Origin of the sequence: Halosimplex rarum (assembly GCF_047715405.1) — an archaeon.
GTDB lineage: Archaea > Halobacteriota > Halobacteria > Halobacteriales > Haloarculaceae > Halosimplex > Halosimplex rarum.
On the sequence record NZ_CP180412.1, the window covers coordinates 1,561,170 to 1,782,482 of the forward strand.

224 protein-coding genes, 4 tRNA genes and 3 pseudogenes (2 of these 231 running past the window's edge) are annotated in these 221,313 nt (G+C 68.0%); 107 read left to right on the plus strand and 124 right to left on the minus strand.

The features are described from left to right. The 5 genes from ACMGFH_RS07515 to ACMGFH_RS07535 form a co-directional block, all read right to left on the minus strand. Positions 1-872: the 5' end (the start) of an FAD-binding protein gene (locus tag ACMGFH_RS07515; RefSeq protein WP_415382315.1), read on the minus strand. The gene continues 952 nt to the left of window position 1, outside the view; the window shows 872 of its 1,824 coding nt (coding positions 1-872); its start codon is at positions 870-872; the stop codon falls past the left edge of the window. 2 nt (positions 873-874) lie between these two features. Next, entirely contained in the window at positions 875-1,765 is an 891-nt protein-coding gene (locus ACMGFH_RS07520; protein WP_415382316.1) for a succinate dehydrogenase/fumarate reductase iron-sulfur subunit, read from the minus strand. Beyond that, complete coding sequence (locus tag ACMGFH_RS07525) at positions 1,762-2,127, minus strand: succinate dehydrogenase hydrophobic membrane anchor subunit (protein WP_415382318.1); 366 nt, start codon at positions 2,125-2,127, stop codon at positions 1,762-1,764. Before ACMGFH_RS07525 ends, ACMGFH_RS07520 begins: the two co-directional genes overlap by 4 nt. A gap of 3 nt (positions 2,128-2,130) precedes the next feature. Further along, positions 2,131-2,523: a succinate dehydrogenase, cytochrome b556 subunit gene (gene sdhC, locus ACMGFH_RS07530; RefSeq protein WP_415382319.1), complete on the minus strand. Its 393-nt coding sequence runs from the start codon at positions 2,521-2,523 to the stop codon at positions 2,131-2,133. Between the two features lie 260 nt (positions 2,524-2,783). Next, complete coding sequence (locus ACMGFH_RS07535; RefSeq protein WP_415382321.1) at positions 2,784-3,842, minus strand: succinylglutamate desuccinylase/aspartoacylase family protein; 1,059 nt, start codon at positions 3,840-3,842, stop codon at positions 2,784-2,786. Positions 3,843-4,004: 162 nt separating this feature from the next. Between ACMGFH_RS07535 and ACMGFH_RS07540 the strand changes: the two genes are divergently transcribed. Continuing rightward, positions 4,005-5,348 (plus strand): RimK/LysX family protein, encoded by a 1,344-nt coding sequence (locus ACMGFH_RS07540; RefSeq protein ID WP_415382322.1) that lies wholly within the window; start codon positions 4,005-4,007, stop codon positions 5,346-5,348. 2 nt (positions 5,349-5,350) lie between these two features. On the opposite strand, the gene ACMGFH_RS07545 is transcribed toward ACMGFH_RS07540, so the two are convergent. Then, on the minus strand, positions 5,351-5,659 hold the full coding sequence (locus ACMGFH_RS07545; protein WP_415382323.1) for a hypothetical protein: 309 nt from the start codon (positions 5,657-5,659) through the stop codon (positions 5,351-5,353). 284 nt (positions 5,660-5,943) lie between these two features. Between ACMGFH_RS07545 and ACMGFH_RS07550 the strand changes: the two genes are divergently transcribed. Then, positions 5,944-7,179, plus strand: coding sequence for a twin-arginine translocation signal domain-containing protein (locus ACMGFH_RS07550; protein ID WP_415382324.1), 1,236 nt, complete (start codon positions 5,944-5,946; stop codon positions 7,177-7,179). A gap of 45 nt (positions 7,180-7,224) precedes the next feature. Here the strand turns inward: ACMGFH_RS07550 and ACMGFH_RS07555 are convergent, their stop codons facing one another. From ACMGFH_RS07555 to ACMGFH_RS07570, 4 genes and pseudogenes are all read right to left on the minus strand, one after another. Beyond that, positions 7,225-8,235, minus strand: coding sequence for a transcription initiation factor IIB (locus ACMGFH_RS07555; RefSeq protein WP_415382325.1), 1,011 nt, complete (start codon positions 8,233-8,235; stop codon positions 7,225-7,227). Positions 8,236-8,428: 193 nt separating this feature from the next. Beyond that, entirely contained in the window at positions 8,429-9,031 is a 603-nt protein-coding gene (locus ACMGFH_RS07560; RefSeq protein WP_415382327.1) for a DNA-3-methyladenine glycosylase family protein, read from the minus strand. 238 nt (positions 9,032-9,269) lie between these two features. Next, positions 9,270-9,803: pseudogene (gene epsC, locus ACMGFH_RS07565) on the minus strand (serine O-acetyltransferase EpsC); the annotation flags it as partial. 734 nt (positions 9,804-10,537) lie between these two features. Next, the gene (locus ACMGFH_RS07570; RefSeq protein ID WP_415382328.1) at positions 10,538-11,695 is read right to left on the minus strand and encodes an acyl-CoA dehydrogenase family protein; all 1,158 of its coding nucleotides are present in this window, start codon (positions 11,693-11,695) and stop codon (positions 10,538-10,540) included. Between the two features lie 114 nt (positions 11,696-11,809). Here ACMGFH_RS07570 and ACMGFH_RS07575 point away from each other — a divergent pair, with 114 nt between their 5' ends. After that, the gene (locus ACMGFH_RS07575) at positions 11,810-13,774 is read left to right on the plus strand and encodes a 3-hydroxyacyl-CoA dehydrogenase NAD-binding domain-containing protein (RefSeq protein ID WP_415382329.1); all 1,965 of its coding nucleotides are present in this window, start codon (positions 11,810-11,812) and stop codon (positions 13,772-13,774) included. A 25-nt stretch (positions 13,775-13,799) separates the two neighbouring features. On the opposite strand, the gene ACMGFH_RS07580 is transcribed toward ACMGFH_RS07575, so the two are convergent. The 6 genes from ACMGFH_RS07580 to ACMGFH_RS07605 form a co-directional block, all read right to left on the minus strand. Then, the gene (locus ACMGFH_RS07580) at positions 13,800-14,489 is read right to left on the minus strand and encodes a hypothetical protein (protein WP_415382330.1); all 690 of its coding nucleotides are present in this window, start codon (positions 14,487-14,489) and stop codon (positions 13,800-13,802) included. Positions 14,490-14,671: 182 nt separating this feature from the next. Then, on the minus strand, positions 14,672-16,603 hold the full coding sequence (locus tag ACMGFH_RS07585; protein WP_415382331.1) for an ABC transporter ATP-binding protein: 1,932 nt from the start codon (positions 16,601-16,603) through the stop codon (positions 14,672-14,674). A 128-nt stretch (positions 16,604-16,731) separates the two neighbouring features. After that, positions 16,732-16,923: a hypothetical protein gene (locus ACMGFH_RS07590; protein WP_415382332.1), complete on the minus strand. Its 192-nt coding sequence runs from the start codon at positions 16,921-16,923 to the stop codon at positions 16,732-16,734. Between the two features lie 84 nt (positions 16,924-17,007). Next, entirely contained in the window at positions 17,008-19,890 is a 2,883-nt protein-coding gene (locus ACMGFH_RS07595) for a DEAD/DEAH box helicase (protein WP_415382334.1), read from the minus strand. Positions 19,891-20,319: 429 nt separating this feature from the next. Then, complete coding sequence (locus tag ACMGFH_RS07600; protein ID WP_415382335.1) at positions 20,320-20,871, minus strand: GNAT family N-acetyltransferase; 552 nt, start codon at positions 20,869-20,871, stop codon at positions 20,320-20,322. Between the two features lie 129 nt (positions 20,872-21,000). Then, positions 21,001-21,327 carry a HalOD1 output domain-containing protein gene (locus ACMGFH_RS07605; RefSeq protein WP_415382337.1) on the minus strand — a complete coding sequence of 109 codons (327 nt, stop codon included), beginning with the start codon at positions 21,325-21,327 and terminating at the stop codon, positions 21,001-21,003. Between the two features lie 167 nt (positions 21,328-21,494). On the opposite strand from ACMGFH_RS07605, the gene ACMGFH_RS07610 reads away from it, so the two are divergent. Further along, complete coding sequence (locus tag ACMGFH_RS07610) at positions 21,495-21,794, plus strand: DUF5785 family protein (RefSeq protein WP_415382338.1); 300 nt, start codon at positions 21,495-21,497, stop codon at positions 21,792-21,794. A gap of 53 nt (positions 21,795-21,847) precedes the next feature. Next, entirely contained in the window at positions 21,848-22,915 is a 1,068-nt protein-coding gene (locus ACMGFH_RS07615; RefSeq protein ID WP_415382339.1) for a hypothetical protein, read from the plus strand. Positions 22,916-22,964: 49 nt separating this feature from the next. Here the strand turns inward: ACMGFH_RS07615 and ACMGFH_RS07620 are convergent, their stop codons facing one another. The 7 genes from ACMGFH_RS07620 to ACMGFH_RS07650 form a co-directional block, all read right to left on the minus strand. Further along, positions 22,965-24,308 carry an RNase J family beta-CASP ribonuclease gene (locus ACMGFH_RS07620; RefSeq protein WP_415382340.1) on the minus strand — a complete coding sequence of 448 codons (1,344 nt, stop codon included), beginning with the start codon at positions 24,306-24,308 and terminating at the stop codon, positions 22,965-22,967. A gap of 635 nt (positions 24,309-24,943) precedes the next feature. After that, positions 24,944-25,126, minus strand: a complete 183-nt coding sequence (locus tag ACMGFH_RS07625; RefSeq protein ID WP_415382341.1) for a DUF5786 family protein — start codon at positions 25,124-25,126, stop codon at positions 24,944-24,946. Between the two features lie 202 nt (positions 25,127-25,328). Continuing rightward, the gene (locus tag ACMGFH_RS07630) at positions 25,329-26,009 is read right to left on the minus strand and encodes a hypothetical protein (protein ID WP_415382342.1); all 681 of its coding nucleotides are present in this window, start codon (positions 26,007-26,009) and stop codon (positions 25,329-25,331) included. Between the two features lie 3 nt (positions 26,010-26,012). Continuing rightward, entirely contained in the window at positions 26,013-26,222 is a 210-nt protein-coding gene (locus tag ACMGFH_RS07635) for a hypothetical protein (RefSeq protein ID WP_415382343.1), read from the minus strand. Positions 26,223-26,509: 287 nt separating this feature from the next. Beyond that, positions 26,510-28,429, minus strand: coding sequence for a beta-CASP ribonuclease aCPSF1 (locus ACMGFH_RS07640; RefSeq protein WP_415382344.1), 1,920 nt, complete (start codon positions 28,427-28,429; stop codon positions 26,510-26,512). 285 nt (positions 28,430-28,714) lie between these two features. Next, a complete protein-coding gene (locus tag ACMGFH_RS07645) occupies positions 28,715-30,376 on the minus strand; it encodes an ABC1 kinase family protein (protein WP_415382346.1) in 1,662 nt (553 codons plus the stop codon). A 6-nt stretch (positions 30,377-30,382) separates the two neighbouring features. Beyond that, complete coding sequence (locus ACMGFH_RS07650) at positions 30,383-30,736, minus strand: Hsp20/alpha crystallin family protein (protein ID WP_415382347.1); 354 nt, start codon at positions 30,734-30,736, stop codon at positions 30,383-30,385. A 106-nt stretch (positions 30,737-30,842) separates the two neighbouring features. Between ACMGFH_RS07650 and ACMGFH_RS07655 the strand changes: the two genes are divergently transcribed. Together ACMGFH_RS07655 and ACMGFH_RS07660 are read left to right on the plus strand one after the other, a co-directional pair. Next, entirely contained in the window at positions 30,843-32,075 is a 1,233-nt protein-coding gene (locus tag ACMGFH_RS07655; RefSeq protein WP_415382349.1) for a molybdopterin molybdotransferase MoeA, read from the plus strand. Then, entirely contained in the window at positions 32,072-34,036 is a 1,965-nt protein-coding gene (locus tag ACMGFH_RS07660) for a molybdopterin biosynthesis protein (protein WP_415382350.1), read from the plus strand. The genes ACMGFH_RS07655 and ACMGFH_RS07660 overlap by 4 nt, the downstream gene beginning before the upstream one ends. Positions 34,037-34,075: 39 nt before the next feature. Here the strand turns inward: ACMGFH_RS07660 and ACMGFH_RS07665 are convergent, their stop codons facing one another. Beyond that, positions 34,076-34,708 carry an HAD family hydrolase gene (locus ACMGFH_RS07665; RefSeq protein ID WP_415382352.1) on the minus strand — a complete coding sequence of 211 codons (633 nt, stop codon included), beginning with the start codon at positions 34,706-34,708 and terminating at the stop codon, positions 34,076-34,078. A gap of 189 nt (positions 34,709-34,897) precedes the next feature. Here ACMGFH_RS07665 and ACMGFH_RS07670 point away from each other — a divergent pair, with 189 nt between their 5' ends. Then, positions 34,898-35,587 (plus strand): YIP1 family protein, encoded by a 690-nt coding sequence (locus ACMGFH_RS07670; protein WP_415382354.1) that lies wholly within the window; start codon positions 34,898-34,900, stop codon positions 35,585-35,587. A gap of 27 nt (positions 35,588-35,614) precedes the next feature. Here the strand turns inward: ACMGFH_RS07670 and lwrS are convergent, their stop codons facing one another. From lwrS to ACMGFH_RS07700, 6 genes are all read right to left on the minus strand, one after another. After that, the gene (lwrS, locus tag ACMGFH_RS07675) at positions 35,615-36,049 is read right to left on the minus strand and encodes an LWR-salt protein (RefSeq protein WP_415382355.1); all 435 of its coding nucleotides are present in this window, start codon (positions 36,047-36,049) and stop codon (positions 35,615-35,617) included. Next, positions 36,050-36,325 (minus strand): 4a-hydroxytetrahydrobiopterin dehydratase, encoded by a 276-nt coding sequence (locus tag ACMGFH_RS07680; protein ID WP_415382356.1) that lies wholly within the window; start codon positions 36,323-36,325, stop codon positions 36,050-36,052. Positions 36,326-36,766: 441 nt separating this feature from the next. Next, positions 36,767-38,098, minus strand: coding sequence for a glutamyl-tRNA reductase (gene hemA, locus ACMGFH_RS07685; RefSeq protein WP_415382357.1), 1,332 nt, complete (start codon positions 38,096-38,098; stop codon positions 36,767-36,769). Next, positions 38,095-38,757: a precorrin-2 dehydrogenase/sirohydrochlorin ferrochelatase family protein gene (locus tag ACMGFH_RS07690; protein WP_415382358.1), complete on the minus strand. Its 663-nt coding sequence runs from the start codon at positions 38,755-38,757 to the stop codon at positions 38,095-38,097. Before ACMGFH_RS07690 ends, hemA begins: the two co-directional genes overlap by 4 nt. Before the next feature lie 78 nt (positions 38,758-38,835). After that, positions 38,836-39,894 carry an Lrp/AsnC family transcriptional regulator gene (locus ACMGFH_RS07695; RefSeq protein WP_415382359.1) on the minus strand — a complete coding sequence of 353 codons (1,059 nt, stop codon included), beginning with the start codon at positions 39,892-39,894 and terminating at the stop codon, positions 38,836-38,838. A 97-nt stretch (positions 39,895-39,991) separates the two neighbouring features. Then, a complete protein-coding gene (locus tag ACMGFH_RS07700) occupies positions 39,992-40,648 on the minus strand; it encodes a hypothetical protein (RefSeq protein WP_415382360.1) in 657 nt (218 codons plus the stop codon). Positions 40,649-40,762: 114 nt separating this feature from the next. Here ACMGFH_RS07700 and ACMGFH_RS07705 point away from each other — a divergent pair, with 114 nt between their 5' ends. Beyond that, positions 40,763-41,158 carry a hypothetical protein gene (locus ACMGFH_RS07705; RefSeq protein ID WP_415382361.1) on the plus strand — a complete coding sequence of 132 codons (396 nt, stop codon included), beginning with the start codon at positions 40,763-40,765 and terminating at the stop codon, positions 41,156-41,158. Further along, complete coding sequence (locus ACMGFH_RS07710) at positions 41,155-41,418, plus strand: HalOD1 output domain-containing protein (RefSeq protein ID WP_415382362.1); 264 nt, start codon at positions 41,155-41,157, stop codon at positions 41,416-41,418. The genes ACMGFH_RS07705 and ACMGFH_RS07710 overlap by 4 nt, the downstream gene beginning before the upstream one ends. Before the next feature lie 68 nt (positions 41,419-41,486). On the opposite strand, the gene glyA is transcribed toward ACMGFH_RS07710, so the two are convergent. After that, positions 41,487-42,761, minus strand: a complete 1,275-nt coding sequence (gene glyA, locus ACMGFH_RS07715; protein WP_415382363.1) for a serine hydroxymethyltransferase — start codon at positions 42,759-42,761, stop codon at positions 41,487-41,489. Between the two features lie 217 nt (positions 42,762-42,978). Between glyA and tbsP the strand changes: the two genes are divergently transcribed. From tbsP to ACMGFH_RS07730, 3 genes are all read left to right on the plus strand, one after another. Then, positions 42,979-43,797 (plus strand): transcriptional regulator TbsP, encoded by an 819-nt coding sequence (gene tbsP, locus ACMGFH_RS07720; protein ID WP_415382364.1) that lies wholly within the window; start codon positions 42,979-42,981, stop codon positions 43,795-43,797. Positions 43,798-43,837: 40 nt separating this feature from the next. Next, entirely contained in the window at positions 43,838-45,577 is a 1,740-nt protein-coding gene (locus ACMGFH_RS07725) for a YcaO-like family protein (protein WP_415382365.1), read from the plus strand. A 203-nt stretch (positions 45,578-45,780) separates the two neighbouring features. Continuing rightward, positions 45,781-45,933, plus strand: coding sequence for a hypothetical protein (locus ACMGFH_RS07730; RefSeq protein WP_415382366.1), 153 nt, complete (start codon positions 45,781-45,783; stop codon positions 45,931-45,933). A 76-nt stretch (positions 45,934-46,009) separates the two neighbouring features. Here ACMGFH_RS07730 and ACMGFH_RS07735 read toward each other — a convergent pair whose 3' ends face one another. The 5 genes from ACMGFH_RS07735 to ACMGFH_RS07755 all read right to left on the minus strand — a co-directional run bounded on the left by ACMGFH_RS07735 (position 46,010) and on the right by ACMGFH_RS07755 (position 49,494). Beyond that, positions 46,010-47,149: a DUF63 family protein gene (locus ACMGFH_RS07735; protein ID WP_415382367.1), complete on the minus strand. Its 1,140-nt coding sequence runs from the start codon at positions 47,147-47,149 to the stop codon at positions 46,010-46,012. Positions 47,150-47,229: 80 nt separating this feature from the next. Then, positions 47,230-48,060, minus strand: coding sequence for an inositol monophosphatase family protein (locus ACMGFH_RS07740; RefSeq protein WP_415382368.1), 831 nt, complete (start codon positions 48,058-48,060; stop codon positions 47,230-47,232). A gap of 123 nt (positions 48,061-48,183) precedes the next feature. Further along, positions 48,184-48,510 (minus strand): hypothetical protein, encoded by a 327-nt coding sequence (locus ACMGFH_RS07745; RefSeq protein WP_415382369.1) that lies wholly within the window; start codon positions 48,508-48,510, stop codon positions 48,184-48,186. A 102-nt stretch (positions 48,511-48,612) separates the two neighbouring features. Then, positions 48,613-48,813 (minus strand): hypothetical protein, encoded by a 201-nt coding sequence (locus tag ACMGFH_RS07750; RefSeq protein WP_415382370.1) that lies wholly within the window; start codon positions 48,811-48,813, stop codon positions 48,613-48,615. 597 nt (positions 48,814-49,410) lie between these two features. Beyond that, positions 49,411-49,494 (minus strand) — tRNA-Leu (locus ACMGFH_RS07755). 232 nt (positions 49,495-49,726) lie between these two features. On the opposite strand from ACMGFH_RS07755, the gene ACMGFH_RS07760 reads away from it, so the two are divergent. Both ACMGFH_RS07760 and ACMGFH_RS07765 read left to right on the plus strand, forming a co-directional pair. Further along, positions 49,727-50,848: a S1C family serine protease gene (locus ACMGFH_RS07760; RefSeq protein WP_415382371.1), complete on the plus strand. Its 1,122-nt coding sequence runs from the start codon at positions 49,727-49,729 to the stop codon at positions 50,846-50,848. Between the two features lie 179 nt (positions 50,849-51,027). Next, positions 51,028-51,333: a hypothetical protein gene (locus ACMGFH_RS07765; RefSeq protein WP_415382373.1), complete on the plus strand. Its 306-nt coding sequence runs from the start codon at positions 51,028-51,030 to the stop codon at positions 51,331-51,333. Between the two features lie 18 nt (positions 51,334-51,351). Here the strand turns inward: ACMGFH_RS07765 and ACMGFH_RS07770 are convergent, their stop codons facing one another. Continuing rightward, a complete protein-coding gene (locus ACMGFH_RS07770; protein WP_415382375.1) occupies positions 51,352-51,759 on the minus strand; it encodes an acyl-CoA thioesterase in 408 nt (135 codons plus the stop codon). Positions 51,760-51,915: 156 nt separating this feature from the next. On the opposite strand from ACMGFH_RS07770, the gene ACMGFH_RS07775 reads away from it, so the two are divergent. After that, on the plus strand, positions 51,916-52,413 hold the full coding sequence (locus tag ACMGFH_RS07775) for a DUF309 domain-containing protein (RefSeq protein WP_415382376.1): 498 nt from the start codon (positions 51,916-51,918) through the stop codon (positions 52,411-52,413). 28 nt (positions 52,414-52,441) lie between these two features. On the opposite strand, the gene ACMGFH_RS07780 is transcribed toward ACMGFH_RS07775, so the two are convergent. After that, positions 52,442-53,083 (minus strand): archaellin/type IV pilin N-terminal domain-containing protein, encoded by a 642-nt coding sequence (locus tag ACMGFH_RS07780; protein ID WP_415382377.1) that lies wholly within the window; start codon positions 53,081-53,083, stop codon positions 52,442-52,444. Between the two features lie 260 nt (positions 53,084-53,343). Here ACMGFH_RS07780 and ACMGFH_RS07785 point away from each other — a divergent pair, with 260 nt between their 5' ends. Continuing rightward, positions 53,344-54,132: a succinylglutamate desuccinylase/aspartoacylase family protein gene (locus ACMGFH_RS07785; protein WP_415382378.1), complete on the plus strand. Its 789-nt coding sequence runs from the start codon at positions 53,344-53,346 to the stop codon at positions 54,130-54,132. 39 nt (positions 54,133-54,171) lie between these two features. On the opposite strand, the gene ACMGFH_RS07790 is transcribed toward ACMGFH_RS07785, so the two are convergent. The 3 genes from ACMGFH_RS07790 to ACMGFH_RS07800 form a co-directional block, all read right to left on the minus strand. Next, positions 54,172-54,819, minus strand: a complete 648-nt coding sequence (locus ACMGFH_RS07790; RefSeq protein WP_415382379.1) for a cupin domain-containing protein — start codon at positions 54,817-54,819, stop codon at positions 54,172-54,174. Positions 54,820-54,829: 10 nt separating this feature from the next. Next, positions 54,830-55,279: a UPF0179 family protein gene (locus tag ACMGFH_RS07795; protein ID WP_415382381.1), complete on the minus strand. Its 450-nt coding sequence runs from the start codon at positions 55,277-55,279 to the stop codon at positions 54,830-54,832. A 116-nt stretch (positions 55,280-55,395) separates the two neighbouring features. Continuing rightward, positions 55,396-55,779, minus strand: coding sequence for a DUF5820 family protein (locus ACMGFH_RS07800; protein WP_415382382.1), 384 nt, complete (start codon positions 55,777-55,779; stop codon positions 55,396-55,398). A gap of 611 nt (positions 55,780-56,390) precedes the next feature. On the opposite strand from ACMGFH_RS07800, the gene ACMGFH_RS07805 reads away from it, so the two are divergent. The 9 genes from ACMGFH_RS07805 to ACMGFH_RS07845 all read left to right on the plus strand — a co-directional run bounded on the left by ACMGFH_RS07805 (position 56,391) and on the right by ACMGFH_RS07845 (position 67,557). Beyond that, positions 56,391-58,457: a PrkA family serine protein kinase gene (locus tag ACMGFH_RS07805; protein WP_415382383.1), complete on the plus strand. Its 2,067-nt coding sequence runs from the start codon at positions 56,391-56,393 to the stop codon at positions 58,455-58,457. A 1-nt stretch (position 58,458) separates the two neighbouring features. Further along, entirely contained in the window at positions 58,459-60,741 is a 2,283-nt protein-coding gene (locus ACMGFH_RS07810) for a PrkA family serine protein kinase (RefSeq protein WP_415382385.1), read from the plus strand. 55 nt (positions 60,742-60,796) lie between these two features. Then, entirely contained in the window at positions 60,797-62,107 is a 1,311-nt protein-coding gene (locus ACMGFH_RS07815) for a YeaH/YhbH family protein (protein WP_415382387.1), read from the plus strand. An 8-nt stretch (positions 62,108-62,115) separates the two neighbouring features. Continuing rightward, positions 62,116-64,110 carry a SpoVR family protein gene (locus ACMGFH_RS07820; protein ID WP_415383217.1) on the plus strand — a complete coding sequence of 665 codons (1,995 nt, stop codon included), beginning with the start codon at positions 62,116-62,118 and terminating at the stop codon, positions 64,108-64,110. Positions 64,111-64,345: 235 nt separating this feature from the next. After that, entirely contained in the window at positions 64,346-64,939 is a 594-nt protein-coding gene (locus tag ACMGFH_RS07825) for a TasA family protein (RefSeq protein WP_415382388.1), read from the plus strand. A gap of 55 nt (positions 64,940-64,994) precedes the next feature. Next, complete coding sequence (locus ACMGFH_RS07830; RefSeq protein WP_415382389.1) at positions 64,995-65,591, plus strand: TasA family protein; 597 nt, start codon at positions 64,995-64,997, stop codon at positions 65,589-65,591. Then, complete coding sequence (locus tag ACMGFH_RS07835) at positions 65,592-66,155, plus strand: signal peptidase I (protein ID WP_415382390.1); 564 nt, start codon at positions 65,592-65,594, stop codon at positions 66,153-66,155. Then, the gene (locus ACMGFH_RS07840; protein ID WP_415382391.1) at positions 66,152-67,015 is read left to right on the plus strand and encodes a hypothetical protein; all 864 of its coding nucleotides are present in this window, start codon (positions 66,152-66,154) and stop codon (positions 67,013-67,015) included. The genes ACMGFH_RS07835 and ACMGFH_RS07840 overlap by 4 nt, the downstream gene beginning before the upstream one ends. 176 nt (positions 67,016-67,191) lie before the next feature. Beyond that, positions 67,192-67,557: a hypothetical protein gene (locus tag ACMGFH_RS07845; protein ID WP_415382392.1), complete on the plus strand. Its 366-nt coding sequence runs from the start codon at positions 67,192-67,194 to the stop codon at positions 67,555-67,557. Here ACMGFH_RS07845 and ACMGFH_RS07850 read toward each other — a convergent pair. The 4 genes from ACMGFH_RS07850 to ACMGFH_RS07865 all read right to left on the minus strand — a co-directional run bounded on the left by ACMGFH_RS07850 (position 67,551) and on the right by ACMGFH_RS07865 (position 72,814). Beyond that, positions 67,551-68,486: a hypothetical protein gene (locus tag ACMGFH_RS07850; protein ID WP_415382393.1), complete on the minus strand. Its 936-nt coding sequence runs from the start codon at positions 68,484-68,486 to the stop codon at positions 67,551-67,553. The two genes, ACMGFH_RS07845 and ACMGFH_RS07850, sit on opposite strands and share 7 nt — an antisense overlap. A 181-nt stretch (positions 68,487-68,667) precedes the next feature. Then, entirely contained in the window at positions 68,668-69,864 is a 1,197-nt protein-coding gene (locus ACMGFH_RS07855) for an FAD-dependent oxidoreductase (RefSeq protein WP_415382394.1), read from the minus strand. Positions 69,865-69,955: 91 nt separating this feature from the next. After that, the gene (locus tag ACMGFH_RS07860) at positions 69,956-71,947 is read right to left on the minus strand and encodes an AMP-dependent synthetase/ligase (protein WP_415382395.1); all 1,992 of its coding nucleotides are present in this window, start codon (positions 71,945-71,947) and stop codon (positions 69,956-69,958) included. Between the two features lie 228 nt (positions 71,948-72,175). Beyond that, a complete protein-coding gene (locus ACMGFH_RS07865; RefSeq protein ID WP_415382396.1) occupies positions 72,176-72,814 on the minus strand; it encodes a helix-turn-helix domain-containing protein in 639 nt (212 codons plus the stop codon). Positions 72,815-72,898: 84 nt separating this feature from the next. Between ACMGFH_RS07865 and paaA the strand changes: the two genes are divergently transcribed. The 8 genes from paaA (at position 72,899) to ACMGFH_RS07905 (ending at position 77,791) form a co-directional block, all read left to right on the plus strand. Beyond that, entirely contained in the window at positions 72,899-73,849 is a 951-nt protein-coding gene (paaA, locus tag ACMGFH_RS07870) for a 1,2-phenylacetyl-CoA epoxidase subunit PaaA (protein ID WP_415382398.1), read from the plus strand. A gap of 2 nt (positions 73,850-73,851) precedes the next feature. Next, complete coding sequence (gene paaB, locus ACMGFH_RS07875) at positions 73,852-74,169, plus strand: 1,2-phenylacetyl-CoA epoxidase subunit PaaB (protein WP_415382399.1); 318 nt, start codon at positions 73,852-73,854, stop codon at positions 74,167-74,169. Beyond that, on the plus strand, positions 74,169-75,002 hold the full coding sequence (gene paaC, locus ACMGFH_RS07880; protein WP_415382401.1) for a 1,2-phenylacetyl-CoA epoxidase subunit PaaC: 834 nt from the start codon (positions 74,169-74,171) through the stop codon (positions 75,000-75,002). The genes paaB and paaC overlap by 1 nt, the downstream gene beginning before the upstream one ends. Positions 75,003-75,025: 23 nt before the next feature. Next, on the plus strand, positions 75,026-75,457 hold the full coding sequence (gene paaD / locus ACMGFH_RS07885) for a 1,2-phenylacetyl-CoA epoxidase subunit PaaD (RefSeq protein WP_415383219.1): 432 nt from the start codon (positions 75,026-75,028) through the stop codon (positions 75,455-75,457). Continuing rightward, positions 75,457-75,630 carry a 1,2-phenylacetyl-CoA epoxidase subunit PaaE gene (gene paaE, locus ACMGFH_RS07890; RefSeq protein ID WP_415382403.1) on the plus strand — a complete coding sequence of 58 codons (174 nt, stop codon included), beginning with the start codon at positions 75,457-75,459 and terminating at the stop codon, positions 75,628-75,630. The genes paaD and paaE overlap by 1 nt, the downstream gene beginning before the upstream one ends. 33 nt (positions 75,631-75,663) lie before the next feature. Then, positions 75,664-76,218 carry a hypothetical protein gene (locus tag ACMGFH_RS07895; RefSeq protein WP_415382405.1) on the plus strand — a complete coding sequence of 185 codons (555 nt, stop codon included), beginning with the start codon at positions 75,664-75,666 and terminating at the stop codon, positions 76,216-76,218. Positions 76,219-76,280: 62 nt separating this feature from the next. Further along, entirely contained in the window at positions 76,281-77,165 is an 885-nt protein-coding gene (locus tag ACMGFH_RS07900; RefSeq protein ID WP_415382406.1) for an NOP5/NOP56 family protein, read from the plus strand. Next, positions 77,162-77,791, plus strand: coding sequence for a fibrillarin-like rRNA/tRNA 2'-O-methyltransferase (locus ACMGFH_RS07905; RefSeq protein ID WP_415382407.1), 630 nt, complete (start codon positions 77,162-77,164; stop codon positions 77,789-77,791). The genes ACMGFH_RS07900 and ACMGFH_RS07905 overlap by 4 nt, the downstream gene beginning before the upstream one ends. Positions 77,792-78,107: 316 nt before the next feature. On the opposite strand, the gene ACMGFH_RS07910 is transcribed toward ACMGFH_RS07905, so the two are convergent. Beyond that, positions 78,108-78,323: a PLDc N-terminal domain-containing protein gene (locus tag ACMGFH_RS07910; RefSeq protein WP_415382408.1), complete on the minus strand. Its 216-nt coding sequence runs from the start codon at positions 78,321-78,323 to the stop codon at positions 78,108-78,110. A gap of 179 nt (positions 78,324-78,502) precedes the next feature. Between ACMGFH_RS07910 and ACMGFH_RS07915 the strand changes: the two genes are divergently transcribed. The 3 genes and pseudogenes from ACMGFH_RS07915 to ACMGFH_RS07925 form a co-directional block, all read left to right on the plus strand. Continuing rightward, complete coding sequence (locus ACMGFH_RS07915; protein WP_415382410.1) at positions 78,503-79,588, plus strand: glutamate--cysteine ligase; 1,086 nt, start codon at positions 78,503-78,505, stop codon at positions 79,586-79,588. Positions 79,589-79,737: 149 nt separating this feature from the next. Then, positions 79,738-80,379 carry a helix-turn-helix domain-containing protein gene (locus ACMGFH_RS07920; protein ID WP_415382412.1) on the plus strand — a complete coding sequence of 214 codons (642 nt, stop codon included), beginning with the start codon at positions 79,738-79,740 and terminating at the stop codon, positions 80,377-80,379. A gap of 97 nt (positions 80,380-80,476) precedes the next feature. Next, positions 80,477-80,956 (plus strand): annotated as a pseudogene (locus ACMGFH_RS07925) (phosphopantetheine adenylyltransferase); the annotation flags it as partial. Positions 80,957-81,096: 140 nt separating this feature from the next. Here ACMGFH_RS07925 and ACMGFH_RS07930 read toward each other — a convergent pair. Beyond that, positions 81,097-81,405, minus strand: a complete 309-nt coding sequence (locus ACMGFH_RS07930) for a transcription initiation factor IIB family protein (protein WP_415382414.1) — start codon at positions 81,403-81,405, stop codon at positions 81,097-81,099. Between the two features lie 105 nt (positions 81,406-81,510). On the opposite strand from ACMGFH_RS07930, the gene ACMGFH_RS07935 reads away from it, so the two are divergent. The 5 genes from ACMGFH_RS07935 (at position 81,511) to ACMGFH_RS07955 (ending at position 86,035) form a co-directional block, all read left to right on the plus strand. Next, on the plus strand, positions 81,511-82,131 hold the full coding sequence (locus ACMGFH_RS07935; protein ID WP_415382416.1) for a YIP1 family protein: 621 nt from the start codon (positions 81,511-81,513) through the stop codon (positions 82,129-82,131). A 75-nt stretch (positions 82,132-82,206) separates the two neighbouring features. Then, positions 82,207-82,470, plus strand: a complete 264-nt coding sequence (locus tag ACMGFH_RS07940; RefSeq protein ID WP_415382417.1) for a hypothetical protein — start codon at positions 82,207-82,209, stop codon at positions 82,468-82,470. Positions 82,471-82,602: 132 nt separating this feature from the next. Further along, positions 82,603-84,810, plus strand: coding sequence for a DHH family phosphoesterase (locus ACMGFH_RS07945; protein WP_415382419.1), 2,208 nt, complete (start codon positions 82,603-82,605; stop codon positions 84,808-84,810). A gap of 73 nt (positions 84,811-84,883) precedes the next feature. Continuing rightward, entirely contained in the window at positions 84,884-85,459 is a 576-nt protein-coding gene (locus ACMGFH_RS07950) for a hypothetical protein (RefSeq protein ID WP_415382420.1), read from the plus strand. Positions 85,460-85,510: 51 nt separating this feature from the next. Continuing rightward, the gene (locus ACMGFH_RS07955) at positions 85,511-86,035 is read left to right on the plus strand and encodes a cupin domain-containing protein (RefSeq protein WP_415382421.1); all 525 of its coding nucleotides are present in this window, start codon (positions 85,511-85,513) and stop codon (positions 86,033-86,035) included. On the opposite strand, the gene ACMGFH_RS07960 is transcribed toward ACMGFH_RS07955, so the two are convergent. Together ACMGFH_RS07960 and ACMGFH_RS07965 are read right to left on the minus strand one after the other, a co-directional pair. Beyond that, positions 86,036-86,425 (minus strand): cupin domain-containing protein, encoded by a 390-nt coding sequence (locus ACMGFH_RS07960; protein WP_415382422.1) that lies wholly within the window; start codon positions 86,423-86,425, stop codon positions 86,036-86,038. 88 nt (positions 86,426-86,513) lie between these two features. After that, positions 86,514-86,648 carry a hypothetical protein gene (locus tag ACMGFH_RS07965; protein ID WP_415382423.1) on the minus strand — a complete coding sequence of 45 codons (135 nt, stop codon included), beginning with the start codon at positions 86,646-86,648 and terminating at the stop codon, positions 86,514-86,516. A 128-nt stretch (positions 86,649-86,776) separates the two neighbouring features. Here ACMGFH_RS07965 and ACMGFH_RS07970 point away from each other — a divergent pair, with 128 nt between their 5' ends. Then, positions 86,777-88,453, plus strand: coding sequence for a tRNA uridine(34) 5-carboxymethylaminomethyl modification radical SAM/GNAT enzyme Elp3 (locus ACMGFH_RS07970; protein WP_415382425.1), 1,677 nt, complete (start codon positions 86,777-86,779; stop codon positions 88,451-88,453). A 297-nt stretch (positions 88,454-88,750) separates the two neighbouring features. On the opposite strand, the gene ACMGFH_RS07975 is transcribed toward ACMGFH_RS07970, so the two are convergent. Beyond that, positions 88,751-89,644: a hypothetical protein gene (locus tag ACMGFH_RS07975; RefSeq protein ID WP_415382426.1), complete on the minus strand. Its 894-nt coding sequence runs from the start codon at positions 89,642-89,644 to the stop codon at positions 88,751-88,753. A 141-nt stretch (positions 89,645-89,785) separates the two neighbouring features. Here ACMGFH_RS07975 and ACMGFH_RS07980 point away from each other — a divergent pair, with 141 nt between their 5' ends. The 3 genes from ACMGFH_RS07980 to ACMGFH_RS07990 all read left to right on the plus strand — a co-directional run bounded on the left by ACMGFH_RS07980 (position 89,786) and on the right by ACMGFH_RS07990 (position 93,717). Further along, positions 89,786-90,475: an MBL fold metallo-hydrolase gene (locus ACMGFH_RS07980; RefSeq protein ID WP_415382428.1), complete on the plus strand. Its 690-nt coding sequence runs from the start codon at positions 89,786-89,788 to the stop codon at positions 90,473-90,475. A gap of 676 nt (positions 90,476-91,151) precedes the next feature. After that, a complete protein-coding gene (rqcH, locus tag ACMGFH_RS07985; protein WP_415382429.1) occupies positions 91,152-93,341 on the plus strand; it encodes a ribosome rescue protein RqcH in 2,190 nt (729 codons plus the stop codon). 79 nt (positions 93,342-93,420) lie between these two features. Beyond that, a complete protein-coding gene (locus tag ACMGFH_RS07990; RefSeq protein WP_415382430.1) occupies positions 93,421-93,717 on the plus strand; it encodes a hypothetical protein in 297 nt (98 codons plus the stop codon). A gap of 39 nt (positions 93,718-93,756) precedes the next feature. Here the strand turns inward: ACMGFH_RS07990 and ACMGFH_RS07995 are convergent, their stop codons facing one another. The 7 genes from ACMGFH_RS07995 to ACMGFH_RS08025 all read right to left on the minus strand — a co-directional run bounded on the left by ACMGFH_RS07995 (position 93,757) and on the right by ACMGFH_RS08025 (position 100,014). Beyond that, positions 93,757-94,170, minus strand: coding sequence for a DUF5778 family protein (locus ACMGFH_RS07995; RefSeq protein WP_415382431.1), 414 nt, complete (start codon positions 94,168-94,170; stop codon positions 93,757-93,759). Between the two features lie 204 nt (positions 94,171-94,374). Continuing rightward, positions 94,375-94,569, minus strand: a complete 195-nt coding sequence (locus ACMGFH_RS08000) for a cold-shock protein (RefSeq protein ID WP_123537499.1) — start codon at positions 94,567-94,569, stop codon at positions 94,375-94,377. Between the two features lie 2 nt (positions 94,570-94,571). Further along, on the minus strand, positions 94,572-94,766 hold the full coding sequence (locus ACMGFH_RS08005) for a cold-shock protein (RefSeq protein ID WP_123537499.1): 195 nt from the start codon (positions 94,764-94,766) through the stop codon (positions 94,572-94,574). 2 nt (positions 94,767-94,768) lie between these two features. Continuing rightward, complete coding sequence (locus tag ACMGFH_RS08010) at positions 94,769-94,963, minus strand: cold-shock protein (protein WP_006883802.1); 195 nt, start codon at positions 94,961-94,963, stop codon at positions 94,769-94,771. Positions 94,964-95,026: 63 nt separating this feature from the next. After that, on the minus strand, positions 95,027-98,251 hold the full coding sequence (locus ACMGFH_RS08015; protein ID WP_415382433.1) for an FAD-binding and (Fe-S)-binding domain-containing protein: 3,225 nt from the start codon (positions 98,249-98,251) through the stop codon (positions 95,027-95,029). A gap of 508 nt (positions 98,252-98,759) precedes the next feature. Continuing rightward, positions 98,760-99,446 carry an RAD55 family ATPase gene (locus ACMGFH_RS08020; protein WP_415382434.1) on the minus strand — a complete coding sequence of 229 codons (687 nt, stop codon included), beginning with the start codon at positions 99,444-99,446 and terminating at the stop codon, positions 98,760-98,762. Next, positions 99,433-100,014 (minus strand): HalX domain-containing protein, encoded by a 582-nt coding sequence (locus ACMGFH_RS08025; RefSeq protein WP_415382436.1) that lies wholly within the window; start codon positions 100,012-100,014, stop codon positions 99,433-99,435. The genes ACMGFH_RS08020 and ACMGFH_RS08025 overlap by 14 nt, the downstream gene beginning before the upstream one ends. Positions 100,015-100,236: 222 nt before the next feature. Here ACMGFH_RS08025 and ACMGFH_RS08030 point away from each other — a divergent pair, with 222 nt between their 5' ends. Further along, on the plus strand, positions 100,237-100,812 hold the full coding sequence (locus ACMGFH_RS08030; RefSeq protein ID WP_415382438.1) for an MBL fold metallo-hydrolase: 576 nt from the start codon (positions 100,237-100,239) through the stop codon (positions 100,810-100,812). 27 nt (positions 100,813-100,839) lie between these two features. Here ACMGFH_RS08030 and ACMGFH_RS08035 read toward each other — a convergent pair whose 3' ends face one another. The 5 genes from ACMGFH_RS08035 to ACMGFH_RS08055 all read right to left on the minus strand — a co-directional run bounded on the left by ACMGFH_RS08035 (position 100,840) and on the right by ACMGFH_RS08055 (position 104,982). Then, positions 100,840-101,358 (minus strand): hypothetical protein, encoded by a 519-nt coding sequence (locus ACMGFH_RS08035; RefSeq protein WP_415382439.1) that lies wholly within the window; start codon positions 101,356-101,358, stop codon positions 100,840-100,842. Between the two features lie 78 nt (positions 101,359-101,436). After that, a complete protein-coding gene (locus ACMGFH_RS08040) occupies positions 101,437-102,240 on the minus strand; it encodes an ATPase (RefSeq protein WP_415382441.1) in 804 nt (267 codons plus the stop codon). Between the two features lie 19 nt (positions 102,241-102,259). Then, positions 102,260-102,556 (minus strand): DUF5827 family protein, encoded by a 297-nt coding sequence (locus ACMGFH_RS08045; RefSeq protein ID WP_415382443.1) that lies wholly within the window; start codon positions 102,554-102,556, stop codon positions 102,260-102,262. 191 nt (positions 102,557-102,747) lie between these two features. Next, positions 102,748-103,359 carry a superoxide dismutase gene (gene sod / locus ACMGFH_RS08050; RefSeq protein ID WP_415382445.1) on the minus strand — a complete coding sequence of 204 codons (612 nt, stop codon included), beginning with the start codon at positions 103,357-103,359 and terminating at the stop codon, positions 102,748-102,750. A 222-nt stretch (positions 103,360-103,581) separates the two neighbouring features. After that, a complete protein-coding gene (locus ACMGFH_RS08055; RefSeq protein WP_415382447.1) occupies positions 103,582-104,982 on the minus strand; it encodes a cryptochrome/photolyase family protein in 1,401 nt (466 codons plus the stop codon). Positions 104,983-105,093: 111 nt separating this feature from the next. On the opposite strand from ACMGFH_RS08055, the gene ACMGFH_RS08060 reads away from it, so the two are divergent. Further along, positions 105,094-105,837, plus strand: a complete 744-nt coding sequence (locus tag ACMGFH_RS08060) for a hypothetical protein (RefSeq protein WP_415382449.1) — start codon at positions 105,094-105,096, stop codon at positions 105,835-105,837. Positions 105,838-105,912: 75 nt separating this feature from the next. Beyond that, positions 105,913-106,698 (plus strand): enoyl-CoA hydratase/isomerase family protein, encoded by a 786-nt coding sequence (locus ACMGFH_RS08065; protein WP_415382451.1) that lies wholly within the window; start codon positions 105,913-105,915, stop codon positions 106,696-106,698. 37 nt (positions 106,699-106,735) lie between these two features. On the opposite strand, the gene ACMGFH_RS08070 is transcribed toward ACMGFH_RS08065, so the two are convergent. Then, the gene (locus tag ACMGFH_RS08070) at positions 106,736-107,401 is read right to left on the minus strand and encodes an HD domain-containing protein (RefSeq protein WP_415382453.1); all 666 of its coding nucleotides are present in this window, start codon (positions 107,399-107,401) and stop codon (positions 106,736-106,738) included. A gap of 75 nt (positions 107,402-107,476) precedes the next feature. Beyond that, positions 107,477-108,532 (minus strand): DMT family transporter, encoded by a 1,056-nt coding sequence (locus tag ACMGFH_RS08075; RefSeq protein ID WP_415382454.1) that lies wholly within the window; start codon positions 108,530-108,532, stop codon positions 107,477-107,479. 318 nt (positions 108,533-108,850) lie between these two features. On the opposite strand from ACMGFH_RS08075, the gene ACMGFH_RS08080 reads away from it, so the two are divergent. The 3 genes from ACMGFH_RS08080 to ACMGFH_RS08090 all read left to right on the plus strand — a co-directional run bounded on the left by ACMGFH_RS08080 (position 108,851) and on the right by ACMGFH_RS08090 (position 111,753). Next, complete coding sequence (locus ACMGFH_RS08080; RefSeq protein ID WP_415382456.1) at positions 108,851-109,657, plus strand: helix-turn-helix transcriptional regulator; 807 nt, start codon at positions 108,851-108,853, stop codon at positions 109,655-109,657. A gap of 303 nt (positions 109,658-109,960) precedes the next feature. Next, positions 109,961-110,734 carry a TMEM165/GDT1 family protein gene (locus tag ACMGFH_RS08085; RefSeq protein WP_415382457.1) on the plus strand — a complete coding sequence of 258 codons (774 nt, stop codon included), beginning with the start codon at positions 109,961-109,963 and terminating at the stop codon, positions 110,732-110,734. Between the two features lie 86 nt (positions 110,735-110,820). Then, complete coding sequence (locus tag ACMGFH_RS08090) at positions 110,821-111,753, plus strand: A/G-specific adenine glycosylase (protein ID WP_415382459.1); 933 nt, start codon at positions 110,821-110,823, stop codon at positions 111,751-111,753. Positions 111,754-111,816: 63 nt separating this feature from the next. Here the strand turns inward: ACMGFH_RS08090 and ACMGFH_RS08095 are convergent, their stop codons facing one another. Next, positions 111,817-112,275: a response regulator gene (locus ACMGFH_RS08095; RefSeq protein WP_415382461.1), complete on the minus strand. Its 459-nt coding sequence runs from the start codon at positions 112,273-112,275 to the stop codon at positions 111,817-111,819. Then, positions 112,262-116,488, minus strand: coding sequence for a PAS domain S-box protein (locus ACMGFH_RS08100; RefSeq protein WP_415382462.1), 4,227 nt, complete (start codon positions 116,486-116,488; stop codon positions 112,262-112,264). Before ACMGFH_RS08100 ends, ACMGFH_RS08095 begins: the two co-directional genes overlap by 14 nt. Before the next feature lie 197 nt (positions 116,489-116,685). Here ACMGFH_RS08100 and ACMGFH_RS08105 point away from each other — a divergent pair, with 197 nt between their 5' ends. From ACMGFH_RS08105 to ACMGFH_RS08140, 8 genes and pseudogenes are all read left to right on the plus strand, one after another. Further along, positions 116,686-117,693: a sodium:calcium antiporter gene (locus tag ACMGFH_RS08105; protein ID WP_415382463.1), complete on the plus strand. Its 1,008-nt coding sequence runs from the start codon at positions 116,686-116,688 to the stop codon at positions 117,691-117,693. Positions 117,694-117,770: 77 nt separating this feature from the next. Then, positions 117,771-118,349 (plus strand): NADPH-dependent FMN reductase, encoded by a 579-nt coding sequence (locus tag ACMGFH_RS08110; RefSeq protein WP_415382464.1) that lies wholly within the window; start codon positions 117,771-117,773, stop codon positions 118,347-118,349. Between the two features lie 91 nt (positions 118,350-118,440). Then, positions 118,441-119,478, plus strand: coding sequence for a sensor histidine kinase (locus tag ACMGFH_RS08115; RefSeq protein ID WP_415382466.1), 1,038 nt, complete (start codon positions 118,441-118,443; stop codon positions 119,476-119,478). Positions 119,479-119,518: 40 nt separating this feature from the next. Next, positions 119,519-119,602: transfer RNA gene (locus ACMGFH_RS08120), tRNA-Leu, on the plus strand. A gap of 229 nt (positions 119,603-119,831) precedes the next feature. Next, on the plus strand, positions 119,832-120,545 hold the full coding sequence (locus ACMGFH_RS08125; RefSeq protein ID WP_415382467.1) for a TIGR00266 family protein: 714 nt from the start codon (positions 119,832-119,834) through the stop codon (positions 120,543-120,545). A gap of 175 nt (positions 120,546-120,720) precedes the next feature. Next, a pseudogene (locus tag ACMGFH_RS08130) lies at positions 120,721-121,734 on the plus strand (nicotinate-nucleotide--dimethylbenzimidazole phosphoribosyltransferase); the annotation flags it as partial. 161 nt (positions 121,735-121,895) lie between these two features. Further along, on the plus strand, positions 121,896-122,702 hold the full coding sequence (dacZ, locus tag ACMGFH_RS08135; protein ID WP_415382468.1) for a diadenylate cyclase DacZ: 807 nt from the start codon (positions 121,896-121,898) through the stop codon (positions 122,700-122,702). Continuing rightward, a complete protein-coding gene (locus tag ACMGFH_RS08140; protein WP_415382469.1) occupies positions 122,702-123,490 on the plus strand; it encodes a mechanosensitive ion channel domain-containing protein in 789 nt (262 codons plus the stop codon). Before dacZ ends, ACMGFH_RS08140 begins: the two co-directional genes overlap by 1 nt. 12 nt (positions 123,491-123,502) lie before the next feature. Here ACMGFH_RS08140 and ACMGFH_RS08145 read toward each other — a convergent pair whose 3' ends face one another. From ACMGFH_RS08145 to ACMGFH_RS08155, 3 genes are all read right to left on the minus strand, one after another. Continuing rightward, positions 123,503-124,087: an acyltransferase gene (locus ACMGFH_RS08145; protein WP_415382470.1), complete on the minus strand. Its 585-nt coding sequence runs from the start codon at positions 124,085-124,087 to the stop codon at positions 123,503-123,505. Between the two features lie 129 nt (positions 124,088-124,216). After that, positions 124,217-125,557: a DUF4397 domain-containing protein gene (locus ACMGFH_RS08150; RefSeq protein WP_415382472.1), complete on the minus strand. Its 1,341-nt coding sequence runs from the start codon at positions 125,555-125,557 to the stop codon at positions 124,217-124,219. A gap of 559 nt (positions 125,558-126,116) precedes the next feature. Next, positions 126,117-126,187: transfer RNA gene (locus ACMGFH_RS08155), tRNA-Gly, on the minus strand. A gap of 471 nt (positions 126,188-126,658) precedes the next feature. On the opposite strand from ACMGFH_RS08155, the gene ACMGFH_RS08160 reads away from it, so the two are divergent. Further along, positions 126,659-126,946 carry a hypothetical protein gene (locus tag ACMGFH_RS08160; RefSeq protein ID WP_415382474.1) on the plus strand — a complete coding sequence of 96 codons (288 nt, stop codon included), beginning with the start codon at positions 126,659-126,661 and terminating at the stop codon, positions 126,944-126,946. A gap of 8 nt (positions 126,947-126,954) precedes the next feature. On the opposite strand, the gene ACMGFH_RS08165 is transcribed toward ACMGFH_RS08160, so the two are convergent. Together ACMGFH_RS08165 and ACMGFH_RS08170 are read right to left on the minus strand one after the other, a co-directional pair. Beyond that, complete coding sequence (locus ACMGFH_RS08165) at positions 126,955-127,602, minus strand: class I SAM-dependent methyltransferase (protein WP_415382476.1); 648 nt, start codon at positions 127,600-127,602, stop codon at positions 126,955-126,957. A gap of 16 nt (positions 127,603-127,618) precedes the next feature. Next, positions 127,619-128,653 (minus strand): tyrosine--tRNA ligase, encoded by a 1,035-nt coding sequence (locus ACMGFH_RS08170; RefSeq protein WP_415382478.1) that lies wholly within the window; start codon positions 128,651-128,653, stop codon positions 127,619-127,621. A gap of 154 nt (positions 128,654-128,807) precedes the next feature. Here ACMGFH_RS08170 and ACMGFH_RS08175 point away from each other — a divergent pair, with 154 nt between their 5' ends. Then, a complete protein-coding gene (locus ACMGFH_RS08175; RefSeq protein WP_415382479.1) occupies positions 128,808-130,259 on the plus strand; it encodes an RAD55 family ATPase in 1,452 nt (483 codons plus the stop codon). Between the two features lie 34 nt (positions 130,260-130,293). Here the strand turns inward: ACMGFH_RS08175 and ACMGFH_RS08180 are convergent, their stop codons facing one another. Next, entirely contained in the window at positions 130,294-130,551 is a 258-nt protein-coding gene (locus ACMGFH_RS08180) for an HAH_0734 family protein (protein WP_415382480.1), read from the minus strand. Positions 130,552-130,745: 194 nt separating this feature from the next. Here ACMGFH_RS08180 and ACMGFH_RS08185 point away from each other — a divergent pair, with 194 nt between their 5' ends. The 7 genes from ACMGFH_RS08185 to ACMGFH_RS08215 all read left to right on the plus strand — a co-directional run bounded on the left by ACMGFH_RS08185 (position 130,746) and on the right by ACMGFH_RS08215 (position 134,518). Beyond that, the gene (locus ACMGFH_RS08185) at positions 130,746-131,495 is read left to right on the plus strand and encodes a potassium channel family protein (RefSeq protein ID WP_415382481.1); all 750 of its coding nucleotides are present in this window, start codon (positions 130,746-130,748) and stop codon (positions 131,493-131,495) included. Between the two features lie 112 nt (positions 131,496-131,607). Beyond that, positions 131,608-131,892, plus strand: a complete 285-nt coding sequence (locus ACMGFH_RS08190; RefSeq protein ID WP_006883878.1) for a 50S ribosomal protein L44e — start codon at positions 131,608-131,610, stop codon at positions 131,890-131,892. A 2-nt stretch (positions 131,893-131,894) separates the two neighbouring features. Further along, entirely contained in the window at positions 131,895-132,068 is a 174-nt protein-coding gene (locus tag ACMGFH_RS08195; protein WP_415382482.1) for a 30S ribosomal protein S27e, read from the plus strand. Continuing rightward, the gene (locus ACMGFH_RS08200; protein WP_415382484.1) at positions 132,068-132,868 is read left to right on the plus strand and encodes a translation initiation factor IF-2 subunit alpha; all 801 of its coding nucleotides are present in this window, start codon (positions 132,068-132,070) and stop codon (positions 132,866-132,868) included. Before ACMGFH_RS08195 ends, ACMGFH_RS08200 begins: the two co-directional genes overlap by 1 nt. A 27-nt stretch (positions 132,869-132,895) precedes the next feature. Then, complete coding sequence (locus ACMGFH_RS08205) at positions 132,896-133,078, plus strand: RNA-protein complex protein Nop10 (RefSeq protein WP_415382485.1); 183 nt, start codon at positions 132,896-132,898, stop codon at positions 133,076-133,078. Between the two features lie 5 nt (positions 133,079-133,083). Continuing rightward, entirely contained in the window at positions 133,084-133,839 is a 756-nt protein-coding gene (locus ACMGFH_RS08210) for a proteasome assembly chaperone family protein (RefSeq protein WP_415382487.1), read from the plus strand. 82 nt (positions 133,840-133,921) lie between these two features. Further along, a complete protein-coding gene (locus tag ACMGFH_RS08215; RefSeq protein ID WP_415383221.1) occupies positions 133,922-134,518 on the plus strand; it encodes a J domain-containing protein in 597 nt (198 codons plus the stop codon). 27 nt (positions 134,519-134,545) lie between these two features. On the opposite strand, the gene ACMGFH_RS08220 is transcribed toward ACMGFH_RS08215, so the two are convergent. From ACMGFH_RS08220 to grpE, 4 genes are all read right to left on the minus strand, one after another. Continuing rightward, positions 134,546-134,821, minus strand: coding sequence for a HalOD1 output domain-containing protein (locus ACMGFH_RS08220; RefSeq protein WP_415382489.1), 276 nt, complete (start codon positions 134,819-134,821; stop codon positions 134,546-134,548). A 179-nt stretch (positions 134,822-135,000) separates the two neighbouring features. Beyond that, the gene (locus ACMGFH_RS08225) at positions 135,001-137,037 is read right to left on the minus strand and encodes a PAS domain S-box protein (protein WP_415382491.1); all 2,037 of its coding nucleotides are present in this window, start codon (positions 137,035-137,037) and stop codon (positions 135,001-135,003) included. A 635-nt stretch (positions 137,038-137,672) separates the two neighbouring features. Then, positions 137,673-139,598: a molecular chaperone DnaK gene (gene dnaK / locus ACMGFH_RS08230; protein ID WP_415382492.1), complete on the minus strand. Its 1,926-nt coding sequence runs from the start codon at positions 139,596-139,598 to the stop codon at positions 137,673-137,675. A gap of 210 nt (positions 139,599-139,808) precedes the next feature. Further along, complete coding sequence (gene grpE / locus ACMGFH_RS08235; RefSeq protein WP_415382493.1) at positions 139,809-140,561, minus strand: nucleotide exchange factor GrpE; 753 nt, start codon at positions 140,559-140,561, stop codon at positions 139,809-139,811. A 157-nt stretch (positions 140,562-140,718) separates the two neighbouring features. On the opposite strand from grpE, the gene ACMGFH_RS08240 reads away from it, so the two are divergent. Further along, the gene (locus ACMGFH_RS08240; RefSeq protein WP_415382494.1) at positions 140,719-142,092 is read left to right on the plus strand and encodes a DEAD/DEAH box helicase; all 1,374 of its coding nucleotides are present in this window, start codon (positions 140,719-140,721) and stop codon (positions 142,090-142,092) included. A 20-nt stretch (positions 142,093-142,112) separates the two neighbouring features. Here ACMGFH_RS08240 and ACMGFH_RS08245 read toward each other — a convergent pair whose 3' ends face one another. Then, on the minus strand, positions 142,113-142,715 hold the full coding sequence (locus ACMGFH_RS08245) for a hypothetical protein (protein ID WP_415382495.1): 603 nt from the start codon (positions 142,713-142,715) through the stop codon (positions 142,113-142,115). 117 nt (positions 142,716-142,832) lie between these two features. Here ACMGFH_RS08245 and ACMGFH_RS08250 point away from each other — a divergent pair, with 117 nt between their 5' ends. Beyond that, the gene (locus ACMGFH_RS08250) at positions 142,833-144,344 is read left to right on the plus strand and encodes a DUF790 family protein (RefSeq protein WP_415382496.1); all 1,512 of its coding nucleotides are present in this window, start codon (positions 142,833-142,835) and stop codon (positions 144,342-144,344) included. A 23-nt stretch (positions 144,345-144,367) separates the two neighbouring features. Here ACMGFH_RS08250 and ACMGFH_RS08255 read toward each other — a convergent pair whose 3' ends face one another. The 3 genes from ACMGFH_RS08255 to ACMGFH_RS08265 all read right to left on the minus strand — a co-directional run bounded on the left by ACMGFH_RS08255 (position 144,368) and on the right by ACMGFH_RS08265 (position 146,412). Further along, positions 144,368-144,841, minus strand: a complete 474-nt coding sequence (locus ACMGFH_RS08255) for a hypothetical protein (RefSeq protein ID WP_415382497.1) — start codon at positions 144,839-144,841, stop codon at positions 144,368-144,370. 117 nt (positions 144,842-144,958) lie between these two features. Next, on the minus strand, positions 144,959-145,477 hold the full coding sequence (locus ACMGFH_RS08260) for a hypothetical protein (protein WP_415382498.1): 519 nt from the start codon (positions 145,475-145,477) through the stop codon (positions 144,959-144,961). Next, a complete protein-coding gene (locus ACMGFH_RS08265) occupies positions 145,474-146,412 on the minus strand; it encodes an RsmB/NOP family class I SAM-dependent RNA methyltransferase (protein ID WP_415382499.1) in 939 nt (312 codons plus the stop codon). The genes ACMGFH_RS08260 and ACMGFH_RS08265 overlap by 4 nt, the downstream gene beginning before the upstream one ends. 145 nt (positions 146,413-146,557) lie before the next feature. On the opposite strand from ACMGFH_RS08265, the gene ACMGFH_RS08270 reads away from it, so the two are divergent. After that, on the plus strand, positions 146,558-147,295 hold the full coding sequence (locus ACMGFH_RS08270) for a proteasome assembly chaperone family protein (RefSeq protein WP_415382500.1): 738 nt from the start codon (positions 146,558-146,560) through the stop codon (positions 147,293-147,295). Between the two features lie 135 nt (positions 147,296-147,430). Then, positions 147,431-148,099, plus strand: coding sequence for a LysE family translocator (locus ACMGFH_RS08275; RefSeq protein WP_415383223.1), 669 nt, complete (start codon positions 147,431-147,433; stop codon positions 148,097-148,099). A gap of 36 nt (positions 148,100-148,135) precedes the next feature. Here ACMGFH_RS08275 and ACMGFH_RS08280 read toward each other — a convergent pair whose 3' ends face one another. Further along, positions 148,136-148,846, minus strand: coding sequence for an HD domain-containing protein (locus ACMGFH_RS08280; protein WP_415382501.1), 711 nt, complete (start codon positions 148,844-148,846; stop codon positions 148,136-148,138). 325 nt (positions 148,847-149,171) lie between these two features. Between ACMGFH_RS08280 and ACMGFH_RS08285 the strand changes: the two genes are divergently transcribed. Next, positions 149,172-149,903 carry a GNAT family N-acetyltransferase gene (locus tag ACMGFH_RS08285; protein WP_415382502.1) on the plus strand — a complete coding sequence of 244 codons (732 nt, stop codon included), beginning with the start codon at positions 149,172-149,174 and terminating at the stop codon, positions 149,901-149,903. Between the two features lie 34 nt (positions 149,904-149,937). Here the strand turns inward: ACMGFH_RS08285 and ACMGFH_RS08290 are convergent, their stop codons facing one another. Next, positions 149,938-150,357: a CopG family ribbon-helix-helix protein gene (locus tag ACMGFH_RS08290; protein WP_415382503.1), complete on the minus strand. Its 420-nt coding sequence runs from the start codon at positions 150,355-150,357 to the stop codon at positions 149,938-149,940. Between the two features lie 123 nt (positions 150,358-150,480). Here ACMGFH_RS08290 and ACMGFH_RS08295 point away from each other — a divergent pair, with 123 nt between their 5' ends. Then, a complete protein-coding gene (locus ACMGFH_RS08295; protein WP_415383225.1) occupies positions 150,481-151,518 on the plus strand; it encodes a DNA methyltransferase in 1,038 nt (345 codons plus the stop codon). A 61-nt stretch (positions 151,519-151,579) separates the two neighbouring features. Here the strand turns inward: ACMGFH_RS08295 and ACMGFH_RS08300 are convergent. From ACMGFH_RS08300 to ACMGFH_RS08340, 9 genes are all read right to left on the minus strand, one after another. Further along, positions 151,580-151,652: transfer RNA gene (locus ACMGFH_RS08300), tRNA-Gln, on the minus strand. A gap of 95 nt (positions 151,653-151,747) precedes the next feature. Further along, the gene (locus ACMGFH_RS08305) at positions 151,748-152,179 is read right to left on the minus strand and encodes a metal-dependent transcriptional regulator (protein ID WP_415382504.1); all 432 of its coding nucleotides are present in this window, start codon (positions 152,177-152,179) and stop codon (positions 151,748-151,750) included. Next, positions 152,176-152,658: a ferritin-like domain-containing protein gene (locus tag ACMGFH_RS08310; protein ID WP_415382505.1), complete on the minus strand. Its 483-nt coding sequence runs from the start codon at positions 152,656-152,658 to the stop codon at positions 152,176-152,178. Before ACMGFH_RS08310 ends, ACMGFH_RS08305 begins: the two co-directional genes overlap by 4 nt. 100 nt (positions 152,659-152,758) lie before the next feature. Beyond that, entirely contained in the window at positions 152,759-152,968 is a 210-nt protein-coding gene (locus ACMGFH_RS08315; protein WP_415382506.1) for a hypothetical protein, read from the minus strand. 242 nt (positions 152,969-153,210) lie between these two features. Continuing rightward, on the minus strand, positions 153,211-154,425 hold the full coding sequence (gene sufD, locus ACMGFH_RS08320; RefSeq protein ID WP_415382507.1) for a Fe-S cluster assembly protein SufD: 1,215 nt from the start codon (positions 154,423-154,425) through the stop codon (positions 153,211-153,213). Positions 154,426-154,440: 15 nt separating this feature from the next. Next, positions 154,441-155,871, minus strand: coding sequence for a Fe-S cluster assembly protein SufB (gene sufB / locus ACMGFH_RS08325; RefSeq protein ID WP_415382509.1), 1,431 nt, complete (start codon positions 155,869-155,871; stop codon positions 154,441-154,443). A gap of 46 nt (positions 155,872-155,917) precedes the next feature. After that, positions 155,918-156,850, minus strand: coding sequence for an ABC transporter ATP-binding protein (locus ACMGFH_RS08330; protein WP_415382510.1), 933 nt, complete (start codon positions 156,848-156,850; stop codon positions 155,918-155,920). 132 nt (positions 156,851-156,982) lie between these two features. After that, the gene (locus tag ACMGFH_RS08335; RefSeq protein WP_415382511.1) at positions 156,983-158,998 is read right to left on the minus strand and encodes an ATP-binding protein; all 2,016 of its coding nucleotides are present in this window, start codon (positions 158,996-158,998) and stop codon (positions 156,983-156,985) included. A gap of 127 nt (positions 158,999-159,125) precedes the next feature. Continuing rightward, the gene (locus ACMGFH_RS08340; protein WP_415382513.1) at positions 159,126-161,858 is read right to left on the minus strand and encodes a DNA-directed DNA polymerase; all 2,733 of its coding nucleotides are present in this window, start codon (positions 161,856-161,858) and stop codon (positions 159,126-159,128) included. A 128-nt stretch (positions 161,859-161,986) separates the two neighbouring features. On the opposite strand from ACMGFH_RS08340, the gene ACMGFH_RS08345 reads away from it, so the two are divergent. The 3 genes from ACMGFH_RS08345 to ACMGFH_RS08355 all read left to right on the plus strand — a co-directional run bounded on the left by ACMGFH_RS08345 (position 161,987) and on the right by ACMGFH_RS08355 (position 163,168). Beyond that, positions 161,987-162,193 (plus strand): hypothetical protein, encoded by a 207-nt coding sequence (locus ACMGFH_RS08345; RefSeq protein WP_415382515.1) that lies wholly within the window; start codon positions 161,987-161,989, stop codon positions 162,191-162,193. 69 nt (positions 162,194-162,262) lie between these two features. Further along, positions 162,263-162,649, plus strand: coding sequence for a hypothetical protein (locus ACMGFH_RS08350; RefSeq protein WP_415382517.1), 387 nt, complete (start codon positions 162,263-162,265; stop codon positions 162,647-162,649). Positions 162,650-162,730: 81 nt separating this feature from the next. Continuing rightward, positions 162,731-163,168, plus strand: coding sequence for a hypothetical protein (locus ACMGFH_RS08355; protein WP_415382518.1), 438 nt, complete (start codon positions 162,731-162,733; stop codon positions 163,166-163,168). Positions 163,169-163,255: 87 nt separating this feature from the next. On the opposite strand, the gene rad50 is transcribed toward ACMGFH_RS08355, so the two are convergent. The 3 genes from rad50 to ACMGFH_RS08370 form a co-directional block, all read right to left on the minus strand. After that, complete coding sequence (rad50, locus tag ACMGFH_RS08360; RefSeq protein WP_415382520.1) at positions 163,256-165,958, minus strand: DNA double-strand break repair ATPase Rad50; 2,703 nt, start codon at positions 165,956-165,958, stop codon at positions 163,256-163,258. Then, entirely contained in the window at positions 165,955-167,331 is a 1,377-nt protein-coding gene (mre11, locus tag ACMGFH_RS08365) for a DNA double-strand break repair protein Mre11 (RefSeq protein WP_415382521.1), read from the minus strand. Before mre11 ends, rad50 begins: the two co-directional genes overlap by 4 nt. A gap of 165 nt (positions 167,332-167,496) precedes the next feature. Beyond that, complete coding sequence (locus ACMGFH_RS08370; RefSeq protein WP_274323523.1) at positions 167,497-167,763, minus strand: MarR family transcriptional regulator; 267 nt, start codon at positions 167,761-167,763, stop codon at positions 167,497-167,499. Between the two features lie 247 nt (positions 167,764-168,010). On the opposite strand from ACMGFH_RS08370, the gene pan1 reads away from it, so the two are divergent. Continuing rightward, a complete protein-coding gene (gene pan1, locus ACMGFH_RS08375) occupies positions 168,011-169,222 on the plus strand; it encodes a proteasome-activating nucleotidase Pan1 (protein ID WP_415382522.1) in 1,212 nt (403 codons plus the stop codon). A 17-nt stretch (positions 169,223-169,239) separates the two neighbouring features. On the opposite strand, the gene ACMGFH_RS08380 is transcribed toward pan1, so the two are convergent. Next, positions 169,240-169,440 carry a hypothetical protein gene (locus ACMGFH_RS08380; RefSeq protein WP_415382523.1) on the minus strand — a complete coding sequence of 67 codons (201 nt, stop codon included), beginning with the start codon at positions 169,438-169,440 and terminating at the stop codon, positions 169,240-169,242. Between the two features lie 156 nt (positions 169,441-169,596). On the opposite strand from ACMGFH_RS08380, the gene ACMGFH_RS08385 reads away from it, so the two are divergent. Further along, a complete protein-coding gene (locus tag ACMGFH_RS08385; protein ID WP_415382524.1) occupies positions 169,597-169,734 on the plus strand; it encodes a hypothetical protein in 138 nt (45 codons plus the stop codon). Between the two features lie 66 nt (positions 169,735-169,800). On the opposite strand, the gene ACMGFH_RS08390 is transcribed toward ACMGFH_RS08385, so the two are convergent. From ACMGFH_RS08390 to ACMGFH_RS08410, 5 genes are all read right to left on the minus strand, one after another. Next, on the minus strand, positions 169,801-170,643 hold the full coding sequence (locus ACMGFH_RS08390) for a hypothetical protein (RefSeq protein WP_415382525.1): 843 nt from the start codon (positions 170,641-170,643) through the stop codon (positions 169,801-169,803). A 62-nt stretch (positions 170,644-170,705) separates the two neighbouring features. After that, positions 170,706-171,158 (minus strand): ArsR/SmtB family transcription factor, encoded by a 453-nt coding sequence (locus tag ACMGFH_RS08395; RefSeq protein WP_415382527.1) that lies wholly within the window; start codon positions 171,156-171,158, stop codon positions 170,706-170,708. Between the two features lie 115 nt (positions 171,159-171,273). After that, a complete protein-coding gene (locus ACMGFH_RS08400) occupies positions 171,274-172,095 on the minus strand; it encodes a hypothetical protein (RefSeq protein WP_415382528.1) in 822 nt (273 codons plus the stop codon). Positions 172,096-172,223: 128 nt separating this feature from the next. Then, the gene (locus ACMGFH_RS08405; RefSeq protein ID WP_415382529.1) at positions 172,224-172,694 is read right to left on the minus strand and encodes a hypothetical protein; all 471 of its coding nucleotides are present in this window, start codon (positions 172,692-172,694) and stop codon (positions 172,224-172,226) included. Positions 172,695-172,700: 6 nt separating this feature from the next. After that, entirely contained in the window at positions 172,701-172,898 is a 198-nt protein-coding gene (locus ACMGFH_RS08410) for a DUF5800 family protein (RefSeq protein WP_415382530.1), read from the minus strand. 135 nt (positions 172,899-173,033) lie between these two features. On the opposite strand from ACMGFH_RS08410, the gene ACMGFH_RS08415 reads away from it, so the two are divergent. From ACMGFH_RS08415 to ACMGFH_RS08425, 3 genes are read left to right on the plus strand one after another with little or no spacing between them, the layout of a single operon-like run. Next, positions 173,034-174,284 (plus strand): polymer-forming cytoskeletal protein, encoded by a 1,251-nt coding sequence (locus ACMGFH_RS08415; RefSeq protein WP_415382531.1) that lies wholly within the window; start codon positions 173,034-173,036, stop codon positions 174,282-174,284. A gap of 38 nt (positions 174,285-174,322) precedes the next feature. Further along, positions 174,323-175,504, plus strand: coding sequence for a redox-regulated ATPase YchF (locus ACMGFH_RS08420; protein WP_415382532.1), 1,182 nt, complete (start codon positions 174,323-174,325; stop codon positions 175,502-175,504). Between the two features lie 22 nt (positions 175,505-175,526). Next, positions 175,527-175,922, plus strand: coding sequence for a histone acetyltransferase (locus tag ACMGFH_RS08425; protein ID WP_415382533.1), 396 nt, complete (start codon positions 175,527-175,529; stop codon positions 175,920-175,922). Positions 175,923-175,938: 16 nt separating this feature from the next. Here the strand turns inward: ACMGFH_RS08425 and ACMGFH_RS08430 are convergent, their stop codons facing one another. From ACMGFH_RS08430 to ACMGFH_RS08440, 3 genes are all read right to left on the minus strand, one after another. Next, positions 175,939-176,391, minus strand: a complete 453-nt coding sequence (locus tag ACMGFH_RS08430; protein WP_415382534.1) for a hypothetical protein — start codon at positions 176,389-176,391, stop codon at positions 175,939-175,941. Between the two features lie 54 nt (positions 176,392-176,445). Further along, complete coding sequence (locus tag ACMGFH_RS08435; RefSeq protein WP_415382535.1) at positions 176,446-177,510, minus strand: guanosine monophosphate reductase; 1,065 nt, start codon at positions 177,508-177,510, stop codon at positions 176,446-176,448. Positions 177,511-177,599: 89 nt separating this feature from the next. Continuing rightward, positions 177,600-178,454 carry a UbiA family prenyltransferase gene (locus tag ACMGFH_RS08440; protein ID WP_415382536.1) on the minus strand — a complete coding sequence of 285 codons (855 nt, stop codon included), beginning with the start codon at positions 178,452-178,454 and terminating at the stop codon, positions 177,600-177,602. Positions 178,455-178,600: 146 nt separating this feature from the next. Between ACMGFH_RS08440 and ACMGFH_RS08445 the strand changes: the two genes are divergently transcribed. Next, positions 178,601-179,161 (plus strand): lycopene cyclase domain-containing protein, encoded by a 561-nt coding sequence (locus ACMGFH_RS08445; RefSeq protein ID WP_415382537.1) that lies wholly within the window; start codon positions 178,601-178,603, stop codon positions 179,159-179,161. A 28-nt stretch (positions 179,162-179,189) separates the two neighbouring features. On the opposite strand, the gene ACMGFH_RS08450 is transcribed toward ACMGFH_RS08445, so the two are convergent. Further along, positions 179,190-179,561: a hypothetical protein gene (locus ACMGFH_RS08450; RefSeq protein WP_415382539.1), complete on the minus strand. Its 372-nt coding sequence runs from the start codon at positions 179,559-179,561 to the stop codon at positions 179,190-179,192. 138 nt (positions 179,562-179,699) lie between these two features. Between ACMGFH_RS08450 and ACMGFH_RS08455 the strand changes: the two genes are divergently transcribed. Continuing rightward, positions 179,700-181,004 carry an MFS transporter gene (locus ACMGFH_RS08455; RefSeq protein WP_415382540.1) on the plus strand — a complete coding sequence of 435 codons (1,305 nt, stop codon included), beginning with the start codon at positions 179,700-179,702 and terminating at the stop codon, positions 181,002-181,004. A 23-nt stretch (positions 181,005-181,027) separates the two neighbouring features. On the opposite strand, the gene ACMGFH_RS08460 is transcribed toward ACMGFH_RS08455, so the two are convergent. Both ACMGFH_RS08460 and ACMGFH_RS08465 read right to left on the minus strand, forming a co-directional pair. Continuing rightward, complete coding sequence (locus ACMGFH_RS08460) at positions 181,028-181,930, minus strand: hypothetical protein (RefSeq protein WP_415382541.1); 903 nt, start codon at positions 181,928-181,930, stop codon at positions 181,028-181,030. Positions 181,931-182,005: 75 nt separating this feature from the next. After that, complete coding sequence (locus ACMGFH_RS08465) at positions 182,006-183,127, minus strand: pyridoxal phosphate-dependent aminotransferase (protein WP_415382542.1); 1,122 nt, start codon at positions 183,125-183,127, stop codon at positions 182,006-182,008. A gap of 226 nt (positions 183,128-183,353) precedes the next feature. Here ACMGFH_RS08465 and ACMGFH_RS08470 point away from each other — a divergent pair, with 226 nt between their 5' ends. Continuing rightward, complete coding sequence (locus ACMGFH_RS08470; protein WP_415382544.1) at positions 183,354-184,004, plus strand: DUF6517 family protein; 651 nt, start codon at positions 183,354-183,356, stop codon at positions 184,002-184,004. A gap of 32 nt (positions 184,005-184,036) precedes the next feature. On the opposite strand, the gene ACMGFH_RS08475 is transcribed toward ACMGFH_RS08470, so the two are convergent. From ACMGFH_RS08475 to ACMGFH_RS08485, 3 genes are all read right to left on the minus strand, one after another. Continuing rightward, positions 184,037-184,174 carry a hypothetical protein gene (locus tag ACMGFH_RS08475; protein ID WP_415382545.1) on the minus strand — a complete coding sequence of 46 codons (138 nt, stop codon included), beginning with the start codon at positions 184,172-184,174 and terminating at the stop codon, positions 184,037-184,039. 132 nt (positions 184,175-184,306) lie between these two features. Continuing rightward, positions 184,307-185,470, minus strand: coding sequence for a thiolase family protein (locus ACMGFH_RS08480; RefSeq protein ID WP_415382546.1), 1,164 nt, complete (start codon positions 185,468-185,470; stop codon positions 184,307-184,309). Between the two features lie 53 nt (positions 185,471-185,523). Continuing rightward, positions 185,524-185,673 carry a hypothetical protein gene (locus tag ACMGFH_RS08485; protein ID WP_415382548.1) on the minus strand — a complete coding sequence of 50 codons (150 nt, stop codon included), beginning with the start codon at positions 185,671-185,673 and terminating at the stop codon, positions 185,524-185,526. Between the two features lie 109 nt (positions 185,674-185,782). Here ACMGFH_RS08485 and ACMGFH_RS08490 point away from each other — a divergent pair, with 109 nt between their 5' ends. Both ACMGFH_RS08490 and ACMGFH_RS08495 read left to right on the plus strand, forming a co-directional pair. After that, positions 185,783-186,457 carry a GNAT family N-acetyltransferase gene (locus ACMGFH_RS08490; RefSeq protein WP_415382549.1) on the plus strand — a complete coding sequence of 225 codons (675 nt, stop codon included), beginning with the start codon at positions 185,783-185,785 and terminating at the stop codon, positions 186,455-186,457. A 93-nt stretch (positions 186,458-186,550) separates the two neighbouring features. Continuing rightward, positions 186,551-187,252: a metallophosphoesterase gene (locus tag ACMGFH_RS08495; protein WP_415382550.1), complete on the plus strand. Its 702-nt coding sequence runs from the start codon at positions 186,551-186,553 to the stop codon at positions 187,250-187,252. 372 nt (positions 187,253-187,624) lie between these two features. Here ACMGFH_RS08495 and ACMGFH_RS08500 read toward each other — a convergent pair whose 3' ends face one another. Then, entirely contained in the window at positions 187,625-188,911 is a 1,287-nt protein-coding gene (locus tag ACMGFH_RS08500) for an NAD(P)/FAD-dependent oxidoreductase (RefSeq protein WP_415382551.1), read from the minus strand. Positions 188,912-189,003: 92 nt separating this feature from the next. Here ACMGFH_RS08500 and ACMGFH_RS08505 point away from each other — a divergent pair, with 92 nt between their 5' ends. Next, a complete protein-coding gene (locus ACMGFH_RS08505) occupies positions 189,004-190,200 on the plus strand; it encodes a threonine synthase (protein ID WP_415382553.1) in 1,197 nt (398 codons plus the stop codon). A gap of 481 nt (positions 190,201-190,681) precedes the next feature. Here ACMGFH_RS08505 and ACMGFH_RS08510 read toward each other — a convergent pair whose 3' ends face one another. Further along, positions 190,682-191,212 (minus strand): hypothetical protein, encoded by a 531-nt coding sequence (locus tag ACMGFH_RS08510; protein WP_415382554.1) that lies wholly within the window; start codon positions 191,210-191,212, stop codon positions 190,682-190,684. Between the two features lie 136 nt (positions 191,213-191,348). On the opposite strand from ACMGFH_RS08510, the gene ACMGFH_RS08515 reads away from it, so the two are divergent. Continuing rightward, the gene (locus tag ACMGFH_RS08515; RefSeq protein WP_415382556.1) at positions 191,349-193,121 is read left to right on the plus strand and encodes an alpha/beta fold hydrolase; all 1,773 of its coding nucleotides are present in this window, start codon (positions 191,349-191,351) and stop codon (positions 193,119-193,121) included. A gap of 46 nt (positions 193,122-193,167) precedes the next feature. On the opposite strand, the gene ACMGFH_RS08520 is transcribed toward ACMGFH_RS08515, so the two are convergent. Both ACMGFH_RS08520 and ACMGFH_RS08525 read right to left on the minus strand, forming a co-directional pair. Next, positions 193,168-193,776, minus strand: a complete 609-nt coding sequence (locus ACMGFH_RS08520; protein ID WP_415382557.1) for a GAP family protein — start codon at positions 193,774-193,776, stop codon at positions 193,168-193,170. A 173-nt stretch (positions 193,777-193,949) separates the two neighbouring features. Next, positions 193,950-195,713, minus strand: a complete 1,764-nt coding sequence (locus tag ACMGFH_RS08525; protein ID WP_415382558.1) for a Rieske (2Fe-2S) protein — start codon at positions 195,711-195,713, stop codon at positions 193,950-193,952. Positions 195,714-195,855: 142 nt separating this feature from the next. On the opposite strand from ACMGFH_RS08525, the gene ACMGFH_RS08530 reads away from it, so the two are divergent. The 6 genes from ACMGFH_RS08530 to ACMGFH_RS08555 all read left to right on the plus strand — a co-directional run bounded on the left by ACMGFH_RS08530 (position 195,856) and on the right by ACMGFH_RS08555 (position 200,512). Beyond that, on the plus strand, positions 195,856-196,455 hold the full coding sequence (locus ACMGFH_RS08530; protein ID WP_415382559.1) for a hypothetical protein: 600 nt from the start codon (positions 195,856-195,858) through the stop codon (positions 196,453-196,455). A 42-nt stretch (positions 196,456-196,497) separates the two neighbouring features. Continuing rightward, positions 196,498-197,112, plus strand: a complete 615-nt coding sequence (locus ACMGFH_RS08535; protein WP_415382561.1) for a cupin domain-containing protein — start codon at positions 196,498-196,500, stop codon at positions 197,110-197,112. Positions 197,113-197,174: 62 nt separating this feature from the next. Continuing rightward, on the plus strand, positions 197,175-198,338 hold the full coding sequence (gene dnaJ / locus ACMGFH_RS08540; RefSeq protein ID WP_415382562.1) for a molecular chaperone DnaJ: 1,164 nt from the start codon (positions 197,175-197,177) through the stop codon (positions 198,336-198,338). Positions 198,339-198,583: 245 nt separating this feature from the next. Beyond that, on the plus strand, positions 198,584-199,096 hold the full coding sequence (locus tag ACMGFH_RS08545; RefSeq protein ID WP_415382563.1) for an Lrp/AsnC family transcriptional regulator: 513 nt from the start codon (positions 198,584-198,586) through the stop codon (positions 199,094-199,096). 247 nt (positions 199,097-199,343) lie between these two features. Then, positions 199,344-199,664, plus strand: coding sequence for a hypothetical protein (locus tag ACMGFH_RS08550; protein ID WP_415382564.1), 321 nt, complete (start codon positions 199,344-199,346; stop codon positions 199,662-199,664). Between the two features lie 131 nt (positions 199,665-199,795). Then, positions 199,796-200,512: a hypothetical protein gene (locus tag ACMGFH_RS08555; protein ID WP_415382566.1), complete on the plus strand. Its 717-nt coding sequence runs from the start codon at positions 199,796-199,798 to the stop codon at positions 200,510-200,512. A 10-nt stretch (positions 200,513-200,522) separates the two neighbouring features. Here ACMGFH_RS08555 and ACMGFH_RS08560 read toward each other — a convergent pair whose 3' ends face one another. From ACMGFH_RS08560 to ACMGFH_RS08610, 11 genes are all read right to left on the minus strand, one after another. Then, positions 200,523-201,275 carry a hypothetical protein gene (locus ACMGFH_RS08560; protein ID WP_415382567.1) on the minus strand — a complete coding sequence of 251 codons (753 nt, stop codon included), beginning with the start codon at positions 201,273-201,275 and terminating at the stop codon, positions 200,523-200,525. A gap of 183 nt (positions 201,276-201,458) precedes the next feature. Next, the gene (locus tag ACMGFH_RS08565) at positions 201,459-202,298 is read right to left on the minus strand and encodes an aldo/keto reductase (protein WP_415382569.1); all 840 of its coding nucleotides are present in this window, start codon (positions 202,296-202,298) and stop codon (positions 201,459-201,461) included. A gap of 62 nt (positions 202,299-202,360) precedes the next feature. Then, complete coding sequence (locus ACMGFH_RS08570) at positions 202,361-204,289, minus strand: hypothetical protein (RefSeq protein WP_415382571.1); 1,929 nt, start codon at positions 204,287-204,289, stop codon at positions 202,361-202,363. Positions 204,290-204,377: 88 nt separating this feature from the next. Then, positions 204,378-205,607: a digeranylgeranylglycerophospholipid reductase gene (locus ACMGFH_RS08575; RefSeq protein WP_415382572.1), complete on the minus strand. Its 1,230-nt coding sequence runs from the start codon at positions 205,605-205,607 to the stop codon at positions 204,378-204,380. An 83-nt stretch (positions 205,608-205,690) separates the two neighbouring features. Beyond that, positions 205,691-206,191 carry a hypothetical protein gene (locus ACMGFH_RS08580; protein WP_415382574.1) on the minus strand — a complete coding sequence of 167 codons (501 nt, stop codon included), beginning with the start codon at positions 206,189-206,191 and terminating at the stop codon, positions 205,691-205,693. Then, positions 206,182-207,555 carry a DUF58 domain-containing protein gene (locus ACMGFH_RS08585; protein WP_415382575.1) on the minus strand — a complete coding sequence of 458 codons (1,374 nt, stop codon included), beginning with the start codon at positions 207,553-207,555 and terminating at the stop codon, positions 206,182-206,184. The genes ACMGFH_RS08580 and ACMGFH_RS08585 overlap by 10 nt, the downstream gene beginning before the upstream one ends. After that, on the minus strand, positions 207,548-208,129 hold the full coding sequence (locus ACMGFH_RS08590; protein WP_415382577.1) for a hypothetical protein: 582 nt from the start codon (positions 208,127-208,129) through the stop codon (positions 207,548-207,550). Before ACMGFH_RS08590 ends, ACMGFH_RS08585 begins: the two co-directional genes overlap by 8 nt. Next, positions 208,126-208,812 carry a DUF4129 domain-containing protein gene (locus tag ACMGFH_RS08595; protein WP_415382579.1) on the minus strand — a complete coding sequence of 229 codons (687 nt, stop codon included), beginning with the start codon at positions 208,810-208,812 and terminating at the stop codon, positions 208,126-208,128. The genes ACMGFH_RS08590 and ACMGFH_RS08595 overlap by 4 nt, the downstream gene beginning before the upstream one ends. A gap of 31 nt (positions 208,813-208,843) precedes the next feature. Further along, a complete protein-coding gene (locus tag ACMGFH_RS08600; protein ID WP_415382581.1) occupies positions 208,844-209,527 on the minus strand; it encodes a DUF4129 domain-containing protein in 684 nt (227 codons plus the stop codon). A gap of 294 nt (positions 209,528-209,821) precedes the next feature. After that, positions 209,822-210,685: a 2-oxoacid:ferredoxin oxidoreductase subunit beta gene (locus ACMGFH_RS08605; protein WP_415382583.1), complete on the minus strand. Its 864-nt coding sequence runs from the start codon at positions 210,683-210,685 to the stop codon at positions 209,822-209,824. Further along, positions 210,682-212,460: a 2-oxoacid:acceptor oxidoreductase subunit alpha gene (locus ACMGFH_RS08610; RefSeq protein ID WP_415382585.1), complete on the minus strand. Its 1,779-nt coding sequence runs from the start codon at positions 212,458-212,460 to the stop codon at positions 210,682-210,684. Before ACMGFH_RS08610 ends, ACMGFH_RS08605 begins: the two co-directional genes overlap by 4 nt. Before the next feature lie 233 nt (positions 212,461-212,693). Here ACMGFH_RS08610 and ACMGFH_RS08615 point away from each other — a divergent pair, with 233 nt between their 5' ends. The 11 genes from ACMGFH_RS08615 to ACMGFH_RS08665 form a co-directional block, all read left to right on the plus strand. Beyond that, entirely contained in the window at positions 212,694-213,323 is a 630-nt protein-coding gene (locus tag ACMGFH_RS08615) for an FAD-dependent oxidoreductase (protein ID WP_415382587.1), read from the plus strand. Between the two features lie 90 nt (positions 213,324-213,413). After that, a complete protein-coding gene (locus ACMGFH_RS08620) occupies positions 213,414-213,593 on the plus strand; it encodes an HVO_2753 family zinc finger protein (RefSeq protein WP_006883773.1) in 180 nt (59 codons plus the stop codon). A gap of 2 nt (positions 213,594-213,595) precedes the next feature. Further along, positions 213,596-213,862 carry an elongation factor 1-beta gene (locus ACMGFH_RS08625; RefSeq protein ID WP_415382589.1) on the plus strand — a complete coding sequence of 89 codons (267 nt, stop codon included), beginning with the start codon at positions 213,596-213,598 and terminating at the stop codon, positions 213,860-213,862. A 187-nt stretch (positions 213,863-214,049) separates the two neighbouring features. Then, positions 214,050-216,611: a methyl-accepting chemotaxis protein gene (locus tag ACMGFH_RS08630; RefSeq protein WP_415382590.1), complete on the plus strand. Its 2,562-nt coding sequence runs from the start codon at positions 214,050-214,052 to the stop codon at positions 216,609-216,611. A gap of 61 nt (positions 216,612-216,672) precedes the next feature. Beyond that, positions 216,673-216,963: a 50S ribosomal protein L21e gene (locus ACMGFH_RS08635; protein WP_415382592.1), complete on the plus strand. Its 291-nt coding sequence runs from the start codon at positions 216,673-216,675 to the stop codon at positions 216,961-216,963. Further along, positions 216,960-217,316, plus strand: coding sequence for an RNA polymerase Rpb4 family protein (locus ACMGFH_RS08640; RefSeq protein ID WP_415382594.1), 357 nt, complete (start codon positions 216,960-216,962; stop codon positions 217,314-217,316). Before ACMGFH_RS08635 ends, ACMGFH_RS08640 begins: the two co-directional genes overlap by 4 nt. A gap of 70 nt (positions 217,317-217,386) precedes the next feature. Continuing rightward, positions 217,387-217,974 (plus strand): DUF655 domain-containing protein, encoded by a 588-nt coding sequence (locus ACMGFH_RS08645; protein ID WP_415382595.1) that lies wholly within the window; start codon positions 217,387-217,389, stop codon positions 217,972-217,974. Then, complete coding sequence (locus tag ACMGFH_RS08650) at positions 217,971-218,879, plus strand: 16S ribosomal RNA methyltransferase A (RefSeq protein WP_415382597.1); 909 nt, start codon at positions 217,971-217,973, stop codon at positions 218,877-218,879. Before ACMGFH_RS08645 ends, ACMGFH_RS08650 begins: the two co-directional genes overlap by 4 nt. Continuing rightward, positions 218,876-219,505, plus strand: coding sequence for a HemK2/MTQ2 family protein methyltransferase (locus ACMGFH_RS08655; RefSeq protein ID WP_415382599.1), 630 nt, complete (start codon positions 218,876-218,878; stop codon positions 219,503-219,505). Before ACMGFH_RS08650 ends, ACMGFH_RS08655 begins: the two co-directional genes overlap by 4 nt. A 77-nt stretch (positions 219,506-219,582) precedes the next feature. Continuing rightward, a complete protein-coding gene (locus tag ACMGFH_RS08660; protein WP_415382600.1) occupies positions 219,583-220,401 on the plus strand; it encodes a CPBP family intramembrane glutamic endopeptidase in 819 nt (272 codons plus the stop codon). Between the two features lie 59 nt (positions 220,402-220,460). Next, positions 220,461-221,313, plus strand: the 5' portion of a protein-coding gene (locus ACMGFH_RS08665) for a 5-methyltetrahydropteroyltriglutamate--homocysteine methyltransferase (RefSeq protein ID WP_415382601.1). Its footprint extends 161 nt past the window's final position; the window shows 853 of its 1,014 coding nt (coding positions 1-853); its start codon is at positions 220,461-220,463; the stop codon falls past the right edge of the window.

Genomic DNA, 221,313 nt, shown 5'->3' on the forward strand with positions numbered 1-221,313 from the left:
TCCGTCAGCTCCGCCCGGGAGACCACGTCGCGGGAGGCGAGTTCGCCCTCGTTGTTCGCGTAGCCGTGCTCGAACATGAACCGCTCCTCGTCCCCGTTGTAAAGGATGCCGCCCTCGCCGCGGACCCCCTCGGAGATGAGGACACCCGTCGACGGGAGCGTGGTGGGGTGGAACTGGACGAACTCCATGTCCTCCAGCGGGACGCCGGCGCGGTAGGCCATCGCGTAGCCGTCGCCGGTGTTGGCAACGGCGTTGGTGGTGTGGTCGAACACCTGGCCGGGGCCGCCGGTGGCGAGGATGACGCCGTTGGTGGCGCGGTAGCCCTTGATCTCGCCGCTCGCGATGTCGTAGGCGACGACGCCGTGACACTCGCGGTCCTCGACGTCGTCGTGGTCGGTGACCGCCAGGTCGAGGACCTGCTGTTCCTCGTAGACGGTGATGCCTCGCTTGACGACCTGCTCGTACATCGTGTGGAGCAGGTGGTGGCCGGTCTCGGCGCCGGCGTAGGTCGTGCGCGGGTGGCTCAGCCCGCCGAACGGGCGCTGGGAGACCGTGCCGTCCTCCTCGCGGGAGAAGGGCATGCCCCAGTGTTCGAGCTGGATGACCTCGTCCGGGGCGTCTTGCGCGAAGGTCTCGACCGCGGGGGCGTCCCCGAGGTAGTCCGACCCCTTCATCGTGTCGTAGGCGTGCAGTTCCCAGGAGTCCTCGGGGTGGAGCGCGGCGTTGATGCCGCCCTCCGCGGCCCCCGTGTGGGACCGGACGGGGTGGAGCTTCGTGACCATGGCCACGTCGGCTCCCTCCTCGTGGGCCTCGATCGCTGCTCGCAGGCCGGCGCCGCCGGCGCCGACGACGAGTACGTCGTGTTCGTGCATAGTTACCAGAATTTGAGGTTCGACTTGACTGCTTCGCGTTTCAGTTCCTGGATGTGCTCGGTCAGCGGGATGTCCTTGGGGCACACCTCGGTGCAGGAGAACTGGGTCTGGCAGCGCCAGACGCCGTGTTCCTGCTCGATGATCTCAAGGCGGTCTTCCTTCTGGATCTCGCCCTCGCGTTCGTCCATCGCGAACCGGTAGGCCTTGTTGATGGCCGCCGGGCCGAGGTACTCGTTGTCGCCCGCGGCGATGTTACACGAGGACATGCAAGCGCCGCACCAGATACAGCGCGTCGACATCTTGACCTTCTCGCGGTTCTCGGGGGACTGGCGCTGTTCCTCGCGCTCGCCCTCGGGAAGCTCGTCGGGCTGGAAGTACGGCTCGACGGCGTGCATCTGCTCGTAGAAGTGCTCCATGTCCACGACGAGGTCCTTGACCACGTCCTGGTGGGGGAGCGGCTCGATGCGGACCGGGTCTTCGAGGTCCGCCATCTGGGTCTTGCAGCCGAGTCGCTGCTGGCCGTTGACGAACAGGGCGTCGGAGCCACAGACGGCCTGTCGACAGGAGTGGCGGAAGGTGAGCGAGGAGTCGTAGTGGTCTCGGGCGTAGATGAGCGCGTCGAGGACGGTCATCCCCTTGAAGAAGGGGACCGAGAAGTCGTCGAAGCGGGGCTCTTCTTTGCCCTCGACCTCGGGGTCGTAGCGGAACACCTTGATCTGGACGGTGTTCTCCGCGTCTCGAACCTCCTCGCGTGCCTGTTCTTCGCGCTCTCGGGCCTCGGCGCGGGCCTTCTTCTCCGAGAGGCGGCGCTCCTGGTGGGGCTGTTCGGCCTCTGTGGCCGCGTCCGCCTCGGTCTCTTCCTCGGTCTCCTCGTGTTCGATTTGCGTACTCATAGTAGGTCAGTCATCGCGAGCGCCACGCGGGTTCCCTGAACGATCAGTGCTAGGCTCGCCAGCGTCAAAACGGCCCCGACTGCCTTCTTCCGGGTGCCCGTCAGTCCCTGGTTGATCAGGGCGTTGTAGACGCCGTTGACACCGTGGAAGGTCGCGGTGACGAGGAACAGCCACATCGTCGCGAAGTAGCCGACCTGGCTCATCCGCGCCTGGGTGCCGGCGAAGGTGATCTCCGCGGCGTGGTTGACGAAGTGCAGGAGGAAGAAGTGGAAGGCGAGAACGCCGATCAGGAAGACAGCGGTCAGCCGCTGGAGGAGCCACTTGGTGCCGCCGCGCTCGAACGAGGAGTAGTGTTCGGCCATCGATCACACCCCCGCGAGGAACGTCGGCACGCTCGCGACGACGATGGCGGCCGTCACGACGAGCGACGCGTAGAAGCTCTTGTCCTGGTTCTCCAGTCCGAACCCGAGGTCGACGAACAGCAGTCGCACGCCGTTGAGAATGTGGAAGACGGCCACCGACAGCAGGCCGACCTCCAGAAGGCGAACGACGAGCAGTTCCTCGAGTCCCTGGAGCGTGTTCGTGTACACGGTCGGATCGCTGGCGGTCGCCGTGCTCAACACGGCTATGTGCGTAAAGAGATAGCCGATGAGCACCCAGCCGGTGAACTTGTGGAAGATCCAGGCCCACATGCCCGGCTGGAACTCCCGCCACCGGCCGAAGTCCTCGACCGCCCCGCGGTCGTACGTCTCGCTCATACACCGGGCGCAAAGGCGGCGGGGGGTATAGTAGTTTCTACACCGACCCGTTTCGGCCGCCGAACACGTTCACAGCCGTCCACGACTGGCCGGTTTCGGTCGGTATTTCCCCATTTTCCGGGATCGATCGCGACCGTCGTGAAAAAGCGTTGTCACAGCCGGCGGGAGCGGGGTTCGCGGACGGCGGGCGCGGGGGATGCGCGGGGCGAGCGCGGGGGCAGCTACGTGGCGGCCGTGGACCGATCCGTCGGCGCGCGCGCCTACTCGGCGGCCGTCACGTCGTCGTGGGACTCGGCGCGTTCGGCGGTCCCGTTGACGCCGCCGTTGCGCTCGATGGCGTCCAGCGTCTTCGCGTCGAGTTTCACGAGGTGGCAGAGCGGGTTGCCCGGGTAGACGACGGGATTCTCCAGCACGCCGACGAGCAGCCCGGTGAACGGCGCCTCGACGCGCGCCGTTTCGGTCTTGAACGGGTTCGCGATGGTACAGATGGTCTCGCCCTCGCGGACGACCCCTCCCCGTTCCTCGTGCATGTCGACGAGACCGCCGGCGTCGGCCCGCAGCCAGGTCTTCTCGTCGGAGCCCTCGATGACGGTGCGCCAGCCGGGCCAGCGGACGCGTTCGGTGGGCAGGAGGCCGAACTCCGCGAGGACGCTCTCGGCGCCGACGAGGGCGCGGTCGATGAGCGAGCGCTGGAAACGGTGGGCTTCGCCCATCTCGACGGTGATCGTCGGGGTCTCGCGTTCGCTCGCCTCGCGGCGGAGCGTGCCCTCGGACCCCTCGTTGTCGATGATCACGTTCGAGGCGAACGCCCGCGCCACGCGCTCGACCGACGGATCGTCCATGTTCGCGCGGACGTGGAGCATGTTCGTCCGCCCGCGGGTGGAGGTGTGGAAGTCGATCCCCAGGTCGCAGGGCCTGACGAAGTTGTCGAAGATCCGCTGGGCCATCCGCTTGGCGCTGGTCGACCCCTCCTTGCCGGGGAACGACCGGTTGAGGTCGCGGTCGTAGACAGGGAGGTACCGCTCCTGGGCGATGAATCCGGGGACGTTCAGCACCGGCAGACAGATGAGCGTCCCGCGGAGGTCGTCGAGGTCCCACTCGTGGGCGACCTCACGGACAACTTCGACGCCGTTGAGTTCGTCGCCGTGAGAGGCGGCGCTGAGAAACGCCGTCGGGCCGGGTTCGGCCCCGTTGACGATGGTGACGGGGATCCTGACCGGATCGCCGAGATAGGTCTCGCTGACGGAGTACCGCACGTTGGCCGTCTCACCGGGGTCGACCCGACCGCCGTCGTAGGTGAACGGCTCGGCCTCGTCCATACCTGCCTCTACGGCCGGGGGTTGAAACGTGTGGCGACCCCGCTCGCCGAGCTGATACCGGGGCGAGGGCGCCCCCGTTCTCGTCGGATAGCCGTCAGATCGGGGGCGAGACGGCGAGAGAGCGACCGTCAGTTCTTTCGGCCACCGTCGAGTGGTTCCGGTATGGCGACTTCTGACTCCGTCTCGGTGGGGGTGTTGAGTCTCCACAACAGCAAGGAGACCAAGGCGATACTGAACGCCGTCGACGACCTGGGCCACGACCCCAAGTGGCTCCGCCGCGAGAACACCACGATGCGGATCGAGGGCTCCGAGCCGGTTCTCGAACCCGACGTGGACGTGATCGCGAACCGACTCCTGCTTTCGAAATCGACCGAGCCCTGCGAGGAGATGGGGCTGGCGAACACGCTCGAACAGCTCTGTCCGATGCTCAACGAGCCCGCGAAGACGCTCACGTCGATGCACAAGGTGGCCTCGGCGGTCGCGCTCTCGGACGCGGACGTGCAGGTCCCCGACGCGCTGCTGGCGCTCTCCTCGGAGCGACTCAACCTCGAACGCGAGTCGTTCGGCCAGGAGGCGGTCTACAAGACGGCCATCGGGACCAACGGCGGCGGCACCTGGAAGGTCGACGCGACCGAGCGCGTCAACGCGCGCGTCGGCAACCGCTACGCGTTCCTCCAGAAACTCCTGGAGCGCGACGACGTGCCGACCCGCGACCTCCGCGTCTACGTCGTCGACGGCGAGGTCGTCGGGTCGATGTTCCGCTACGCGCCCGAGAACGAGTGGCGCACCAACGTCGCGCTCGGCGGCCGCGTCGAGGACGCCACCGGGGACGTGCCCGACGAGGTCGTCCAGACCGCCAAGACCGCCGTCGAGGCGGTCGGCCTCGACTACGCCGGGGTCGACCTCATGGAAGGCGACGACGGCTGGTACGTCCTCGAAGTGAACCCGACGGCCGGGTTCAAGGGCCTCTACGAGGCCACGGGGACCAGCCCCGCGCCCCACATCGCGAAGCTCGCGATCGAACGGGTGGGCGGCGAAGTGGACGACCAACGCGTGCAGGAACTCGCGGGCTTCCTCGACGACTCCGTGCCGGCGTGTAAGCCGCCGGCGGTCTCCTCGGGGTCGTCCGACCCGCTCGTCATCGGCTACACCGAAGAGGTCCTCATCAGCGGGACGAAGGGCTCCGAGTCGGTCGTCGCCAAGTCCGACACCGGCGCGACCCGGACGAGCATCGACACGCAACTCGCCGCAAACATCGGCGCCGGCCCGATCAAGTCGATCACGAAGGTCCGTTCGGGCTCGTCGAAGAGCTCGAAGAGCCGACCGCTCGTGGACGTGGTCGTCGGCGTCGGCGGCACCCGCCACACCGTCACCGCCAGCGTCGAAGATCGCAGCCACATGAACTACCCCGTCATCCTCGGCCGCGACATCCTCGGCGACTACCAGGTCGACGTGAGCCGCAAGGCCGACCGCGAGTCCGACCCCGAGATCGAGTCCGAGGAGTAGCGCTACTGCGACTCTCCGACCCGCTCCGCGAGTTCCCGAGCGCGTTCGACCCGTTCGTCCGCGTCTGCGTCCCCGGTCGTCTCGACGTTGTCGAGCAGGTCCGCGACGTGGCCGACGCGCTCGCGAACGACGTCCGCTGACCCCTCCGTCGCAGCCAGATCCGTGGCGTCGCCGGCGACCGCTTGCGCCTCGCCGATCCAGCGGCTCGCTTCGCGTTCGACCGGTCGCTCTTCGGTCGCAGACAGCTCTTCGTGAATCTCGTCGACGAGTTCGGCGAGCGGCCGTTCCGAGTCGGCCGAATCGTCGATCACGAGTGGAGCTCCGTGGGCGGACTGCCACTGGTCGATGCCTCCGACGCGATCGACGGGGCGCGAGATTCGCTGTGCACGTCGGAGAGACGGGGGCCGTCGGTTTAGGTCACGGGGACGCCGATTGGCGTAAATGGATGTTTTCGATACGGAATCAACGAGTAATCCGCATTCGGGCCGATGTAGTACTGATCTCACGGTTGAGTACATAGAAGTATTGTCCTACCAGTAATTACAATTCAGGTAGAAGACAACAATTAAGTTCAATCAAACACCATGACATCTTGATGTTCAGAGGAGATGACTTGAATCGGACGCGGCGTGACGTGATCAAGACGCTCGGCGCGACGGGGGCCGCACTGGCTGGCGGTGCGACAGTCGTAGGTTCCAGCGCGGCGGCCACAGACGGGCCGATCCCGGTGCTGGACGTCGACCCGAAGAATCCCGGCCTCGGGAAGGAAGTGACTCTCGACGGGTCCGACTCGTACGACCCTGCCGGGGAGGGGATCGACTCCCACATCTGGACCGTCCAGCACACCGGCGCCGACGACGAGACCACGGACTACACCGGCATGGACGAGGACTTCTCCGTGACCTTCGACGAGCCGGGTCACTGGTACGTGAACCTGGGCGTCAGAACCCCGGACGACCGGTATAACTCGGTCAAATGGATCCGGACGGTCCACGAGTCGGACGACCAGTGGCCGATCGTCAACATCAACGGCATCGACGGCCCGATCGACGACGGAGAGGAGGTCACGCTGACGGCGAACAACGGCACCCCCGACATGGAGATCGAAAGCTACGAGTGGTCAATCCATCGGGTCTACGATGACGTCGTCGAGTACGAGGGGAAGGAGATCACCCACACCTTCTCCGGCGACGGCATCCGCAAAGTCACGCTACAGGGGGTGACGCCAGACGGGACGGAGAGCTGGGAGACCGACTTCGTCCCGATCGTTCAGGAGACAGACCAGAAGCCGGACGTCGACCTCGACAACGTGCTCAACCAGTACAGCGTCGGTGATTACCACCTCATCCGTCCGGACGCCAGCGACCCCGACGGTGGCCCGATCACGTACTACCAGTGGGTGCTGTTCCGGGAGGGAGAAGAGGTCGACGACGCCTACGGCGAGGAATACGAACTCACCCCGGAGCAGCCCGGTGATCACCGCCTCAACCTGGTCGTCGAGGACGACGAACGCCAAACGGCGACGGCGGACGCCACCTTCACGGTCACTGAAAATACCGAGCAGGTCGAGATCGTCGGCGAAGTCGAGTGGAACGATCTGGGCTACTCGCTCTGGGAGGCCAAAGCGGATGTAAAGAACGTGACTGGCGATTCGCTTACGGTCCGACCGTCACTCACGAACGCCGACGGGAAAACGTCGGAAGCCGAGGAGCAGACCACCATCGCCGCCGGAGACACCGAGACCGTCAGCCACGGTCACAGGGCCACGGCGGACCCGCCGGAACTCGTCTTCGCAGTCGCCGACAAAGAAGTGCAGTACTCCGAGAACTGACGAAAATCGACGATATCACACATTTTCGGCGTGATATCGGGGGCCCTACACGGCTGCGGGCTGGTCCGCGGCTTCGAGCAGTTCCTGGTAGCGATTCCGGATGGTCACCTCGGAGACGTCGGCGACCTCGCTGACCTCCGCCTGCGTGACCTTCTCGTTGCAGAGCAGCGGCGCGGCGTAGACCGCCGCTGCCGCGAGACCGACAGGGCTCTTGCCGACGTGGACCTGCTGGTCCGTGGCGGTGTCGAGCAGTTCGCGAGCGCGGCGCTCGGCCTCGTCCGAGAGGCCGAGATCCGATGCGAACCGGCCGACGTAGCTCTCGGGGTCGGCGGGTTCGATCTGCAGCCCGAGTTCGCGGACGACGTAGCGGTAGGTCCGCTGGAACTCCATCTCGTCGATGCGGCTGACGGCCACGACTTCGTCGATGCTGCGGGGCGTGCCGGCCTGGCGCGCGGCGCCGTAGATAGCGCTCGTCGCGACGCCCTCGATGGAGCGGCCGGGCAGGAGATCCTCGTCGAGGGCGCGGCGGTAGATGACCGACGCGGTCTCGCGGACGTTCTCGGGCAGTCCGAGCGCGCTTCCCATGCGTTCGATCTCGCCGAGGGCCTGCTTGAGGTTGCGCTCTTTCGAGTCACGGGTGCGGAAGCGCTCGTCCCAGGTGCGCAGGCGCTGCATCTTCTGGCGCTGGTTCGAGGACAGCGAGTTGCCGTAGGCGTCCTCGTTCTGCCAGCCGATGTTCGTCGAGAGGCCCTTGTCGTGCATCATGTTCGTCGTCGGCGCGCCGACGCGCGATTTCTCGTCCTTCTCCGAGGAGTTGAACGCCCGCCACTCGGGGCCGGGGTCGATCTCGTCCTCCTCGACCACGAGGCCGCAGTCCTCGCAGACCGTCTCGCCGCGGGCGTCGTCGGTGACGAGCGAGCCGGCGCACTCCGGGCAGACCCGTTCGTCGATCGACTCCTCCGCGGAGCGTTGGGACTCGCTCTCCGTCTCGGTTCGCGTCTCCGGGGCCGATACGCGAGTCTCCGCCTCGCCGGTGGTGGTGCGCGTGTCTGTCATGGTGAACTCCCCTGCGTGGAGGGCAGGATGCGTGGGCGGGGGCTACCGACGGGGAAAACCGTAAAATCCGGTAACCGCCCCTGCTAACCCATCGTAAGGGCGAAAGTTACTTAAACATTTCGCCAACGTTTATGTGAAATCGTTTTATTCGCGGTTGAGATCACGCGCCCCGTCGGTGGACTCGGGTCCGCGATCAGGCCTGGCCGACTTCGGTCTCCCCGCCTTCGTAGTGGTTCCAGATGTACAGCGACGCGTACGACCGATAGGGCCGCCAGCGGTCGGCGGCGTCGACCATCTCGGCGCGCGTCATCTCGGCGTCGAACAGCAGGTCCATCCCCTTGCGGATGCCCAGGTCGCCGACCGGAAAGACGTCTTCCCGCCCGAGGCCGAACATGAGGAACATGTCCGCGGTCCACGGGCCGATCCCGTGTATCTCCGTCAGTTCCGCTTTGACGACGTCGTCGCTCATCTCGGCGAACGTCCGGCGGTCCCACCCGTGGTCGACGAACGCCTGCGCCGCGGTCCTGACGTACTCGGCTTTCGCCTGCGAGAGGCCCGCGTCGAGGAGGACCTCGCGGTCCGCAGCGAGCATTCCCTCGGGCGTGACTTCGACGGCGTCGAACAGCCGTTCCCGGATGGCCGCCGCCGACGCCATCGACACCTGCTGGCGGATCAGGGAGACGACCAGCCGCTCGTAGAGGTCCTCGGCCGGTTCGAGTTCGAGGGCGCCGTGCTCGGCCACGGCCTGGCCGAGTATCTCGTCGGCCGCGAGCGCCTCGATGGGGTCCGCTGTCATCGCCCGGGAGTCAGTACCGGTCCGGGAAGGCCGTTTCGGACCGCGCCGATCCGGGTCGAACACCGAGTGGACGCGTGGGAGAACGGTCTCCTCAGTCGCTCATCCCGGCCGTCCCGCAGCAAGCCGGGGACTCCGCCGGCGCCGCGTCTTCCGCGTCGCCGTCGGCGCGACCCGCTTCGGTCGCGTGATCGCCGCTCGCGCCGGTCTCGCCGACCGCCGCGTCGTCCGCCGTCGGTTCGCGCTCTGGCGCTTCCGCGTCGCCGTCCCGCTCGACCACTTTTGCCGGGTTGCCGACCACGGTCGCACCGGGCGGCACGTCCTCGACGACGACCGCGCCCGCCCCGACCGTCGCGCCGTCGCCGATGGTGATGTCGCCAACGAGCGTCGACCGGGCGCCGAGCGTCACGCCGTCACCGACCGTCGGGTGGCGCTTGACCGGCCGCGGGTCGTCACCGCCGAGCGTCACGCCGTGGTACATCGCCACGTCGTCACCGATCTCCGCCGTCTCGCCGATCACGACGCCCATCCCGTGATCTACGAAGACTCGCCGCCCGAGTTCGGCCCCCGGGTGGATCTCCACCCCGGTGAGAAAGCGCGTGAGTTGGGAGACCAGTCTGGCGGTGAAGTGGAAGTCGCGCGTCCAGAGCCAGTGGGCCAGCCTGTGCGCCCAGACGGCGTGCAGGCCGGCGTAGAGGAACACCTCGGCGGTGCTCCTGGCGGCGGGGTCGGTCTCGCGGGCTGTGCGAACGTCCTCGCGGAGTCGGTCGAACATGATGTGTGGGTGTGAGTGTCGTCGGTGTCGGTGAGTCGAGCGGGCGATGCGAACGAGAAAGAGCGGGCGCTCAACAACAGCGACGCCGAACACTGTTCGGCTGGTCGGGACCCGTGCGACCGGACGAGCGAGAGCGCCCGTTGTGCATGTCTCTCACTCGATTTCCCAGCGGCTTAAATCGTGCGACACTCTCCCCGAGTCGTTCGATCTGTTGCTCCCTGGTCACTCGGTTCAGGGAATCGCTCGCACGGAGTTGCTTCGACCGTCCTCGACAGTGCGTGTTAGAAGGCGTCGGGTCGCTCGCTAGCAGTCAGAGCAACCGCAGGGTATCCCGCGAGTTGAACGCCCTCAGCCCGCTCGTCAGGAGCCGAAACAGCAGTCGACAGCATGCGGTGAAAGCCCTCGGTCCGCTCGCTAGCAGTCGGAACCGCAGACGACGACAAGCGATGAAAGCCCTCGGCCCGCTCGCGCGGTCTGTGCGGGATATCCTCGGTCGCTGACGCTCCCTCGGATAGTGGCCCGCGCACACCCCGCGACCGAGTCTCGCCCTTTCAGTCCACCAGGACCGCAACTGCACCGCAGACAGCCTCACGCCTCCCCAGCCGACTGCGCTTCTCGCTCACTGCGTTCGCTGCGATGCTCATCCCTCGCACGGCTACGTCGCGCCACGGAGGGCGCGACAGCGCGCGCCACAGCCATTGACGTGACCGGAAACGAAACGCCTGGTGGCCGGATCAGGCGATACCTTTGCCCAGCAGTTCGCGAGCGATGATGTTCTTCTGGATCTCGGTGGTGCCCTCGTAGATCTGGGTGATCTTGGCGTCGCGGTAGAACCGCTCGACGTCGAAGTCGTTGACGTAGCCGGCGCCGCCGTGGATCTGGACGGCCTCGTCGGCGGCCTCGACCGCCACGCGGGAAGCGTACTCCTTGGCCATGGAGGCGAGCTGGGTGAGCTGGTCGTCGGCGTGGTCGACGCTCCAGGCGGACTTGTAGGTCAGCTGCCGCGCGGCCTCGGTCTTGGTATGCATATCGGCGAGCTTGTGCTGGATGGCCTGGAACTCGCTGATGGACTTGCCGAACTGCTCGCGCTCCTGGGCGTAGTCGAGCGCCCGCTCGGCGGCGCCGCGAGCGATGCCGACGCCCTGTGCGGCGACGGCGGTGCGGGTCTCGTCGAAGAACTGCATCAACTGGAGGAAGCCGGCGCCGCGGGTGCCGACGAGGTTCTCCTCGGGGACGCGCACGTCGTCGAACAGCAGTTCCGCCGTGTCCGAGGCGCGGATGCCGAGCTTGCCGGTGATCTTCTCGGCCTCGAAGCCGTCGCGGTCGGACTCGATCAGGATCTGCGAGAAGCCGTTGTATCGGCCCTCCGCGTCGGGGTCCGTCTTGCAGAGGACGACGAAGAAGTCGCCGACCGACCCGTTCGTGATCCACATCTTGTTGCCGTTGATCACCCACTCGTCGCCGTCTTTCTCCGCACTCGTGGAGACCGACGACACGTCCGATCCCACGTCCGGTTCGCTGATGGCCGAGCCCATGATGGCCTCGCCCTCGGCGACCGGCCGGAGATACTCCTCTTTTTGCTCCTCGGTGCCGAACTCGACGAGCGCGTCGGCGCCGAACGCGGCCGAGGAGATGGAGAGGCCGATCCCCGGGTCGGCGGCGAACAGCTCCTCGACGATGACGATGTTCGTCAGGTAGTCGTAGCCGACGCCGCCGTATTCGAGGGGAATGTTCGATCCCACCAGTCCCAGTTCCGCGGCCTGATCGACCAGGTCGTGGGGGAACTTCTCTTCCGTATCGTACTCCGTCGCGACCGGCACGATCTCGTTCTCGGCGAAGCGGCGGACCTCGTCACGGACCTGTTTCTGCTCGTCTGAGAGCGCGAAGTCCATGTGTCAAATGTCACCCGTTACCATACATAACGCTTCGTAATCAACGATCAACTCGTCAGTCGTTTCCTCACGAGAGAAACCTTGAAACGGCAGCCGAGAGAGGATGCACACGCTATGAACTTCGAGGATATCGAACAGGTCGCGGTACTCGGCGCCGGCAACATGGGCCACGGCATCGCCGAAGTCGCGGCGCTGGCGGGGTACGACGTGACGATGCGGGACATCAAGCAAGAGTTCGTCGACGACGGCTACGAGAACATCGAGTGGTCGCTTGGCAAGCTCGCCGAGAACGGCCAGATCTCCGAGGAAGAGGCCGACGCCGCTCTCGACCGCGTCGAGCCGTTCGTCGACTTCGAGCCGGCCGTCGAGAACGCCGACGTGGTCATCGAGGCCGTCCCCGAGCGGATGGATATCAAGAAGGACGTCTACGACGAACTGGAGTCGTACGCGCCGGACGAGGCCATCTTCGCGACGAACACGTCGAGCCTCTCGATCACCGATCTCTCCGAGGTGACCGAACGGCCCGAGCAGTTCTGCGGGATGCACTTCTTCAACCCGCCCGTCCGGATGGCGCTGGTCGAGGTTATCACGGGCGCGCACACCAGCGACGAGACGCTCGACGCCATCGAGGAACTCGCCGAGGCGTTCGACAAGTCGCCGGTCCGCGTCCGCAAGGACTCGCCCGGCTTCATCGTGAACCGCGTGCTCGTCCCGCAGATGAACGAGGCCTGCTGGCTCGTCCACGACGACGTGGCGACCGTCGCAGAGGTCGACTCGACCACCTCCTTCGACATGGGTCTCCCGATGGGCGCGTTCGAACTCGGCGACCAGGTCGGCCACGACGTGACCCTGCACGTCCTCGAGTACCTCAACGAAGTCCTGGGCGAGGCCTACCAGCCCTGCCCGCTCCTCGAAGAGACCGTCGAGTCCGAGAAGCTCGGCAAGAAGACCGGCGAGGGCTTCTACGACTACGAGAACGGCGGCGTCGACATCCCCGCCGACGCCGGCCGCGACGACGTGGAGGCGCGCCTGCTCGCCGTGATGGCCAACGAGGTCGGCAAGCTGGTCCAGGGCGACGTCGCACCCGTCGGCGACATCGACGAGGCGATGATGCTCGGCGCCGGCTACCCCGAGGGCCCCGGCAAGCGGGCCGACGCCTACGGTCTCGACGACCTGATCGAGACGCTCGAATCCGCCCACGACGAGACCGGCGCCGCCCGCTACGAGGTCTCGGACGGTCTCCGACAGGCCGCCGAGGAAGGCGGCTTCTACGACGGCGACGACAAGAGCGAGACGGTCGAGTACGAGCAGATCGCCGTCGAGACGGACGGCGCGGTCGGACACATCCAGCTGGACCGCCCGGCCCGGATGAACACGATCACCGTCGACATGATCGACGAGGTCGACGCCGCGCTCGACCAGTTCGAGGCCGATGACGAGATCCGGGCAGTGCTCCTCGAAGGCGCGGGCGATCGGGCGTTCTCCGCCGGCTTCGACGCAGCCAGCGCCGCGCCCGGGAGCGGCCTCGAAGCCAGCGAGATGTCTCGCAAGGGCCAGCGCGTGTTCGGCCGCCTGGAGGAGGTCGGCATGCCGGTCGTCGCGGCCATCGACGGGTACTGCCTCGGCGGCGGAATGGAACTCGCCACCGCGGCGGACATGCGGATCTCGAGCGAGAGCGGTCAGTTCGGCCAGCCCGAGCACAACCTCGGCCTCCTTCCCGGCTGGGGCGGCACCCAGCGGCTCAAGGAGGTCGTCGGCGAGGGGAGGGCGAAAGAGATCATCTTCACCGCGAAGAACGACTACGACGCCGGGACGATGTACGACTACGGCTTCGTCAACGAGGTCGTCGCCCCCGACGAGTACGACGACCGCAAGTGGGAGCTCGCCCGCGACCTGGCCGCCGGCCCGCCCATCGCCCAGAAGCTCACCAAGCGCGCGATGCTCGCCGGTCGAGGTGACACCGACGCCGGACTGGAGTACGAGGCCTCGGCGTTCGGTCACCTGTTCACCACAGACGACGTCTGGGAGGGCCTCGCAGCCTTCCAGCAGGACCGCGAGCCGGAGTTCGAGGGGAAGTAACCGGCGACCTCACGGCTGCCACTGGTCAGTGCACCCAGTAGAAGGTGAATCGCACGTCGCGGTGGCGACTCGCGTCGTCGAGTGTGGCGAGCAGTCTGAACCAGTGGATCGGGAGCATCTCCTTCCGGGTCCGCTCGCGCAGGTGCGCCTGCCTGCCGTCGATCTCTATCCACTCCCGGTGTAGCAGCGGTCCGACGAGTTCCTGCCTGGTGACACGGGTTCGCCAGCAGTCGCGGGCGTCGTCGCTCTCCCACTGTTCGTAGGGGGTCCCGTCGGCGTCGACGAGTTCGAACAGCCGAAGCGGTCTGTACTCGTGCGGGTACGGCTTCGACTCCGCGTATTCCTCGCGCATCCGCTCCCACGCCGGCCGGCTGATCCCCTGCCCCCAGTCGAACGCGGTCAGTTCGTCGAGCGACACATGCTGTTCGTGCTTCATGTCGCCCGTGAGTGTGTCGAACGCCGCGTCGAGATCTGCGTTCGAGAAGCGGTCGAGCGACCGGCTGGCGAACCCCAGCATCGACAGTTTGGCGCCGACGGAGAGATCCTCGGGGAGTCCCTCGGTGCCCGGCAGCGGGTCGAGATACGACGCCCATTTCGTAGTGAGCATGACGTACTTGAACGTGCCCTGGGAACCGGTGATCGGCTCGACCCGCGAAACCAGTTCCCACGAGTCGCCGAACTTCTGCTCCACGACCCCTCTGATGTATCCTGGCATACGCGTTCACTGACGACCGGACTGTCTCCCCCGTGCCAGATAACGGTGCTGAACCATTGAGAGCCAGTTACACGGCCTGCTCGCCGCACCGGTAAGTGGGTGGAGCGAGACGGCAGTCGACACCGCAATAGCGCGGAAACGGGAGACAGAACGGCGGCGGCGAGGAACGCGGACCGACCGCGTCAGTCGTCTTCGGCAGCGTCGAGCGCCTGCTGGGCGACGCGCTCGCTGGCCTGTTCGACGAACTCGTCGGGTAGTTCCTCTATCTCGCCGGCCTGGACGCGCCAGAGGTTTGCGTAGAGGCCGTCGGTCTCGAGCAGTTCGTCGTGCGTGCCGCGCTCGACGATCTCCCCCTGTTCGAGGACGAGGATCTTGTCCGCGTCGCGGACCGTCGACAGGCGGTGGGCGATGATGAACGTCGTTCGGTCGGCGGCGAGTTCGTCGATGGAGCGCTGGATCAGCATCTCCGTCTCCGTGTCGACAGCCGAGGTCGCCTCGTCGAAGATCATGATCGCGGGGTGCTGGAGGATGGTCCGCGCGACGGCGACGCGCTGGCGCTGGCCGCCCGAGAGCTTCACGCCGCGCTCACCGATGTCCTGGTCGTAGCCGTCGGGGAGATTCGTGATGAAGTCGTGGGCCTCGGCGCGCTTGCAGGCCTCGACGACCTCCTCGCGGGTGGCCTCGAAGTGGCCGTACTTGACGTTCTCCTCGATGGTGCCGTCGAACAGGAAGTTGTCCTGGCCGACGTAGCCCATCGACCCGCGCAGGCTGGCGAGCGTCACGTCCCGGACGTCGTGGCCGTCAATGCGGATCTCCCCCTCGTTCACGTCGTAGAGGCGCAGGAGGAGCTTGACGATCGTCGTCTTCCCGGCGCCGGTCGGGCCGACGAGGCCGACGGTCTCACCGGGTTCGACGTCGATGTCGACGTTTTCGAGCACGGTCTCGTCCTCGTCGTAGGCGAAGGTCACGTCGTCGTACTCGACGTGCCCGTCGACGTCTTCGAGGTCGATCGCGTCGGGCTTGTCCTGGATGCGGACGGGCAGGCTCATCAGGCCGAGAATGCGCTTGGTCGAAGCTTTGGCGTCCTCGTAACGCTCGATGATGTTACCCATCTGCGCGAGCGGATTGACGAGCCGCTGGGTCATCAGCAGGAACGTGACGAGCGTCCCGGCGGTGAGTTCGCTAGAGAACGGCCCCGGTGGACCCTGGAGGAGCCAGATCCCGCCGACGATGAACGTCGCGATGAACGCCAGCGAGGTCAGCACCCGAAGACCTGGGCGGTAGACGAAGCCCAGACGGAGCGCGAGCCAGTCGAGCCTGAAGTACTTGTACGAGTGCTCCTCGACGCGCTCGTCCTCGTAGTCCTCCGTGTTCGAGGACTTGATCACCTGGATGCCGTTGAGATTGTTCTCCAGGCGACTGTTGAGGTCGCCGACTGAATCGCGGATGTCGGCGTACCGCTCCTCGGCGAGTTGCATGTACCAGTAGGTGAACACGGCCGAGAACGGGATGACGGTCAGCGTCACGAGCGCGAGCTCGATGTTGAGGCCCGCGAGGATGACGGCCGTCCCGAGCATGAGGACGATCAGCTGGATCATCTCGCCCATCATCGAGTCGAGGAACTGCTCCAGCCGGTTGGTGTCGTTCGAGAGGATGGAGATGAGTTCGCCCGTCTGCACCTCGTTGAAGAAGTCCATGTCGAGGCGCTGCATCTGCTGGTAGGTAGCTGTCCGGGCCTCGTGTTTCACGCGGTGAGAGAAGAGGTTCAGCGAGGAGGCGCGGACGAAGATGAGCAGCGCCTGACCGACCATCGCGACGCCCAACACGCCGATGGAGAACCACAACTGTCCCATCTCCGTCTCGGGCAGCCACGCTCCCGGGACGTACGGGAGCGAGAACGCCGTCGTGTCGTTGAAGATCGAGTCGATGGCGACCCCGAGGATCACCGGGGGAACCAGCGAGAGGAACCGGGACCCGATGCTCGCGAGGACCCCGAGGACGAACCACCGCCGGTTACCGTGGCCGAACTGCATGAACAGCTTCCACAGCGGGTGTTCTATCTCTTCGCGGTGTCGCTCGATGTACTCCGAATCTATCGCTTGATCTGGGCTCACGGGTTAGACTGTCACGCGTGTTAGCCATCCCGTCGCAAAAAGGGGTCGGTCGGCCACAGTCTCTCCGCTAGTTTCGTCGCTGTCGGACGCTCCCGCGCTCGCCCGACGACGAGCCGCGTCGTCGAGGGTCAGCACATCTCACCGAGGTCCCGCCACTCCTCGGTGTGGAGTCCGACGTCGAGTTCGCGCCCGCACCCCTCACAGTAGAAGGAGCCGCTGCGACGGTCTGGCGGGAACTCTGTCGCCTCGTCGTGCTCGTCGCACGAGACGCGGATCCCCCGTTCCGCTCCGGCCAGGAGTTCGACTGAGTAACTTGTCATTCGAGCAGGCATCCGTCGGGGCCGGTCGGGCATAAACCCGATGCCGGCACAGTCCCGCCGTCGGCCGATCCGACTCCGACCGACTCAGTCCCAGAAGCTCCGCGTCCGGGCGTACTCGCGCTCGCGGCGGAGGATGTCGCGGTAGAACTCGTCCTCGTCCTCGCGGAGCTTGTTGATGATCCGCGCGGCGTTGCGCGGGCCGACGCCGCGGGCCGCGAGCGCGATTATCGCCTGCTTGCCGTGTGTCTGGACGAGGCTCCCCGACGTGTACGCCCGCTCGGTCATCTTCTCCTGTTCGTCGTCCTTTTCCGCCGCCTTCACCGCCGAGACGACCTCGTCGGCCCAGGGGTTCAGCGCGGCGATACGGGTCGACCCGCACTCGGGGCACTCCGGCCGGTCGCGGATCCGCTTGACCGGCTTCTTCCGTTCCCAGTCCTGGCAGTGCAGGCAGAAGAGGATCATCCGGTCGTTCTGAATGCGCTCGCGGACGGTCTGGATGACGCTCGCGTCGGCGTGGTCGGGCGAGAGCAGTTCCTGCCCGGCGCTGCGGCCACCGAGGCCGATCGGCGTCCGCTCGCCGAGGAGTTCGACCGAGAGGTCGCCGGACTGGACCCGTTCGAGGACATCGGCGGCGCCCTCGACATGTAGTTCCTCGTGGAGCATCTCGCGGACGGCCTCGTCGTAGACGGGCGTCCCTTCAAGGGCGTCCATGAGCCGGTCGCGTCCGAACTTGCTGCTCGACCCGCGGCCGCGCCAGCGCTTGAGCGCGCCGAACTTCGTCGCGACCTGCGCGACCTTGAACTTCAGCGAGTCGGCGTTCTTCAGGCTCAACTCGATGAGTTCCGGCAGGTGGTCGGGGTCGGTCTCTTCGAGCACCTCCAGCACGTCGGTCGCCGAGACGTTCCGCGGCACCTCCAGTTCGATCCGGTAGGGATCGATCTCCATCCCCACCGACGAGCCCGTGCGCTGCCCGAGCAGCGCCGACAGCAGGCGCCCGAGCGTCTCGTTTATCTTGTGACCGAACGCGGCGTTGACGACGAGTTCGCGCCCGCGGAACTCGACGAGGAGGTCGCGATCCGTCGGGATCGGGTGCTCGTGGTCGGCCACCTGTTCGAGCCCGCCGCCGATAGTTTCGGTGTCGCCGTCGTAGCGGGCGGTGAACTCCCTGGCAACCGAGTCGGCGGAGGCCCCCGACTGGAGCTGTCGGCCGGCGATCCCGCGCATCTCGCCGACTTCCTGGGCGACGGCGTAGGGGACCGGGATCTCAGAGCCGGTCCACGAGGGAACCTCGCCGCCCGGGTCCTCGACGGGCGAGACGGTGACGGTCTCCTCCTCCTCGTCGATCTCGGTGATGCGCCACATCTCGCCGCGCTGGATGAACACCTCGCCGGGCGTGGCGAAGTTGACGACGAAGCGCTCGTCGAGGGTGCCCACGTCGCGGCCGCTCGCGACGTCCTGGACGCTGTATGTCGCCTCGTCGGGGATCATCGAGAGGTTGTGGTAGAAGTACTGCCAGGTGCCCCGTCGCTTCTGAAGCTCGTCGGTGTCCTCCTCCAGCCAGATCACCTTGTTCCCCGCGAGTTCGCGAACGACGCTCTTGAACTCCCGCTCGGAGAGGTCGCGGAACGGGTACGCCCGCGTCATGATCTCGTAGGCCCGCATCGCCCGGATGTCGCCGAAGTCCATGACGAGCCCGGCGATCTGGTTGGCGACGGTGTCGAGGCTGCCGTCGTGGATCTGGGCCGATTCGACCTCGCCCGCGCGGGCCTTCCGCGCGATGGCGAGCGCTTCGAGCGTGTCGTCGGGGTGGGAGGTGACGATGGTGCCCCGCGAGACCAGATCGCGGCGGTGGCCCGCGCGCCCGACGCGCTGGAGCAGTCGCGTCACCTGCCGCGGGCTGTTGTACTGGATCACGTGGTCGACGTGGCCCACGTCGATGCCCAGTTCCATCGACGACGTGCAGAGCAGCCCGTCGAGTTCGCCCGCCTTGAAATCGTCCTCGACCTCGATCCGGGACTCCTTGGCGAGCGAGCCGTGGTGGACGCCGATGTTCGCGTCGAGTTCCTTGAACCGCGAGCCGAGCGCCTCCGCGAGTTGCCGCGTGTTGACGAAGATCAGCGTCGAGTCGTACTCCTCCACCAGATCCCGGATGTACCGGACGTGACTCGCGAAGTCCGGGTCGGTCATCAACTCGCCGGCGAGGCGCTCGTCGCCCTCCTGTACCTGCGGCGAGCGGACGCGCACGTCGAGCCGGCTGCCCACGTCGATCTCGACGACCTCGCATCCCCTGTCGCCGGTCAGGAACTGGCCGACTTCCGCGGGGTCGCCCACCGTCGCCGAGAGCCCGATCCGCTGGAAGCCGTCGGCGAGTTCGAGCAGGCGCTCCAGTCCGACGGTCATCTGTGCGCCGCGCTTGGAGACCGCGAGTTCGTGGACCTCGTCGACGACGACGTGGTCGACGTCGGTCAGCGCCGTCCGGAGCTTCGACCCGGTGAGCATCGCCTGTAGCGTCTCGGGCGTCGTGACGAGCACGTCCGGCGGGTCGTTCGCCTGCTTCTGGCGCTGGTAGTCCGTCGTGTCGCCGTGACGGACCTGCACGTCGAGGTCCAGTCGGTCGCCCCACCACTCCAGCCGCTCGCGCATGTCCCGGTTCAGCGCCCGCAGCGGGGTGATGTAGAGCGCGCCGATGCCGAAGGTGTCCTGTCCTTCCAGCGCGTCGAAGACGGGGAGCATCGCCGTCTCGGTCTTGCCCGTCCCCGTCGGCGCGACAACGAGGACGTTCTCGCCGTCGACGAGCGGCGGGATCGCCTTGCGCTGTGGTTCCGTGGGCGTCGTGAAACCGCGCTCCGAGAGCGCCGCACGGACCTCCGATCCAAGCGCGGCGAACGCCGCCGGGTCGCCGTCCTCGGGGCCGTCGCTCGACTCGCTGACGGCCTCGGCGTCACCGGCTGCTCCGGCGTCTGTCATCGCCCGCGCTAGGGATTTGAACCGATTAAGCCCGCCGGTTTTCGGCGCCTTTTCGCGCCTGATTCGACAGGATTCCGGCGCGCGCTGTCGCGCGCTTTCATGCGCGCGACGAAACTGCGCGAGGGATGAGCGACCGCAGGGAGCGAATCGGCTGGGGAGGTATGTGGCTGTCTGCGGTGCCGTGCGGCGGTTGCTGTTGCGGTGCTGTCCCTGGCGGACTGAAAGGGCGAGGCGCGCTCGCGCCAAGGAGGAGTCGTCTGAGTGGGCACTATCCGAGGGAGCGGGGCGTGGTGCGACCGAAGGGAGCACCACGATGCGAACGGGAGCGGGCCGAGGGCTTTCATCGCTTGCAATCGGTATTGGCTCGAAAAACTGTAGCGTTCGACCGACTCGAAATCTCACAATCTCGACCGGATCAACACCTACTGCTCACTCCTCGTCGAACCACTCCTCGCGCAAGAGGCCGTACTGGACCATGTCGCGGTACTCACCGTCGGCGAACATGAACTTCCGTCGCCGCCCTTCCTCGGTGAAGCCGAGCGACTCCAGCAGGCCCCGCGAGGCGTCGTTGTGGTCGAACGCTCCCGCGCCGATTGCGGGCTCGTCGTACTCTCGGAAGACGAAGTCGATCACCAGCCCGACGGCCTCTTTCCCGTAGCCCTGCCCGTGCACCTCGGGGATCAGCCAGTAGCCCAGTTCCGGCCGGCGGTAATGCATCTCCTCGGCGTTCACGGCACCGATGCGTCGCACTTCGTCCTCCTCGGGCTGGCCGGGACCGGCGTCCTCGCCGTCGAGACAGACGAGAAAGCGGTCGGTTCCCCGCTCCTCGGAAACCTCCATCGCCTCCTGGTTCCGCAGGTAGCTACCGAGCGGGGAGCGGATCTCGGGGTTCGCGCTCGCTCGCTGGAGGAAGGGGAGGTCTTCTTCCTCGACGGTCCGGAGCGTGACGCGGTCGCCGCTGGTGATGCGTGCGCCTGGCATGGCCGACATGACGCCGCCCCTGGGGCATCTGTCTTCCGGTCCGGCGGGATAAATCCGAGTGGATCGCCCGTCGCCCCTCGCGGGACGGCGGGCGAAACGGGGCCTGCGGAACGTCGACCGGCCGGGCCGTCAGCGGTCGGTTTCCTCGCTCGCGACCTCGTCGACCGCGTCCCCGTGGAGCGGCGTGAGGCGAACGGAATCGTCGGCGGCGACCTCGACGCGGAACCCCTGGTATCGGAACGTGACTCTGCACGCCGAGTCGCCGCTCCCGTCGAGGAGGGCGTCGAGGGCGTCGGTGTCGACGGTCCGTCCGAGCGGGTCGAGGGACTCGGGTTCGGCGTTCGCGAGTGCGGCGACGGCCCTGTAGACGGCGACGCTCGCTGACTCGGGCTCGACGGACTCCAGGTCGACCTCGTACGCGGGGGAACCGTCGGCCCGAGCGCTCTGATCGGTCATTGTTCGGTGTGGTGACGACGTGGCCTGCATCGCGCCAACGTTGAAAGACGGCGATGTTCAGGTAAGTACCTGACGGCTATGTGATTAGGTATCGGATAGCACAGGCGTGATCCCGGTCGCGCCGGCAGAGAGTAATCCTTTTGCGTGATTCGCCCGGATGTGGGGGTATGGACTGGCCGCACGACCCCGACGGCGACGAGGGGAGCGAGGGGCGCCGCAAGTACGGGCAGGCGGTGCTCGCCAAGAAGATCGACGAGGGCGAGGACTTCCCGCTGACCCAGTCGGCGTTCGTCGACGACTACGGCGACCACCCGATCCGGATCGACTACGAGACGGTCGTCAGCGTCGCCGAGATCTTCGAGCACGTCGACCAGGAGGAGTACGAGGACTTCCCCGACTTCCACAAGGCGGTCGGGCAGGCGCTCCGCGACGCCGACTACTGGCCCTACCGCCTCGAACACGCGTAACCCGGCCGGAGTTTTAGGGGCACGCCGCTCGTAGGTCCCGCCGAGAACCGACAGTGTCAGACGCATCCAGCGGCGACGACTCGGGCCCCACGCGGGACGACTCGGACGCTCACTCGGCCGACACGCTCCGCGAGCGCGCCGGCGAGAACCGCGTGAAGCTCTGGCTGTTCTACGAGGCCGACCGACGGGTGATCGCCGCCGTCGTGGGACTCGTCGTCTTCGCGTCGCTCGTCGTCGTCGGCGTCCTGACGCCGAACGTGACCTCCGCGCTGCGGAGCGGCGACCCGATCGAGACGGCGTTCCAGGCGTTCATCGGCGCCATCATCACCGGTGTGACGCTCGTCGTGACGCTCAACCAGCTCGTCCTCTCCCAGGAGTTCGGTACGATAGACCAGCAGCGCGACCGCTTCGACGGAACGATGGCCGTCCGCGAGACCGTCGCCGATCACGTCGGTGCGGCCGTCGCGCCCTCGGACCCGTCCGCGTTCATCCGCGTCATCGTCGAGGCGGCGGCGGACGAAGCCGAAGCGATCGGGCATGCGCTCGCCGACGACGACGGCGTCCCGGCCGACGTCGCCGAGGCGATCGAAGATCTCACCGACGGTATCCAGAGCAACGCCGACACCGTCGTCGACCAGCTAGACGGCGCCGCGTTCGGGACGTTCGACGTCCTCTCGGCCGCGCTCGATTTCAACTACTCGCTGAAGATATTCGACGCGCGCCGCATCCGCCACGAGTACGAGGACGACCTCTCAGAGCCGCTCCAGGAGCGGCTGGACGAACTCGTCATCACGCTGGAACTGTTCGCTCCCGCGCGCGAACACCTCAAGACCCTCTACATCCAGTGGGAACTCATCGACCTCTCGCGGTACGTCCTCTTCAGCGCGATCCCGTCGCTGATCGTGGCCGTGTACATGCTGCTGTTCCACGAGGTCGGGACGCCAGGGGGCGCCGTGTTCGGGATCCCGACAGAGGTCGTCGTCGTCAGCGCCGCGGTGACGGTCGCGCTGGCACCGTTCCTCGTCCTGCTGTCGTACGTCCTCCGCGTCGCCAGCGTCACCAAGCGGACGCTCGCCATCGGGCCGTTCACTATCCGTGACACGCACGACCAGAACGAGTGAGGCCGCAAACGCGCGGTGTGCGGGAAGCCTGACCGGTGAGGGCCGGCGATTACACCAGCTGGATGGTGTTGCCGTTCGACGTGACGTGCAGGTCCCGACCGAGTTTGTACCCCTCACTGGACGCGAGGTCGACGTACCCGGAGAAGCCGGCCATGTCCTGGTGAGCCGGGATGACGTGCTGGGGCTGGAGCGCGTCCAGCATCTCGTAGTGGCCCTCTTTCCGGAGGTGGCCGGAGACGTGGACGTCGTCGTAGATGCGCGCGCCCTGCATGCCGAGCAGTTTCTCCGACTGGTAGCGCTGGCCCTCGTTGGTCGGCTCCGGGATGACTCGCGCCGAGAAGATGACCTTGTCGCCGTCGTCGATCTGATAGGGCGTCTCGCCGCGGCCCATGCGGGTGAGCATCGCGCGCGGTTCGCCCTGGTGGCCGGTCACGACGGGCAGGAAGTTCTCCTTGCCCTCGTTCATGATGCGTTCGAACGCCCTGTCAACGGACTGGCGGTGGCCGTACATTCCCAGGTCGTCCGGGAACTCCACGGCGCCGATTCGTTCGGCGGTGCCGGAGTACTTCTCCATCGACCGACCGAGCAGGACGGGTTCGCGACCGATCTCCTCGGCGAACTCGACGAGCGAGGTGACCCGGGCGATGTGACTGGAGAACGTCGTCGCGACGATGCCGCCGTCGTAGTCTTCGAGGCTCCGCATCACGTCGCGGAGGTGGCTCCGGGCGACGGACTCCGACGGGGTTCGCCCCTTCTTGTTCGCGTTCGTGCAGTCCTCGATGTAACAGAGGACGCCGTTGTCCTCGCGGCCGATCTCGCGGAAGCGCTTCATGTCGATGGGGTCGCCGATGACCGGCGTGTGGTCCATCCGCTTGTCGAGGCCGTAGACGATGGCGCCTTCGGGAGTGTGGAGGACCGGGTTGATGGCGTCGATGATCGAGTGGGTGACGTTGACGAACTCGAGTTCGTTCCGGTCCCCGATCGACATCGTCTCGCCCGCGTCCATCTCGACGAGGTCGTTCTGGACGCTGAACTTCGACTCGTCCTGGATCTCTTCTTTGACGAGTTCGAGCGTGAACGGCGAGGCGACGATAGGCGCGTCGTAGCGGTGGGCCAGTTTGGAGATGGCGCCGATGTGGTCGAGGTGACCGTGCGTCGGCACGATTGCCTTCACGTCGCCTTCCAGATCGGACATGACGCGGTCGTCGGGGATCGCGCCCATGTCGATCAGGTCGAGGCTGTGCATCCGTTCGGTCTGGACGTTGTCGTGGATCAGTACCTTCGAGAGGTTGAGGCCCATGTCGAAGACGACGATGTCGTCTCCGGCACGGACGGCCGTCATCTGGCGGCCGACTTCCTCGTAGCCGCCGATAGTTGCGATTTCGATTTCCATAGGTGGGTCCGATCAGAGTGATCCCAGAACCCCTTGCAGAGTCCGCCAACGGAGGAGAGTCGGAGGTGAAACGGCACTTCGACGGCCGGACGAGGCGAGTCGCGACGAGCGACTCCCCCCGAACGCACAGCCTTCCCGGGGATAACGCGTGTTTCGGTTACCTACTGGTCCGCGGCCACGACGTAAATAGCCGACGGACCGAGCCCGTCGACGGGCTGGACGTCGCGAAGCGCTTCCGGAATACGGCCCGTTCGGAGCGGTCGCCGACGGGCGGATCACCCGGTGAATCGCCCCTCCGGGAGAAACCCAACCGTTCACTACCGGCTGCCGTATCGTCGCACGCGTTCCTCTCCCGATACTCGGTCCCGCAGGCGCCCCTTCCACAGCGACGACATCACCCACATGAGCGACACGATACACCTCATCGGCGGCGGAACAGTCGGTCGACGGATCGCCGATCGGCTCGACGTGTGAGGCGATTCGGTCCTGATCGTCGAACGAGACGACGAGCGCGCGGGCTCTCGAACAGCGAGGGTACCGGGTCCATCGGGGCGACGGGACGGACGTCTCGACCCTCGACGAGGCCGGCGTCGTCGACGCACGTCTCCTCGGCGTACTCCTTCGCGACCTCCGCTTCAGGCGTCGTCGGCCGATTCTTTGATGTCAGACAGTCGGTCGACGAGGTCGTCGGTCGAGGCCTCTGTCTCGAACGTGATTTCGCCCTCGTGGTCGTTCTCGTGGACGCTCACACCCTCGCCTTCGTCAGCGTCGACGCTCTGATCCTGTTGCTCGGATTCGTCGTAGCTTCCAAAACCCATACGTGATCGATCCCGACTCCTCCGGAAAAAGCAACCGATACTCAGTCGGGGGCAGTCGACGATCTGACCAGAGACGGACGACGGCGTGTTCGGTCGGCTCGCCGGCGATTCCAACGAAGACCGAGGGATCACAGACGGCATTCGGCCACTGAGTGCGACCAGGCAAGCTCACAGGATCAGCGCAGACGACGGATCGGACTGTTCAGCGGGGCCGACGGGAGAACTCGTCGAAGCGCCCGCTCGTCGGCTGGTATTCGAGATCCAGTGCTCCGTCCGGACCCGGCGCGACCCAGAGGACGCCGTCGACCTGGTCGGCCAGCGCCGCCATCGTCGGCTCGTCGTGGTCGGTGTAGTCGACGCCGACGAGCGTGACGCCCGACTCGGTGCGGATCCCCGAGATCTGCCCGAGCACCGAACACACCTGGTCGGTCGGCACGGTCGCGAGGACCGGCGTGAGCGATCTGACCAGGAGGTGGCGCGCGCCCGTCGACGGTGGACCACCCGCGGACAGTTCGGTGAGTCCGACGACCAGCCGCTCCAGGTCCCCTGGAGCCGGCGTGTAGACGACCGGGACCTCCCCGGCGGGCGCAGCGAGTGACTGCTGTTTCGACGCCGTGTCGACCACGCCGAGCGACGGCCTGTCTCCGTCCGGATACGCGCTCTCGGCGGCCTCGACGGTCTCGTCGCCGCTCTCGGTCGTCGTGACGGACAGCACCGTATCGTCGGCGTCGCCGAGCCGAGAGAGGAGCTGGAAGCCGACGGCGTGGCGCGAGGGGTCGGTCGAGCCCGCGACGAGGACGGTCGAGCCCGTCGCGAGCCCCTGCGGTAGCGGGGCGACGGACTTCGACTCCCGGTCGGTCGACGAGTCAGACGCGTCGGTCACTGATCAGTCGCTCCGGCGCCGCCGAGCGGCGTTCGACCGTCCCGCCAGTTGCGAGACCGTCTGACGGGGATAGTAGCGCGCCCCACAGGTGGGACACTGGGCGATGCGTGCGCTGGACCGTCGGTCCGTCTCGACCGGCAGGTCCGCGGTGAAGACGACGCGTTCGACGAGCGGTGCCCCGCAGTCCGAACAGGGGAGGTCAGTTTCTCTCATGGGTGTGTCTGTGGCCGGTCCCGTCGGTGAGGCCCAGGGCCCGCCATGAAAGGGGTCGCATCCGGCACGGCGCATCTCAGAGCAGTGCCATCGAAGGACGCCTCGCAGCGGTGGCGAACCGATGGGCGAACGAAGAACGGACCGGACGAAGTCCGCAGTACGACCTTCTGTTCCGCTGTACGCCGTAAATATGTTTCGCTCGGCCGGTCGACGGCGGGGCAGATTCTCGTCCGATCCCAGGAAACCGGGGCCGCCCGCTCAGTCGAAGCGGACTCTTCCGAGGCCAGTCAGTCGAAGCGGAACGTTTCGAGATTTCGGGGGGCGTGCGTCCGGACGTTGAGCTCCTGGTAGAGTGCGGAGGAGAGCTGGTCCGTCGCCGTTTCGTCGCCGTGGACGCAGAGGACCTCTTCCGGGCGCGGGCTCATCGTCCCGACGAAGTCTTCGAGTCCGTTGCGGTCGGCGTGACCGGAGAACCCGCTGACGGATTCGACGTCGAACCGCAGCGTCATCTGCTCGCTCCGGCTCCCGCGGTCGCTAAACGGGATCTCGCGGCGACCGCTCTGGATCCGGCGGCCGAGCGTCCCCTGGGCCTGGTAGCCGACGAACAGCAGCGTGTTCTCCGGCTCGCCGCCCAGCAACCGCAGCCAGGACATGATCGGCCCGCCGGTCACCATCCCCGAGGTCGAGAGGATGACGCACTCCTCGCCGTCGGCGATGTCCTCACGCATCTCCTCGCCGCCGTCGACCTGCTGGAACTGGTCGGCGAGGAACGGGTTCTCGTCCTCGTGGAGGATCCGTTCGCGCAGCCCGTCGCGGAGGAACTCGGGGTAAGCCGTGTGGATCGCCGTCGCCTCGCGGATCATCCCGTCGAGATACACCGGCATCGTCGGGATCCGACCCTCGCGCATCGCCTCTTCGAGGACGAGCATCAGCTCCTGCGAGCGCCCGACGGCGAACGCCGGGATGACGACCTTGCCGCCCTCCTCGTAGGTCTCGTTGACGAGTTCGGTGAGCTTGCGCTCGCTGTCTTCCTGGTCGGTCTGGTAGTCGTCGCGGCGGCCGTAGGTCGACTCCATGACGAGCGTCTCCGCCCGCGGGAAGTCGTTCGAGGCGCCGTTGAACAGCCGGGTATCCTTGTAGTGAATGTCGCCCGAGAAGACCACGTTGTGGAAGCCGTTCCCGATGTGGAAGTGCGAGACGGCGCTCCCGAGGATGTGGCCGGCGTTGTGCATCGTGAGTTTGACGTCCGGCGCGATGTCGGTCACGTCGCCGTACTCGATCGGGATGGTGTGTTTGAGCTCCTTGCGGACCATCTCGGACTCGTAAGGCGGCGAACGCCCCTCCTTGGCGGCGACGTCGAGATAGTCGAGCTGGAGCAGGCCCATCAGGTCGCGGGTCGCCTGCGTCGTGTAGATCGGGCCGTCGAAGCCGTACTTGAACAGGAGCGGGAGCAGCGCCGAGTGGTCCAGGTGGGCGTGCGTGAGCACGACCGCATCGAGGTCGGGGATCGGGTTCGCCTCCGGGACCTGGAGGTAGGGGACCTCGCCCTCGGCGCCGGGCTTGTCGCCGCAGTCGATCAGGATCCGGGTCTCCGGCGTCGAGAGGATGAACGACGCGCGGCCGACCTCGCGGCAACAGCCGAGCGTCGTCACGCGGACCCAGTCGGTCTCTTGCTGCTGCTCGCGGTGGATCCGCTCGCCGACGCGTTCGAGGAACTCGCGGCGCTCGTCGCGCTCCTGGATGAGGTAGTTCCGGACGTTGTCGACGGTCGAGGACTCCATCGGCGGCGTCCGCAGGACTTCCGCGGTCCAGCCGACCTCCCGCTGGATCTCCCGGAGCGTGCTCCCGCGGTTGCCGATGACCATGCCGGGCTTTTCCGCCTCGATCACGACCTCGCCGGTCCCCGGATAGAACCGGAGGTTCTCGATCCCGGCTTCCTCCGGTATCAGACTCCGGATCTCCCCTTCCGCGTCACGCTCGCGGACCTGCGTGCCCGGCGCCGGCCGGACGGTGATCCGCTTGCGGACGGAACTGGCCAGTCGCGGGACCAGCCCGTCCTGTTCGGCGAACTTCTGGGGCGTCTCCGTGTAGATGACGAGTTCGGGGCCTTCGAAGGTGACCCGCGAGATCTCGAGTTCGTCGGGGATCTCCGCCTCTATCGTCTCCCGCATCGCGTCGATCGGGTTCGTGCTGTCGTCAGTACTCATTCATATCGTGTGTTCCGCGTGTGGTCGGGGATGGTCGGGCTCTCGACCGCCGCCCGCCGGCGAGAGCGCTCAGAGCGGTTCGTCCGAACGAATCCGGTCGCGAGTCGCCGCCTCGGCCGCCCTCGTCGTGGAATCGGACCCGGACGGAGAGAAGAACCGAGAAGCCGGTTCGGTGCCCGCGAACGGACGATGTCGTTCGCTTTCAGGTAGTCGAGTCACGGTATAAACCGTTTCCGACACTCGCCTCGGGGCGCCCCCGCTCCCGTCGCTCCCGGCGCTCGTCACTCACCGCTCTCGGTCGCGTTCGCGCATGCTCTGGCGAGTGAACTGTGGCTGGGCCCGGATCCCGCGTCGCTTGCGGAACGAGAAGAACAGCAGGACGGCGACGAGGACGGCGAGCCCGACGGTGATCGCGGCGGCGACGAGTTGCTCGAACGCGACGAGGACGGCCGACGAGAACACCGCGCTCGCGAGGACCATCCCGTAGATGAGTCGGCGAGTGACCCGTCCGAGGAGGTTCTGGGAGTCCCGGAAGTCCACCTCGACCTGCAGGTCCTCGTGGATGGCCAGGTCGAGCACCTCCTCGATCTTCGGCGGCGTCCGGACGGCCGACTTGGTCGCCTCCTGGACCTCGTCGACGCGGTCCTCGACGTACTCGCGGGCCGTGTCGGCGAGGAATCCCTGCCGGCGGAGGTAGCCCGTCGCCACGTCGATGAAGTCGAAGTCCTCGTCGAGGGTGACGCAGACGCCCTCGACGACGGTGGCGACGCGGAGGACGAGCGCGAGGTTCGCCGGCAGGCGGAACGGGAAGTCGTAGATGGTGTCCTCGACCTGCTGGACGATCTGCTGGACGCGGTATTGCTCGATGTCCTCGCCGCGGGCGTCGGCGATGGCGAGTTCGAGCACGTCCGCCATCACTTGCCGGTCGGCCTCCGGGCTCAGGGTCCCCATCTCGATCAGCGTGTCGAGGATCGCCTGGATGTCCTGGTCGGCGACGGCGACGTAGAAGTCGACGATCCGCTCCTGGATGAACGGGTCGACGTACCCGCTCATCCCGAAGTCGTAGAAGACGAGCGTGCCGTCGTCCTGCACGGCGAGGTTGCCGGGGTGCGGGTCGGCGTGGAAGACGCCGTCCTCGATGATCATCTGGAGGTACGCCTCCTGGAGCGTCTCGGCCAGTTCCGTCCGGTCGAGGCGGCGCTCGTCGAGTTCGTCGAGGTCGGTGATCTTCGTGCCGGGGACGTACTCCATCGTCAGGACGCGGTCGGTCGAGCGGGACTCGTCGACCTCGGGCATCCGGATCCGCGTGTCGCCGTCGAAGTTCGCGCGGATCTCGGCGAGCATCCGCGCTTCCCGCTCGTAGTCCATCTCCTGGCGGATCGTCCGGTCGAACTCGTCGGCGAGCGTCTCCAGCGAGAACGACCGCGACTCGTCGACGAAGTACAGCAGGATCGGCAGCGTCCACTTGACCACGCGAAGGTCGGCCTCGACGAGGTCCTCGACCCCCGGCCGGCGGACCTTCACCGCGACCTCGCCGTCCTCGGTCCGCGCGTGGTACACCTGGCCGAGGCTCGCGCCGCTGATGGCCTCGGTGTCGAACTCGGCGAACCGGCTGTCGACGGGACCGAGCGCCTCTTCGAGGACGACGCGGGCACGCTCCCAGTCGGCGGGCGGCACGCGGTCCTGGAGCTCTTCGAGCTCCTCGATGTACTCCGGCGGGACGATGTCCGGCCGCGTCGAGAGCAACTGACCGAGTTTGATGAACGTCGGGCCGAGCGTCAGGAGCGTGTCGAGGAGGGTCCGGGCGCGCTCGCGGCGCTTCTCCGGGGAGACCGAGCGGCTGCGGCCGAAGAGGATGAACCGGTTGCGGTCGCGGACGTACGCGAGTGCGAGCGGCAGGAACCGCCACGCGACGACGACGAACCGCCAGTATGCGCGTAGGTTCACGTGAACTCAGTCGTCGATGGGGATCTGCGTCTCCGGCGCGGCCTCCGCTTTGGGGAGTTCGAGTTCGAGGACGCCCCGGTCGATCGATCCAGAGGCGCCGGCGCCGGTGACCCCCGGCGGGAGCGGCAGTTCCACGTCGAGGAACAGCGAGCGCTCCTCCTCCACGTAGTCGAAGTCGGTGGGGACGTCTTTCTCGCGGCGCGCCTCGACCCGGAGGCGGCTGCCGTCGACCGCGGCGTCGACGGTCGCCTCGGACGCGCCGGGCAGGTCGAGCACCAGCAGGTACGCGTCGTCGCTCTCCAGCACGTCGGCGAAAACGGCGTCGGGCAGATCCCTGAGCGCGTCGCGCAACGATGTCATGGGCGGTGCTTAGGATGCGACGGCGAAAAAGGCCGCGGTGTCTCAACCCCCCGCGGCCGAACCGCTGCGACGCACCGCTTATTGGCCGGGCGCCGAAACCGTCGGTATGACCGATCCACGCCGGTCGGCCGCCGACCGGACCGCCCTGTCGACCGCTCGCGAGCGACTCCGCGCGGTCGTCACCCCCATCGATCGAACCGAGACGCTGCCGGTCAGCACCGCCGTCGACCGCCCGCTCGCCGAACCCGTCGTCGCCCGCCGCGCCGTCCCCGCATTCGACCAGGCCGCCCGCGACGGTTTCGCCGTCCGCACCGCCGACACGGCCGACGCGACCGACGACGCGCCGGCGGAACTCGCCGTAACGACCCATGCCGCCGACGCCGGCCGCGCAACCTCCGTGGAACCGGGAACGGCGATCCCGGTGGAGGCCGGCGACGAACTCCCGGACGGAGCCGACGCGGTGGTCGATTCGGTCGCGACGGGCTATGTCCTCGCCATTGCTCGCCCTGTCGACCCCGAGGTCGGAGTCCGCCGCGTCGGCGCGGACGTGGCCGCCGACGAAACGGTCAGACCGGCGGGCCACCGCCTGCGACCGTCCGACCCCGCGCTGTGTACCGCGGTCGGTCGGACGCGCGTCGAGGTCGTCCAGCGGCCTACCGTCGGCATCGTCCCCACCGGAGGCGGCGTCACGAGCGGCGACCCAGCGCCCGGCCAGACCGTCGAGACCGACGGGACGACCGTCGCCGAGTTCGCCGAGCGCTTCGGCGCCAAGGTGACCTACCGCGACGCCGTCGCCCCCGACCCGCACGCGCTCCGCGCCGCCGTCCAGCGCGACCTGACGAAGGACCTCCTCGTCACCGTCGGCGGGACGGGTCCGGGCGAATCGGACCGCGTCGTCGACGTGATCGCCGACCTCGGCGCGGTGGAAGTCGACGGCGTGGCGCTCGAACCCGCGGAGACCACGTCCCTGAGCGTCGTGAACGAGCGGCCGATACTTTCGATCCCCGGCGACCCCGTCGCGGCGTTCGTGGCGACGACGCAGTTCGTCGCGCCCGCCGTCGCCCGTCTCGCCGGCCGCGACCCGCCTGCACCGAGAACCGCAGCGGACGAACTCGCCGACGACGTCGACAGCGCGGCCGGACGGACGTCGGTCGTCCCCGTCTCCTTCGAGGGCGACGACGAATCGGGCGCCGAGACGGGGCAGACCGCGCGCCCCGTCGACGACGAACCGCTGTCGACGCTCGCCCGCACCGACGGGTGGGTCGTCGTGCCCGCGGACCGCGAGCGAGTGGTCGCGGGCGAAACGGTTTCCGTCGAGCGGTGGGAGGCGTCGGTATGAGCGACCGCAAGGAGTTCCGCGACCTCGCCGACCCCGAGCGGGCCCGCGAGACTGTCGCCTCCCTCGATCTCTCGGCCGGCAGCGAGCGCGCTCCCCTCGAAACGGCCCGGGGGCGCGTCCTCGCCGAACGGGTCGACGCCGGCCTGGACGTGCCGGGGTTCGACCGCGCCGGGATGGACGGCTACGCCGTCTGCGCGCCGGACACCTACGGCGCCGACGATTCACCTGTCACGCTCCCCGTCGTCGGGAGCGTCCACGCGGGGGAGACGCCCGACGCGTCCCTCGACGCCGGCGAAACAGTGGAGATATCGACGGGCGCGGTCATGCCGGATGGGGCCGACGCCGTCGTGATCGTCGAACGGACGGAGGAAGTGGCCGGGAACGAGGTCGACGGCGACGGCCAGCCGGACCGTGCCGTTCGCATCGAGACGGCGGTCACGCCCGGCGAGAACGTCATGCTCGCCGGCGCAGACATCGCCGCCGGCGAGCGGGCACTCGGCCCGGGCACTCGCCTGACGCCCCGCGAAATCGGCCTGCTCTCCGCGCTCGGCGTCGACGAGGTACCGGTCCGGTCGAAGCCCCGCGTCGCCATCGTCTCGACCGGCGACGAACTCGTCCGGCCGGGCGACGACCTCGACCACCGCGCCGGACAGATCTACGACGTCAACAGCTACGCCGTCGCCTCCGCCGTCGAGGAGGCGGGCGGCGACCCGGTCGTCTACCCCCACGTCGGCGACGACATGGACGCGATGGAGGAGACCCTCGTCGAGGCCGCCGCCGACTGCGATCTGGTGCTCACCTCGGGGTCGACGAGCGCCAGCGCCGTCGACGTCGTGTATCGAGTCATCGAGGAGCGCGGCGACCTCCTGCTCCACGGCGTGGCTATCAAGCCCGGCAAGCCGATGCTCGTTGGCCGAATCGGCGGCGAGGAGGGGTCCGCCGACGCGAATCCCGACAGTGGCGCTGCCTACGTCGGACTTCCGGGCTATCCCGTCTCGGCCCTGACCATCTTCCGCACGTTCGTCGCGCCCGCTATCCGTTCCGCCGTGGGGCTGCCCGAACCGCGGACCGCCCACGTCGACGGCCGGATGGCCGTCGGGGAGCGCTCGGAGGAAGGCCGGCGCCGCCTGCTCGCGGTCGGCCTCGTCGAAGACGAGTCGGGCGAGACGCTCGTCTACCCCGTGGACAAGGGCAGCGGCGCGACGACGACGCTCACCGCGGCCGACGGCGTCGTCGACGTGCCGGCGGACACGAATCTCCTCGCCGCGGGCGACTCGGTGACCGTCGACCTGTTCTCGCCGGACGTGCGCCCGCCGACGCTGCTGGGCGTCGGCGAGGACGACCCCGCGCTCTCGCGACTGCTTGACCGACTCGACCGCCCGCGCTACCTCGCTCGGGGTTCGCGCGGTGGGCTCCGACAGCTGCGCGACGGACTCCCCGACGTCGCCGTCGTCGCCGGCCCGTTCGACGCCGAGCGCGAGGACGTGGCCGACGCCGTCGAACTCGGCGGCTGGACGCGGGAGTGGGGTCTCGTCGTTCCCGACGGGAACCCCGAGAAGATCGAGGGCCTCGGTGACCTCGTCGACCGCGACCTGTCGTTCGTGAACCGGGGGACCGAGTCCGGTCTCCGGACGAGTCTCTCGAACGCGCTGGCGGAACTAGCCGAGGAGCGGGGCGTGGAACGGCGGGACGTGACGGACGCGATTTCGGGGTTCGATCTGGCCGCGCGAGCCTTCGAGAGCCCCGCGCGCTCGGTCGCGTCCGGGAACGCTGACGTGGGCCTGGGACTGCGCGCGACGGCGTCGAAACTCGGCCTGGGGTTCGTTCCCGTCGGGGCGCAGTCCGTCCGCGTGCTCGCGAACCCCGAGCGTACCGAGAAGCCGAGCGTGAGGGAACTGGGCGACTGTCTCGCCGACCTCGCAGACGCTCTCGGTGGGCTCGACGGCTTCGAGAGCGAGTGATCCGAGCGAGCTAGTAGCCGCTGAACCCTCTCGGCGCGCTCAGAGGTCGTCGAAGCCGCCGATGCGGCGGTCGCCGAGGACGCACTGGCCGCGTTCGACCGCGTCGACGCGGTCGACGTGGATCGCGTCGATGCCGGCGTTCCAGGCGGCGCCGGTGTCGTCGGGATCGTCGCCGACGAGGGCACCCTCGTGGCCGTTGTAGCCGACCCCGATGCGGTTCATCGCCAGTTCCACTGGGGTCGGGTCGGGCTTCCAGCCGATGTCGTCGTCGCAGCAGACGACGGCGTCGAACCAGTCGGCGATGTCGTGGTGGTCGAGCAGCGGCCCGGTCAGGTACGACTGACAGTGGGTGACCACGCCGGTCGGACAGTCGAGTTCGCTGATGAACGCCGCCGCGTCTTCGTAGACGAACGACGACTCGGCGCGAGCGACCGGGTCTTCGACCTCGTGGAACGTCTCCCAGAACTCGTCGGGGTCGAGGCCGCGGCGGGCGAAGACGTCGCTTCGCGCGCCGCCGACGCCGTACCACAGGTGGTCGGCCTCGCGGTCCGTGAAGCCGTACCCGAGGCGATCGCCCACTTCTCCGACGATCTTCCGGGGGTAGTCGGGGTCGACGTCGACGACCGTGCCGTCGAGGTCGAACAACCAGAAATCGTACGCGTCGCCGGCCATTGGATCGATAGTGTAGGGGTCTGGACTGTAAGTACCTTCTGCCGGGATCGCCACACGGGAACGAGTCCCGGCTGCAGCGTCTACCAGGCCCGGCCGCAGCGTCCACCAGGCCTGGCCGCAGCGTCCACCAGTCCGCAGCGCCGCGGATCGGGCGGATTTATGCCGCAGACGGTCCAGCGTCCGGACGACATGGGTCTGTCGACGCTGGTCACCGATCCCCGGACATTCTTCGAGCACCGACGGGAGGACCCCTCGCTGGTCGGACCAGCGCTCGTCGTCGCCCTCCACGGAATCATGGTGCTCGCGACGAGCGCCGTCATCCTCCGCTCGCTCGGGGGCCTCCTCGACGGCGTCGACACCGGATCGCTCGTCTACGCCGCCGGCGACCAGCGCGTCGCCGCGCCCCGCGAGTTCGTCCTCTCGCTGGGAGCGACGCCCGTGGTCTACCTCGTCCTCTGGGTCGGCGTCGCCGTCGTCGTCTACCTCGTCTCGGTCTACTTCGACGGCGAGGGGCCATTCCGGCGCGTCCTCGCGTTCGTCGGCTGGTCGCTCGTCCCAACGTTGGTCCCGACCCTCGCGGTGTCGGTCGTCATTACCGCGCTCTTCGTCGACGCACCGACCTTCGCGTCCGAGACCGCAGTCGAAGAGTGGGTCCGCACCTCGGTCGCAGGCAACCCCGCGTACACCGCCGTCCGGCTCGTCCGGCCGCTGTTTACGCTCTGGATGGCCTATCTGTGGATCGTCGCCGCCGAGTGCGCCCGCGGACTCACCCGCCGCCAGGCGCTCGTCGCCGCCGGCCTCCCCGTCGCGCTGGCCGTGCTGAACGCGCTCGGGACCTACGTCGGATTCGCCGCGCAGGCGCTCGGAATCGTCCCATAACGGCTGCCGCGCCTCGTCGCGGACCGGCTACACGTCGTCAGTGACGTGGATCGAGCTGCCGAGGTACTTGGAGAGGACTTCGTCCACGGTCGAGGCGTTGAACAGGTCCAGGTCGTCGGCGACGGCATCGCGGAGGTCGTCGAGATACCCCTGGGTCGTCCGAAGTTCGCTGAACGACACGCTCGCGACCGGTGTGCCGAGCGCGTTCTCGGTCACCTCGCGCATGTACGCCTCGTCTCCGCACTCCCCCCGCCACAGGTTGTCCCGGAAGTACAGCCACCCTGGCTCTCCCGGTGGGTCCGCTCGCCGGAACACGGTCGTCTCGAACGTGTCCGGCGTCGCCCAGACCCCCTCCACGTCGGGGTCGAGTCGGACCGTCACCCGGAACACGTACGCCGCCTCCGAGTCGGTCGCCGTCGCTGACTCGTCCTCGCCCCGCCCCTCGTCGTCCCCCCGAGACATCTACTGCAGGTCGTCGAACCGCTCTGCGAGTTCGATGTCCTTGTCGGTGATACCGCCCTCGTCGTGGGTGGTCAGCCGCACTTCGACCTCGCGCCAGCCGATCGTCATCTCGGGGTGGTGGAAGGCGTCCTGGGCGACCCCGCCGGCGCCCGCGGCGAAGCCGACGCCGTCGAGATACGCGTCGAACTCGTACGTCCGGACGATTTCGTCGCCGTCGCGCTCCCACTCGGCCGGTAGTCGGTCCTCGATCTCGTCGTCTGAGAGCAGGTCTGCCATGTGGAATCCGTGGGCCGGTACCCGCATGAAAGTTCGGCCGATGCGTTCGAGTCGGAAAGATTCTCGCTGCAGAAACGACCGCTACTCGAACTGGAACCGCGAACAGCGTGAAAGCCCCGGCCTGCTTCGGTCCCGGGGCTCGCTGCGCACTTCGGTCGCTCCGCTCCCTGCGGTGCTTTCTTCGCCCGGGTTCCCGGAGCGTCCGGCCCCTTTCATTCCCACCCGCATAGACCGGTCGGCCAGCAGAACCGGGTGGGAATGAAAGGGGCGACGCGTTCGAGGAGGGAGACGACGCAAGCACCGCAGCGGAGCGAGGAGCGCAGCGAGTCGCAGCCCTCGAACGCGTCGGGGCTTTCACGCTGTTCTGTGCGGTGCCATCAGTGGCGGTTGACACTCGACAATCCAAACAATCGACGAATCGAACCGAACCTCGAGAAGTCTCTAGTCGTCGCTCAACTGATCGAAGACGGCGTCGGGCATCTGGTCGCGGATGTGTTCGGGAATCTCGTCGCTCTCGACGCCGTCACTCTCGGACTCGTCGCCGCCGAACTCGGGGTCGAACAGCTGGAGCGCGGTGTTGATGGTCGACCAGTCGTCCTGTTCTGCGGCGTCGCGCAGGCTCTTGGTCGGCGCGGCGAGCAGCTGGTTGACGATGGCGTCGGCCATCGCTTCGACGACCTCGCGCTGGCCGGCGTCGAGGTCGGCCTTGCCGACGGCCGTCTCGACTTCCTGGGCCTTGACGCGCTCGGCGCTCTCGTACATCGCCGAGATGACTCGGTCCGCCCGCTTTCGCTTGTACTGGGCGAGCAAGCGCTCGAACTCGACGTCGATCATCTCCTCGACGACCGTCGCCGCCTCCGCGCGCTGGGCGCGGTTCTCGTCGGTGACGGTTTTCAACGCGTCGAGGTCGCGGACGGTCACGCCCGGGAGCTCGGTCACCGTCGTCGGCACGTCCCGCGGCTGGGCGATGTCGACGACGAACGTCTCGCCCGAGCCCGCGACGGTCGACTTGTCGAAGACGTAGTCCGGGCTCCCCGTCGCCGTCACGACGACGGTGGCCTCGGCGACGGCCTCTGCCACCTCGTCCAGGTCGACGACGGTCGCGTCCGCGTCGACCGTGTCGGCGAGGTGCTCGGCGCGCTCGGCCGTCCGGTTGGCCACGTAGAGGTGGTCGACGCGTGTCGCGAGCGACTGCGCGGCGAGCCGCCCCATCTCGCCGGCGCCGACGACGAGGGCGTCCGCGCCGTCGACGCCGACCTCCTCGTCGACGAGTTTGACCGCGGCGCTGGCGAGGGAGACCGAGCCCTCGTTGATGGCCGTCTCGGTCCGAGCGCGCTCGCCGACGTGGACGGCCTTCGTCACGCCGGCTTCGAGGATCCGGCCGATGCCGCCGGCGGCGAGGGCGTCCTCGTAGGCGGTGCTGACCTGGCCGAGGATCTGGTCCTCGCCGACGACGATCGATTCGAGGCCGGCGGCGACCCGCATGAGGTGCCGCAGGCTCTCCTCGTGACCCAACTCGACGAGGACGTCGTCGGGGACGCCCTCGAAGAAGACGTCGAGCGCAGCGCGGCCCTCCGGCCCGTCGCTGGTGACGACGTACGCCTCGACCCGGTTGCAGGTCTGGAGGACGTACGCCTCCTCGACCGCCGGCGCCGAGAGCAAGCGGTCGACGCCCTCCCGCTGGCTCTCGACGGTCGCGGCTTCGAGCTCGTCGACCGTCGCGCGGTCGATGTCGACGCTCGCGCCGGAGATGACGCCCGTTCCGACAGTCACGCTGTCTCACCCGTCGCGTCCGCGATTACGTCCGCTGCCACTTGTCGAGCTTTGGGTATCCCACTATCTAAAGCCTTCCAAACCGCGTCCGACCTGACAACCGCCCGCACGGCCGCTCGACGCCGGTCCGGCGCGACCCCGTCCCGCTGTAACTCCGCGCGGAGCTCGCCCGTCAACTCGGCCATCGCGCCCGCGTCGGCGATCTCTGTCTCGATCCGCTGGCGCAGGTGGCGACTCAGCGCCGGGCTCGCCCCGCCCGTCGCGACGGCGGCCACGACCGGGTCGTCGCGGACCGTCGCCGGGACGACGACGCTCCCCGCCTCCCGCCCGCCGTGCTGGTCGGCCCGGTTGACGAGGACGCTTCGCTCTCGAGCTACGTCCTCGATCCGCTCGTTCAGTTCGGCGTCGTTCGTCGCCGCGACCGCCAGTACCGGCGCCGTCCGATCGAACCAGTCAGACACGTCGTCGGGGTCCGGGGCCTCGCGGACGAGTTCGGCGTCGCCGAAGTCCACTCGTTCGCCGTCAGCCGCGGCGAACTCCGGGCTCACCACGACCACGCGGGCTTCCCGGGCGAACCGTCGGGCCTTCCTGGCGCCGACGCGTCCGCCCCCGAAGACGAGGACGGTCTCGCCCCCGAAGTCGTGGAGCAGGGGGATCATACTGGAGTCCTTGCCACTGGCGGTAAGTAAGCGTTCTTCTGGATATGTCCCCGCAACGGACGAACAGAGCGGGCCGATTCAGGCGTCGACGTTCGCGTCCGCCCGCTCCTCGATGCGGATACCCGTCTTCTTGAGGATGCCCGTCGAGAACAGCGTGTCCCAGTCCTCGTCGGTCACGTCCCAGTGTTCGGCCATCTTCTCGCGGACCTGCTCGACGCGGGCCTCGCTCTCCTCCTCGCTGCGGCCGTGGGTCATCGCGAAGAAGTTGTACGGCCAGACGCCCTCGTGGCGAGGCCGCCGGTAACAGTGGGTCACGAAGTCGAACGCGGCGATCTCCGGGCCGACCTCGTCGACCACGTCGTCCGGCACGTCCCAGACGGTCATGCCGTTCTCCGAGTACCCCAGCGAGTAGTGGTTCGGGATGACGCCGACGCGGCGAACCTTCCCCTCCGCGTCGAAGCGCCTGATCGTCGAAAGCACCCACTCCACGTCCTCGTCGAGCGCCTCGGCCACGTCCCGGTAGGGCGTCCGCGTGGTGGGGAGGCCGCCCTGAATCTCGACCACGAGGTCGCGCTCGCGCGGCGTCAGGCCGCCCCGGTCGTCGGGATCCACGTCGGGACCGAGACCCGAGAGGTCGATCCCGCCGTCCACGTCCTCCAGCGGCCCCTCGACGGGGAACTTCGCGCCGACGTGGAACTCCCGCTGTTTCGGGAGATTGTACGTCTCCTGGCCGGTCTCCTCCTCGATCTCCGCCAGCACCTCGTCGACGCGGTCTTCGTCGGCGACGCTCACGACGAACCACATGTTGAGGTGGGGGTGCTCGCGCTCGTAGTTGTGCGCGACTTCGGCGTGTGCGTTCACCTGCTCGGCCACCTCGTCGAAGCGCTCTTCGGGCGCGTGCATCGCGACGAGCGTCGCCGTGCCGCCGATGGCTTCCGCGTTGATCAGCGCGCCGAACCGGGTGAGGACGCCCTCCTCGTCGAGCGCGGCGAGGCGTTCGTGGAGTTCCGCGGCTGTCACGTCCACGTCGTGGTCGCGCAGCGCCGCGGCCGCCGGCTCGTAGGGGTCCGCGACGACCGGGAACCCGCCCTGGAAGGCGTTGAGGAGCGCCCGGTCGACGGCGTCGAGGTCGGTCATACCCGCCTCTCGGGAACGAACCCGTATAAACGGCCCGTCTACGGCAGGACTCCGGACTTAGACCCGGAACTGGACCCCGACCTGGACCGCCGGCCCGTCACGGGCAGTCGCTCGCGTCGAACGACTGCTTCTCCGACCCCTGGTCGACGCCGCTCGTCTCCCCGCTGTCGAGGTTCACGAGCATCGCGCGGCCGCCGTAGCCGTGTGTCTGGTCGTGACCGCGGACGACGACGCACGAGGCGTCGCCGGGAACTTCGATCGTCTCCGAGCGGGTGAACGGCGCCGTCGAGTGGGCGTGCAGCAGTTCGCGTCGCCCCAGTCGGTCGCCCTCGATCGACTCGACCTGCCACCAGTCGGCGTACCCCTCCTCGCCGTCGTCGTCGTGGTAGAGCGTGATCGAAAACCGGTAAGCACCGTTCGTGCGCTCGGACTCGACCGCCGTGACGTTGGCCTCGCGGAGGTCGTAGTCGGTCGCCGTCGAATCGGTGGTCGAGTCTCGGCCGCCGCCCGAAGTCGTTTCCCGTTCGGTCGTCGACGCCGGCGTATCGGTGTCCGTCGCGGTTGATCTGCCGGCCGAACTCCGCTCGTCGCCCCCGTCTCCATCGCCACCCGCTTCGCCGCCGGCGACCGTTCCACCGCCGGTCGCGTCCGGATCGGTACCGGTGTCGTCTGTCGCACAGCCGCCGATGCCAGCGATGGCGAGCGCGCTCGCTCGGAGGACCGTCCGCCTGTCGACAGCGGGGAGATCGGGCATACGAACTACTCCGGCCCGTTCGCGGAAAAACGTGTCTCGGACGGGACAGAGCGATCCACTGGCGCCGCGTCGGGCCGCGGAACCTCTATGCTTCTCGGGACCATGCACCACCGTATGCCGACAGACAGAGATCGGCGCGCGTCGGCGATGATCGAGCGCTGGAACCGCGTGTTCCGCGCGCTCACCGCGGAACCGCGCAGACAGATCGTGGTCGCGCTCATGGAAGCGCCTCCGGAACGAGAGCTCTCACTCCCCGAGGCGGCGAACCCGCCGTATCAGCTCCGCAACCCCGAGACCCTGTACGTCGACCTCGTCCACACGCACCTGCCCGTCCTCGCCGAACACGGCTTCGTCGAGTGGGAGCGGGACCCGCTCGTCGTCGAGCGCGGACCGGCGTTCGAGGAGACCGCGGTCGTCTTCCGCGCGTTGCAGGCGTACGCGGGCGAGATCCCGCCGCAACTGACCCAGGAGTGCCAGCGGCTCGAAGAGCACGCGAGGGGGCAGTCGTGACCGAACCCGACGACGTCACGCTGGAACTCGTCGGCGCGATCGCGACGGTGGAGGGCGTCGAGCCGCACGAGCTCGACTACTCGCTGCACGACTACGTCGCCACCGACGCGGTCCGCGAGATGGCCCGGACGGACACCGACGACTGGGAACTCACGTTCGAAGTGCCCGACCACACGGTGACCGTCGACGGTACCGGCGAGATCCAGATAGACGGCGTGACGGTCCGCGAGAGCGACGCCGTCCAGTCCGACGAGATCTGATAACGGCGACGGTGTACGCGGGAGCGGAAGCAGAAACGGAACCGACGCGGAAACCGAGCTCGCAGCGCTTACTCGAAGACGAGGCCTTCGCTGTCGTCGCCGTAGAGCGGGTACTCCTCGCAGAGGCCCTGGACGATCTCGGCGACTTCGGCCTTGACGTCCTCGTCGTCGGGGTTGTCGATGACCTCGGCGATGCAGTGGCCGACGGTCTCGGTGGCGTCCTCGTCGAAGCCGCGGGTCGTCAGCGCCGGCGTGCCGGCGCGGATGCCCGAGGCGACGAACGGCGAGCGGGTCTCGCCGGGAACCGTGTTGGCGTTGAGGACGATACCGACGTCTTCGAGCGCTTCCTCGGCCTGCTTGCCCGTCACGTCCGGGTGCGAGTCGCGCAAGTCGACGAGCACGAGGTGGTTGTCCGTGCCACCCGAGACCAGCGAGAAGCCGTGTTCCTGCAGGTGGTCTGCCAGCGCCTTCGCGTTCTTGACCGTCTGCTCGGCGTACTCCTCGAAGTGCGGCTGCAGGGCTTCCTGGAACCCGACCGCCTTCCCGGCGATGTTGTGCATCAGGGGGCCGCCCTGCGTGCCGGGGATGATCGCCGAGTCGATGGCGTCGGCGTACTCCTCGTCGGCCATGATGATGCCGCCGCGGCCGGCGCGGATGGTCTTGTGCGTCGAACCCGTGACGAAGTCGGCGACACCCACGGGGGAGTCGTGGACGCCTGCGGCGACGAGGCCCGTGATGTGGGCGATGTCGGCCATGTGGTAGGCGTCGACGTCGTCGGCGATGGCCTGGAACTCGCCCCACTGGACCTCGCGCGGGTACGCGGAGAAGCCCGAGACGATCATGTCGGGGTCGAAGTCCTCGGCCTGGGCGCGGATCTCCTCGAAGTCGAGGCGGCCCGTCTCGGGGTCGACCTCGTACTGCTCGACCTCGTACACCTGACCGGCGAAGTTCTTCGGGTGGCCGTGGCTGAGGTGGCCGCCGTGAGTCAGGTCCAGCGAGAGGATCTTGTCGCCGGGTTCGAGGACGGCCGTGTAGACCGCCATGTTCGCCTGCGAGCCCGAGTGGGGCTGGACGTTGACGTACTCGGCGCCCCACAGTTCCTTCGCGCGGTCGATCGCGGCCTGTTCGACCGTGTCGGCGTGCTCACAGCCGCCGTAGTAGCGCGAACCGGGGTAGCCCTCGGCGTACTTGTTCGTCAGGACCGAGCTCTGTGCCTCCAGTACCGCCTCGCTCACGTGGTTCTCGCTGGCGATCATCGCCAGCGTGTCGCCCTGGCGCTCGACTTCCGCCTCGAGCGCGTCGGCGATCTCCGGGTCCACGTCCCGGACCGTGTCGTAGTTCATCTGTAGTGGACTCTCGGCGGCGGCCCGTCAATAATCTACCTTTTCGGCGAGCGGCGGCCGCGCGCCGACGGTCGCACGCGACCGACGGAACGGTGCTCTCCCGATCGCGCGACGGCGACAGGGCGACGAGACCCGCTCGAACGGGAGCGATAGAGTCGATTCATCGCCGACGGGCGGTAAAATTAAGTGTGATAATTCGAAATACCACAGCTATCAGATGAGTTCGAACTTTCTCGAGGAGGACGTCGGTGCCGTTCTCACTGGCGTCTTTCGGGACAGTAGCGGCCTCGTATACGCGGTCAACCCCACACGGGAGACTCTCACCGAACTGATATTCCGGCTGCACGACGTCGACGACCCACCGACCGTCCGACTGCTCGCGCCGGGCGATCCGATCAAGGACGTGATGGCCGACTTCATCGTCGCCGGCCACGCCGCCGACCTCGTGGCCGCGGACACGCTCGGGTTGCGCGCCCTCGACGACGCGCCGGAGGCGTCGCTGCTCGTGACCGAATCGAGCGTCGTCTCGCTGGTCTCGGCCGACGACCGGGTCGGCGGGCTCACGACGACCGACGAGTCGTTCGTCGAGGCGATGCGCGACCGGTACGCCGCCGAGTGGGACGACGCCGAGGCGTTCTCGCTCCGGACGCCGCCGCTGTCGCGGGTCCGCGAGACGCTCGCCGCCGACATCGGGACCGACACGGCCGAGGACTTCGACGGCCTGCTCGACTCGCTGTCCGTCGCGAAGGGCGACGGCGAGGGGCTCGACGAGGTCGCCATCGCCCTGCTCGTCGCCGCGCGCAACGGCCAGTTGCTCTACGACATGAGCAAGTGGGGTGAGGACGTCGGCCTCGCGAGCAAAGCGACGTTCTCGCGGATGAAGACGCGGCTGGAAGACAGCGGGCTCGTCCAGACCGAGAAGGTGCCCATCGACGTCGGCCGGCCGCGCCTGCGCCTGCGTCCCGGCGACGACGAGATCAGAGAGGCCGACCTCCCCGAGCTGGCCGCGATGGCCCAGGAGCGCCTGGACGAGTGAGTCCCCGGGCTTTTCTACCCGCCGCCGCCTCTGAGCAGGCATGACAGTCGGACTCGTCGGATCAGGCCCGGCCGCCGCGGCCGTCGAGGCGGCCATGGGCGACGTGGACGAACCGGTCGAGCGGGTCGCCGTCGACGATCTTCGACCGGGGACGCGCCTCGGCGTCGTCGTCGGCCAGGCCGGCGCGGCGACCTTCGAGCGGGCGAACGACCGGGCGCGCGAAACGGGCGTCCCCTGGTTCGCCGTCGAACTCGGCGGCGTCGGGAGCGTCCCCGTGGTCGACGCGTCGGTCGCGGGCTTCGACCCGGACGGCGCCTGCTACCGGTGTCTCTCCGCCCGCGTGGAATCGAACGTCGAGGCGGACGCCGACCCGACGGCGGCGCCGTCGGACGCCACGGCCAGGTTCGCCGGCGCCGTCGCTGGCCGCCGCGCCGCCCAGTTCCTCGACCCCTCCGAACCGGACCCCCTCGGCGTCGTCGTCGAACTCCCTCACGCCGAACGCGAGTTCCTACCCGTTCCGGACTGTGGCTGCGGGGAGGGTCGCGACCGCGTGCTCGACAGGGGCTACCTCGACCGCGACGTCGAACGGGCGCTCACCCGCGCCGAAGTGGGTCTCGACGAGCGCGTCGGGATCGTCCAGCAGGTCGGGGAGGCTGAGTCGTACCCCGCGCCCTACTACCTCGCGCAGATCTGCGACACGGGCGCGTTCGCCGACGCGACGGCCTCCCGGCAGGCCGCCGGCGTCGACCCGGGGTGGGACGCCGCGTTCATGAAGGCGCTCGGCGAGGCCTACGAGCGCTACTGCGCTGGCGTCTACCACGCGGCGGAGTTCAAGCGCGCCGCCGCGATGGACCTGGCCGACGCCGTCGCCCCATCGTCGTTCGTCCGTCCGGAAAGCTGGATCGACAGTGGCGAGGAGGGCGTCGACGCGGGCGGCGACCGGGCCGAGCGGCCGTGGGTTCGCGGGACCGACCTGGTGACCGAACAGCCGGTCTCGCTCCCCGCCGAGATCGTCCACTACCCGCCGCCCGAGCGGACGATCCGCCCGGCCATCACCACCGGGCTCGGGCTCGGCAACTCCTCGGTCGAGGCGCTGCTCTCGGGCCTGTACGAGGTGGTGGAGCGCGACGCGACGACGATCGCCTGGTACTCGACGTTCGAGCCGCTCGGTCTCGACGTCGCCGACGACGGCTACGAGCGCCTGGCCGCCCGCGCCGGCGCCGAGGGGCTGGACGCGACCGCGCTCTTGCTCACGCAGGACGTCGACGTGCCCGTCGTCGCCGTCGCGGTGACTCGCGACGAATGGCCGAAACTCGCGCTCGGGACTGCTGCCCACCTCGACGCCGGCCGCGCGGCCAGGAACGCCCTCGCCGAGGCGGTCCAGAACTGGGTCGAACTCGACGGGATGGGCGAGGAGGGGGCCGCCGCGACTGACGGCGCCATCGGCCACTACGCCGACCGGCCGCCCGTCGTCGACGAGTTCGTCAGCCCCGAGACGAGCGTGCCGGCCGACTCCGTGGGTCCGGAGTCGATCCCGGAGGGCGGAGACCACCTCGACGCGGTCCTCGACCGCGTCGTCGCGGCCGGCATGTCGGTCTACGGCGCCCGGACGACCACCCGAGACGTCCAGCGACTGGGCTTCGAGGCCGTCCGCGTCGTCGTTCCCGGTGCCCAGCCGCTCTTCTTCGGCGATCCCTACTTCGGCGAGCGCGCCGGGACCGTCCCCCAGGATCTGGGCTTCGAGCCCGCGCTCGACCGTGATCACCATCCCTATCCCTGACAGGCATCTGTCCACTGGGGGCGCGCGCAGCGACGGCCCACTGTGATCGGGGCCGCCCGACGCCCGTTTTACCGATCGCCCGACGGCCCGTAATTTGGCAAGAAATCGACTAATACGAGGATTTATGCCGTGGGGTGCCGATTGTTCACACGGCATCTGGCGTCGCTTCTGCTCGCCGAAGCGATCCGTCAGAGGAGCGTATCATGGTATCCGAGTTCGACCTCCCGTGTACAGACTGCAATCAGCAACTGGTGCGGACGGAAGTCGCGTCGTCGACGGGCGACGAGTTGACCGTGGCCGAGTGCCCGACCTGCGGGAGCCGCTACTACCCCGAATCGGCGCTCGAAAAGGTCTGACGGCCCGGATTTTTCGGATTCGAACACGAGCCCGTAGCGCCGCGTCCGAGGTGATCGTTCGGCCGGTTCGTCCCGATCAGATCGCGAGCGTGACGCGGAGCATGTCCCGCGTCCCGGGACCGAGACCGACGGCGGCCGCCGCGACGAGCAGCAGGACGGCGTAGCGCGGGCTCTCCTCGAATATCTGCTCGTCGAAGAGCCAGACGATCCCCAGCGCTACCGCGAGTTTCACGAACAGGAACGGCCACGAGGTACCGATCACGGCCGAGATCGATGCGGGCTGTATCGCCTCGGTGATGCCGATGATCGCTCGATTGGCGACGTGTTTCGCGCCGTACGCGTCGATCGGGTGACCGAGTTCGGGGAGCCAGTCGGCCGCGACGACGTTCGCGACGCCGTCTATCGCGTGCGCCCAGAGGATGCCGAGTCCGACCACGCCGGTTCCCCGGTTGATCGCCGGTTCGTACCGGTCGGCCGCGACGTACATCCCGTAGGCGAGCACGGACGCGAGTCCCACGTCGACCACCAGGATCTGCGGGTAGAACTCGGCGTACTCGCGCGTCGCCGCGACGAAGAACAGGTACGCAAGCGTCAGCACGAGGACCGCGATACCGATCCCCGCCAACGCCCTGTACCTGTTTTCGACGACGCCCGCGGATTCGAGGCGCAGGCTCGCCAACAGCGCCCCGAGCGTGATCACGAACACCGTCACGTAGATCACCGGGCTGATGAACAGGACGTTCAGCGGATAGCTGATGATGGGGTCGACTCCGGCGCCCACGGCCGCGTCGGTCACGTCCTCGACGACCCGGACCGCGCCGCCGAACAGCATGAACGGGACCAGCGAGAGGAACAGTCGCTTGTCCTCGCCGACCTCCAGCCGGTCGAGCAGGAAGTAGACGCCGGCGAGCATGAAGACGAGCACGACCATGTAGCCGACCGTGGAGACCGTGCTGTACCCGGTGTACGCCACGACGCCCGTGGCCTCGGCGGCCTGACAGGCCGCTGCGCTCCCGAGCAGTTCGGTCCCCTCGCCGGTATTGACTGCACAGCGCGCGTTCATGGCGTCCGAGTAGATCGGCCCCCAGAAGTACTGCCAGACGAACCGGTCGTACACCAGCTCGGTGGCGACGACTGAGCCGCCGACCAGCGCTGCCAGCGCAGCGACGAACGCCGCGAGCCAGCCCCGCTCGGACAACGCCTGCTCGCTTTCCATGCCCGCATTCCCTCGCGTCTGGCTGTTTAGCCTTCCGGTCCCGTGCGCGCGTCGAGCGCGACCGCCTCCGCAGTGGGCCGTTACCGCGACGCCGCGGCCCGTGCGACCTCACAGACCGCGTCGTGCGCCTCGCCGTTGCTCGCGACGATCCCCTCGCGCTCGGGCGTCCACGGCTCGCCCTCCAGGTCCGTTACCGTCCCGCCGGCCCGCCGAACGAGGTGGATCCCCGCCAGCGAGTCCCACGGGTCCGGCGTGTACGTCGAGAACGCCGCGTCGAGTTCCCCGGCCGCGACGAACGCAAGCGTCGACTGCATGCTCCCGAATCGGCGGAAGTCACCCAGTAGGTCGACCGTCGCCCCCGCGATGGCGCCCAGGCCGGCCCCGCCCCCGCGCTCGAAGCGGCCGACGGACGCTGCCGCGAACGTCTCGGGGTCCCCGCGGTCGCTCACCGCGAGCGCGTTCCCGTTGCGGGTCCCGGTCTCGGCGCCCGCAGCGTACAGGTCCTCCGTCGTCGGTAGGTACGTCGCCGCTGCGACGATATCGCCGTCCGTCACCGCGGAGACGGCCGTCGCCCAGGTCCGATGCCCGCGCGCGAAGTTCGCCGTCCCGTCTATCGGGTCGACGACCCACGCGTCCCCGGTCGTGGGCACCTCCGAGAGGATTTCGACCTCCTCGCCCGGCGTCCCCAGCGGCACGGCGTCTTCCTCGCCCACGACCGCGTCGTTCGGGAACTCCCCGCGGATCGTCGAGACCACCTGCCGCTGGGCGTCCCTGTCGGACTCCGTCACCAGATCGTTCTTGTCCGCTTTCGTCTCGACCGCGAGCTCGCCCCGGAAGGCCTGGCGAGCGACGGCGCCGCCCGCTCTCGCCGCCCGCTCGGCCACCGCCGCTCGTCGATGTGCGTCAGTCACACATCACGATCGGACCGGCGCACAAAAAGCCACTGCGAAACCATCTTTTTGGCGGGGTCGCGCAGCACGACCCCCGGGCCAAATACAGGTGAAAACGCCAACTGCTCGCGACAGGAGCGCGACCTACGAGTCGTGTTCGTCCTCACTGGGACTCGAATCCTCGTCGGAACCCTTCCGCAACTGTCGCACCAGGTTCAGGTGCATGAGATGGAGATGCATCCCGATACCGAACAGCAACAGACCCATCCCGACGAATATCAATGGGAGGAGAACCGCGTCGACGGCACCCGCGACGGTGTCGAGGTTGGCCGGTAGTAACACGCCGACCGCGAGGGCGAACGCACCGAGGATCACTCCGAGGCCGGCCTTGACGAACGTGGAATACCGCCCGACCTGCTCGAGCCGCTCTTCGATCTCCGCCGTGTCCGTGGAATCCTCGTCCGGCGTCATCTGTCCCGAGTCCGGCCGCCAATACCGCCAACTACTGTTTTAGCGAATGGTGTCCTGTTCAATTAGCGCTTCTCTCAAACACGCTTTTTTCGGCGCGGACCGCTACCCCGTCTCCTGCGCTTCGTCGGCCATCTCGATGATTGACTCGGCGATGTCGCGGGCCTCTTCGGGCGTGTACAGCGTCTGGTCGCCCCACGACTGGTCGATGCGCACGTAGCCGTCTCTGGTATCGATGTCGAAGAAGGCGGTGTGTTCCAGCGGTGGCACGTGTAGCGGGCCCTGTGCCGTGTCGTCCGTTGCCATACCGCAATGTCTAGTCCGAAATGTCATAAGCTTGCCCCCGGCTGCCGGATTTCTGGACGTTCCTGTAGGTAGTTGGTTCGTCCGCGAAGGTTTGCGAGGGAAGACCGCTCCGTTCACGGCGCGAACGCCGGTCACTCGAGGCCGACCGATAGCCGGCCTCGCTCCGCGGGCTTCCTGCACTGTTTGCGAGGGGCCGCGTGGGCCACACAGTGCGAGGGAAGGGATTTGAACCACGGAAAGACGGTCGGGCTCACTGCGTTCACGGCTTCGCCGTTCACAACGAGGCTCTCACTACATTCGAGCCTCGCGCCGTTCGCCCGCTGCGACTTTCCTGCTTCGAATCCCTTCGTGCATTCCGTCGCAGCGCGGACTGCGCTGCGCCGGCGTGCGAGGGAAGGGATTTGAACCCTTGGACCACCGGAAGACTCGCTCCGCTCGTCTTCCGAGCCCTCGTTCGCTTCGCTCACGAGGACCCCTACGGGAGCGGATCTTGAGTCCGCCACCGTTTCCAGGCTCGGCTACTCGGACGATAGCGGCCACAGAATGTTGCGAGGGAAGATGCCCCCTGAAGGGGAGATCTTCCGCACTGGGTTGCAGTGCGAGGGAAGGGATTTGAACCCTTGGACCCCTACGGGAGCGGATCTTGAGTCCGCCGCCGTTTCCAGGCTTGGCTACCCTCGCACGCAGATACCGGTTCGGCTGACGCGTTTGAATAGGCTACGGTATCGTCGCCGACGCCGCCGCCTACCGGGAGTACGCCCGGCTTATCGAACCCGGCTGGTCCGTCGGCGCCGGTAACCACCCTCGAACGGTCGCGTAATCGGGGTTTGACCGCGCAAAACAGACTAAACTGTTGCGGGGGTCTTCCGTCCACGGCGGCAACGCCGAGACGATGCACCGAACAACGATAGCGGTGGTATTGACCGCACTGCTCACGGCGACGAGCGTCGGCGGCGCCATGGCGCTCGGCGCACCAGTGGGTGACCTGACACACCAGGAGGGCCAGGCGTCGTCCGCCCAGCAGCAGACCGCCTGTGACTACGAGTCGCTGTTCGACCAGACCGTCGGGTCGGTCGTCGCCGTCCGGACCTCCTCGGGCCAGGGATCCGGGTTCGTCTACGACGTGACCAACGCCACCTCCGAGCTGAACGAGTCCGACACCGTGAACGCGACCACGACGGGGAGCGCGTACATCGTCACGAACGCCCACGTCGTCAGCGGCACGGACACTGTCGAGATACAGTTCGAAGACGGCGAGTACCGGACCGGTACGGTCGTCGGTCGCAGTACGTACTCCGACCTCGCGGTCGTGAACGTCTCCGACGTGCCGGCCTACGCCGAGGGGCTCTCGGTCGACGACGCGGACCCGGACCACGGCGAGAAGGTCGCCGCGCTCGGCAACCCGCTCGGCCTCGAAGAGACCATCACGCACGGCATCGTCAGCGGCGCGAACCGGTCGCTGCCGACCGACCGCGGATTCGCCATCCCCGACGTCGTCCAGACGGACGCCCCGATCAGCCCCGGTAACTCCGGCGGCCCGCTGGTCGCCTGCGACGGCGACGTCGTCGGCGTCAACACCGCCGGCATCGCCCAGCAGGGCGCCGAGAACATCGGCTTCGCCGTCTCCGCGTCCCTCATCGAACGCGTCGTCCCCGAACTCGTCGCCGATGGCGACTTCGAGTACCCCTTCCTCGGCGTGCGGACGACGCCCGTCACGCCCGCGGTCGCCGACGCCAACGACCTCAACCAGACGACCGGTATCATGGTCGTCTCCACCGCCGAGGGCGGACCGACCAGCGGCGTGCTGCAAGGCGCCACGGGCGTCGACGAAACGACGGAACGAAACGTCCCGGTCGGTGGCGACGTGATCCTGGCCGTCGACGGCCAGCAGATCGAGACCGGCGAGGACCTGGGGACTTACCTCGTCCTCGAGACCGAACCCGGCGACACCGTCGAGATGACCGTCCTCCGCGACGGCGACGTCCAGCAGATCGAAGTGACCGTCGGCGAGCGGCCGGACCCGCAGGGGACCTGATCCACCGCTCGCGATACGGACTCTCGCAGTGAGGGCGACCCGCTGTCAGCTACCGCGACGGGGACTGGCGCGCCGCAAACTGCGGCGTGCAGACTGCCGCGAACTCCCGTGGCCCGGACTGCCCCCGCCGGCCCGGTGAGCGGCGAACACCTATCCCCGACGCGGCCGTCTGTTCGCGTATGGACAGCGACGCAGACGCGGCGCGTTCCGCGGACGAGACGGTCCAGGTCTGGCTCGTCGAGCGCACGTATTCCGACGACGAGCAGAACATCATCATTCTCGTGTACGCGACACCCGACGGCGAGCGGTACTTCCGCAAGGAGCGGGCGCTGACGAGCTTCACGAGCGATATCCGCGAGACGACCGCGGCCGTGGACGTCTCGCCGAACAACCTCGGGACCGTCACCGACCCCGAAGAGCGCGAGCGCTACGCCACCGAGGCCGCGCGGATGGCCGAGACCTACGACCCCGACGACCCGGTCTGAAACCGCGACGCCCGCGTCTCAGTCGTCCAGGTCCTCGAACTCGGTGATCCGCTCGCGGAGCTCCGCGGGGATCGGCCGCGATTCGCGCGTCTCGGGGTCGACGAACACCTGCGTGGTCTCCGCTTCGGCGACCAGATCTCCGTCTTGCCCGAGTTCGTACGTCATCGTGAAACTCGACTCGCCGAGGCGCGAGACCGCGACGCCCACGTCGACGGTGGTCATCTCGGTCACCGACGAGCGGAAGTCGATGTTCAGGGAAACGACGACGGCGGAGAACTCGCTGATGTCCTCGAGCCCGAGTACCTCCTCGATGTACGCGACGCGGGCCTGCTCGCAGTAGGTCCCGTAGACGACGTTGTTGACGTGACCGAACGTGTCGAGGTCCCGATAGCGGACGTCGACCGAGTGTTCGAAGGCTGCGTCCATGTCTCCGGTGTGGACGGGGCCGGTGTTAACAGCCGCGGAACCGGACTCCCGGGACCGCGTTCGGGAGATCCCGCTCGGTCCCGCCCCGCAGCGCCCCGCCACGAACCGCCGGGACGACCGACGGGGTTACACGTCGGGCGCCCCGACGATGGAGTGATGGACGAACACACCCGGGACTACGACGTCGGGCCGCCGACGTCCGGTGATCCCGCCGGCTGGCGGGCCGACCGCGGCGCGTCCAACGGGTGGGAACACGGGACCCTCCGGCGCGCCGTCGTCCACGGCGTCGCCCTGTTCAACGCCGGCCAGTACCACGAGTCTCACGACTGCTTCGAGGACGAGTGGTACAACTACGGACGCGGGTCGACCGAGAGCAAGTTCCTCCACGGGATGGTCCAGGTCGCCGCCGGCGCGTACAAGCACTTCGACTTCGAGAACGACGACGGGATGCGCTCGCTCTTTCGCACGGCGCTACAGTACCTCCAGGGCGTCCCCGACGACTACTACGGCGTCGACCTCCGGGAAGTCAGAAACACGCTCGCCGATGCCCTCGACGACCCGTCGGCCCTCCGCGAGTGGCAGATCCCGCTCGACGGCGAGCGACCGGTCGCCGACGACCGCGACTTCGCGTACGCCGAGTCGCTGGAACACTGACGGCCGCGAGCGCGGGCGCCCCCTCGGCTCAGAGCTGCACGGCCTCGTACCCGCTCAGGGTCTCCGGGACGGTGACGGTGGTCTGGGTGGTCGCGCCGGACTTCGTCGACAGTTTGATCCGGACGGTGCTGCCCTCTCCGAGCGGTTCGTCGGTCTGGTCGACGTTTACCGTGCCGTCGCTCGTCGCCATCGTCACGTTCGTCGGGGCCTCGCCGGTGTCGAACGTCAGGATGAACCTGTCGTCGGCGTCGTTGAGAACGGGGAGCGAGTCGTCCGCGTCCTTCAGCGCCGTCGCCCCGAAGTCGGCGTCGCCCGCGTCCACCCGGTAGTGGGTGAGCTGGTAGACGCCGCTCGGGTCGAGCCACTGGACGGTGACGTTCCGGAGGTCGACGTTCCCCGCGCCGGGGTTCGCCTGGACGGTGACGTTCACGCGCCCGATGACCTCTTCGCCGTCGACCGTTCCGACCGCGCCGGACTTCGGGGCGACGTCGATCCGGTCGGTCACCTGATCGCTGGAGGCCTGGCCCGTCTGCGCGGACTTCGTCTGGAGGAACCCGGCCGTGTTGATCAGGACTCCGGCCGCTATCGCCGCGACCAGGACCATCGCGATGAAGACGATGAGCGTTCCGATACCGACCTGTGCCTCGTCGTCGATTCTGCGTTCGAACATCTGTGAGTCACGTTCCGAAACGGTGGCCCGCCTGCCGCTCGACCGACGTGTCCGGCGAACCCCTCGTTGGTACCCGTGCTTTCGAGAACACCCTAATAAACGTGTTCGAGCGGTTATCAACGGTGAGTTCGCCGGGTCCCGACGCCAGTCGGGGCCGTGGCGGAACGGAGCGGGTGAGTCTGCGAGCGGCCCTCGCCGAAACGCGCCAGTCACGGGCGAAAGCGGTCCTTCTATAGGGTCGAACCCGGTAGCACGGATCGATGCGAATCGAGACGCTGGGGGACGGCGAGCCCGAGATCGCCGTCGTCGGCGGGATCCACGGCGACGAACCGGCCGGCGTCGAGGCGGTCGAACACTTCATGGAGACGCGACCCGACGTGGCGAGACCCGTGAAGCTCGTGATCGCCAACGAGGAGGCCGTCGACCGCGGCGTCCGTTACGTCGAGGCGGACCTGAACCGCTCGTTCCCCGGCCGCGCCGACGGGCAGAGCCACGAGATCAGGCTCGCCCACGCCCTCGGCGAAGAAGTCGGCGACTGCCTGACGCTGGCGCTGCACACGACCCACTCCTACGAGGGGATGTTCGCGCTCGTCGACGAGGTCCGCGACCTCGCCCGCGATATCTGCCCGCGCCTGTCCGTCGACGCGGTCGTCGAGACGGGCCACGCCGAGGGGCGGATCTTCGAGGTGGCGCCGGACACCATCGAGGTCGAGTGCGGCTACCAGGGCTCGGACCAGGCGGCGCGCAACGCCCGGCAAGTCACCCGCGAGTTCCTCGCGGCGACCGGTGCGCTCCCTGCCGAACAGACGCCCCACCAGACAGATCTGCCCGTCTTCAGGCTCGGCGACCCCGTGCCGAAGGTCGCCGCCGAGACGTACGAGGTGTTCGTCGACAACTTCGAGGAGGTCTTCGCCGGCGAGCGGATCGCGGCCGCCGACGGCGAGGCCGTGATCGCCGACACCGACTTCCACCCCGTCCTGCTGTCGGCCTACGGCTACGAGGACGTCTTCGGCTACACCGCCGAGCGTGTCGGAACCCTGTCGGGCTGAGTACACTCCCGACTGACGGGAGCCCCGCCCGGTCGGGCGTCAGGGCCGGTACTCGGGGTAGCCGTTGTCGTACCCGGCGAGACGACCGAGTGGCGCCACGAGACCGACGCCGAGGCGCTGGAGCCACGTCGGCGCCGCAGCGAGGTACAGCATGTCGTCGAACTCGGTGAGGAGCACCGCCAGCAGCAGGAGGTTCAGGGGCATCCCCGACGGGGTGACCGGGCGGCCGTCCCGTGCCAGCCCGTAGGTGACGCGCATGAACGTCTCCGTCCGCAAGCCGGGATCGACCCCGCCGCGGAGGTGCAGTTCCGACGACCCGGCGTTCCAGAACCGGTGGACGTCGCCGGCCGGGATCGTCACCGACTCGCCCGGGCCATACTCGCTCGTCTCGCCCTCGTGGAAGACGCCCAGGGTGCCGGCGACGACCTCGAAGAACTCGTCCTGTTCGGGGTGGACGTGCCGCATCGGCCCGTGCGAACCGTCGGCGTCGAGCCACATCTCGAACAGCAGCGGGTCCGAGTCCGGGTCGTCCGGGCACTCGGTGAACGCGATCGTCTTCCCGGCGGGCGGGCTCGCTACCCAGTCGTCGTCGATATACGACGTCCCAGTCGGTCTGTCTCTCGGACCGCCCGCTCGTCGCTCGTCGCTCGAATCGCACGTCCAGCGGTCGTCGCTCGAACCGTCCATCCGTCGGTCCTCAGTCGCCGTCGGGTTCGAAGACGACGGTCGTGAGGTCTCGGTCGAGCGCGCAGAAGTCGTGGGGCGGGTCGCCAGCGACCGTCTCGATGGTCCGCTCCTCGTCGAACTCGACGCCCTCGGGCTCGCAGTACTCGTGGCTCGGGCAGTCGGTGTGCGGACAGGGCCCTTCCAGGGACACCTTGCTCCCGGCGTAGGCGCTCGAACTCGCGACGTTGGCGCTGACCGAGGCGGGTTCGACCTCGACGGCGACCACGCCGGCGTCGTGGACGGCGCAGTCGAGTGTGCTCCCGTTCTCGCGGAGCGACTCCACGCGATAGCGGCGGCCCTCGGTGAGGTTGAGACACTGGTCGCGGTACGGACAGCCCTCGCAGGCGCTCGACTCGCCGCGGTAGACGAACTCCTGGCCCGGTTCGGCCAGCCGCGACCCGACGAGCGTGAGCGTCGACATACCGACGAGTTCACGCCGGCGCGGATTAAGTTTCTCGGCTCCGACGCGACGTACAAAAACCGGCGTTCCGGCGGTCCGGTACACCGGTCCGGGTCGGCGGCCACCGAACGCCCGCCTCACTCGCCGCGATCGGTCAGTTCGTCGAGCTTCTGGAAGTATTCCTCGCGGGGTACCTGGTAGAGCGAGCGGTAGTCGATCTCGCCGGCGGCGAACCGACCGGCCAGGTCGACGGCGCCAGCCTGCGCGTCCTGGCGGGAGTCGTAGCGGTCCTCCGAGCGGTTGACCTCGGGTTCCATGTAGAGCGTGACGAACCACGGGTCGTCGGGGCGGGTCTGGTCGCCGGGGTGGCGACGGCGTCGGCCCTTCGTGAGGTAGATGGTCGGGAGACAGGCCGCGGGGAACGCGTCGCTGTCGAACACGTCCGGCCGGTACGCGAGGACGGCCTTGTGGCGCTCCTCCGACCACACCACCCAGTCGTCGTCGAGCCCCTCGAATGACATGCCTGTAGGTGGTCGTCCCCGGACCAAGAGTGTCGCGGTCGGTGTCGAGAACGCGGCGCCTCGTGTCGGGCTCGCACGCAGTCCGGCGTGCGGCCGGGCGCGACCGGTGCTGGTGTAAGTGGCCGTCGCGGCGGTCCACCGACACCCGCTCCAGAGCCTCGTCCTGACGGCTCAGGCGGCCGCGAATCGGCCGACGTTTATATAGCAAGCGACGCCGCCTCGTGAGTGGTTCTCACGATCCACTCGACATACTGCTATTTTCGAAAAGATATTACTGAAATAAATTGGCATGCGCTCCCTTACCGCGGAAAGGCTTATCAGTCCACAGACCTCATATGATAAATAGTATCGGTGGTTGCTCCACGGTACGCTGTCGCTACTGTCCGAGGGTCGCCCGCGCGATTCTCGGAAGTTGCGTGTTCACACATGGCATCCGAACACACGCCCCGGCGGTTCCGGCGGTCCCCTGTTGTCAGCGACGACGAGATGCCGGGCGGACGGTCCCGGGGGCGACGCACCGAGACACGAAACCGCGGCCGCTCCGCCGGTCGCATCCGTCAGCCGGAGCGCGCTGGCGCCAGAACAGTTCGACGTGAACTGTCCGTGATAGCATGACACAGGAAACCCTCGAAGAGCTGAGTCGAGAGTACAGAGACACGATCCCCGCGGATCTCCGGGAACACCGGTCGTTCTCGGCGTACCTCGACCAGCTCTACGACGAGCCCACGATCGCCCGCAACGCCCACCAGCGCGTTGCCGACATGTTCGACTACTACGGCACCGAGTACGACGAGGACGCCGGCGTCGTCGAGTACAAACTCGCCTCGGAAGACCCACTGAACGACGGCGAGAACACCTTCTACGGACGGATCGTCCACGAGTCGATCCACGAGTTCGTCAACAAGGTGAAATCCGGCGCTCGCGGGCTCGGCCCGCAGAAACGCATCAAGCTCCTCCTCGGCCCGGTCGGGTCGGGGAAGTCCGACTTCGACCGCCAGGTCCGGCGCTACTACGAGGACTACACCCGCTCGAACGAGGGGCGGATGTACACCTTCCGGTGGACGAACCTCTGCGACGTCATCCCGGACCAGGACCCCTCCGACGACACCGTCCGCTCCCCGATGAACCAGGACCCCATGGTCTTGCTCCCGCAGGACCAGCGCGACCGGGTCATCGAGGACATCAACGAGGAGCTCGATGCGCCCTACACCATCCGCAACGAGCAGGCCCTGGACCCCGCCAGCGAGTTCTACATGGACCGCCTGCTCGCGCACTACGACGACGACCTCCAGCAGGTCCTCGAGAACCACGTCGAGATCGTTCGCTTCGTGGCCGACGAGAACATGCGCCAGGGGATCGAGACCTTCGAGCCCAAGGACAAGAAGAACCAGGACGAGACCGAACTCACGGGGGACGTCAACTACTCGAAGATCGCCGTCTACGGCGAATCGGACCCCCGGGCGTTCGACTACTCGGGGGCGTTCTGTAACGCAAACAGGGGGATCTTCTCCGGCGAGGAGCTGCTGAAACTCCAGCGGGAGTTCCTCTACGACTTCCTGCACGCGACCCAGGAACAGACGATCAAGCCAAAGAACAACCCCCGGATCGACATCGACCAGGTGATCGTCGGGCGGACGAACATGCCCGAGTACAAGGACAAGAAGGGCGACGAGAAGATGGAGGCGTTCAACGACCGGACGAAGCGGATCGACTTCCCCTACGTCCTGCAGTACGAGGAGGAGGCGAAGATCTACCGGAAGATGCTCAACAACGCCGACCTCCCCGACATCATCGTCGAACCCCACACCCTGGAGATGGCGGGCCTGTTCGGCGTCCTCACCCGCATCGAGGAGCCCGACACCGGCAACGTCACCCTCGTCCAGAAGGCCAAGGCCTACAACGGCGAGATCGACGAGGCCGAGGACATCGACGTGAAGAAGCTCCGCGACGAGGCCGCGGAGAAGGCCGAGATCGGCGAGGGCATGGAGGGCGTCTCCCCGCGGTTCATCGGCGACGAGATCGCCGAGGCGATCATGGACTCGATGCACCGTTCGCGCGATTTCCTCTCGCCACTGACGACGTTCAACCACCTCGAAGCCAACATCGAGAACCACGGCTCCATCCCCGAAGACCGGTTCGAGACCTACCACCGCTACCTCGAACTCGTCCGCGAGGAGTACAAGGAGCGGGCTATCGAGGACGTGCGTCACGCGCTGGCCTACGACGTCGACGAGATCCAGCGCCAGGGCGAGAAGTACATGGACCACGTGATGGCGTACATCGACGACGACACCGTCGAGGACGAGATCACGGGCCGCGAGCAGGAACCGGACGAGCAGTTCCTCCGCAGCGTCGAGGAGAAGCTCGACCTGCCGGAAGACCGCAAGGACGACTTCCGCCAGGAAGTGTCGAACTGGGTCAGCCGGCGCGCCCGCGAGGGCGACACGTTCAACCCGCAGGACAACGACCGCCTGCGCCGCGCCCTCGAACGCAAGCTCTGGGAGGACAAGAAGCACAACATCAACTTCTCGGCGCTGGTGTCGAGCGGCGAGATGGACGACGACGAGCGCAACCAGTGGATCGACGCGCTCATCGAACAGGGCTACTCCGAGGAAGGAGCGCGGGAGGTGCTAGAGTTCGCCGGCGCCGAGGTCGCAAAGAGCGAGATGGAAGACTGATATGAGCGGTCACGACTTCATCGGCGAGGCCGACCGGTCGCTCGACCGCACCTACGAGGCGCCGCGGAGCCTCGCCGAGTACGTCGACCTCGTCCTCGACGAACCCGCGCTGGCCGCCCACGCCTCGAAGTACCTGCTCAGCGCAATCGAGGCCGCGGGGACCCGCACCGTCATCGAGGAGGGCGACCAGAAGGAGCGCTATCGCTTCTTCGACGACCCCCACAACGACGGCGAACACGCCATCCTCGGCAACACCGAGGTGCTCAACGCCTTCGTCGACGACCTCCGGTCGATCGCCGCCGGCCGCGGCAAAGACGAGAAGATCGTCTGGCTCGACGGCCCCACGGCGACCGGGAAATCGGAGCTCAAGCGCTGCCTCATCAACGGGCTGCGCGAGTACTCCAAGACCGACGAGGGCCGCCGCTACACCGTCGAGTGGAACGTCGCCGGGGCCGGCAGCGGCGGCGCCGGCCTCACGTACGCAGACGAACCGGTCGCAGACGAGGACGACTGGTACGAGAGCCCCGTCCAGGCCCACCCGCTCACGGTCTTCCCCGAAGACGTGCGCGAGGACCTGGTCGCCCAGATCAACGAGAACCTCGACGACCACATCCCGATCCGCGTCGAGGGCCGGCTCGACCCGTTCTGCCGCGAGGCATACGAGTACCTCGAAGAGAACTATCGCCGGGAAGGGGTCGAGGAGCTGTTCTCGGCGATCACCGATCCGCAGCACCTCCGCGTGAAGAACTACGTCGTCGACGTGGGCCAGGGCATCGGCGTCCTCCACTCCGAGGACGACGGCCCACCCAAAGAGCGACTCGTCGGATCGTGGATGCGCGGGATGCTCCAGGAACTGGATTCGCGGGGCCGCAAGAATCCACAGGCGTTCAGCTACGACGGCGTGCTCTCGCAGGGCAACGGCCTCCTCACCGTCGTCGAGGACGCCGCCCAGCACGCCGACCTGCTCCAGAAGCTGCTGAACGTCCCCGACGAGAAGTCGGTCAAGCTGGACAAGGGCATCGGGATGGACATCGACACGCAGCTGATCATCATCTCCAACCCCGACCTCGAAGCCCAACTCAACCAGCACGCCGACCGCGAGGGCCAGGACCCGCTGAAGGCGCTCAAGCGCCGCCTCGACAAACACGAGTTCACCTACCTCACCAACCTCTCGCTGGAGACCGAACTCCTCCGCCGGGAGCTCACCGACGAGACGGAGGTGTGGGACGCCGACTCCTGGGGCGAACTCGAAGAGTGGATCCAGGAGCCGCTGACGGTCCACGTCCGCGACGAGAACGACGAGGTCAACGCGAAGGAGCTGGCGCCCCACGCGCTCGAAGCGGCCGCCCTCTACGCGGTCGTGACGCGCCTCGACGTGAGCGACCTGCCCAACGGCCACGACCTCGTGGACAAGGCCCTGCTGTTCGACCGGGGGTACCTCCAGGAGGGCGACGAGCGGATCGACGCCGACGAGTTCGAGTTCGCCGACGGGGGATCCGACGGGAGCCACGGCATCCCGGTGACGTTCACCCGGGACGTGATCGCCGACCTCTTCCACCGCGAACAGGACCGCCACCACGGCGACCTGTCGGTCGAACACGTCGTGATGCCCCGCGACATCCTCAACGCGATGGCCGAGGACCTCTCGACGGCGCCGGTCTTCTCGAACGCCGAGGCGGCAGACTTCGAGGAGCGCGTCGTGCCCGTGAAAAACCACGTCTTCGGTCAGCAGGAGGGCGACGTGCTCGACGCGATGATGCGGGACAAGCGCGTCGACGAGGAGACCGTCGAGGAGTACATCGAGCACGTCTACGCGTGGTCGACCGACGAGCAGATCGAGAACGACCGCGGCGAGTACGTCGACCCCGACCCGCTGAAGATGAAGGTGTTCGAGATCGAGCACCTGGGCCGGTTCGACGACGAGGACTACGCCGGCAACCTGCCCGGCGACGCCGTCGAGGCGTTCCGCGAGGACAAGATCATCACCGCGCTGAATCGCCACGCCTGGCAGCGCCGCGACGAGGAGTTCCGCGTCGAGGACGTCTCCCCGAAGGAGATCCCGGTCATCCAGACCGTCCTCGGGAGCCACTCGTGGGACGACGTCAAACGAACCTACGAGGACTTCGACCCGCGCCAGTGGGACGAGCCGCCGAGCGGCACCGAGACGGCCGACCTGAAGGCGAAGACCGTCGAGAACATGCAGGACATGTTCGACTACAGCGAGGCCTCCGCGGAGCTGACCAGCCGCCACGTCATGAGTCAGGTGAGTTACAAATGGGACTGAAAACCGCGCCCACGCCGCCGGCACGACGCCGGGCGGCGAGCGCCCGAGGTGAACGATGGGACTGAGAGACGACGTAGAGCGCTACCGGGAAGTCGGCGAGAACCGCCGGCAGGACCTCTCGGAGTTCATCCAGTACGGCGACCTGGGCCAGAGCCGCCCGGACTCCGTGCGCGTCCCGATCAAGATCGTCGACCTCCCGGAGTTCGCGTACGACCAGCGCGACAAGGGCGGCGTCGGCCAGGGTGACGCCGAAGAGGGCGACCCCGTCGAGGCCGAGCCCCAGCCGGGCGACGACGGTGACGACGACGGTGACCCCGGCGAGGAGGGGGTCGACCACGAGTACTACGAGATGGACCCCGAGGAGTTCGCCCAGGAGTTAGACGAGCAACTCGGCCTCGACCTCGACCCCAAGGGCAAGAAGGTGATCGAGGAGACCGAGGGCGACTTCACGGACATCACGCGCTCGGGCCCCACGTCGACGCTGGACTTCGAGCGGCTGTTCAAGCAGGGGCTCAAGCGCAAGCTCGCGATGGACTTCGACCGCGACTACGTCCGCGAGGCCCTGAAGATCGACGGCTGGGGGCCGGCGAAGGTCTTCGAGTGGGCCCGCGGCGAGAACATGCCCGTCTCCCGGGCCTGGATCGACGAGGCCTACGACGAGATTCCCGACGGCGAGAAGACGACCTGGGCCAGCCTCGACGAGATGGAGGCCAACACGGAGCGGGTCGACACCGCCCAGCGCATCCGCCGGGAGGGGATCGAAGAAGTGCCCTTCCGCCGCGAGGACGAGCGGTACCGCTACCCCGAGATCGTCGAGGAGCGCGAGAAGAACGTCGTCGTCGTCAACATCCGCGACGTGTCGGGATCGATGCGCCAGAAGAAGCGCGAACTCGTCGAGCGGACGTTCACGCCGCTGGACTGGTACCTCCAGGGCAAGTACGACAACGCCGAGTTCGTCTACATCGCCCACGACGCCGACGCGTGGGAGGTCGAGCGCGACGAGTTCTTCGGCATCCGCTCGGGCGGCGGGACGCGCATCTCCAGCGCCTACGAGTTGGCTGCGGAGCTCCTGGAAGAGTACCCCTGGAGCGAGTGGAACCGCTACGTGTTCGCGGCGGGCGACTCCGAGAACTCCTCCAACGACACCGAGGAGTACGTCGTCCCGCTGATGGAGCAGATCCCCGCCAACCTCCACGCGTACGTGGAGACCCAGCCGAGCGGGAACGCCATCAACGCGACCCACGCCGAGGAGGTCGAGCGGAACTTCCGCGACGCCAACGACGTGGCGGTCGCCTACGTCTCCAGCCCGGACGACGTCGTCGACGCCATCTACGAGATCCTCAGCACCGAGGAGGAAGCACAATGAGCAGACCGATGAGCGACCGGATCGAGGCCCAGCGCATCGCCGCCGACCTCGAGGAGCCCGTCGACGAGGCGGGCACCCTCGCCCGCAAGTTCGGCCTGGACCCCTACGAGGTGAACTACTGGATCGTCGACTACGACGAGATGAACGAGCTCATCGCCTACGGCGGGTTCCAGCAGCGCTACCCCCACTGGCGGTGGGGCATGCAGTACGACCGCCAGCAGAAACAGGGGCAGTTCCTCGGCGGCAAGGCCTTCGAGATCGTCAACAACGACGACCCGAGCCACGCCTTCCTCCAGGAGTCGAATACCCTGGCCGACCAGAAGGCGGTCATCACTCACGTCGAGGCCCACGCCGACTTCTTCGCGAACAACGAGTGGTTCGGCATGTTCGCCGAGAACCCCAACGCCGCCGCGATGCTCGCCCGCCACGCCGACGCCATCGAGGCGTTCATGACCGACCCCGAGATCGACCGCGGCGAGGTCGAGAAGTGGATCGACCACGTCCTCACGCTGGAGGACAACATCGACCAGCACGTCCCCTACGAACCCATCGACACCCGCATCGACCTGATCGACGAGCGCGACACCGCCGACGTCGCCGAACAGCTCGAAGAGCTCGATCTGTCCGACGAGGTCAAGGGGCAGGTGTTCACCGAGGAGTGGCTGGAAGCCCAGAGCGACGACGAGGAGGGCGCCACCTTCCCCGCCGAACCGGAGAAGGACGTGCTCGGGTTCCTCCGCAAACACGGCATGCAGTACCGCGAGGACGCCGCCAGGGCCGACGAAATGGAGGACTGGCAGAAGGAGATCCTGGAGATGCTCCGCCGGGAGGCGTACTACTTCGCGCCCCAGAAGATGACGAAAGTGATGAACGAGGGGTGGGCCGCCTACTGGGAGTCGGCGATGATGACCGGCGAGAACTTCGCCGGCGACGACGAGTTCGTCCTCTACGCCGACCACATGGCGAAGGTCCTCGGCTCCTCCGGACTCAACCCCTACAAGCTCGGCCTGGAGATCTGGCAGTACGTCGAGAACGCCACCAACCGCCGCGAGGTCGTCGAGCGCCTCCTCCGCGTCGAGGGCGTCACCTGGCGCAACTTCCACGACACCGTCGACTTTGGGCAGGTGCTCGACCTGATCGAACCCGATCCCGAGGTCGCGTCGGTGGTCGCCCACCTCGACAGTCTGGACTCCGAGGACCCGCGGATCGACGCGGACGCGCTCGAAGCAGCCAAGGAGGGCGACGGAACCGTGGACGTCGAGACCTACCCGTGGAAAGTGCTCACCTACGAGGGGCTGGCCGAACGGCACTACTCGCTGACCAAGCCCCAGAACCGCGGGTTCCTCTCGCGGGTCAGCCAAGAAGAGTTAGAGCGGGTCTCACGGTACATGTTCGACGACTCGCGCTACGCGTCGGTCGAAGACGCCCTCGCGGACATCGACTACGCCCGCGGCTGGGACCGGATGCGGGAGATCCGCGAGAGTCACAACGACGTGACGTTCCTCGACGAGTTCCTCACCCAGGAGTTCGTCGACGAGAACGAGTACTTCACCTACGAGTACACCCAGTCGACCGGCGACTACCGCGTCACCTCGGTGGACTACCGCGACGTCAAGAAGAAGCTGATGCTGCAGTTCACCAACTTCGGCAAGCCCACCGTCGTCGTCGAGGACGGCAACTACAACAACCGCAACGAACTCCTGCTGGCCCACCAGTACAACGGCGTCATGCTCGACATCGGGCAGGCCAAGGACGTCCTCAAGCGCGTGTTCGAGCTGTGGGGCCGGCCGGTGAACCTCAAGACCATCGTCAAGGAGTTCGACGAGCACGACGTCGAGGTCGCCAAGCGCCGCGATCGCGAGCCCGAACCCGAAGAGGTCGGGCGACTGATCCGCTACGACGGCGACGAGGTGACCGTCGAGGAACTCCCGTGGGACGCCGTCGACCACCTCGCCGCCGACGACATCGACTACGACACGAAGCCCGACGAGTGGCTCGCCTGAGCCGTTCGTCCCACCTTCCCACGTCGCCATCCCGAATTATCATTTTCCACCGACAGTTTCGATCGTCATTTCTTCGTGATAGTACCAATTGTGCTGAAATCGGCGTTTTCAGCGCCAGAGAAAGCCGCTAGGCTTTTATTGCAGTATAGTTAGAAGATAGGTATCGTATACAACGGTGTCAGGGGTGGGTCGGTCCTGCGGTGGGCGCGGGGTCGATCTCCTGACGGGTGAAACTATGTCCGACGACGAAAGCAAGATAGAACTCAATCGACGGCGAGTACTGGGTGGTATAGTGACAGTGGGCGCGGCCGCGGCCGCCGCGGGTGCGGGGACGTTCGCGGCGTTCAGCGACACTGAATCGAGTAACGACAACTCGGTGTCCGCCGGGACACTGGATCTGACTGTGAACAGCGGAAGCGATCCCGTGACCGTACTCTCAGTGACCGACGCTGTTCCGAATGGTTCCGGGAGCGGAGACGCTATCACGCTCGCGAACGCCGGGTCTGTCGACGGAACGCTGGACATCAGTGTCGCCGCGATAGATTCGAGCGAGAACGGGACCCCCGATCCCGAAGGCTCAGCGCCCGACGAGGGACAGGGCGTTGAACTGGAGGACGCACTCACTATCACGGTTACCCTCGGAGGAAACGACGAGTTTACCGACACCATCGGGGACTTGAGCGCCGATCAAACGATCGTGTCAGGCCAAACGCTGAACGCGGGGGGATCGACGGATTTCAACCTCTCGTACTCCATCTCTGACGCCGGGAACGAGATCCAAACCGACTCCGTGAGCCTCGACTTCGACTTCACCCTGAACCAGGCGTAACGACTCGTCTCAGGTCCGATTTCGTCGTCGACCGGACAGTCGATCGCAGACCCGAATGACCGACCAGATCCGATTATCGCGCAGGCAGGTGCTCGGTGCGGCCGTAGCTGTTGGTCTCGGAGGCACCGCCGCCGGCGCCGGGACGATGGCCGCCTTCTCGGACACCGAGTCGAGTTCGGACAATGCCGTCCAAGCAGGGACGCTCGATCTCACTCTCGACGGCGAGAATCAGACGGTGACGTTCCTGAATCAGACGGACGTCACGCCGGGCGAGCAGGGGAGCGCGACGGTCTCACTCGGAAACGCGGGGACGATTCCGGGCGTCCCGGAGATAGAGGTCGCGGGCGTCAGTTCGACCGAGAACGGCTTCTACGGGAAGGAGAACGGCCAGGACGGATCGCCGAACGACGGCGAACTCGACGAATACCTCGAGATACGAGCCTCGCTCGACGGGACTGAGATCGTCGGGTGGACGGGCGCTGACCTGCTCGCCGAGGGGCAGACCTACACGGCGTCTTCGACCATTCAAGGTGGCGACTCGATCCCGTTCACCGTCGAGTGGCGTCTCCCGAACGACACGAGCAACATGGCCCAGAGCGACGGCTTCTCGTTCGACCTCACGTTCCGACTGATCCAGGAGGGACACGCCTGAATGAAACTCGGTGACATCGTCGACCGGTTCGACTGGCGGCGAGCTGCCAAGCTACTCGGGACAGTCATCGGTGTGGCTGTCGTGTTCCTCTTCGTCAGCGCGGCGGTCCCGCAGCTCGTGGGCGCCGACGAGAGTTACGTCGTGCTCTCGGACAGCATGTCGCCGGCTATCGGCGCCGGATCGGTGGTGTACGTGGACGACGTGCCCACGGGTCAGATCGGGAAAGACGACGTGATCACCTTCCGGAACGTGGACGGCGAGGGTCGCGTCACCCATCGCGTCGTCGAGGTCGTGGAGCGGGACGGCCAGCCACAGTTCAGAACCAAAGGAGACGCGAACGAGGAACCGGATGCGGATCTCGTCTCGGCGAGTCGGGTCATCGGTCGGGTCGCATTTTCCGTTCCCCTTATCGGATACGTCGTCTCGTTCGCCGGGACCGATCTGGGAATCGCGCTCCTGGTGATCGTTCCGGCCTCGCTGCTGGCGGTGACCGAACTGTGGGACCTATTCGTCGCCAGCGGTGGTGACGAACCGAACACTGAAGCAGACGGTGAGACCGAATGACTTCCTCGGCGCGGTGGTTCGCGGTCGTCGCGTGCGCAGTCCTGTTGGTCTCCGCCGGGAGCGCCACGACGTACGGATACTTCGTCGATACCGAGCAAGCGACCGGGAGCGTTCAGGCCGCGAACTCGTTCAACGGTAACAACGGCGGGGGCGGCAATCCGGGGAACGGCCCCCCCGGGAACAATGCGTATAACGACGCGAACGGAAACGGACAGTACGACGACGGAGAAGGCACGTACACTGCGGACGAACTCACGGAATTCGAAGACGAAACCGCGAATCTCGTCATCCCTGGAGACATAGACGAAGTGTACGATCGGAATGGGGAGGTCACTATTACGGCGAACAGTATTCGAAGTGCCGTCGATATCGGATCGAGGAACGCTGAGGTAGAACTAACAGCGACCGGTGGCGATATCGTCATCGACGGAAGCAGTATCAGTTCTCGCAACGGAGAGGTCACTATCAGTACCTCTGGCAACGTGAAGGCCGTGGGATCAACGATAGAATCGCGTAACAGTGAAATCACCATCTCTGGTGAGAACGTCGACATCAGCGATTCAGACATCTACTCGAGAAACGAAGACATAACGGTCACTGCCTCGAGTGAACTGACCGCAAACAGGGCGACTATCGAATCCCGTAACGGAGATATTTCGCTCAATTCGAACGGAGACATGTACCTCGACGGGGCGTCGCTCACCTCGACGAACGGTCAGGCGACGGCAGATCTCAACGTCGATAGCTCGGATACGACGATCCACGTCGACGGTATCTCCGTGAACGACAGAGACGGAATCCTCACGTACACTCCGTCCAACGTCACGGAAGATCCCGATAGCGACGCCGTGAGTGGCTGAGAAATCGTCCGAATTCTTCCGTCTCCTCTTGCGCCACATTTGCTTCAATGTCGAGAATGGGGATTTTCCGGTATAGGCGCTCCTACGTACCAGTATCCGAGCTCTTCGAGGGACGAATATCAATTCTGATTGCTGGGCACAAGAGTATAACCCTGTCCAGAGACGTGTCAGTAGTAATGGCAACAGCGGAGCCCTCCTGGCTCACTCTCGATCGGACGCCGTTCGACGAGGTGTCGTTCTCACGCGTCTGGCTGCTCGCGCTCGCCACGTACGGCGTCGGCGATGTCGTCACGACGATCGCGCTCGTCTACTTCAGTCCGCTCACCACGGAGGCGAACCCCGTCATCAGGCAGGCGATCATGGCCTTCGGCGGAGGCGGGTTCCTCGCGCTGAAACTACTGGTTATCTACACCTGCATCGGGATCAGCCTCTGGGCGGGCGTCGGCGACGACGACAGGCTGATGTTCTACGCGCCGCCGCTCCTGTTGGCAGCCGTCGGGGCCTACACGACCGTTCACAACCTCGGGCTCCTCTTTCACTGATCGGGCGTTTCGTCGGTCGAACTTCTGAGACCGAACACGACATCGAAGCGAGCGGTGTCGCTCTGCACCTCGTTGCCGGTATCGGTCGGCAACCGCCACTCGAAGACGACCGTCGCCTCCTCGCCCGCGGCGAGGGGGCCGACTGTCCGATTACGCACCTCTACGTCCGCGAGCGGCACGAACGCGTCACTGCCGAACACTCGGACAGTCTCGCCGTCGGAGTATCGCACCGAGAGTCGGACGAGCAGGTTCTCCGCCAGTTCGCCCGCCGCCGCGGAGTCGTCCACCCTCGCCTCCGCACTCGTGATCCCGTTCTCCCCGCTTTCGACGGTGAAGGACACGACGGCGAGCTGCCCCGTCGCCGTCCCGTCGTTTCGGAGCGGCAGCCGCGAGGTACCCGCATCGCCCGGTACGACCCCCTCCGCGCGGAGGAGCGTGGCGTCCGCGTCGGCGGTCAGTGAGACTTCCCCGACCGTCTCGGGCGCCTCGGTCCCCGTCGGCGTCTGGGGGCCGGGCGCCGTGTCCGGCATATCGTCGAGGACGAACGTCCCGATACCGGCGCCGAAGATCCCGAGCAACAACAGTAACAGAAACAGGAGTAGTCGCCGACGGCGCCCGTCGTCTTCGTCGTCGTCGGCGGGGGAGTCGTCGCCGCCGACCGTTCCTGTGGACTCGGGCGAATCGCTGTCGGCCGACTCCGCCGATCCAGGTGCGTCACCGTTGTTCGGGTCGGTATCGACCGCTTCTGTCCCATCGTTCGAGTCCTGGGCTGTCGGGCCAGGGACCGTCTGTCGGTCGTCAGGGTTGCCCGAGTCATCGGGATCCCGCGGCTCATCGGGATCGCTCATCCGCACCTCCCGCCCGCCCGGACGCCAGCCGCGACCGCAGTCGATCAGTTCGGCGACGAGCTCCCGGTTCGGAGGTGCCACTGGCTCCGCTCCTCCACCCGTCGGTTCGTGCCGAGTCGTCCATCCGTTCCTGACACCTCACCCGACCGCGCTAGACCGGTCCGGAGCCGTCTGCCGATTACGGAACCCACCCGTTCGGCGACCGTCTCGACTCTGCCGGCTACGGCTATCGATCGGGCGAAAGCGAGTTAAAGCTACTGTGTCAGTCGAACCGGTCGAGCGCGTACGCGGAGACGTCGGCGTCGGTCTCGCCGTCGAGGGTCAGGTCCGCGAGCACCTCCCCGAGCGCCGGCGCGAACTTGTACCCCCGGCCGGAGAGCCCGGCGGCGACGGCGACGCGTCCATCCGCGAGCGTGTCGACGACGAACTGCCCGTCGGGCGAGTTGGTGACCAGACCCGTGTCGAGACGGAGGGTCGACCCGGCCGCGCCGGGCACGTACCGGTCGGCGAACGCCCGGAGCGGCCGCTCGTCGGCCTGCGTCGGTCCGGACAGGTTGTCCGGTTCCGTCGGGCGAAAGTCGGCGCGTCCGAACTTCATGCCCGGAAGGGACACGCCGGGGACGCCGTAGTAGTTCTCCCCGTCGACGGTGGCGACGAAGGGGGTGAGTCCGCCGTCGGCTTCCGGGCCCCCATCGCTGTCGGCCTCCGCGGCCCCATCGCTGTCGGCCGTCCCGCCCGGGTCCACCGTTCGGTCGGCTCCGCGACCGGGAGCGAACCACGCGGTCGCGTGGCGGCACGGTTCGACGACGCCGTCGAGGGGGTCCACTGCATCGGCCGCCCAGGGGCCGGCGGTCACGACGAGGCGGTCGGTCAGGTACGAGTCGCGGTCCGTGTCGACGCGGACGCCGCCCTCGGTCCGAGACCAATCGACGACGCGCTCGCGCGCCTGCACCGTCGCGCCCTCGGAGAGCGCCGCGGAGACGTGGGCGACGACGCCGCGCTCGGACGCGACGACCGCGCCATCGGGCTGATAGAGCGCCTCGGCACCCTGGGGGAAGTCGTAGACGGGAAACCGGTCGGACAGTTCGTCGGCGGTGAGCGTGTCGAACTCCAGACCGTGACGTTCGCAGGCGCGCCGGGCGCTCGCGACCGGTTCGTCGTCCCCGACGGCGACCGCCAGCGACCCGGTGTCGGTCACGAGGTCGGCGCCCGTCTCGCGTTCGAGGGCGTGCCAGCCCTCGTGCGCGCGGTCCGCCAGCGCCATCGTGGCGGGGTCGACGTCGAGCAGTCGCTGGAGGAGCCTCGTTCGACCGTGCGACGAGCCGCGGGCGTGGGGCACGTCGAACCGTTCGAGGCCCAGCACGTCGGCGTCTCGCCGCGCGAGGTGGTAGGTGGCCGCGCTCCCGACACCCCCGACCCCCAGGACGATCACGTCGTATCCCCCGCTGCTCGGTGTCATACGGTCTACTGTGCGTGCATCCGGCAAAGCGGTTACGTCATCGCTCCGTCCGACGCGTCCGCCGGTGACTGTCGGGCGGCGCGTGCCGGCATCAGTCCGCCTCCGCACGGGGCGGTTCCTCGTAGATCCGCTCGATGGCGTCGTCGTGGACGTGTCGGATGTTCCGCCGTTTCTTCTTCATCGAGGGCGTGAGCAGGTCGTTCTCGGCGGTCCACTCTCGCGGGACGAGTTCGAATCGCTTGATCCGCTCGACGCGCTCTAACTCCGCGTTCACCGCTTCGATGGCCTCGCCGACCCACTCGCGGGCGCGCTCGTCGTGACAGACGGCCTCGTCGTCGGCGGGCAGGTCGATGCCTTCGCGGTCGGCCCATCGGCGGAGCGCCTCGAAGTTGGGGACCACGACGGCGCCGATAAACTTGCGCTCGTCGCCGACGACCATCAGCTGGTCGACGCGGTCGCTGGTGGCGAAGCGGTCCTCGATCGGTCCCGGTGCGACGTTCTTCCCCGTCGAGAGGACGACGAGCTGTTTCAGGCGGTCCTTGTAGCGGAGGTACCCCTCGGACGTTATCTCGACGATGTCACCCGTTCGGAAGTACCCGTCTTCGGTGAACGCGGCGTCGGTCTCCGCCTCCGCGTTCCAGTACCCGTCGGTGACGTTCGGCCCCTTCACTTCCAGTTCGCCGACCGGGCCCTCGGCCTCGGGGAACTGATCGGGACCGACGGCCGACTCGTCGACCCGCGCCTCGACGTCGACGACGGGTGGCCCCATCGTCCCCGGACGGATCGCCTCCGGCGGATTGACCGAGATGACCGGCGCCGTCTCGGTGAGGCCGTAGCCTTCGACGACCGGGATGCCCATACCGAGGAACATCTCGGCGAGGTCCTGACTGAGGCTGCCGCCGCCGCTGACGAGGAACTCGACTGCCCCGCCGAGGCGCGTTTTGACCGTCGAGTAGACGAGTCGGTCGGCGATCCGGTGTTTCGCTCGGAGGGCGATCCCGGGGTCGTCGGCCCGGGCGTAGTCGCGCGCCACGTCGACGGCCCACTCGAAGATCCGCTCTTTTGCGGCCGATTCGCTCGCCTGTTCGCGCATGTTGTCGAAGATGCGCTCGTACACTCGCGGGACGCTAGCGCCCGAGGTCGGTCGGAGCAGTTCGAGATCCTCGGGGAGGGTGTCCGGGCTCTCGGCGTACCCGACCGCCGCGCCGGACGCGAACATCAGGAAGTGTCCCGAGAGCCGCTCGAAGACGTGTGCGAGCGGGAGGAAGGAGATAGACCGCGAGCTGTCGTCGAGGACCGGCACGTCGCCCTTGTCCGGTCGCGGCCCCATCCGCTTGCGACACTGGTTGACGTTCGCCCGGAAGTTTCGGTGGGTGAGTTGCACGCCCTTGGGCTGGCCGGTGGTCCCCGAGGTGTAGATGATGCTCGCCAGGTCCTCGGGGTCGCGCTCGGCGATCCACGACTCGTAAGTCTCCAGGTCGAAGCCCTCGTCGCCGCGGTCGTGCAGTTCGGCCATCGTCAACACGTCGTCGCGGTCGGGGGCCGGGCCGTCCGGGGCGCACTCGTCCATGACGACCGAGAAGGACAGATCGAGGTCCTCCTCGACCTCGTGAACGCGTTCGAGGAGCGATTCGCTCCCGGCCACGACGCCCGTCGCGTCCGGATCGTCGAGCAGGTACCGGACCTGCTTCGGCGAGGAGTCCGTGTAGACGGTGGTCACGACGCCGCCGGCCGCCAGCACCGCGAAGTCGGCGAGCGCCCATTCCATCCGCGTCTCGGCGAATATCGCCACGCGGTCGCCCGCCTCGACGCCGAGATCGCGGAACCCGGCGGCGAGTCGGCGGACGATCGCCCGCATCTCGATGTATGTGATGTCGGTGAACTCCCCGGGCGGAGCTTCGGGGATCACCTCCGGCGCGAGCGACCTGTCGTAGACGCTGCCTTTGTACCGCTGGGCCGGGGTCTGGGCGTACCGATCGGCCGCGGATTCGAACATCGCCGCGAGCGTGTCCGATCCGACGACCTCGTCGGTGTAAGACTGCTCCGCGGCCCACCACTGGCCCGTCGGCTCAGGAGAAGCCATAACACGGCGTAAGCCCCCGTGCATGATATATGTTATCGAACCTGCGACTGACGCTCCCCGTTGAACAGCCACAAACGATCGGGGAATTTCCGGCACCACTCCGCCCGCGCAAGTCTGTCTGCCCGGCGAGAGCGCGCTTACTGCGACGCCGACAGCGAATCTATATAGCGCGTATCCGTTTATCGTTCCCCGCCGTGCGGACGCATCGTTCCCAGATCAGACGCCGGCTCACCCGAAGATCTGGCCGAATATCGACGTCTGCGCCCGGTGGACGCGTTCGAGGAAGGCGGACTTGCTGATCCCGAGTTCGGCGGCCGCCTCGGCGGCCGTCGCCTCGCGGGGGACCGCGAAGTAACCGGTCGCCAGCCCGACCTCGATGGCTTCCACCTGGGCCGGCGTGAGGTTCCAGTGGGCAGCGACGGACGGCTCGCCGTCGGAACCGAGCGGCGTGGCCCGTTCGATGGTGACGCCCACCGCGTCGCCGGCCGCTTCGAGCACGCCCTGCAGTACCTCGCGGCCGACGACCGTCCCGCTGTGGAACTCCTCGCCGCCCCGATATCGCAGTGACTCCGCGAGAAACCCCGCGTTCGTCAGGTCGTGGACCACGCAGGGTGCCTTGGAGAGACAGCGGTAGGTCTCGCGGCCGTCCGTCCGCGCGACGTGGAGGTAGCGGACGCGGTCGTCGGCGTCGAGCGCCGCCGCGACGCCGGAGTCGACAGGGCCGCTGCAGTGGACCAGCGCGTTGCCGTCGGCGCGGAGCTGGGGCGGCCGCGCATCGACCGTCGCGCCAGCGACCGCAGACGCCCGCGCGACCGGGCAATCGTCCCCGGTGACCCGGAACTCCACGGCGAGACACTGGTCGATCATCCCCGGATCGTTGGCCCTCCGGAGACATAAACCCGCGATATAACCGGGTCAATACGTACCCGCTGCAGAACCATAACGATTAATATGGATATTGAGGCAGTCGAGCGGCGGTCTGGCCCGAGGGAGTTCGGGCCGGCCGACGACATGCCCGAGGAGTACCGGAAGGCGGCGACGCGAATGCTCCAGTTCCACGCGAACAGCGAGATCATGGGCGCGTATCTGGAGAAACCCTTCATTCGACAGTCGCCGAGTATCGACCGGAAACTGGCGTTCAGCGCGAAGGTTCAGGACGAGATCGGCCACGGACAGCTCCTCTACCGCGCGGCCGAGGCACTGGGCGTCAAGACCCGCGAGGAGATGCTGGACGAGCTTGCCCGCGGCGACGGGAAGTTCCTCAACTGCTTCCACTACGAGATGACCGACTGGGCGGAGACGCCGATGATCGCCTTCTTCGTCGACGGCGCGGCGATGAAACGGCAAGCCACGCTCAAACAGTCGAGCTGGACGCCCTACGCCCACGCGATGGACAAGATCTGCTTCGAGGAGGGGTTCCACGTCAAACACGGTGAGGACATCATGCGCGAACTCGCCGCGGGATCGCGCAAAGAGCAGCGCCTCCTCCAGGAAGCCTTCGACGAGTGGTGGCCGCGCATCCTCCAGTTCTTCGGGCCGACGGACGACAAGAGCACCCATCACGACTTCGCCGCCGACGTGGGCCTGAAGACGATGACCAACGACGAACTGCGCACCCAGTTCCTCAACGCCTACCTCCCGAAGGCGCGCAAGTACGGGCTGGAGATTCCAGACGAACCCCGCATCCGCTACCACGAGGACGAGGACCACTACGAAGTGGTCGAAGACGACCTCGACTGGGACGAGTTCTTCGCCATCGCGAAAAACGAGTATCCCGGAGGGCTCGACCAGATCAACGGCCGCGCAGCGGCCCGCGACGCCGTCGCGTGGGTCCGCGACTCGCTGGAATCGGCCGACGCGGACGATTCGGGGAGCCCGACGGAAGCCGTCGGGGGTGACTGAGGATGCGCTGGGAGGTCTTCAGACAGGAGCGACGCGGGAAGTACCACAAACACTGCGGGGACGTCCACGCACCCGACCGAGAGATGGCGACGCTGTTCGCCCAGATCCAGCACGGGCGGCGGATGACGACGAACAGCCTGTGGGTCGTGCCGAGCGACGAAGTCACCGAGATAGACGCCGACGAGACCGCCTTCGGCGGCCGAACGGACAAGGCCTACCGCTGGGCGACGACGTACAACGTCGACGCCAGCTTCGCCGAGGAAGTCGCGGACTCCGAGAAAGAGCAGGCAGCCGCAGAGCAGTCGAGAGGTGGAAACTGATGGTGCAGTTGCGAGCGGTCACAGAACTGGACGAGGAGGAACGGTCGGCGGCCGAGGCGCTCCTGTTCAGGCTCGCGGACGACGAGTTCGTCCTCGCCGAACGCTACACGGAGTGGCAAGTGGTCGCACCCACGCTCGAATCGGACCTGTCGCTCTCGAACATCGCCCAGGACGAACTCGGACACGCGCGCGTGTGGCTCGATGCGCTGGGCGAACTCGGCTACAGCGAGCAGGAACTCGTCTGGGAGCGCGACCCCGGGAATTTCCGTCACAGCACGCTCGTCGAGTTGCCCTTCGCGGAGGGCGACTGGGCCGACGCGATCGTCCGAGGGTATCTCTACGACGTGGCCGAGGAGCTCCGCCTCGACGCCGTCGCCGAATCCGGCGTTCGAGAGCTCGTCGACCCGATCGAGAAGATCCGGGGCGAAGAGGAGTACCACCTCGAACACGCCCAGACCTGGCTCGAACGACTCTGCGATGACGCTGACGGGCGAGAGCGCGTCCAGACGGCTACCGACCGGCTGTTCCCGCACGCGTTGACGCTGTGGGTTCCGGGTCCGGAGGCGACGGCGATCCGGGCGCACGGACTCCGCGGCGAGTCCCTCGGCGCGATGCGTCGGCAGTGGCTCGATACGGTCGCCTCGTTCCTGGAGAGCCTGGACGTATCGGTACCGCTGAACCCGGGAGACGATCCCGCGGAGGTACTTCCCCCCGAGAAGGGCCGCGACGGGAGCCACACCGACCACTGGCCGGAACTCCACGACGAGCTGACCGAGACCTACCGCGAACTCGGTCGGAGCGACGTCCGGCGACTCCGGGGTGAGAGCGCGTGAGCGACGCCGATCCGGGCGCCGATGTGTCCAATAGCGACCAGTCGGACGGGGACGCGTCGGACCCGACGGCGTGCGCATACACTGAATATCGCGATATCAAATCGAGGGTGGACCGGGAACTGCCGGCCACGGGGAACCACGCGGAGGGAGCCGAAGCCCGGGTCTGGGACGCGCTTCGGGGGGTCGAGGACCCGGAGATGCCGGTCAGCGTCGTCGACCTCGGGCTGATCTACGGCGTGACGGTCGACAACGGCGTCGCGACGGTCGAGATGACGCTGACCTACACCGGCTGTCCCGCGCGGTCGATGCTCACAGACGAGGTCGAACGGGCGGCCGCGAACCCTGAGGGCGTCGACGACGCCGACGTGCGCCTCGTCTGGTCGCCCGGGTGGACGCTGGACATGGTGACGGAGGCCGGGCGCGAGCGACTCCGCGAGTTCGGAGTGAGCGTCTGATGGCCCGGCGACCCGACCCGAGCGTCGAGGCCGGTGGTGAAGGTGGGGCAGTCGCGTGCCCGTACTGCGGGTCGACCGAGACGGCGCGCGAGCACCCGAAAGGCCCGTCGCTCTGCCGGTCGATGCACTACTGCGACGCCTGCGACCAGCCCTTCGAAGCGATGCGCGACTGAAGACTCTTGGCCCCCCGTCGCTAACGGGCGGCCATGCGCGTTCACGCGGCCGTTCTCGTCGCGGCGCTGGCGCTCACCGCCGGTTGCGCCGCGATCGGAGGGCAGTCCCCCGATGCGACGACGGACGCCCCCGAACCGAGCCAGTCGCGGACCGACGAACCGTGCGAGACCGACCTACTTCTGACGTCCGAAGGCAACGATCGGCTGACGCCGAAACCGCTGTCCGACGAGCGACCCGACCGGAACCCGGAAGCCGTCGGGGAGTTCGCCCGCGAGTACGAGCGGGTCTTCGCTCACAACCACGAGATCGGCGAGCGGGCCCGCGACGTGACCGTCGAGCTGCAGGGGACCACCGTCAGATCGGTCGACGACGGGTTCCGCGTGCGCGTCCACGTCTGGACGCGAACGGTGGTGAACACGCCCACCGGAGCGACCGACACCGGCGCGACGACGCGGGAGTCGTTCTACGACGCACACTACTTCGTCTCCGAGGAGGTACTCCGTCGGGCCGAGACCGACCGCCACGGCACCCTCCCCGACGCCGACCTCTCGCGTTCGGGCGTCACACTGGCGTGCTGGGACGGGTAGCGGCGCAGTCGGTGAGACGGCCACACCGGGGTCCTTTTTGGAATGCGCGGTGACTGTGAGATATGACCGAACACGACGGCTGGTTCGCGGGGCTCGACCCCGGTGACGCCGATGCTGCGGTCGAGCGGATCCGGACCGGATCGGCCACGGAGCCCGCCGAGTGGTCGGCGCTCGCTGTCGAGTCGGGGTTCGCCGACGACGCCGACGACTACTACGAGCGCCTCCACGACGCGACGATGGCGGCCGCGCGGGAGGGCGTCCACGAGCGCGAGCGCGCGGACGACAAACAGCTCATCCACGCCGTCCGCGCGATGGACGACTGCGAGCGCACCGCGAACGAACTCGCCGAACGCGTCGCCGAGTGGGCCGGTACCCGCTTCGACGACGCGGGGGCCGGTGTCGAGTACGCCCGTGAACTCGCCGCGGAGACCGCGGACCGAGAACCCGCCGACCCCGGGGAACGGCGCCCCATCGCTCTCGCCGAGCGGACAGCCGCCCTCGCCGACGAAGCCGACGAACTACGGCGGTACGTCGAGGAGACGACGCCCACAGTCGCACCAAACCTCGCGGCGATGGCCGGGCCGGTACTCACCGCCCGACTGATCTCACTGGCCGGTGGTCTCGACAGTCTGGCGAAGAAGCCGTCCAGCACCGTCCAAGTCCTCGGCGCCGAGGACGCGCTGTTCGCCCACCTCCGCGGGTCGGCGAGTTCCCCGAAACACGGCGTTATCTTCACCCACGAGTACGTCCGCGGCACGCACCCGGACGAGCGCGGGTCTGCGGCCCGCGCGCTCGCGGGAAAGCTCACGCTCGCCGCCCGCGTCGACCACTACAGCGGCGACCGCAAGCCCGAACTCGACGCCGAACTGGACGAGCGCATCGCGACCATCCGGGCCCGAACCGCATCGGGTGGGAACGACAGCGGCGACGGGGGTGACGACTCGTGAGCGGCCTCCCCGACGGCGTCGAACGGCGCGAGTTCGACGGGGTCGAGCGACTGGCGACGCGGGGCGAACCGGTCTACGGCGAACCGACCGACGGCGAGTGGCGCGCGTGGAATCCCGACCGGTCGAAGCTCGGCGCGATGCTCGAACTCGGGATGGACACCGGACTCGCCGGCGGCGAGACGGTCCTCTACCTGGGAGCCGCGGCCGGGACGACCGCCAGCCACGTCGCCGACTTCGCCGGCCCGACCTACGGCGTCGAGTTCGCCGCGCGCCCCGTGCGCGACCTGCTCGACGCCGCCGACCCCCGCGACAACCTCTTCCCGCTCCTGAAGGACGCCCGCAAGCCCGAGACGTACGCCCACGTCGTCGAACCCGCCGACGTCGTGGTGCAGGACGTCGCCACGCGCGGGCAAGCGAAGGTAGCGACGGCCAACGAGACGTTCCTCCGCGACGACGGCCGACTCCTGATCGCGATCAAGGCCCGGAGCGAGGACGTGACCCGCGACCCGGAAGACGTGTTCGCGGACGTGCTCGACGAGCTCGAATCGACCTACGAAGTGCTGGAGACCGAGCGGCTCACGCCCCACCACGACGACCACCTCGGCGTCGTCGCGACGCCGCGCTGAGGGCGGTTCGCGCGCTGCGCCTGACGGGCGGGCGGTTCGCGCTCGGAGACCGACCGGAGTACCGGAGGTGTTATCCGTCGACGGGAGAGAAATTCGAGTAGACGGCACGGTCAGCAGCACCTTTCGGTTCGCGTGGTTTCCACGTGGACTATCGCTGGCTGACCTAAACCGTCTCTCTAACGACGCCGAGCGGGTGCCATCGCGATAGTCGGCGAGCGGAGCGACCGCGAGCGGCCGCTCGGGAGAGAGGGACGGCTTACTCGCCCGACGCCGCGCTCGGAAGCGGGATTCGCGGACGGACTGATCGGCTTCCCGCTCAGACCCTGTCCCGACCGACGAGGAAGTACAGGACGAACCCTAGGAACGGCGCGAAGAAGACGACGAGCGCCCAGAGGAACGCCGGCTGGCTGCTGTTCGTCTGTGCGTCCTGGTACGTCCAGACGATCATCGCGAGCGAGACGACCAGCACCAGGATGGCGAACAGGAAGAAAAACGCCGCTGCTCCGGACTGTAACGCGATCATGGAGGGCATCTGTGCCGGATAACTCCGTTATGCTGATAAATATCTTGTGTTGCTCGTTCGGGTGAGGGTCGCTACACGAGCGCGCCGTCCGAGTTCGAAGCCGCGAGAGTCCCAATTCGGAACTGCCGACGGACGGCGCACGCGGGAGAAGGGAAATTTTTAGCGCTGTCGGCCCGACGTACGTCTCGATGGACGAGCGGGGCTCGCGCGACGCCTTTAGCCGGATGGGTACGATCGGCATCGAGGAGGAGTACTACGTCGTCGACGAGGACGGCCGCCCCACTTCGGGCACGGACGAACTCGTCTACGAGTCGGACCCGCCAGAGCTACTGGAGGGACGGCTCGACCACGAACTGTTCAAATGCGTCATCGAGTCCCAGACGCCTGTCATCGAGGAACTGGGCGACGCCCGCGAGCACCTGCTCGCGATCCGCGAGGCGCTGGTCGACCACGCCACCGCCCACGGCTTCGACATCGCCGCCGCCGGACTCCACCCGCTCGCGAAGTGGCGCGAGCTCGAACACGCCGAGAAGCCGCGCTACAAGTCACAGCTCGACCGGATCCAGTACCCCCAGCACCGCAACACGACCGCGGGCCTGCACGTCCACGTCGGCGTCGACGACGCGGACAAGGCGGTCTGGATCGCCAACGAGTTGCGCTGGCACCTGCCGGTCATGCTCGCGCTGTCGGCGAACTCGCCGTACTGGAACGGCTTCGACACCGGGCTCCAGTCGGCCCGCGCGAAGATCTTCGAGGGACTCCCGAACACCGGGATGCCGACCGCCTACGAGGACTACCAGGCGTTCGACGACTTCGAGCGTCGGATGCTGGAGACGGGGAGCATCGACGACCGCGGCGAACTGTGGTTCGACGTGCGCCCCCATTCCGGCCACGGCACCGTCGAGGTTCGCACCCCGGACGGGCAGGCCGACCCCGACCGGGTGCTCGCGTTCGTGGAGTACACGCACGCGCTCGTCGAAGACCTCGCCGCCCGCTACGAGGACGGCGAGTCGGGGAGCGACTTCCGCCGCGAGCTGTACGACGAGAACAAGTGGCGGGCGATGCGCCACGGCCGCGACGCCCCCCTGCTGGACAGGGAGTTCGAGTCGACGGCGGGCCTGGGCGAGATAGTCGAGCGGGAGGCCGAACGGCTCGGGATCGACGGGATCGCCGACCTCTACGACGCCGAGAGCGGTGCTGCACGTCAGCGGCGACTCCGCGAGGAGGAAGGCGTCGACGCGCTCTGCGACGCGCTCCGACTCCAGTACCAGTGAGGCGACCGCGGCGGCAGGGAACGACCGAGGCGCTCCTTCGGTGGCGCGGTTCGGGTCGCCGTCCCCGTGCACTCCCGTAATTACCGGCAATCGGGAACGTCGGCAAGATTTTTACCCGGCAGGGGCTTTCGTCCTCCTAGAGGCGACGTATGTCTACAGACGATCCTTCGGACGACGGTGAGGGGACCGAACAGCCGGACGCCGACTTACCTGACGGCGACGGTGGGAACGTGCGCGAGCGGCTCGAACAGGAGGCCGACAAGGCCGTGACGCAGTTCGACGAAGGGATCGTCGACATGCTCTCGTGGGTACTGGAGACCGAGACGCGGGCGCGCATCTACGTCTTCTTGCGGCAGAACCGCGACAGCACGAGCGACGAGATTTCCGACGGGACCGGGCTGTATCCGAGCACCGTGCGGGAAGCGCTGGCCGAACTCCACGACGAGGGGAAGGTCATGCGCCAGAAGCGCGAGAACGACGGCGCCGGCAACAACCCCTACGAGTACAGCGCGATGGCGCCGAGCGAACTCGTCGGCAACGTCGTCGACGACGTCCAGGAGGAGCTCAACACCGTCTTCAACCTCGACCAGATCCTGGGGAGCGACGACGGCGAGCCGACCGTCGACTCCGAGCCCGTCACTATCACCGTCGAGGACCACTCCGACGGCGCGGGGGACGTCGAAGGGGGAACGGACGGCGGCGACACCGACCAGACAGGGGACGACGCGGGCGCGGACGGGGAAGACGCCCAAGCGGGCGATTCAGACGACGAGGACCACGACGACTACTGAGCCGTTCGGGCGATTTCCGTTCTCAGTTGCGGGTCGTACCGGCGGAGTTCGGGGGAAGCCGAAGGCACTTTACCGGGGACCCACCAACTGAGCGTGTATGAAGGTCGCGCTGGGTGGAACGTTCGACCCGGTCCACGACGGGCACCGCGCGCTGTTCGAGCGCGCGTTCGAACTCGGTGACGCGACGGTGGGCCTGACGAGCGACGAGCTCGCGCCGACGCTGCGGGACGAGAACCGCTACGTCCGTCCGTACGACCAGCGCGAACGCGATCTCGACGACGAACTCGCGGCCATCGCCGACGAGCACGGCCGCGACTACGAGATCCGGAAGATCGACGACCCCACCGGGTTCGCCCCCGAGCCGCAGTTCGACGTCATCGTCGTCTCCCCGGAGACCGAGACCGGCGGCAAGCGCATCAACGAGATCCGCCGCGACCGCGGGATCGACCCGCTCGACATCGAGATCGTCGACCACGTCTACGCCGAGGACGGCGAGATCATCTCCAGCACCCGCATCGTCCGCGGCGAGATAGACGAGCACGGGAACCTGACACCGGGGCGCGAGGGGCGAGACGCACCCACCGAGACCGACGTCGACACGGCGACGGCGGCCTCCGCGACCGGGTCGGCGGACGCCGAACCGACCGACGTCGAAACCGACGACGCCTGATTCTATTCGACGGATCGGTTCCGCGAGGCTCTATCGAACGCGACGGGCTACCAGCCCGGCGCGTCCAGCCCTTCGCCTTCGAGGATGTCCTTCCAGCGCTGCTGGATCGTGAGTCGGGACACGTCGGCGGCGTCGGCGATGACGCTCTGGCTCCGGCGGTGGCCCTCAACCAGTCCGGCGACGTAGAGGCTAGTCGCCATCACCGCCCGCTTCGAGCGGTCGGTGTCGGGGACGTTCGAGAGGAAGAGGTCGGACGCACGCGAGCGGACTGCGGGGTCCAGGTCGAGGCGCTCGGCGATGGCCTCGATCTCGTCGAGCCACTCGGCGTTCTCGACCTGGTCGCGGGCGCTGTACATCGATCCACGATAGCCGTTCCGTCTACTTAAATCCACGACGGGACGAGCGGCCGCTCGGCGATCGAACCCGCAACGGCCTTGGGCGCACCGGCCGAACCTCCGCTCGTGACACAGTGGGTCGAGAATCCGACGGGCGGGCGGGACCGCGGGCCGGGCGCGCTCGCTCGCGCGTGGGCGGAGGTACTCGTGCGACCCCGGCGGCTGTTCCGGTCGGGCGTCGCGCCGGGCGACCAGGCGCCGGGACTGGTGTTCGCGGGAACGGTCGTGTTCGTCGAGGAACTCACACGCGTGCTCACCGGCGCGGCCGCCTACCCCGTCTTCGGCGGGCGACCGCTTGCGTCGACCGCACTCGTGCTCGCGCTCGCCGTCGTCTTCGTCGCGCCGGCGGCGCTGCACCTGACCGCCGCCGTCCAGACGCTCATCCTCATCCCGACCGCGCCCGACCGCGCGGGCGTCAGCGAGACCGTTCAGGTGATCGCCTACGCGACGGCGCCCTGCGTCTTCGCCGGCCTCCCCTTCCCGCTCGTCCGCGTCGCGGCGACGGGCTACGCGAGCGTCCTCCTCGCCGTCGGGATCAGCGACGTCCACGGCGTCTCGCTCCCGAAAGCGGGCGCGCTCGCGGCGATCCCCGCGGCGCTCGTTTTCGGCTACGGCTTCCGCGGGTTCGCCGCGCTCTCGACGCTGACCGGGCTGACCTGGGCGGACGTCGTCGCGAGCCTCTCCTGAGCCGTCGTCGGGTCCGCTACCGCCGCCGTCGGTCGGACCACGGCAGTTTAAGCGCGCGCCGGCCGGATCGACGGTATGCTCAGTCTCGATCTGGAGGAGTTCATGTTCGAGGTGAAAGACGGCGCGATCAAGCACGTCGGGCCGTCGAACAAGACGGCGACGGCGAAGCTCTACGACGTCGAGGGCGTCGACGTCCGGGAGTTCGGAGACAAGCGTGTCAAGGTCGCCTTCGAGGACGAGGACGGCAACGAGGTCGAAGTGGCGCTGTTCCCGGAGCAAGCCAGAGCGGTGGCTCGCGGGATCGAACGCCTCGAAGACGACAGCGCGGTCTTCGAGTGAATTCGTGGTTCCCGTACCGCCGGATCCGACGATAGAGCACCTCTCACGGCGTCGAACCGGTCGTCGGGTGCGCGGGTCGACGGCGAGCGCGTTTCGACAACCGTTTTAGGGTCGGGCCGTTTCTACCTGCCAATGGCTTCGTGTATCATCTGCGGAAAGTCTGTCGACGGTCGCATCTGCGACCTTCACGAGGAAGACGTCGTCTTCGAGTTCCGAGGCAACCAGCCCGACCAGCTGACGGTCGATCGCTACTACCGCGGAACCGTCGACGGGTACGCCGAGTTCGGCGTGTTCGTCGACATCGGCGACAGCGTCACCGGACTGCTCCACCGGAGCGAGCTCGACCGACGCCTGGAGAGTCTCGACTGGGAGTCCGGCGACACCGTCTTCGTGCAGGTACAGCAGGTGCGTGACAACGGGAACATCGACCTCGGCTGGTCCATCCGCCAGGCAGAGAACGAGTTCCGCGGCACCCTCGTCGACGACCCCGCGAAAGACGCACCGTATCTCAAAGAGGACGAATCGGGAAATGAGGACGCGGCAGCCGACGACGATTCGGCTGCCGACGCGTCCGGTCGCGAACAGTCCGACGACGCCGCCGAGGCGACGAGCCGCTCCGAGAGCGAGAGTGACCGTCGAGACACCGCCGCTGGCCGCGAGGCGGAAGACGCAGACGCGGATGCGGACCAGACCGACGAGGAGCCCGCCGAGACGACCGCCGCGGCCACGACGGAGTCTGCCGCGACCGCGGCCGGGGCAGAGAGCGGGTCCGGCGGCGACGGCGGTGCGACCGCCGCGAGCGGCGGAGGCGGCGGCGCCAGTGCCGTAACCGAAGAGCCGTCCCACGTCGCTATCGAGACGCTGTCCGACCGCGTCGGCGAGACGGTCCGTCTCGAGGGCCTCGTCGAGAGCGCGCGCCAGACCAGCGGTCCGACGGTTTTCGAGGTCCGCGACGAGACCGGCAGCGTCGAGTGCGCCGCGTTCAAGGAAGCGGGCGTCCGCGCCTACCCCGAAATCGGCGGCGACGACGCGGTTCGACTGGACGGCGAAGTCCGCGAACGCCGCGGCGAGCTCCAGGTCGAGACCGAGGCGCTCGTCAAACTCGAGGGCGACGAGCGCGAGACGGTCGAGGACCGACTGGCGGACGCGCTCCGCTCGCAGGCCGAGCCCGACGCGGTCGACCCCATCGCCGACGACGACGTCGTCGCGGGGCTGACCGACGGTGTCCGCGAGGTCGCGACGGCCGTCCGGAAGGCGGTGCTCGAAGAGCGGCCGGTCGTGGTCCGCCACAGCGCGACCGCCGACGGCTACGTCGCCGGCGTCGCGCTGGAGCGGGCGACGCTCCCGCTCGTGCGCGACCAGCACGACCAGCACGACGCGGTCTACCACTACTTCGACCGCCGACCGCTGGAAGGCGGCGTCTACGACATGGACGACGCGACCAAGGACGTGACGCGAATGCTCGAAGCGCGCGAGCGCCACGACGAGAAGCTCCCGCTGTTCGTCTTCGTCGCCGCCGGCGGCACGAGCGGCTCGCTCGACGGCTTCGAACTGCTCGACCTGTACGGCGCCGGGCGCGCGCTCGTCGACGACGTCGCGGTCGACCCCGAGGTCGCCGAGACGGTCGGTGCGCTCGTCGCGCCAGCCGCCGAGGACGCCCCCGATACCACCTCGTCGACGCTGGCCACCAACGTCGCCGCGCACGTCAACGACGACGTGCGCGAGGACCTCCGACACCTCCCGGCCGTGAGCTTCTGGGAAGACACGCCCGAGGCGTACGTCGAGGCCGCGAGCGACGCGGGCTACGACGCCGAGGCGGCCCGCGAGGTCCGCGAGGCGGTCGCGCTGGAAGCGTTCTACCAGTCCTACGAGGACAAGCGCGAGCTGATCACCGACCTGCTGTTCGGCGAGGGCGACGGCCACGGCGGGCTCGCCGGCCACGTCAGCGAACAGTTCCGCCAGAAGCTCGACGCGGAGGTCGAGACGGCCGAGGCCAACCTCGACACGCAGACGCTCGACGACACGAAAGTGGCCGTCCTCGACACGGACGCGTTCACCCACCGCTACGAGTTCCCGCCGACGGAACTCCTGCTCGACGAGCTCCACCGCCGCCACCGCGACGACGTGGCCGCGGTCATCGGCGTCTCCGACGACGAACTCCACATCCGTAGCGACGCGCCGATCGACGTGCGTGACATCGCCGACCGCGCCCGCGAGTGGGTGCCCAACGCCGGCCTCACGGCCACCTCGGCCCGCGACGGCAAGCTGGAGTACATCGCCGGCGAGCGCTCGGCCGTCCTCGACACGGTCATCGACGTCGTCGCCGACGAAGTCGCCTGAGCGTTCGGAACTCGTCGTCGTTTCTGCCGTCCCGGTACAGAAGACACTTGTATCGAGAGTAACACGTCCGCGTATGCGCCGTCGATCCCTCCTCGCAACGGTTCCCACTGCGGCGCTCGCGCTCTCCGGCTGTTCGGGCGTTCTCGGAGACGCCGACACCGCCGAACCGACGGACCGACAGGCGAATTCCACGCCGGAGCCGGCTCGCCCGGCTATCCAGCAGTCGTTCGAGTTCGACCACACGGAGTCGGACTCGGTGGGGGAGTCCGCGGTCGGTTCGCGAGCGGCGGCGACAGACGCGGACGCGTCGCTTCCGTGGAGAATTACCGTGTGGAACGACGCCGCGGCGGCGCGCTCGATTATCGTGACTGTGTACGGCGAGTCCGCCGGTCGCGCCCTCGCCGAGACGATCGAGTTCCCGGCGGACGCGTATCACACCGTCCTCCTGTTCGAACCGGACGAGTACACGATTCAGGTTCAGGCAGCGGACCGCGCACGCCACGAGTATCATATCGATGCCGACGAGTTCGACTGCAACGGTCACACCACGGAGATCCGCGTCACTCCGGCGGGCGACGTGCAGTACGTCGAGAGTAGCACGCTGGTCCTCTGCGGTCCGTTACCCACGACGGAGTCCGAAGATGGGTAACGAGGGCCGGGAGCGCGTGCCATTATGCGACTTGACGACGAAATCGGTTGCATGAGCGACTCGACCGAACCCGCAGTCGTCTCGGAGTCAAATCTCGACTGGGACGAGTACGACCACGGCGAGCGCGCGTTCCGTCGGAAACAACTCGGCGCGGCGGCCGGCGGTGACGAACTGGGGACGAGCCTCTACGAACTCGACCCCGGCAAGCGAACCTGGCCACGACACTACCACGCCGGTAACGAGGAGGCCATCTACGTCCTCGCGGGGAAGTTGACGCTGTGGCTCGGGACCGGCGAACCCGAAGACGGCGACGACGAGGAGACCGAACACACGCTCGAACCGGGTGACTACGTCGCGCTCCCGAGCGGGCCGGACCACGCCCACGAGGTCGAAGCGCGCGGTGAGGAGACGGCGCGATTCCTCGTGCTGTCGACGATGAACGAGCCGGACATGTCGGTGCTGGTCCAGCGCGACGCGGCGATGCTGTTCGCGGGCGGGGCGCCGGGAAACTACGACGACCGGTACATCTCGAAGACTGTCGACCTGAACGCCGAAGTCGACTACTGGGACGAGTAGCTACTCGTCGCCCTCAGCCGCCGGGTCGAACACGCCACGACGAAGCCCTTCACGTACGGGGTCGTGTTCGGCGTCGCTGGGCGGCGGCGCGGTGACGAGCAGCGCTTCCAGCCTGCCGCCCTCGTCGGCTCTGACGCCGCGGTCCACGTCGGCGGGGACGACCACCACGTCGCCGGGTTCCACTTCGTGGTCGGTGTCGCCCTCGCGGACGACGCCCGTCCCCTCGCGGACGTGGACGGCCACGTCGCTCCCGGGCGCGTGAACGGGGATGAACTGCCCCGGCTCGAAGTACCCGCAGACCACCTTCATGTGGTCACTCTTGAACACGCCCCGTGCCGAGAACTGGTCGTCGTCGTACTCCCGTTCGGCGTCGAAGTCCGTCGCTGGCATCCTCTAGAGGGACGAGGCCGCGCGGAAAGGCCGCTGGGCCGAACCGGTTCGGTCGCGCGACGGACGACACGACGGCGTGGCCGACGCCTCAGTCGCGGATCGTCCGGATGCCCTTCTTCGCACCGTAGTACGCCCACTCGGCGGAGTAACAGAAGACGCAGCCGCGGAATTTCGGCCTGCTCGGCCCCTCATCCGACTCGCTCGCTTCGGCTGTGGCGGTCATACCGGATGAGAGGACTCGTCGGGCAAGAAGGTGCCGGCGGGTGTGCGCGGCGAGTGCACGGGTCGCTAGACCGCTCTCCGGGCGAGCGACACGCTTATTCGCGCCAGGCGACGAAAGCACACAACGCGATGAGCACCGAGACGCCGGACGCGACAGAGGCCGAGGCAGACGAGCCCGAGGCCTTCCTGGAGGCCTGCGGGGAGCTGGTCGACCGCATCCTCGCCGGCGATATCGAGAAAGACGACGTCGAGCGGGCGAAAAAGGAGGTCTGCGGGAAGTACTCCTCGCCGAAGGTCCCGCGCAACTCCGACCTGATCGACTTCGGACCGGAGGACCGGCGCGAGGAACTGGAGGAGGTCCTCCAGCGCAAGCCCGTCCGGACCGCCTCGGGCGTCTCGCCGGTGGCGATCATGACCTCGCCGAAGCGCTGTCCCCACGGGAAGTGCCTCTACTGCCCGGGCGGCCCCGACTCCGAGTTCTCCTCCTCGCAGTCCTACACGGGCCACGAGCCCGCAGCGGCCCGCGGCGTGCAGAACGACTACGACCCGTACGGGCAGGTCCGCCTGCGGCTCGAACAGCTCCGCCAGATCGGTCACCCCGTCGACAAGGTCGAACTCATCCTGATGGGCGGGACGATGACCGCCCGGAGCCACGACTACCAGGAGTGGTTCGTCAAGCGGGCCTTAGAGGCGATGAACGAGTACGACCCCGAGGGGACACCCGAGCCGGCCGAGGACGAGAGCTTCGCGCAGGACCCCGAGGAGTACGACTTCAGCTACGTCGAGGACGTGATCGCCGAGAACGAGACCGCGGACGTTCGCAACATCGCCACCACGTTCGAGACCAAGCCCGACTGGTGTGATCCCGAGCAGATCGACCGGATGCTCGATCTCGGCGCGACGAAGGTCGAGGTCGGCGTCCAGACCACCTTCGAGCGGATCAACCGCGAGATGCACCGCGGCCACGGCACGCAGGACGCCATCGACGCCAACCGCCGACTTCGGGACTCGGGCTTCAAGGTCGGCTTCCACATGATGCCGGGTCAGCCCGGGATGAGCAAGGAGATGTGTCTGGAGGACTTCCGGCGCATCTTCGAGAACACCGACTGGCGCCCGGACTTCCTGAAGATCTACCCCACCCTCGTCGTCGAGGGGACGGTCACCTACGACTGGTGGCGCAAAGACGAGTTCGAGCCCCTTTCCAACGACGAGGCGGCCGAACTGGTCGCGGAGATCAAGTCGATGATCCCCGAGTACACCCGGCTCCAGCGCGTCCAGCGCGACATCCCCGCGGACTTCATCGAGGGCGGCGTCTGGAAGTCGAACCTCCGCCAGCTGGCCCGCCAGCGCATGGACGAGCACGGCTGGACCTGCGACTGCATCCGCTGTCGCGAGGTCGGCCACCACGACGAGACGCCCGGGGAGATCACCCTCGAGACGGACACCTACGAGGTCGCCGGCGGGCGGGAACACTTCATCAGCTTCGAGGACCGCGAGAAGGGCATCCTCGTCGGCTTCTGTCGCCTGCGGTTCCCGAACGACCCGGTCAGGCGGGAGCTCGAAGATGCCGCCGTCGTCCGCGAACTCCACGTCTACGGCAGCGAGGTCGGCGTCGGACAGTCCGCTGAAGAGGGCGGACAGCAACACCGCGGGTACGGTACGCGGCTCGTCCACGAGGCCGAGCGGCTGGCCGCCGACGCGGGCTACGGAAAACTGGCCGTCCTCTCGGGTATCGGCGTCCGGCAGTACTACCGGGAGAAGCTCGGCTACCGACAGGACGGCCCGTACGTGAGCAAGCGGTTGTGAGCGGTTAGACCGAGCGCGAGCGAAGCGAGCACTCGGCTTTTGGTCCAGATTTTGCGGGGCGGGTTCCCGCAGCGAGCGCGAGGCTCGAACGGAGTGAGAGCCTCGGTGCGAACGGGGTCCTGTCGAACGGAGTGAGACAGGGTTCGGAAGACGAGCGGGGTGAGTCTTCCGGTGAGCGAAGCGACGCGTGAGCGAACGAACGTGAGCGAGGAAACCCGCCCCGCAAAAGGTGGGACCTGGGCCGTACGTGAGCAAGCGGTTGTAATTGGCTCGGACGGAACCTCCGGCGACGGTTCGCTACTCCTCGTCCACGTAACTCCCGTAATCGACTTCGGCCCAGTAGAGGTCGCCGTCGTAACGGACGACGTAGGACCCGTCGTAGTCGGTTTCCTCGACGGGTTCGTGGGCCCGGAAGCGGTCGACCAGCGAATCGAACGCTTCGTTGTCGCTGTCCTCCACCCAGTAAGTGCCGTTGACGGCCCCGTCTACGATTTTTCGTTCTCCATCTGAGAGCCCGGAGAGTTCGAACTCGTAGCGCTCGCGGAGCGACGCCGCGTAGGCTTCGTGACTCTCGGCTGCCTCGCTCGCCTCGTAGCGGTAGACAGTCAGCGTCTCCCGTTCGGTCTGCGCGTCGATCGGATAGACCTCCCCCTCGTATCTGACCGCGTCGTACTCCTGTGTCGGGGCCAGTACCGACGACTCGGCGTCGGCCTCGGTGTAGATTGAATTGACGCCGATGTCGTACCCCGGTCCGAGGTTCGCGTCGGATCGGCCCTGCCAGAGCGCAAACTCCAGCGCCTCCCTGTCGACGGCCGGCAACTCCTCGTAGTCGACGACCGTGCCGTCGACTGACGAGGCGTTGAGATCGACCCGGATATCGACCTTATATCCCGGCTCGGTCCCGTTCTCGGCGTAGTCGAGTGCGTAGAACCGCCCGCCGTGGCGGAACGGCAGTTGCGCTTCGACCGGCGGGTCGTCGTCGACCGCCGTGGCGGTGCCGTTCTCGATGGCGTCCAGTATCAGATCGCTGTCGTCGTCTCCCGATTCGTCGGTGGGCGCGGGATGGCTCGCTTCCTCGGCGAGTGCGGTGTCGTTGACGGGACTCATGGAGAGCGACCCCGCTGCCGAACACCCGCCCAGTCCCGCGAGGAGAGCGACTAAGACGAGGGCGAAGACAGTCCGCTGTCTCATATCGGTGCGTCGTGGATGCGACATGAATGTCTTGTGCAGGCCCAAATCGAGATTTGACTCTCGATCGGGAGACAGCCGCCGAGTCGCGGAACCGGTACGGCCAGTACCGTTTTCCCCCTCGATCGATAATTAGTGACGTACATGCCGACGCGACTCGCGGAGGGGGTGTGGATGCTGGACCTCGGATTGTTCCCGCCGCTGTCGACTAACGGGTACCTCGTCGACGACGGGACCGTCACGCTGATCGACCCGGGGCTGTTCTGGAACCGACCGTCGCTCGGGTCGGAACTGAACGAGATCGGCTACGAAGTCGCGGACATCGACCGGGTCTTCCTCACGCACTACGACCTCGACCACACCGGCGGGCTGCGAGCGCTCGACGAGTCGTTCGACGGCCCCGTCTACATCGGCGCGGACGACCTCGCGATGGTTCGCCGGGAGCAACACCCCAAACTGGTCCACCACAAGGGCCTGTTCCACCGGGTCGCGCGGCGGCTGTTCCCGCTGCCGAGCCACATGGATCTCCGCGGCGTGGAGGACGGCGAGAAGATCGACCGGTTCACCGCGTTTCACACGCCCGGGCACAATCCGGGCCACACCGTCTTCGTCCACGACTCCGGCGTCGCGTTCCTCGGCGATCTCGTCTGGGAGAGCGACGGTCGGCTGACGCCGCCGATCTGGTTCGACTCCTACGACATGCGCGAGATCGACGAGAGCATCCGCCGACTCGGCGAGCGGATCCCCCCCTTCGAGGTCGCAGCGGTCGCCCACGGGACGCCGCTGATCCGGGACGGGAGAACGAAACTGCTGGAGTGTGCTGCCCGTCTGTGATCTCGTCTGACGTTCTCAGGTTTCGAGCGGCTCGCTCCTGTGCTTCGTTCAGTACGAGATGCTTGTTGAGCAGTGATTTCTGTGGGTTCGGTTGCGGAATGAAGTCGAGTCAGAGTGACCGCAGCCAACAGTAGGCGTTGAAAGCCCTCGGCGCGCTCGCGGTCGCTGAGCGACATACCCTCGCTGCGCTCGGGTAGTGGTCGCTCAGCCGATTCCGCTCACTCCGTTCGCCGCGAGCGCGCCTCGCCCTTTCAGTCCACCAGGACGTCAGGACCCTCACCGCACACCACCGCGCCTCACACCTCCCCAACCGATTGCGGTGCTCACTCCGTTGCGCTCCTCATCCCTCGCACGGTGCAGTCGCGGCACGGAGGCCGCGACAGCGCGCGCCACCGCGATTGTTCACGCTGCGGGCTATACTGAGCATCCGTGCCGAGCGAAGCGAGGCGCGGTTCACCGGTCGCAAGGGAGCGAAGCGACCGCCGCGACCGGCCTTTTTCACCCATGTTTTTGGCTAGCGAGGGACCGAAGGTCCCTCGGACCATGCGAACGGGCGGCGAAGCCGCCCGTGAGCAGACGGGGGGTCGCGAGCAACGCGAGCGACCCCCCGGCCAAAAAGATGGTCGCTGAAAAGATGGTCCGACAGGGCTTTGCGGCCGAGGGCGGACGTTGGGATATGGACAGAAAGCGGGAGCTGACGAGCGTCGACCTCGCGGCGCTGGAGGGCGAGCTGTCGGTCTACGAGGGGGCGGGCGTCGGCAAGGTGTATCTCTATCCCGACGCCGACCTGTTGCGGTTTCGGATGCGCCACTACGACCACGGTCGGACGGAGTTACTCGTCGAAGTGGGAGAGAACAAACGGGTCAACGTCACCCACCCAGACCACGTCCCCGAGGCGCCAGAGCGGCCGCCGAACTTCGCGATGATGCTGCGGAATCGGATGCAGGGCGCCGAACTCACCGACGTCTCCCAGTACGAGTTCGACCGCATCCTCGAACTCACGTTCGAGCGCGACGAGGAGACGACGCGCGTGGTGGCCGAGCTGTTCGGCGACGGCAACGTCGCCATCCTCGACGGGACCGGCGAAGTCATCGACTGCCTGGAGACGGTCCGGCTGAAGTCGCGGACCGTCGCGCCGGGCGCCCAGTACGAGTTCCCGAGCGCGCGGTTCAACCCGCTCGGCGTCGACTACGACGCCTTCGCGGCGCGGATGCGCGACTCCGACTCCGACCTCGTGCGGACGCTCGCGACGCAGCTCAACTTCGGCGGCCTCTACGGCGAGGAACTGTGCACGCTCGCCGGCGTCGACTACAACGTCCCCATCGAGGAGGCGACGGACGAGCAACTGCGGGCGCTCTACGACGCCCTCCGACGGCTGGCCGACCGACTGGCGGACAGCGACCTCGACCCGCGGGTCTACTACGAGCTCTCGAATCCCGACGCCGAGGACCCGACCGACGACGAGGACGAGATCGACGGACAGCGCGTGGACGTGACGCCGGTCCCGCTGGCGGAGTACGACCAGCGCTACGGCGTTCCCTTCGAGTCGTTCAACGAGGCGCTCGACGACTACTTCACGTACGCCAGCGACGAAGACGACGACGCGGGCGACGCGGCCGGCGGTGCCAGCCAGCGCCCGGACTTCGAGTCGGAGATCGAGAAAAACGAGCGGATCATCCAGCAGCAGCAGGGCGCCATCGAGGACTTCGAGGAACAGGCCGAGCGCGAGCGCGAGAACGCCGAGGCGCTCTACGCCAACTACGACCTGGTCGACGACATCCTGTCGACGATCCGCGAGGCGCGCGCGGCCGACCACTCGTGGGACGACATCGAGGAACGCTTCGCCGAGGGAGCCGAGCAGGGCATCCCCGCCGCCGAGGCCGTCGTCTCGCTCGACGGGAGCGAGGGGACGGTGACGGTCGATATCGACGGCGAGCGCGTCACGCTGGACGCCAGCGACGGCGTCGAGAAGAACGCCGACCGCCTGTACACGGAGGCAAAGCGCATCGAGGGCAAGAAGGAAGGCGCCGAGGAAGCCATCGCGCAGACGCGCACGGAGCTGGAGGAAGTCAAAGAACGCCGCGACGAGTGGGAAGCCGCCGAAGCGGGCGAGGCCGGCGCCGGGGGTGAAGACGGCGAGTCCGACGAGGAGGACGGCGAGGACGAGGAGGTCGACTGGCTGTCCGAGCCGTCGATCCCGGTCCGCCAGTCCGAGCACTGGTACGAGGACTTCCGGTGGTTCCACACCAGCGACGGCTTCCTCGTCATCGGCGGGCGCGACGCCGAGGACAACGAGGATCTGGTCAAGAAGTACCTCGACCGCGGCGACCGCTTCTTCCACGCGCAGGCCCACGGCGGCCCGGCGACCATCCTGAAGGCCACCGGGCCGAGCGAGTCTTACGACGGCGATGTCGACATTCCGGAGTCGAGCAAGCGCGAGGCGGCACAGTTCGCGGTCTCGTACTCCTCGATCTGGAAGGACGGCAAGTTCGCCGGCGACGTCTACGAGGTGAGCCCGGACCAGGTGTCGAAGACCCCCGAGAGCGGCGAGTTCCTGGAGAAGGGCGGGTTCGCCATCCGCGGCGACCGGACTTACTACGAGAACACCGAGGTCGGCGTCGCGGTCGGGATCACTTGCGAACCCGAGACGCGGGTCATCGGCGGTCCGCCGAACGCCATCGAGCCCGCGACGGAGACGGCTATCCGCGTCGAGCCCGGCCGCTACGCGCAGAACGACATCGCAAAGCGCCTCTATCGGGAGTTCAAGCAGCGATTCGCCGACGACTCGTTCCTCCGGAAGGTCGCCAGTCCCGACCGGATCCAGGAGTTCTTGCCCCCGGGCGGCAGTCGGATGAGCGACGACTGAGCCGACCCGAACGAGCGTCGGGAGTCCGCCCGGACGCGCGCTCCCGAAACCTATTTACTGCGGAGTGCTAACGTTCACCATGATCTCGGAGGCGCTGCTGGTCATCGGACTGCTAGTCCTCGTCTTCCTGCCGGGGCTGTGCTTCGTCGCGCTCTTCCGCCTCATCGACTACGTCGCGGACGACGAACTCATCGCACGCGTGGAGAACGGGGAGTTCCGGTCTGGATCGCCGATGCGTCGAACCGCCGGGAACCGCACGGAGCGCGCACCGAACCGATCCCCACCGGCCGGCGAAGAGGTCGTCTGTCGGGCGTGCGACGCCGAGAACTGGGATCACGCGGACTATTGCTGGAACTGTCTGACGGAGTTGCGCTGAGAACTGCCGCGTCTCGGGACCGAGGACTGCTCGCGCTGACTACTCCCGCGGTTCGACACCGACGACGTCGTAGCCGGCCTCGCGGACGGCCTCGACGAGTCCCTCCTGGTCGACGTCCGCCTCGTAGTAGAACACGACGTCGAAGGTGCCCTCGCGGAGGAGCTGCTGGCACTCCCAGATAAACTCGTCGCCGTCAAGGGTGAGCCCCTGGTGCTGGTTGACGCCGAACTCCGGGTCGTCGTTGCCGGAGTAGACGTAGGTGTCGGTCGGTTCGATACCGGCGTATTCGGCGATGTGGTTGCCGATCTCCAGGGTCGCCTCGTGGAGCGTCGGCTCCTGGTCGCCGGAGATGTCGGTGTGGACGATCAGCCCGACGAGTTCGATTTCGCCGGGTTCGAGGAGTGCCTGCGCGCGCTGGTACAGGTCCGTGTCGACGGCGTCGGCGTCGCTCATTGCCCGTAGGTGCGAGCCGCTGGCTCTTGTGTCCCACGGTCTGGCGTCGCCAGCATTGCCGCGATCGCGGCCGCTCGCCGAAGATATTCGGGAGCGCTCCCATGGAACTCGGGAGCGCTCGGCGTCGACGGCGAGTGGCTGCGCTGGCGCTCGCCGTCGGAACGGACGTGCCGCGGATGCGGCAGAATCCGTCGTCGAGTCGCCTTACAGGCGCTCGAGGTTCGTCGCGCGCGGGCCTTTGTCGGCCTGCTCGATGTCGAACTCGACCTCCTGCCCCTCCTCGAGGTCAGGACCGCCGACGTCCTCCATGTGGAAGAACACGTCTTCGTCGGCGTCGTCGGTATCGATGAAGCCGTAGCCGCCCGTGTCGTTGAAGAAGTCGACCTTGCCTTTGGCCATCGTTAGAGGCGCTCCAGGTTGGTGGCACGCGGACCCTTGTCCGCCTGCTCGATGTCGAACTCGACTTCCTGACCCTCTTCGAGGTCGGGGCCGCCGACGTCTTCCATGTGGAAGAAGACGTCCTCGTCCGCGTCGTCGGTGTCGATGAAGCCGTACCCGCCGGTGTCGTTGAAGAAGTCGACCTTCCCTTTCGCCATGGTTAGAGTCGCTCCAGGTTCTCGGCGCGCGGGCCTTTGTCTGCCTGAACGATGTCGAACTCGACTTCCTGCCCCTCCTCGAGGTCAGGACCGCCGATGTCCTCCATGTGGAAGAACACGTCCTCGTCGGCGTCGTCAGTGTCGATGAAACCGTAACCGCCCGTGTCGTTGAAGAAGTCTACCGTACCGGTCGCCATTGCGTATAGAGGGAGGTGATGCCCCTATTAAAACCTGGCGGGACACCACGAGTCATGCTAGCACTATCCACCGAGAGGCGGCACCGCGAGCGCGTCAGCGAGCCGTTCCACGGGGTGGGGCGGTCGCTCGTCTCCCTCGGCGCCGTCGCGGTCGCAGAGCTGTGACCGACAGGAGGCGCCCGGCGCGACGACCGTTTCGCCGCGGCTGTCGTCGACCTGGTCGAAGAGGATCCGTCCGATAGCGCGACTCATCGAGTAGTGCTCCGCCTCGTAGCCGAAGCTGCCGGCCATGCCGCAACAGCCCGAGTCGAGGGCGTCGACCTCGTAGCCGGCCCGCCGGAGGGCGCCGACGGCGTGGTGGTCCTTCTTGGTCGCCTTCTGGTGGCAGTGGCCGTGGTAGGTGAGCGTCTCCGCGGGCGCGTCGAACTCGATCACGTCGTCGAGACGGTTGCGGTCGACGTACTCGCAGACGCCGTAGGCGTTAGCCGCGACCGTCTCGACCGCTTCGCCCGAGAGCAGGTCGAGGTAGTCGTGCTGGAACATCACGGCGTCGGACGGTTCGACGACGACCAGGTCCCAGCCGTCCGCGAGGCGCGGGGCGAGCGCCTCGACGTTCCGCTCGGCGCGCTCGCGGGCGGTGTCGAGGAATCCCTTCGAGTGGGCGGCGCGCCCGCTGGCGGTCACGTCGTCGGGGACGTCCACGTGGACGCCCGCCGCTTCGAGGACGCGAACCGCCGCTTTCCCGGCCTCGGGATGACTGTAGTTGGTGTACGTGTCGGGGAAGACCAGCGCCTTCCGGTCGGTCCCGGATTCGGGGACGGCGGCCTCGCGGCCGGCGAACCAGTCGACGAACGACTCCCGCTCGAAGGTGGGAAGCGTCCGCTCGCGCGCGATGCCGAGCAGGCGCTCGGCGACGAGGCCGCTCCCCGGGAGCTTCTGGAGCCAGTTCGAGACGGGCGCGGTCGCGCTCCCGAGGGCGCTCAGCGTGTCGACGTTGGCGAAGAGCCGCTCGCGTATCGACGTGCCGTGCTCCTCGTGGTGGGCGTGTTCGACCTCGGCTTTGAGCTTCGCCATGTCGACCTCGCTCGGGCAGTCCCTGGCACAGCCCTTGCAGCCGATGCAGAGATCCAGCACCTCGCTCACGAACTCGTCGTCGGTCGGGTCCTCGGGCAGGTCGCCGCTCATCGCCTGGCGAAGCATGTTCGCCCGCCCGCGCGTCGCCGTGACCTCCTCGTCGGCCGCGCGGTAGGTCGGACACATCACGCCGCCGGTGGTCTCCTGGTCGCCCCGACAGCCGCCGCAGCCGTGACAGAGCTCGACCATCCCGGCCATTCCGTTGTCGTTGTCCCACTCCAGCGTCGGCTCGAAGGGGGCGTCGAACGCGTACTCGGGGTCGAATCGCAGGTTCTCGGTCATGTCGACCGTGCGGGCGCGGTCGGGCGCCTCGCCCGCCTCGACCGCCGCGGCGTCGACGCCGACGACCTGCCCGGGATTCAACAGCCAGTCCGGGTCGAACGTCGCCTTCAAGTCACGGAAGAGGCTCCAGACCTCCTCGCCGTACAGCTTCCGGTTCCACTGGGTGCGAGCGCGGCCGTCGCCGTGTTCGCCGGAGACGCTCCCGCGATACTCGACGACCAGGTCCGTCACCTCGTCGGCGATGGACTCCATCGTCTCGACGCCCTCGACCGTCTTCGTGTTGATCAGCGGCCGGATGTGCAGACAGCCGGGGCCCGCGTGGGCGTAGAAGCTCGCGTAGGTGTCGTGGGCTTCGAGGACGGCCTGAAAGTCCGCGACGAACTCCGGGAGGTTCTCCGGCGGCACCGCCGTGTCCTCGATGAAACTCCCGTGTTTGTCGTCGGTTGTCCGCGAGAGCAGGATCGGCAGACCGCTCTTGCGCAGCTTCCAGAACCGCGCGCGCTCGGCGTCGCCGTGCGCCTCGCGGGCGCCGAACGCCCGGATCGGGGCGTCGGTCGTTTCGGCGGCACCCTCCGTGGGATCCGCTTCGGTCGCAGCCCGGCCAGCGTCCGCGCCGGCCCCGTCGACCGTATAGACGGTCACTCCGCCCCCGCCCGGCTTGCCCAGCCGGTCGGCGATCAGGTCGGCGACGCGCTGTTTCCCCGCGTCGTCGGACTCGGCGTAGAACTCGACGAGGAGGACCGAGCCGGTCCCCTCCGGGAGCACAGAGTCGACGAGGTCGCCGAACTCCTCGGTCTCCTCGGCGAGGTCGAGGAGCACGCCGTCGAGCACCTCGACGGCCGCGGGATCGTGTTCGAGGATCGGCTGGACGTCTTCGAGCGCTTCCAGCAGCGTGTCGTAGGTCAAAAGCGCGAGTCCCTTCGTCTCGGGGACCGGTTCGAGCGAGACCGTCGCCTCGGTGACGATGGCCAGGGTGCCCTCGCTCCCGGCGAGCAGGCGGGCGACGTTGACGGTGGTCGGTTCGCCGTCTTCGCTCTGGGCGTCCAGCGCCTCCTGGGCCTCGGCGACGAACGCGTCGAGGTTGTACCCCGAGACGTTGCGCTTCAGTTCGGGGAACGCCGCCTCGACGCTCGCTATCTCCTCGTCGACGATCCGGGCGAGTTCGGCGTAGATGCGGGCTTCGAGGTCGTCGTCCTCGCTCGCGCTGTCTGCGGCGCTCGGCGCCGCGCTATCTGCTCGGTCTCGCAGTTCGTCGAGGGTCACCTCGCCGAAGCGGGTGACCGTCCCGTCGGCGAGGACGACCTCGCACTCCTCGACGTAGGCGTCGGTCTTGCCGTACTGCAGCGAGTGGGCGCCCGTCGAGTTGTTGCCGATGGCGCCGCCGAGCGCGGACTTGTCGCCCCAGGCGGGGTCCGGGGCGAACTTCAGGTCGTGTGGCGCGAGTTCGGCGTTCAGTTCGCCCAGGATCGCCCCCGGTTCGGCCCGGGCGACTCGCGCGTCCGGGTCGACGGAAAGGACCGCGTCCATGTGTCGCGTGAAGTCGAGGACGACCGCCTCGTTGACGGCCTGGCCGGCCAGCGAGGTACCGCCGCCCCGGGGGAGCACGGGGATCGACCGCTTCGCGCAGTAGGAGACGACTGCGGCGACGTCGGCCGTCGACCGGGGGTAGACGACGCCGACGGGCGTCACCTCGTAGAAGCTCGCGTCTGTCGCGTAGAGCTGTCGCGAGTAGTCGTCGAACCGGACCTCGCCCGCGACCCTGTCCCGGAGGTCGGCGACCAGTCCCGGTCGCGCCACCGCGTCGGCCGCGTAGTCGTAGTCCGCCCGCGGGTCCTGCGCGGGGTCGGAGTCCGGCCGGTCGCTCGTTCCCATTGCCGACGCCTACGCGTCTCCCCGGATTAAAGCTCTGCTTTCGGTGGGCGCGGTTGTAGCGTCAGACGGAACGGACGACGGCGGCGACGGCCGTCGCCCGTCCGAGACAGAATGCGAAATCTCGCTACTCGGGGCCGAGCAGCGTGTCCGATGACAGCACCACAGGTGCAGTGTGGCGTCGGTGGCTGGTAGTGATCGGTTGGCGTGCGATACCTCACGGCCTGTTCCGGGTCCAGGTTCCCGGAGCGATTCTCTTCGTCGACTGTCGGGCGTTCGCACGCCCGAACTTCGCAATAGACGATCGCAGAGATTCGGGGATAAAGGTTGCCCATAAGGACAGTTTAAGGAGATAGTATCGATTGTACGTCCGGTAATACCTCTGATTGTTCAACAGTATCCCGGGCCTCGATAGGTTTCGATCGAATCCCGAATCGCGCCCGGGAGACGCGTCTGGAGTGCGGACGGGACCGTGAGCGAAGACAGAGGGGGTGGCGGTGGGCGAAGCGAATCAGAACTCGCGCCACTCGGTGGGCTTGCCGGCCAGGCCGAGGACGCGGGCCTCGCGGCGGCCGTCCTCGTCCCGGATCTCGATCATGCCGTCGAACGCCTGCTTGATGACCTGGAGTGTCTGGTCGTCGTGGGCGCTGGAGTCGATGGTGAACAGGCCGAGGTAGCCCGCCGAGTCGAATCGCGAGGAGAGGACGTGGCAGAACTTGAAGACGGTCTTGCGGTCCGTGTACGTGAGCATCGTCGACAGCGACGTGAGGGCGAACCGGCCGCTCTCGGCGCCGTTGTTGTGGAGGTACTCCAGGCACTCCGTGATCCCGATACCGATGCCGGTGAGGTCGCCGGGCGACGAGACGTGGTAGACGTAACTCCCCGAGGCGGTGGCCTCGCCGCGGCGGCTACCGTCCCCGCGGCAGTCGACGACGGAGACGGTCGAGGGGTCGGCGTCGGGAGCGCGGTCGAGGAAGTCGTCGAGGACGCTCTCGGCGCGGTCACCGGTCGTGACGACGAGCGAGCCCTGTCCCTCCGCCGCGCCGTCGGCGAGCACGGACATCGCGAGGTCCTCCTTGCCGCTCATCGCCGGGCCGGAGACGAGGATGTTCGACCCGGGACGGACCGATTCGAGGACGTCGAACTCCAGAACGTCGGTCAGGTCGTAGGCCGTCTCTGAGTCGCTACTCCTCGCCATCGCTCAACCCCCGTAGCGTCGCGATGAAGTCCTCGTCCCCCTCGATACCTCCGAGCGCGTCCCCCAGGTCGTCACGGAGCCCGTCTATCCGCTCCTGTAACCGCGCGTACTCCTCGTTGTCGGCGAGTTCGGCGCTGCTCTTGGTCGCTTCCAGGGTCGCCTGGGTCTCGACCAGCGAGTAGTACTCCTGGAGCAGGTCGTCGTACTCCGACCGCTCCAGCAGGTTCTCCACCGTGTCGTGGAGCTGCTCGCTCCGGATTGGCTTGCAGAGATAGGCGTCGAAGCCCATCTCGAGGATGTCGAAGTCCGGCTCGACCGCCGTGACCATGGCGACGCGACACTCGAGGCCTCGCTCTCGGATGCGCTTGAGCACCTCGTCGCCCGAGAGACCGGGCATCATCCGGTCCAGCAGAACCACGTCCACGTCGTCGTCCAGTTTCGCCAGCCCCTCGTCCCCACTCTGGGCCATTCTGACCTCGTACTCGTCGGCGAGCCAGAGGTTGTACGTCTCCGCGACGTCGGGCTCGTCCTCGACGATGAGTACGACTGGCGTGTCCGATCCTTTCATCTGCTCTCTACGGCGTCGTTGTTGTTCATCACACATAGCCCTGTGGGTAGCCGCCCCGGTCAAGATGGCAGAGAGCGCCGGGATTTCGGCGGATTCGCGACCCGACGCTCGGTCCTGTGGCCGGCTCCTCGACCCCCGCTCGACGGGCCTCGACGCGGGTCCGAGTCGACTCGCCATCGCCGAAGCGACACGCTCTAACGCCGGCCGGGCCAACCGGGACGCATGATCGCCAACGTCGCCGAAGGACAGCGGGTCTTCACGAGCAACGCCTTCCTCGTCACCGGCGACCGCACCGTCCTGGTCGACGCGGGCAGCGAGTTCGACGCCGTCGCCGAAGTCCGCGAGCGCGACGCCGCGCTCGACGCCGTCGTCCTGACCCACACCCACCCCGACCACGTCGGCAACACCGCGGCCCTCGCCGACGCCTTCGACTGCGACGTGTGGGGGTTCGACCCCGATCACGAACTGGTGGACCACGCGATCGGAGACGGCGAGGAGGTCCGCCTCGGCGACCACAGCTACGAGGCGCTCCACACGCCCGGTCACAAGGACGACCACCTCTGTTTCTACGCCGCCGACCCGGAGGTCCTCTTCGCGGGCGACCTCGTGTTCGCCAACGGGAGTTTCGGCCGGACCGACCTGGCCGAGGGCGACCGCGGCGTCCTGATCGATAGCATCGAGTACGTCCTCGACACCGTCTCGCCGAGCCTCGCCGAGATGCACACCGGCCACGGCCAGAGCGTCACCGGGAATCCCTACGAGCACGTCGAGACCGCGCTCCGCGCGGCCCAGTTCTGATCCGACGGCCGAGTCCGCTCACGCTCGCTAACTCACGTCCGCGTCGTCGACGGTGTACTCGTCGATCCACGGCGGTTCGGTGCGGTCTTTCGCCCAGGAGAAGAGGTGTCGCTTGTCGTTCGCGTAGTAGTAGCGGTAGGCGTCGACGTAGTCGTCGGTCGCCCACTCGCCGGTGAGTTGCGGCGGATCGGACAGGCCGACCGAGGGCCAATCGAGCGCGCGGACCGCCTCGGGGTCGAGGCCAGCGACCTGATCCCACGACCCGTGTGACTCCTCGGGGGTGTGGTCCCAGCGGTAGCGCCACTCCTCGTGGGCCGCGTCGGTGTAGGCGCGCAGGTACTGCCAGTTCTCGAACGACTCGGCGGCCCACCGCGTCAGCGGATGGTCCGAGTGCGTGAACGACAGGTCACCCTCCTCGTAGCCACGCAACTGCACGGCCGTCGTCAGCACCATCGAGCACTCGAAGACGCTGCTCGTGACGTGCCTGTCGACGAGCCAGGCGACCGCTTGGCGGAGGTCCCGGTCCAGCCAGAACGCGTTGACCACGGTCCGGATAGGGTCCGCGGACGGGTATGGCCTGTGGGGCCAGACGGGCTCGAAAAACGCGTTAGGCACCGCTGTCGCCTACTCGAAGGCCGTCGCGAGCACCGCGTCGTAGGCGTGGTCGTACGCGTCGGCGACCGACCTCGGGTCCGCCCGCGCCTCGGCGGACAGCGGCGGCAGTCGCGCCTCGGTCGCCGGATCGACCAGGTCGGTCACGTCGTCGACCCGCTCCTCTAGTTGCCCGGCGGCGGGGCCGCCGCTGGCGACGGCGCAGCCCTTGGCGTAGCGCTCGCCGTCGTAGACGCGGACGCGTCCGGGCTCGACGACGGCGACCGCGTCGGGATCGATCTCGCGGAACGGTCGGGCCACGTCCGCGTAGGACTCGACGACGGCGCGGTCGGCAGCCGCGACTTCGGCGCGGAGGTCGCGCTGTGCGGGCAGATGGCGTTCGGTCATTAAGTCGTTGAACGCGCCGACCGACGAGACGCGCGGCGCGTCGGCGAGCGCGAGCGCGTCGCGGACGGCGTCGGGGAGGTCGACCGTCCCGTTGACGACGTAGCCGTCCGCGACGCGGTCGACGAGGAACTCGCGGTCGTCTCTGCCGAGCAGTCCGGTCCCGCCGCCGGGCGACGGCCGCCAGAGGCGGTGGACGGGATTGATCTCTTCGGGCTCGACCGAAGCGGCGCTCGCGGCGGCGAGCTTCCGGGCGTCCTTGCCGTAGAGGCGGCCCTCGGCCGTCGCAGTGCGGAAGTCGTCGTGGTCGAACCAGTAGTCGTTGCCCGCGCGGGGCTTGTACCCGACGGCGTCGGTGCGCGCGACCAGGCCGGTCGAGAACGTCGTCTTCCCGGCGTCGACGCGGGCGCCGCCGGCGACGAGGACCCTCATCTATCGCCACCCGCGCCCCTCATTGCTCGGCGCTGTCGGCCGCGTCGACGTCCGGAGCCAGCCCGTAGTAGCCGGGGTCCTCGTCGGCCTCCGGTTCGGCGAAGACGAACTCGTCGCTGTGGCTCATCATCCACGGGATGGCCCAGTCGAGCAGAACGTTCTCCGTCTCGATGTCGAGTTCCTCCTCGGGGTCGACGCCCTGGAGCAGGCGGCCCACCTCGTAGATGGTGTACATCTCGTCTGCGTCGAGCACTTCCGCGGGCTCGCGGAACGCCAGCGGGCGCAGGTCGTCGAAGTCGGACTTCGGTCGTGGCATGGGCACGGATACTCCCCGTCCGCGCCTAAACCCCTCGAAAGACGCTCGCGGGGGGACGGGGGACTCGCGGGCCGCTCGGCGAGCGCTCGACAGCGGACGCGCGACCGCTCGGCGAGCGTCGAAATGGGTGCGCAGACGCGTGGCTGGTCGGTCAGGCGCGAAAAAATCGGCGAAGGTGAACTGACTCGTCGTTACTCGAAGTGGCCGACGGCGGTCTGGTACTGGTCGGCGACCTCGTCCCAGTCGACGACTTCGAAGAAGGCGTCGATGAAGCTGCCGCGGTCGGGACCGTAGTCGTAGTAGTAGGAGTGTTCCCAGACGTCCAGCGCGAGGACGGGGTGTGCGCCCCACAGCGCGCCCTGGTCGTGTTTGTCGACGGCCACGTTGCGCAGTTGCTTGGCGACGGGGTCGTAGACCAGCAGGGCCCAGCCACCGGCAGCGGATGCGGCGGCCTCGAACTCGCCCTTCCAGCCTTCGTAAGAGCCGAAGTCCTCTTCGATGCGGTCGGCCAGCTCGCCGTCGGGCTCGCCGCCGCCGTTCGGGGCCATGTTCTCCCAGAACAGCGTGTGCAGGTAGTGCCCACAGCCGTTGTGGGTGACGTTGCCCAGCGCGCCCGCAGTCGACGAATAATCGCCCGACTCGCGCGCGTCGGCGAGCGTCTCTTCGGCCGAGGCGAGGCCGTTGACGTACCCCTGATGGTGGGTGTCGTGATGCCACGTCAGCACCTGTTCGCTAACGTGCGGTTCGAGGGCGTCGTAGTCGTACGGGAGCGGCGGAAGCTCGGGATCGGATTGCTCTGGCATAGATATCTCCTCCACTATGACGGTCGGCTGGATACCTGTTAAAGTTTGAGGAACTGGATGCGTGTGAGTGTCACCCATTCCCATCGAGATCGGGTTTTACGACGGATTACACTGTCGAACTCGACGGCTCCGGGTGCCGGGCCGACCCGTCAGTTTCGCGTGGGATCGACGGTCGGTCGTGGGTCCGGGGACGCGAGCGCGGTCGGGCGAACCGGCGGGCGGTCACCCGTCTCCCCGCGCCCGTTCGAACATCTCGATGGCCCGCTCGCGGCGCTCGCCGTGATCGACGATCGGACCGGGGTAGTCGGGCGCCAGCAGCTCCCGCCGGCCGGCGTCGAGTTCGTGCCACGAGTGGACGGCGTCTGCGGGCGCGTCCCGGAGTTCGGGGACGTACTCGCGGATGTATTCGGCGTCCGGGTCGTAGCGTTCGCCCTGGGTCATCGGGTTGAAGATGCGGAAGTAGGGCTGGGCGTCGGTCCCCGTCGAGGCGGCCCACTGCCAGCCGCCGTTGTCGTTGGCGGTGTCGTGGTCGACGAGTTTCTCGCGGAACCAGTCGTAGCCCTCGCGCCAGTCGATCAGGAGGTCCTTCGTCAGAAAGGAAGCGACGATCATCCGCACGCGGTTGTGCATATACGCCTCGGCCCGCAACTGGCGCATCCCCGCGTCGACGATGGGATAGCCCGTCTCGCCGTCTTTCCACGCCTGGAGACCCTCGGGGTCGTGGTTCCACTGGATAGGGCGCTCGTACTCCTTGTAGTTCTCCGTGACGACGCTCGGTTCGTCCCAGAGGACGTGACTGTAGAACTCCCGCCAGGCGAGTTGCGACTCGAACTCCTCGGCGGAGTCGTAGTCGGTCCCCGCGACGGCGCTCTTTGCCTCGACGACTGCCTCGTGGACCTCGCGGATCCCGATAGTCCCGAACTTGAGGTGGGCGGAGAGCCGCGACGTGCACTCGTCGGCGGGGTAGTCCCGCCGGTCCTCGTAGTCGTAGATATCGCCCTCGCAGAACTCGTGGAGCAGTTCGCGGGCCGCGTCGGTCCCGGCCGGCGGAACCGTCGCCTCCGGTGCGTCGAAACCGAGGTCGGCGAGCGAGGGGATCGGGTCGTCGTCGGCGATATCGGCGAGGTCGCTCTCGGCGGGTGGTTCGGCAGGGTCGTCTTTCTCGCGGTCGCGCCACTTCTTCCAGAAGTAGGTGAACACGGAGTACACGTCGCCCTGGTTCGTGCGGATGGATCCGGGTTCGTGAAGTAGCGCGTCCTGTACGCTGTGGCGGGCCACGTCGGCGTCGTCGAGCGCCCGCCGGACCGCCGCGTCGCGCTCGCGTCCGAGCCCCGAGACCTCCTTTCCCCAGGTGACGCCGTCGGCGTCGAACTCGGCCGCGAGGTCGGGGAGGACTGCACACGGGTCGCCGCGACGGACCACGAGGTCACTCCCGCGCTCGCGATAGCACTCCCGGAGCGAGTCGAGCGCGTCGAGCATGAACGCGACGCGCGGCGGTCCCGCGTGGGCGAGCACGTCGCGGTCGAAGACGAACACCGGGACGACGGGGCCGTCCCCGGTCGCAGCGGCGAGCCCCGCGTTGTCGGCGACCCGGAGGTCCCTGCGGTGCCAGTGGAGTCTCATACGTCGTCTTCTCGGTACTCGTCCCTGAAATGGCTCCCTAACAGATGGGGTAGCCGGGGCGAGTGACTGACGCCCCAGCACATTTTTATCTGACGAGATAAATCACTCCTCGTGACAGAAACTCCGGTGCTCGATCGATTCTGGGCAGCCACCGAGTGGCACAAAGCGGCCAACGAGCTGACGTACGCCGCTCCGGCGGACCCGCGGCGGCTCGTGCGGGTCGATCCGGCGAGCGTCGAGCGGTTCACCGGTTCCCTCCGGCTCGACGTGGGCCTCGGTCGCGTTCAGGATGGCGACTGGGACCGACCGGAACGGTGCGACCGCATCCGCGAGACGGCGATCTATCGCGGCCTCGTCCAGCGGTTCGTCGACGGCGCCGACTGGCAGGAGACGGCGCTGTACGAACAGGCCCAGCGACGCCTCGACGACGCGGGATCAGTGCGGGGATACGGAGACATCGAGACGTTCAGAGCGACTCGCTGTGCGTATCTCGACGACCTCTACGAGTCGATCCGCACTGACGGCTACCGACCGAACGCGGACGCGACGCACGACAATCCCTCCGCAGACGAGAACCCGTACGAGGACGCCTACGCCCACAAGCTGGAGCCGCTGGTGGCCATCGGTCGAACGGGCCAGACTCTCTGGACGGAGGGGTACCACCGGTTCGCTATCGCGGACATCCTTGACGTCGACGCGATTCCCGTACAAGTCCTCTGTCGTCACGACGAGTGGCAGCGCGTCCGCGACGATGTCGCCGAATCATCGTTCGACCGGCTCCGGACGGAGTTCGAGGTCGACGCCGACCACCCCGACCTGCGAGACGTCACGTGTCGTGATCGTTCGGATCCCTGAGCGCGAAACGGGAACCGAGTTCAACGAACGCCGCTGAGGCCCACGCTTAAGCGCCGGCCGAGCGTCCCTGAAGACATGGAACACGTCACGCTCGACGTGACCGACGGGGTCGCGACGGTAACGCTCGACCACCCGGAGATGCGCAACGCGTTGACCAGCGGCGTCGCGACGGATCTCATCGCGGCGATGGACGAGATCCCGGACGACGCCCGCTGCGTCGTCCTGGCGGGCAACGGGTCGACGTTCTGCGCGGGGGGCGACATCGACGCGATGGTGGAGGGGCTCGACAGCGACGCGCCCGCTCACGAACGGGTCCAGCGGATCGTCGACGAGACCGCCGGTGCAGTGCGGGCGGTCGCGACCTGCGACCTGCCCACCGTCGCGAAGATCCACGGGCCGGCCTACGGCGCCGGCGGCGCGCTCGCTGTCGCGTGTGATATCCTCCTGGCGAGCGAGTCCGCGTCGATCAGCTTCGGCTTCCGCCAGGTCGGCCTCAACGTCGACTCCGGCGCCTCGCACCTCCTTCCCCGGATGGTCGGCGAGAACGTGGCGAAGGAACTACTGTTCACCGGCGAACTTATCGACGCCGAACGCGCGGCCGAGGTGGGATTGTTCAACCACGTCTACCCCGACGACGAGTTCGACGCCCGCGTCGCGGGGATGGTCGACCGCATCGCCTCCGGACCGACCGTCGCGCTGAAACAGTCAAAGCGGCTCGTCGAACAGGGGTTCACGAGTTCGCTCGACGAGGCCATCGAGAACGAGGCGGCCGCGCAGATCGTCTCGGCGTCGACCGAGGACCACGAGGAAGGCGTCCGCGCGTTCGTGGCGAGTCGCGACCCCGAGTTCGAGGGGGAGTGAGCGCCTCACCGCGGGTCGGACGGCTGCCGTTCGCGGGTCAGCGCTCCGCGTCGACGCCGATCTCGGCGTAGAACTGCGCGAAAAAGTCCTCCATGAAGTCCCACCGGGCCTCCCCGAGGCGGCGAGCCGGCGGGGTGTGCAGTTCGTCCAGTCGCTCTCTGGCCCACTCCCGGAGGATCGTGACGTCGGGCACGTCCGGCGCTTCCGCGTCCGGGATCGACGAGTCGTCGATCGCCGCGTATCGCTCGCCCGCTCGCCCCGAGCGCTCGCCGACGATACAGGCGAGGCGGACGACGCCGACCGCACCGGTCGCGTCCAGTTTGTCCGCGTCGAACAGCAGTTCGGCCTCGGTGGTCTCGGGCTCTGGCGAACTCGACCGAATACTGTGCGCCCGGATGCAGTGTTCGACGGCGTCGACCGCGTCGGCCGGCACGCCTTCGCTGTCGAGGAGGGCGACCGCCTCCGCGGCGGCCCACTCGTCGTGGTCGTCGATCGCTCCCGTTCGCTCCAGCGGCCGTCCGACGTCGTGCAACCACGCCGCGGCGGCGAGGACGTCCCGGTCGACAGACCGGTCCGAGCGGTCCGCCAGCCGGATCGACAGGTCTCTGACACGCTTGGCGTGAAAGCAGTCGTGGGCGGGGAGGGCGTCTTCGTAGTACGGGAGCGACAGCTCGCGCGCGAGGGGACCGATCGTCTGCGTCATGGACCGTGTGAAGCGTCGAAAGCCGGACAGCAAAGTCGTTGCGGAGCGGTCGGGGCCGGCCGGCGGACGGGACCGTCAGTCGTCCGCGGGACAGCCGGCCGAGTCGGAACTGAACCGCGAGTTCGTGGACGCGTCGTCGGTCCCCGCGGCGGTCCCGTCGTCGGTCGCGTACGAGTCGTCGAGCGGGAAGAAGCTCTCGGACGCGGTGAGTCGGCCGGGGAGCGTGCCGCGGAACCACGGCTCGTCCAGCGACGCGCTCCCGATGATCGCGAACCCGGCGAAGATGACGAGGAACCCGACCACGGCGAGCGCGGAGACGGTCTCGCCCAGCAGCGCCCAGCCGCCGAGCGTGGCGACAACCGGGACGACGTAGAAGGCGAGGTTCGCGCGGATGGGGCCCACGTCGTCGATGAGGCCGAAGTACGCGATGTAGGCGAGCGCGCCGGCGAACAGCGCCACGTACCCGAGCGCGATCAGCGCCTCTGCGTTCCAGGAGACGGCGGCGACGGACTCACCGGCGCCGAGGCTCAGCGCGTGGGTGACGACCGCGGCCAGCGGGAGCCCCCAGGCGGTCCGGACGGTGCTGGAGAGGTCGGCGTCCGACCGGCGGATGAGCACCGACCCGAGCGCGCCGCAGACGGCGCTCGCGAGCATCACCGACTCGCCGAAGACGCCCCCGGAGAGGAGGGCCGCGGGGTCGGGGTTCGCGACGAGACCGACGCCGAGCAGGCCCAGCGCCATCCCGACCGCCCCGCGAGCCGAGAGCCGTTCGTCTGCGAGCAGGACGGCCGCGAAGACGGGCGTCAGGATGGGGTTGAGGCTGGCGATGATCGACGCGACGCCGCTGGTAACGTACTGCTGGCCGACGAACAGCAGCGCGTTCGTCAGCCCGATGGCGAACAGCCCGGTCGCCACGATGCCGCCGAGGTCGCCGCGGGTCCGCGGGATCAGGTCAGCGCGCTCTCGCGTGACGACGACGAAGGCGAACATGACGGCCGTCGCCACGTCGAACCGGAGCGCGACGAACAGCAGCGGCGGGAAGTGGTCGAGACCCGCCTTCGCCGCGACGAACGTCCCGCCGAAGAAGACGCTGGTCGCCAGGAACGCGAGGACGCTCTTGCGGCTGATCACGCCGACACCTCCGGTCGGGGTCGGCGACGGCTCGCGCCTGCGGCGGAGAGCGACCGCGCCGGGGACAGGGGTATATCGATAGATCGCATCTTACCATATCGTAGGATACGGGGCCTTATAGTGTCGTTTAGAAAATTTTGAGCGCCGGGAAACGGGCGCGTCCCCTGTCTCGTTTTCACCCCGTGCAAGCGCGGCGCGGCGTGCAAGCGGACGCCGGCGTCGAGCCGCGACGGACGGCGGGTAGCGGCCGAACGGCGCGCCCGTGCAGGCGTCGGCCGCGCCCGAAAACGGTTTAGCCCGACGCCCGTCACGTCGGGTATGGACGCGGCGCTCGAAGACGTGGAGTTCCTCGCGCTCTCGGCCAACAGGGTGGAGGTGTTGCAGTCGCTCGCGGCGAGGTCGCGGAGCCGGTCGGACCTCGCCGCCGAGACCGGGGCGTCGCAGGCGACGCTCGGCCGGATCCTGAGCGACTTCCAGGAGCGGTCGTGGGTCCGGCGGACCGACGGCGAGTACGAGGCGACCGCGACGGGCCGGCTCGTCGCGGACGCGTTCTCTGACCTCCTCGACGTACTCGAAACCGAGCGCCAGCTCCGGGACATCGTCGCCGACCTGCCGACCGACGCGATGGGGTTCGACCTCGCCCGCCTCGCCGACGCGACGATCACCGTTCCGACGGAGACGCGCCCCAACGCGCCGCTCCAGCGGCTCATCGACCTGGAGCGCGAGGCCGAGACGATCCGGGCGTTCTCCCACGCCTTCAACGAGCAGACGCTCGCGCTGACGGCCGATCGAACCGCTGACGGCGACGTCTCGTTCAGCGGTGTTTTCTCGCGGAGTGCCATCGACGCGCTGGCCAGCGAGTCGACGCTCAGGCGCCGGCTGGAGACGCTCCTCGGCGCGGAGGCCGCGTCGGTCCGCGTCCGCGACGACGGGGTCCCGCTCGCCGGCACGCTCGTCGACGACAGGGTCCACCTGCTCGTGCGCGACGACAGCGGCGTCCTCCGGGCGTCGATCGACACCGACGACCCGGCCGTCGTGGCCTGGGCAGAGGACGCCTTCGAGCGCTACTGGTCCGACGCGACGCCGCTCGGTCGGAGAGACCTGGACGACTGCGATCCCGAGTGACCCGGATCCCTCGGAAGACACTACCCCCATCGCACAGACGAACCGGCCAAACGCTCGGATCGACCGGTCCACCGTCCGCACCAGTGCGGCCCATCGCCCGGTCCCGATCGGTATCATCCGATCCCGTTCGGCCCGTCGTCCGGGCCCCATCGGCCCGGCGTGCCCCTGTCCGCGGATCTTTGCTCCGCCAGGCTTATGATTTAGACGGCTCTAAACCACAACCATGTACGGTCGTGCGCCCGCCGGCGACCCCGTCGGTCGCGGCGCCGGGACGGTCCGCGCGTCCGCGCGGGTGAGTCGCTCGTGAACGGGTTCCTGGCAGTGATGGTCGCGGCGATGGTCGCCCAGTTAGTCGTCTTGCCGGGCGAGAAGGTGCAGTTCATCATCGCGGGCCTGGCGACGCGGTTCGACCCGTTCACGGTCGTCAGCGCCGCCGGGCTGGCGTTCGCCGGGTGGACGGCGCTGGAGATCTGGTTCGGGCAGGCGCTGAAGGGCGCGCTCCCGCCCGTCTACCTCGACGGCATCGCTGGCGGGCTCTTCCTCCTGTTCGGCGTGTTGCTCCTCCGGTCGATCCCGGAGGGCGGACAGGTCACGCCGACCCGCGACGAGGTGAACGCGGCCGAGACCGACGGCGGGGTCGCCGGCGTCGCGAGCGCGGACGAGGCGCTCGACGTGTCCGTGCTGGGCCGGGACGTGCCCAACCGCTTCGGGAACTTCCTGCCCATCTTCGCGCTGATGGCCGCCGGCGAGTTCGGCGACAAGACCCAGCTCGTCACGATCAGCCTCGCGGTCCAGTACGGCGCCCACCCGGGTATCTGGGTCGGGGAGATGCTCGTCATCATCCCGGTGAGCCTCGCCAACGCGTACTTCTTCAGCACCTTCTCGGGTCGCTTCGACGCGGTGAAGGCCCACCTCGCCGGCGCGGCGCTGTTTTTCTTCTTCGGCCTCGATACGTTCTTGACCATCTTCACCGGCTTCTCCGTCTGGGAGACGATCGTCGGCGCCGTCGCGGGCGTCCTCCAGGGAATCTGGGCCGGCGTCGCGGCGGCGGTGCCGGCGGTCGCGACGCTCGTCTAACACGCGAACGAGCGCGGACCGGCCGGTCTCGCGTCGGGCGTCGCTGATCGCCACACCCAAGCGAGTTCGGTCGATAGGGGTGAGCGATGAGCGAGGCCGACGAGCCGGTGGGTGCGGACGACTCCCTCCCCGAGGACGTCGAGGCGGTCCGGCGAGCGCTGGTCGAGTGGTACGAGGCCGACCACCGCGAGTTCCCCTGGCGGCGGACGGAGGACCCCTACGAGATCCTCGTCTCGGAGGTGATGAGCCAGCAGACGCAGCTGAGCCGCGTCGTCGCCGCCTGGGAGGCGTTCCTGGAGCGGTGGCCGACGACGGCGGACCTCGCGGCCGCCGACCGCGCCGACGTGGTCGGGTTCTGGAGCGACCACAGCCTCGGCTACAACAACCGCGCGAAGTACCTCCACGAGGCCGCCGGCCAGATCGAAGACGAGTTCGGTGGCGAGTTTCCCCGCGAGCCCGACGAGCTCTCGGAGCTGATGGGCGTCGGTCCCTACACCGCGAACGCCGTCGCGAGCTTCGCGTTCAACAACGGGGATGCCGTCGTCGACACGAACGTCAAGCGCGTCCTCTACCGCGCGTTCGATGTGCCGGACGACGACGACGCATTCGAGCGGGTCGCGGCCGACCTCATGCCGGAGGGCGAGTCGCGCGTCTGGAACAACGCGATCATGGAACTCGGCGGCGTGGCCTGCGAGAAGACGCCCGAGTGCGACGGCGCGGCCTGCCCGTGGCGCGAGTGGTGTCACGCCTACGAGACGGGCGATTTCACCGCGCCGGACGTGCCGACGCAACCCGCGTTCGAGGGGAGCCGACGGCAGTTCCGCGGGCGGATCGTCCGGACGCTCGGCGAACACGACGAGCTGGCGCTCGACGAACTCGGGCCGCGCATCCGCGTCGACTACGCGCCCGAGGGCGAGTACGGGCGCGAGTGGCTTCAGGGGCTGCTCTCCGACCTCGCCGACGACGGGATCGTTCGGACGAGCGAATCGGACGGCGAGGTCGTCGTTCGGCTTCGATAGACGGTCGCGAGCGCCGGCCGTCTCTCGGGTCGACGGCGAGCGAGGGACCGTCGAGTCGGGCCGTCAGGAATCCTCGGACGGCGGGAGTCGAACGACGCAGAGCCAGAACTCCTGGATCGACTGGACCGTCTCGATGAACTCGCTCGGGTCGACCGGTTTCGTCAGATACGCGTTGGCCTGGAGTTCGTACGACTCGACGACGTCCTCCTGGGCCTTCGAACTCGTCAGGACCACGACGGGCAACCGCTCCAGTTCGGGGTCGTCGCGGATCTCGTCGAGCACCTCGTCGCCGTTCTTGCGCGGGAGGTTGAGATCGAGGAGCACGACGTCCGGTCTGGGCGCGTCCGCGTGGTCGCCGCGCTGGCGGAGGAAGTCGAGGGCTTCGACCCCGTCGGTCACGACGTGGAGCGCGTTCCGGATATGTCCGTCTCTGAACGCCTCACGGGTGAGGCGGACGTCGCCGGGGTTGTCCTCGACGAGGAGGATGTCTGCCGGGTCGCCGGAGGGGTCATAGTCGGGCACTGTGTCCTCCTACGGCCGGCAACGTGAATGTAAACGTCGATCCCTCGCCGGGCTCGGTCTCCACCCAGATGTCGCCGCCGTGGCGCTCGACGATGCGCTCGCAGAGCGCCAGTCCGATGCCCGTCCCGGAGTGGTCGTCGTGGCTGTGGAGGCGCTGGAACACCTCGAAGACCCTGTCGACGTCGTCCGCGTCGATGCCGATGCCCTCGTCGCGGACCGAGATCGACCACCGGTCGCCGACACGCTCGGCGGAGACGTGGATCCGCGGCGACTCGTCGCCGCTGTACTCGATCGCGTTGTCGAAGAGGTTCTGGAACACCTGCCGCAACTGCCCCCCGTCGCCCTCGACGCGCGGGAGCCCGTCGGCGGTGATCTCGGCGTCGCTCTCCTCGATCCGGACCTGCAGGTCGTCGCGGACGTCGGCGAAGACCGCCTCCAGGTCGACCGGTTCGAACGGGTCGCCGCGCGTGTCGACCCGCGAGTACTGGAGCAGCCCGTCGATCATGTCGCGCATGCGATCGGCGCCGTCGACGGCGAACTCGATGAACTCCCGACCGTCCGCGTCGAGGTCGTCGGCGTAGCGCTGCTCGATCAGCTGGAGGTAGCTGGAGACCATCCGCAGCGGTTCCTGCAGGTCGTGCGAGGCGGCGTAGGCGAACTGTTCGAGGCGCTCGTTGGACTCCTCCAGGCGGTCGATCAGGTCCTCCAGGCGCTGTTCGCGCCGTTTCCGCTCGGTGACGTCCTGGGCGGCCCCGCGAAGCGAGGTGACCACGCCGTCGTCCCTCTCCGAGACGCCCTGCACTCGGAGCCAGCGCATCTCCCCGCCGGGAGTCTCGAATCTGCCCTCCACGTCGAAGCGGTCCCCGGAGTCGAGCGCCTCCGCGACGGCGCGCTCGACGACCGGTCGATCGTCCTCGTGGTAGACGTCGAGCGCATCGTCGAGCGGCGGTTCTTCGTCGGCGTCCACTTCCAGGAGGTCGAAGAGGTGGTCAGTCCAGAACACCTCCTCGGTACCAGGGTCGATCTCCCAGCCGCCGACGTCGGCGATGCGCTCGGTCCGCTCCAGCAGGTCGAGCGCCCGTTCGAGTTCGGCCTCGCGCTCGACCTGATCGGTGATGTCCTGCGAGAAGCTCAGCCCCGCGAATATCTCGCCGTCGGCGTCGCGCAGCGGCGTCGCTCGCGTCCGCCAGTGGCGACCGCCGAACTCGAAGGTGTCGCTGCCGGACTCGCCGTCCTCGACGGCGGCCCCCAACAGGGGTTCGAGGTCCTCGACGATGTCCGGCGGGAACACGTCGGTAACGGCCCGTCCCTCGAGTTCGTCCCTGTTCGGAAGCACGTCGCCAAGTTCGGCGCCCTGGACGAGCGTGAAGCGGAGGTCGTCGTCGTACACGGCCACGGCGCCGTTGGGGAAGTTCTCGGCGAGCGTCCGGTAGCGGCGCTCGGACTCCTCCAGTCGTCGCTCGCGCTCGACCTGCTCGGTGACGTCTTCCCCGATGCCGACGACGCGCTCCATGCCGCTGTCCGCGTCGCGGACGCTGGCGCCCTTGGCGCGAACCCACCGGACCTCGCCGTCGGACCGGCGGATCCGGAACTCCTCGTCGAAGTCGCGCTCCGGGAGCGCGGTGAACTCCTCGCGGACGCGGTCGCGGTCGTCCGGATGGACCGTGTCGAGGAACGACAGCGGCTCGTCGTACAGTTCCTCGCGGTCGATCCCCCAGACCTCTTCGAAGGCCGGATTGAGGTACACGAACTCCTGTGCGTCCTCGGTGGCCATCCAGACGACCTCCTCCAGGTTCTCGGCGAGCATCCGGAACTTCGCCTCGCTCTCGCGCAGTTCCCGCTGGGCCTCCCGTCGCTCGGTGACGTCCTGCACGACGAGCATCCCGGCGAACACCTCGTCGTCGGCGTCCCTGACCGGCAGCGTGTTGGCGTAGAGGTGGCGGCCCCGGAACTCGACTTCGAAGGAGGCGCGCTTGCCCTCCAGAGCGGCCCGGAAGTGCGGCTCGATGTCCTCAAGCAGTTCGCCGGAGTGGATCTCGTCGATGCTTCGGCCCGTGCGGTCTTCCGGTGAGAGGTCGAGCGCGTCGAGGAGTTGCCCGCCCACGACCGTGTACTCCAGGTCCTCGTTGAACAGGCCGACCGACCCGTCCGGGAAGTTCTCGACGAGCGTGCGGTAGCGACGCTCGGACCGCTCGATCTCGCGTTGCTGTTCCTTGCGCTCGGTGATGTCGGTGAGCGCGCCCGGGAAGTTGACCGGCTCCCCGGCCTCGTCGCACTCGACGTGGCCGCGCGCGACGACCCACCGGAGTTCGTCGTCGGCGTTCCAGACGCGGTACTCAGCCTCGTACTCGCCGCAGGAGTCGACAGCCGCCTCGATCTCCCGTTCGACGCGTTCGCGGTCGGCCTCGTAGATCGACGAGACGAACCGGTCGATGGAAACGCCCTCGCGGGCCTCCTCCGGATCGATGCCGAACGTCCGCGCGAACGAAGCGTCGGCGACGAGGCTGTCTTCGGGGATGTGCCACTCCCACGTCCCGACCGCGCCGGCCTCCGCCGCGGCTTCCAGTTGCGACTTCGCGTCGTGGAGGTACTGTTCGCGCTCCTTGCGCTCGGTGATGTCCTGGGCCATCGTCATGCCGGCGAAGACGTCGCCGCGCTGGTCGGTGATGGGGACGCCGTGGACGACCCAGTCGCGGCCCGCGTACTCGAGTTCGACCGACCGTTCCTCGCCGTCGAGCGCGCCCTCGAACAGCGGTTCGAGCGCCTCGGCGGTGGCCTCGTCCCAGGCCTCACTGAAGTGCTTGCCTTCGACCTCGGACGGACTGACGGGGATCCGTTCGAAGCCCTGCCCGGCCGCGAGCGTGTACTCCAGATCGCGGTCAAACAGCGTCACGAGCCCGTTCGGGAAGTACTCGGCGAGCGTGCGGTAGCGGCGCTCGGACTCCTCCAACTGGCGCTCGCGCTCGGCGCGCTCGGTGACGTCGCGGTCGGAGACGATGATCGAAACGACGTCGCCGTCGTCGTCCGTGACTGGCCGGAAGTAGCCTTCGAGGACGTAGCGATCGCCGTCCGGCCGAGTGAGGTCGGCCTGGAAGTCGACGTACTCGCCGGCCGCGGCGCGCTCGGTCCACTCGCGCACCTCGCCCCCGACGTCGTCGCCTTCCCCCCACCAGGGCGTCTCCCAGAAGAGGTCGCCCCGAACGTCGGCGAGGTCGGCGTCGATGTACTCCATCGCCGTCTCGTTGATGTCGACGACCGTCCCGTCGGGTTCGAGCAGCCCCACCAGGATGTTCGGGTCCTCGAACACCGCCTCGAAGCGCCGCTCGGTCTCCCGCAGCTCGCGCTCGCGCTCCGTCCGGTCGCTGACGTCTCGGACGAAGCAGATGAGTGCCCCGTCACCGGTCGACACGAGCGAGTGGTGGCTACGGAACCGGGTCCCGTCGCTCCGCACGCACGTCGTCGTCCCCGCCCACTGGCCGTCCTCGTGGATGGTCGAGAGGACCTCCTCGCGGAACCCCGCGGGATCGGCCTCGATGCCGAGGGACTCCCAGGATTGCCCGATCATCTCGTCGGGGTCGTAGCCGAACGTCTCGGCGTAGGCGTCGTTCACGTAGACGAACTCGCCCTCACCGTCCAGCAGGCTGATACCTCCGCGCGCGGCTTCCAGCGCAGCGACCAGGTGATCGTGGTCGATCGCCCGCTCCCGATCGCCCCCCGCGTTTCCGTCGTCGCGCTCGCGTTCGTCGACGGAGCGCCTGCCAACGGATCCCCCGTCGCTGTCGACTCTCTCCGCTCCCTCGCGGCCGCCTTCCCGGCGGACGACGCCGACGAATCCGTCGGCGGCTCCCTCCGGATCGAGCGCGTTCACCCGCATCTCGCAGGGGACGCGGTCGCCGTCCGCGGTACGGAGGGCGAGAGCGAGGCGAGCGCCTCGTTCGGCCGCGTCCGCGGAGAGGCGGTCGATCTCCCGCTCGATCGCCGCGGCGTCTCCGTCGTCGAAGAGCGCGGCGATGGGTCGGCCGAGGAGCTCCTCGCGTTCGCGGCCCGCCAGGTCGACGAACACGTCGTCGACGCCGCCGACCCGTCCCTCGATGTCGATCCGGACGAGCCCGCCGTCCAGCGCGTTCACCAGTGCCCGATACCGTTCTCGGGCCTCGCTATCGTCGGCCTCTCCCCAGAACACGGCCCCCGAGGCGTCAGCCCGTCTGCACATGTACACGATACAGTGCTCGGAGTGGATAAGTTACTTGTCGGGCCGGGATCCGCGGACGAATCGCAGTGGACTGCCGCGCCGCCGCGAGCGCGCGTCGCAACGTTCGACCGCGGCGCCGGATGAACTCCCGGGTCGGGGGCCGACCGACGCGTGCAGAGGGGACACTCATTTCAGCGTGTGTCCGCAATTTCCGGTCGATGGCCGGTCTTCTCGTCTCGCTCGCGCTGGCGGTCGTGGCGACGGGCGTCATCTGGAAGGGGAGCGAGCGCTTCGAGCGGGCCGCCGGACGGCTCAGCAGGTACTACGGGCTGCCCGTCGCGGTCCACGGGGCGATCGTCGTCGCCGTCGGGTCGAGCTTTCCCGAGATCAGTTCCATCGCCATCAGCACGGTCGTCCACGGCGAGTTCTCCCTCGGCGTCGGCGCCATCGTCGGGAGCGCGATCTTCAACCTCCTCGTCATCCCCGCGTTCTCGGCGCTCGCGAGCGAGGACCTGGACGCCACCCGCGACCTCGTCCACAAGGACGCCCAGTTCTACGTCATCAGCGTGCTCGTCCTGTTCATCGTGTTCGCGCTCGGCGCGACGTACGTCCCCGGCGGGACGAACAGGGCCGCCGTCCTGACGCGACCGCTCGTCGTCCTCCCGCTCGCAACCTACGTCGTCTACGTCTTCCTCCACCAGCAGGACGCGAGCCAGCACGTCGCTCCGGCCGCGCCCGACGTGCGCCCGCTCCGAGAGTGGGGGCGGCTCGCGGTCGCCCTGGTCGTCATCGCCGTCGGCGTCGAGGGGATCGTCCGCGCCGCCCTCTCGTTCGGGGCGATATTCGACACGCCGAGCTTCCTGTGGGGGCTGACCGTCATCGCCGCCGCGACGAGCCTGCCGGACGCGTTCGTCAGCGTCAACGCCGCGAAGAACGACGACGACGTCACCAGCCTCGCGAACGTCCTGGGGAGCAACACGTTCAACCTCCTGGTCGCCATCCCCGTCGGGGTCCTCCTCGGCGGTACGGTGACGATCGACTTCCTGGTGGCGATCCCGACGATGGGGTTCCTCGCGTTCGCGACGCTCGTGTTCATCGTCTTCACGCGCACTCGCCTCGAACTCACCGACCTCGAGGCCTACGGCTTCCTCGGCCTGTACGCGCTGTTCCTGGTCTGGATGACGCTGGAGACGATCGGCGTCATCGACACCGTGATCGGGATATAGGGCGCGCTCTCGGACCCTCGCGCCGGGAGAAGCGGCGGACCGGCGAAATTTTAGGCACCCGTCCCCGACGAGTGCACATGCCGGACCAGCCGCACGTCGTCGCCGTCTGTGGCAGTCTTCGCGAGGAGAGTTACACGCGCAAAGCGCTGCGGATCGCGCTCGACGCCGCCGAGGAGGCCGGCGCGAGCGTCGACCTCATCGACCTCCGGACGTTCGACCTCCCCCTGTTCGACCCCGACGCCGAGGACGCCGGTGACGCGGCGGAGCTCCGCGAGCGAATCGAGCAGGCCGACTCGGTCGTCCTGGGGACGCCCGTCTACCACGGGTCGTACTCCTCGGTGCTCAAGACCGCCCTCGATTACTGCGGGTTCGACGAGTTCGAGCACAAGACCGTCGGCCTCCTCTGCGTGGCCGGCGGGTCGTTTCCGGTTACGTCGCTGGACCACCTCCGGTCGGTCTGTCGCTCGCTCAACGCCTGGGTCGTCCCCCACCAGGTCGCCCTGCCGCGAGCGCGGACCAAGTTCGACGGGCAGTCGCTCCGCGAGGAGGGCGACCGCGACCGCGTCCGGACGCTGGGCCAGCGCATGGTCGAGTACGCGAACATCGAACCCGACCCGCCCTGTATCGAGAGCACCGAGAACGTCGGCGCGGACTGAGACACCGGGGCACCACGGGCGAACGGCCGACCGACCGTCCCGCGAGACCCGGCACGATAGTTTAAATCAGAGGGGGACACATCGTCCCACGATGAACGAGGCCGGGGCCGTCGCGTGGGTCGACGGAGCGCGGGGGGATCGAACGGGGGAGCCCGCCGAGGCCGTCGCGCGAGTACGACAGCGGGGATTCGCGGTCCGACGAGTTCGGGCCGAAGACATCGGAGACGAGATCGCGGATCGACCGCCGGACTGCGTCGTGTGCGACGCGGACAGTTGTCTGGACGGTATCGCCGCCATACGGACGGTCCACGAGGTCGATCCGACCGTCGCCGTGGTCGCGCTCGCACGCGACGGTGACGAGTCGCTAGCGCATCGGGCAGTCGCGGCGGGCGCGACCGAGTACGTCCCGTCGACGGACGCCGAGACGATCGTCGAGGCCGTCGACCGAGCGACCGAACGCGGGCGCCGCGTTCGCGAGCACCACCTCGAATCCCGGGCGGACCGCGCCGAGGAGTTCGCGAGCGTGGTCGCTCACGACCTGCGCAACCCGCTGGGCGCGGTGAGACACCGCATCGAGATGGCCCGCCGGACCGGCGACGACGGCCACCTCGACGACGCGCTCGCGGCGCTCGACCGGACGGACGAGCTGTTAGGGGAGCTGGTAGCGAGAGCGCGAGCGGACCCGTCGACCAGCGACTTCGAGGGAGTCTCGCTCGCGGCGGTCGCTCGCGCGGCCTGGGAGCACGTCCCGACGGGCGAGTCGACGCTGTCCGTCGCCGACGACTGGACCATCGCTGCCGACCGCGAGCGACTGACCCAGTTGCTGGAGAATCTCTTCGTCAACGCGGTCGAACACGGGACCAGCGAGGAGAGCGTCGGCGTGGAAGTGCGCGTCGGCGTCGACGATGACGGCTGCCTCTACGTCGAAGACGACGGACGGGGGATCCCGGTCGAAGACCGCGGATCGGTGTTCGAGTCCGGCTATTCGACCGGAGTCGACGGGACGGGATACGGGCTGGTGAGCGTGCGGCGAATCGCCAGTGCCCACGGCTGGACGGTCGAGGTGACCGAGAGCGCGGACGGCGGTGCCCGCTTCGAGTTTCGCGGGGTCGCGGTCGGCGACTCGTGAGCGACACCTTCTTGAGCGCGACGGGGATAGCGGAGAACGAGCGCGGGTAGCCAAGCCAGGAAAAGGCGCAGCGCTTAGGACGCTGTTCCGTAGGGATCCGCCGGTTCAAATCCGGTCCCGCGCACTGAACGGAAGACGACGAGCGTAGCGAGTCGTCTGGAGTGAGGGAGCAGGACCGGATTTGAACCCTACCAGTCGCGCGCAGCGACCGAAGGGAGCGAGCACGTCTGGGTCCGGTTCAAATCCGGTCACGCGCGAATCTCCGCAAATTCGCGTCCACGGGCCGGAGCGACGCCGCTGGGACGTAAACATTAGTAAGATATAAGTAACGGATGAGAGACATACCCGGTGAGATGCGCTACACGATCGACAAACGGCCGAGTTACGCGGTGCTGGAAGTGGGACTGGCGGAGGGTGAGGAGATCGAGACGAAGCCTGGTGCGATGATGACCCAGTCGGCGGGAATCGAGAACGAGACGAGCATCGGCGGCGACGACGGCGTGATGGGGATGGCCAAGCGGGCCATCAGCGACGAACGTGGGCTCGTCGAGAACAAGTACTACGCGGTGGCCGACGACGCCGAGGTGACGCTGGTGCCGGACCACCCGGGCGACATCACGGCGATCAACGTCACGGAGCAGGGGCCGATCAAGTCCCAGTCGGGGTCGCTACTGGCGTGGGAGCCGCTGGTCGAGCGGTCGACGGAGATGAACAACCGCTCGAACCTGTTCTCGTCGGGCGAGCTGACGGTGCTGGGCATCTCGGGGCAGGGGATGGCGTTCGTCTCTTCGTACGGGTCGATGTACGAGAAGGAGGTGACGCCCGAGGAGCCGCTGACGGTGGACGAGGACCACCTCGTGGCCTGGACCGACGGGCTCTCGATGGACCGGCGCAAGGACGGGAGCATCAAGTCGACGATGCTCGGCGGCGAGGGCTTCGTGACGGAACTCTCCGGCGAGGGGCACGTCTGGCTGCAGACGCGCAACCCGCTGACGCTGATGGCCGGCGGGACCGAACACGAGGACGGCGACTCGGCCGGCGGCCCGAGCGTGGACGATTTCATCTGACGGGAGAGAGCGGATTCGAACGGGGTCCGTTGACCGGTCCGGGACGGAGTGGGTCGGGACCGGTCGAGTCGATCCGACGCGGTTTTTCTTGCGACGACCGTGCCGACGGAGTTAACCTGCGGCCGTCTGACCCCCCGAGTATGGAACGCGATTCGATAGCGACTGGGAGGGATCAGACGTGCGCGTAGTGCTGGCGGTCGGGACAACGCGGACGGCGGAGATCGACGGGCTGAGCGCGGCGGGCGCCGACCCGGAGGCGATGGTCCACACGCCGAGCGCGGACGCCGAGATCGTGAGCTACGGCGAACCGGTCCGGTCGCCCGTGGTGCCGGTGAGTCCGACGGGCTGTCCGACGCCGGCGGTGGTGACGCGGGCGGTTCGGGATCTGGTCGGGTTCGACGTGACGGTCGTCGACGGGGGGCTGGCCGAACCGACCGGCGCGCCGACGGTGACGGTCGGGGCGCGGCCCGGCGACGACATCCGCGAGGCCGATCCGGTGCCGACAGCTCCGGGGGCGTTCGCGGCGGCCCGGGAGTTCGGGCGGGCGCTGCCCGACGACGAGGTGTTCCTCGGCGAGTCGATCCCCGGTGGGACGACGACGGCGCTGGGCGTGCAGGCGGCGCTGGGCGAACGGTCGGCGGCGGGCGACGGCGCGAGCGTCTCCTCGTCGCTGCCGGAGAACCCGGTCGAGCGGAAGGAGGCGGTCGTCGACGAGGCGCTCGCGGCGAGCGGGCTCGACGCGGGCGACCTGGCCGGCGACCCGCGGGAGGCGATCCGGCGAATGGGAGATCCGGTACTGGCCGTGCTGAGCGGACTCGCGCTGGGGAGTCTCGAATCGGGAACCGAGGTCACTCTCGCGGGCGGGACCCAGCTGGCGACGGTCGCGGCGATCCTGCGCCACGCGGACGAGGAACAGCGGCTCGACCTAGCGACGACGCAGTACGTCGCCGACGATCCGTCTGTCGACCTCGACGCGCTCACCGACGCGTTCGACCTCTCGGTGACGGCGACGGATCCGGCGTTCGACGCCGGCGACCACCCCGCGTTCGACGGGTACGTCAACGGCGAGGCGAAGGAGGGAGTTGCGATGGGCGGTGCGCTCGCGCTCGCGACGGCCGCCGGCGTGCCGATGGCCGACGTCCGTGACAGCGTGCTGGCCCGGTATCGGTCGCTCCCGGTCGACACCTGAGCGGGGAACCGCGGTCGCACCCACACACGTGTCAACTGTCGATTGTTTTCGGCGCTGTATCGATCGGGCGGGGAGCGAGTTCGGCGCGTTCGCATGACGAGCGTGCGACGGCGGTCAGACGGGCCGAAACGCTTTTTCATGTCGGATGAGTTGATACGACAATGACCGGTCTGGACGACTTTCTCGACGACTTAGTCGCTGACGCCGACGCGGTGTTTCTCTTCTCGCCGGGTAAATCGGACTACGAGACGATGGCCGAGGACGTGGAGACCGTCGTCGTCGGCCCGACCAACGACGTCGAAGCGGAGTCGTTCGTGGAGCTGCCGCTGGAGTTCGAGGACCTGCGCGACCGGGTCCGGTTCGGCGTGGAAGGGGCCGTCGAGAACGGCCACGTCGACGAGGACGCGGAGCTAGTCTGTCTGGCGGGCGTGTTCGACGAGGACGCCGACACGGTCTCGCGAGTGCGGGCCGACGAGTTCGAGAAGTCCGGCGTCTACGACCTGTTCGCCAACTCGCGGGCCGAGCCGGCGGTCATCCGCGACGTCCTCGAAGTCGCGGTCGAACTCGGGAAGAAGGGCCAGAAGGGCAAGCCGGTCGGCGCACTGTTCGTCGTCGGCGACGCCGGGAAGGTGATGAACAAGTCCCGGCCCCTGAGCTACAACCCCTTCGAGAAGTCACACGTCCACGTCGGCGACCCGATCGTGAACGTGATGCTCAAAGAGTTCTCCCGGCTCGACGGTGCGTTCGTCATCTCCGACTCCGGGAAGATCGTCTCCGCCTATCGCTACCTCGAACCGTCCGCCGAGGGCGTCGACATCCCGAAGGGGCTCGGCGCGCGACACATGGCGGCCGGCGCGATCACGCGGGACACGAACGCCATCGCGATCGTCCTCTCGGAGAGCGACGGTCTCGTGCGAGCGTTCAAAGCGGGAGAACTCATCCTGGAGCTCGATCCGGAGGCGTACTGATGCAGATCGACTGGCCGGAGGTCGTTCGCGCGGTCTTCTCCGAGCAGGGGGCGTTCGTGGCCTCGATCGCCATCCTGCTGTTCGGCGTCGTCTTCAGCTACCTCGTCTGGCGGTGGACGCGGACGCTACTCAAACGCGCCGGTGTCGGCGAGACCGTCGAGGGGACGCCGTTCGAACGCACTGCCCGTGGGTTCGGTACCTCGACCGTCGGGATCATCTCGAACATCGCGGCGATTTTCGTCTACGTCCTCGCTATCATCCTCGCGGTGAACGTCGCCAGACTGGGGAATCCGGACGTCTTCTGGACGCGCTTCACGGGGTACCTCCCGAGCCTGTTCATCGCCGCGCTCGCGCTCATCATCGGGCTCGTCGTCGGCGACCAGGCGAAGCTCTACGTCAGCGAGCGCCTCCGGAGCATCAAGCTCCCGGAGGTCAGCGTCATCCCCGAACTCGTCAAGTACAGCGTCTTCTACGTGGCGATACTGATCGCGCTCGGGCAGCTCGGGGTCGAGATCGCCGCGCTCCTGGTCCTGTTGGCCGTCTACGCGTTCTCGCTGGTCGTCCTCGCCCTCGTCGCGTTCTGGGACATGCTCAGGTCCGGCGCGGCCGGCATCTACCTGCTCCTGACCGAGCCCTACAGCATCGGCGACCGCGTCCGTATCGACGACAACGAGGGGATCGTCCAGGAGGTCGACATGTTCACGACCCGCATCGAGAGCGACGGCGAGGAGTACATCGTCCCGAACCGGAGCGTCTTCGAATCGGGCATCGTCCGCATTCGCGACTGATCGAGTCCGGAGTTATTCTGCGTCCGCGACGGTCGCCGGGACGCCGGCGACCGTCGCGCCCGGCGGGACGTCGTCGGTCACGAGCGAGTTGGCGGCCACCTGCGCGCCGGCGCCGATCTCGACGCCCGGCAGGACGACGGCGCCGGCGCCTATCATCGCTCGCTCGCCGATCACGACCTCGCCCGTCCGGTACTCGTCCTGGAGGAACTCGTGGCAGAGCACCGTCGCGTCGTACCCGACGATCGCGTGGTCTTCGACGGTGATGAGGTCCGGCCAGAACACGTCCGGCGTCGACTCCAGCCCCCAGGCGACGCCGTCGCCGACCGTCACCCCGATCCGCCGCAGTAACCAGTTCTTCAGCCGCATGCTCGGGCAGACCCGGCAGGCGAGGATCACGACATAGTTGACCATCACGCGCAGCGGGTGGCGCGCCGACGTCCAGTGGAAGATGGAGTTGTACGGCCCCCGCGTGGGATGTCGCGTGACTCGGTCGTAGCGGGCGGTCGGCCCGTCGCGACCGCGGCCCGATCCCTCGGCCGACCGCGACCGCGCGTCGCGCTGCTCGCCCGCGTCGTCGGCCTGCGTGTCCTCAGTCACGACTGTCTGTTCGGACGCCGTCGCCTTGAATCTCGTCACATCGATCGGGACAGCCGCCGCTCTGCGTGGCGTCGGTACGGGCCCGAAAAAGTGAGAGCGCGTCGTATCCGCGGTCCGCGCGGTCAGATCCTATGCGCCGGCTTCGGTCGCGGTCTCGGTCGCTGTCTGCTCGCCGAAGCCGTCGTCGGTTCCGGTCTCGGTTTCGGTCTCTTCACCGGTGCCGTCGTCGGTCTCCGTTTCGCTGTCGGTCTCCGTTTCACTGTCGGTTGCCGTCTCCGTGTCGGTTTCCGTCTCGCCGTCCGTCTCGGTGTCGGTCTCCGTTTCGGTGTCGGTCTCGTTACCGTCGGCGGCCTCCGTTTCGGTGCCGGTCTCCGTGCCAGCGTCCACCGTCGGGATCGAGACGGTCATCGTCGCGTCCTGAACGGGGATCAGCTGGAACGAGGCGCCCGCGGGCGCTTCGTCGGGGTTCGCGTACCCTGCGGCGAAGGCGGAGTAGGCGTTACCGCCCTCGACGGAGAGGTCGACGGTGGCGAGCGTCTCGTTCGTCTCGTTCGAGCGGATCTCGAGCGTGTAGTCGCCCGCCGGGACGTTCACGTAGTCCGACGCGTTCATGAAGGTCACGTTCGACACGAGGACCGTCTCGCCGTCCTCGCCGTCGTCGGTCTCGGTCTCCGTCTCCATCTCGGTCTCCGTCTCCGTTTCGGTTTCGGTTTCAGTCTCGGTTTCCGTTTCAGTCTCCGTGTCGGTCTCAGTCTCGGTCTCCTCACCGACGCCGTCGTCGGTTTCCGTTTCCGTCTCTGTGTCCGTCTCTTCCTGCGCCGCCATGGACATCTCTTCGTCGGTCTCCGTCTCCGTTTCGTTGCCCATGTCGGAGTCGGTCTCCGTTTCCGTTTCGTTGCCCATGTCGGAGTCGGTCTCCGTTTCCGTTTCGTTGCCCATGTCGGAGTCGGTCTCCGTCTCCGTCTCCGTCTCCGTCTCCTCGCCGGCCGCGTCGGTCGCGTTGTCCTCGGACGGACCCTCGGTCACGACGACGTCGACCGGGCCCGCGTCGGGCGAGACGTGGACGACGCTGACGGCCGCCATGTCGTCACTCGGCTCCCAGGCGTCGTCCTCGAAGGCCACCGGCTGGAACTCCGTGTCCGAGTCCGTGCTGAACTCGCCGCTGGCGGCGATGGTCGCGACCATCCGCGGCTCGATCGTCACGTTGCCCTCGTAGAGCACGTTACTGGGCTGGCTCGCGATGGCGATCGACACGTTGTACGTGCCCGCGGTGACGTTCATGTACTCGGTCACGTTTCCGAACTCTACGTTGGACGCCACGGTCTCGTTATCTAACGTCACGTTGACCGGGGGCGCGTCCGGGGACATGTGCGCCACCCGCAGGTACGATGTGTCCTGCGTCTGCGTCTCTGTGTTCACGTCGTCCTGTGCGGAGAACGACGCAGCGCCGCTCATCGCGAGCGTGCTCACGACGAGTGTCAGCGCTACTGCTCCGACTATCGCTTTCGTGTATCTATCGTAAGTCATCCGACTGAAGAAAGGGGCGAGATACACTTTGTTATCCTCCGCCCAGCGGAGACCCGTGAATCGTAAGCCGAGACAATCACCGCGACCCCCGTCAATAGCCCCGCCCTTGTGTCACTCCGTTCCAAAGCCCGCGCGATGGCACCCCTTACCCGTATCCAACCCGCCGCCACCGCCGTCGTCTCTCGACGACAGTAATATGCAGTTACTCGCGGTGAGACCGGTGAAATCCCCCGTGATCGAGATCTTCGAGTATCGATCTCGATACTCGGCTCGGCAGTCGATCGCGGCTCGCATTCAACCAGTTGCCGTGGGACGATCGCAGAACTGTGCTCACGGGTCACTTCGTTCCCCGTTCGCCGACCGAGACGCTCACTGCGTTCGCGCCTCGCATGCGCCGGCCGGGATTTGAACCACGCGAAGACGGTCCTACTCGCGTCGCTGCGCGGGCTGGGACTTCTCTACTTCAGAATCCCGGGTGCTCGTTCGTCACTTCGCTCCTCACTGCGCCGGCCGGGATTTGAACCCGGGCCATGAGCTTGGAAGGCTCAGGTCCTACCACTAGACCACCGGCGCTCGTTCGCTTTGCTCCCTCACGCCGCGACTCGCGAACGATCCGCGTTCACTCGTCACCGGCGCTCGTTCCACCATTTCTCGTCGCTAATTAAGGGTGTTTCCTTTCCGGGCGAACCGATAGCGGGACAGCGGCGGGTCCGCCCGCTCCGAGTGCCGCCGAACGAGCCCGTTCGAGGAGCACCCCGCGCGGCCGGTCACGACGGCAATTCGACGGCTGAGACGGTGTCGGCGTCCCTCCGCAGGTAGAACGGTGCCCGTCACACCAGACGAACATGGAGACGAACTGCTGGAATCGCCGGTCTATACCGACGACGACAGCGAACAGGTGGCTGCGACGACTGAAATCGCAGGACTTCAGAGGAATTTTCACCGTAGGAGCGCACCTGACGCAGTTATTGTCCGTGATAGCTGCGGGAGATCGCTTATGAGCGATAGTCGCCGACGTTGAGAGAGAAGGTTTCGACGTCAGTTATGAGTCTAGAATCTACCGGACACGCGTACGCGCCCGCCGAAGCGAGCGACACCGACGAACGGACGGACCCGGAGAATCCGGACACCGGATCGGTCTGGTGGGCCGAACTGTCGCTCGGCGCCGTCTGTTGGCTCGCGGCCGCGGCGGTCGCCCTGTCTCAGACGTCGCTCGGGCCGTTCGCGTCCGTGTCGTTCGTCTACGGGACTGTCCCCGCGGCGCTGTATCTCGTCGTCGCGGCGGTCCTGGGCCTGAGCTTCATCCGGTCGGGTGTTCGGCGAGTTCCCTGACCGGTCGGTTACGCCGACCGGACGACCGCGTAACAGTTCCCGCTGGAGATCTCGAACTCGACGAGCGACAGCCCGCTCTCGGCCACGTCCGCCCGGAACTCGTCGGGGTCGTAGATGTGGTAGAAGCGGTCCACCGTCTCGCCGCCGGGGAGCGTCCACTCGACGGTCGTGTCGAACCCCTCCGCCTCCTCGAAGCGGTCGTGTTCGGTCGACCACGCGCTCACGAGCGCCCGACCCTCCGCGTCGAGCGCCCGAGCGAGTTCGTCCAGGCTCGCCAGGCGGCGCTCCCGGGTCGGCAGATGTGGCAGCGTCGCGACGTACACCGCGAGGTCGACCGCACCGCTCCTGACCGGTAGCCTCGCCGCATCGGCCTGGCCGAGCGCGCACGGATACCCTCGTTCCGCGGCCCGTGCGCTCGCCTCCCGGAGGATCCCGCGGCTCACGTCGAGTCCGACTGCGCGGTCGCAGCGCTCGGCGAGGAGTTCGGTGTGGCGGCCGTTCCCGCAGCCGACGTCGAGCCCCACGTCGCCCGAGCGGCCGTCGAGAAAGGACTCGACCTCCGGCCAGGGGTACTCCCGCGTCGCCGAGAAGTGCTCGGCGATCCGGTCGTAGGTGTCGCGGACTGACCTGGTGTCGGGACCGTCCGCCGGCGTCATCGGTCGCTCATCCCGGTCAGTCGTACTTCTCGGGGTAGGCCTCTCGGAGCAGTTCGGGCCGCTCGTCGAGACGCTCGCGGACCGGCGCGATGACCTCCGAGATGGCCGCGCCCGCGGACGGCTTGAGGTCCGCCGGGTGAAGTTCGCCGGACAGGAAGTCCTCCTCGACGGCGTCGTAGTCGTCGTAGGTGAGGTCCCCGCCGTACTCGTCGGGCCGCTCGACGACGAACGACTCGCCGCGCTCGTCGAGGATCGGGAAGACGAGGTACTCCAGGTACTCCAGAACGCCGTTGTCCTCGCGCTCGCCCGCGGGGCAGTAGGCGGCCTCGATCTTCTCGACGACCTCCTCGGGTGAGTCGTTGAGGTTGACCTTCGAGGACTCGTCGGAGGCGGACATCTTCCCGCCCGAGAGACCCGACAGCAGCGGAGCGAAGACGCAGACCGGCGCCTCGCCGCCGTGGTCGGGGAGGATCTCCCGCGAGAGCATGTAGATGCCGCGCTGGTCGATGCCGCCGTAGGCAACGTCGGCGTCCAGCGCGTCCACGTCCAGCGTCTGCATCAGGGGGTAGAGCAGGCCGCCGAGCTTCGGGGAGTCGGACTCGCGGACGACCTCGCTGCCGGCCCGCTGGGCGCGGCTGAGCGTCGTCTCCGCGGCCATCCGCAGTAGCTCCAGCGAGTAATCGGGGTCGAGTTCGAAGTCGCTCCCGCGCACGAAAGAGATCTGCTCGGCGTCGGCGCCGGCGGCGTCGATCATCGCCCGGATGGTCTCCTCGTAGTAGTCCGAGCGGGCGTCGAGCAGGTCGAAGGGGCTCTTATTGTCGTCGAGATGGGCGTGCAGGTCCGCGATGAGGACCGTCACCTCCATCCCGGCGCCGAGGAAGTCGGCGAGCTTTCGCATCGTCGTGAAGTGCCCGATGTGCATCTCGCCGGTCGGCGCGTACCCGATGTACACCGACGGGTCGCCCTCCGCGAAGTGCGTCTCCAGTTCCGATCGCTCGACCACCTCGGCCGTGTTCCGTGTCGCGAGTTCGAGCCGCTCGGCCGTATCCATGTCCGCACGTCCCACCGGGCGAGATTAAAGGGTTTCTTTCGGCCGAGAACGCCTATCACCGCCTCGATACGTTTTTCCGACCGGCGCGGACGGGCGTCGGATACCCAAATATGTCGGCAAAATTGATTTAGATGGTGAAACTCATTTCGGGACGATGCCTCTCTCGACCGGATGCGAACGGCTGGACGCGCTGCTGGGCGGCGGCGTGCCGTCGAATCGCAGTCTGCTCGTGTCCGGTCCGCCGGGGACCGGCAAGACCACGCTCGGGATGCAGTTCCTCCAGGCCGGCCTCGACGCCGGCGAGGACTGCCTGTTCGTCAGCACCGAGCAGACGCTGGGCGAACTGCGGGACACGCTCGACCCGTACCCCTTCGACCTGGACGCGGAGAACCTGACGGTGATCACCGTCCACGCAGAACCCGGTGAGACGATGGAGCGCGACGACGACCTCGTGTTCCGGACGCTCGACGGCGGCGACCGCGCGGTCACGGAGTGGTTCAACCTCCCTTTCTCTCGGGAGAACGTCGTCCACTACCTCTCCGACCACAGCCCGAAAGACCGCATCCTGCTCGACAGCCTCTCCGGTCTCAGACCCATCGCCGCCGACCGTATCTCCTTCTGGCGGTCGACCTACGACCTGATCCGCCTGTTCTCAGACGACTTCGGCGCCACCTCCTTGCTGACCGCTGGCGCCGGCGGCGACGACCGCGGCGTCGCGGGCGACCTCCTGCAGTACGGCACCCACGGCGTCGTCCGGCTCTCCTGGCGAGAGCGCAACAACCAGCGCCACCGCTTCCTCCGCGTGGCCAAACTCCGCGGACACGACCACGACGACCGACTGCACAAGCTCGTCCTCGGGGACGACGGCGCGACCGTCCGACCGACCCAGCGGACGCCACCGACGGATCTGCTGCACCACGAGCACCTCTCGACCGGCGTCCCCGCGCTCGACGACCTGCTCGGAGGAGGGTTGGTCCGCGGCGGGTTGACCGTGTTCTCCCACGACGGGACGACCGGCTACTACGCGATCAACGCGCGGCTGCTCGCCGCCGCGCTCGAGGAGGGGATGGCGTTGGCCGTTACGCTCCCGGCGGGAGTTTCGCTGGCGCAACTCGACCGCTACTGGACGGACGGCGACTGGTCGGTCGACGGTCTGCTCGACGACGACCGCCTGTTCGTCCTCGAACTCGTCGAGAGCGCCGAGTGCGACCACCGCAACGTCATCTGCTACGACGAGGACGAGCGCGACTGGCAGGCGATGATGGAGCTGTCGTACGAGCGCAGCGGCGACCGACCGCTGTTCGCGTTCGTCGACACCGAACCGCTCCTGGAACAGCTGTCGCCCCGTCGCGTCCGACACGTCCGCTACCGGGCGGCCGCGCGCCACACCGACGAGGAGGACGTGGTCGTCTACACGGTCAACCCCGCGATTCAGGACCGGACGCTCGTGGAGTTCTTCGTGGACGCGAGCCGGCAGACGCTCCGTATCGAGCGCGCGGACGACGGAGTCGAGTGGCTCACGCTCCGGAAGTCGCCGACGGGGGCGCCGGGGACGAGCGCCGTCGTCGACTACGCGGAGAAACCGCCGTACGTGGACCTCGTGTGACGGGAGAAAAGCGCGGTTCTCGGGTCCGACCGGCTCAGGCCGTGGCCGACTCGACGAGTTCGACGGCCTCGGCGTCGACGGCCTCGGTGTCGAGGAAGTTGGGGATGTAGTCGCGGCGCTCGTAGGTGTCGCGCTCGTCTTCGGTACCGACTGTGCACCACAGCTGGGGTCGGTCCGGTCCGTGCCACTCGCCCTGGCGAGCGACGCCGAAGACGACCAGCTCCTCGCCGTCGACCGAGATGACGGCGTCTTTCCGGAATCCGGGGTCCCCGTGGACGATCAGCTTCTTCATGGCCGTCGGTTCGGTGGAAGCGTACTTAGTGACTTCGGACCCGCGGCGAGTCAGGCCGCCTGCGCGCCGGTTCGCCCGCGACGCGAGCGACACGCCGTCGGAACGGCGGGTGGACCGCCGACCCGCAAAGACTGAAAGGGGACATTATGTGTTAAGTGGTGACGTTTAACACGGCCGGCGAGAGCGAGACAATCGTGGCGATCGAGTACATTCGGGCTGTGTTGCGCAGACCGCTGTTGCGTCGGGTCGTGCGGCCGGTGGCCGCGTTCGCGGTCCTCGTCGCCGTCGGCGTCGTCGGGTTCGTCGCCCTGGCGGGCGTCGGGGTCGTGGAGGCGCTGTTCTGGTTGCTCGACCCGACGAGCATCGAACTGTACGTCGAGTCCCACGACGCGCCGGCGCGGGCGCTGCGAGGGTACGGCATCGTCGTCGTGTCCGGGCTCGTGGTCGCCGGGTTGTGGATCGGCGAAACGGTGCTGTCGGCGACCTTCGGCGGCCAGATCGGCACGGAACTCAGACAGATGCAAGTCGAACGATCCATCGGCGACTGCGAGGACCACGTCATCGTCTGCGGGTACGGTACCTTCGGCAAGACGATCGCACGACGTCTCCGGGACCGCGACCGGTCGGTCGTGGTCATCGAGACCCAGGACAGCCAGCACGAGCGCGCGCTGGACGACGGCCTGCTCTCGGTCCAGGGGGACGCCCGCCGAGAGGGGGTGCTGACAGCGGCGGGCGCCGGACGCGCCGAGACCGTCGTCGGCGCCATCGACGATTCGAACGTCAACATCCAGATCGCCATCACGACCGGTGAACTGGCGCCCGAGGCGACCGTCGTGGTCCGCGCGGGCGACGAGATGTACGAATCCGTCGCACGGCGGGCCGGCGCCGACGAGGTGATCGTCCCCGAGGTCGTGAGCGGCGAACAGGTGACGACTACGCTATAGGCAGTCGCCGCGCGCGAGGCGCGGACCAGCCGACCGCTCTCCGGGCGGCGGCAGGCCCGAACCAAACGGGTTTTAAGCGGGCACGACCAAGCCGCTCGCAAGGTCGATATCTATGGAGATGCCACGCCGATTTAACACGTACTGTCCGCACTGCGACGAGCACAACGAACACGAGGTCGAGCGCGTCCGGAGCGGTCGGACCTCGGGGATGACCAAGGTCAACGGGCGACAGGCCGAGCGAACGCGCTCGGGCTACGGGAACGCGGGCAAGTTCTCGAAGGTCCCCTCGGGCGGGAAGCCGACCCAGAAGACCGACCTCAAGTACCGCTGTTCCGACTGCGGCAAGGCCCACCTCCGCGAGGGATGGCGCGCCGGCAAGCTGGACCTGCAGGACTAACGATGACAGGGAACTTCTACAGCGTCGCGTGTCCGGACTGCGAGAACGAACAGATCGTCTTCGGCAAGGCCGCCACCGAAGTCGCCTGCGAGGTCTGCGGTCACACGCTCGCCCGACCGACGGGCGGTAAAGCGGCCATCGAGGGCGAGGTCGTCGAGACCGTCGAGGCACGATAATGAAATACAGCGGCTGGCCCGACCCCGGCGAACTGGTGGTCGGACGCGTCGACGAGATCGAGGACTTCGGCGTCTTCGTCGACCTCCAGGAGTACGAGGACAAGCGCGGCCTCTGTCACATCAGCGAGGTCGCCTCCGGGTGGATCAAGAACGTCCGGGACCACGTCTCCGAGGGGCAGACGGTCGTCGCGAAGGTCCTCGACGTCGACGAGGGCGCCCAGCAGATCGATCTGTCGATCAAGGACGTCAACGACCACCAGCGCAAGGACACGATCCAGGAGTGGAAGAACGAGCAGAAGGCCGACAACTGGATGCTGCTGGCGTTCGGCGAGGACATCGAGGACGAGACCTACGCCGCCATCGCCAACGAGCTGCTGGCCGCCTACGGCTCGATGTACGAGGGGTTCGAGGAGGCCGCCATCCACGGCGAGGAGGCCCTCGACGAGACCGACCTCTCCGACGAGGAAGTCGATGCCATCGTCGAGACGGCTCGGGAGAACGTCTCGGTGCCCTACGTCAACGTCACCGGCTACGTCTCGCTGGAGTGCCCCAGCGGCGACGGCGTCGACGTGATCAAGGAGTCGCTCCAGGCCGCCGAAGGCAACGGCGAGATTCCCGAGGAAGTCGACCTCGACGTGACCTACGTCGGCTCGCCGGAGTACCGCATCCAGGTGCAGGCGCCCGACTACAAGACCGCCGAGTCGCAGCTCGAATCCAGCGCCGAGCGCGCTATCGCCGTCGTCGGCGACCACGGCGGCACCGGCGAGTACCATCGCGAGCGCCACGAAGACGTCGAGTGATCGGCGGTCCGCGGACCAACCGTTCTCATGAAATCCGACATCCTCGTCTGTTCGGCGTGGCGCGACGAACACGAACGGCCGCGCTACACGCTCGCCGACACCTGTCCGGCGTGTGGCGCCGAGGCCGTCAACTCCGCGCCCGCGCCGTTCTCGCCGGAGGACAACTACGGGGAGTATCGACGCGCACTTAAGCGGCGACGCCGCGACTAACCCGTATGGACGAATACGAACGCGAGGCGCTGGCGAGTCCCGACCTCGACGATCCCGTCCTCGTCGAGGGGCTGCCCGGCGTCGGTCACGTCGGCAAACTCGCGGTCGAGCACCTCCTCGAAGAGATCGACAGCGAGCGCGTCGAACGGGTCCACTCGACGCACTTCCCGCCGCAGGTGAGCGTCGAGGACGGCCGGACGGAACTGGCCTCCGCGGAGTTCCACGCCGTCCGACCCGAGGACGGTCGGGACCTGCTCGTGCTCACCGGCGACCACCAGGCCCAGGACAGCGAGGGCCACTACGGGCTCACCGACACGTTCCTCGACGTGGCCGAGGACTACGGCGTCGAACGCGTGTTCGCCCTCGGGGGCGTCCCCACCGGCGAACTCATCGAGGAGTACTCCGTTCTCGGCGCCGCCACCACCGACGAGGTCGTCGCCGACCTCGAAGACGTGGGCGTCGAGTTCCGCGAGGACGAACCCGCCGGCGGCATCGTCGGCGTCAGCGGCCTCCTCCTCGGTCTCGGCGAGCGCCGCGGCTTCGACGCGGCTTGCCTGATGGGCGAGACCAGCGGCTACCTCGTCGACCCCAAGAGCGCCCAGGCCGTCCTCGAAGTCCTCCAGGAGGTCGTCGACTTCGACGTCGATTACGCCTCGCTGGAAGAGCGTGCCGACGAGATGGAGGAGGTCGTCCGGAAGATCCAGGAGATGGACCAGGGCACGCCGACGGCCTCGGACGAGGACCTCCGCTACATCGGCTGACCGACGACCGCCCGCTCGCCGTTCGCGCTTCGCCGCTCCCGAGACTTTCATATTTCAGCGACGCCAACCCCCGCGCGTGGCACTGGACGGTCTGCTCGCGCTGCCCCGGTGGTTCCTCGTCGGGCTCGGCCTCGGCGTCGCGAGTAGCATCCTGGCCGCCTGTCTGTTCGTCGCCGCGAACCGGCTCTACCCGTCTCGACAGGCCCGTCGGCGCCGACACGGGGGCGAAGGGCGCCGCCGGACCGAACTGCGGGACTACCTCGACGCCATCGACGAGCCCTTCGCCGAAGACCACTTCGTCGAGGGCCAACACGTCGCCTTCTACCTCCCCGAGCGAGACGTGGCGATCACGTTCGACGCGCGGGCGTACTACCGCATCGAGCGCTCGCCGACGGTGCCGGTGCTGGTCGAGCACGAGATGCCGGGCGTCCAGCTCGGCGACCGACTCCCGTTCGACGTGCCCGACGTCGACTTCGGCCCCGACGACGACGAGGAGCGTATCGACCCGACGATCGCCGCGTTCGCAGAGCTGGGCGTGCCGGCCTCCGCGAGCCTCGACGAAGTGAAAACCGCGTACCGGCGGAAGGTCAAGGAGGTCCACCCCGACCAGGGCGGCGACGAGGACGAGTTCAAACGAGTCCGCGAGGCGTACACCACCGCGAAGCGTCACGCCGGCTGACGGCGGTTCGGCCCATCCCCGACCGCGCTATCGGTTCGGCGGCTTCGCGGCGTCGTCGGTCACCCTGACGAGTACGTGCGTCTCGTCGACCGCCACGTCACAGCCCTCGTAGCGGAACGTGACCGACGCGTCGCCCGCTCCCTCCAGGAGGTAGTCGAGCGAGTCGGCCTCGACGGCGTGATACAGCGGGCGCAGGTCCGTGATCGACCGGTCGGTCGCGGCGGCGACGGCTCTCACCACCGCGACGGTCGGCGGGTCGTCGCCATACGCGTTCCTGACGGTCCAGTCGTCGATCCTCGTCATCTGGGCCTCACCTGGCCACGGCTGTCGGCCGACGCCGCGGGGGGTGGCGAAGCCCGCCGGTCGCGTGCCCTCCCGGGGCCGACGTCGGCGGTCGAGTGCGGTCGACAGACCGGGTTCGATTGGACTTCGCTCACAGGAGAGATTGACGCCGAGAGACATTGAGGCACATGCCAGAACACTCAGGTACGACCCCGGTCGGGGACCGCGTCGCCGTCGGTGCCCTCGAACAGCTTCGAGAGAACCTTCCGCTCGGCGACGCGGAGGTGCTGGTGGAACGTCTGGGGCGCGATGTCGAGCGTCTCGGCGACGTCGCCGGCGTCGCTGGTCCGCGCCGGCCACGCGAAGTACCCCGCGAAGTACGCCGCCTCCAGCGCGGCCTGCTGTTTCTCCGTGAGGTCAGCCGCGAGCCGCCCACGGAACTCGTCGGGGGCCCGGAGCGACCGTTCGGTCTCGTGACGAGCGGTCAGATCGGTCTCGGGATACGCCTCCGTGACGGCGTCGACCACTTCGCGGACCTCCGCGTCGGACGGCAGTTCCGCTACGATCCGCGCTTCCCCGCGATCTGCGACGCCCGCCGTCGTCCTGGCGCCCAGTTCCGCCAGTACCGACGTGATCGTCCCGCCGCGCGTCCGGAACTCGAAGCGACCGCCCTCCAGTTCGTCGACGGCGGTGATCGACGGGACCGACGACGCTGCCTCGCGAATCCGTTCGGCCGAAGCGTCGCTCGACGTGAAGTAGAAGACCTGTTCGCCCCCGAACGAGAGCGAGCGCTTGAGTTCGAGCCGGCAGTCCGCCGCCGCGGAGACCGCGACGAACGGGAGGTCCTCGTCGCGTGTTCGGAGTTCGATCTCGACGACCGCGTCCGAGTGCAGTAGCTGGTGGGTCAGCGCCGACTGGATCGCGTTCCCGATGACCTCCCCGAGTTCGCCCAGCACCGCCCGCTCGCGCTCCGAGAGGCCCAGGACCCTGTCCGTACACACGCCGAGTAGCCCGAACCGCCGGTCGTTCGCGGTGAGCGGGACGGCCGCGAAACTGCGCGGCCGGTCCGCCTCCTCGCCGTCGACCATCGGCCCGCTCGTGACGCCCTCGCTAACCTGTACCGAGCCCGACTCGGCCGCACGCGCGACTATCGGCGGGACGCTCGATTCCTCGCGACGCTCGGCGACCTCGACCATCTGCCGACCGAGCCCCGCGTGAGCGTCCACGTCGAACCCCTCGCCGTCACCGTCGAGCGACCCGACGACAGCCCCGCAGTACGCCCCCTCACCCACCAGGCGCGTACAGACCGAGCGGGTGATCTCCTCGCGCGTCTCGGCCTCGACGAGGGCTCGATCGACCGACCGGATCGCCGTGTTCAGGTCGTCCAGGCGCTCCAGCGTCCGCTCGTGTCGCCTGGTGTCGGAGATATCGCGCCCGACGCCCGTCTGTCCGACTATCTCCCCGTTCTCGACGAGCGGTGCGCCCGTGAACTCGTACGGGATCTCGGTCCCGTCGCGCGTCACGATCGCCGACTCGACCGTCACGACCGACCCCTCCTCGAGGACGCGACCGATGGCCGAACCGACGCGTTCGTGGTCGTCCGCCGGGATGAAATCGAGCGGATTCAGCGACTCGATCTCGTCGTCGGTGTAGCCGGCGACCTCGTTCACCCGGTCGTTCCACCGCACGAACCGACCCTCCCGGTCGAACGCGTACACCACGTCCGGGAGCGCGTCGAACATGCTCCCGACGAAGGCCCGCTCCGACGCGAGCTGTTCGCGCCGCTGCACCTGCGCCGAGATGTCCCTGAAGACGCCGACGAAGTACCGGTCGCCGTCGTGGGTGAACTCACGGAACCACATCGCCAGCGGAACCTCGTGGCCGTCACGGTGGCGCCCGCTGAATCGCACGTCGTCCCAGTCGAAGCTCCGCCGGCCGCTCCGGAGATACGCATCGAATCCCGACCGATGGGCGTCACGACACCGCTCTGGGATCAGCTCGACCAGCGAGCGGTCGACCAACGCTTCCGGTTCGTACCCGAAGACCCGTTCGACCGCGGGATTCGCGAAGACGATGCTCCCCCCATCGTCGACGACGACGAAGCTCTCCGGCGCGCTCGCGATGAGTAACTCCGGGAGGACAGTCCCCCCGATGACGTCGACGAACGACTCGTCGACCGCGTTCGCAGCTGCTGCGCCGCTCCACGCTCCGCCGGGGCGCTCGACGTCGTAGCTCACAGTCTCAATGCGGTCGTTTGATAATTAAGTATTGTCCCAAAATGCATAGTGTACAACATATCGGTGAGATAGGGTTTAGGGCGGGCAAAATGCCGGGGTTCAGTTTCGAAGGCCCCCACCGTTCTAAGATTCACCCGTGAGAACGAAAGCCGACCGCACCGACGCGGCGACTGGATTCGCTCCACTCGTCTTCGTCGCGTTCGTCAAACTTGAGAAGCTCACTTCGTTCGTTTCTCAAGACACCGAGAGACTTCGCTCACGGGTCGCTTTGCTCCCCGTTCGCTTCGAGGTCTCCCACCGGTCGACCTCGCGACGCTCGTCTCCCGAGTCGACGAGCACGACTCCTCGCGTTACTCGTCGGCGTCCTCTTCAGTAACCTCGCTGGCGCTCGCTTTCTGAAACACCGATAGACTCACTGCGTTCACGGGTCGCCTGCGCTCCCCGTTCACACCGAGGCGCTCCCTACAGTCGCACCTCGCACCGTTCGTCTATCGAGCCGACGAAAGCTCCTCAGACTCGCTTCACTCGTCTTCGTCGCTTTCGTCCAACTGAAAAAGCTCGCTCCGCTCGCTTTTTCAGACACCGGAAGACTTCACTACGTTCGTCTTCCGAGCCGACGAGGACGACTCCTCGCGTTACTCGTCGTCGTCCTCGTCGACGTCTTCGAAGTCGGCGTCGACGTACTCCTCGCCCTGGCCAGCTCCGGCCGCGCCGCCGGCGCCCGCAGCGCCGCCGGGACCGGCGCCACCCATGCCGCCCATACCGCCGGCACCGGCAGCGCCGCCCGCGGCACCGGCACCGGCCGCTCCTTCGGCGGCCTGGTCCTGGTACATCTGCTTGCCGATCTCCTGGAGCGCCTCGGCGAGGCTCTCCGTCGCGTCCTTGTAGTCGTCGGTGTCGGCGTCCTCGTCTTCGAGGACCTCCCGGACCTCGTCGATCTCCGCCTCGATGTCCTCGACGAGTTCCTCGTCGACCTCGTCCTCGTTCTCCTCCAGCAGCGTCTCGGCGCGCTGGATCGTGCTCTCGGCCTCGTTGCGGGCCTCGATGCGTTCGCGGCGCTCCTGGTCTTCCTCGGCGTGCTCCTCGGCCTCCTGCTGCATCTCCTCGATCTGGTCGTCGGAGAGACCGGCGCCGCCCTCGATGGTGATGTTCTCCTCGTTGCCCGAGCCCTTGTCCTCGGCGGAGACGTTGACGATGCCGTTCTCGTCGATGTTGAACGAGACCTCGATCTGCGGCGTGCCCGCGGGCGCCGGGGGGATACCCGAGAGCGCGAACTCGCCGAGCAGTTCGTTCTCGTTCGCGATCTCACGCTCGCCCTGGAAGACGCGGATCTGGACCTGCGTCTGGTTGTCCGCGGCCGTGGTGAATATCTTCGACTCCTCCGTGGGAATCGTGGTGTTCTTCTCGATGAGCCGCTCGAAGAGTCCGCCCTTGACCTCGACACCGAGCGAGAGCGGCGTCACGTCGAGCAGGACGATGTCGTCCACGTCGCCGGAGAGGACGCCGCCCTGGATGGCCGCGCCGAGCGCGACGGCCTCGTCCGGGTTGACGTTCTTCTTGGGTTCCTGGCCGGTCATCTCCTCGACCTGATCCTGAACCTGGGGCATCCGCGTCGACCCGCCGACGAGGATGACCTCGTCGATGTCGCTCTGGTCGTAACCGGCGTCTTCGAGCGCCTGCTCCGTCGGGCCGACCGTCCGCTCGATGAGGTCCGCCGTGAGCGACTCGAACTTCGCGCGGGTGAGCTTCTCTTCGAGGTCGAGCGGGCCCTCGTCGGTCGTCGTGATGAACGGTAGGTCGATGCGGGTCTCCTTGCGGTTGGAGAGTTCGATCTTCGCTTCCTCGGCTGCGTCGTTCAGCCGCTGGAGCGCCTGGCGGTCGTCGCGCAGGTCGATGCCGTGTTCGTCCGCGAACTGTTCGGCGAGGTAGTCGATGATGGCGTGGTCCCAGTCGTCGCCACCGAGGTCGTTGTCACCGTTGGTCGCGACGACCTCGTAGACGCCGCCGCCCAGGTCGAGGATGGAGACGTCGAAGGTACCCCCGCCGAGGTCGTAGACGAGGACGGTCTGGTCGGACTCGTCGTCGAGCCCGTAGGCCATCGCGGCCGCGGTCGGCTCGTTGACGATGCGCTCGACCTCGAAGCCGGCGATCTCGCCGGCGTCCTTCGTGGCCTGGCGCTGTCGGTCGTTGAAGTAGGCGGGAACCGTGATGACCGCCTTCTCGACCTCGTCGCCGAGGTACTCCTCGGCGTCGTGCTTGATCTTCTGGAGGATCATCGCCGAGACCTGCTCGGGCGTGTACTCCTCCCCGTCGAGTTCGACCGAGTAGTCGTCCTCGCCCATGTGGCGCTTGATGGACTGGATCGTCTCGTCGGGGTTCTTGACTGCTTGATTCTTCGCGGGTTTGCCGACGAGTCGCTCGCCGTCGTCGAACGCGACGACGGACGGTGTCGTCCGCTCGCCCTCGGAGTTCACGATGATCTCGGGGTCGCCCCCCTCCATGACCGCGAACGCGCTGTTCGTGGTCCCGAGGTCGATTCCGAGAATCTTGTTGCTCGCCATCTTACCCGACTATACCCGATTGCGCCGGTTAAAAGTTGCTAGATGAACCGAACACGAATCCACCCAGACGGCCCCAGACAGGCGATTTCCGTCTCTGCCGGCGCGGCCGACCGGTGCTTATAAATCCAACCGCAATACCAGCGTTATACCGTCCAAAACTAGCCCGTCCGACAGGTCCGACGACGGTCGCCGGCCCCCGTTCCCGGGGCGTCACTCCTCGGCGCCGGACCCGTCGCTGACGGTGACCTGCGCCTCGCGGATGACCTTCTCGGCCATGACGTAGCCGGGGCGGTGGACCTCGGCGATGGCGCCCTCGGGCTGGTCGGACTCGACGCGGACGAGCACTTCGTGCCGGTGCGGGTCGACATCCTCGCCGGGTTCGGGTTCGATCACGTCGACGTTCTCCTGGTCGAGCACGTCGTCGAACGACCGCAGCGTGGACTCGACTCCGCCTCTGATGTCGACGTCCTCGTCCTGTTCGAGCGCGCGCTGGAGGTTGTCGCGCACGTCCAGCAGCCGCGTGACCAAGTCCTCGGTCGCCCGCTGTTTCTCCTCCTCGCGGCGCTCGTCCATCCGCTTCTTGTAGTTCTTGAACTCCGCCTGTTTGCGCTTGAGCTTCTCGGTGACGTCGTCGAGTTCCGCGTCGCGAGCGTCCAGTTGTTCCTCCAGCCCGTCGACGCGCCCACGGAGCGCCGCGAGTTCCTGCGCGATCGACTCGGGGTCGGACTCGGCGACGCGGTCGATCAGGTCATCGTCCGGAGCGCCCTCGAATCCGGCGTCGCCGTCCGCGGCGTCCTCGCCGTCTCCCGCGTCCGCGCCGGCCTCGCCGGGGTCGATGACCTCGTCGGGACTGACGGGGTCGCCCGCGTCGTCGTCGGCTTCCCCGTCGAACTCGGCGTCTGCGGTCGCGCCTGTCTCGTCTGTAGCGGCCCCAGCGGGGTCGGACGCGTCCTGCTCGGTCATACCCGTGGGAAGTCGCCGCGGCGACAAAAGGGTTGAGAATCCGACCGACGGGACGGGTCAGACGGTGCGGTCGACGCACCGATACCGGCGGCTTCCGGCCCCTGTCGGCGGGCCGACCCCGCACCGCTTAACTCCGGGGCGCGGGTAATCCGCGGCAGTGACCGTTCGGCTCACCTACGAGGAAGGCACGATCCGGATCACCGGTGTCGAAGACGCCGGAAGCGACGCCGAGGACGCTGGTAGCGACGTCCTCGACCTGCCCTACGTCGAGCGCGACGAGCGCTCGAAGACGCTCCGGGCGCCCGCCCACCGCTACACCGACCTCCGTGCGGCCCTCGACGACGTCGGTGTTCCCTACGACGACCGTGTCTTCGCCCTCCCTGAACTCTCCCTCGACTCGACGTACGAACTCCGCGGGTACCAGCGGACCGCGCTCGACGCGTGGGAGGCCGCCGATCGCCAGGGTGTGCTCGAACTCCCGACCGGGAGCGGGAAGACCGTCATCGGCATCGCCGCGATGGAAGCCCTGGGCTCGCCGACGCTCGTCGTCGTCCCCACCATCGATCTGCTCGAACAGTGGCGCCGGGAGCTCGAACGGGAGTTCGACCGCGAAGTGGGCCAGCTCGGCGGCGGCGAGCAGCGCCTCGCCGACGTTACCGTCTCGACGTACGACTCGGCGTACCTCCGCGCGGACGAACTCGGGGATCGGTTCGGCCTCGTCGTCTTCGACGAGGTTCACCACCTCGGCGGCGAGGGATACCGCGACATCGCTCGGGTGCTCGCCACGCCCGCTCGGATGGGACTCACGGCCACGTTCGAGCGCCCCGACGGCGCCCACGAGGTTGTGGAGGAACTCGTCGGCCCGCTGGTCCACCGGGTCGACGTGGACGAACTCGCCGGCGAGCACCTCGCCGACTACGACATCAAGCGCCTCGAAGTGGCGCTGACCTCGGAGGAACGGGACGTCTACGAGCGCCATCAGGAGACGTTCACCGACTACCTCGCCGCCTCGGGGATCGACATGCGAAGCGGCAGCGACTACCAGGAACTCGTCAAGCGCTCCGGGAGCGACCCGCGGGCCCGCGAGGCGCTGCTGGCGAAACAGCGCGCCCGCGAGGTGATGATGAACGCCGACGAGAAGGTCGAGCGCCTGCAGGACATCCTCGACCGCCACGAGGAGGACCGGATCATCGTCTTCACCGCCCACACCGACCTCGTGTATCGCCTCTCCGAGCGTTTTCTGATCCCCGCGATCACTCACGAGACCGGCGCGAGCGAGCGCCGCGAGATCCTCGAACGGTTCCGCTCGGGCGAGTACTCCCGGGTCGTGACGGCGAACGTGCTCGACGAGGGGGTCGACGTGCCCGACGCGAACGTGGCCGTCGTGCTCTCGGGCAGCGGCAGCGAGCGGGAGTTTACCCAGCGACTCGGCCGGATACTCCGACCGAAAGAGGAGGGCGAACGGGCGCTGCTCTACGAGATCGTCACCGAGGAGACCGCGGAAGAACGGGTCGCACGCAGACGGCGGTAGATTCGCCCTCTCGGTTCCACCTACTCCGCCGTAGTCGAGTCGTCTTCGGCGGTCGCCGTCGCTGTGACCGCGGGATCTCCCGTCGCCGTCGACTCGTCGGCCTCGGTCGACTCGGCCGTCGCGGTCTCCCTGTCTTCGGGGTACGGCGTCACCGTTCCCTCCGGGATCGGGGTCGCGGGCTCGCCGGGCTCGAACCGGACGTCGAATCCTGGGTCGGTGTCGTACTCGCTGTACGGGACTGGGACGACGATTCGTATCTCCTGTGACTCGCCAGGCTGGAGCGCGACGTGTTCCGTCGGCGTGAATCGCTTGTCACCCGCCGTCAGGACGACCGTCATCGTCGCGTTATCTGGTCGTTGCGCCCGGTTCTCGACCGTGAGCACGACCAGGAGGTCGCCGTCGTCGGTCGCCTCGTAGGTCCACTCCGGCACGGCGAACTGAGGGTCGCCGGATCCGCCGTCGTCCCCCTCACCGCCGCCGGGCGGGTCTCCGCCTCCGGACTCGCGGACCGCCGCCGGTGGTTCGGGGGCCGTCACCGGCACCTCCCGGTTGGCGCCCGCACAGCCCGCCGTCCCGCCCGCTGCGAGGGCGGCCAGCCCGCGCAGGACCCTCCGTCGTTGCATACCTGCTTCCCGGGGACGGTCCGGTAAGAATCTTCTCGTCGGATCCCCCGGCGGTGAGACCGCCGGCGAGAGCGACCACCCGTCGCGCTTATGCCCGTCGGCGGCCGACTCCCGGCCGTGCTGACGAAGGACCTGCTTCGCGTCTCGCGGGCCGGCGGCGGCTTCCACCCGCAGTTCGTCGACGGCGACCGACGCGACCTCGCCGCGCGAGTCCTCGGCGTCTACCAGGGCCACGTCGACCGCACGCGGGCCGAACTCGACGACGCCCTCCAGTCGCTCGAACGCGAGTCCGACGACTTCAAGCTGGTCCGCGGATTCGCCAAACTGCTGGACCGCGAGGCCCGCTTCGAGGTCCGCGCGCCGGTCGAACCCCTCCGCGCTCGGGAGGCCGCCTTCGCCGCGAGCGAGGCCGTCGGCGTCGTCACCGTTGCCGACCGCGAGCGGGCGCTCGAACGGGCCGCGAGTCGGTTCGACACCGATACCGACGCCGAGGCGCTCGCCGACTCGCTGTACGCCGACCTCGACGCCCGTGAGGTCCTCGCCGCGGTCGACTCGCGCTGGGGCCCCGACGAACTCGTGGCCCAGTACAACCTCTCGCTGGGCCAGACGGCCCTGTTCGACGCCACGGAGGTCCGCGTCCGGTCGAGCGACCCGAAGGCGCTCGTCTCGGCCGTCAAGCGCCTCCGCCTGATGTACGAGGTCCGCAAGACCGACGCCGGCCGCGAAGTTGCCGTCACCGGCCCGACGGCGCTGTTCCGGCGGACGCGTCGCTACGGGACTCGATTCGCCCGTCTCCTGCGGACGGTCGCGAAAGCCGACGAGTGGCGCCTGGAAGCGACCGTCGACGACCGCGGTACCGAGCGGACGATGGTGCTCACCGACGAAGACGTGTCAGTCCCGGGCGTCGAGCCCGTGACCGACGTGAGCTACGACAGCGGCGTCGAGGCGGACTTCGCGACGCGCTTCGAGTCGCTCGACCTGGACTGGGACCTCGTGCGTGAGCCCGAACCCCTGGAAGCGGGCGCGAGCGTCGCCATCCCCGACTTCGCGTTCGACTACCGCCACGCCGACTTCCGCGTGTTCTTCGAGATAATGGGGTTCTGGACGCCGGCGTACGTCGAGAAGAAGCTCTCGCAACTGGAGGCCATCGACGACGTAGAGCTACTCGTCGCCGTCGACGAGGACCTGGGCGCCGGGGAGGCCATCGAAGCCAGAGACCACCGCGCGATCCCCTACTCCGGAACGGTGCGAGTCAAAGACGTTCGCGACGCGCTCCGGCGCTACGAGGACGAACTCGTCGCCGAGAGCGCCGCGGCGCTCCCCGACGAACTGGTTCCCGAAGCGGACGTCGTGACCCTCGAATCGCTCGCCGCCGACCGCGGCGTCAGCCAGAGCGCCGTCGAGGACAAGGGGTTTCCCGAACACGAGCGCGTCGGACGGACCCTGGTCAGGCCGGCGGTGCTGGAAGAGCTGGCCGACCGGGTCGATGTCGGGATGGACCTCGGTGGGGCCGAAGCCGTCCTGGACGAGTACGGCATCGACGACGCCAGCGCCGCGCTCTCGGCGTTGGGGTATCGTGTGGCCTGGGAGGGGTTGAGCGGTGGAACGGTTTGCGAGCGCGACGAGTGAGTCGGTGATCGAGCCCGAGTTTCTCAGCAGTCCTCGCCGGCTTTCACGGGGACGAGCGTCACCGTCTCCGTCCGTTCGCCGACGGTCGCGCTGCCCTGCGAGACCTGGATCACGACGTCTTCGAACGACTGCGGCGCCCACGATCCCTCGCGGACGCTCGTGAACGGGACGGTCACCGTCCGACTGGTGCCCGGCGGGACCGAGACGACGCGCCGCTTCGTGTCTCCGAAGACAGAGGCGCGGACGGCGATACCGACCGCCCAGACCTGCGGGTTGTCGAGTCCGGATTCCGCACGGCTGACGGTGGCCGTGACGGTCGCGCTGCGGACGACGACGTCCTCGCAGTTGGCCGTGACGTTCGTCGGCGTCGCGCCGGTGGCGTTCACGTCGTCGACGGAGACGGCACCGTCACCGTACATCGACGCCAGGATGGCCCCAGAGGCGCCGATAACCGCGAGAACGGCGAGAACGACCCAGAGCCGGCGCGACCACGACATACCACTACGATTCTCGCTTCCACTGATAAGCGTTGCCGTGGTGAGAGCCGCTGTGATAACGTCCGCGTAGGGGCCGCTGTGACGGCGTCCGCGGGTCTCTGTAGTCCGGCGTCGATCCTACAGCTCCCGGCGCCGGCCCTTCGGGACCTGCGAGCGGAGTTCGCCGTGGACGTAGAGGCCGACGCCGACCGGTTCGGGCTCGCTCGCGACGTCGGTGGTGACGATCAGGTACCCCCAGTCGCCGTCCCAGTCGAGTTCCTGGTCGTCGCCGGCGACGAACGTCGCCGCCTCCTCCCGCGAGAGGTGGATGACGCAGTCGTCTGCCCGGCCGCCGAACCGCTGGATGGCCTCCAGCGTCGGCTTCCAGTGTTCACGGCGCGTCCGCAGGAACGCGAGCCCGAGTCCTTCGATTTCGACCGGTGAAGCCACGTCGTCGGCGAACGCCCAGATCTTGCCGGATCCGCGCTCCCAGAAGGTGTGGTTCTCGAACGTCTCCGGCGGGACGCCGAAGCGCTCGTCCCACCACTCCAGCACTTCCTCGCGGGTCGCCCGCCCCTCGACCGTCCGCTCCTCGGCGGTCGCGGGCAGTCGGTCGAAACGAGTGCCGTCGTTCTCCTCCGCGACTTCGGGGCTCATTCGGCGGTCACCTCCAGTTTCGCGCAGAAGAAGCCGCCCGTGTCGTTGTGGTGCGGGTAGATGCGCTTGGCCTTTCGGACGGACTCGTCGTAGGTCTCGTCTTCCCACTCTGTGACGCCGGACGCGTGGTCGAGCGGCAGGTCGAACTCGACGAGTTCGCACGGCTCTTCGGCGAGCGCGTAGTCGAGGACGGCCTCGTTCTCCTCGGGCGCGAACGTGCAGGTGGAGTAGACGACGGTGCCGCCTTCGCGAGTGGTCTGGATCGCCCGGCGGAGGACGCCCTTCTGGACGCCGGCGATGCCGTGGACGTGGTCGAGGTTCCAGTCGTCGAGCGCGTCGGGGTTCTTGCGGATGGTCCCCTCGCAGGAACACGGTACGTCGACGAGCGCCCGGTCGTACGGCTCGCCTTCACGGCCTTCGTCGGAGTCGGGCGCGCGGAACGGCTTGAGCGAGTGGTTGCGGGCGTCCTCGTGCGTGACGGCGACGTTCGTGGCGCCGGCGCGCTCGGCGTTCGAGCGCAGGGCGGAGATACGTCCCAGATTGTTGTCGGTCGCGACCAGCAGCCCGGTGTCCTCCATCAGCGCCGCGATCTGGGTCGTCTTGCTGCCCGGTGCGGCACAGGCGTCCCAGACGCGCTCGCCGGGCTGGGGGTCGAGCACTTCGGCGGGGACGGCCGAGACTTCCTCCTGGCCGTGGATCCACCCGAGCACGTACGGCCAGTTCGTCCCGGGCTGGTCTTCGGGGAGGGCGAGCAGTCCGTCGTGCCACGCGCGGGGCTCGTAGGCGATGCCCGCCTCGTCCAGGGCCGCTCGGGCGCGCTCGACGGTCGTCTTCAGCGTGTTGACGCGGACGACCGAGGGGAGCGGCCGGTCGCAGGCCGCGCGGAAGGCGTCGAAATCGTCCACGAGGGGCGCGTAGCGCTCCAGTACGTCCATTGGGGCCCCGTTCGCTCCCGCCCGTGTTAACCCCCTCGTCTCGCGGCGCCCCCGGCGCGCGTGGACGGGTGACGGCGCCGGCGGTCGGGCCCGGCGAGCGCCCGCTCGCGGGCGGTTTTAAGCCGTTGGCGACCCGCCACCCGGTATGGCTCACGTCAGGGTACACGACGACGAGATCGAATTGGACTCGCCGACGTTGATCGAGGGGCTGCCCGGGGTCGGCCTCGTGGGCAAGATCGCAGCGGACCACCTCGTCGATGCCCTCGATATGACCCACTACGCGTCGTGTCACTGCGACGGGCTCCCGGAGGTCGTCGTGTTCAACGAGGGGGACCAGAGCTACCAGTCGCCGGTCCGGATCTACGCCGACGAGACGCGCGATCTGCTCGTCCTGCAGAGCGACGTTCCCGTCTCGCCGAACGCGGCCGACGACTTCGCCGCCTGTCTGGTCGCGTGGCTGGGTGAGCGGGACGCGACGGCGCTGTTCGTCTCCGGACTCCCCGCCGAGAAAGACGACGTCCCCGCCCTGTACGGCGTCGCGAACGGCGACGCGGCCGCGCTCCTCGACGAACACGACATCCCCGCGCCGACCGAAAACGGCGTGATCAGCGGACCGACCGGCGCCCTCCTCTACGAGGCCAACCGCGCCGACCTCGACGCGCTCGGGCTGGTCGTCGAGTCGAACAAGAACTTCCCCGATCCGGAGGCTGCGCGCGTCGTCCTGCTCGACGGTGTCGGCCCGATCGCCGGCGTCGAAGTCGAAACCGAACACCTCGTCGAACAGGCCGAGGAGATCAGCAAAGCGCGCGAGAACCTCGCCAAGCGGATGGAAGAGGCCCAGGAGGAGAGTTCGAAAGCCCAGCCGATCGGGATGTACCAGTAGCGGACCGGGCGGGAACCGCGCGGCGACCGGGTGGCAGACCTCGGCACGTCGGACGCAACGCCTTTTTCGCGGTTCGTCCGGTAGCCGACGCCGATGGGAGTCGCAACCGCCGCGCAGACCGTCGGCGTCGGCGTCGTGTTCGGACTGGCGCTGGCCGCGCCGCCTGGCCCGATGAACGCGGTCATCGCCGAGGAGAGCGTCCTCCGCGGCTGGCTCGCCGGCTTCACCGCCGGGCTGGGCGCGATGAGCGCCGACCTGATCTTCTTCGCGCTGTCGCTCGCCGGCGTGGTGGCGTTCCTCGACGACGCGGGCACGGCTCGGGCGGTCATGGTCGGCGCCGGCGGACTACTGATGCTCTATTTCGCCGCCGGCGCGGTCCGCGACGCTCGCGCGGACTTCCTGTCCGACGACGTGGGCCCAGCCCCGGACGACGCGGACGCTCGCGGCTTCACGAAGGCGTTCGTCCTCGCGCTGACGAACCCCTACCAGATACTCTTCTGGCTGACGGTCGGCGTCGGCCTGCTCGAACCGGGGACCGTCGACGTGCTCTCGTACCTGCCCGCCGTCGGCGACGGGCTCGCGGGCGTGCTGGTGGTCAGAACCGGAAGTCCGGCGCTGCTCGCGGGGCTGTTCGGTGGGATCATCGTCTGGATCGTCGGCTTCCCGGCGACGCTTGTCAGCGTCGGCCGGCGGGTCGACGCGTTCGCACCGACCGTCGCCGCCGTGTCGGCGGTCGTGCTCGCGGGCTTCGGCGTCACCTTCTGCTGGACCGCGGCGCGGACGCTTCTGGGCGGAGTCGCGTAGCGCCCCGCAGCGGTGTCGGTGGCGAGTCGACCAGCGTCAGTCCGGTCGCTCGGGCGGCCCGTGCAGGTCCGCGTCAGGATCGACGTCGGCGACTTCGGATTCGAGCCACTCCTTGAACCACTTGACCCGCTTGAGCCGGCGGTGGACGATGCTCTCGGCGGTGTCGCTCCGGATCCGCTCGCGGGCGTCGACGCCGCGTTCGAGGACGCGCCCGACCATCTCGGCCGCGTCGATGTGCGTGCGGGACTCGTACCCCATCCGCAGGAGCATCAGCGCCGTGCCGTTTGCCCCGACCTTGTCGAGCAGGTCGGCCTCGATGAGACACTGCGTCTCCAGGGAGAGGTCGGTGAGATCGCCCTGGTAGGAGTGGTCCTCGACCGCGGCGCAGACCTCGTCGACGAACGACGCGGGGTAGTCGCCGTGACTCGTGAGGTATTCGCGGGCGATGCGCGCGCCCTCCTCGGCGTGGAGGTCCTGGTCGACTTCCAGTTTCGCGATGTCGTGGAACAGCGCCGCCACGCGGGTCACGTCGACGTTCGCCCCTTCGGACTCGGCGATCTCCTCGGCGAGTTCGACGACGTTCAGGATGTGATTGAAGCGGTACTCCGCGGAGTGCCAGGGGTACCACCGCATGCGACCGCCGTCGTCCTCGCTCTCGACGCTGGCGGCGAGGTAGTCGTGGACGAAGCCCTTCATCTCCTCGAACTCCTCGTCCGAGACCGGCGACTCCCTAATCTCGACCCCCACAGAACCACCTCCGATAGATACGTGCGTCAGTCATCTTACGGATAGAAACGCGCGTTCGACTCTTAGGCGTTACGACACCCGTGGCGAACCGATTTCGGCCGGATTCCGACGCCGATCGCCGCCGCGACGAGCGGCATGTTTCACCGTGACAGGGCCACTGTCCTGCGATTACCCCGAAGTAGACTCCCCATCGCTGGCCTGTCGCCACCGCCGATCGGCGGCGAACTCCACGCTCGCCCACCGATCGCCGTCCCGACCCGACGAGTCGACAGTCGATCCGCGACGCGGGTGAGGTTTTATCGTGTTGCGTGCCAACAGTTGACATATGGAGATACGAACCGCAGCGCCGGCCGACAGCCCGGCGATCCGCGACGTGGCCCGCCGCTCGTTGCAGGCGTCGTACTCCCTCGGCCCGGGGGCGATCACCGACGCAATCTCGGAGTGGTACGGCGAGGACACCGTCGGCGAGACGCTCGCCGACCCCGACAGAGTAGTGCTCGCGGCGGAGCGGGACGGACAGGTCGTCGGGTTCGCCGAATCGGAGCGGTCGGCCGACGGCGAGACGGCGACGATCCTGTGGCTCCACGTCGATCCGGCGTATCGGGGCGAGAGCATCGCGACCGCGCTGTTCGAACGAACGCGCGACCGACTGGAGGAGTCGGGCGTCGAGCGCGTCGCCGGGCGCGTCCTCGAAGACAACGATGACGGGAACGACTTCTACGAGGCGCAGGGGTTCGAGCGGGTCGGTCAGGAGGAAGTCGAAGTCGCCGGTCGAACGCGCGTCGAGAACATCTACGCCGAGGGGTCCGACGGCGGACTCCAGTCGATCCGGGCGGCCGACGGCGCCACCGTCTACGTCGACGAGAACGACTGGGACGAGGGCTCGGCGGGGAAGTTCTACGCGGTCTACGCCGACGAGGACGCCACCGACCACTACGGGTACTTCTGCGCCAACTGTAACCGACTGGCGAACGCGATGGACGCCATGGGCCGCATCGAGTGCGACAACTGCGGCAACGCCCGCAAAGCGACGCGCTGGGACGCGGCCTACCTGTAGCGGTCGGTCGGCTGGGCCGGGCGCCGCGGTCGAACTATCCGATGGTGTCGATGCGGTCGACGGGCATGACGGAGTAGTCGATCGAGAGCGTATCCTGGGTCGCCCGGATCTTGCCCACGAAGGTCGAGATGTCTTCGAGCCCGCCCTCGAGGATGAACAGTTCGAGACAGTAGTGGTCGCCGATGTGGCTGTGGACGTTCGAGGCGACCAGGTTCTCGTACTCGTGTCGGAGGTTCATCATCCGGTTCTCGACGCCCGAGGAGGAGTAGTCGAACAGGACGGTGACGACGCCCATCAGCTCGCGCTCCTCGAGTTGCTTGTCCTCGAACTCGCCGAGCAGGTTCCGCGCCGCCTCGCGGACCACTTCGCTCCGCCCGGTGTACCCGTGTTCGTCTGCGAACGTATCGATCCGTTCGAGCAGTTCGTCGGGCATCGAGACGCTGACGACGGTCATATGTTAACAGAGTGCCGTCGAGATAATAAGGATTGATATCGGCCGCGGTTGCGCACCGTCGGGCCGAATACAGTCTTGCTTCGGTCGGGAGACTCAAGGACGGTGGTGCAGACTACAGGGACGATGGAGACGAGTCACCGGGTCGTCGTGGGCGACGCGCGCGACCTCTCGGACGTGGCCGCCGACAGCGTCGACCTCGTCGTGACCTCGCCGCCGTATCCGATGATCGAGATGTGGGACGAGACGTTCACCGCCCTCGACCCCGCCGTCGGCGACGCGCTCGCCGCGGGCGACGGCGACCGCGCCTTCGAGGCGATGCACGGCGTCCTCGACGACGTGTGGGCGGAGGTGTCGCGCGTCCTCGTCGACGGCGGCATCGCCTGCGTCAACGTCGGCGACGCGACCCGGACCGTCGGCGACAGCTTCAGCGTCTATCCCAACCACGCTCGCGTCGTCGAGGCCTTCCAGTCGTTCGGCTTCGACCCCCTCCCCGACGTGCTCTGGCGCAAGCCCGCCAACAGCGCGGCGAAGTTCATGGGCTCGGGGATGGTCCCGCCGAACGCCTACGTCACACTCGAACACGAGTACGTCATGGTCTTCCGCAACGGGAGCGACTCGCGGTCGTTCGAGCCCGGCGCCGACCGCCGCTACGAGGCCGCCTACTTCTGGGAAGAGCGCAACCGCTGGTTCTCCGACGTCTGGACCGACGTGCAGGGCGAACTCCAGGGGCTCGGGCACGACGACCTCCGCGAGCGCTCGGCGGCGTTCCCCTTCGAGATCCCCTACCGCCTCGTGAACATGTACTCAGTGTACGACGACACCGTGCTCGACCCGTTCTGGGGCACCGGCACCACGTCGCTGGCCGCCCTCGTCGCCGGCCGCAACTCGATCGGCTACGAGCGCGAGGCCGCCTTCACCGAGGTGTTCGACGACCAGATGACCGACGTCGGCGAGCTCTCGCGGTCTGTCGTCCGCGAGCGACTGGACCGCCACCGGGAGTTCGTCGCGGAGACCCGCGAGAACGGCGACTCCCTCGGCTACGAGGCGACCCACTACGACTTCCCGGTCCGGACCAGCCAGGAGCGGGACCTGCGGCTGTACGCTGTCGAGTCCGTCGAGCGGACCGACGAGGGGTACCGGGCCCGCCACACACCCGTTTGAGCGGCCCAACTCGATTTCGATGGCGAAGTCGCTTGCCAATGAATATTACCAAGAGTAATTATAGTCCCGAGCGGATTCGAACCGCTGTCAGTGGCTCCAAAGGCCACTATGATTGGCCACTACACCACGGGACTGTTGCCGGTCCGAACGGTCACCCGGCCCGCCGGGCAGTCGAACCGCTCGTTGGAAAATCGTACACTGGGGGCGAACTTCAACGCTTCGAGACGGATCAGTCGTCGGCGGTTGCGGGGACTTCCAGCAGGCCGCAGACGTCGTCTTCCGGGTCGAAGCAGTCGGGGCACTTCGGATCGCGGTCGATGATGGTGTCGAGGCGCTCGGCGACGGTCTCGTCGATGACGCTCTCAAGCTGGCGTGCCTCGCCGCGGAACTCCTCGACTTCGAGGACCTCGACGAGGAAGCGCTCGATGATGCAGTAGTTCTGGAGGGCGTCGCGGGCGCGGACGATGCCGTCGTCGGAGAGGGTGACGCCCTTGTACTTCTCGTGTTCGGCGAGGCCCTGGTCTTCGAGCTTGCCGATCATCTCGTTGGCGCTGGCGGGGCTCACGTCGAGTCGGTCTGCCAGGTCGCCGGTCGACGCTGGACCGTCCTCGATCTGCTGGATGAGATAGATGGCTTTCAGGTACTGGTCGGCCGTGTTCATCGTCGTTCCTCCATGAGTTGGGTCACTTCCTCGACGCCCTCGGCCTCCTCCTCGCGGATCGCCGCGAGCGTGTCGATGAGCCGCTCGCGGTCGATACCGAACTGCACGTCCGACGCCTCGATAGCGTCGATGAGGTCGTCGTAGAACTTGTAGGCGGTCTCCTCGTTGCAGAGCTGGTCGTAGAGGACGCCGTCGAAGTCCTCGTCGGACTCGTACTGGGCCTCGACGAGCGTCTCGATCTCCTCGAAGGGCACCGTCTCGGCGTCGAGTTCGTCGACCAGCGCTTCCAGGCGTGAGCGATGGTCGGCCGACTCCTCGGCGGCGTCTTCGAGCATCGCCGTGACCCCCTCGCCGAGATCCGCGGCCGAGTCAGCGGCGTGTTTGGCGGCGCGCGCCTCGACGACCTCTTCGAGGACGATGCCGATCTGCAACAGACGGGCCAACTGGTGGTCGGACCCGACCGGGACGGTGAGGCTCACCGGCCGGCCCCCCGGTAGTCGTCGCGCGTGACTCCGTTCATGGGCAATCCTCGGAGAGGCGGGGACGTAAGTGCTTCCCTCGGCGATTCGAGCGGCGCTGTCAGTTCGTCCCGCGGTCGCGGTTTCGTGTCCCCTCGCTGGCGGTGTCCGGACCGTCGCTGCCGGTCCAGCGAAGTGCGGCTAGATAGAGGACAACGACGACGACGCCGACGAACACTCCCAGAACCGACTCGGAGAGGAGCCGTGGAGGCCCCGCGTGCAACGGAGCTAGCGTCGCGAGTGCGAGGGGGCCGGTGTGAAGCGGGCGCATGCTCTGAGTAGACGTGAATCGCGAATTATATTTAAACGCGCGGCGGATTTTCGCGAGATGAGAACGGCCGACGCGCGGTGATTCCGACGGGAATGTCTCGGTCGACGAATCCTGCGAGCGGGGCGATTACGTCTGCAGGCGCCGTGGAGCGAAGCTCCACGAGCCTTCGTTCGCTCCCTACCGGTCACTCACGAAGACGCCGTCAGAAGCGGGTTCTGACGAGCCTGCGCTCGTAGAACCGCCTACTCGCGCAGACGCTCGACGACGAGTTCGTCCAGGTCCTCGCGGAGTTCGTCGACGGCGACTTCCTCGAAGACGGGCACGAAGAAGCCCTCGACGAGCATGTCCTTCGCGCGCTTCTCGTCGACGCCGCGGGAGGTCATGTAGAACAGCTCCTCGGCGTCGACCTGGCCGACCGTCGCGGAGTGGCTGGCCTCGGTGTCGTGGTTGTTGATGATGAGCTTCGGCGAGGCGTCGGCCTCGGCGTCCTCGCTCAGCATCAGCGTGTTCTCGCGCTGGTAGGAGCTGGTGTCCCACGCCTCGCGGCCGACGTCCTGGACGCCCTCGTAGACCGAGCGCGCCTCGTCGTCGAGGACGCCGCGGGTCACGAGGTCAGCGGTGGTGTGCTCGTTCTCGTGCCAGACGCGGCTGTTGATGTCGAAGTGCTGGTCGTCGTGCCCGAAGAAGGCGCCGACGATCTGGCTCTCGGAGCCCTCGCCGAGCAGGCGCGTCTCGACGCTGGACTTCGTGAGGCGGGAGCCGATGTTGCCCTCGATCCAGTCGACCGTGGCGTGGTCGTCGGCGTGGCCGCGCTTGACCGAGAAGTTGTAGGTGTCCTCGGCCAGGTTCTGCAGCGCGCCGTACTGGACGCTGGCGTTCTCGTCGGCGACGACCTCGACGACGCCCGAGTAGTACTGGTCGCCGTCGATGTTCGTGCCGGTCGTCTGCCGTTCGAGGATCGTGGCCGAGGCCGATTCCTCGGCCACGACGAGCGTGTAGTTGAACAGCGAGCGGCTGTTCATCGTCGTGCGGATCTTCACGTCCTCGGCGGCGACGCCCTCGGGGACGTAGACGAGCGTCCCGGCGCTGAACAGGGCCGTGGAGAGGGCCGTCAGGAAGTCCCGCTGGGGATCGACGACGCTGCCGAAGTGCTCCTCGATCAGGTCGCCGTGCTCGGCCAGTGCCTCGTCCCAGGCGAGAACGTCGGCGCCCTCGGCCTCGACGCGGTCTTTCTCCTGGGCGAACTCCAGCGGGTCGACCAGCGTCTCGTAGTCGAGGTCGACGAGGTTCGTCCAGTTGCGCGGGCCGGGCGTCGTGATGACGTCCGGCATGTCCAGATCGTCGAGCGCCGCGAGCGCGTCCAGACGGGTCTCGAGGAGCCACTCAGGCTCGTCGAGCTCGTCGCTGATCTGCTGTACTTGCTCCTCCGTGAGGTTCGCGTGTAGCTGCGTGCTCATGGTAGACACCGGGGGTTACCCGAGCGAGCCCTCCATCTCCAGTTCGATGAGGCGGTTAAGCTCGACCGCGTACTCGATGGGCAGTTCCTCGGTGATCGGCTCGATGAAACCGGCGACGATCATCTGCTTGGCGTCGTCGTCGTCGAGGCCGCGGCTCTGGAGATAGAAGACGTCCTCGTCGCCGATCTTGCCGACGGTCGCCTCGTGGGCGACGTCGACGTCGTTCTCCTGTATCTCCATGTAGGGCATGGTGTCCGACGTCGACTGGTTGTCGAACATCAGCGCGTCGCACTCGACGTTGGTCTTCGATCCCTTCGCGCCGTCGGCCATGTGGACGAGGCCGCGGTAGTTGGTGCGGCCGCCGTCCTTGGCGATGGACTTCGACTCGATGGTGGAGTTCGTGTTCGGCGCGTTGTGGTAGACCTTCGCGCCGGTGTCGATGTCCTGCCCCTCGCCGGCCATGGCGATGGTGATGTGGTTGTCGGTCGCGCCGGGGCCCTTGAGGATGGTGCTCGGGTAGAGCATCGTCGCCTTCGAGCCCATCGAGCCGGACACCCACTCCATGGTGCCGTCGGCCTCGCAGATGGCGCGCTTGGTGTTGAGGTTGTAGGTGTTCTTCGACCAGTTCTGCACCGTGGAGTACTGGACGTGAGCGTTCTCACCGACGAAGACCTCGACGCCTCCGCTGTGGAGGTTGAACGCCGAGTACTTCGGGGCGGAACAGCCCTCGATGTAGTGGACCTCGGAGTTCTCCTCGGCGATGATGAGCGTGTGCTCGAACTGGCCCATCCCTTCCGAGTTCATCCGGAAGTACGCCTGGACGGGCATGTTGACGGTCGTGTCCTCCGGGACGTAGACGAACGACCCGCCGGACCAGACCGCGCCGTGGAGCGCGGCGAACTTGTTGTCGCTCGGGGGGACGCACTTCGTCATGAAGTGTTCCTTGACGAGGTCTTCGTGCTCCTGGACGGCCTTGTCCATGTCGCAGAAGATGACGCCCTTCTCCTCCCAGCGCTCCTGCATGTTCTGGTAGACGATCTCCGACTCGTACTGAGCGCCGACGCCCGAGAGGGCGTTCTTCTCGGCCTCCGGGATACCCAGTTTGTCGAAGGTGTCCTGGATCTCTTCCGGAAGATCCTCCCAGTCCTCCGCGCCGCCGCGCGTCTCGATGTCCGGGCGGATGTAGGGAACGATCTCGTCGATGTCGACCTCCGAGAGGTCGGGCTGGCCCGGCCAGTCGGTCGGCATCGGCATCTCCTGGAACTGCTCCAGGGCGCGCAGGCGTCGCTCGAGCATCCACTCGGGCTCGTCCTTGTCCTCCGAGATGAGACGGACCGTCTCCTCGGTCAGTCCCTTCTCGGTCTCGAAGGCCGACTTCTCCTCTTTCTTGAACTCGAATCGGGCCTCCGTGTCTGTCTCTTTGAGATGGTCTTGGTCTGAACTCATTGTTGTGTAGTGGGTTTGGTGTGGAGCCGTAAGACGCTGTTCACGCTCAGGCCGCCTCGTAAACTTCCTCGCGGACCCAGTCGTACCCCTCGTCTTCGAGGGTCTCGGCCAGTTCCGCGCCGCCAGATTTCGCGATCTCGCCGTCGAGCATGACGTGGACGTAGTCCGGCTCGACGTAGTCGAGGATGCGCTGGTAGTGGGTGATCTGCAGGATGCCCGCGCCCTGCTCGTCGCGCAGCGCGTTGATGCCCGTCGAGACGTCCTGCAGGCGGTCGATGTCCAGCCCGGAGTCGATCTCGTCGAGCACGGCGATGCTCGGCTCGAGGATCGCAGCCTGGAGGACCTCGTTCTGCTTCTTCTCGCCGCCGGAGAAGCCCGCGTTGAGATAGCGGTTGGCGAACTTCTCGTCCATGTCGAGCTGCTCCATCTTCTCCTGGAGGATCTCCTGGAACTCGGCCACGCCGACCTCGCCCTCGTCGGCGGGGCCTTCCATCGGCGAGGTGTCGTAGCCGGCCGCGTCCTCCTTGGTGTCGCCTCCGGCCTCGGCCTCCTCTTCCTCCGCTTCCTCGTCCTCGAAGAGCTCCTCGCGCTCCTCGAGCTTGGCGTTGAGCGCCGTCCGCAGGAAGTTCACCATCGTGACACCCTCGATCTCGGCGGGATACTGGAAGGCGAGGAAGATGCCCAGCGCCGCGCGCTCGTTCGGTTCGAGGTCGAGCAGGTCCCAGGTCTGGAGGTCCGCGGGAACTTCGATGTCCTCGAACTCGTCTTCCTCGATGTGGAAGCGGACCTCGCCGCCCGTGACCTCGTAGGCCGGGTGGCCCGCGATGATCTTCGCCAGCGTCGACTTCCCGGAGCCGTTCGGCCCCATCAGCGCGTGGATCTCGCCCGACTCGACTTCCAGATCCACGCCCTCGAGGATCTGTTCACCGCCCTCCTCTGCGACTTTCGCCTGCAGGTTGTCTATTTCGAGTACAGCCATGTGTTTCGGTCATCCTAAACGAGGGTACTGTCGCTGATAATAGTTTCGAGTTTTCCTGGCTGTCTTCGCCATTGCGAAAAATAAGTTTTAGAATCCGTAACACACGTCTGCGGAGCGTCGAGTCCCGGCGATTCAGTCGGTCTGCGGTTCGGCGAGCGAGGTGACGGTGACGTCCTCCACGACAGCCGTCGTGGGGTATTCCGGAGAGAGGCTGGAGACGGCGATCCCCACGAGTACCTGCTCGTCGAACTCGACCTGTCGCTGGTCGACCGCGTACCAGTCTATCCCCCTTCGGGAAACCGAACACGTGACCGTGTCGCCGACGCGTTCGATCCGGTAGTATTCGAACCGGTCGGCGTCGTCGCCAAGTAGCTGCGACCGGCCCACGGTCCCGGGGCGCCCGCGCCAGAGCACCTCGGATCCCTGCTTCGCAGTCGCACCGACGTGTCCGTAGGCGCAGTCCTCGTCGGTCCCGCTCCTGATCATGAACCCGGCCTTGCTGTAGTCGATGACCGGTTCGACGTCGCGCACGCGCCCTTCGATCCGAACGTCGCCCGGGACTCGCGTGAACACGTAGTGAAAGCCGTTCTCGTGCTGCCAGATGTTGGTGCCGTCGGACTCGATCGTCCATCGGTCCGCTTCGGCGTCGTACGTTCCGCGGTCGCCGGCCGTGACCGTCCCCACGTCGACCGCCTCGTCGAGTTCGTGTGGCGCGCCGGCGATGGTCGGCCCCGGGTGTTCGGTCACGAGCATCGCGTTCCGGAACTCGAATCGGGCGCCTCCGGACTCGCTCTCGGTGACGGCGAGGTCCCACTCGTTGTCGGTCGCGATCTCCGAGACGATCGCCAGTCCCGACCCGCTCCCCGATTCGGCGGTCGTGTACCCCTGTTCCGTGACCGCGTCGCGTTCGCTGGACGGGATCCCGGGGCCGTCGTCGGCGACGTAGAACCCGTCCGCGAGGGGCCCGACTCTGACGGTCACGTCATTGTCCCCGTGTTCGACGGCGTCCTCAGGAGCTTGCGACTGAGGGCTCGTCGAACCGTGTTCGACGGCGTTTTTCAGGAGGTTCTCGAACAGCGGGCGGATATCGGCGTCGGCGGCACGGATCGCGGCACCGTCGGGAAACGCGACGTCGAGGGTCGCCGACCCGGTATCGATGGCCGCCCACACGTCGGCGACCGTCGGAGTGAGCGGCACCATCCCCGCATGGCTGTCGATACCCGTCCCGGCCTGCGAGGTCTGTCTGAGGTCGTCGAACATCTCCTCCATCCGGTCGAGCGCCTCATGGATCTTCTCGAGGGCGACCTCGTCGTCGTCCTGTTCGCGAGCGATCTCCAGGAAGCCCGAGGCAACCTGCAGCGGATTCTTCAGGTCGTGGTGCGCGTGCGAGACGAAGTGCTCCAGCCGCTCGATCCTGCGTTCGAGCGTTCTGATGCGCTCTTTCAGTTCGGTGATGTCCACCGAGATGCCGACGAGCCCCGTGATGGACCCGTCCTCGTCTCGCAGCGGTACTTTCGTCGTCCGCAACGTGATGGGGACCTCCTCGCCGTGGTGCTGTATCTTCTTGCGGATCGATTCCCCCGTTTCGATGACCCGCATGTCGTCCCGGTACGTTTCGTCCGAATCGAAGGGATGGTCGTCCCCGAAGATCTCCCGGTCGGTCTTTCCGTACTGCTCCCCGGGCGGGACACCGCCCTTGACGTCGGCGACTTTCACGTGACGCGCCTGGTCGTCCTTCGCGTAGAGCGCGACGTCGAGGTCCGACAGCATGGTGTCGAGAATCGCGCTCTCCGTGGCGCGGGCCCAGCGGTCCTGGTAGGTCTCGACCGCATCGGTCATGGCGTCGACGAGATGATCGTGTAGTCCGTCGACTCGTGGGACGTACCTCGCTCCCGCTGCAGCGGCGGCGGCGACGGTGCTTTCGTCACCGTCCACCGGGCAGTAGAGGATGGGGACATCGAGCTCGATGCTCGACAGGAACTCGATGACCCCCTCGTCGGCGTCTCCGACCGCGATGCAAGCGCTCTCGTCCCCATCGATGCGGTCCCGTGCCGCCGCGAGCGACTCGGCGACCGCCACCTCGGCCCCTTCGCAGGCCTTCGCCGCACGGACGAGGGCCTCGCGCCCGGACTCGTCCGATGCGACCACGAAGATAGTCGACGGTCTCCCGAGAGCTAGCTCCATCGGTTAATGACGTCTCTAAAGCCCTCTGCATCAAAAGTCTACGGGCAGTATTTCACCCCGTGATACCTCGGGAACGGCGGCCGCCGCCGCGCTACATGAAGCTCTCGAGGCCGGTCTGCTCCTGGCCGCTCTTGACCTCTTCCCAGGAGATGTCGAGCGCTTCGAGGACGCGCGCGATGGGTCCCTTGAGCGTCTTGTCGAGCATCTTGTCCCAGTCGACCGCGAACTCCTCGGGGACCTGGTCGGCGTAGTCGAAGCAGATGACCCCGTCGCCCGCGGCCACTTCTCGCTTGAACGCGCCGTACAGCGGGTCCTCCGCGGGGTCGAGGTCGAGTTCCGCCTCCACGCGCTGGAAGAAGTCGGGGTGGACCGTGTCGAGGTAGAGCCGCTTGGGCTTCGACCCGCTGGCGAAGTTGGTCCCCAGGAGGAGGTTGGCGTACTTCGCGCCGCGGACCTGCGCGGTGTCGGTGTCGTAGTTGTCGAGTTTCTTCCCGATCCCACCTGGAATACCCACGTCGTCGAGACTGACGTTCCCGGACTGGTAGTCCTCGATGACGTCGTGGACGTAGTCTTTCACGTCTTCGAGGTCCTCGCCGTGGACGATCATCTCGATGACCTGCAACTGCACTTCCTTCGTGATCGGCGCGATGTCCGAGCGCTGGTACTCGAAGCCCGTGATGTCGATGTCGTCGACGTCCTTGCCCTCCTTCCAGACGATGTGGCCGGCGTAGCGCTTCTTCTTGCCCGCCTGGAAGAACCGTCGGTAGAGCTTCTCGAACTCGATCTGGAAGCGGTGCGAATCGGCGTTCAGCTCCTCGCGGGCGAACTCGTCGTAACGCGCGTTGATGTGCTCCTCGATCTCGAACGAGCGCTCGATGGCCTCGTCTTTCGGCGTCTCACCGCCGAGTTCGAGCATGACCGAGTCGGTGTCGCCGTAGATGACCTCCTTGTCGAGTTCGTTGGACGCCTGCTCGGTGAAGCTGATGACCTCGCGGTTCGTCGAGGTGACGCCGGCGCTCATCTCCCGGTCGTAGAGGCGGAAGCGGTCCCAGCCGAACACCCCGTACAGCGAGTTCATGATGACCTTTACCGCGGCCTGCTGGCGGTCGAACCGCTCGTAATCCTCCGACCCGGGGTCGTTGTCGTTGCGCAGCGCTTTCTTCTCCTCGCGCTCTTCGAGGAGTTCGTCGACCATCTCCCGGATGATGCCGTCGGGCTCCTTGCGGAAGTGGACGCCCGTGGGCGTGCGGTAGGTCTCGCCGTCGAACGTCTCAGGGTCGACCTTCGTCTCCGGCGAGGCGTTGATCGTCGTCATCGACATCGGGTACAGGGACTTCAGGTCCAGCACCGACACGTTCTCCCGGACGCCGGTGATGGGATCGAAGACGGCGCCGCCTTCGAACTCGTCGGTGGCTTCCTGCTGGCCCTTCGAAGGGAGCGCGAACTCGCCGTAGGCCTTGTGGAGGACGTACATGTCGACGGCGTCGCCCGCGGTCGGGGCGTCCTCGATCTTACAGCCGACGAGCTTGCGCGCCTCGTCCCAGAAGGCGATGATGTCCTGCTTGCGGTCGAGTTCGACGCACAGCTCCACGTCGCGGAGGTTGTATTCGAGCAGGCGCTCGGGGTCGTCTTCCCACAGGTCGCCGATGTCGCCGGGGTACCGTTCCTTGCCGACGCCCATCTCGACCTCGCCGACGGCGTCCAGCCGGTAGGACTCGAGTTCGCTGAACTGCGTCGCCTTGTACGCCCGCAGGAGGTCGAAGACGACCCGTCCCTTGATGTCCGGGCCGTTCCAGTCCGAGCGCCAGACCTCGTTCACCCGGGAGAGCCGGTCGATGTCGAGGTCGTAATCGTGGGTCGGGCCGGCCAGTTCCTCGACGCGATCCAGGAAGTACGGCGCGTCGAAGTCCGCGAAGTTCCAGCCCGTGAGGATGTCGGGGTCGGTCTCCTCGACGTACTCGATGAAGGCGTCGAGCATCTCGGCCTCCTCGTCGAACACGCGCACGTCGGCGTCGATATCGCTCTCGATCGGGTCGTACGCTTCGAGGGCGGCGGGTCCGTCCACACCGTCAGGGGAGTTGTATAGCCAGTTGACGTACTCGTCGCGATAGGAGTCGTGGGAGGTGAGACAGACGATGGTCTCCTCGCCGTCCTCGGGGAAGCCGTTGCGGTCGTCGACCTCGATGTCGAACGTGTTCACCCGGGGAGTGGCGTTGGCGTCGACGGCCTCGACCTCCTCGTGGGGGATCCGGATGGTGCCGTCGTCGGTCCGGCGTTCGGGCACGCGGACGCCGCTCTCGATGTCCTTGTCGATGAGCAGGCGGTTCGGGAAGAGGATGTCCGCCTCGTAGTGGTCGAACTCGTCGCGGATCTGCCCGACGTCCCGCGGCGTGCGACCGATGATCTTCGCGAGTCGCTCCCCGCGGATGGATTCGAAGGGCTCGCCCTCGGGGTCGGTCTCGCGGTAATCGATCAGGCCGTCGTACTGGGCGATGCGTTCGTCGTCGACGTTCTCGATGGGGGCGTAGAAGTACGGCTCGAAGTCGTACACCTCGACGTGCTCGATATCCGGCCGGCCCTCGTCGGTCTCCCGGCGGCCGAAGACGTGGACGACGGGGAACTCCTCGTCACCGCTGTACTCGACGGTGTAGTCGACCTGTGTGACCGTCAGCGTGACGCTGCCCTCGGCCTCGGGGAACCTGGCCGAATCGGCGTCGACCACCGTCGCGACCTCGCCACCGCCGTCGTCGCCGGCGACGTGGGCGGCTTCCTCGGCGGGCCGGTCGTCGCCGGCCCCGAAGTCCCCGAACTCCGTTTGCTCCATGATGGTCCCGCTTGGCGGCCGCCGATTAAAATAACCGCGGTCTGCCCGGTCGGTCTCGGGGACGTCGCCGCGTCGTCGTTGCAGGCAGAAGATACTTGACACACTGTCACAAACCCCGGCACGAAGCCATGACGGACCACACGACGCAGCGCGACGTGTTGGACAGTGGCGACAGCGAGTCGACGGCGGGCGTGCGAGCGGCCCCAGCCGACACAGTCGGCGTCGCCGCGACGGACGCCTACGAGGTCGACGACCGCGTGGTCCTCTTCGACGTCGAGAACCCCCTCGCGTGGGTCGAGTCCGACGACGCCCTCGCGCTCGGCCAGATGGCCTGAACGGCCCGCGATTCGGCGGCGCTGCACCGAGTGGGAACCCTTTTTGCCGCCAGTCCGCAACCGCCGGGTGTGTCGAACGACGCGGACGGGGATGCAGAGGACGAGGGCGGCCTGCTCGGCGACGCCGAGCGCTTCGAGTCCTCGCTCGGTCCCGACGTCCCGGAGGTCGAGGTCCCGGAAGTCGAGATCCCGTCCGTGCCGGGGGCCGGCGACGCCGGCGAGACCGACGAGGCGGACGCCGACGCGCTGGACGTGGACGTCGACCCGGAGGTCTCGCGGACGTTCTGGCGGCTCGTCCTCGTCTTCGACGTGGCGCTGCTCGCCATGTCGCTCGGCCCGATGTTCGTCTTCTTCCGGGGCGACTGGGACACCGGCGGCCCGCTGTTCGTCCTCGGCGCCGTCGCGTTCGCCTACGGCGTCCGCGAGTATCGGCAGTACCGCTACGGCGACGAGTAGTTCCGCGACGACGACGCCCGATCGGACGGGCTCGCGTGTTCGACCGGAACGGCTAACCCCGCGAACCCGCTACGGGCGGCCATGCGAACGGTCCGCGACGAGTCCGGGCGGCGATACCTCTTGCTCAAGGAGTCCGGCGACTCCTCGCGCGTCCGCGACCCGGAGACCGGCGAGGAGCGCCACGTCGCCAACGACCGACTGGAGCCCGTCGAGGGCGAGTCCCCGCTGGAGACGGCGAGCCGAGCGGTCCCGGGACCGGTCCGCGCAGTCGTCGGCGCGGTCCACGACGACCGGTCGCTCGGCCTCCTGCTGGAGATCGACGCCCGGAGCCCCGTCGACGTGCGGACGCTCATGGGCGCCGTCGACCTCTGCGAGAGCGACCTGCACGGCCTGCTGAGCGAGTTCCGGGCGGCCGGTCTGATCGCCGAGACCGACGTCGCGGGCGTCCGCGGCTACGAGACGACCGAGCGGGGCAGCGCGGGCCTGTCAGCGCTCGTCGACGCCGACGACGCGGACTGAGGACTCGGCGAAGCGTCGGTCTCGACCGCTGTTCTCGCCACCGTCGCTGCCGCGACCATCTGAAACCCTCGGAAAACAGCCCGTCGTTCAGTCGTCGGCTTCCAGCTCGACTTCGGCGAGTCGGTCCTCGGGCGCTTCGCGGACGACCGTCGAGCGGTTCGTCGTCGAGTCCTTCTCGACGCGGACGAGGTCGTCGGCGGCGCCGACGAGCTCCTCGTCGTGGCTGACGACGAGGATCTGCTCGACGCCGTACTCGCGCATCGCCTCGACGAGTTCGACCAGCTGTGAGACGTGCCCGGAGTCGAGGAAGACGGTGGGCTCGTCGAGGATGAGCGGCGGCATCGGCGCGGCTCCCTCGATGCCCTCGGCGAGCAATCGGTAGATTGCACAGCGGAGGCTCAGGTTGAACAGCGCGCGCTCGCCGCCGGAGAGCTGCTCGGGGTCGAGCGGTTCGCCGTCCTTCTGGTAGACGGTGAGTTCGTAGTCGCCCGAGAGTTCGATGCGAGCGTAGGAGTCGTTCTGGTAGACCAGATCGAAGATCTCGTTCAACATCGCCTGCAGGCTCTCGACGTTGCGCTGGCGGAGATCTGCCCGGAGGTCGCCGTACATCCGCTGGAGCTGCTCGGTCTCCTCGTACAGCGAGTCGAGCCACGCGACGCGCTCGGCGAGGTCCTCGCGGCGCTCGCGCAACGATTCGAGCTCCTCGATCTCGTTCTCGACGCCGCCGATGGCCGACTGGAGGTCGTCGCGGCGCTCGCGCAGCGATTCGAGCTTCGCGTCGGCCTTCTCGACGTAGTCGGCTGCCGTCTCGCGCTGGTCACGAGCCTGCTCGATGCGGTCCTCGTCGAACTCCTCCCGGAGGTCCGACCGTCGCTCGCGCTTCTCGGCGAGTCGCTCGCGGCGTTCGTCGTTGGTCTCTTCGAGGTGCTCGCGGCGCTCGCGCAGGCGCTCGACGGCGTCGGTCGCGTCCGCGACGGCGTCGAGCAGGTCCTCGACGCGCTCCAGTCGCTCGCGGCGCTCCCGGATGCTCCCGCGCTCTTTGTTGATCTCGGCGACGCGCTCGCGGCACTCCTCGGCGGCCTCCTCGCGCTCGGCGGCCGTTTCGCGCTTCTGCTCGGCCTCTGCGTCGAGCTCCTCGGCCTCCTCGCGGAGTTGCTCGACCTGCTCGACCTTCTCCTCGACGGTCGCCTCGCGCTGCTCGACGAGCTGCTCGACGTTCGAGCGGTTCGTCCGGCACTCCCGTATCTCGGACTCGGTCTCGACGAGGTCCTCCGCGCGTTCGAGCCGGTCTTCGAGCGTCGACTGCCGCTCGCGAGCGGATTCGAGTTCGGCTTCCAGTTCCGCGAGTCGCTCGCGGTCGTCGTCGATGGTCTCGACGTGCGGCGAGTCGTCCACGTCCTGTCCGCACTCGGGACACTTGCCCTGGTCGAGCAGCTCCTCGGCTTCCTCGATCTGCTCGCGCTGGTTCTCGACGTCGGATTCGAGCCCAGCGACCGTCTCGCGGGCCTCGCTGAGTTCGTCGGCGACCTCCTCGCGGAACGACGACGCCTCGCCGAACTCGACCGGCGCGTCCGCGAACTCGGCTTCGAGCGCCTCGACGCGCTCGCCGAGCTCGTCGATCTTCTCGCGGCGGTCCGCGAGCGACTCGCGCGTCTCGGCCACGTCGGACTCGAACTCCGCGGCCTGTTCGCGTTTCGCGTCGGCCTGGGAGTCGAGGTCCGCGGCGCTCTCCCGGAGGTTCTCGGCCTGGTTGGTGTGCTCGGTCACCTCGGAGGTGACCTCGTTGAGGGCCGACTGCAGTTCGTCGTCCCGCTCGGCGAGCGCGTCGAGCCGGTCGTCGACGGCGTCTGGACTCGGTGGGTCTTCAGCGTCGCCGTCGAGTTCCGTCTCGGGTAGCAGGTCACCCAGTTCCTCGCGGTGTCCCTCGCGGGTCTCGCGGTGTTCGCTCATCTCCTCGGCGAGGTCCTCGCGGTCGCGCTCGGTCGCGGAGATCTGCTCGCGCAGGTCCTCGATGTCGGATTCGAGGTCGCCGAGCTCCTCCCGTTTCTCCTCGTAGGATTCGAGGATCTCGGCGGCCTGGTCTCGCGTCTCGACGGCCTTCTCGCGCTGCTCCTCGAAGCGGTCGATCTCGGCGGCGACCTCCTCGTTCTCGGTCCGCAGGTCGTTGAGCCGGGCGTGGAGCTCCTTGTCCTCCTTCGTCTCGATCTGCTCGTCGAGTTGCGTGAGGGCGCCTCGCTTGTCGTCGCGGACGCGGCCGACCCCGACGCGGGCGTCACTGGCGCGCTCGCGGTAGTCTTCGAGCTTGCCCAGCTGGAGGAGCGAGTCGAGCATGTCCTGGCGCTGGGCCGGCGAGGCGTTGATGAGCTTGTTCACCTCGCCTTGGCGGACGTACGCGCAGTTGACGAACGCCTCGGCGTCCATGCGGAGGAGGTCCTCCACGTAGGCGCGGACATCGCGGGCGCCCTCTATCGTCGCGTCCGGCGCTTCGAGGACGCACTTGGCGGTCGTCGGTTGGTCGCCGGTCGCGCGGACGCGTCGCTCGACGTGATAGGAGTCGCCCCCGTGGGCGAACCAGAGTTCGACCTCCGTGTCGTCCGCGCCGATGGTGACCACGTCGCCCAGGTTCCCGTCCAGCCCCTTCGAGCCGTACAGGGCGAAGAAACACGCCTCCAGCAGCGACGACTTGCCGCTGCCGTTGAGCCCGTGGATGACCGTCACGCCGCGGTCGAGGCGCAGATCCGCGTCGTCGTAGCACTTGAAGTTCGAGAGTCTGACGCGCTCGAACCTCACAGGTACTCACCCATCGTTACCTGGTCTTCCGGGTCGCCGTTCGGCGCCGCGCCCTCATCCAGATCGTCGTCTGCGTCCTCCGAACCGCCGTCCGTCGTCGGTTCCGGCTCTGACTCCGTCGCGGGCTCGTCCCCGTCGTCGCCCGGTCCGGCGGACTCGTCGGCGGACTGTTCTGATTCCTCGGCGTCGCTCGATTTCGCGGGCCCGCCGGTGTCATTCAGCGCTTCCGGCTCGTCGCCGTCATCGTCGGGACCGAGGTCTGCCGACGCGAACTCGTCGGGGTCGCCCTCCTCGACGAGGTCGGCGACCTGGGACTGGACCACCTCGTCGACGTTCGAGTCGGCGACCTTGCTCGCGCGGACGGTCTCGTCGAGCGAGCGGGCGGCGCTGCTCAGACCGAGTTCACGCACGCGCTCGCGAACCGCGTCGTCCGGGTCGGCGAAGGTGACCTCGCGTTCGGTCTCCTCGGGCGTCTCGCGGCGGTCGGTGACCCGAGCGACGAGCGCCCCGCGGTCGAGCGCGAACTCCTCGACCGCTGCGGGCGTGACCGGGTCGCCCTCGCCGTCGATGGTGACGACGACCACGGCGTCCTCCACGTCGTACTCGTCGACGCGCTGGCGGACGCGCTCGACGGCCTCGCCCTCACCGAGTTCCAGGTCCACGAAGACGAACTCGCGGGTGTCGAGACCACGGCGGCGGACGTCCACGTCGCCGTCGAACGTGACGAGGTTGTACCCCCGCTCGGCGCGTTCGGCGGTGCTGGTCCGCTCGGTCGACCCGCAGTAGGTCACCCAGGTATCGTCGACCTCCGCGGTGTCGGCGTGGTGGTTGTCGCCGAGGAGGAGCGCGTCGAACTCGACGTCGGCCGCGGCGAATATCTCCCGCGGGTCCCACTCGCCGAAGTCGAACGGTTCGAAGAGGCCGTGAGTGACCAGCGCGGCGTGGTCGCGGTCGTGGTCGTCGCAGTCCATCTCGAAGCCCTCGCGCTGGGAACGCGGGACGAAGTCGAGGCCGTAGAAGGCGGTGTCACCGACCGCGACCGGTTCGGGACCGAGGCGGGTGGCGAGGCCGAGCGACTCGAACAGATCCAGCCACTGGGCGTCGCGTTTGCCCTCGTGGTTGCCGACGATCGCCAGGAAGGGCACGTCGGCGTCGTCGAGGGTCCGCAGGACCGAGAGCGTCCCCATGATGTCGTCGAGGGTCGGCCGCCGGTCGTGGAAGAGGTCGCCGGCGTGGACGACCGCGTCGACGTCGTCTGCGACCGCGTCGTCGACCACCTGCCGGAACGCGTCGAGGAAGTCCCGCTTGCGTTCCGACCGGTGATACTGCCGGTACCCGAGGTGGGTGTCCCCGGTGTGTATCACGCGCGTCATCTGTCACCGGCTACGAAACCCCCGCCTAAAGAGGTGTCGCGAGCGCGGTGAAAGTGTTCTCGGACGGTACGGTCGAACTACCGGACGAAACAGGCGACTCAGGCGGAAAGACGGTCGAGCCCGGACCGGGTCGACGCGAGCGAACGACGCTCGCGTCGGCGCCGATCACTCGATGTCGAGCGTGTAGATGCGCTTGCGCGCGTCCGCGAAGGAGAACCGAGAGCTGACGACGTCTACGTCCTCGAGGCGGTTGAGGGCGTAGCGAACCGTTCGCGGCGGAAGCAGCGTCTCTTCCGCGAGTTGACTCTGGGTCAGTGCGTCGTTGTACTCCAGGGTTTTCGCGACCAGCTTCGCGCTGGGCGGCAGGTCGCGAACGGCGTCCCAACCGTCCGCTGCCGGCGATTCTGGCTCCGCAGACTCGGGCGTACTCATCTCAATTGCAGCTTCTGGATACAGCCTAATAATATTTCCCGTTTCAAATTATTACCTCAGAGAATCAATCGGCAAGAAGCGTGACAGTCGGACGCGGGACGACCGTTCTATGTTCCACGGTAACACATAACTCTCGTTTCGCGAGGAAACCGGGAGACAGCGCTCGTGCGGCCGTGGACGTGTCGGAACGGCAAGCAACCCGAACGACCCGAAACCTCTTATTATCTCATCCGCTAGCAGGGGTGTAATGACCGACACCGTGGACGAGGTGGACCTGCCGTACGACGACGACGCCTCTCAGCAGGACAAAATCGAGGCGCTCGAAGAGCGGCTGGAGGTCCTCGAATCCCAGAACGAGGAGATGCGCGACAAGCTCCTCGACGCGAACGCCGAGAACAACAAGTACCAGCAGAAGCTGGAGCGGCTGACTCACGAGAACAAGAAGCTCAAGCAGTCGCCGCTGTTCGTCGCCACGGTGCAGGAACTCACCGACGACGGCGTCATCATCAAACAGCACGGCAACAACCAGGAGGCCATCACCGAGGTCACCGAGGAGATGCGCGACGACCTCGAACCGGACTCCCGCGTCGCCGTCAACAACTCCCTCTCCATCGTCAAGAGCCTCGAAGACGAGACGGACGTCCGCGCTCGCGTGATGGAAGTCGACCAGTCGCCCGACGTCACCTACCAGGACATCGGCGGCATCGAGGACCAGCTCGAAGAGGTCCGCGAAACCGTCGAGATGCCCCTGCAGAACCCCGGCATGTTCGAAGAGGTCGGCATCGACCCGCCGAGCGGCGTCCTGCTCCACGGCCCGCCCGGCACCGGGAAGACGATGCTCGCCAAGGCCGTCGCCAACCAGACCGACGCGACGTTCATCAAGATGGCCGGCTCCGAGCTCGTCCACAAGTTCATCGGCGAGGGTGCCAAGCTCGTCCGCGACCTGTTCGAGCTGGCCCGCCAGCACGAGCCGTCTGTCCTGTTCATCGACGAGATCGACGCCATCGCCGCCAAGCGGACCGACTCGAAGACCTCCGGCGACGCCGAGGTCCAGCGCACGATGATGCAACTGCTCTCGGAGATGGACGGCTTCGAGGACCGCGGCGAGATCCGCATCATCGCCGCGACCAACCGCTTCGACATGCTCGACCGCGCCATCCTCCGCCCCGGCCGCTTCGATCGCCTCATCGAAGTCCCCAAGCCGGACATCGAAGGCCGCGAACAGATCTTCCGGATCCACACGCGCAACATGAACCTCGACGAGGAGCTCGACTTCGAGAAGCTCGCCGACCTCACCGGCGAGGCCTCTGGCGCCGACGTCAAGGCGGTCTGCACCGAAGCCGGGATGTTCGCCATCCGCGACGACCGGGTCGAGGTCCGCATGCAGGACTTCCTCGACGCCTGGGACAAGATCCAGGCCGAAGAGGAGGAAGAGGACGTCTCCCGAACGTTCGCCTGATCGGCAATTCCACTCGGCTACTCGGTTTCGGTTCCCCCGTCCACTTTCTGGTCGACGAACGTGTTCACCTGCCTGAAGAGGAGCACCACGCTCAGGAACGCCGCCGCGAGCGCGACCCCCAGAGCGGCGAGGCCGCCGCCCTGCACTCCCAGGGAGAGCGCCGCGATCCCGGAACGGGCGCTCGCCTGCACGAACCAGAAGAACGTGCGCGCGATCACACCCCACTCGTGAGAGGTCTCCTAACACGTCACCTGTCGATCACTCTCGGCGGATAGTTATCGGTCACACTGTACTGGACCCGGGCGGCTCGTCCCGGCCCGCAGTGCGGCGCGGCGGCGCCAACGATTAAGGTCGACGCGCTCGATGAGGGCGGCATGAACGTGCGCGAGCAGTTCGACCGGCCGGCGTGGGTGACGGCGGCCGCCACGCTCGTCAGCTACGGGCTGATCTTGCTGTTCCTGTTCGTACTGCTGTTCGTCGTCCCGTTCCTGATCTACTCGCAGGCTCTCTGAGAGGACTGGCGGGAGCGAGTCGCTGCCCGACGGCCGAGTCAGCGCGGTCTGCGGGGACTGCGGCCGTCATCTCCGGACCGTCTCCTGCACGTAGAGATGCGCGTAGACCCCGTACCAGACGATAGCAGTCAACTCCCCGAGGCTGGCGGCGACGGCGCGGGTCACGGGGCCCGAGGGGAGGAAGCGACCGCCAGTGCCGGGGACGTCGCCGATCAACGTCGTTACGGCGATGCTGCCGGCGGTCGCGACCAGCACGAGCAGGAACTTGCGCTTGCGGCCCCTCGTAATCGCCCAGCTCACGCGGAGCGAATCGACCGGTCCATAGCGCCCGATCACGCACGCCTCGAACGCGAACCAGCACGCGTACAGGACGAACAGGAGCGGGACGACGTGGAGCGCGAGGAGCGCGACGAACACCGACTCGACGCCGAACGTCGCCATCGGGTTGACGCCCGAGACGAAGGCGCCGACGAGCAGCGGCAACGTCACGATCGACGGAACGGAGATGGCGAACGCGACGACGACCGCCAATACGCCGACGAGCGCGATCCCCCGCCGGAAACTGTGTCTGAGTCCGGCCGACAGGGAGACCTGCTGACCCGTGAGTTCGCCGGCAGCGACGCCCGCCACGTACCCTCGGAGCACGACGAGGAGCCCGAACGGAACAAGCGGTTCCGTCAGGTCGACAACGGGCGCCGGTGCGGACTGGGCGAGACCGCTGTTCAGGAGTTGACCAGCGAGGACGAGCCCGAGAGCGAGGGCGGGTATCGACGGGTTTCGCCGGCACAGGGAGACGGACCAGACGAGGCTGTCGAGGGTCGACCGTCGGAGGACGGTCGCGTCGACGCCCCGACAGTCGAGGCAGCCGCAGCGGTCGGTGTCCTGGCGCGGCCTGATCGCGGGGATCACTCTCCCGTCGCTTCGAGCACAGTCGGCTTCAAAGCTCGGGGACGACGACGCCTGCCGGCCGCTCATTCGGCGCCGAACAGTCGGGAGACTGTCTCCCCGAGGGCGATCAGGACGGCGGGCGGGCCGACGAACGACGTCAGCGACTTGACCGCGTGCTTGAGTCCCGGGCTGTCGTCGCTGGTCCCGAGGAACACGAGCGTCGGGTCTTCACTGACGACGAACACGTCCATCTCGCGCCCCTTCTCGGAGTAACACGTGTCGGCGACCTCGATGAGCGCCGCGTCTTCGAGCTTCTCCAGGTGGTAGTGGACGTTCTGGACGGACATGTCGAGTCGTTCGGCAACGGTCGACGGCGTCGCGGGCTCCTCGTTCAGCAGCCGGAACACCTTGTAGGCCGTCTCCGAGGCCAGGGCCTCGAACACCGCCCGCGCCTCCTCGTCGTCGATGCAGATCACCGACGGCTCGCCGCTGCGGTCGACCGATGCGTCCGTTCTTGTCGGCAGTAATCGTCCCATAGTGTGCGGCTCCTCTCCAGTCACTCCATCCCGGTCGCGAGGGGTACTCGCCGTTCGTCCGGACACTCCGCGGCCAGCGAGGTATACGTTTCCGTGGTTCGACGCGAACGCCGGATCATTCGGCAGCAGCACGCTCCGTTTCGATCGGGGTCGCCTCGGCGATCCGGACGTAATAGGCGGTGTAGACGGTGTAGAAGTACGCGGACGTGACGGTCGTCAGCAGCAAGACGACGAGGGATGCGACGACGGACAGTTCGTCCGACCAGGCTCCGTGGAACCCGAGGTCCGCGTCGAGAGAGATCGCCTCCGACAGCGACTCCGGCGTCAGGGCGCTCCCGGAGAGCAGTCCCCAGAGGAGCGAGAACCCGACGACGCTCCAGAAGTTTCGGCGAACCAGCCTCGCGCTCCGCGACAGGGCGGCCCGCGCCCCCACGTCCTCGGCGACGACCGCCGTGAGCGAGAACTGAAGGAAGAAGACCGACAGCAAGACCGCGGGCAGGGTGAGCAGCGTGACGGCGAACGAGAACCCCACGGCCCCGAACCAGGCTGTCTCGCCGAGGCCCCCGAAGACGACTATCGCGAGCGGGACGAAGGTGATCGGCAGCGAGAGAGTCATCACCCCTATCACGACGGCGACGATCAGGACCGCTGCGACGAGGACGCGCAGGTAGTAGGTCCGCCCTGCGCGGGCGAACTCGCCGAGCCCCGCGTCACCACCGCGGATCGCCCCGAGGGCCATCCCGGTGAATCCACCGGCAACGAACGGGAACGCGAGGAAGACGCCGAGACTCGCGAGGACAGAGACGGCGGGCGATACCGCTCCCTCCCCGACGGTCTGTACGTGCACGACCAGCGCGACGAACAAACCGCCGAGTAGCAACGCGGGGTTCGTCCTGAGCGCTGTCCATCCGTCTCTGAACGCGGCGAGCGCAGCCATCGTGTCCAGACGTTCGACGGACGCGGTATTGAAGCGGCCGTAGAATCAAAACGAGTTTTTATCAATTCCGGACCGCCCGGGTGGATCGATCCGAAGCGGCCGGTCGCCTCGCCAGACCGGCGGCCTCGTCAGTACTCGCCGGCCGTGAACCCCAGACTCCTACCCCGGGACACGGAGAACTCGACGAAGAACGCCTCAGCCGACTCGTCCACTTCGAGCCAGTGACCGATCTCCCCGCCGTGGTCGGCCACCGCCCTGACGTAGAGGAGGCCCGTCGCGCTCGACGACGACACCGGTGACGCCGCGGAACCTGGCTCGACGCGCAGCTCGTACGTCTCTCGCCACTCGTAGTCCGAGTCGTCGGGGGAACCGTCCTCGACCGCTTCCTCGAACTCCTCTCGAAAGGAATCGGGCCGTTCGTCGACGGGTCGCACCGAGCCGACGTTCCAGACGCCGAGTTCCACGGTCCGGGGCTCGTCGGTCGTGTTCTCGACGACATAGGGAGGTGTCTCCTCAGGCTCCCCGGAAACGAGCGTGCAGCCTGACAGGGCGACAGCCGCCGGGACCGCGGCGACCAGTCCTCTGCGAGTCAGGTCCATGAGCACCTACTGGACGATGTCGGCGATCCGTCGCGCTTCGCCGGAGGGCGAGGCGTTCTTCTCGACCATCCGCAGGACCTCGTGGTCGGTGACTTCGGGGTAGGGCTTGTCGATGGCGTCCTCGATGAGCGACTTCTCCAGGCGGAAGTCGTGGCCCTCGTAGACGACGTCGACGCCCTGCTCGTCGAAAGAAAGTACCGTCATGGCCGGGGCTATGCCGCCGCCGAATAAATATCTGGAGGTGTCCCGGCGGCCCCACACCGGCACCGTCAGACACGCGTCAGACGCCCGTCGTGCACGGTGTCAGGGTTTATTACCACGGAAATCGGTAATCGAAGTGTGCCGATCCGCTCGGACCCGCTCGACGAACTGACCATCCCAGACGGCACCACGGTCGAGGAGCACGACCTGGTGACCGGCGGTGACGTGATCGTCGGAGGACAGAGCACCGTCGAGTTCGGGGTCCGCGGCGACGACGTGATGGCGGGCGAACGCGTGACGTTCGGCGGCCACATCGAGGCCGAGGGCGACTGCCGGCTGGACATGTGGAGCGAGGTCGAGGAAGACGTGCTCGTCGGCGGCGACGCCTACCTCGGCGAGCGCGCGCAGGTCGGCGGCGAACTCAAGGTCGCCGGCAACGTCGACATCGGCGACGACGTCGACATCCAGGAGAGCTTCGAGGCCAGCGGCCACATCGTGATCCGCAACCCGATGCCGACGGTCGTCTTCCTCGTGGTCTACCTCTCGCAACTGCTCCGTATCGGCGAGGAGGAGGCCGCCGAGGACCTGGCGAGCCAGCTGGTCGAAGCCGACGACGAGGAGGCCCAGCCGGTCGTCATCCCGCGGGGCGCCCGCGTCAGCGACGACGCCTGGCGCGTCTCGACGCCGGCCCGCGTCGGCGACGACTGCCGCCTCCATGGCAACGTGCGCGCCGAGGAGCTGACCGTCGGCGCCGACAACACCATCTTCGGGAGTCTCCGCGCCCGCGGCGACGTGTTCGTCGGCGAGGACACCGAGATCAAAGGCGACGTGACGACCCGCAACGGCGACGTGTCCGTCGCCCGCGGCGCGACGGTCTGGGGCGACATCTCCGCCGAGGACGTCGAACTCCACGAGCACGCCATCGTCGAGGGCAAGATCCGCGTCAGCGGCGAACTCACGCAGGTCCGCGACGCGCTCGGCCCCGAACGTGACGACAGCGAGGACGAAGTGGACGACGAGAGCGCGGACGAGCCCGCGAACGCCCAGACCCACGAGACCGACAGCGACGTGGCCGAGTCCGAGTCCGAACCGGCCGACGACGCGGTCGACGAATCGCCCGCAGAACCGCGAACCGACGAGGCCGCCGACGAAGACGGGTCCGTCGACGAACCAACCGGGACGGACGACGAGCCGGCCGAGGTCGACGGCGTGGCCGCGGACGGAGCCGAGGAGACCGACGAACCGGCGGACGACGAGACGGCGCTGGCCGTCGAGAGTCGGGAAACCGTCGAGGCAGAACTCGACGGCGTCGTCCCGATGATGGGCGGGCGGCCGGACCACAGCGAGAACGGCCACGACGAAGACGCCGAACTCGCGGAAGTCGAGTAACCGAAAGCGGCTTTTTCGGGCCCGCAGTACCCCGTAGTATGCTCTCTATCGCGCTTGCCGGCAAGCCCAACGCCGGCAAGTCGACCTTCTACAAGGCGGCGACGATGGCCGACGTGGACGTGGGCAACTACCCGTTCACGACCATCGACGCCAACCGCGGCGTCACCCACGTCCGCACGGACTGCCCCTGTCTCGACCGCGAGGAGCGCTGCGGCCAGGAGAACTGCCACGACGGCAAGCGCTTCGTCCCCGTCGAGTTGCTGGACGTTGCCGGCCTCGTCCCCGGCGCCCACGAGGGCCGCGGCCTCGGCAACCAGTTCCTCGACGAACTGTCGAACGCCGACGTGATCCTCCACGTCGTCGACGCTTCTGGGGGTACCGACGAGGAGGGCGAACCCGTCGAGGTGGGCGAGCACGACCCCGTCGAGGACCTGCAGTTCATCGAGGAGGAGATGGACCTGTGGCTGGCGAGCATCGTCGACCGCAACTGGGAGTCCATCGAGCGGGCCTCCCGCTCGCCTGATTTCGACATCGACGAGGAATTGGCGGACCTCCTCACCGGCGTCGGTGCGACGGAACTCGACGTGGCGCGCACCCTGCGGGACCTGGAGTATCCGGAGGACCCCATCCAGTGGACCGACGACCACCGCGAGGAACTGGCCGGCGAGATCCGGGCGCGAACGAAGCCCATCGTCGTCGTCGCCAACAAGGCCGACGTGGCGCCGCCGGAGAACCTCCAGGCGCTCAAAGAACGCAACGAGGCGACCATCCCGACCACGGCCGACGGCGAGCTTGCCCTCCGGAAGGCCGCCGAGGCGGGCGTCGTCGACTACGATCCGGGCGATCCGGACTTCGAGATCCTCGGCGACCTGAGCGACCAGCAGGAGCGGGGCCTCGAACAGATCCGCGATGTCATGGACGAGCACGGCGGCACGGGCGTCCAGCAGGCCCTCGACACCGCCGTGTACGATGTATTGAACCAGATCACGGCCTACCCCGTCCAGGACGAGACCCACTGGACCGACGGCCAGGGGAACGCGCTGCCCGACGCCTTCCTCCTCGGGTCGGGATCGACGCCGAAGGACCTGGCCTACGCCGTCCACTCGGACATCGGCGACGGCTACCTCCACGCCGTGGACGCCCGGAAGAACATGCGTATCAGCGACGAGGAGGAACTCGAAGAGGGCGACGTGATCAAGATCGTCTCGACGGCGAACTGACTCGGCGAAGGGCGACCGAGAGATGACAGAGACGATTCCCCCGAGCGACCTCCGCCCGACCCAGCTGTACGTGAACGCCGCGAAACTGGGGACCGTCCTGAAACGCCTCGACGGGCCCGACCACCAGTTCGGCCCGCTCCCGATCTACGAGTTCGACGGCGAGCGCTACCTGACCGACGGTCACACGCGGGCCTTCGCCGCGTATCTCACCGGCACCGAGACGGTGAGCGTCGAATACGACGAAAACCTGGCCGAAGAACACGACCTCGCGCTCTACCGCGAGTGCATCAGGTGGTGCGAGGACGCAGGCGTCGAACGCGTTTCGGATTTTACCGGGCGTGTGTTGGCACCCGACGAGTACGAACGGAAGTGGCTCGACCGATGCTCGCGTGCAGCAGAACGGCTCGGCGACGCCTGAGGCTCGACGGCGGAGATCAGCGGTCGGAACCGCCGGAGAACGCGGCGGAGAGACGCGAGCGCAATCGACTGACGAGTCCCGGTTCGGGCTGGTCCGTCGGTTCGAGGTCCCACCCGGCCGCGTCCGCGACGTCGCTCGGGCTTCGGAACTCCCACCCGGTCGCGTCCGCGATCCGGCGGTCCTCCGGGGTCGTCCCGACGAAGACGTGCCGGGGCGCGTCGCTGGACTCGCGGATCCCCTCCATCGCGAGCCAGATGTCGCGGTCGCCCAGTTCGAAGTCCTGGAGGAGGTCGCGCTCGGCGACGAACGCGGCGACTGCGTCGGTGTCGTTGGAGACGACGCCGACGTACCGACTCCACTCGCGGGCGTCCTCGAACACCGCCGCGGGGTCGTCGAACTCGCGGATGGCAGCGAGTTCGAACGCGAGAGTCATCTCGCCGCTCCGTCCGTCCTCGGCCTCGACGCTCATGGACGGGTGTTCGGCGTCCGGGGTGAAAACGGATTTGCCGCCGTCACTCGCGGTTCAGTTGTCGACGACGACGGTCTCCCAGTCGTGGTCGCCGTGGGCGCCCTCGCGCTCCTTGGCGGCCTGCTCGACCCGGATGAACTCCGACTTCTCGCGGGCAGCGTCGATGGTGTGGCCGCCGCAGTACGAGAGGCCGGATTTGATGCCGGCGCAGAACTCGGTGGCGATGTCGCCGAGCGGGCCCTTGTACTCGGTGAAGCCCTCGACGCCCTCGTCGGCCTCGACGTCGGCCTCGGCGTCCTCCTTGTCCGAGCGGTCCGCGGCGGCGGCGGTCGTCGCCATGCCGCGGGACTTCTTGTAGCGCTCGCCGTCGATCTCGACGATCTCCGGGGGCGTCTCCTCGGTGCCGGCGAAGAGACTGCCCATCATCACCGTGTCCGCGCCGGCCATCAGCGCCTTGACGGCGTCGCCCGACGAGCGGATGCCCCCGTCGGCGACGATCGGAATGTCGAGGTCGTCGGCCGCGTCGGCGCAGTCGTCGACGGCGGTGAGCTGCGGGACGCCCGCGCCGGCGACCCGGCGAGTGGTGCAGTGGCTCCCGGGGCCGATGCCGACTTTCACGCAGTCGGCGCCCGCGGCGTGCAGGTCCCGAACCCCCTCGGCCGTGGCGACGTTGCCGACCACGAGGTCGGTGTCGGGGAACTCGGCGCGGAGGCGCTCGACGGTGTCGAGGCAGCGTTCGAGGTGGCCGTGGGCCACGTCGACCATCACGCAGTCGGCGCCGGCGTCGACGACCGCCGCGGTGCGGGCGACGGCGTCCTCGGCGATGCCGACCGCTGCGCCGACCTGCTGGCCGGCGTCGACGACGCGCTCGACCGCGTCGGCCTGCTCGTCGACGGTCATGAATCGGTGGATCGTGCCGAACCCGCCGGCGCGGCCGATCGCGATCGCGGCGTCGGCGCCGGTCACTGTGTCCATGGGCGCCGAGAGGAGGGGCGTCTCCAGTTCGATGTCGGCGGTCAGGCGCGTCGAGAGGTCGACGTCGCTCCGGCTGTCGACCGGCGACCGCTGGGGGACCAGCAACACGTCGCCGTACGAGAGCCCGGTGCGCAGGTTTTCCATGCCGCCACATCGGTAGTCCGTCCGACCTCATAACGCTGGCGGCCGCGCCGTCTGGTATTCGGAGCCTACTCGGCGCCGGGGACGGTCGTTCACCCCAGCGGTCGGAACCACACCGCGGCGACGAGGACCGCGAGGAAGAGGTACGACCCGCGAATGAGTAACATCGTGGCGAGTTCCGGCTCGGCCCGGCGGGCGACCAGTGCGACGGCCCCGAAGACCAGCGCGGCGAGCCCCGCGCTCGGCGGGATGCCGCGGAGGCCGACGGCCAGGAGGACGACCGCGACCATCCCGGTCGCCATGAGGGCGTACGCGGCTCGATAGGCGCCGCGCGTCCCGAGCACCACGGCGACCGTCCGCTTGTCGATAGATCGGTCGTACTCGTAGTCCTGGGCGTCGTCGACGACCTTGATCCCCGAGAGGAAGAGGAGGAAGACGCCCGCGAGCCCGAGGACGGCCGGCGTGAGTTCGCCCGCCTGGACGTAGTAGCCACCGAGGAGCGCGAGCGCGATGCCCGCCGGGTAGCCCGCCGTCGCGCCGACGGTGTGGGTGTCGAGCTGCGGCGCGTGGAAGTAGCCGAGCGCCCACGTCGGCGCCGTGATCGCGACCGCGCCCGGGCCGGTCGTCAGCCACAGGCCGGCCAGCGCCGCCGCGAATCCCGCGGTCGAGCCGAGCAGCGCACGGCGACACGCCGGCGCGGAGAGCGGGTGGTCGTCGTCCTCACCCCGCATGTGGAAGTCGACGTACCCGTCTTTCACGTGGGCGGTGTAGACCGCGAAGAACAGGGCCGCGACGTGGAGCGCGGCCGCCGCGGGCGCCACCTGCCCGGCGAACACCGCGCCGAACAGCGACGCGGCCAGCGGCGGCAGCATGAACACCGGATGGACTTGCGAGAGCAGCGCTCGCGCGAGCTCCCCGCCTCCCCGAGCGTGCGTAACATCCCCCATACCACACGGGAGGGTCGGAAGCCCCTACGTTCTTTCGTCGTGTCAAGTTTACAGGTCGAGCGACCCGCCGATCGAAGGGATAGTTCCGACCCTACCGAGGGGTGGTACACCCGGTCGCTCATGTGCCTGGCACCGCTTGCAACGGTATGGACCGCGGACGAACGCGCCGGTTCGCCTGGGGACTGTTCGGCCTCGGCGTCGTCGTCCTGTGGCTCACCGTCAGCGAGCTCGTGGGACCAGTCGGTGGACTCGCCGCGCTCGCCTGTTTCGCTCCGGCGCTGCGCGTTCGGACGGGGTCAGCCCAACGAGCGGCCGCCGAACTCGTCGTCGCCGCGACGGTCGGGCTCGGTCTCTTCGTCGTGGCCATGTTTCGGCCGCTCGCCGGCCTCGCACTGCCCGACATCGGCGTGCTCGGCCCCTACACGTACCTCGCGACGGAGGTCGCGTTCGGGACGCTCGCACTGGCGCTCCTCGCTCGGGCGGGCCGAGACGCCCTGCGACGTGCGGGCGCGACGATCGTCGTGATCTACCCGCTCGCCTACGTCTGGGACTGGTACACGCTCGAAGTCGGCGTCTTCGCCATCCCGTTGCGGACGGGCGTCGAGTTCGTCGGGATCCCGCTGGAGGAGCACCTGTTCATGGTCGTCGTGCCCGCGCTGATCCTGGGCGTCCACGAGACGCTGAACGAGCGAGACACGGACCCGTAGTCGCCTCCGTCCGAGCGCGGTCGAGCACTCAGACCAGGTTGTCGTGGTCGAAGACGAACGCGGAGACGTGGGAGGCGAGGCGGCGCGCGTCGGACTCGGTCTCGGCGTGGAGTTCGCCCGCCAGCGGCCCCGTCTCGCCGCCGACCGACTCCGTCTGGGATCGCGGGTCGACCTCGATCGAGTACGAGCGGAGCGACCGCACCTGTGCTCGGAGCTTCCGGAGCGCGGTCTCGGACAGTTCGCTGTCGAGGTGCTGGAGGTCGTACCGGACGACGAACCCCCGCTCTCCGTCGCGGACGGCGACGACCGGGAGGCCGCGGTCGGCACAGCGGTCCCACAGCGCCCTCCCCTCCGCCTTCGTCTCGTAGATCGGGACGTTCGACGGGGCCAGTTGATCCATCGTCGTCCGTTGGGCCGCGAGTGCCTTCCGTATTGCGCCCGCGACGCCCGGGCTCCGGCCGGCGCCACAACTGTTCAGATCTGATACTCAAACGCCGTTCAGGAAATCGTCAAGTCGGCGTCGGCCGTCGGTCGAGGCGTGCGCGTCGACCTGTCGAACCCGCGGACGCTGATCCGCCGGTACTACCTGTTCCAGGCGCTGGCCGCGGTCGGGTTCGTCTCGCCGATCTTCGCGCTGTTCGTCCTCCGAGACCTGACGTACCCGCAGTACGGGACGCTCAGCGCCGTCTACTCGCTGCTGATCGTCGCGGGCGAGATTCCGACGGGCTACGTCGGCGACCGCTTCGGCCGCCGGGACACGCTGGTCGCGAGCAAGCTCGCCATGGCCCTCTCGCTGTTCGGGTTCGTCGCCGTCGACTCGTTCGCCTCCTATCTCGCCGTCTACGTCGTCTGGGCGCTCGGCATCGCGCTGACCTCGGGAACCGGGGGCGCGTGGCTCTACGAGGTGCTCGAATCGACTGTCGGCGAGGACGAGTTCACGCGCGTCCGCGGTCGCGGGCAGGCCGTCGCCCGCTGGTGTTCGGCCGTCACGACGGTCCTCGGGGCGGTCCTCTACGGTTTCGACCCGCGCTACCCGTTCGCCGCCGCTGGCGCTCTCATGGTCGCCGGTGCGGGCGTCATCGCCACGCTCCCGCGGACCGAACAGTTCGAGAGCGGCGAGGCCGGGGGGCCGTCGGTGCGCGAGGCGCTCCCGCTGCTCCGCGACCGGATCGCGCGGCCGCCCCTGCGGTCGTTCGTCCTGTTCGCGGCGCTGCTGTTCGGCGTCGTCGGCGCCGCCAATCAGTACGTCCAGCCCATCGCCGTCGCCGTCGTCGAGAGCGGCGACCTCGCCGCGCTTCCGGTAGCCGGTGCCGTCGAGGGACTGACAGTCGACGGCGGGACGCTCGCGGGAGTACCCGTCACCGCCGCGACCGGCCTGGGACCTCTCTACGCGAGTTTCGCCGTCGTCGCGGCGGCGGTGAGTTATTACGCCGGCCCGATCGAGGCGCGCCTGGGGCTCCGACGCGTGCTCGCGCTCGCGGCGGTGACGCTCGCCGCTGCGACGCTGGTTCCACTCGCGGTCCCGCTGGCCGCGTTCGCGTCGTTTTACCTGTTGCGAGCGGTCCACTTCCTGCTCCGACCGATGGTCGAGAGACACGTCAACGACCGCGTCGACGACGTGGGACGCGCGACCGTTCTCAGCGCCGTCTCGATGGTCGTCGGCCTCGCGCGGACGCCGCTCGTCGTCATCGCGGGCGTCGCCGCCGGCGCTCGCGGGCCCGTCGCCGCATACGGGGCGCTCGGCGCGTTGCTGCTCGCGACGGCCGTTCCCCTCGCCCTCTTCGGGTCGCCGCTGCCGTCGGCGGCGGACGACGACACCGCCCAGGGGGCTCGCGGCGAGTGAGTCGACTGAGTCCCCGGCAGCAGTCAGACCGCCCCGGCCAGAAACGCCGCGACGCCGAAGCAGACGAGCGCGAGCGCGGCGCCGGCGGGTCCGGCCCGAACCCGGCGATTCAGCTGTCGGCGGACCGTCTCGCCGGCGCGGTCGGCGAGGACCGTTCCGGGTCCGCCGACCGCCGTTCGGTCGGCGTCGCTCCCGAAGACCGTCACGCTGTCACCGGATTCGACGCGGACCTCCTCGTAGATCCGGGAGCGGTCGGCGTCGCCGAGGTCGGCGTCGGCGGCGTAGGCGGTCACGCGCTCCGGGACACCCTCCCGTTCGCGAGCGACGAAGTCCGACCGCGACGGCCGACCGCCCACTGGCCACACGTCGAGCGACGCCTCGCTCGCGTCCACCCTGACCCGCTCGGTCGCCGACTGGACGACGAGGGTCGTCCCGCCGGAGTCGCGGTGGATCGGCGGCGGGCCGCCGCGGCGGAACATGCCGGAGTGCTCGCGGACTCTGACCGCCCAGGCCAGGCAGTGATCGCCGCTCAGCGGCGCTTCGACGGTCTTCCCGCCCTCCGGCTCCGCGACGCCGGCGACGAACTCGCCGTCGCGGAGTCGCCGATACCGGCCCAGGTTGCTGACGGCGAGCGCGACGCAGAACAGACCGACGCCGAAGCCGACTATCGTCAGGACGACCGGGAACCGCATCGGCTCGCCCTCGCCGGGTATCTCTCCCGTCGCCGCAAGCCAGGCGAATCCGACGGAGAAGACGAGCAAAGCGGTGAATCCCGCCCAGCGATCGATCCCCATCGGTCGGGAGATCAGTCCGACACGCGCGAAGAGGTTAGTGTATTTCGCGAAGACGTACCCGAACGCGAGCGTCTTGACGAGAACGACGAGGACGAACCCCGCGACGACCACCGTGACCGGGTTCAGCGCCATCAGCGGGCGTGAGCGACGTTCGATGATAAAACCCGACGGTTCACGGCCTGTGGTCGCTCCGCGGCGCCCGCCGCCTCACCGCACCGCGTCGTACGCCTCGCCCATGATCTCGAGCGCTTCTTGCAGCGTCTCGACGTCGACGGCGTAGGAGATGCGAGCGTAGCCCTCGCCGTGCTCGCCGAAGGCGTCGCCGGGGACGACCACGACGCCGCGGTCGATCACCTCGTCGACGAACCCCTCGGGCACCTCGGGCATCGCGTAGAACGCACCGTGGGGCGTCGGGCAGTCCATCCCGATGTCCGCGAGGCCGTCGAGGAGGACGTCCCGGCGCTCCTCGAAGGCGTTGACCATCTCGTCGACTGCGTCCTGCGGGCCAGTGAGCGCGGCCTCGGCGGCGTACTGCGCGGCCGCCGTCGCGCAGGCCTGACCGTACTGGTGGACGCGGAGCATCCGCTCGATCCGGCGATTCGAGCCGGTGACCCAGCCGAGCCGCCAGCCGGTCATCGAGTAGGTCTTCGAGCAGGCGCTCACGACGACGACGTTGTCGGTCTCGGCGAACTCGATGGGGGAGCGGTGTTCGCCCTCGAAGACGATGTGTTCGTACACCTCGTCGGAGATGCAGAGCACGTCGTGCTCGTCGGCGATGCGGGCGAACTCGCGCATGTCCTCGGGCGACTGGACCGCGCCCGTGGGATTGGCGGGGCTGTTGACGATGAACGCCGCGGTGTCGTCGGTGATGGCCTCCTCGACCGCCGCGGGGTCCATCGTGAGGTCGTCGCGCAGTCCGACGGGCTCGGGTTCCCCACCAGCGAGGTGGGTGAGCGCCTCGTAGGAGACGAACCCCGGGTCGGGGAACACGACTTCCTGCCCCTCGTCGACGTGGGCTTCGAGGGCGATGTGGAGCGCCTCGCTCCCACCGGCGGTCGCGATGACGTCGTTCGGGTCGACGTCGATGCCCCGGTCCTCGGCGTAGCGGCCGGCGATGGCTTCGCGCAGCGACTCGGTGCCCTTGTTCGAGGTGTACCCGTCGGCCTTTCCGGCGCGGATGGCCTCGATGGCGCCCTCGCGGGCGTGTTCGGGGGTCGGGAAGTCCGGTTGGCCCAGGCCGAGGTTGATCGCGTCCTCGCCCGCGGCCTCGAAGACCTCGCGGATCCCGCTTATCGACACCTGCTCGACCCGGTGAGAGAACTCCGTCATACCACTACCGCCGGCGCGCTCCCCGATAATTCTTGAGGGTCCGAACCCGCCGTCTGCCGAAGGCCGTCGTCGAGACTCTCGGGTCGGACCGGATCAATTTATGACAGATACACTTCAACTATCCCTGGGCCGATCCCGAAATAGTCAACGAACGGCAGTTTTCAGCCACGTGTCCCCAGTTCTCACGAGCGGCACGTTTACCTGTTTCCTGATACACTATCGGGTAATGCACGTACGACAGACGCTCGCGGCGCTGGTAGTCGTTCTCGCGACGGTGACCGCCGGCTGCGGGTTTCTCACCGGGCAAGACTCGCTGAGTTTCAGCGCCGAGCCGGCGACGGTCGGCGACGACGTCCAGTCCGACACTGGGTACGAGGAGCAGGCCGTCGAGTCGTCGACGGTGACGCGCAACTTCAGCGCCGCCGGGCAGACCCGACAGGTCGAGGTGACCAACCAGCAGGCGAGGTACGAGCGAGCGGTCGACCTCGGGCCGCTGGGGTCCCAGCGCGCGGCGGTGTTCGTCACCTTCGCCAGTCCCGAAGTCAGCGTCGTGGGCCAGACGTTCAACCCGATCTCGGACATGAGCACGCGGGAGATCCTCCAGCAGTTCGAGTCCCAGTACGAAGGGCTCAGCGTCGGCGACCGCGTCGAGACCCGGAGCGTCAGTGCGCTCGGCGCGTCGCGAACGCTGGAAAAGTACGAGGGGACGGCGACTATCGGCGGTAGCGAAGTCGACGTGTACGTCCACGCCGCGAAGTTCCAGCACGACGACGGCGATCACATCGTCGCGGTCGGCATCTACCCCCAGCAGATCGACGGCGAGGAGGAGAACGTCGTCGCGCTCGTCGAGGGGATGGAGCACGACAGCGGAGAGTGACGTTCGGCGGAGAGTAGCCTCCGCCGAGCGATTCAGAGGAGGTACGACACCACGACCAGAGCGGCGATCAACAGCAGTAATCCCAGTAACAGTCCGCCGCCGCTGACAGAGTTGGGCCTGGGATTCTGCGTGGTCTCCGTGGAGAGCGGGCCGTTGGAACCGGGGTCCATATGTCACAGATGAACACGAACGCATATGAATCCTCGTTCGCAGCCCGAAAACGCCTGTTCGACCGCCGTTACCGCGACAACAACACTATCACCGCACCGCCTACCGCGACAACAACACTATCACCGCACCGCCTACCGCGACAGCAACATCATCACCGCACCGCCACCGCCGACGCTCATCCCCACCACCCCGTAGTCGTGGTCCTCCCGGACCATCGCGTGGGTGATCGTCGTCGCCAGGATACCGCCGCTGGCGCCGATGGGATGACCGAGCGCCACCGCTCCGCCGAGGGGGTTGAGCCGCTCTTCGGGGATCCCTAGCCTGTCGCGGACGTAGACGGTCTGTGCGGCGAACGCCTCGTTCACTTCGTAGTGGTCGACGTCGTCGACGGCCAGGTCGTTCCGGTCGAGGAGTCGCTCGATGGCGTCGCCGACCGCCTGCGAGAACTCGGCGGGGTCGCGGTAGGCCACGGCGTAGTCCTCGACGTGGACCATCGGCCCCAGCCCGCGCTCCTCGGCGGCCTCGGCGCTCGCGAGGAGGACGCCGCCCGCGCCGTCAGCGAGCTTCGACGCGTTCCCCGGTGTGATCGTCCCGTCCTCGCGGAACGCGGTCGGGAGTCGGGCGAGCCCGTCGAGCGAGGAGTCCGCGCGGGGCCCCTCGTCCTCGGTGACGAGGCGGTCGTCGACTTCGACGGGGACGAGCTCCTCGGCGAATCGCCCCTCCTCGATCGACTCGGCGGCCCGGCGGTTGCTCCGCAGCGCGTACCGGTCCTGGGCCTCGCGGGAGACGCCGTGCTCGTCGACCAGCGCCTCGGTGAGTTCGCCCATGTGCGCGTCGTAGCCCACGTCCCACAGCGCGTCGAAGATCATGGAGTCGACCAGTTCGGTGTTGCCGTGGCGCCGCCCCTCGCGCATCTCGCGGACGAGATAGGGAGCGTTGGACATCGACTCCATCCCGCCGGCGACGGCGACGTCGACTCGGCCGGCGTCGATGCGGTCTGCAGCGAGCGTGATCGCCCGGAGTCCCGAGCCCGAGGCCTCGTTGACGGTCGTCGCGGGCGTGTCGTCCGGCAGTCCCGCCTCGACGACGGCCTGGCGGGCCGGCACCTGTCCGACCCCCGCCTGGACGGCGTTGCCCAGACCGACCCAGTCGAGGTCGTCGGGTTCGACTCCCGAGCGATCGACCAGATCTTCGAGTACCGTCGCACCGAGTTCCGGCGCGCGCACGCCCGAGAGCGACCCGAGCATCGCCCCGTGAGCGGTTCGCGCCCCGTCGACTATCACGACGTCTGTCATGTGCGGAGGGTTCGGCCGCACGGACTATCGGTCTTCCCCCGGAATGGCGGGGGTTACTCCTCGGCGGCGTCGCGCAGGTCCGAGATGTGGTCGCGCAACACCGTCAGCGTCGCGTCGGCGTCGGCGTAGCCCTTGTCGTACTCTCCGAGCGTCGTGTCGGTCTTGTCGAGGAACTCCTCGACAGCTTCATCGAGATCGGTCATACTCGCCTGTCGGACGCCCACGGGGATAAGTTTCCCCTGACCGCTCGCCCGCGCTACCCCGTCCCACACCCGGGAAAGCGCTTTTCCGGTGGCCCGTTCGGATAGGTGTATGTCCGACCTCTTCCCCGAGCGCATCGAGACCGAGCGCCTCGTCCTCGAAGCGGCGACGACGGAGACGCTCGACCCGCTCGAACTGTACGAACACGTCCGGGAGGGCGCGCCGCACATCGACGAGATCACGGAGTACGTCACGTGGGACCCCCACGAGACGCCCAGAGAGACGGAGGAGTTCCTCGAACTGGTCACGGAGGAACGCGAAAACGGCGAGGGCGCGACCTACGCGATCCGGCCCAAGCCGGGCGAAGACGGCGAGGCGCGGAGCGCCTCGGAAGATTCGAGCGGTGACCAGCGGGAACCGCGAGACGGCGCTGGCGAATTCGCCGGCTTCACCGGGATGAGCGTCGATTGGGACCTGCAGACGGCGACGTTCGGCGCCTGGCTTCGCAAGCCCTTCTGGGGTCACGGCTACTCCGGCGAGCGCGCCGCGGCGTTCATGGAGGTCGCGTTCGACCGACTCGACCTCGACGCCGTCGTCGTCACCGTCCACGAGGGCAACGAGAAGTCCCGCAAGGCCGTCTCGCGGTATATCGAAGCTCACGGCGGCCGCCGCGAAGGGCTCCTCCGGAACTTAGAGATCAACATGGACGGCACTGTCGCGAACGTCCACCGGTTCACCGTCACGCGGGCGGAGTACCGCGAGGCGACCGGCGACGGCGCCGACTGAGGGTCTCGTCGTCGCCCGGTCTGTCGCCCCCACGTGCGTCCTGTCCCCCCGCGTGCGTCAGGTCTTTGCCCGCCGGTCTCCGAATGGCACTCGATGGACCCCGAGTACCGGGACAGGGCAGTGTATCTCGACGGCACGCTCGTCCTCGCGGATCTCCACTTCGGGAAGGCCGAGGCCTCGACGGTCGAGTTCCCAATCGGCGCCGGCGAGGACTGCGTGGACCGGCTGGAGGGGTTACTCGACCGTTTCGATCCCGACGAGGTCGTCCTCGCCGGCGACGTGTTCCACTCGTTCAGCTCCGTCCCGGACAGCGCAGACGCGGCGCTCTCGGGGATCGTCCGCGCGGTCCGCGATTCGGGCGCTCGCCTCGTCGTCGTCGAGGGCAACCACGACACGATGCTCGGCGACGCGTACGCGGGCGACCTGCGCGACGAGTACGAACTCGACACCGACGGCGACGAGACCGTCGTCGTGTGTCACGGCCACGAGGAACCCGAGACGACTGCTGACGCCTACGTCGTCGGCCACGACCACCCCGCCATCGAGATCGAGGGGCAGAAGCGCCCCTGTTTCCTCCTCGGCGACGGCGCCTATCGCCGCTCGGACGTGCTCGTGGTTCCCCCGTTCAACCGTCTGGTCGAGGGACTGTCGGTGAACGGCCGCGTCGGGACATCGCGGCCGGAATTGTCGCCGATGGTGACGCGGGTCGCGCAGTTCCGTCCCGTCGTGTTCGATGCCGAGAGCGAGGAGACGTTGACGTTCCCCCCGCTCGGCCAGTTCTCCCGGATGTTATAGGAGTGAAATTCTCTGGCAACCGGTTCGGATATTCAGCGAGCTTGATAGCTGGTGGATCGACCGCAGGAACTGCTGGGAGTTGAAAGCCCTCGGCCCGCTCGCGGGTGCTGTGCGGGATATCCTCGTTCGCTAGCGCTCCCTCGGATAGGGCCCGCGCACCACCCGCGAGCCCGCCTCGCCCTTATAGTCCACCAGGACAACAACAGCACCGCCCCGCACAGCACCGCAGACTGCCTCACCCCTCCCCAGCCGATTCGCTCACTCGCTGCGCTCGTTCGCTCATCCCTCGCACGGCTTCGTCTCGCGCCCCTCGCAACGCTCGGGGACGCTCGACAGCGCGCGCCTATTCGGTTGAGGGGTCTGTGAAGACCCTCACAACTCGTCAGAAACAGTTTTTGCGGCGATCTGCCCGCTCTCCAGCGCGCCCTGGATCGAGGACCACTGCGTGTAGTCGCCGGCGAGGTAGACCGAGCCTTCCGGGGCGTCGACCGCGGGCAGGTCGGCCCTGAAGCCCGGCGGCTGGGCGAACTGAGCGAACTCGACGCGGTCGGTCGCGACGTGTTCGAGGTCGTCGAACCGGTGCTCGGGGTACCAGGTGACGAGCGCGTCCCGGACGGCGGTGGCGAATTCCTCGTCGCTCCGGTCCGGGTCGCCGAGCGTCGTGGCCGAGAGCAGCGCCGTCCCGTCGGGCGCGTACTCCGGCGCGACCGTCGACAGCGGGGCGACGGTGTTGGGGACGTCGCTGCCGGCGTTGAGGAGGATCCGGTGGCCGGTATCGAGCGAGCGGTGCTCGCGCGTCGAGAAGTACTGGGTGACGCATCCGAGCGCGTCGGTCGGAATCGATTCGACGCCCGTCAGGTCTCTCGCGCTCTTTGGGTCCGTGGCAACGACGACGCCGTCCGCGTCGACCGTCTCACCGCCCGCTTCGACCGTCGCGCCGCCCCGGCCGCCGTCGACCGCGGAGACCTCGACACCGGTCTCTATCGTCGCGCCGGCCGCTCGCGCGCGGTCGACGAGTTGTGCGGAAATGGCGCCCATGCCGTCGGCGGGGACGGCGGTGTTCCCGCGCGAGAGCATCGAGAAGGTGTAGCGGAAGACGCCGGCATCCGTCGACAGCGAGCGGTCGAGCGTGATGCCGCCGTAGAAGGGTGCGGCGAAGTTCTCGACGAATCGCTCGGAGAATCCCTTGCGGTCGAGGTACTCCCGGATACTCTCTTCCGGTCCGTCGAAGAGCGTCCCGGGGTCGGTGTTCCGAAGCCCGCGGCGCAACTGCAGGACTCGAATCTTGTCGCCCAGGGTCACGTCGGGGTTCATCGCCGATTCGATGGCCGCGAGCGGGGCCCGGAACGGGTCGGCGAGGGTCGAGCGGTGGTCCGGGCGGGCGATAGTCGCGCCGGGGGCGAACGTCCGCAGGTCCAGCGCGTCGAGGTCGAGTTCCTCGCGGACGGCCGGGTAGGCGGAAAAGAGGACCTGAAAGCCCCGGTCGAGGGTGAACCCGTCGACCTCCCGCGAGCGGACGCGGCCGCCGACCTGCTCTCGGCGTTCGAACAGCGTCACGGCCGCCCCGTTGTCGGCCAGTCGCCGCGCGGCGACCAGGCCGGCCAGTCCACCGCCGACGATGACGACGTCGCTCATATCTCCACCATGGACCGGTCCCACAAAACGCCCCGTGTCTCCGTCCCGGACGGTCCGGAACCACCGCGGGGCGGCGAACGGACAGTGATTAGTCGGTGCCGTCCCCCGACTCGGGTATGGACACCACTGCGTCTCTCGACGGCCTCGTCTGCGTCGACTGCGGGGGCTCCCACGACCCGGTGGACGCCCCGCGTCGCTGCCCCGACTGCGGCGGGATCCTCCGTCCGACGTACGACCACGGCGCGGTCGACGTGACGCGCGACTCGCTGGCCGACGACCGATTCGACGGCGTCGCCCGCTTCGCCGACCTGCTCCCGTTCCCCACAGACTCGCTCGTCACGACGAACGAGGGGACGACCCCGCTGATCCCCTGCCCCGAGTTCGCCGAGGAACTCGGCGTCGGCGCGGTCTACGTGAAAGACGAGGGAGCCAACCCCACCGGGGCGACCGCCGACCGCGGGGCCGCGCTGGCAGTCACCGCCGCCCGGGAACACGGCGCCGAGAACGTCGCGCTCCCGACGACCGGCGATGCCGGCCAGAGCGTCGCCGCCTACGCCGCCCGCGCTGGGCTCGACTCGGAGGCGTTCGTCCCGACGCGCTCGACGTTCGTCGCCAAAGCCATGACCAACGTCCACGGCGGCGACATGAGCGTCGTCGAGGGCCGCTACCCCGACGCCGTCAAGGCCTTCGAGAGCGCGATGGCCGACGACGACAACGCCGACTGGCACTCGCTGGCCCCCTTCGACTCCCCGTACCGCCACGAGGGCGCGAAGACGCTCCTGTTCGAAGTCGTCGAGCAGCTCGACTGGGAGGTCCCCGACGCCGTCGTCTACCCGACCGGCCACGGCCTCGGCGTCGTCGGTAGTCACCTCGCCACAGAACAGCTCCGGGAGACAGAACTCGTCGACGAGGCGCCCGCGCTCCACGTCGCCCAGCCAGAGAACTGCGCACCCGTCGTCGCCGCCGACGACGCGGGCGACGACGACACCGAGGTCTGGGAGCGCCCGGACACGCTCGTCGGCTCGCTGGAAGTTCCCGACCCCGCGGGCGGCGCGCTCGCGCTCGACGCCGTGCGCGACACCGGCGGCTGGGCCGTCGGCGCCAGCGACGACGACGCCCTCGAAGCGGCCGTCACGCTCGCCGCCGAAGGCGTGGAGATGAGCGCCACCGGCGGCGTCGGTGCCGCTGCCGCCCAGGAACTCGCCGCCGGCGGTCACCTCGACAGCGACGACGTCGTCGTCCTCGTCAACCCCGTCGCGGGCAACAAGGAGAACGACGTCCTCCGGAGCCACCTGATGCGGAAGGGGATCTGAGCGGACGCAGACGGACTGATTATCCCAGGTGGCGCGCGCTGTCGCGCGTCTCGTCGCGCGACAGTAGTCGTGCGAGGGATGAGTAGCGCAGGAGCGAAGCGACGAGCAACGCAATCGGCTGGGGAGGTGTGAGGCGGTTTGCAGTCCCGTGCGGTCGGTTGCGGTCCTGGTGGACTGAAAGGGCGAGGCGGGCTCGCGTTCATATAGTCGCCTGAGCGGGGCACTATTCGAGCGAGCGTAGCGAGCGAGAATATCCCGCTCAGCGACCGCGAGCGCGCCGAGGGCTTTCATCACCTGTTGTTTCCTGCGGTTGCTCCGACTCCTAGCGAGCGCGCCGAGGGCTTTCATCACCTGTTGTTTCCTGCGGTTGCTTCGACTCCTAGCGAGCGCGCCGAGGGCTTTCAACGTTTACCGTCGATTGCGGTGATGGCGATTGCTAGCGAACAGATCAAGAAAGAGCAGACGATCCAAGCAGCGACAGTTACGACCCCAGCGTCGCGTTGGCGAGCGTCACCGACTGCGTGTCGCCGCGCATCGCGCCGGTCCACACCACACGAACACTATCACCGGCTTCCAGATAGAAGCCGACGCTGCGCTCGGCGTCGAGGTAGTTCTCGTCGCCGTCCGAATCCACCGAGGGATCGTCGACGGTCAGCGAGTCGCCGGGGGCGACGGGATACCCGGCGCCGCGTTTCGTCGGCCCGCGGTCGTCACTCACCCAGGATACCGTCTCACTGTTCCCGGTGCTCTCGTCGACGACGACCACGGACAGCCGCTCGGTCGTCCGGTCCGCGATCGAGTCGCCGCCGGCGTGCTGGACGGTCAGCGCGCTCGATTCAGCGTCGAACGAGACGGAGAAGTCGGCGTCGGGGCTGTCGCGACGGAGCTCGTCGCCGAAGTAGATGACCGAGCCGACGACGGCGACGGTGACCGCGAGGACGATCAGCCAGACGACCCACCGCTCGACGCCGCCGCGCTCGTCGCCGACCAGTCCGGACGAACCCCTCGTCATTACGCGGATCCACTCCCGCCGGGTAGTTAGGTGTCGGGGGTCCACCGCCTCGTTCCCCCGATTCGGATACCGCACTCGCCGGCCCGAACTGTCAACCGACCCTAATTTTAAAACGTGGCGGCTTCGACCTCCTCGCATGGCCGATCCGTCGATCGAGACGTTGACCGCCCGTCCCGGCCTGAGCCGTTCGACGCTGGTCCCCGAACGCGGTGCGCTCGCACAGTGGTACAGCGAACCCGGCGGAGAGAAACGCCTCCGCCTGTACGAGTACGACACCGGTGAGACGGAACAGGTACCGGTAGAGAGCGACGCACTCGACCCGCCCGACGTGGTTCGGACCTTCTGGACAGGTTCCGAGTTCCTCCTCCAATCGCGACCCGAGGTGTACCGGCTGCCCATCGGAGGCGATCCGGAACCGCTGGAACTACAGGCGGAATACACGCTCGTGAACGATATCGACGGCGATAGCCGGCGACTGCTCTACGTCCACTACGCCGAGCCGTGGACGCTTCGACTCCGCGACCGCGAAACAGACACCGACTGGGCCCTCTCGGAACACCCCGAGCAAGAAGGATTCGCCGGGTTCAGCCCCGACGACGAGTGGGTCGCCTACCGGGAGAATCCGAGCGAGTCGCTCGGCGAGGGCCGGCAGGTAGTCGCGACTACGGACGGGAAGGTAGAGGCAGCGTTCCACGTCGGCGACCCCGAATCGAGGACACGACAGCGGGGGTGGCACCCCGACGGTCGCCGCATCCTCCTCGACGATCGCTCGACGGGGTGGTATCGGACGGGGCTTCACGACTGGCGAACAGACGAGACGACGTGGTTTGGGACCGGCGAGCGCGACGAACTCCCGGCGGCCCTGTCGCCCGACGGCGAGACGCTCGTCACGATTCGACGCGCGGACGGCCGATGCTCGGCGGTTCGGTATCCGGTCGACGCGCCAGACGAGGGGCAGGTGCTCGACCTCCCGGGCGGCGAGTTCGACACGCGCAGTGCGACCGCCGTCGACCTGCCGAACGCCGGCAATGAGGTCCTCCTGCGGATCGGTACCGCGACGCGACCCCAGCGACTGTTCGCCTACGATCTCGACGCCGGCGAGGCGCGGGTGCTCGAAGACACGACGACCGAAGCTCTCGAAGCCGCGCCGCTGGTCGAACCCGAGTACGTCACCTACGAGTCGACAGACGGATTCGATATCGACGCGGTGCTCTATCGAACAGAGAGCGACCGGCCAGGGCCCGCAGTGGTCTACGTTCACGGCGGCCCGACGACTGCGGAGCGGTGCGACTACGACCCGTTCGCCCAGTTTCTGGTCGGCCTCGGGTACTCGGTGCTGAAGCCGAACTACCGGGGGTCGACGAACCGGGATCGAGCGTTCGAGGCGGCGATCCGTGGCGACTCGGGGTACGGTGACGTGGACGACGTGGCCGAAGGCGGTCGCTGGCTCGCCGACCGTTCATGGGTCGACGGTGACCGGCTCGCCGTGGTCGGCCACTCCTACGGCGCGTACAACGCCGCGATGCAGGCGATCCGCTACCCCGACCTGTGGAGCGCGGCCGTCGTCGAGAACGGGACGCTCGATCGGGTCGAAGTGCTCGGCGACCCGAATCAGTACGCGCTTCGCCGCGTCATCGACGACCCCGCGGAAGAGACGACCGAAGCGTACCTCCGGGAGATCAGCCCGGTCCACAGAACGGACGACGTGGGCACGTTCGTCTGCGTCGTCCACGGCGCCGAGGGGCCGGGTCTGGAGATGGCCGAGCGGTTCGTCGAAGGTTTCCGCGAGCGCGGGTGGAGCAAGGGTGAGGAGTTCCGGTTCGAGGTGATCGAAGGCGAAGGCCACGTCATCGGCGACGTGGAACCGTACTGGCGACTGGTCGCGGACGTGCTCGACGAACGGATGTGAGGGTGAAAATCTCGCGGCGCGTCGGGAAGTGCATCGCCATCGACGGTCAGGTGATCGTCAGCACGAGGAAGAAGACGAGGACGACCTCGTTGACGATCCAGGAGTTGTCGTTCATCCAGTCGCGGACCTTGGGGAGTAGCGTCTCGGCTCTGGCGCCCAGCAATACTACCGCGATCGACGGCAGCGCCAGCAACAGCAGCGTGAGCGCCACGAACGGAGCGGCGTCCAGCAGCGGGAGGTCGTTTGCGACGAGGTACGACCCGACGGCGACCGAGGTGACGATGTCGGTCGGGAACACGCCGAGCAGCAGGAATCCGAGACGGAAGGAGAACCGCGGCGTGGCCTGCTCCAGTTTCCCCATCCACTTCGGCGGCTCGGAGTCCTCGCGCCCGAGGAACGTGGATATCATCGCCACGACGATCAGCACGAGGACCACCGTCGAGAGGATGCCGTTCGACTCCCCGCCGCCGCCCACCGACACACCACCGAGGAGATAGGTAAGCGTGACCACCGCCGAGATGGAGAGCGCGGCCCCGAAAACGAACAGCGCGGAGTTGCGCCGCCAGTCCCGACTCGTCGCCAGAAAGATTGCGCTGAGCAACTGCGGCCCGGCGACCATCACGATCGCGAGCGGGAGTACCGTGAGGAAGCTCATCCGCGTGTCCACCGCGGGCTCGCCGTCCTCTCACCGACCGGTGGTCGCCGCGGGGACCCGGTGACGTGTGAGCGCACGCACACATCTGCGCCTGTGACCGGAATCAGGCTACTGCATGCGATCACAAGGCCGGAACTAGGTACCGAGAGCGACGGAGGAGTCGATCGCCGTCGTCAGTCGGCCGCGCCCTCGTGAATCGCCTCGCCGCGGTAGAGTCGCTCGGCGATCCTGAACGTCTGCTCGGCCTCGCGGCGCGTCGGGAAGTGCGCAGCCATGTATCTGGCCGGTGTGACCAGCGCCAGCCGCCGTTCGTGGTCGCTCTCGGCCGCTTCGAACTGCGCGAACCCGCCCTCGACGTTCTGGAGGGTGTGGAACCCGGCGTCCTCCCGCAGCAGTCCCTCGGCCATCGTCCGCTTGAGCGCGTCGGGGTCGCCGCCGGCGTCGAAGTGCTGACTCACGATCCGACCGGCCTCGTCGACGCGACCCTGTTCGTCGAAGGTCGAGAGCAGTCGCTCGCGCAGTTCGGCGGGGTCTTCGCCATCGCCCGCGCCGGGGTCGGGCAGCGGCGCCCTGGGCTGGTTGAGGAAGCGGTCGAGGTAGACCGACATCGCGCCCTGCCAGCACGCCCGGTAGAGGTCGTCGGCGTCGGTCCGCCCAGCGAGTTGCTTCACTGCGTTCGCGAAGGAGAACGTGTGATGCACCGTGTTCCAGTCGCTGAACTCGTTGCTGGTCGCGAAGTGGGCCACCCGACGGAGCGCGGCGACGGCGACCGCGTGGGCCAGTTCCTCGGTCGTCGCGCCCGCACGGATCGCGTCGCGCAGCGCCGCGTCGATAGCGTGTGGGTCGTCGCCGAGCAGTGTCTCGACGAAGTCCTCGGGCCGGTCCCACGACTTCCCGTCGCCCGCGGCGGACAGTTCCGAGATGTCGTCGTCGGCGTCGAAGCAGAGCTCGGCCACGTCGATGGGCTGGCGCCAGGCGTTGGTCTCCTCGGCGCGCGATCCGTCGGTGATGGTGTCGACCGTCGACGCGAGGACGTCCTCGGCCCGGTCCCAGCCGACGTGGTCCAGCGTCTCGAACGCCTTGTTGATGAAGTCGACCGTGTGGCTGGAGTTCATGTAGAGGTGGTCCGTCGCGGCGGCGACGAGGATCTCGACGAGATCTTCCGGGGGCAGGGTCGCCGTCGCAGCTCGCAAGCAGCGCTCGGCGCCGTCGGCGTCGCGCACCTCGCAGGTCTCGCGGAACCACGACTTCAGGCGCGCTTTCGAGAGGTCCTCGTTGCCGAGCGCGTACTGGTCGAACCGCGGGGGCTCGCCGGCGCAGTTGCTCGCCACCTCGCGGACGCCGACGAACATCGCCCGCTGTTTCTCGTCGTGGTCGACCTGGTCGTAGAGGTTCGCCATCGCGCCGAGCGTCGTCAGTCCGCGCCCCCAGCCGTCGGCGCGGTACTTCGTCCCGAAGTCCACGGCAGTCTCCAGCGGCGTGGTGAACCCCTCACCGTGGTGGTCGAGGTGGATGGCCGACTTCGCCAGCACGAGCGAGAGGTTCTCGCGCATCCCGTCGACGAGTCGGTTTCGCCAGTGGATCTCCGGCGCCACGTCCGTCTCGGGGTCGGGGTCGACGTACACCTCGCCGTCCCGGACCGCCGTGGGGAACGTCTGCACGTCGTCGGCCCAGATGTCGAACGTGTCGCCGCAGGAGAGTTCGAACCGGGCGTGGTGCCAGTGGCAGGTCAGCAGACCGTCCTCGACGGTCCCCTTCGAGAGCGGGAACCCCATGTGCGGACAGCGGTTGTCGACGCCGTACACCTCGCCCTCGTGGTGGAACAACGCGACGGCGTGGCCGCCGACCGTCGTCACCGCGCGTCCGTCCTCTCGCAGCGCATCGAGGTCCGCGGCGTGCTCGTACCCGTCCGGCACGTCCGTGGGTTCCGTTGCCATACCACAGACCACGGACGCCGATTGTAAAGGCGTTCGCTGAAGCGCGTTTTTGAAACCCATCGAACAGGTATCACCGGGACGGCGTCCGGCGAGGGCCGGATCCGACCACAGGGTTATCAGCCGCGAACTCCAAATTCACGGGATGCCAGACAACCGCGAGGGGCGAGACAAACAGGCGCACGACGAGGAGAACCGCCAGCGGATGCGGGCGATACTCGAAGAACTCGAGCGCGGCGACGAGACCGAACCGCCCGTCGAGGAGCGCGACCTCGACGTCCTCGAGGAGGAACTCGAAACCGTCGAGTTCCCGGCGACGGGACTCGAAGTCGTCGAAGCCGTCGGTTATCACGAGGTCGAGACGCCCGAGGGGTCCTACGACGTCGCGGAACTCGTTCCGAGCACGGAGGAGGAGACCTTCGACTCACCCGCGGCCGTCCGCATGCGCGTCCAGCGACCGACGGTGGCCGCCGCGATGAAGCGGGTCGTGGAGGCGACTGGGACGCTCGACGACGCCGGGGTCTGGGGCTCACAGCGCGAGGCGTACGAGCGTACGTTCCGGGAGCTCAAGGCGATCGACGCCGTCGACGACGACGAGGGGATCGGCGTCATGGCCGACTGGATCGTCGAACGCATCGAGGAGAAGGGGAAACTCCCCGGGTCCCGTGACGTCCGCCGACAGGCCGCGAAGTACTGTCGGCAGAACGGCTACGAGGTCCGCAACGACGAGTGGCTCGGCGTGTAGGCCGCCCATAGAGATTTCTCGCTCCCGCTCGACAGTCCGTGCATGGAACGTGTCGTCATCGACGACCTGTCGTCCAGTTCGGCCCTCGACGTCGACCGCCGTGGCCTCTCCGGGCCGCTCGACACCAGCGACGTGGCGATCAATCACTACCGGATCCCACCCGGTGACGGATTTCCGAGCGGGCTCCACACGCACGTCGACCAGGAGGAGATCTTCGTCGTCCTCGACGGAACCGCGACCTTCGAGACCCTGCCGGCGTCCGACGGAGCGGACGCTCACGCCGAACCGTCCCGAACCGGCCGCGAGATACCCGTCGACGCGGGCGAAGCGGTCCGCTTCGCGCCCGGCGAGTACCAGTCCGGCTCCAATCGCGGCGAGACCGACCTCGTCGCCGTCGCCATCGGCGCCCCGCGGGAGAGCACAGACATCCGTATCCCCGTCGGCTGTCCAGAGTGCGACGGGGCCGATCTCGGACTGAACACGGGCGGCGACGCCCTCTCGTTCGTCTGTCCCGACTGCGGCGCCGAACGAGTCCCGGCACCGTGCCCCGAGTGCGGTGGTGGCGCGATGACGCTCACGCTCGACGACGAGAACGCGGTCGTCAGCGCCTGCGAGGACTGCGGCGCCGAATTCGACGCGCCTCCCTATCGAGACTGACCGCGGGGTGAGACTAGACCCGTTCTATTGAAGTAGCTCAATCTTCTACACCGCGACAAGCGATGAGCGAGGACTTCTACGAAGTGCTCGGGGTTTCCCGGGACGCCAGCGAGGACGAGATCCAGGAGGCTTACCGGGAGAAGGCGCGCGAGTACCACCCCGACGTGAGCGACGAACCCGACGCCGAGGAGAAGTTCAAGAAGGCCAAGAAGGCCAAGGAGGTCCTCACCGACGAGGAACAGCGCCAGATGTACGACCAGCTGGGCCACGATCGCTACGTCGAGGCCGACAAGCACGGCGCCACCGACAACGGCGGTCGCGGCGCCGGTGGCATGGGCGGTATGGGTGGCGGCATGGGCGGCGGCCAGGGCCCCTTCGGCGACATGTCCGACATCTTCGAGACGTTCTTCGGCGGCGGCGGTGGGGGCGGCGGCTCCAACCGCCCACGCCAGGGTCGGGACCTCCGCACCGGCCTGACCATCGACCTCGAAGACGCCTACCACGGCGTCGAGAAGGAACTCAACGTCACGCGCCCGGACACCTGTTCCGACTGCAACGGCGAGGGGCACCCGCCCGACACCGACTCCCAGCAGTGCCCCGAGTGCAACGGTCGCGGCCAGACCACGACCGTCCAGCAGACCCCGATGGGTCGTGTCCAGCAGCGCCAGACCTGCCGCCGCTGCGAGGGCGAGGGCACCATCTACGACGAGACCTGTTCGACCTGCCGCGGCGACGGCGTCGTCCGCGAGGACGCCTCCCTCTCCGTCGAGATCCCGGCCGGTATCGAGGACGGCCAGACCCTCCGCATGGAGCGCGAGGGCGCGCCCGGCGAGCGCGGCGGCCCCAAGGGCGACCTCCTCATCGAGGTCACCGTCCGCGACCACCCCGACTTCGAGCGCGACGGCGCCGATCTCCACCACCAGGAGCCCATCTCCTTCCCCCAGGCCGTCTTTGGCGACACCATCGAGGTGCCGACCGTCGACGGCGCGGTCGAACTCGACGTGCCCGGCGGCACCCAGAGCGGCGAGACCTTCCGCCTCTCCGGGAAGGGCATGCCACGTCTGCGCCGCCGCGGCGACGGCGACCTCTACGTCCAGGTGCAGGTCGTCACCCCCGACTCTCTCAACGAGGACCAGCGCAAGGCCCTCGAAGCGTTCGCCGAGGCCGGCGGCGAGGAGGTCGAGGTCGAACAGGGCTTCTTCGAGAAGATCAAGAGCTCTTTCTAGACCATCTTTTTCGCCAGGGGTGTCCTCGGTCGCTGCGCTCCCTGCGGGCACCTCTCCGCCAAAAACGTGGGCGAAAAAGCAGGTCGCTCCCTTCGGTCGCGACCTGTGAAACCGCGCCTCACGTCCGTTCGGCGCGGTACGCTTGCCGCACAGACATCCTTCACAGTCGTTACCGAGGATGTTCCCACCTACTGGCGGGTTATTCCTCAAAGGCGACAAGTAGCCGAGGCCCCTGACTATAGTCGATGTGCGCGTCCGCGGAGTTCACGCCGCTCGACGACGTCGACAGGGCGATCATCCAGCTGTTACAGCGGGACGCCCGACACAAGACCGCCGTAGAGATCGCCGAGGCCGTCGGCGTCACGGACGGAACCGTGCGAAACCGGATCGCCGACCTCGAAGAGCGGGGTATCCTCGAGGGGTACGTCCCCGTCATCGATTACGAGCAGGCGGGCTACCAGCTCGAGATCCAGTTCACCTGCTCGGCCCCGATCGTCGACCGGGAGAAACTCGCACGGGAGGCGCTCCAGGTCGAAGGCGTCGTCGAGGTCACCGAGCTCATGGCCGGGAAGGAGAACGTCGAGATCATGGGCGTCGCCCCGCGGAACGACGACGTCACCCGCATCGCGAAGAAACTCGACCAGTTGGGGATGCAGATCGAAAACGAGGAGCTGATCCGCCACAGGTACGTCCGCCCGTTCGACCACTTCGGAACCGAGGACGTCTCCGACGACGAGAGCGGCACCTACGAGACGTAACTCCTGAATCGGGTCCACGACACCGCCGCGTTCGCTGCCGTCACCGTATCAGGGGGTAATACGGTCCGCTCGACCGACGAGTGCGATACGCGATTCGGTTTTTCGGAATCTGATCGGGTCACCACTGCGCGACCGCATCTGTACGGCGTCGAAATTGGACATAACAGAACAAAGAAGCCCCTGATTGCTATTTTCCAGTATCCGAATCTGCGAAAGCAATATACGTACTCGGAACCCAATGAGAGTGATGACTTCCACAGACGGGACGCTCAGGCACAGTGATAAATCACTCGTGTACGACGTGCTGTCGAGTACTCGGCGGCGCGACGTCGTCCGCCTGCTCGACGACGCCGACACCGGGCTGGGTCTGCGAGACCTCGCGGAGGCAGTCGCCGAACGGGAGGGTAACGCCGACGCCGAACAGATCAGACGGATACAGGCGTCCCTGTACCACGTCCACGTCCCGAAACTCGCCGACGCGGGCATCGTCCGGTACAGGGAAGAGAGCGATCGGGTCACCCTCACAGAAGCGGTCACGTTCGACGCGATCGACGTCCTCGGCGAGTGAGACCGCTGGGACTGCTCTCCAGCCCGGACTCGCGACCGCTACGCGACAGCGTTCAAGGCACGTCGCTGCCCACGTAAACGCCCGCGATAACGGGTCGGACTCCTTTTGCCGGTTCCCGCCGAAGCGCGGGCATGCACGTCATCGGGGACCTGGTCGCGCGCGAGCGGCGCACCGACGATCTGGCGGTCCGGACGGACAGCCGCGCGGGGTCGTACAGCTACGAGAAGTTCTGTACGAACGCCTGGAAGACTGGTAATCTCCTGCGACACTACGGCGTCCGCGGCGGCGCGACCGTCGCCGTCGACGCCGGCGAATCGCTGACCCCACCCCCGCTGCTCGCCGCCTTCGGTGCCGCCCTGCTGGGCGCGACCGTCCGGTTCGACCCCTCCGAGTCGCCCGACGAGAAGGCGCTCCTCGCCCCTGCGTCGCGGGCCGACTCGTACGACGCCGGGCCCGGGACGAAGGTGCTGGTCTACGGGGACGTGTCCGACGACCCCGAACTCGCCCACTTCGAGGCCGAGATGTGGAGCGAGAACCCGACGAATCCGCCGGACGCGGTCGAACCGACCGCCACCGCGCTCGCGGCCGGCGACCGGCGGTTCACTCACGAGGAACTGCTGGGCTGGACCGAGCGGGTGGCGGAGACCTACGACCTCAACGAGACGGACGAAGTGGCGATCCGCGCGCCCCTCGCGGACCCGGGGACCGTCGTCGCGGGCGTCCTCGCACCGATCCTGGTCGGCGGCACGATACTCGTCGACCGCGACCAGACCGGAACCGCGGCGGTCGTCGAAGCGGGCGGAGATGCGCCGGAAGAAGCGGTCATCGACCCCTCGGACGCGGTGTGAGGGGCGCCCCTCACTCACCGGTCGGGCGGATGAAGTCGGCCAGCGCGACGGTGATGCCGAGTAGCCACCCGAGCGGGACCGAGATACCGATCCAGATGAGGACGTAGGCGAACTCCGTCATGTCGAACCGCTGGGCGACGTCGTCCCTGAGCCCCACCGGTTCGAGGACCTGCGAGCGGGCCAGTTCGGCGATCTGCTCGGCGTAGACGATGCTGAACTGCGCGACGTCGTCGGAGACGAGCGCGGCGACGACCGGCGGCAGGAAGATGGCCGTCATCCCGAACGGGTAGGCGAAGACGACCGTCGTGATCCGACCGCCGACGCTCCGGAAGAGCACCGCGAGCGCCGACGAGAGGACGGCGACCACGCTCGCGGCGATGATCGCGTTGGCCTCCTGGCTGGAGAACTGCGCCTGGAGTCGGAACTCGACGAGCGCGGAGAGGCCGCCCCAGACGAGGATCGCCAGCAGGACGACGCCGACGGCGCCGAGCTTCTCGACGGAGACGTCTATCTTGCGGGCGTGGAACCGGACGATCACGCCGAATAGCGCGAGCGGATAGAGGACGGCCACGACGAGCGCGCCCAGCGCCGACCACGCGATATACGATACCTTCTCGCGGGTGGTCTGCGGTTGCCACTTCCCGAGGACGGTGTCGCTCGCCCCCCGCTGGCGCGGATAGAGCAACCCCATCCACGTCTCGTGGAACTTGTTCAGGTCGAAGCGTATCGCTTCGACGACCCCCTGACGATTCCCGACGGACATATCGGATGGGTTTGGCAGCCCGCTGTATACCTCTTCTGTTGCTCGCCGACCGCCGTCCCCGATTCTCGGTCGACAGGTTCTCTATACGACAGGAACGGGGGATCCTCTCACACCCCGGAGACCGTCAGCGCGACGCACCGACGCGCCGATGCGCCGACTTCGGAGTACCGGTGCAGCGATCGGTCAGTCCCAGGCGCTCGGTCCGAAACCGGGATCGATCTGGCGCTCGGTCCGGTCGATACCGTCGATGGTCGCCACGTCCTCGTCGTCGAGATCGAGCGCGACGCTCTCCCAGTTGTCGCGGATGTGGGCCTCGCTCGTCGCCTTCGGGATCGGCGTCACGCTCTTCTCGCGGATCCACGCGAGCGAGACCTGCGCCTCGCTCGCGTCGTGTTTCTGGGCGATCTCCGACAGTTCGGGCACGTCGAACACCTTCCCGCGGACGAGCGGCGAGTAGGCGACGAGTTCGATGTCCGCCTCGGCGACGTACTCGCGCAGTTCCTCCTGCTGTAGGAGCGGATGCATCTCGACCTGATTGGCGAAGAGAGGCTCGTCGAGGATCTCGCGGGCCTCGTCGAGGTGGTGCGGCTCGAAGTTCGAGACGCCGATGCGGTCGATCAGGCCGCGGCGTTTCAGCTCTTCGAGCGCCGGGAGCGTCTCCGCGGCGTCGTACGTCCGCGACGGCCAGTGGACGTACAGCAGGTCCAGCGAGTCGACACCGAGTTTCTCCAGGCTCTCCTCGGTCGACTCGATCACGCCGTCGCGGTCGAGGTGATCGATCCACACTTTCGTGGCGAGGAAGATGTCCTCGCGCGGCACGTCGGCCGCGGCGATGCCGTCGCCGACCGCCGACTCGTTGTCGTACGCCTGGGCCGTGTCGACGTGGCGATAGCCCATCTCCAGCGCCGTTCGCACGCTCTCTGCGCACTCGTTCGGGTTCTCGTTCTGCCAGGTGCCGAGCCCGAACGTCGGCATGCCGTCGACGCGCGGCACGCTCTCCGGAGTCAGTGAGTCCTGTGACATACTCGGTACTGCGGGCGAGCGACCGAAAGGAGTTGCGACCGGCGAATCCGCTGTCGGCGGTCCTACGTGTCCGTCGACTCGTCGTCGTCGTCCGTCGACTCCCCGCTGTCGGTGCTTCCGTCGGAGTCCGCCGATTCCGCGTCTTCGCCCTGCTCCGCGTCTTCGGCCGGTTCTGTTCCGTCAGCCGCACCTGTGTCGCCGTCGTCGGCAGCGCTGGTCGTGTCGCCGTCGTCGGCCGATTCCGCGTCGCCGGTACTCTCGGAGCCGTCGACGACGGTCTGGGCCGACTGCACGTCCTCGTTCTCGTCGGTCGCCGGTTCGGTGGTCTCGGCGTCGCCGTCACCGCCGTCGCCGCCGCCATCGCCCGTGTCGACCGGTGCCGCACCGCCGGTTCCCTGCCCCGGTCCGGCGACGTTCTCGTCGTCGTCGCCGCCGGCGAGGAACCGGTTGTAGAGCACCCCTCCCCCGCCGAGCGCGAGGATCACCGCGCCGATGCCGATGGTCGTCGGCGACAGTCCGCCGCCGCCGTCGCCGCCCGCCGTCGTTCCCGCACCGCCATCGCTTGGTGCCTCCGTCCCGCCACTGCCGTCCGGCGTCCCGGTCGGTGTCGGTGCGCTCGTGTCCGTCCCGTCCCCGTCGCCCGCCGCGACGGTGCCTCCCGGTTCGTCGGTCGGAGTAGGAGAGAACGTCGGCGTCGGCGACTCCCCGGTCGGCGTAGGCGTCGGGCTCGGCGTGGCCGACGGCGTCGCGGTCGCGACCTCGTCGCCGCCGATCTGCACGGCCCAGCCGCTCGCGGTAGACCCGGCCGACTCCGCAGTCTGCCCCACGGAGACGAAGCCGCCGCTGTCGGTCATCTGGAACGCCGAGAACCCGCTGGAGCCGCTGCCCCAGGTACCCGTCCACTTCTCCTGTCCATCGATGCCGAGGGTGGCGGCGTAGCCGCGCCCGTCCGTGCCCTCGCCGTCGGTCGCGGTCTCGCCGACGACGAAGTACTCCAGGTTCCCGTACCTGACGTCGTACAGCGCCGTGAAGTTGTCCTCGGTGTAGCGCTTGTCCCAGAGTTTGCCGCCGTTGACGTTGAACTCCAGCGCCCAGCCACGCTGGTCGTTCGTCTCCGGGTCGAACGCGTTGGCGCCGACCGCGACGAACCCGTTCCGGGTCTCGGCCACGTCGTAGAAGACGTTGAAGTCGTCTTTCGGGTTGGTCGAGCTGTTGGAGTTCTTCTTGAACTGCTGGGAGAACTGCTGGACGCCCTCCCCGTCCAGCTTGTTCGCCCACCCCGCCGTGTCGCCGGACGTGTCCGCGGTCTCGCCGACGACGACGTACCCGCCGCCGGAGTCCGGGACGACGCCGTGATAGCGGCTCCGCGACCCCGGGCCGTACCGGTGGGCCCAGTCAATCTTGTTCTCGTCGGTCAGGCGCGCGACCCACGCGTCGTCGAACCGGCTCGTCCACCCCGCGAAGACGAACCGACCCTCCCCGTCGACGGCAACCGACCGCATGGTGTCTGTCGTGCTGTCACGCACGTGGAAGACCCTCCGCCACTGTTCGACGCCCTCGGCGTCGACCCTGAGCGCGAACGCGTCCTGGCCTTCGACGGCTTCTCCGTGGGTGTGTCCCGCGACGATGAACCCGTCGTCCGTCGCCGCGACGTCGAACGCTTCCGTCGTCGCGTGCTCGGCGAACGTCTTCTCCCATACGAGTCGGCCCGCGGCCGATATCTTGTAGAGCCAGATCACGCTCGCGTTCTCGCCGCTGGAGGGGTCGGTCGTCCCCGCGACGACGTACCCGCCGTCGTCCGCGGGTGCGATCGCGTTCGCCGTGCCCCCGTCGCCCGACTCGTACGTCCGGTTCCAGCGCGTCTTCGGCTGTGCGGCCCGCTCGCTCGCCTCGGCCGCGCCACCGCTTGCGAGTCCGCTCGCCGCCAGCGTCCCTGCGCCGGCGACGCAACAGCCCGTGATGAATCGCCGTCTGCTCGGTTCCCGTTCCATGCCATGGGAGGTGACCGGAAGGGGTAAAATCTTGTTGGGTCCCCGATGGGTTGGCGCGTCCCGACCGCAGGCGTTCCACGTCGCGGTCTCAGGCGTTCAGCCGCTCGCGGGCGAATCGCACGAGCAGGGGCAGGTCGCTCAGGTGAATCAGGTCGCGCATCGCCAGCCGGTTGCCGTCGTTGACCTTCGCGAGCGTGTCGCCGTCCGCCCGCCGCAGGTCGGCCATCAGCCTGTCGTAGCGCTCGTTGGGCGTCAGGTACAGCAGCTCCGTCATCAGCAGGCGGGTCTTCATCTTCGGCGCCACGTCGTCGTGCCAGAGCTTGTTGTAGATCCGCATCTGCTCGGCGGAGGTGTCCACCGTCCCGGTCAGCGCCCGGTCGGCGGTCGCCGCCGCCGCGCGCGCCGAGAGCATCCCCTTGTGGATCCCCTCGCCCCACAGCGGGTCGATGGTCGGCACCGTGTCGCCAATGGCGATGAAACTGTCGGTGGTCATCTGCCCCGGCTCCTGGATGTGCGCCGAGCCGCGGTGTTGCTTGCCGTCGAGGCGCCGTGCGTTCTCGAAGCGCGGGTCTGACTCCAGCCAGTACTCCAGGTAGTCGTCGATGCCCATCCCCTCCTTCGCGTACTCGCGGTGGCTGTCGTTCTGGATGTAACAGAGCCCGACCTTCGCCGTGTCCTCGCCGGTGTGGAATATCCAGGAGTAGCCGCCCGGCGCGAGGTCGTGATCGAGCCTGAGCATCATCGCGTCCCGGCAGTCGGCGAAGTCGGGGTGGTCGACCTGGACCCCCTCGAACTCGTACTCGACGCCGATGGCCTGGCGATCGCGGGAGAGGTCTGTGACGCCCAGGTCCTTGGCCAGCGGCGCCGCCGGCCCCGTCGCATCGACCACGACGTCCGCATACACCTCTTTCTGCCCGTCGTATCGGACGCCGACCACGTCGCCGTCCTCGGTGATCGGCTTCGAGACGCGCGAGTCGAAGCGGTACTCCGCGCCCGCCTCGCGACCCTGGGCGACGAGCCAGCGCTTGAAGTCGGCGAACTCCAGGACCGCACCGGGCTGGTCGCGCACGAAGTGGTCGTTCGGTGACTCCAGCACGACGTTCTCGGTGTAGTTCATCACGACGTCGTCCGGGACGTTGAACGACGCCATCATCGAGGGGAACGTCCCGGCGGTCGACTTGTTGCTCTGACGCGGGAAGTCGGCCTCGGGCTCGGTCTCCAGCACGAGCACGTCGTACTCTCTCGCCGCTAAATCGCGCGCGCACTGCGCTCCGGCGGGACCGGCCCCCGCGATCACCACGTCAAAGCGGTCGCTCATAGACATTGGTCCGGCGTCTGCGTAATTAACGTTCCTGAACTGGTCGACCCCGTGCGGCACGTTTGCGCCCGGCGCAAGCCGACTCACTCGCGCAGTAGCCAGGCCAGCACGACCCCGCCCAGCAAGAGCGCGACCACGCCGAGCGACCCGCCGCTCGGAACCGTCTCGAACAGGGCGTAGCCGACGCCGGCCGTGAGTATCGCGACGGTCACGCTGCCGACGGCGTGGAGTAGTTCGACTCGCGTCGTCGCGACCGCCGCGTCGGCATCCCGGTCGATCCCGATGGCGAAGGTTCCCAGATCGGCCGCGATCACCGCACCGAAGGCGCCGAGCAGCACCGACTCGGCATTCGCGGGTCCGGTCGCCGCCAGTATCGTCGCCGCGAACAGCGTCGCGCCGGCGAAGACGATCGACGACTCAGACCGGCGGATCAGCCCCGAGACGAGTGCGAGCGCGCCGGCCAGCCCGACCAGAGAGGCCATCGTCGACCCGCGGACCGCGGACAGCACCGCCAGCGTCGCGACGACGGCGAGGGCGTGACTCGCGCGCGGCCGCCGCCGGTCGCGCGCTCGACTCACCACCATTCGGCGTCACCCCCGTCCGTCGCAACCGCTCGTTCGGGAGTTTCACGGCCGGATGCCGCGACGGTCGACACCTCATCGTCGATTTCCCACTCGACGACGGAGATGCCGGCGCGACGGCATTCGTCGAGTCCGAGACGCCGCTCGGTCGCGGCCAACCGTCGGTACGCGGAGTCAGTCGCGGTCACGTCCGGGCTCGCGACGGTCACGTCATGTCCCCGAGCGTCGAGCGCACGGGCCACCTCGGCCGCGCTGTCGTCGACGAACGGCGAACAGAAGACGACCTGCGCGTCGCCGGGTAGCTGGGCGAGCAGGCGGTCGAACCCGTCGTCGACCGGGTCAGACCCGTTCCCTTCGCCGGAACCCGATTCCGTCGGTGGCTGCCAGCCGAACGCGTCGTGTGTCGTGAGCGCCTCGTGGAGTTGCTCGCGGTGCGTCCGGCCGGAGGCCGGCGGGAGCCAGCAGTCCCGCGGCGAGAGCGCCGCCAGTCCCACGTGACAGCCGTCGTCTGCCAGACCGCCCGCGAGCGCACCGGCGACGTGGGCACAGACGTCGACCCCCGGTCGTCTGTCGTCACCCGCGGTCACGTACGCCTCCCGGCGCGCGTCCACCAGCAGGACGACCTTGACGGTGCGGGGCTGGTCGAACTGTCGCGTCGCCAGTTCCCCGTCCTTCGCGTAGCGGTTCCAGTCGACGCTCGACAGCGAGTCGCCGGTCCGGTACTCGCGCACGGAGTGGAACGCGATCCCCTCGCCAGTGGCCGAGACGGGCTGGTTGCCGGTGAGTCGAGTCGCCAGATCGCCCAGCGGGACCGAGCACGCCTCGTAGCGCGGGCGGCAGACGACGGTCGAGCGATCAGTGGCCTGCCGAGCGGTTCGCCGGCTCGCACCGCTCACGTCCCGCGTCACGACGGTGAGGCTGTCGAACTCGTGGCGGCCACGCACCGCTTCGAACTCGTAGGCGATCGAGGCCCGCTTGCCGGGTCGGAGCGCGGTCGTGTGCCGTGCGGTCCCTTCGACGACTTCCAGCCCGGCGGGCACGTCGTCGCAGAAGCGAAGGTCCGGGAGTGTGCGACCGCTCTCGTTCTCGACGGTGAGCGTGACGCGCACCGTGTCGCCCGGGTCGGGATCGGTGTCACTCACGTGGCGCTCGACGGCGAGTTCGGGGTCGGGCGCCTCCGCGAGGCGGCTGTACGCCGCGAATCCGACGCCGGCGAGCCCGGCGAGGATGGTAACGGGCGTCCCGACGAGGATGCCGACCGCAGTCGCCGCGAGCGCGAGCGCGTGGATGCCGTTCCACCGCCCAGTCCGTTCGAGCCGCTGCTCGCCCCGGGCGAGCCCGCTCCCGAGCGCCGCCGTCTCAGTCATCGGCGACACCTCCGGTCCGTCGGGCGCTGGCGTCGCGTCCGTCCCCGTCTCCCAACCGAGAGATGGCCGCGGCCGCGCGCTCGGCGCGTCGGTCGAACTCCGGGTCGACGCCGGCGTGGGCCGAGTCGTCGCCTTCCTCGGCGAACAGCGCCGCCGCGTCGGGGTCCTCGGTCCACGTTCCCTCGGCGAGTCGGGTCTCGGCTTCGGCGGGGGAGTGCCCCTCGAAGCGTTCGAGGGCCGCGACCGCGGTCGCGCGCAGTCGCTCGCGGATCCGGTCGCGCTCGGCCGCGTCGCGCTCGCTCGCGCCGACCGACCCTACCGCCGCCGCGAGGTCGTCGCCCGGGACGGCGTAGTCGGGGCGCTCGCCCGCTCGCGGGAGCGCGCCCGTGGAGTCGTCCTCGCTGTCGAACCGCTCGACCGCCGCGAGGCCCACCCCGACGAGGGCGACGGCCCAGATGCCCAGCGTCAGCAGCGTCGCGAAGTCGAAGCTGACCAGACCCGGCCGGAGCGTCAGCGTGACGCCCGCGACGACGGCGACGAACCCGAGCGCCAGCAGACCGCGACGACGGTTCACGACCCATCACCTCCGGACGAGCCGCCGTTGCGGTCCGCGTCGGCGTCGAGCCGGTCCGCCAGTCGCTCCGCTCGCCGTTCCCGGTCGTTTCCGGGCGATTCCCGGCCGTATCGGACGGATTCGAACTGCCCGGTGATACCCTCGACCGCGTCGGCCGGCAAGCCGCGGTCCACGGCCGCCGCAGCGGCTTCACCCGGCGTCGTCGCGTCGTCGACGCCGTCGACGCGTTCGGTGAGTCGGTTCCAGGCCCGCACGACGGCGTTGTCGGCGGGGGTGTCGTACCCCGGATCCACGGCGGGGGTCGGCGGACCGGTATCGCCGCCGTCACCACCGTCTTCGTCCCGAGGAGGTGCTCGGGTATCGTCGTCGGTCAGGATCACGGCGAGGACGGCGACGACGAGCAGTCCGCCGACGAGTCCGGCGAGGATCAGTGAGGAGACGCCGCCACCGTTACCTGTGTCGGGCGGGACTCGTGTCTCGCCGTCGACGGCCGTCGACTCGGAGGCAGCGGTCCCGTTCCCGGCCATCGCGCCGGGCGGCGGAGGGGATCTGGTCGGTGCCGGTTCTGTCGGCGTCGTTCCGGAGTAGAGCGTGGGCTGGTCGGCGCCGCCGAGCGACCCGGCGGCGGTGACGAGCGCGACCAGCGCGAGGAGGGCGATCAGGGCGGTCGCGAAACGCTTCACAGACCAGAGTGTTCGGCCCATCTACAAGTTTTTATCGACCATCCGTCGGCCCGGAGTCGCGGTCGCCGTCGCCCGCGCGGTGAGCAGCTCCGTCGAGTCGCTCGGCGGCGGTTTCCGCGCTCGCGACGGGTTCGTCCGTCGGCTGTTCGTCCCCGTACCGGAACGCTCGGAACCGATCCGTGACGGTCGAAACCGGATCCGCGGGGAGGCCACGGTCGGTCGCCCTCGCGGCGACCTCTCCGGGCGTCGCGGTCTCGTCTGTCTCCGCCAGTTCCCGGAGTCGGCGCCAGGCACCGACGAGCGTGCTCTCGGCGGGCGAATCGTAGTCGGGATCGACGCTCGGCACGGGGTCCTCGCCCGCGGAATCGTCCCCGGCGGGAGCTTCGGAAGCCCGCTCGTCGTCGCCGGTCAGGAAGACGACGAACAGCCCGCTGGCGAATAGCGAACCGACGACGGCAGGGACGAACAGCGGTGAGACGCCGCCACCGTCACCGCTCGCCGGGGCTCGGGTCTCGGTGGGAGCGCGCTGGACGCCGGATTCGTCGCTTCCGGGGGGCGCGCCGGTGGGTGGAGGGACGTCAGTCAGCATCGGCTGGCCCGTCGGCGTCTCGTCGCCGGTTATCGACGGCCCCTCGACGGCGTCGAACGTGCCCGCGGCTCCGGCGAGCGCGACCAGCGCGAGGAGCGCGACCAGCGCGATCCCGAGACGCTGCACGTCGAAAACTGAAGACGGGATCCGTCAAGTGATTTCCGGCTGAAACGAAGTGGTAGCGGGGCGGACGCGGCGGCGGTGAGGATGCAGGGTAGGCCAGCGTCCGGCGCCGCAGGTGCCGGTTCTTCCGAGCGCGAGCGGTGCGAGGCGCGACCGACGGGAGCGCCTCGATGTGAACGGGGAACGGAGTGACCCGTGAACGGAGCGAGCGCTCGGCCTTTTTCACCCATGTTTTTGGCGGAGGGGTTCCCGCAGTGAGCGAAGCGAACGAGGAAACCCCTCCGCCAAAAAGATGGTCTAGTAGAACTCTCGGACGAGGTCCATCGCATCCTCGGGGGCGCCGTCGGGGATGTCGGACATGTCCTGGTCGATGCCCTCGCGCTCCTCCCAGGGGACGGACTCGTCGTCCTGGTAGATGACGCCCATGTACTCCTTGTCGCCTTCGAGGATCTTCTCTTTGGCGGCCTCGCGGTCGGTCGAGTCGTGGTCGGTCTCCGCGAGGTCGACCAGCGAGTCGCGGAAGTAGTCGTAGGTGTCGACGTCGTTGAACGTGACGCAGGGCGAGTAGACGTTGACGAAGCCGAAGCCGTCGTGCTCGATGGCTTCCTGGACGATCTGGGCGTGGCGTTGGGCGTCCGAGGAGAACGACTGGGCGATGAAGGTGGCGCCCGAGGCCAGCGCGAGGGCGAGCGGGTTGACCGGGGGCATCTGCGGGCCCTCGGGGGTGGTGCTCGTCTCGAAGTCCTGGCGCGAGGTGGGCGACGCCTGCCCCTTGGTGAGGCCGTAGATGCGGTTGTCCATGACGACGTAGGACATGTCGACGTTGCGGCGGACGGCGTGGACGAAGTGGCCGGCGCCGATGGAGTAGCCGTCGCCGTCGCCGCCCGCGACCATCACTTCCAGGTCGGGGTTGGCAAGCTTGACGCCGGTCCCGACGGGCAGGGCGCGGCCGTGGACGCCGTGGAGCGCGTAGCTGTGCATGTAGGTGCCGATCTTACCCGAGCACCCGATGCCGGCGACTACGAACGTGTTGTCGGGGTCGTTGCCCGTCTCGGCGAGGGCTTTCATCATGCCGTTCATCGTCCCGAAGTCGCCGCAGCCGGGACACCACGTCGGTTGCTTGTCGGATTTGAAGTCTGTGAATCGAACGTCTGAGCTCATTCTGCCTCGACCTCCTGTGAGCCGGCGTCGGTGCCGGCGAGTGTGTTCTCGATGTCTGTCGCGAGTTCGTCCGCCTTGAAGCGGACGCCGTTGTACTTGTTGACCCGCTGGACCCGTTCGAGGACGTCGTGCTCGATGACGTCCGCGAACTGCCCGGTGGCGTTACACTCGACGACGATGACGTCGTCGGCGGCCTCGATCTCCTCCGAGAGATCGGGCCGCGGGAAGATGTACGGCACCGAGATGAACCGCACGTCGTGACCGCGCTCGTCGAGGAACCCGAGGGCCTCGCGCATGGCGCCCTCGTTGGAGCCCCACGAGATGACGAGGGTGTCGGCCTCGGGGTCGCCGAACTCGCGGTAGTCCCAGTCCTCCTGCTCCTTGGCGGTCTCGATCTTCTGGGTACGCTTGTCGACCTGCTCGATGCGGACCTCCTCCTCCTCGGTCCGGCGACCGAGTTCGTCGTGTTCGAGACCGGTGGTCATGTGGGCGCCGCCGGTCGTGCCCGGGAACGCGCGGGGGCTGATGCCGTCGGCAGACGGGAAATGCGGCTGGAACTGGTCTTTCTCGTTCTGCCAGCCGTCGATGTCCTCCTCGTCGACGACCTTGCCGCGCTCGATCTCGACCTCGTCCATGTCGAACGCCTCCGGCGGGAACGTCTGCTCCGTCACGGCGAGCGCGAGGTCCGAGACCAGATAGACCGGGGTCTGGTACTTCTCGGCGTAGTTGAACGCCTCGACGGTCTTCCAGAAGCACTCCGAAACGGAGGTCGGGGCGACGACGAACCGCGGGATCTCGCCGTGGCCGCCGTACAGCGTCATGTTGAGGTCGCCCTGCTCCTGCTTGGTCGGCATCCCCGTCGAGGGGCCCGAGCGCATCACGTCGCAGATCACGAGGGGAGTCTCGGTGGTGGCGACCAGTCCGAACGTCTCGGTCATGAGGTCGATGCCCGGGCCCGATGTGGCCGTCATCGCGCGTGCGCCTGCGCGGGCCGCGCCCAGCGCCATGTTGATCGCGGACAGTTCGTCCTCGGCCTGGACGACCTTGCCGCCGTACCGTTCGACGCGGCCGGTCATGTACTCCATCACGTCCGTCGCGGGGGTGATGGGGTAGCCAGAGTAGAAGCGACAGCCGGCGGCGATAGCGCCCATGCCGATGGCCTCGTCGCCGTTGAGCAGAACGTAGTCGTTGTCGGTGGTCTCGATGTCGTAGTCGAAGTCGTGGTCGTACTCCTCCTGGACGTGCTGCTGGCCCAGGCGGGCGGCCTCCTTGTTGTTCTCGACGATGGCCTCGCCCTTGTCGCCGAAGCGCTTCTCCAGCGACTCGTCGAGGTTCTCGATCGGGAAGTTCGCCACTTCGCAGGCCGCGCCGAGCGCGACGACGTTCGCCATGATGGCGCCGCCGGCGTCTTCGGCGAGGCGCTGCAGCGGGACCGACAGGCCGATCATCCCCTCGGGAACTTCGACGTCCTGCATCGTGGAGCGCTCACCGTCGTAGATGATGACGCTGCCGTCGTGCAGTTCGTCCATGTTCTCGTCGATGGTGCGCTCGGTGAGCGCGATGAGGATGTCGAGCCTGTCGACGACGCTCTCGACGCGGTCGACCGACGTCCGGACCTTGTAGGCGGTGTACCCGCCCCGGATCCGTGACGCGAAGTCCTTCGAGGTGAAGACGTGACGGCCGGCACGCGAGAGTGCTTGAGCGAATATCTTCCCGGTAGAGTCGATACCGTCACCGGCTTCACCGCCGATGGCCCAGTTCAGGTCCTCGGGCATATTGCATTTGAGTATCTTCCGCCCGGCAAAAAGACTTCTGTAATGGCCCCGGACTCCGACCCCCGCTTTCGTCGTAGAACTGGACGCACGGGCGAAAATCGGCGGTTTCGAACAACCGGTAACACTGTCCTGTATTAATGAACGCCGTGTCGGTCGACGAATGTCCAGCGGGTGAGGCGACACCGACGGCCGGGAGCGAAAGTGCCTTGCGCCGGGGCGTGCGAACGGCGTGCATGGAAGACACGGAGGTCACAGTGGTCGCCGTCGAGTCCGTCGGCGACGACGCCATCGCCATCGACTTCGAGACGCCCGAGGGGTTCGACGCCCGCCCCGGCCAGTTCGTGAAGGTCGCCCTCGACGGCGTCGACGAGTCGCGCTTCTACACTATCTCGTCCCCGGACGTGCGCGAGAGCTTCGAGATCACCGTCGGTATCGACCCCGAGGGCGAGGTCGGACCGCGGCTGGAAGATCTGGAGGCCGGGGACACCGTCGAGGTGTCGGGGCCGTTCGGGAACGCCTACTACGAGGGCGAGGAGCGGGTGCTCGTCCTCGCGGGCGGGCCGGGCGTCGGCCCGGCCATCGGCATCGCCGAGCGAGCGCTGGACGACGGCGGCGACGCGGCGATCGTTTACCGGGACGCCGCGCCGATCCACGACGACCGGCTGACCGAGTTGAACGAGCGCGGCGCGTCGATCGCCGTCCTGGCGCCGGAGTCGCCCCTCGAACAGTCGGTCGCCGAGGCGCTGACAGGCGACGCACAGGTGTTCGTCTATGGCTTCGCCGAGTTCCTCGACGACGCAACGGCGGCTATCGCGGCCGCCGGGGGCGAACCGGACGACGCGAAGGTCGAGAACTTCGGATAGCGGGCGACGCGGGCGGGACCGGGGACGTCCCTCGGACCCGCCCAACTTCACTTGGCAACGGTTAAAAACCGTGAGAGGATACGCAGTGGTATGAGCGAGAGCCAACAGAAACGCCAGCAAAAGTGCGTCTCGTGCGGCATCAACATCGCCGGCACGAACGCCGCCGCGTTCAAGTGCCCGGACTGCGGCCAGCAGATCTACCGCTGCGCGAAGTGCCGGAAACAGAGCAACCTCTACGAGTGCCCGGACTGCGGGTTCATGGGGCCGTAACGATGGGGAAAGTCGCCGCGCAGATCAAGGTCATGCCGCAGAGCCCGGAAGTCGACCTGGACGCGCTCCAGGAGCGCCTCGAACAGTCCCTCCCCGAGGGCGCGAAGATCAACGGCTTCGAGCGCGACGACGTGGCCTTCGGCCTCGTCGCCCTGCTCCCGACGGTCATCGTCCCCGACGAGGCCGGCGGCACCGAGGCCGTCGAAGAGGCCTTCATCGACGTCGAAGGCGTCGAGTCCGTCGAAGTCGGCGACGTCGGTCGTCTCTGAACCGCGCCGACCTCGCTTCTCTCCGGTATCGCCCACCGCCAGCCGTCAGTCCGCCGCCGGTCGAAGTCCAGCTACCGAATCAACGGTGATATTCGGTGGGGACGCCGGGACCGTTCTCCCGTTTCCACCTTATCATATTTGAGATTGCGCAGCAATACTTAACTCAACATGTACTGTCGAAAAATCTATGGACCGTCGGATATCGAGATTCCTGCCGGACAGGATTCGTAGCAGCTACGTACGACAGTTTGCGACCGCCGTCGCGGTCATCCTCCTCGTCCTCGTGTTCGTTCTCGGTGGCGTGTACGCGGCGGAGCTGAGTTCCCAGCGCGCGTCGGCACAGGACTCGCTCGTGACCGCGACCGAGCAGAACGCGGGTGAGGTCGGAAGCTGGTACAGTCAGTACCAATCGTCGACGCGGCTCGTCTCGCAGTCGGGGAAACTCCGCCCGGACGCGAGCGGGTCCATCGACACGCACCTCCAGAGCCTCGCTCGGTCGATGCCCGGTGAGGTCGTCGGCGTCCACTACGTCAACTGGCAGAACGGGAGCGTGGTCGGCAGTTCGGAGCGGATACCCGACGACGCCGAACAGCGGCTCCCCTGGCTCTCCGGCGTCGACCTCGACGGGGTGGGCGTGACCTCCGTCCAGACGACCTGGGGCTACCGAATAGACAACGAGACCAGAATCACGTTCATCAGCCCGACCCAGTACGGCCTCGGCTACGCTGCCGCAGTCGAGGTGTCCGTCTCGGAGTCGTTCGACTTCGGGGAGCCGGTCAAGGGCAGCCGAACCCAGCTCCTCTACCGGAACGCGACGTACCTGCACGGCGACGACCCCGAACGACTCGGACGCGCCTACGAGGGGCCCGGTTCGCGGGAACTGTACAACCGGACCGAGTTCATCCCCGCGCTGCGGAGCCTGAGCGCCAACTCCGGCAACGAGAACGCGACGCTCGTCCAGCAGGACGGCCGAGTCGTCAGCTACGCCGGCGTCCCCGACGCCCGCCTGGCGCTCGTGACGACTGCCTCGACCGGCGTCTACGGCGTCCCGACGCAGACCAAGCTGTACCTCGGGCTGGTGTTCGTCTTCGTCGCGCTCAGCCTGGGGACGGTCGGCGTCCTCATCGAACGGCCGGTCTCCCGGTCGATCAGCACGCTCGCGGACCGGACCGAGGCGATCGAGAACGGCGACCTCGACGTGGACCTGGAGACCCACCGGAAAGACGAGATCGGGACGCTCTACCGGCGGTTCGCCTCGATGCGCGACTCGCTCGCCGACCGCATCGACCAGATCGAGACCGCCCGCGAGGAGGCCAGAGCCGAGGCCGACGAGGCGAGACGCGAGGCCGAACGCGAGCGCGAGGCCGCCGAGGAGTTCACGGAACACCTCGAAGAGACTGCCGACGAGTACGGGGAGACGATCCGCGCCTGCGCCGACGGCGACCTGACCCGGCGGCTCGAACCGGACGACGAGAGCGACGCGATGGCCGAGATCGCGCGCTCGTTCAACGACATGATGAGCGACCTGCACGAGACTGTCGGGCGCGTGCTGTCGTTCACCGACGAGGTCGCCGAGTCGACGACGCGAGCGGCGACGGCCACCCAGGAAGTCCGCACGACCAGCCGCGACGTGAGCGAATCCGTCTCGGGGATCGCCTCCGACGCCACCGAACAGGACGAGTACCTCGGCGAGGTCAGCGAGGAGATGAACGACCTCTCGGCCACCGTCGAAGAGGTCGCCGCGACGACCGACACCGTCGCGGACCTGGCGGAGGAGACCGAGTCGCTCGCCGACGACGGCTCGACGGCCGCGACCGAGGCGATGGCCGAGATGGAGACCATCGAGTCGCGGACCGACCAGACGGCGGCGGAGATCCGCGCGCTCGACGAGGAGGTCGAGCAGGTCGCCGAGATCGTCGACCTCATCGACGACATCGCGAGCCAGACGAACACGCTCGCGCTCAACGCCTCCATCGAGGCGGCCCGCGCCGGCGAGTCCGGGTCCGGGTTCGCCGTCGTCGCCGCGGAAGTGAAGGAACTCGCCGAGGAGACCAGCGAGGCGACCCAGGAGATCGACGATCTGTTGACCCAGCTCACCGAGCGGACCGGCGAGGCCGTCTCCGACATCGAGTCGATGCAGTCGGACGTCGGGAGCGGCGTCGAGACGACCCAGCACGCCCTCGACGCGCTCGACGAGATCGCCGAGCAGGTCCGGGAGACCAACGACGGTGTCCAGGAGATCAGCGACGCGACGGCCGACCAGGCGGACTCCGCCCAGGAGGTCGTCTCGCTGGCCGACCAGGTCTCCGACATCAGCGCCCGGACCGCCTCCAGCGCCGAGACCGTCGCCGAGCGAACGGACGAGCAGGTCGCCAGCATCGACGAAGTGAGCGACACCGCCGAGGCCATCGAGTCCCAGGTCGAGGAGCTCCGGGACCTGCTCGCCAGCTTCACGGTCCAGGTCGACGACGCCGCCTCCGAGGGCGGCTCGGAGACGCTCCCCGAACCGGTCGCCGACGGGGCCGGAGCGGACGGTGCCGTGGCGGTCGAGGAGGCCGACGCAGCCGAGGAGACCGACGCGGACGAAGCCCTCGGAACGAACGACGAGACAGCTGACGCGGACGGCGCGACGAGCAGTCCGGACGACGACGCAGTTGCGGAGGACGATGAGGCAGCCGATTCAGCGGGCGAGACGACCCACAGCGACGGCGGCAGTGGCGCGGCCGAAGACGACGGGCGGGCCGAGTGAGCCGGCCACCGACCGCGTAACGCACGTTTTATAAGCGTGTCCGGATAACTGAACCGCACGAATGCCTAACTCCAACGGACCCCAGAAGAAGACGCGCAAGAAGCTCCGAAACAAGCCCCGAGAGAGCGGGACCTCCCCGCCCCAGCGAGCGGTCGCGGAGTACGAGGTCGGTGAGAAAGTCCACCTGAAGATCGACCCGAGCGTCCCGGAGGGTCGCTACCACCCGCGCTTCGACGGGCGCACCGGCGAGGTCGTCGGCGAGCAGGGCACCGCGTACAAGGTCGCTATCGTCGACGGCGGCACGGAGAAGACCCTCATCGTCAAGCCCGCCCACATCCGCAGCCAGGCATGACGATCTTCAAAGAGAAGGTCGACGAAGAGTTCCTCACGGTCGCCGAGACCAAGGACATCCTCGCGGAGCTCGAACGCGAGCGGGCGGCCGACGAGGACCGCGAGATGCGCTACGAACTCGCGCGCGCCATCGAGCACGTCAACCGCTTCGCCGTGCTCGACGCCGAGGAGTCACGGGAGTTCGTCGACGAACTGCTCGAACTCGAGAAGGTCGACGAGCCGACCGCCTACAAGATCGCGAACCTGCGACCGCGGGATCGCGACGAGCTGCGCGCCATCTACGCACAGGAGCGGTTCACCCTCTCGGGCGACGAACTCGACGCCATCCTCGAAGTCGTCGCGAAGTACGCCTGAGCCCGGCGCGATTTGCCCCCGACCACCCGACTGCGGGGGTTTAAGTTCCGTCTCGCCCTACTCATCTGTCATGAGCGACACCGAGCGCGGCGACGACGCGTCGGGGGGTCCCACGGCCGTCGTCCTCGACTTTCTCGCACACGGCCGGACCGAGGACGACCGCCCGCAGTACCAGAAACAGCCCCTGGCCTACGCGTTCGGGCGCGAGGACTTCCGCCTGTACGAAGTGGTCCTCGCACCCGACGCCGACGTCTCCATCGGCGACGACCTGGTCGTCGACCGAGCCGCCGACCACATCGAGCGCGCCGGCGAGGTCGAGTACGAGGACCTCCCCGGCGGTGCCCAGTCCGAACTCGACTACGCCGTCGAGGACCTCGTCGACGAGGAAGAGCGTCGCTTCGTCGACTTCTACAACGACGCCCAGCCCATCACGCTCCGGCTCCATCAGCTGAATCTCCTGCCGGGCATCGGGAAGAAGCTCCGCAACGCCATCCTCGACGAGCGCAAGCGCGGCCCCTTCGAGAGCTTCGAGGACCTCGAACAGCGCGTCGACGGTCTGCACAACCCCCGCGAGGTCGTCGTCGAGCGCATCCTCGAGGAGATCCGCGAGGACGACCTGAAGTACCGCACCTTCGCCCGCCGGGACGACGAGGAATGAACGGCGAGAACGCGAGCGGTTCGCCCTCGGACCCGAACTCGGGACCGGAGACCGGATCCCGCGATCCCGACGCCCTCATCCGGCGGGCCAGCGTCCGCGGCGATCCCGACCACGACCAGCACTTCCTCGTCGACGACCGCGTGCTCGACCGCCTGCCGGGCTACGCCGAGGAGGCAGGCGTCGACCTCTCGCACGTCCTCGAGATCGGCGCCGGGACTGGCGCGCTGACAGATCGACTGCTCGCGGTCGCGGACCGCGTGACCGCGATCGAGCGCGACCCGGACCTGGCGGCGTTCCTCCGCGAGGAGTTCGCGGCGGAGATCGACGAAGGCCGGCTCACCGTGGTCGAAGGCGACGCGCTGGAGGTCGACCTCCCCGACTTTTCGGCCTCGATATCGAACCTCCCGTACGGCCCCTCCAGCGAGCTCGCCTTCCGGCTGTTGCCCGAGGGTCGCCCGCTGGTCCTGATGTTCCAGCGGGAGTTCGCCGAGCGAATGGCCGCGGAGCCGGGCACCGACGACTACGGTCGTCTTTCGGTGACCGCGGGCCACTACGCCGACGTGGAAGTCGTCGAGCCGGTCCCCAAGGAGGCGTTCTCGCCGCCGCCGGCCGTCCAGAGCGCCGTCGTGCGGACGACGCCCCGCGACCCGGACTACGAGGCGCCGGACGTCGAGTTCTTCATGGACTTCCTGAAGGCCGTGTTCACCCAGCGCCGGAAGACCATGCGCAACGCCGTCCGGAATACGGCGCACATCTCCGGGCTGGGCGATCCCGACGCCGTGGTCGAAGCGGCCGACGAGGACTTGATGGGGCGCCGCGCCGGGAACGTGACCCCCGCGGAGTTCGCCGACCTGGCGACGCTCGCCCGCGAGGTGGGCGACCCGGGCGAGCACCCGTCGGCATGACCGACGGGGGCGGAGCCGACCGGCCCGACGGGGGCGAAGCAGAGGGCTCCGACGGAACGCCGAGCCTGGCCGACCAGCGAGGCGTCGAGCGGGTGTACCAGCCCGCCGAGGACTCGAAACTGCTCGCCGATGCGGTGGTCGAGCGGGTCGAAGCCGGCGACCGTGCGCTGGACGTGGGCACCGGGTCGGGATACGTCGCCGCGCGCATGCGAGACGCGGGCGCCGACGCGGTTGGCGCAGATCTCAACCCGCACGCTTGCCGTCAGGCCGCGGAGAACGGGGTTCCCGCCGTGCGGGCCGACCTCACGACGGCGTTCTGCGACGGCGCGTTCGACGTGGTGACCTTCAACCCGCCGTATCTGCCGACAGAGCCCGACCAGGAGTGGGACGACTGGATGGAGCGGGCGCTGTCTGGCGGCGAGGACGGTCGCGCGGCCATCGAACCCTTCCTCGACGACGTGGGCCGGGTACTGGCGCCCGACGGCGCGGCCTACCTGCTCGTGAGTTCGCTGACCGACCCGGACGCCGTGCGCGAACTAGCGGCGAAGAACGGCCTCGAATCCGAGGAGATCGCGAGCGAGTCCCACCCGTTCGAGACGCTGCTGGTGGTCGAACTGACGCGGTGAGCGAAGCACCTCGTCGCCGCCGAACGGTTGCCGTTCCGGCCGTGGATTGATGTCAGTCACGCTCGAAGTGACGCGCGATGGGGGACGACCGCCGATCGTCTGGAGCGGTGTTCGCCGTCTTCCTCTTCCTCGCGTTCGGGTGGTCGTGGGCGTTCTGGGGCCCGGAAGCGCTGGTCGAACTCGGCGTTCTCGACGCCGCCCCCGATCTGCCGGCGCTCGGTGCCTTCGGTCCCTCGCTGGCCGGCGTCGCGGTAGTCGCCTGGCAGCGAGGTCGGTCCGGACTGCGCGACCTCGCTCGTCGCGCAGTGGACACCTCGTTCCCGCGGTGGCTGTGGCTGCCGACGCTCGCGCTGTTTCCGGTCGTCGCGATCGTCGCGGCGGCGTACGCCCGCTACGCCGGCGCCACGCTCCCCACGCCGCCCTGGGTGACCGACCCTGTCGCCCTGCCGATCGCGTTCGGGTACATCCTCCTGCTCGGCGGACCGCTCCAGGAGGAGTTCGGCTGGCGCGGGTACGCGCTGGACCCGCTGGTCGACCGGGCCGGACGCCTGGGTGGGAGCGTCGTCCTCGGACTACTCTGGGGCTTCTGGCACCTCCCGCTGTTCTACATCCCGGGACGCACGATCTACTACCAGAAAGCGATCGTGGGGTTCGTCGCTTCGATCGTCATGGTGACGATCGTGATGACGTGGCTCTACGACCGGACCGGCGGGAGCCTGCTCGCGATGTTGCTCGTTCACACGTCGTTCAACTGGACGACGTGGGCGATCCCCGTGCTGGAGACCGACCCCGGGTCGATCGTGTTCCTGATCGGTCAACTCGCCGTCGTCACCGCGATCGTCGCTGCGTGGCGATCGGGACGCGCGACGGGACGGCCGGACCGCACGGCGGAATAACTCCAATGCATTAGAGTAGATGAGAAATATTATAGGGCGTCATGTCGTAGCCCGGTTCAATGACGGACGTAGTTTCCACGACGCCCGGCCTGTTCCCGTTACCGGACTGGGCGAAGGACGAACTCGCGGACCTGAAGGGACGACAGAAGGGCGGTCTCGTCACCGGCGACGAGAGCGCGGAGATCACCGACGCCTACGAGCGAGCGCGCGAGGAGATCGTCGAGCTCCAGACCGACGCCGGTCTCGACCTGCCCGTCGAGGGCCAGCTCCGGTGGGACGACATGCTCACCCACCCGCTGTCGGTGGCCGACGCCGTCGAGACGCGCGGCATCGTCCGCTACTTCGACAACAACAACTTCTACCGGGAGCCGGTCGTCACCGACGGCCTCGCCGCGACCGGTGACGTCGCCCGCGAGCTCGAAGCCGCCGGTGAACTCACCGACGACGGCCTGAACGCCGTCCTGCCCGGCCCGTACACGCTCTCGCAGCTCGCGACCGACGAGCACTACGGTGACGACGCCTCCTTCCTCTCGGCGCTCGCCGACTTCCTCGCCGCCGAGGCCGAGCAGTTCCCGGACGTCGAGACCCTGTTCCTGCTCGAACCGTCGCTGCTGGAGTCCCCGCCCGGTGACGGCGCGGACGAACGCGCCAGCGAGGCCATCGACACCGTGGCGCAGGCCGCGGACGCCGACGTGGTCGCCCACACCTACTGGGAGTCCCACGGCGGCGACGGCGGCGTCGACGAGAAGGTGTACGCCCACCTGCTCGACGCGGACATCGACGCAGTCGGCTTCGACTTCGTCGCCAACCACGAGGACAACGCGTACGTCATCAGCGAGTACGGCTGCACCGACGACGTCGCGCTGGGCATCGTCGACGGGCAGAACACGCTCGTCGAGGACGCCGAGGAGA

Bases quoted from the DNA above. Each gene is read 5' to 3' on its own strand.
- ACMGFH_RS07660 (WP_415382350.1), top strand. From the start codon at position 32,072: ATGAGCGACCGCAAGGAGTTCCGCGACCTCGCCGACCCCGAGCGGGCC.
- sod (WP_415382445.1), bottom strand. From the start codon at position 103,359: ATGCCAGAGCAATCCGATCCCGAGCTTCCGCCGCTCCCGTACGACTAC.
- ACMGFH_RS08435 (WP_415382535.1), bottom strand. From the start codon at position 177,510: ATGGAAAACCTGCGCACCGGGCTCTCGTACGGCGACGTGTTGCTGGTC.
- ACMGFH_RS07820 (WP_415383217.1), top strand. From the start codon at position 62,116: ATGAGCGACCGGATCGAGGCCCAGCGCATCGCCGCCGACCTCGAGGAG.
- ACMGFH_RS08495 (WP_415382550.1), top strand. From the start codon at position 186,551: ATGGACCCCGAGTACCGGGACAGGGCAGTGTATCTCGACGGCACGCTC.
- ACMGFH_RS07955 (WP_415382421.1), top strand. From the start codon at position 85,511: ATGAGCGACTCGACCGAACCCGCAGTCGTCTCGGAGTCAAATCTCGAC.
- ACMGFH_RS07560 (WP_415382327.1), bottom strand. From the start codon at position 9,031: ATGACAGCGGACCCCATCGAGGCGCTCGCGGCCGACGAGATACTCGGC.
- ACMGFH_RS08650 (WP_415382597.1), top strand. From the start codon at position 217,971: ATGAACGGCGAGAACGCGAGCGGTTCGCCCTCGGACCCGAACTCGGGA.
- ACMGFH_RS07835 (WP_415382390.1), top strand. From the start codon at position 65,592: ATGAAACTCGGTGACATCGTCGACCGGTTCGACTGGCGGCGAGCTGCC.
- ACMGFH_RS08545 (WP_415382563.1), top strand. From the start codon at position 198,584: ATGTGCGCGTCCGCGGAGTTCACGCCGCTCGACGACGTCGACAGGGCG.
- ACMGFH_RS07695 (WP_415382359.1), bottom strand. From the start codon at position 39,894: ATGACCGACCTCGACGCCGTCGACCGGGCGCTCCTCAACGCCTTCCAG.
- ACMGFH_RS08505 (WP_415382553.1), top strand. From the start codon at position 189,004: ATGGACACCACTGCGTCTCTCGACGGCCTCGTCTGCGTCGACTGCGGG.
- ACMGFH_RS08055 (WP_415382447.1), bottom strand. From the start codon at position 104,982: ATGAGACTCCACTGGCACCGCAGGGACCTCCGGGTCGCCGACAACGCG.
- ACMGFH_RS08015 (WP_415382433.1), bottom strand. From the start codon at position 98,251: ATGGGAACGAGCGACCGGCCGGACTCCGACCCCGCGCAGGACCCGCGG.
- ACMGFH_RS08655 (WP_415382599.1), top strand. From the start codon at position 218,876: ATGACCGACGGGGGCGGAGCCGACCGGCCCGACGGGGGCGAAGCAGAG.
- ACMGFH_RS07930 (WP_415382414.1), bottom strand. From the start codon at position 81,405: ATGTACAGCGCCCGCGACCAGGTCGAGAACGCCGAGTGGCTCGACGAG.
- ACMGFH_RS07665 (WP_415382352.1), bottom strand. From the start codon at position 34,708: ATGGCCGGCGACGCGTACGATTTCTGGTTGTTCGACCTCGACGGCACG.
- ACMGFH_RS07595 (WP_415382334.1), bottom strand. From the start codon at position 19,890: ATGACAGACGCCGGAGCAGCCGGTGACGCCGAGGCCGTCAGCGAGTCG.
- ACMGFH_RS08005 (WP_123537499.1), bottom strand. From the start codon at position 94,766: ATGGCGAAAGGGAAGGTCGACTTCTTCAACGACACCGGCGGGTACGGC.
- ACMGFH_RS08565 (WP_415382569.1), bottom strand. From the start codon at position 202,298: ATGTCACAGGACTCACTGACTCCGGAGAGCGTGCCGCGCGTCGACGGC.
- ACMGFH_RS08210 (WP_415382487.1), top strand. From the start codon at position 133,084: ATGGACGAATACGAACGCGAGGCGCTGGCGAGTCCCGACCTCGACGAT.
- ACMGFH_RS08010 (WP_006883802.1), bottom strand. From the start codon at position 94,963: ATGGCGACCGGTACGGTAGACTTCTTCAACGACACGGGCGGTTACGGT.
- ACMGFH_RS08530 (WP_415382559.1), top strand. From the start codon at position 195,856: ATGCCAGACAACCGCGAGGGGCGAGACAAACAGGCGCACGACGAGGAG.
- ACMGFH_RS07625 (WP_415382341.1), bottom strand. From the start codon at position 25,126: ATGGGTTTTGGAAGCTACGACGAATCCGAGCAACAGGATCAGAGCGTC.
- ACMGFH_RS07970 (WP_415382425.1), top strand. From the start codon at position 86,777: ATGAGCACCGAGACGCCGGACGCGACAGAGGCCGAGGCAGACGAGCCC.
- ACMGFH_RS08205 (WP_415382485.1), top strand. From the start codon at position 132,896: ATGAAATCCGACATCCTCGTCTGTTCGGCGTGGCGCGACGAACACGAA.
- sdhC (WP_415382319.1), bottom strand. From the start codon at position 2,523: ATGAGCGAGACGTACGACCGCGGGGCGGTCGAGGACTTCGGCCGGTGG.
- ACMGFH_RS07520 (WP_415382316.1), bottom strand. From the start codon at position 1,765: ATGAGTACGCAAATCGAACACGAGGAGACCGAGGAAGAGACCGAGGCG.
- ACMGFH_RS07785 (WP_415382378.1), top strand. From the start codon at position 53,344: ATGCGAATCGAGACGCTGGGGGACGGCGAGCCCGAGATCGCCGTCGTC.
- ACMGFH_RS08535 (WP_415382561.1), top strand. From the start codon at position 196,498: ATGGAACGTGTCGTCATCGACGACCTGTCGTCCAGTTCGGCCCTCGAC.
- ACMGFH_RS07975 (WP_415382426.1), bottom strand. From the start codon at position 89,644: ATGAGACAGCGGACTGTCTTCGCCCTCGTCTTAGTCGCTCTCCTCGCG.
- ACMGFH_RS08260 (WP_415382498.1), bottom strand. From the start codon at position 145,477: ATGAGCCCCGAAGTCGCGGAGGAGAACGACGGCACTCGTTTCGACCGA.
- ACMGFH_RS07610 (WP_415382338.1), top strand. From the start codon at position 21,495: ATGGACTGGCCGCACGACCCCGACGGCGACGAGGGGAGCGAGGGGCGC.
- ACMGFH_RS08410 (WP_415382530.1), bottom strand. From the start codon at position 172,898: ATGACGGTACTTTCTTTCGACGAGCAGGGCGTCGACGTCGTCTACGAG.
- dacZ (WP_415382468.1), top strand. From the start codon at position 121,896: ATGACCGGTCTGGACGACTTTCTCGACGACTTAGTCGCTGACGCCGAC.
- ACMGFH_RS07535 (WP_415382321.1), bottom strand. From the start codon at position 3,842: ATGGACGAGGCCGAGCCGTTCACCTACGACGGCGGTCGGGTCGACCCC.
- ACMGFH_RS07965 (WP_415382423.1), bottom strand. From the start codon at position 86,648: ATGACCGCCACAGCCGAAGCGAGCGAGTCGGATGAGGGGCCGAGCAGG.
- ACMGFH_RS08070 (WP_415382453.1), bottom strand. From the start codon at position 107,401: ATGACGCAGACGATCGGTCCCCTCGCGCGCGAGCTGTCGCTCCCGTAC.
- ACMGFH_RS07855 (WP_415382394.1), bottom strand. From the start codon at position 69,864: ATGACACCGAGCAGCGGGGGATACGACGTGATCGTCCTGGGGGTCGGG.
- ACMGFH_RS07865 (WP_415382396.1), bottom strand. From the start codon at position 72,814: ATGATCGACCAGTGTCTCGCCGTGGAGTTCCGGGTCACCGGGGACGAT.
- ACMGFH_RS08405 (WP_415382529.1), bottom strand. From the start codon at position 172,694: ATGGACCTGACTCGCAGAGGACTGGTCGCCGCGGTCCCGGCGGCTGTC.
- ACMGFH_RS07750 (WP_415382370.1), bottom strand. From the start codon at position 48,813: ATGGCAACGGACGACACGGCACAGGGCCCGCTACACGTGCCACCGCTG.
- ACMGFH_RS07810 (WP_415382385.1), top strand. From the start codon at position 58,459: ATGAGCGGTCACGACTTCATCGGCGAGGCCGACCGGTCGCTCGACCGC.
- ACMGFH_RS07950 (WP_415382420.1), top strand. From the start codon at position 84,884: ATGCGCCGTCGATCCCTCCTCGCAACGGTTCCCACTGCGGCGCTCGCG.
- ACMGFH_RS08615 (WP_415382587.1), top strand. From the start codon at position 212,694: ATGGAAGACACGGAGGTCACAGTGGTCGCCGTCGAGTCCGTCGGCGAC.
- ACMGFH_RS08620 (WP_006883773.1), top strand. From the start codon at position 213,414: ATGAGCGAGAGCCAACAGAAACGCCAGCAAAAGTGCGTCTCGTGCGGC.
- grpE (WP_415382493.1), bottom strand. From the start codon at position 140,561: ATGACCGAGCAGGACGCGTCCGACCCCGCTGGGGCCGCTACAGACGAG.
- ACMGFH_RS08270 (WP_415382500.1), top strand. From the start codon at position 146,558: ATGGCTCACGTCAGGGTACACGACGACGAGATCGAATTGGACTCGCCG.
- ACMGFH_RS07570 (WP_415382328.1), bottom strand. From the start codon at position 11,695: ATGGACTTCGCGCTCTCAGACGAGCAGAAACAGGTCCGTGACGAGGTC.
- ACMGFH_RS08605 (WP_415382583.1), bottom strand. From the start codon at position 210,685: ATGAGCTCAGACGTTCGATTCACAGACTTCAAATCCGACAAGCAACCG.
- ACMGFH_RS08370 (WP_274323523.1), bottom strand. From the start codon at position 167,763: ATGAGTACGCCCGAGTCTGCGGAGCCAGAATCGCCGGCAGCGGACGGT.
- ACMGFH_RS08100 (WP_415382462.1), bottom strand. From the start codon at position 116,488: ATGTGCAGACGGGCTGACGCCTCGGGGGCCGTGTTCTGGGGAGAGGCC.
- ACMGFH_RS07770 (WP_415382375.1), bottom strand. From the start codon at position 51,759: ATGGACGCAGCCTTCGAACACTCGGTCGACGTCCGCTATCGGGACCTC.
- ACMGFH_RS08480 (WP_415382546.1), bottom strand. From the start codon at position 185,470: ATGACAGACGTCGTGATAGTCGACGGGGCGCGAACCGCTCACGGGGCG.
- ACMGFH_RS07725 (WP_415382365.1), top strand. From the start codon at position 43,838: ATGACAGTCGGACTCGTCGGATCAGGCCCGGCCGCCGCGGCCGTCGAG.
- ACMGFH_RS08180 (WP_415382480.1), bottom strand. From the start codon at position 130,551: ATGAAGAAGCTGATCGTCCACGGGGACCCCGGATTCCGGAAAGACGCC.
- ACMGFH_RS08515 (WP_415382556.1), top strand. From the start codon at position 191,349: ATGGCCGATCCGTCGATCGAGACGTTGACCGCCCGTCCCGGCCTGAGC.
- ACMGFH_RS08575 (WP_415382572.1), bottom strand. From the start codon at position 205,607: ATGAGCGACCGCTTTGACGTGGTGATCGCGGGGGCCGGTCCCGCCGGA.
- ACMGFH_RS08445 (WP_415382537.1), top strand. From the start codon at position 178,601: ATGGACCGCGGACGAACGCGCCGGTTCGCCTGGGGACTGTTCGGCCTC.
- ACMGFH_RS07605 (WP_415382337.1), bottom strand. From the start codon at position 21,327: ATGACCGATCAGAGCGCTCGGGCCGACGGTTCCCCCGCGTACGAGGTC.
- ACMGFH_RS08105 (WP_415382463.1), top strand. From the start codon at position 116,686: ATGGCCGGTCTTCTCGTCTCGCTCGCGCTGGCGGTCGTGGCGACGGGC.
- ACMGFH_RS08475 (WP_415382545.1), bottom strand. From the start codon at position 184,174: ATGGACCCCGGTTCCAACGGCCCGCTCTCCACGGAGACCACGCAGAAT.
- ACMGFH_RS08660 (WP_415382600.1), top strand. From the start codon at position 219,583: ATGGGGGACGACCGCCGATCGTCTGGAGCGGTGTTCGCCGTCTTCCTC.
- ACMGFH_RS07795 (WP_415382381.1), bottom strand. From the start codon at position 55,279: ATGTCGACGCTCACGCTCGTCGGGTCGCGGCTGGCCGAACCGGGCCAG.
- ACMGFH_RS07765 (WP_415382373.1), top strand. From the start codon at position 51,028: ATGGACAGCGACGCAGACGCGGCGCGTTCCGCGGACGAGACGGTCCAG.
- ACMGFH_RS08065 (WP_415382451.1), top strand. From the start codon at position 105,913: ATGGAACACGTCACGCTCGACGTGACCGACGGGGTCGCGACGGTAACG.
- paaC (WP_415382401.1), top strand. From the start codon at position 74,169: ATGGTGCAGTTGCGAGCGGTCACAGAACTGGACGAGGAGGAACGGTCG.
- ACMGFH_RS08330 (WP_415382510.1), bottom strand. From the start codon at position 156,850: ATGGCTGTACTCGAAATAGACAACCTGCAGGCGAAAGTCGCAGAGGAG.
- ACMGFH_RS08520 (WP_415382557.1), bottom strand. From the start codon at position 193,776: ATGAGCTTCCTCACGGTACTCCCGCTCGCGATCGTGATGGTCGCCGGG.
- ACMGFH_RS07845 (WP_415382392.1), top strand. From the start codon at position 67,192: ATGGCAACAGCGGAGCCCTCCTGGCTCACTCTCGATCGGACGCCGTTC.
- ACMGFH_RS07980 (WP_415382428.1), top strand. From the start codon at position 89,786: ATGCCGACGCGACTCGCGGAGGGGGTGTGGATGCTGGACCTCGGATTG.
- ACMGFH_RS08220 (WP_415382489.1), bottom strand. From the start codon at position 134,821: ATGACGAGGATCGACGACTGGACCGTCAGGAACGCGTATGGCGACGAC.
- ACMGFH_RS08245 (WP_415382495.1), bottom strand. From the start codon at position 142,715: ATGCAACGACGGAGGGTCCTGCGCGGGCTGGCCGCCCTCGCAGCGGGC.
- ACMGFH_RS07600 (WP_415382335.1), bottom strand. From the start codon at position 20,871: ATGCCAGGCGCACGCATCACCAGCGGCGACCGCGTCACGCTCCGGACC.
- ACMGFH_RS08460 (WP_415382541.1), bottom strand. From the start codon at position 181,930: ATGGCGCTGAACCCGGTCACGGTGGTCGTCGCGGGGTTCGTCCTCGTC.
- ACMGFH_RS08195 (WP_415382482.1), top strand. From the start codon at position 131,895: ATGACAGGGAACTTCTACAGCGTCGCGTGTCCGGACTGCGAGAACGAA.
- ACMGFH_RS08385 (WP_415382524.1), top strand. From the start codon at position 169,597: ATGAACGTGCGCGAGCAGTTCGACCGGCCGGCGTGGGTGACGGCGGCC.
- ACMGFH_RS08630 (WP_415382590.1), top strand. From the start codon at position 214,050: ATGGACCGTCGGATATCGAGATTCCTGCCGGACAGGATTCGTAGCAGC.
- ACMGFH_RS08465 (WP_415382542.1), bottom strand. From the start codon at position 183,127: ATGACGGAGTTCTCTCACCGGGTCGAGCAGGTGTCGATAAGCGGGATC.
- ACMGFH_RS07920 (WP_415382412.1), top strand. From the start codon at position 79,738: ATGTCTACAGACGATCCTTCGGACGACGGTGAGGGGACCGAACAGCCG.
- ACMGFH_RS07780 (WP_415382377.1), bottom strand. From the start codon at position 53,083: ATGTTCGAACGCAGAATCGACGACGAGGCACAGGTCGGTATCGGAACG.
- rqcH (WP_415382429.1), top strand. From the start codon at position 91,152: ATGGACAGAAAGCGGGAGCTGACGAGCGTCGACCTCGCGGCGCTGGAG.
- ACMGFH_RS07735 (WP_415382367.1), bottom strand. From the start codon at position 47,149: ATGGAAAGCGAGCAGGCGTTGTCCGAGCGGGGCTGGCTCGCGGCGTTC.
- ACMGFH_RS07790 (WP_415382379.1), bottom strand. From the start codon at position 54,819: ATGGACGGTTCGAGCGACGACCGCTGGACGTGCGATTCGAGCGACGAG.
- paaA (WP_415382398.1), top strand. From the start codon at position 72,899: ATGGATATTGAGGCAGTCGAGCGGCGGTCTGGCCCGAGGGAGTTCGGG.
- ACMGFH_RS08265 (WP_415382499.1), bottom strand. From the start codon at position 146,412: ATGGACGTACTGGAGCGCTACGCGCCCCTCGTGGACGATTTCGACGCC.
- ACMGFH_RS08345 (WP_415382515.1), top strand. From the start codon at position 161,987: ATGACGGACCACACGACGCAGCGCGACGTGTTGGACAGTGGCGACAGC.
- ACMGFH_RS08045 (WP_415382443.1), bottom strand. From the start codon at position 102,556: ATGCCACGACCGAAGTCCGACTTCGACGACCTGCGCCCGCTGGCGTTC.
- glyA (WP_415382363.1), bottom strand. From the start codon at position 42,761: ATGAACTACGACACGGTCCGGGACGTGGACCCGGAGATCGCCGACGCG.
- ACMGFH_RS08610 (WP_415382585.1), bottom strand. From the start codon at position 212,460: ATGCCCGAGGACCTGAACTGGGCCATCGGCGGTGAAGCCGGTGACGGT.
- lwrS (WP_415382355.1), bottom strand. From the start codon at position 36,049: ATGTCTCGGGGGGACGACGAGGGGCGGGGCGAGGACGAGTCAGCGACG.
- ACMGFH_RS07655 (WP_415382349.1), top strand. From the start codon at position 30,843: ATGACCGATCCACGCCGGTCGGCCGCCGACCGGACCGCCCTGTCGACC.
- ACMGFH_RS08165 (WP_415382476.1), bottom strand. From the start codon at position 127,602: ATGACGCCGGCGGACGGTCCCGACACCAGGTCAGTCCGCGACACCTAC.
- ACMGFH_RS08560 (WP_415382567.1), bottom strand. From the start codon at position 201,275: ATGTCCGTCGGGAATCGTCAGGGGGTCGTCGAAGCGATACGCTTCGAC.
- ACMGFH_RS07575 (WP_415382329.1), top strand. From the start codon at position 11,810: ATGAACTTCGAGGATATCGAACAGGTCGCGGTACTCGGCGCCGGCAAC.
- ACMGFH_RS08255 (WP_415382497.1), bottom strand. From the start codon at position 144,841: ATGTCGTGGTCGCGCCGGCTCTGGGTCGTTCTCGCCGTTCTCGCGGTT.
- ACMGFH_RS07635 (WP_415382343.1), bottom strand. From the start codon at position 26,222: ATGAGAGAAACTGACCTCCCCTGTTCGGACTGCGGGGCACCGCTCGTC.
- mre11 (WP_415382521.1), bottom strand. From the start codon at position 167,331: ATGACGCGCGTGATACACACCGGGGACACCCACCTCGGGTACCGGCAG.
- ACMGFH_RS08570 (WP_415382571.1), bottom strand. From the start codon at position 204,289: ATGGAACGGGAACCGAGCAGACGGCGATTCATCACGGGCTGTTGCGTC.
- paaB (WP_415382399.1), top strand. From the start codon at position 73,852: ATGCGCTGGGAGGTCTTCAGACAGGAGCGACGCGGGAAGTACCACAAA.
- ACMGFH_RS07580 (WP_415382330.1), bottom strand. From the start codon at position 14,489: ATGCCAGGATACATCAGAGGGGTCGTGGAGCAGAAGTTCGGCGACTCG.
- ACMGFH_RS08470 (WP_415382544.1), top strand. From the start codon at position 183,354: ATGCACGTACGACAGACGCTCGCGGCGCTGGTAGTCGTTCTCGCGACG.
- ACMGFH_RS07960 (WP_415382422.1), bottom strand. From the start codon at position 86,425: ATGCCAGCGACGGACTTCGACGCCGAACGGGAGTACGACGACGACCAG.
- ACMGFH_RS08440 (WP_415382536.1), bottom strand. From the start codon at position 178,454: ATGGGGGATGTTACGCACGCTCGGGGAGGCGGGGAGCTCGCGCGAGCG.
- ACMGFH_RS08340 (WP_415382513.1), bottom strand. From the start codon at position 161,858: ATGGAGCAAACGGAGTTCGGGGACTTCGGGGCCGGCGACGACCGGCCC.
- ACMGFH_RS08295 (WP_415383225.1), top strand. From the start codon at position 150,481: ATGGAGACGAGTCACCGGGTCGTCGTGGGCGACGCGCGCGACCTCTCG.
- ACMGFH_RS07805 (WP_415382383.1), top strand. From the start codon at position 56,391: ATGACACAGGAAACCCTCGAAGAGCTGAGTCGAGAGTACAGAGACACG.
- ACMGFH_RS08430 (WP_415382534.1), bottom strand. From the start codon at position 176,391: ATGAGCGTCGAGGCCGAGGACGGACGGAGCGGCGAGATGACTCTCGCG.
- ACMGFH_RS08110 (WP_415382464.1), top strand. From the start codon at position 117,771: ATGCCGGACCAGCCGCACGTCGTCGCCGTCTGTGGCAGTCTTCGCGAG.
- ACMGFH_RS08485 (WP_415382548.1), bottom strand. From the start codon at position 185,673: ATGACCGATCTCGATGAAGCTGTCGAGGAGTTCCTCGACAAGACCGAC.
- ACMGFH_RS07995 (WP_415382431.1), bottom strand. From the start codon at position 94,170: ATGAGCGACGCCGACGCCGTCGACACGGACCTGTACCAGCGCGCGCAG.
- ACMGFH_RS07815 (WP_415382387.1), top strand. From the start codon at position 60,797: ATGGGACTGAGAGACGACGTAGAGCGCTACCGGGAAGTCGGCGAGAAC.
- paaE (WP_415382403.1), top strand. From the start codon at position 75,457: ATGGCCCGGCGACCCGACCCGAGCGTCGAGGCCGGTGGTGAAGGTGGG.
- ACMGFH_RS08030 (WP_415382438.1), top strand. From the start codon at position 100,237: ATGATCGCCAACGTCGCCGAAGGACAGCGGGTCTTCACGAGCAACGCC.
- ACMGFH_RS08555 (WP_415382566.1), top strand. From the start codon at position 199,796: ATGCACGTCATCGGGGACCTGGTCGCGCGCGAGCGGCGCACCGACGAT.
- ACMGFH_RS08020 (WP_415382434.1), bottom strand. From the start codon at position 99,446: ATGGCGAGGAGTAGCGACTCAGAGACGGCCTACGACCTGACCGACGTT.
- ACMGFH_RS08090 (WP_415382459.1), top strand. From the start codon at position 110,821: ATGAGCGAGGCCGACGAGCCGGTGGGTGCGGACGACTCCCTCCCCGAG.
- dnaK (WP_415382492.1), bottom strand. From the start codon at position 139,598: ATGGCGAGCAACAAGATTCTCGGAATCGACCTCGGGACCACGAACAGC.
- dnaJ (WP_415382562.1), top strand. From the start codon at position 197,175: ATGAGCGAGGACTTCTACGAAGTGCTCGGGGTTTCCCGGGACGCCAGC.
- ACMGFH_RS08040 (WP_415382441.1), bottom strand. From the start codon at position 102,240: ATGAGGGTCCTCGTCGCCGGCGGCGCCCGCGTCGACGCCGGGAAGACG.
- ACMGFH_RS08450 (WP_415382539.1), bottom strand. From the start codon at position 179,561: ATGGATCAACTGGCCCCGTCGAACGTCCCGATCTACGAGACGAAGGCG.
- ACMGFH_RS08025 (WP_415382436.1), bottom strand. From the start codon at position 100,014: ATGAAAGGATCGGACACGCCAGTCGTACTCATCGTCGAGGACGAGCCC.
- ACMGFH_RS07700 (WP_415382360.1), bottom strand. From the start codon at position 40,648: ATGCCCGATCTCCCCGCTGTCGACAGGCGGACGGTCCTCCGAGCGAGC.
- ACMGFH_RS07800 (WP_415382382.1), bottom strand. From the start codon at position 55,779: ATGTCATTCGAGGGGCTCGACGACGACTGGGTGGTGTGGTCGGAGGAG.
- ACMGFH_RS08000 (WP_123537499.1), bottom strand. From the start codon at position 94,569: ATGGCCAAAGGCAAGGTCGACTTCTTCAACGACACGGGCGGCTACGGC.
- ACMGFH_RS08290 (WP_415382503.1), bottom strand. From the start codon at position 150,357: ATGACCGTCGTCAGCGTCTCGATGCCCGACGAACTGCTCGAACGGATC.
- ACMGFH_RS07860 (WP_415382395.1), bottom strand. From the start codon at position 71,947: ATGGCTTCTCCTGAGCCGACGGGCCAGTGGTGGGCCGCGGAGCAGTCT.
- ACMGFH_RS08355 (WP_415382518.1), top strand. From the start codon at position 162,731: ATGCGAACGGTCCGCGACGAGTCCGGGCGGCGATACCTCTTGCTCAAG.
- ACMGFH_RS08625 (WP_415382589.1), top strand. From the start codon at position 213,596: ATGGGGAAAGTCGCCGCGCAGATCAAGGTCATGCCGCAGAGCCCGGAA.
- ACMGFH_RS08585 (WP_415382575.1), bottom strand. From the start codon at position 207,555: ATGACTGAGACGGCGGCGCTCGGGAGCGGGCTCGCCCGGGGCGAGCAG.
- ACMGFH_RS08490 (WP_415382549.1), top strand. From the start codon at position 185,783: ATGTCCGACCTCTTCCCCGAGCGCATCGAGACCGAGCGCCTCGTCCTC.
- ACMGFH_RS07590 (WP_415382332.1), bottom strand. From the start codon at position 16,923: ATGACAAGTTACTCAGTCGAACTCCTGGCCGGAGCGGAACGGGGGATC.
- ACMGFH_RS07680 (WP_415382356.1), bottom strand. From the start codon at position 36,325: ATGGCAGACCTGCTCTCAGACGACGAGATCGAGGACCGACTACCGGCC.
- ACMGFH_RS08170 (WP_415382478.1), bottom strand. From the start codon at position 128,653: ATGGATACGGCCGAGCGGCTCGAACTCGCGACACGGAACACGGCCGAG.
- ACMGFH_RS08510 (WP_415382554.1), bottom strand. From the start codon at position 191,212: ATGACGAGGGGTTCGTCCGGACTGGTCGGCGACGAGCGCGGCGGCGTC.
- ACMGFH_RS08190 (WP_006883878.1), top strand. From the start codon at position 131,608: ATGGAGATGCCACGCCGATTTAACACGTACTGTCCGCACTGCGACGAG.
- ACMGFH_RS07650 (WP_415382347.1), bottom strand. From the start codon at position 30,736: ATGACATCGTTGCGCGACGCGCTCAGGGATCTGCCCGACGCCGTTTTC.
- ACMGFH_RS08525 (WP_415382558.1), bottom strand. From the start codon at position 195,713: ATGGCAACGGAACCCACGGACGTGCCGGACGGGTACGAGCACGCCGCG.
- ACMGFH_RS07525 (WP_415382318.1), bottom strand. From the start codon at position 2,127: ATGGCCGAACACTACTCCTCGTTCGAGCGCGGCGGCACCAAGTGGCTC.
- ACMGFH_RS07670 (WP_415382354.1), top strand. From the start codon at position 34,898: ATGGGTCTGTCGACGCTGGTCACCGATCCCCGGACATTCTTCGAGCAC.
- ACMGFH_RS07620 (WP_415382340.1), bottom strand. From the start codon at position 24,308: ATGGAAATCGAAATCGCAACTATCGGCGGCTACGAGGAAGTCGGCCGC.
- ACMGFH_RS07840 (WP_415382391.1), top strand. From the start codon at position 66,152: ATGACTTCCTCGGCGCGGTGGTTCGCGGTCGTCGCGTGCGCAGTCCTG.
- ACMGFH_RS08125 (WP_415382467.1), top strand. From the start codon at position 119,832: ATGCGCTACACGATCGACAAACGGCCGAGTTACGCGGTGCTGGAAGTG.
- ACMGFH_RS08160 (WP_415382474.1), top strand. From the start codon at position 126,659: ATGAGTCTAGAATCTACCGGACACGCGTACGCGCCCGCCGAAGCGAGC.
- ACMGFH_RS08200 (WP_415382484.1), top strand. From the start codon at position 132,068: ATGAAATACAGCGGCTGGCCCGACCCCGGCGAACTGGTGGTCGGACGC.
- ACMGFH_RS07550 (WP_415382324.1), top strand. From the start codon at position 5,944: ATGTTCAGAGGAGATGACTTGAATCGGACGCGGCGTGACGTGATCAAG.
- ACMGFH_RS08645 (WP_415382595.1), top strand. From the start codon at position 217,387: ATGAGCGACACCGAGCGCGGCGACGACGCGTCGGGGGGTCCCACGGCC.
- ACMGFH_RS07775 (WP_415382376.1), top strand. From the start codon at position 51,916: ATGGACGAACACACCCGGGACTACGACGTCGGGCCGCCGACGTCCGGT.
- ACMGFH_RS07540 (WP_415382322.1), top strand. From the start codon at position 4,005: ATGGCGACTTCTGACTCCGTCTCGGTGGGGGTGTTGAGTCTCCACAAC.
- ACMGFH_RS07825 (WP_415382388.1), top strand. From the start codon at position 64,346: ATGTCCGACGACGAAAGCAAGATAGAACTCAATCGACGGCGAGTACTG.
- ACMGFH_RS08285 (WP_415382502.1), top strand. From the start codon at position 149,172: ATGGAGATACGAACCGCAGCGCCGGCCGACAGCCCGGCGATCCGCGAC.
- ACMGFH_RS08395 (WP_415382527.1), bottom strand. From the start codon at position 171,158: ATGGGACGATTACTGCCGACAAGAACGGACGCATCGGTCGACCGCAGC.
- ACMGFH_RS08420 (WP_415382532.1), top strand. From the start codon at position 174,323: ATGCTCTCTATCGCGCTTGCCGGCAAGCCCAACGCCGGCAAGTCGACC.
- ACMGFH_RS07910 (WP_415382408.1), bottom strand. From the start codon at position 78,323: ATGCCCTCCATGATCGCGTTACAGTCCGGAGCAGCGGCGTTTTTCTTC.
- ACMGFH_RS08140 (WP_415382469.1), top strand. From the start codon at position 122,702: ATGCAGATCGACTGGCCGGAGGTCGTTCGCGCGGTCTTCTCCGAGCAG.
- sufD (WP_415382507.1), bottom strand. From the start codon at position 154,425: ATGAGCACGCAGCTACACGCGAACCTCACGGAGGAGCAAGTACAGCAG.
- ACMGFH_RS07940 (WP_415382417.1), top strand. From the start codon at position 82,207: ATGCTCAGTCTCGATCTGGAGGAGTTCATGTTCGAGGTGAAAGACGGC.
- ACMGFH_RS07690 (WP_415382358.1), bottom strand. From the start codon at position 38,757: ATGATCCCCCTGCTCCACGACTTCGGGGGCGAGACCGTCCTCGTCTTC.
- ACMGFH_RS07745 (WP_415382369.1), bottom strand. From the start codon at position 48,510: ATGACGCCGGACGAGGATTCCACGGACACGGCGGAGATCGAAGAGCGG.
- ACMGFH_RS08305 (WP_415382504.1), bottom strand. From the start codon at position 152,179: ATGAACACGGCCGACCAGTACCTGAAAGCCATCTATCTCATCCAGCAG.
- ACMGFH_RS07555 (WP_415382325.1), bottom strand. From the start codon at position 8,235: ATGACAGACACGCGCACCACCACCGGCGAGGCGGAGACTCGCGTATCG.
- ACMGFH_RS08400 (WP_415382528.1), bottom strand. From the start codon at position 172,095: ATGGCTGCGCTCGCCGCGTTCAGAGACGGATGGACAGCGCTCAGGACG.
- ACMGFH_RS07990 (WP_415382430.1), top strand. From the start codon at position 93,421: ATGATCTCGGAGGCGCTGCTGGTCATCGGACTGCTAGTCCTCGTCTTC.
- ACMGFH_RS08425 (WP_415382533.1), top strand. From the start codon at position 175,527: ATGACAGAGACGATTCCCCCGAGCGACCTCCGCCCGACCCAGCTGTAC.
- ACMGFH_RS08115 (WP_415382466.1), top strand. From the start codon at position 118,441: ATGAACGAGGCCGGGGCCGTCGCGTGGGTCGACGGAGCGCGGGGGGAT.
- ACMGFH_RS08550 (WP_415382564.1), top strand. From the start codon at position 199,344: ATGACTTCCACAGACGGGACGCTCAGGCACAGTGATAAATCACTCGTG.
- tbsP (WP_415382364.1), top strand. From the start codon at position 42,979: ATGAGTTCGAACTTTCTCGAGGAGGACGTCGGTGCCGTTCTCACTGGC.
- pan1 (WP_415382522.1), top strand. From the start codon at position 168,011: ATGACCGACACCGTGGACGAGGTGGACCTGCCGTACGACGACGACGCC.
- ACMGFH_RS08640 (WP_415382594.1), top strand. From the start codon at position 216,960: ATGACGATCTTCAAAGAGAAGGTCGACGAAGAGTTCCTCACGGTCGCC.
- ACMGFH_RS07705 (WP_415382361.1), top strand. From the start codon at position 40,763: ATGCCGACAGACAGAGATCGGCGCGCGTCGGCGATGATCGAGCGCTGG.
- ACMGFH_RS07915 (WP_415382410.1), top strand. From the start codon at position 78,503: ATGGACGAGCGGGGCTCGCGCGACGCCTTTAGCCGGATGGGTACGATC.
- ACMGFH_RS08315 (WP_415382506.1), bottom strand. From the start codon at position 152,968: ATGCGCCCGCTTCACACCGGCCCCCTCGCACTCGCGACGCTAGCTCCG.
- ACMGFH_RS08175 (WP_415382479.1), top strand. From the start codon at position 128,808: ATGCCTCTCTCGACCGGATGCGAACGGCTGGACGCGCTGCTGGGCGGC.
- ACMGFH_RS07830 (WP_415382389.1), top strand. From the start codon at position 64,995: ATGACCGACCAGATCCGATTATCGCGCAGGCAGGTGCTCGGTGCGGCC.
- sufB (WP_415382509.1), bottom strand. From the start codon at position 155,871: ATGAGTTCAGACCAAGACCATCTCAAAGAGACAGACACGGAGGCCCGA.
- ACMGFH_RS08580 (WP_415382574.1), bottom strand. From the start codon at position 206,191: ATGGTGGTGAGTCGAGCGCGCGACCGGCGGCGGCCGCGCGCGAGTCAC.
- ACMGFH_RS07895 (WP_415382405.1), top strand. From the start codon at position 75,664: ATGCGCGTTCACGCGGCCGTTCTCGTCGCGGCGCTGGCGCTCACCGCC.
- ACMGFH_RS08080 (WP_415382456.1), top strand. From the start codon at position 108,851: ATGGACGCGGCGCTCGAAGACGTGGAGTTCCTCGCGCTCTCGGCCAAC.
- ACMGFH_RS07640 (WP_415382344.1), bottom strand. From the start codon at position 28,429: ATGAGTACTGACGACAGCACGAACCCGATCGACGCGATGCGGGAGACG.
- ACMGFH_RS07730 (WP_415382366.1), top strand. From the start codon at position 45,781: ATGGTATCCGAGTTCGACCTCCCGTGTACAGACTGCAATCAGCAACTG.
- ACMGFH_RS07900 (WP_415382406.1), top strand. From the start codon at position 76,281: ATGACCGAACACGACGGCTGGTTCGCGGGGCTCGACCCCGGTGACGCC.
- ACMGFH_RS08635 (WP_415382592.1), top strand. From the start codon at position 216,673: ATGCCTAACTCCAACGGACCCCAGAAGAAGACGCGCAAGAAGCTCCGA.
- ACMGFH_RS07945 (WP_415382419.1), top strand. From the start codon at position 82,603: ATGGCTTCGTGTATCATCTGCGGAAAGTCTGTCGACGGTCGCATCTGC.